Annotated in this window: 218 protein-coding genes, 2 tRNA genes and 1 riboswitch (2 of these 221 only partly in view); of the genes, 61 read left to right on the forward strand and 159 right to left on the reverse strand. The window is 69.3% G+C overall.

The features are described 5' to 3' along the window. The 5 genes from groL to AC6CH0_RS00300 all read right to left on the reverse strand — a co-directional run. A protein-coding gene (gene groL, locus AC6CH0_RS00280) for a chaperonin GroEL (RefSeq protein WP_498097459.1) crosses the window boundary here: on the reverse strand, positions 1-1213 show its 5' portion. It extends 407 nt beyond the left edge of the window; only the first 1213 of its 1620 coding nucleotides appear in the window; its start codon is at positions 1211-1213; its stop codon lies off the left edge, out of view. Positions 1214-1338: 125 nt separating this feature from the next. Then, the gene (locus AC6CH0_RS00285) at positions 1339-2382 is read right to left on the reverse strand and encodes a DUF3048 domain-containing protein (protein ID WP_498097461.1); all 1044 of its coding nucleotides are present in this window, start codon (positions 2380-2382) and stop codon (positions 1339-1341) included. A gap of 85 nt (positions 2383-2467) precedes the next feature. Continuing rightward, complete coding sequence (locus AC6CH0_RS00290) at positions 2468-2671, reverse strand: cold-shock protein (RefSeq protein ID WP_498097463.1); 204 nt, start codon at positions 2669-2671, stop codon at positions 2468-2470. Between the two features lie 218 nt (positions 2672-2889). Then, complete coding sequence (locus AC6CH0_RS00295; protein ID WP_498097465.1) at positions 2890-3435, reverse strand: LytR C-terminal domain-containing protein; 546 nt, start codon at positions 3433-3435, stop codon at positions 2890-2892. A gap of 28 nt (positions 3436-3463) precedes the next feature. Then, complete coding sequence (locus AC6CH0_RS00300) at positions 3464-3760, reverse strand: DUF3263 domain-containing protein (protein ID WP_498097467.1); 297 nt, start codon at positions 3758-3760, stop codon at positions 3464-3466. 246 nt (positions 3761-4006) lie between these two features. Between AC6CH0_RS00300 and msrB the strand changes: the two genes are divergently transcribed. Then, positions 4007-4408, forward strand: a complete 402-nt coding sequence (msrB, locus tag AC6CH0_RS00305) for a peptide-methionine (R)-S-oxide reductase MsrB (RefSeq protein ID WP_498097469.1) — start codon at positions 4007-4009, stop codon at positions 4406-4408. Further along, positions 4409-4966, forward strand: coding sequence for a nitroreductase family protein (locus AC6CH0_RS00310; protein ID WP_498097471.1), 558 nt, complete (start codon positions 4409-4411; stop codon positions 4964-4966). A gap of 15 nt (positions 4967-4981) precedes the next feature. On the opposite strand, the gene AC6CH0_RS00315 is transcribed toward AC6CH0_RS00310, so the two are convergent. Then, positions 4982-5632 (reverse strand): response regulator, encoded by a 651-nt coding sequence (locus AC6CH0_RS00315; protein ID WP_498097473.1) that lies wholly within the window; start codon positions 5630-5632, stop codon positions 4982-4984. Further along, the gene (locus tag AC6CH0_RS00320; RefSeq protein WP_498097475.1) at positions 5629-6753 is read right to left on the reverse strand and encodes a sensor histidine kinase; all 1125 of its coding nucleotides are present in this window, start codon (positions 6751-6753) and stop codon (positions 5629-5631) included. The genes AC6CH0_RS00315 and AC6CH0_RS00320 overlap by 4 nt, the downstream gene beginning before the upstream one ends. A gap of 127 nt (positions 6754-6880) precedes the next feature. On the opposite strand from AC6CH0_RS00320, the gene AC6CH0_RS00325 reads away from it, so the two are divergent. Beyond that, positions 6881-7606, forward strand: coding sequence for an ABC transporter ATP-binding protein (locus AC6CH0_RS00325; RefSeq protein WP_498097477.1), 726 nt, complete (start codon positions 6881-6883; stop codon positions 7604-7606). Beyond that, positions 7606-8469 carry an ABC transporter permease gene (locus AC6CH0_RS00330; protein WP_498097479.1) on the forward strand — a complete coding sequence of 288 codons (864 nt, stop codon included), beginning with the start codon at positions 7606-7608 and terminating at the stop codon, positions 8467-8469. The genes AC6CH0_RS00325 and AC6CH0_RS00330 overlap by 1 nt, the downstream gene beginning before the upstream one ends. Here the strand turns inward: AC6CH0_RS00330 and AC6CH0_RS00335 are convergent. The 3 genes from AC6CH0_RS00335 to AC6CH0_RS00345 form a co-directional block, all read right to left on the reverse strand. Then, positions 8453-9523 carry a DMT family transporter gene (locus AC6CH0_RS00335; RefSeq protein ID WP_498097481.1) on the reverse strand — a complete coding sequence of 357 codons (1071 nt, stop codon included), beginning with the start codon at positions 9521-9523 and terminating at the stop codon, positions 8453-8455. The two genes, AC6CH0_RS00330 and AC6CH0_RS00335, sit on opposite strands and share 17 nt — an antisense overlap. A gap of 1 nt (position 9524) precedes the next feature. After that, positions 9525-9597, reverse strand: a tRNA-Thr gene (locus AC6CH0_RS00340). Positions 9598-9698: 101 nt separating this feature from the next. Further along, entirely contained in the window at positions 9699-10550 is an 852-nt protein-coding gene (locus tag AC6CH0_RS00345; protein WP_498097483.1) for a DsbA family protein, read from the reverse strand. 323 nt (positions 10551-10873) lie between these two features. Between AC6CH0_RS00345 and AC6CH0_RS00350 the strand changes: the two genes are divergently transcribed. Both AC6CH0_RS00350 and AC6CH0_RS00355 read left to right on the forward strand, forming a co-directional pair. Beyond that, positions 10874-11974, forward strand: a complete 1101-nt coding sequence (locus AC6CH0_RS00350; protein ID WP_498097485.1) for an ABC transporter ATP-binding protein — start codon at positions 10874-10876, stop codon at positions 11972-11974. 119 nt (positions 11975-12093) lie between these two features. Next, the gene (locus AC6CH0_RS00355; RefSeq protein ID WP_498097487.1) at positions 12094-13416 is read left to right on the forward strand and encodes a DUF4032 domain-containing protein; all 1323 of its coding nucleotides are present in this window, start codon (positions 12094-12096) and stop codon (positions 13414-13416) included. A gap of 41 nt (positions 13417-13457) precedes the next feature. Here the strand turns inward: AC6CH0_RS00355 and rlmB are convergent, their stop codons facing one another. The 4 genes from rlmB to AC6CH0_RS00375 form a co-directional block, all read right to left on the reverse strand. Further along, complete coding sequence (gene rlmB / locus AC6CH0_RS00360) at positions 13458-14480, reverse strand: 23S rRNA (guanosine(2251)-2'-O)-methyltransferase RlmB (RefSeq protein WP_498097489.1); 1023 nt, start codon at positions 14478-14480, stop codon at positions 13458-13460. Continuing rightward, positions 14477-15898: a cysteine--tRNA ligase gene (gene cysS, locus AC6CH0_RS00365; RefSeq protein WP_498097491.1), complete on the reverse strand. Its 1422-nt coding sequence runs from the start codon at positions 15896-15898 to the stop codon at positions 14477-14479. Before cysS ends, rlmB begins: the two co-directional genes overlap by 4 nt. A gap of 50 nt (positions 15899-15948) precedes the next feature. Beyond that, positions 15949-17196: a 2-C-methyl-D-erythritol 4-phosphate cytidylyltransferase gene (ispD, locus tag AC6CH0_RS00370; protein WP_498100968.1), complete on the reverse strand. Its 1248-nt coding sequence runs from the start codon at positions 17194-17196 to the stop codon at positions 15949-15951. Between the two features lie 112 nt (positions 17197-17308). Continuing rightward, entirely contained in the window at positions 17309-17791 is a 483-nt protein-coding gene (locus tag AC6CH0_RS00375) for a CarD family transcriptional regulator (RefSeq protein ID WP_022889889.1), read from the reverse strand. Between the two features lie 160 nt (positions 17792-17951). Between AC6CH0_RS00375 and AC6CH0_RS00380 the strand changes: the two genes are divergently transcribed. Next, the gene (locus AC6CH0_RS00380) at positions 17952-18434 is read left to right on the forward strand and encodes a hypothetical protein (protein ID WP_498097493.1); all 483 of its coding nucleotides are present in this window, start codon (positions 17952-17954) and stop codon (positions 18432-18434) included. Between the two features lie 63 nt (positions 18435-18497). On the opposite strand, the gene AC6CH0_RS00385 is transcribed toward AC6CH0_RS00380, so the two are convergent. Then, the gene (locus AC6CH0_RS00385; RefSeq protein ID WP_022894340.1) at positions 18498-19178 is read right to left on the reverse strand and encodes a winged helix-turn-helix domain-containing protein; all 681 of its coding nucleotides are present in this window, start codon (positions 19176-19178) and stop codon (positions 18498-18500) included. Continuing rightward, entirely contained in the window at positions 19175-20431 is a 1257-nt protein-coding gene (locus AC6CH0_RS00390) for a sensor histidine kinase (protein ID WP_498097495.1), read from the reverse strand. Before AC6CH0_RS00390 ends, AC6CH0_RS00385 begins: the two co-directional genes overlap by 4 nt. A 183-nt stretch (positions 20432-20614) precedes the next feature. Here AC6CH0_RS00390 and phoU point away from each other — a divergent pair, with 183 nt between their 5' ends. Continuing rightward, the gene (gene phoU, locus AC6CH0_RS00395) at positions 20615-21274 is read left to right on the forward strand and encodes a phosphate signaling complex protein PhoU (protein WP_498097497.1); all 660 of its coding nucleotides are present in this window, start codon (positions 20615-20617) and stop codon (positions 21272-21274) included. A 79-nt stretch (positions 21275-21353) separates the two neighbouring features. Here the strand turns inward: phoU and AC6CH0_RS00400 are convergent, their stop codons facing one another. Further along, positions 21354-22100, reverse strand: a complete 747-nt coding sequence (locus AC6CH0_RS00400; RefSeq protein WP_498097499.1) for a phosphoglyceromutase — start codon at positions 22098-22100, stop codon at positions 21354-21356. A gap of 218 nt (positions 22101-22318) precedes the next feature. Between AC6CH0_RS00400 and AC6CH0_RS00405 the strand changes: the two genes are divergently transcribed. Beyond that, complete coding sequence (locus AC6CH0_RS00405; protein WP_498097501.1) at positions 22319-27877, forward strand: ThuA domain-containing protein; 5559 nt, start codon at positions 22319-22321, stop codon at positions 27875-27877. A 113-nt stretch (positions 27878-27990) separates the two neighbouring features. Then, positions 27991-28614 carry a hypothetical protein gene (locus AC6CH0_RS00410; RefSeq protein WP_498097503.1) on the forward strand — a complete coding sequence of 208 codons (624 nt, stop codon included), beginning with the start codon at positions 27991-27993 and terminating at the stop codon, positions 28612-28614. A gap of 66 nt (positions 28615-28680) precedes the next feature. On the opposite strand, the gene ygfZ is transcribed toward AC6CH0_RS00410, so the two are convergent. The 3 genes from ygfZ to AC6CH0_RS00425 form a co-directional block, all read right to left on the reverse strand. Beyond that, positions 28681-29841, reverse strand: a complete 1161-nt coding sequence (ygfZ, locus tag AC6CH0_RS00415; protein WP_498097505.1) for a CAF17-like 4Fe-4S cluster assembly/insertion protein YgfZ — start codon at positions 29839-29841, stop codon at positions 28681-28683. Then, on the reverse strand, positions 29841-30446 hold the full coding sequence (locus AC6CH0_RS00420) for a nitrobindin family protein (RefSeq protein ID WP_498097507.1): 606 nt from the start codon (positions 30444-30446) through the stop codon (positions 29841-29843). The genes ygfZ and AC6CH0_RS00420 overlap by 1 nt, the downstream gene beginning before the upstream one ends. Positions 30447-30601: 155 nt before the next feature. Continuing rightward, complete coding sequence (locus AC6CH0_RS00425) at positions 30602-30916, reverse strand: hypothetical protein (RefSeq protein WP_498097509.1); 315 nt, start codon at positions 30914-30916, stop codon at positions 30602-30604. Between the two features lie 77 nt (positions 30917-30993). Here AC6CH0_RS00425 and AC6CH0_RS00430 point away from each other — a divergent pair, with 77 nt between their 5' ends. Continuing rightward, a complete protein-coding gene (locus tag AC6CH0_RS00430) occupies positions 30994-31683 on the forward strand; it encodes a response regulator transcription factor (RefSeq protein ID WP_498097511.1) in 690 nt (229 codons plus the stop codon). Here AC6CH0_RS00430 and AC6CH0_RS00435 read toward each other — a convergent pair whose 3' ends face one another. Beyond that, positions 31684-32196 (reverse strand): redoxin domain-containing protein, encoded by a 513-nt coding sequence (locus AC6CH0_RS00435; protein ID WP_498097513.1) that lies wholly within the window; start codon positions 32194-32196, stop codon positions 31684-31686. Between the two features lie 104 nt (positions 32197-32300). On the opposite strand from AC6CH0_RS00435, the gene AC6CH0_RS00440 reads away from it, so the two are divergent. The 7 genes from AC6CH0_RS00440 to pstB all read left to right on the forward strand — a co-directional run bounded on the left by AC6CH0_RS00440 (position 32301) and on the right by pstB (position 40104). After that, the gene (locus tag AC6CH0_RS00440) at positions 32301-32750 is read left to right on the forward strand and encodes a MarR family winged helix-turn-helix transcriptional regulator (RefSeq protein WP_498097515.1); all 450 of its coding nucleotides are present in this window, start codon (positions 32301-32303) and stop codon (positions 32748-32750) included. A gap of 72 nt (positions 32751-32822) precedes the next feature. Then, complete coding sequence (locus tag AC6CH0_RS00445; protein WP_498097517.1) at positions 32823-34997, forward strand: RNA degradosome polyphosphate kinase; 2175 nt, start codon at positions 32823-32825, stop codon at positions 34995-34997. Further along, entirely contained in the window at positions 34994-35929 is a 936-nt protein-coding gene (locus AC6CH0_RS00450; RefSeq protein WP_498097519.1) for an NUDIX hydrolase, read from the forward strand. The genes AC6CH0_RS00445 and AC6CH0_RS00450 overlap by 4 nt, the downstream gene beginning before the upstream one ends. Positions 35930-36089: 160 nt before the next feature. Beyond that, a complete protein-coding gene (locus AC6CH0_RS00455; RefSeq protein WP_498097521.1) occupies positions 36090-37181 on the forward strand; it encodes a phosphate ABC transporter substrate-binding protein PstS in 1092 nt (363 codons plus the stop codon). Positions 37182-37272: 91 nt separating this feature from the next. Then, complete coding sequence (gene pstC / locus AC6CH0_RS00460; protein ID WP_498097523.1) at positions 37273-38208, forward strand: phosphate ABC transporter permease subunit PstC; 936 nt, start codon at positions 37273-37275, stop codon at positions 38206-38208. Beyond that, complete coding sequence (gene pstA / locus AC6CH0_RS00465) at positions 38208-39302, forward strand: phosphate ABC transporter permease PstA (protein WP_498097525.1); 1095 nt, start codon at positions 38208-38210, stop codon at positions 39300-39302. The genes pstC and pstA overlap by 1 nt, the downstream gene beginning before the upstream one ends. Positions 39303-39324: 22 nt before the next feature. Beyond that, the gene (gene pstB / locus AC6CH0_RS00470) at positions 39325-40104 is read left to right on the forward strand and encodes a phosphate ABC transporter ATP-binding protein PstB (protein ID WP_498097527.1); all 780 of its coding nucleotides are present in this window, start codon (positions 39325-39327) and stop codon (positions 40102-40104) included. 19 nt (positions 40105-40123) lie between these two features. Here the strand turns inward: pstB and AC6CH0_RS00475 are convergent, their stop codons facing one another. Together AC6CH0_RS00475 and AC6CH0_RS00480 are read right to left on the reverse strand one after the other, a co-directional pair. Continuing rightward, the gene (locus AC6CH0_RS00475; RefSeq protein ID WP_498097529.1) at positions 40124-41011 is read right to left on the reverse strand and encodes an aminodeoxychorismate lyase; all 888 of its coding nucleotides are present in this window, start codon (positions 41009-41011) and stop codon (positions 40124-40126) included. A gap of 262 nt (positions 41012-41273) precedes the next feature. Continuing rightward, positions 41274-41912 (reverse strand): DNA-directed RNA polymerase subunit beta, encoded by a 639-nt coding sequence (locus AC6CH0_RS00480; RefSeq protein WP_498097531.1) that lies wholly within the window; start codon positions 41910-41912, stop codon positions 41274-41276. A 446-nt stretch (positions 41913-42358) separates the two neighbouring features. Here AC6CH0_RS00480 and AC6CH0_RS00485 point away from each other — a divergent pair. After that, positions 42359-42434 (forward strand) — tRNA-Lys (locus AC6CH0_RS00485). A gap of 21 nt (positions 42435-42455) precedes the next feature. Here AC6CH0_RS00485 and AC6CH0_RS00490 read toward each other — a convergent pair. Continuing rightward, the gene (locus AC6CH0_RS00490) at positions 42456-43148 is read right to left on the reverse strand and encodes a response regulator (protein ID WP_498097533.1); all 693 of its coding nucleotides are present in this window, start codon (positions 43146-43148) and stop codon (positions 42456-42458) included. Next, complete coding sequence (locus AC6CH0_RS00495; RefSeq protein ID WP_498097535.1) at positions 43141-44466, reverse strand: sensor histidine kinase; 1326 nt, start codon at positions 44464-44466, stop codon at positions 43141-43143. Before AC6CH0_RS00495 ends, AC6CH0_RS00490 begins: the two co-directional genes overlap by 8 nt. 147 nt (positions 44467-44613) lie before the next feature. Between AC6CH0_RS00495 and AC6CH0_RS00500 the strand changes: the two genes are divergently transcribed. Further along, a complete protein-coding gene (locus AC6CH0_RS00500; RefSeq protein WP_498097537.1) occupies positions 44614-45795 on the forward strand; it encodes a hypothetical protein in 1182 nt (393 codons plus the stop codon). A gap of 64 nt (positions 45796-45859) precedes the next feature. On the opposite strand, the gene AC6CH0_RS00505 is transcribed toward AC6CH0_RS00500, so the two are convergent. From AC6CH0_RS00505 to AC6CH0_RS00525, 5 genes are all read right to left on the reverse strand, one after another. Beyond that, positions 45860-46042 (reverse strand): YegP family protein, encoded by a 183-nt coding sequence (locus tag AC6CH0_RS00505; protein WP_498097539.1) that lies wholly within the window; start codon positions 46040-46042, stop codon positions 45860-45862. Between the two features lie 164 nt (positions 46043-46206). Then, positions 46207-47247 (reverse strand): LLM class F420-dependent oxidoreductase, encoded by a 1041-nt coding sequence (locus tag AC6CH0_RS00510; protein WP_498097541.1) that lies wholly within the window; start codon positions 47245-47247, stop codon positions 46207-46209. Between the two features lie 110 nt (positions 47248-47357). Further along, positions 47358-48209 carry an anti-sigma factor gene (locus tag AC6CH0_RS00515; protein ID WP_498097543.1) on the reverse strand — a complete coding sequence of 284 codons (852 nt, stop codon included), beginning with the start codon at positions 48207-48209 and terminating at the stop codon, positions 47358-47360. Then, positions 48206-48802, reverse strand: coding sequence for an ECF RNA polymerase sigma factor SigK (gene sigK, locus AC6CH0_RS00520; protein WP_498097545.1), 597 nt, complete (start codon positions 48800-48802; stop codon positions 48206-48208). The genes AC6CH0_RS00515 and sigK overlap by 4 nt, the downstream gene beginning before the upstream one ends. A gap of 65 nt (positions 48803-48867) precedes the next feature. Next, positions 48868-50580, reverse strand: a complete 1713-nt coding sequence (locus AC6CH0_RS00525) for a cytochrome c biogenesis protein CcdA (protein ID WP_498097547.1) — start codon at positions 50578-50580, stop codon at positions 48868-48870. Between the two features lie 189 nt (positions 50581-50769). Between AC6CH0_RS00525 and AC6CH0_RS00530 the strand changes: the two genes are divergently transcribed. Further along, a complete protein-coding gene (locus AC6CH0_RS00530; protein WP_498097549.1) occupies positions 50770-51435 on the forward strand; it encodes a fasciclin domain-containing protein in 666 nt (221 codons plus the stop codon). A gap of 310 nt (positions 51436-51745) precedes the next feature. Next, positions 51746-52924, forward strand: coding sequence for a MarP family serine protease (locus AC6CH0_RS00535; protein WP_498097551.1), 1179 nt, complete (start codon positions 51746-51748; stop codon positions 52922-52924). A 27-nt stretch (positions 52925-52951) separates the two neighbouring features. Here the strand turns inward: AC6CH0_RS00535 and AC6CH0_RS00540 are convergent, their stop codons facing one another. Continuing rightward, positions 52952-53884: an aldose 1-epimerase family protein gene (locus AC6CH0_RS00540; RefSeq protein WP_498097553.1), complete on the reverse strand. Its 933-nt coding sequence runs from the start codon at positions 53882-53884 to the stop codon at positions 52952-52954. Continuing rightward, a complete protein-coding gene (locus tag AC6CH0_RS00545) occupies positions 53881-54729 on the reverse strand; it encodes a DeoR/GlpR family DNA-binding transcription regulator (RefSeq protein WP_498097555.1) in 849 nt (282 codons plus the stop codon). Before AC6CH0_RS00545 ends, AC6CH0_RS00540 begins: the two co-directional genes overlap by 4 nt. Positions 54730-54869: 140 nt before the next feature. Between AC6CH0_RS00545 and galT the strand changes: the two genes are divergently transcribed. Beyond that, positions 54870-55976 (forward strand): galactose-1-phosphate uridylyltransferase, encoded by a 1107-nt coding sequence (gene galT, locus AC6CH0_RS00550; protein WP_498100970.1) that lies wholly within the window; start codon positions 54870-54872, stop codon positions 55974-55976. Beyond that, on the forward strand, positions 55973-57169 hold the full coding sequence (galK, locus tag AC6CH0_RS00555) for a galactokinase (RefSeq protein WP_498097557.1): 1197 nt from the start codon (positions 55973-55975) through the stop codon (positions 57167-57169). The genes galT and galK overlap by 4 nt, the downstream gene beginning before the upstream one ends. Before the next feature lie 11 nt (positions 57170-57180). On the opposite strand, the gene AC6CH0_RS00560 is transcribed toward galK, so the two are convergent. Next, on the reverse strand, positions 57181-57672 hold the full coding sequence (locus AC6CH0_RS00560; RefSeq protein ID WP_498097559.1) for a YbaK/EbsC family protein: 492 nt from the start codon (positions 57670-57672) through the stop codon (positions 57181-57183). 61 nt (positions 57673-57733) lie between these two features. Here AC6CH0_RS00560 and AC6CH0_RS00565 point away from each other — a divergent pair, with 61 nt between their 5' ends. Both AC6CH0_RS00565 and AC6CH0_RS00570 read left to right on the forward strand, forming a co-directional pair. Next, a complete protein-coding gene (locus tag AC6CH0_RS00565) occupies positions 57734-59059 on the forward strand; it encodes an APC family permease (RefSeq protein WP_498097561.1) in 1326 nt (441 codons plus the stop codon). A 9-nt stretch (positions 59060-59068) separates the two neighbouring features. Beyond that, positions 59069-59605, forward strand: a complete 537-nt coding sequence (locus tag AC6CH0_RS00570; protein WP_498097563.1) for a gamma carbonic anhydrase family protein — start codon at positions 59069-59071, stop codon at positions 59603-59605. Positions 59606-59660: 55 nt separating this feature from the next. On the opposite strand, the gene AC6CH0_RS00575 is transcribed toward AC6CH0_RS00570, so the two are convergent. From AC6CH0_RS00575 to glyA, 5 genes are all read right to left on the reverse strand, one after another. Then, positions 59661-61028, reverse strand: a complete 1368-nt coding sequence (locus AC6CH0_RS00575; RefSeq protein WP_498097565.1) for a DUF6716 putative glycosyltransferase — start codon at positions 61026-61028, stop codon at positions 59661-59663. Continuing rightward, on the reverse strand, positions 61025-61903 hold the full coding sequence (locus tag AC6CH0_RS00580; protein ID WP_498097567.1) for an N-acetylneuraminate synthase family protein: 879 nt from the start codon (positions 61901-61903) through the stop codon (positions 61025-61027). The genes AC6CH0_RS00575 and AC6CH0_RS00580 overlap by 4 nt, the downstream gene beginning before the upstream one ends. Continuing rightward, positions 61900-63246 carry a cytidylyltransferase domain-containing protein gene (locus AC6CH0_RS00585; protein WP_498097569.1) on the reverse strand — a complete coding sequence of 449 codons (1347 nt, stop codon included), beginning with the start codon at positions 63244-63246 and terminating at the stop codon, positions 61900-61902. Before AC6CH0_RS00585 ends, AC6CH0_RS00580 begins: the two co-directional genes overlap by 4 nt. Positions 63247-63317: 71 nt before the next feature. After that, entirely contained in the window at positions 63318-64202 is an 885-nt protein-coding gene (locus tag AC6CH0_RS00590) for a bifunctional methylenetetrahydrofolate dehydrogenase/methenyltetrahydrofolate cyclohydrolase (RefSeq protein ID WP_498097571.1), read from the reverse strand. A 10-nt stretch (positions 64203-64212) separates the two neighbouring features. Continuing rightward, positions 64213-65502: a serine hydroxymethyltransferase gene (gene glyA, locus AC6CH0_RS00595; protein ID WP_498097573.1), complete on the reverse strand. Its 1290-nt coding sequence runs from the start codon at positions 65500-65502 to the stop codon at positions 64213-64215. A 53-nt stretch (positions 65503-65555) separates the two neighbouring features. Next, positions 65556-65636: riboswitch (ZMP/ZTP riboswitch) on the reverse strand. A 105-nt stretch (positions 65637-65741) separates the two neighbouring features. On the opposite strand from glyA, the gene AC6CH0_RS00600 reads away from it, so the two are divergent. Together AC6CH0_RS00600 and AC6CH0_RS00605 are read left to right on the forward strand one after the other, a co-directional pair. Beyond that, positions 65742-67472 (forward strand): beta-N-acetylhexosaminidase, encoded by a 1731-nt coding sequence (locus AC6CH0_RS00600; RefSeq protein ID WP_498097575.1) that lies wholly within the window; start codon positions 65742-65744, stop codon positions 67470-67472. Between the two features lie 270 nt (positions 67473-67742). Next, the gene (locus tag AC6CH0_RS00605) at positions 67743-68573 is read left to right on the forward strand and encodes a DUF559 domain-containing protein (protein WP_498097577.1); all 831 of its coding nucleotides are present in this window, start codon (positions 67743-67745) and stop codon (positions 68571-68573) included. Between the two features lie 333 nt (positions 68574-68906). Here the strand turns inward: AC6CH0_RS00605 and AC6CH0_RS00610 are convergent, their stop codons facing one another. Genes AC6CH0_RS00610 through AC6CH0_RS00620 form a run of 3 tightly spaced genes read right to left on the reverse strand, consistent with a single transcriptional unit; the run spans position 68907 to position 72099 of the window. Next, entirely contained in the window at positions 68907-69815 is a 909-nt protein-coding gene (locus AC6CH0_RS00610) for a carbohydrate ABC transporter permease (RefSeq protein WP_498097579.1), read from the reverse strand. Positions 69816-69818: 3 nt separating this feature from the next. After that, a complete protein-coding gene (locus AC6CH0_RS00615) occupies positions 69819-70793 on the reverse strand; it encodes a carbohydrate ABC transporter permease (protein WP_498097581.1) in 975 nt (324 codons plus the stop codon). Between the two features lie 58 nt (positions 70794-70851). Beyond that, positions 70852-72099, reverse strand: coding sequence for an extracellular solute-binding protein (locus tag AC6CH0_RS00620; protein ID WP_498097583.1), 1248 nt, complete (start codon positions 72097-72099; stop codon positions 70852-70854). A gap of 428 nt (positions 72100-72527) precedes the next feature. On the opposite strand from AC6CH0_RS00620, the gene AC6CH0_RS00625 reads away from it, so the two are divergent. The 9 genes from AC6CH0_RS00625 to AC6CH0_RS00665 all read left to right on the forward strand — a co-directional run bounded on the left by AC6CH0_RS00625 (position 72528) and on the right by AC6CH0_RS00665 (position 81797). Continuing rightward, a complete protein-coding gene (locus AC6CH0_RS00625) occupies positions 72528-73397 on the forward strand; it encodes an SIS domain-containing protein (RefSeq protein ID WP_498097585.1) in 870 nt (289 codons plus the stop codon). Beyond that, positions 73397-74371: an ROK family protein gene (locus AC6CH0_RS00630; protein ID WP_498100972.1), complete on the forward strand. Its 975-nt coding sequence runs from the start codon at positions 73397-73399 to the stop codon at positions 74369-74371. Before AC6CH0_RS00625 ends, AC6CH0_RS00630 begins: the two co-directional genes overlap by 1 nt. Continuing rightward, positions 74368-75336 carry a 1-phosphofructokinase family hexose kinase gene (locus AC6CH0_RS00635; protein WP_498097587.1) on the forward strand — a complete coding sequence of 323 codons (969 nt, stop codon included), beginning with the start codon at positions 74368-74370 and terminating at the stop codon, positions 75334-75336. The genes AC6CH0_RS00630 and AC6CH0_RS00635 overlap by 4 nt, the downstream gene beginning before the upstream one ends. Then, on the forward strand, positions 75333-76187 hold the full coding sequence (locus AC6CH0_RS00640) for a class II fructose-bisphosphate aldolase (RefSeq protein WP_498097589.1): 855 nt from the start codon (positions 75333-75335) through the stop codon (positions 76185-76187). The genes AC6CH0_RS00635 and AC6CH0_RS00640 overlap by 4 nt, the downstream gene beginning before the upstream one ends. Next, positions 76184-76969 (forward strand): DeoR/GlpR family DNA-binding transcription regulator, encoded by a 786-nt coding sequence (locus tag AC6CH0_RS00645; RefSeq protein WP_498097591.1) that lies wholly within the window; start codon positions 76184-76186, stop codon positions 76967-76969. Before AC6CH0_RS00640 ends, AC6CH0_RS00645 begins: the two co-directional genes overlap by 4 nt. Further along, entirely contained in the window at positions 76970-78130 is a 1161-nt protein-coding gene (nagA, locus tag AC6CH0_RS00650) for an N-acetylglucosamine-6-phosphate deacetylase (protein WP_498097593.1), read from the forward strand. It begins immediately after the preceding gene. A 390-nt stretch (positions 78131-78520) separates the two neighbouring features. After that, the gene (locus AC6CH0_RS00655) at positions 78521-80494 is read left to right on the forward strand and encodes a sigma-70 family RNA polymerase sigma factor (RefSeq protein ID WP_498097595.1); all 1974 of its coding nucleotides are present in this window, start codon (positions 78521-78523) and stop codon (positions 80492-80494) included. 9 nt (positions 80495-80503) lie between these two features. Beyond that, a complete protein-coding gene (gene purU / locus AC6CH0_RS00660) occupies positions 80504-81376 on the forward strand; it encodes a formyltetrahydrofolate deformylase (protein WP_498097597.1) in 873 nt (290 codons plus the stop codon). 22 nt (positions 81377-81398) lie between these two features. Further along, complete coding sequence (locus AC6CH0_RS00665; protein ID WP_498097599.1) at positions 81399-81797, forward strand: YrdB family protein; 399 nt, start codon at positions 81399-81401, stop codon at positions 81795-81797. A 14-nt stretch (positions 81798-81811) separates the two neighbouring features. Here the strand turns inward: AC6CH0_RS00665 and AC6CH0_RS00670 are convergent, their stop codons facing one another. Beyond that, positions 81812-82381: a TetR/AcrR family transcriptional regulator gene (locus AC6CH0_RS00670; RefSeq protein WP_498097601.1), complete on the reverse strand. Its 570-nt coding sequence runs from the start codon at positions 82379-82381 to the stop codon at positions 81812-81814. A gap of 57 nt (positions 82382-82438) precedes the next feature. On the opposite strand from AC6CH0_RS00670, the gene AC6CH0_RS00675 reads away from it, so the two are divergent. Further along, entirely contained in the window at positions 82439-82936 is a 498-nt protein-coding gene (locus tag AC6CH0_RS00675; RefSeq protein ID WP_498097603.1) for a DUF2867 domain-containing protein, read from the forward strand. A 51-nt stretch (positions 82937-82987) separates the two neighbouring features. On the opposite strand, the gene AC6CH0_RS00680 is transcribed toward AC6CH0_RS00675, so the two are convergent. The 8 genes from AC6CH0_RS00680 to AC6CH0_RS00715 all read right to left on the reverse strand — a co-directional run bounded on the left by AC6CH0_RS00680 (position 82988) and on the right by AC6CH0_RS00715 (position 92230). After that, positions 82988-83773 (reverse strand): glucosamine-6-phosphate deaminase, encoded by a 786-nt coding sequence (locus tag AC6CH0_RS00680; RefSeq protein WP_498097605.1) that lies wholly within the window; start codon positions 83771-83773, stop codon positions 82988-82990. Beyond that, the gene (locus AC6CH0_RS00685) at positions 83752-84681 is read right to left on the reverse strand and encodes an ROK family protein (RefSeq protein WP_498097607.1); all 930 of its coding nucleotides are present in this window, start codon (positions 84679-84681) and stop codon (positions 83752-83754) included. Before AC6CH0_RS00685 ends, AC6CH0_RS00680 begins: the two co-directional genes overlap by 22 nt. Next, the gene (nagZ, locus tag AC6CH0_RS00690) at positions 84678-86213 is read right to left on the reverse strand and encodes a beta-N-acetylhexosaminidase (protein ID WP_498097609.1); all 1536 of its coding nucleotides are present in this window, start codon (positions 86211-86213) and stop codon (positions 84678-84680) included. Before nagZ ends, AC6CH0_RS00685 begins: the two co-directional genes overlap by 4 nt. After that, positions 86210-87100 (reverse strand): carbohydrate ABC transporter permease, encoded by an 891-nt coding sequence (locus tag AC6CH0_RS00695; RefSeq protein ID WP_498097611.1) that lies wholly within the window; start codon positions 87098-87100, stop codon positions 86210-86212. The genes nagZ and AC6CH0_RS00695 overlap by 4 nt, the downstream gene beginning before the upstream one ends. 62 nt (positions 87101-87162) lie before the next feature. Beyond that, the gene (locus AC6CH0_RS00700) at positions 87163-88152 is read right to left on the reverse strand and encodes a carbohydrate ABC transporter permease (RefSeq protein ID WP_498097613.1); all 990 of its coding nucleotides are present in this window, start codon (positions 88150-88152) and stop codon (positions 87163-87165) included. A 139-nt stretch (positions 88153-88291) separates the two neighbouring features. Further along, positions 88292-89536 (reverse strand): extracellular solute-binding protein, encoded by a 1245-nt coding sequence (locus tag AC6CH0_RS00705; protein WP_498097615.1) that lies wholly within the window; start codon positions 89534-89536, stop codon positions 88292-88294. Between the two features lie 70 nt (positions 89537-89606). Beyond that, positions 89607-90779: an ROK family transcriptional regulator gene (locus AC6CH0_RS00710; RefSeq protein WP_498100974.1), complete on the reverse strand. Its 1173-nt coding sequence runs from the start codon at positions 90777-90779 to the stop codon at positions 89607-89609. Positions 90780-91012: 233 nt separating this feature from the next. Continuing rightward, entirely contained in the window at positions 91013-92230 is a 1218-nt protein-coding gene (locus tag AC6CH0_RS00715; RefSeq protein WP_498097617.1) for an NADP-dependent isocitrate dehydrogenase, read from the reverse strand. 189 nt (positions 92231-92419) lie between these two features. On the opposite strand from AC6CH0_RS00715, the gene AC6CH0_RS00720 reads away from it, so the two are divergent. After that, complete coding sequence (locus AC6CH0_RS00720; protein ID WP_498097619.1) at positions 92420-92872, forward strand: GNAT family N-acetyltransferase; 453 nt, start codon at positions 92420-92422, stop codon at positions 92870-92872. A 37-nt stretch (positions 92873-92909) separates the two neighbouring features. Beyond that, positions 92910-93227: an MGMT family protein gene (locus AC6CH0_RS00725; protein ID WP_498097621.1), complete on the forward strand. Its 318-nt coding sequence runs from the start codon at positions 92910-92912 to the stop codon at positions 93225-93227. Positions 93228-93308: 81 nt separating this feature from the next. Here AC6CH0_RS00725 and AC6CH0_RS00730 read toward each other — a convergent pair whose 3' ends face one another. From AC6CH0_RS00730 to AC6CH0_RS00745, 4 genes are all read right to left on the reverse strand, one after another. Further along, positions 93309-95093 carry a sensor histidine kinase gene (locus AC6CH0_RS00730; protein ID WP_498097623.1) on the reverse strand — a complete coding sequence of 595 codons (1785 nt, stop codon included), beginning with the start codon at positions 95091-95093 and terminating at the stop codon, positions 93309-93311. Next, entirely contained in the window at positions 95093-95758 is a 666-nt protein-coding gene (locus tag AC6CH0_RS00735; protein WP_498097625.1) for a LuxR C-terminal-related transcriptional regulator, read from the reverse strand. The genes AC6CH0_RS00730 and AC6CH0_RS00735 overlap by 1 nt, the downstream gene beginning before the upstream one ends. A gap of 217 nt (positions 95759-95975) precedes the next feature. Continuing rightward, complete coding sequence (locus AC6CH0_RS00740) at positions 95976-97781, reverse strand: ABC transporter ATP-binding protein (protein WP_498097627.1); 1806 nt, start codon at positions 97779-97781, stop codon at positions 95976-95978. Next, positions 97778-99688, reverse strand: a complete 1911-nt coding sequence (locus tag AC6CH0_RS00745; protein WP_498097629.1) for an ABC transporter ATP-binding protein — start codon at positions 99686-99688, stop codon at positions 97778-97780. The genes AC6CH0_RS00740 and AC6CH0_RS00745 overlap by 4 nt, the downstream gene beginning before the upstream one ends. Positions 99689-100289: 601 nt before the next feature. Between AC6CH0_RS00745 and AC6CH0_RS00750 the strand changes: the two genes are divergently transcribed. From AC6CH0_RS00750 to AC6CH0_RS00765, 4 genes are read left to right on the forward strand one after another with little or no spacing between them, the layout of a single operon-like run. Continuing rightward, positions 100290-103328, forward strand: a complete 3039-nt coding sequence (locus tag AC6CH0_RS00750) for a hypothetical protein (RefSeq protein WP_498097631.1) — start codon at positions 100290-100292, stop codon at positions 103326-103328. Next, positions 103325-106084 (forward strand): FtsX-like permease family protein, encoded by a 2760-nt coding sequence (locus AC6CH0_RS00755; protein ID WP_498097633.1) that lies wholly within the window; start codon positions 103325-103327, stop codon positions 106082-106084. The genes AC6CH0_RS00750 and AC6CH0_RS00755 overlap by 4 nt, the downstream gene beginning before the upstream one ends. Positions 106085-106088: 4 nt before the next feature. Then, the gene (locus AC6CH0_RS00760) at positions 106089-107165 is read left to right on the forward strand and encodes an ABC transporter ATP-binding protein (protein ID WP_498097635.1); all 1077 of its coding nucleotides are present in this window, start codon (positions 106089-106091) and stop codon (positions 107163-107165) included. Continuing rightward, complete coding sequence (locus AC6CH0_RS00765; RefSeq protein ID WP_498097637.1) at positions 107165-107863, forward strand: ABC transporter ATP-binding protein; 699 nt, start codon at positions 107165-107167, stop codon at positions 107861-107863. The genes AC6CH0_RS00760 and AC6CH0_RS00765 overlap by 1 nt, the downstream gene beginning before the upstream one ends. Here AC6CH0_RS00765 and ddaH read toward each other — a convergent pair. From ddaH to sucC, 9 genes are all read right to left on the reverse strand, one after another. After that, positions 107835-109088 (reverse strand): dimethylargininase, encoded by a 1254-nt coding sequence (ddaH, locus tag AC6CH0_RS00770; RefSeq protein ID WP_498097639.1) that lies wholly within the window; start codon positions 109086-109088, stop codon positions 107835-107837. The two genes, AC6CH0_RS00765 and ddaH, sit on opposite strands and share 29 nt — an antisense overlap. A 74-nt stretch (positions 109089-109162) precedes the next feature. Further along, entirely contained in the window at positions 109163-110257 is a 1095-nt protein-coding gene (locus AC6CH0_RS00775) for a Glu/Leu/Phe/Val dehydrogenase family protein (RefSeq protein WP_498097641.1), read from the reverse strand. Between the two features lie 127 nt (positions 110258-110384). Beyond that, on the reverse strand, positions 110385-111995 hold the full coding sequence (gene purH / locus AC6CH0_RS00780) for a bifunctional phosphoribosylaminoimidazolecarboxamide formyltransferase/IMP cyclohydrolase (RefSeq protein WP_498097643.1): 1611 nt from the start codon (positions 111993-111995) through the stop codon (positions 110385-110387). Then, positions 111992-112585 carry a phosphoribosylglycinamide formyltransferase gene (purN, locus tag AC6CH0_RS00785; RefSeq protein WP_498097645.1) on the reverse strand — a complete coding sequence of 198 codons (594 nt, stop codon included), beginning with the start codon at positions 112583-112585 and terminating at the stop codon, positions 111992-111994. The genes purH and purN overlap by 4 nt, the downstream gene beginning before the upstream one ends. Positions 112586-112640: 55 nt before the next feature. Beyond that, complete coding sequence (locus tag AC6CH0_RS00790; RefSeq protein ID WP_498097647.1) at positions 112641-114008, reverse strand: cell division protein PerM; 1368 nt, start codon at positions 114006-114008, stop codon at positions 112641-112643. A gap of 32 nt (positions 114009-114040) precedes the next feature. Beyond that, positions 114041-115519 (reverse strand): hypothetical protein, encoded by a 1479-nt coding sequence (locus AC6CH0_RS00795; protein ID WP_498097649.1) that lies wholly within the window; start codon positions 115517-115519, stop codon positions 114041-114043. 51 nt (positions 115520-115570) lie between these two features. Continuing rightward, complete coding sequence (locus tag AC6CH0_RS00800; protein WP_498097651.1) at positions 115571-116134, reverse strand: hypothetical protein; 564 nt, start codon at positions 116132-116134, stop codon at positions 115571-115573. A gap of 133 nt (positions 116135-116267) precedes the next feature. Continuing rightward, positions 116268-117170: a succinate--CoA ligase subunit alpha gene (gene sucD, locus AC6CH0_RS00805; RefSeq protein WP_498097653.1), complete on the reverse strand. Its 903-nt coding sequence runs from the start codon at positions 117168-117170 to the stop codon at positions 116268-116270. Positions 117171-117185: 15 nt separating this feature from the next. Further along, positions 117186-118352 carry an ADP-forming succinate--CoA ligase subunit beta gene (gene sucC, locus AC6CH0_RS00810; protein WP_498097655.1) on the reverse strand — a complete coding sequence of 389 codons (1167 nt, stop codon included), beginning with the start codon at positions 118350-118352 and terminating at the stop codon, positions 117186-117188. A 213-nt stretch (positions 118353-118565) separates the two neighbouring features. Between sucC and AC6CH0_RS00815 the strand changes: the two genes are divergently transcribed. Then, positions 118566-119285 carry a VIT1/CCC1 transporter family protein gene (locus AC6CH0_RS00815; RefSeq protein WP_498097657.1) on the forward strand — a complete coding sequence of 240 codons (720 nt, stop codon included), beginning with the start codon at positions 118566-118568 and terminating at the stop codon, positions 119283-119285. 73 nt (positions 119286-119358) lie between these two features. Here AC6CH0_RS00815 and AC6CH0_RS00820 read toward each other — a convergent pair whose 3' ends face one another. Genes AC6CH0_RS00820 through AC6CH0_RS00865 form a run of 10 tightly spaced genes read right to left on the reverse strand, consistent with a single transcriptional unit; the run spans position 119359 to position 131244 of the window. Continuing rightward, entirely contained in the window at positions 119359-119901 is a 543-nt protein-coding gene (locus tag AC6CH0_RS00820) for an NUDIX domain-containing protein (RefSeq protein WP_498097659.1), read from the reverse strand. Between the two features lie 55 nt (positions 119902-119956). After that, positions 119957-122419 (reverse strand): ATP-dependent helicase, encoded by a 2463-nt coding sequence (locus tag AC6CH0_RS00825; protein WP_498097661.1) that lies wholly within the window; start codon positions 122417-122419, stop codon positions 119957-119959. A gap of 13 nt (positions 122420-122432) precedes the next feature. Further along, on the reverse strand, positions 122433-123671 hold the full coding sequence (locus AC6CH0_RS00830) for a cytochrome P450 (RefSeq protein ID WP_498097663.1): 1239 nt from the start codon (positions 123669-123671) through the stop codon (positions 122433-122435). Further along, entirely contained in the window at positions 123665-124714 is a 1050-nt protein-coding gene (locus AC6CH0_RS00835) for a 3-oxoacyl-ACP synthase III family protein (RefSeq protein ID WP_498097665.1), read from the reverse strand. Before AC6CH0_RS00835 ends, AC6CH0_RS00830 begins: the two co-directional genes overlap by 7 nt. After that, positions 124711-126063 carry a glycosyltransferase gene (locus AC6CH0_RS00840; protein WP_498097667.1) on the reverse strand — a complete coding sequence of 451 codons (1353 nt, stop codon included), beginning with the start codon at positions 126061-126063 and terminating at the stop codon, positions 124711-124713. Before AC6CH0_RS00840 ends, AC6CH0_RS00835 begins: the two co-directional genes overlap by 4 nt. Continuing rightward, complete coding sequence (locus AC6CH0_RS00845) at positions 126060-126632, reverse strand: hypothetical protein (RefSeq protein ID WP_498097669.1); 573 nt, start codon at positions 126630-126632, stop codon at positions 126060-126062. Before AC6CH0_RS00845 ends, AC6CH0_RS00840 begins: the two co-directional genes overlap by 4 nt. Next, a complete protein-coding gene (locus tag AC6CH0_RS00850) occupies positions 126629-127804 on the reverse strand; it encodes a glycosyltransferase (protein WP_498097671.1) in 1176 nt (391 codons plus the stop codon). Before AC6CH0_RS00850 ends, AC6CH0_RS00845 begins: the two co-directional genes overlap by 4 nt. Next, positions 127801-128793 (reverse strand): NAD-dependent epimerase/dehydratase family protein, encoded by a 993-nt coding sequence (locus AC6CH0_RS00855; RefSeq protein ID WP_498097673.1) that lies wholly within the window; start codon positions 128791-128793, stop codon positions 127801-127803. Before AC6CH0_RS00855 ends, AC6CH0_RS00850 begins: the two co-directional genes overlap by 4 nt. Further along, positions 128783-130186 (reverse strand): F390 synthetase-related protein, encoded by a 1404-nt coding sequence (locus tag AC6CH0_RS00860; protein ID WP_498097675.1) that lies wholly within the window; start codon positions 130184-130186, stop codon positions 128783-128785. The genes AC6CH0_RS00855 and AC6CH0_RS00860 overlap by 11 nt, the downstream gene beginning before the upstream one ends. Positions 130187-130188: 2 nt before the next feature. Then, a complete protein-coding gene (locus AC6CH0_RS00865; protein WP_498097677.1) occupies positions 130189-131244 on the reverse strand; it encodes a glycerophosphodiester phosphodiesterase family protein in 1056 nt (351 codons plus the stop codon). 156 nt (positions 131245-131400) lie between these two features. Here AC6CH0_RS00865 and AC6CH0_RS00870 point away from each other — a divergent pair, with 156 nt between their 5' ends. Continuing rightward, positions 131401-132216, forward strand: coding sequence for a Bax inhibitor-1/YccA family protein (locus tag AC6CH0_RS00870; protein WP_498097679.1), 816 nt, complete (start codon positions 131401-131403; stop codon positions 132214-132216). Positions 132217-132296: 80 nt separating this feature from the next. Here the strand turns inward: AC6CH0_RS00870 and guaA are convergent, their stop codons facing one another. From guaA to AC6CH0_RS00885, 3 genes are read right to left on the reverse strand one after another with little or no spacing between them, the layout of a single operon-like run. Beyond that, positions 132297-133880: a glutamine-hydrolyzing GMP synthase gene (gene guaA, locus AC6CH0_RS00875; protein ID WP_498097681.1), complete on the reverse strand. Its 1584-nt coding sequence runs from the start codon at positions 133878-133880 to the stop codon at positions 132297-132299. Next, a complete protein-coding gene (locus AC6CH0_RS00880; RefSeq protein WP_498097683.1) occupies positions 133877-134401 on the reverse strand; it encodes a DUF3817 domain-containing protein in 525 nt (174 codons plus the stop codon). The genes guaA and AC6CH0_RS00880 overlap by 4 nt, the downstream gene beginning before the upstream one ends. A gap of 9 nt (positions 134402-134410) precedes the next feature. After that, complete coding sequence (locus tag AC6CH0_RS00885) at positions 134411-135010, reverse strand: TetR/AcrR family transcriptional regulator (RefSeq protein WP_498097685.1); 600 nt, start codon at positions 135008-135010, stop codon at positions 134411-134413. A gap of 111 nt (positions 135011-135121) precedes the next feature. On the opposite strand from AC6CH0_RS00885, the gene AC6CH0_RS00890 reads away from it, so the two are divergent. Next, complete coding sequence (locus AC6CH0_RS00890; protein ID WP_498097687.1) at positions 135122-135538, forward strand: VOC family protein; 417 nt, start codon at positions 135122-135124, stop codon at positions 135536-135538. 13 nt (positions 135539-135551) lie between these two features. Here AC6CH0_RS00890 and AC6CH0_RS00895 read toward each other — a convergent pair whose 3' ends face one another. The 6 genes from AC6CH0_RS00895 to AC6CH0_RS00920 form a co-directional block, all read right to left on the reverse strand. After that, complete coding sequence (locus AC6CH0_RS00895; protein ID WP_498097689.1) at positions 135552-136340, reverse strand: SURF1 family protein; 789 nt, start codon at positions 136338-136340, stop codon at positions 135552-135554. A 91-nt stretch (positions 136341-136431) separates the two neighbouring features. After that, positions 136432-138162, reverse strand: coding sequence for a glycerol-3-phosphate dehydrogenase/oxidase (locus tag AC6CH0_RS00900; RefSeq protein WP_498097691.1), 1731 nt, complete (start codon positions 138160-138162; stop codon positions 136432-136434). 103 nt (positions 138163-138265) lie between these two features. Continuing rightward, positions 138266-139390, reverse strand: coding sequence for a GuaB3 family IMP dehydrogenase-related protein (locus AC6CH0_RS00905; RefSeq protein WP_498097693.1), 1125 nt, complete (start codon positions 139388-139390; stop codon positions 138266-138268). A 24-nt stretch (positions 139391-139414) separates the two neighbouring features. Further along, positions 139415-139987: a hypothetical protein gene (locus AC6CH0_RS00910; protein ID WP_498097695.1), complete on the reverse strand. Its 573-nt coding sequence runs from the start codon at positions 139985-139987 to the stop codon at positions 139415-139417. A 71-nt stretch (positions 139988-140058) separates the two neighbouring features. Then, complete coding sequence (locus tag AC6CH0_RS00915) at positions 140059-140547, reverse strand: DUF6463 family protein (RefSeq protein WP_498097696.1); 489 nt, start codon at positions 140545-140547, stop codon at positions 140059-140061. A gap of 100 nt (positions 140548-140647) precedes the next feature. Next, positions 140648-142348 (reverse strand): ABC-F family ATP-binding cassette domain-containing protein, encoded by a 1701-nt coding sequence (locus tag AC6CH0_RS00920; protein WP_498097698.1) that lies wholly within the window; start codon positions 142346-142348, stop codon positions 140648-140650. 128 nt (positions 142349-142476) lie between these two features. On the opposite strand from AC6CH0_RS00920, the gene AC6CH0_RS00925 reads away from it, so the two are divergent. Next, the gene (locus AC6CH0_RS00925; RefSeq protein ID WP_498097700.1) at positions 142477-143628 is read left to right on the forward strand and encodes a MalY/PatB family protein; all 1152 of its coding nucleotides are present in this window, start codon (positions 142477-142479) and stop codon (positions 143626-143628) included. On the opposite strand, the gene AC6CH0_RS00930 is transcribed toward AC6CH0_RS00925, so the two are convergent. Next, on the reverse strand, positions 143603-144535 hold the full coding sequence (locus AC6CH0_RS00930) for a hypothetical protein (protein ID WP_498097702.1): 933 nt from the start codon (positions 144533-144535) through the stop codon (positions 143603-143605). The two genes, AC6CH0_RS00925 and AC6CH0_RS00930, sit on opposite strands and share 26 nt — an antisense overlap. 5 nt (positions 144536-144540) lie before the next feature. Continuing rightward, positions 144541-146043 carry an IMP dehydrogenase gene (guaB, locus tag AC6CH0_RS00935; protein WP_498097704.1) on the reverse strand — a complete coding sequence of 501 codons (1503 nt, stop codon included), beginning with the start codon at positions 146041-146043 and terminating at the stop codon, positions 144541-144543. A gap of 402 nt (positions 146044-146445) precedes the next feature. On the opposite strand from guaB, the gene AC6CH0_RS00940 reads away from it, so the two are divergent. The 4 genes from AC6CH0_RS00940 to AC6CH0_RS00955 are packed head-to-tail and all read left to right on the forward strand — an operon-like array spanning position 146446 to position 150251. Further along, the gene (locus AC6CH0_RS00940; RefSeq protein ID WP_498097706.1) at positions 146446-147597 is read left to right on the forward strand and encodes a branched-chain amino acid ABC transporter permease; all 1152 of its coding nucleotides are present in this window, start codon (positions 146446-146448) and stop codon (positions 147595-147597) included. A gap of 15 nt (positions 147598-147612) precedes the next feature. After that, a complete protein-coding gene (locus tag AC6CH0_RS00945) occupies positions 147613-148593 on the forward strand; it encodes a branched-chain amino acid ABC transporter permease (protein WP_498100976.1) in 981 nt (326 codons plus the stop codon). Further along, positions 148583-149497: an ABC transporter ATP-binding protein gene (locus AC6CH0_RS00950; RefSeq protein WP_498097708.1), complete on the forward strand. Its 915-nt coding sequence runs from the start codon at positions 148583-148585 to the stop codon at positions 149495-149497. Before AC6CH0_RS00945 ends, AC6CH0_RS00950 begins: the two co-directional genes overlap by 11 nt. Then, positions 149484-150251, forward strand: coding sequence for an ABC transporter ATP-binding protein (locus AC6CH0_RS00955; RefSeq protein WP_108595967.1), 768 nt, complete (start codon positions 149484-149486; stop codon positions 150249-150251). Before AC6CH0_RS00950 ends, AC6CH0_RS00955 begins: the two co-directional genes overlap by 14 nt. A gap of 449 nt (positions 150252-150700) precedes the next feature. Here the strand turns inward: AC6CH0_RS00955 and AC6CH0_RS00960 are convergent, their stop codons facing one another. The 3 genes from AC6CH0_RS00960 to groES form a co-directional block, all read right to left on the reverse strand. Beyond that, positions 150701-151990, reverse strand: coding sequence for an ABC transporter substrate-binding protein (locus tag AC6CH0_RS00960; protein WP_498097710.1), 1290 nt, complete (start codon positions 151988-151990; stop codon positions 150701-150703). Positions 151991-152262: 272 nt separating this feature from the next. After that, on the reverse strand, positions 152263-153216 hold the full coding sequence (gene rarD, locus AC6CH0_RS00965; RefSeq protein WP_498097712.1) for an EamA family transporter RarD: 954 nt from the start codon (positions 153214-153216) through the stop codon (positions 152263-152265). Positions 153217-153321: 105 nt separating this feature from the next. Continuing rightward, positions 153322-153618 (reverse strand): co-chaperone GroES, encoded by a 297-nt coding sequence (gene groES, locus AC6CH0_RS00970; protein WP_022893833.1) that lies wholly within the window; start codon positions 153616-153618, stop codon positions 153322-153324. A 365-nt stretch (positions 153619-153983) separates the two neighbouring features. Here groES and AC6CH0_RS00975 point away from each other — a divergent pair, with 365 nt between their 5' ends. After that, positions 153984-155171 (forward strand): class I SAM-dependent methyltransferase, encoded by a 1188-nt coding sequence (locus AC6CH0_RS00975; RefSeq protein WP_498097714.1) that lies wholly within the window; start codon positions 153984-153986, stop codon positions 155169-155171. Between the two features lie 32 nt (positions 155172-155203). Here the strand turns inward: AC6CH0_RS00975 and AC6CH0_RS00980 are convergent, their stop codons facing one another. The 10 genes from AC6CH0_RS00980 to glmS all read right to left on the reverse strand — a co-directional run bounded on the left by AC6CH0_RS00980 (position 155204) and on the right by glmS (position 163415). Then, positions 155204-155824, reverse strand: coding sequence for a DUF4190 domain-containing protein (locus AC6CH0_RS00980; RefSeq protein WP_498097716.1), 621 nt, complete (start codon positions 155822-155824; stop codon positions 155204-155206). 10 nt (positions 155825-155834) lie between these two features. After that, the gene (locus AC6CH0_RS00985; protein WP_498097718.1) at positions 155835-156521 is read right to left on the reverse strand and encodes a DUF4190 domain-containing protein; all 687 of its coding nucleotides are present in this window, start codon (positions 156519-156521) and stop codon (positions 155835-155837) included. A gap of 62 nt (positions 156522-156583) precedes the next feature. Next, entirely contained in the window at positions 156584-157078 is a 495-nt protein-coding gene (locus tag AC6CH0_RS00990; protein WP_498097720.1) for a DUF4190 domain-containing protein, read from the reverse strand. Positions 157079-157204: 126 nt separating this feature from the next. Then, positions 157205-158272, reverse strand: a complete 1068-nt coding sequence (tsaD, locus tag AC6CH0_RS00995) for a tRNA (adenosine(37)-N6)-threonylcarbamoyltransferase complex transferase subunit TsaD (RefSeq protein ID WP_498097722.1) — start codon at positions 158270-158272, stop codon at positions 157205-157207. Then, positions 158269-158874 carry a GNAT family N-acetyltransferase gene (locus AC6CH0_RS01000; protein ID WP_498097724.1) on the reverse strand — a complete coding sequence of 202 codons (606 nt, stop codon included), beginning with the start codon at positions 158872-158874 and terminating at the stop codon, positions 158269-158271. The genes tsaD and AC6CH0_RS01000 overlap by 4 nt, the downstream gene beginning before the upstream one ends. Continuing rightward, the gene (tsaB, locus tag AC6CH0_RS01005; RefSeq protein WP_498097726.1) at positions 158871-159506 is read right to left on the reverse strand and encodes a tRNA (adenosine(37)-N6)-threonylcarbamoyltransferase complex dimerization subunit type 1 TsaB; all 636 of its coding nucleotides are present in this window, start codon (positions 159504-159506) and stop codon (positions 158871-158873) included. The genes AC6CH0_RS01000 and tsaB overlap by 4 nt, the downstream gene beginning before the upstream one ends. A 10-nt stretch (positions 159507-159516) precedes the next feature. After that, on the reverse strand, positions 159517-160032 hold the full coding sequence (tsaE, locus tag AC6CH0_RS01010) for a tRNA (adenosine(37)-N6)-threonylcarbamoyltransferase complex ATPase subunit type 1 TsaE (RefSeq protein ID WP_498097728.1): 516 nt from the start codon (positions 160030-160032) through the stop codon (positions 159517-159519). Beyond that, positions 160032-161177 carry an alanine racemase gene (alr, locus tag AC6CH0_RS01015; protein WP_498097730.1) on the reverse strand — a complete coding sequence of 382 codons (1146 nt, stop codon included), beginning with the start codon at positions 161175-161177 and terminating at the stop codon, positions 160032-160034. The genes tsaE and alr overlap by 1 nt, the downstream gene beginning before the upstream one ends. Beyond that, positions 161174-161542 carry a holo-ACP synthase gene (locus tag AC6CH0_RS01020; RefSeq protein ID WP_498097732.1) on the reverse strand — a complete coding sequence of 123 codons (369 nt, stop codon included), beginning with the start codon at positions 161540-161542 and terminating at the stop codon, positions 161174-161176. The genes alr and AC6CH0_RS01020 overlap by 4 nt, the downstream gene beginning before the upstream one ends. Positions 161543-161564: 22 nt before the next feature. Next, positions 161565-163415: a glutamine--fructose-6-phosphate transaminase (isomerizing) gene (gene glmS, locus AC6CH0_RS01025; RefSeq protein WP_498097734.1), complete on the reverse strand. Its 1851-nt coding sequence runs from the start codon at positions 163413-163415 to the stop codon at positions 161565-161567. Positions 163416-163542: 127 nt separating this feature from the next. Here glmS and coaA point away from each other — a divergent pair, with 127 nt between their 5' ends. After that, positions 163543-164499 carry a type I pantothenate kinase gene (coaA, locus tag AC6CH0_RS01030; RefSeq protein ID WP_498097736.1) on the forward strand — a complete coding sequence of 319 codons (957 nt, stop codon included), beginning with the start codon at positions 163543-163545 and terminating at the stop codon, positions 164497-164499. 57 nt (positions 164500-164556) lie between these two features. Here coaA and glmM read toward each other — a convergent pair whose 3' ends face one another. From glmM to AC6CH0_RS01115, 17 genes are all read right to left on the reverse strand, one after another. After that, positions 164557-165921: a phosphoglucosamine mutase gene (gene glmM / locus AC6CH0_RS01035; RefSeq protein ID WP_498097738.1), complete on the reverse strand. Its 1365-nt coding sequence runs from the start codon at positions 165919-165921 to the stop codon at positions 164557-164559. A 23-nt stretch (positions 165922-165944) separates the two neighbouring features. Continuing rightward, entirely contained in the window at positions 165945-166430 is a 486-nt protein-coding gene (gene rpsI / locus AC6CH0_RS01040; RefSeq protein ID WP_022893845.1) for a 30S ribosomal protein S9, read from the reverse strand. Between the two features lie 43 nt (positions 166431-166473). Further along, positions 166474-166920 (reverse strand): 50S ribosomal protein L13, encoded by a 447-nt coding sequence (rplM, locus tag AC6CH0_RS01045; RefSeq protein WP_498097740.1) that lies wholly within the window; start codon positions 166918-166920, stop codon positions 166474-166476. A gap of 131 nt (positions 166921-167051) precedes the next feature. Beyond that, positions 167052-167990, reverse strand: coding sequence for a tRNA pseudouridine synthase A (locus AC6CH0_RS01050; RefSeq protein ID WP_498100978.1), 939 nt, complete (start codon positions 167988-167990; stop codon positions 167052-167054). 143 nt (positions 167991-168133) lie between these two features. Next, positions 168134-169171: a GNAT family N-acetyltransferase gene (locus AC6CH0_RS01055; protein WP_498097742.1), complete on the reverse strand. Its 1038-nt coding sequence runs from the start codon at positions 169169-169171 to the stop codon at positions 168134-168136. Between the two features lie 87 nt (positions 169172-169258). Then, positions 169259-169786, reverse strand: coding sequence for a 50S ribosomal protein L17 (gene rplQ / locus AC6CH0_RS01060; protein ID WP_498097744.1), 528 nt, complete (start codon positions 169784-169786; stop codon positions 169259-169261). 51 nt (positions 169787-169837) lie between these two features. After that, positions 169838-170824: a DNA-directed RNA polymerase subunit alpha gene (locus AC6CH0_RS01065; RefSeq protein WP_022893850.1), complete on the reverse strand. Its 987-nt coding sequence runs from the start codon at positions 170822-170824 to the stop codon at positions 169838-169840. A gap of 177 nt (positions 170825-171001) precedes the next feature. Then, complete coding sequence (rpsK, locus tag AC6CH0_RS01070; RefSeq protein WP_022889749.1) at positions 171002-171400, reverse strand: 30S ribosomal protein S11; 399 nt, start codon at positions 171398-171400, stop codon at positions 171002-171004. Positions 171401-171444: 44 nt separating this feature from the next. Then, entirely contained in the window at positions 171445-171819 is a 375-nt protein-coding gene (gene rpsM, locus AC6CH0_RS01075) for a 30S ribosomal protein S13 (RefSeq protein WP_498097746.1), read from the reverse strand. A gap of 160 nt (positions 171820-171979) precedes the next feature. Continuing rightward, positions 171980-172096 carry a 50S ribosomal protein L36 gene (gene rpmJ / locus AC6CH0_RS01080; protein ID WP_022893853.1) on the reverse strand — a complete coding sequence of 39 codons (117 nt, stop codon included), beginning with the start codon at positions 172094-172096 and terminating at the stop codon, positions 171980-171982. A gap of 63 nt (positions 172097-172159) precedes the next feature. Next, positions 172160-172381 (reverse strand): translation initiation factor IF-1, encoded by a 222-nt coding sequence (gene infA, locus AC6CH0_RS01085; RefSeq protein ID WP_022893854.1) that lies wholly within the window; start codon positions 172379-172381, stop codon positions 172160-172162. 179 nt (positions 172382-172560) lie between these two features. Further along, positions 172561-173712, reverse strand: a complete 1152-nt coding sequence (locus AC6CH0_RS01090) for a mannitol-1-phosphate 5-dehydrogenase (RefSeq protein ID WP_498097748.1) — start codon at positions 173710-173712, stop codon at positions 172561-172563. Beyond that, positions 173709-174149, reverse strand: coding sequence for a PTS mannitol transporter subunit IIA (locus tag AC6CH0_RS01095; protein ID WP_498097750.1), 441 nt, complete (start codon positions 174147-174149; stop codon positions 173709-173711). The genes AC6CH0_RS01090 and AC6CH0_RS01095 overlap by 4 nt, the downstream gene beginning before the upstream one ends. A 30-nt stretch (positions 174150-174179) precedes the next feature. Next, positions 174180-175772, reverse strand: coding sequence for a PTS mannitol transporter subunit IIBC (locus AC6CH0_RS01100; protein WP_498097752.1), 1593 nt, complete (start codon positions 175770-175772; stop codon positions 174180-174182). A 19-nt stretch (positions 175773-175791) separates the two neighbouring features. Next, entirely contained in the window at positions 175792-177474 is a 1683-nt protein-coding gene (gene ptsP / locus AC6CH0_RS01105; protein WP_498097754.1) for a phosphoenolpyruvate--protein phosphotransferase, read from the reverse strand. Between the two features lie 42 nt (positions 177475-177516). After that, positions 177517-177783 (reverse strand): HPr family phosphocarrier protein, encoded by a 267-nt coding sequence (locus AC6CH0_RS01110; protein ID WP_498097756.1) that lies wholly within the window; start codon positions 177781-177783, stop codon positions 177517-177519. 88 nt (positions 177784-177871) lie between these two features. Beyond that, positions 177872-178183 (reverse strand): PTS sugar transporter subunit IIB, encoded by a 312-nt coding sequence (locus tag AC6CH0_RS01115; RefSeq protein ID WP_498097758.1) that lies wholly within the window; start codon positions 178181-178183, stop codon positions 177872-177874. 225 nt (positions 178184-178408) lie between these two features. Between AC6CH0_RS01115 and AC6CH0_RS01120 the strand changes: the two genes are divergently transcribed. Further along, the gene (locus tag AC6CH0_RS01120) at positions 178409-180304 is read left to right on the forward strand and encodes a BglG family transcription antiterminator (RefSeq protein ID WP_498097760.1); all 1896 of its coding nucleotides are present in this window, start codon (positions 178409-178411) and stop codon (positions 180302-180304) included. A 43-nt stretch (positions 180305-180347) separates the two neighbouring features. On the opposite strand, the gene map is transcribed toward AC6CH0_RS01120, so the two are convergent. The 23 genes from map to rpsJ all read right to left on the reverse strand — a co-directional run bounded on the left by map (position 180348) and on the right by rpsJ (position 192916). Continuing rightward, on the reverse strand, positions 180348-181175 hold the full coding sequence (gene map / locus AC6CH0_RS01125) for a type I methionyl aminopeptidase (RefSeq protein WP_498097762.1): 828 nt from the start codon (positions 181173-181175) through the stop codon (positions 180348-180350). 9 nt (positions 181176-181184) lie between these two features. Then, on the reverse strand, positions 181185-181832 hold the full coding sequence (locus tag AC6CH0_RS01130; RefSeq protein ID WP_498097764.1) for an adenylate kinase: 648 nt from the start codon (positions 181830-181832) through the stop codon (positions 181185-181187). Then, positions 181829-183151 carry a preprotein translocase subunit SecY gene (gene secY, locus AC6CH0_RS01135; RefSeq protein WP_498097766.1) on the reverse strand — a complete coding sequence of 441 codons (1323 nt, stop codon included), beginning with the start codon at positions 183149-183151 and terminating at the stop codon, positions 181829-181831. The genes AC6CH0_RS01130 and secY overlap by 4 nt, the downstream gene beginning before the upstream one ends. A gap of 114 nt (positions 183152-183265) precedes the next feature. Continuing rightward, entirely contained in the window at positions 183266-183946 is a 681-nt protein-coding gene (gene rplO, locus AC6CH0_RS01140) for a 50S ribosomal protein L15 (protein WP_498097768.1), read from the reverse strand. Beyond that, complete coding sequence (gene rpmD / locus AC6CH0_RS01145) at positions 183946-184131, reverse strand: 50S ribosomal protein L30 (protein WP_022893865.1); 186 nt, start codon at positions 184129-184131, stop codon at positions 183946-183948. The genes rplO and rpmD overlap by 1 nt, the downstream gene beginning before the upstream one ends. Beyond that, positions 184131-184841, reverse strand: coding sequence for a 30S ribosomal protein S5 (gene rpsE, locus AC6CH0_RS01150; RefSeq protein WP_498097770.1), 711 nt, complete (start codon positions 184839-184841; stop codon positions 184131-184133). The genes rpmD and rpsE overlap by 1 nt, the downstream gene beginning before the upstream one ends. After that, positions 184838-185197 carry a 50S ribosomal protein L18 gene (gene rplR, locus AC6CH0_RS01155; protein WP_022893867.1) on the reverse strand — a complete coding sequence of 120 codons (360 nt, stop codon included), beginning with the start codon at positions 185195-185197 and terminating at the stop codon, positions 184838-184840. The genes rpsE and rplR overlap by 4 nt, the downstream gene beginning before the upstream one ends. A 2-nt stretch (positions 185198-185199) precedes the next feature. Then, positions 185200-185736 carry a 50S ribosomal protein L6 gene (gene rplF, locus AC6CH0_RS01160; protein ID WP_498097772.1) on the reverse strand — a complete coding sequence of 179 codons (537 nt, stop codon included), beginning with the start codon at positions 185734-185736 and terminating at the stop codon, positions 185200-185202. Positions 185737-185740: 4 nt separating this feature from the next. After that, a complete protein-coding gene (rpsH, locus tag AC6CH0_RS01165; RefSeq protein ID WP_498097774.1) occupies positions 185741-186139 on the reverse strand; it encodes a 30S ribosomal protein S8 in 399 nt (132 codons plus the stop codon). Between the two features lie 128 nt (positions 186140-186267). Further along, the gene (gene rplE / locus AC6CH0_RS01170) at positions 186268-186855 is read right to left on the reverse strand and encodes a 50S ribosomal protein L5 (RefSeq protein ID WP_498097776.1); all 588 of its coding nucleotides are present in this window, start codon (positions 186853-186855) and stop codon (positions 186268-186270) included. Continuing rightward, positions 186855-187214, reverse strand: coding sequence for a 50S ribosomal protein L24 (rplX, locus tag AC6CH0_RS01175; protein WP_498097778.1), 360 nt, complete (start codon positions 187212-187214; stop codon positions 186855-186857). The genes rplE and rplX overlap by 1 nt, the downstream gene beginning before the upstream one ends. Positions 187215-187217: 3 nt before the next feature. Further along, entirely contained in the window at positions 187218-187586 is a 369-nt protein-coding gene (gene rplN, locus AC6CH0_RS01180) for a 50S ribosomal protein L14 (RefSeq protein WP_108595999.1), read from the reverse strand. Between the two features lie 32 nt (positions 187587-187618). Further along, positions 187619-187933, reverse strand: a complete 315-nt coding sequence (gene rpsQ / locus AC6CH0_RS01185) for a 30S ribosomal protein S17 (RefSeq protein WP_498097780.1) — start codon at positions 187931-187933, stop codon at positions 187619-187621. Positions 187934-187935: 2 nt separating this feature from the next. After that, positions 187936-188262, reverse strand: coding sequence for a 50S ribosomal protein L29 (gene rpmC / locus AC6CH0_RS01190; protein ID WP_498097782.1), 327 nt, complete (start codon positions 188260-188262; stop codon positions 187936-187938). Continuing rightward, the gene (rplP, locus tag AC6CH0_RS01195; protein WP_498097784.1) at positions 188262-188681 is read right to left on the reverse strand and encodes a 50S ribosomal protein L16; all 420 of its coding nucleotides are present in this window, start codon (positions 188679-188681) and stop codon (positions 188262-188264) included. Before rplP ends, rpmC begins: the two co-directional genes overlap by 1 nt. Positions 188682-188683: 2 nt before the next feature. Continuing rightward, complete coding sequence (gene rpsC, locus AC6CH0_RS01200) at positions 188684-189436, reverse strand: 30S ribosomal protein S3 (protein WP_498097786.1); 753 nt, start codon at positions 189434-189436, stop codon at positions 188684-188686. After that, on the reverse strand, positions 189436-189801 hold the full coding sequence (rplV, locus tag AC6CH0_RS01205) for a 50S ribosomal protein L22 (protein ID WP_022893877.1): 366 nt from the start codon (positions 189799-189801) through the stop codon (positions 189436-189438). The genes rpsC and rplV overlap by 1 nt, the downstream gene beginning before the upstream one ends. 25 nt (positions 189802-189826) lie before the next feature. Further along, positions 189827-190108, reverse strand: a complete 282-nt coding sequence (rpsS, locus tag AC6CH0_RS01210; protein WP_022893878.1) for a 30S ribosomal protein S19 — start codon at positions 190106-190108, stop codon at positions 189827-189829. A gap of 12 nt (positions 190109-190120) precedes the next feature. Continuing rightward, on the reverse strand, positions 190121-190960 hold the full coding sequence (rplB, locus tag AC6CH0_RS01215) for a 50S ribosomal protein L2 (protein ID WP_022893879.1): 840 nt from the start codon (positions 190958-190960) through the stop codon (positions 190121-190123). A gap of 17 nt (positions 190961-190977) precedes the next feature. Further along, positions 190978-191283: a 50S ribosomal protein L23 gene (rplW, locus tag AC6CH0_RS01220; RefSeq protein WP_022893880.1), complete on the reverse strand. Its 306-nt coding sequence runs from the start codon at positions 191281-191283 to the stop codon at positions 190978-190980. After that, positions 191280-191939 carry a 50S ribosomal protein L4 gene (gene rplD / locus AC6CH0_RS01225; RefSeq protein WP_498097788.1) on the reverse strand — a complete coding sequence of 220 codons (660 nt, stop codon included), beginning with the start codon at positions 191937-191939 and terminating at the stop codon, positions 191280-191282. The genes rplW and rplD overlap by 4 nt, the downstream gene beginning before the upstream one ends. Before the next feature lie 3 nt (positions 191940-191942). After that, on the reverse strand, positions 191943-192599 hold the full coding sequence (gene rplC / locus AC6CH0_RS01230; protein ID WP_498097790.1) for a 50S ribosomal protein L3: 657 nt from the start codon (positions 192597-192599) through the stop codon (positions 191943-191945). 8 nt (positions 192600-192607) lie between these two features. Next, positions 192608-192916, reverse strand: a complete 309-nt coding sequence (gene rpsJ, locus AC6CH0_RS01235) for a 30S ribosomal protein S10 (RefSeq protein WP_017201594.1) — start codon at positions 192914-192916, stop codon at positions 192608-192610. Positions 192917-193425: 509 nt separating this feature from the next. Between rpsJ and AC6CH0_RS01240 the strand changes: the two genes are divergently transcribed. After that, positions 193426-193875 carry an OsmC family protein gene (locus AC6CH0_RS01240; protein WP_498097792.1) on the forward strand — a complete coding sequence of 150 codons (450 nt, stop codon included), beginning with the start codon at positions 193426-193428 and terminating at the stop codon, positions 193873-193875. 1 nt (position 193876) lies between these two features. Here the strand turns inward: AC6CH0_RS01240 and AC6CH0_RS01245 are convergent, their stop codons facing one another. The 7 genes from AC6CH0_RS01245 to AC6CH0_RS01275 form a co-directional block, all read right to left on the reverse strand. Then, positions 193877-195091 carry an acyltransferase family protein gene (locus AC6CH0_RS01245; protein ID WP_498097794.1) on the reverse strand — a complete coding sequence of 405 codons (1215 nt, stop codon included), beginning with the start codon at positions 195089-195091 and terminating at the stop codon, positions 193877-193879. A gap of 134 nt (positions 195092-195225) precedes the next feature. Next, positions 195226-196419 carry an elongation factor Tu gene (gene tuf, locus AC6CH0_RS01250; protein WP_022893885.1) on the reverse strand — a complete coding sequence of 398 codons (1194 nt, stop codon included), beginning with the start codon at positions 196417-196419 and terminating at the stop codon, positions 195226-195228. A 112-nt stretch (positions 196420-196531) separates the two neighbouring features. Continuing rightward, entirely contained in the window at positions 196532-198646 is a 2115-nt protein-coding gene (gene fusA / locus AC6CH0_RS01255) for an elongation factor G (RefSeq protein WP_498097796.1), read from the reverse strand. Between the two features lie 146 nt (positions 198647-198792). After that, complete coding sequence (gene rpsG / locus AC6CH0_RS01260; protein WP_056010907.1) at positions 198793-199263, reverse strand: 30S ribosomal protein S7; 471 nt, start codon at positions 199261-199263, stop codon at positions 198793-198795. Next, positions 199263-199637, reverse strand: coding sequence for a 30S ribosomal protein S12 (gene rpsL / locus AC6CH0_RS01265; RefSeq protein ID WP_022893888.1), 375 nt, complete (start codon positions 199635-199637; stop codon positions 199263-199265). The genes rpsG and rpsL overlap by 1 nt, the downstream gene beginning before the upstream one ends. 322 nt (positions 199638-199959) lie before the next feature. After that, positions 199960-200607: a spermidine/putrescine ABC transporter substrate-binding protein gene (locus AC6CH0_RS01270; RefSeq protein ID WP_498097798.1), complete on the reverse strand. Its 648-nt coding sequence runs from the start codon at positions 200605-200607 to the stop codon at positions 199960-199962. 72 nt (positions 200608-200679) lie between these two features. Next, entirely contained in the window at positions 200680-201162 is a 483-nt protein-coding gene (locus AC6CH0_RS01275; RefSeq protein WP_498097800.1) for a DUF6121 family protein, read from the reverse strand. A 100-nt stretch (positions 201163-201262) separates the two neighbouring features. Between AC6CH0_RS01275 and AC6CH0_RS01280 the strand changes: the two genes are divergently transcribed. Together AC6CH0_RS01280 and AC6CH0_RS01285 are read left to right on the forward strand one after the other, a co-directional pair. Further along, entirely contained in the window at positions 201263-202006 is a 744-nt protein-coding gene (locus AC6CH0_RS01280) for a hypothetical protein (protein ID WP_498097802.1), read from the forward strand. After that, on the forward strand, positions 201993-202625 hold the full coding sequence (locus AC6CH0_RS01285; protein WP_498097804.1) for a hypothetical protein: 633 nt from the start codon (positions 201993-201995) through the stop codon (positions 202623-202625). The genes AC6CH0_RS01280 and AC6CH0_RS01285 overlap by 14 nt, the downstream gene beginning before the upstream one ends. 18 nt (positions 202626-202643) lie before the next feature. Here the strand turns inward: AC6CH0_RS01285 and AC6CH0_RS01290 are convergent, their stop codons facing one another. The 11 genes from AC6CH0_RS01290 to AC6CH0_RS01340 all read right to left on the reverse strand — a co-directional run bounded on the left by AC6CH0_RS01290 (position 202644) and on the right by AC6CH0_RS01340 (position 217796). Continuing rightward, positions 202644-202982, reverse strand: a complete 339-nt coding sequence (locus AC6CH0_RS01290; RefSeq protein WP_498097806.1) for a hypothetical protein — start codon at positions 202980-202982, stop codon at positions 202644-202646. Continuing rightward, a complete protein-coding gene (locus AC6CH0_RS01295; RefSeq protein ID WP_498097808.1) occupies positions 202979-203854 on the reverse strand; it encodes a T6SS immunity protein Tdi1 domain-containing protein in 876 nt (291 codons plus the stop codon). The genes AC6CH0_RS01290 and AC6CH0_RS01295 overlap by 4 nt, the downstream gene beginning before the upstream one ends. Positions 203855-204028: 174 nt before the next feature. Beyond that, positions 204029-204382: a hypothetical protein gene (locus tag AC6CH0_RS01300; RefSeq protein WP_498097810.1), complete on the reverse strand. Its 354-nt coding sequence runs from the start codon at positions 204380-204382 to the stop codon at positions 204029-204031. Positions 204383-204452: 70 nt separating this feature from the next. Beyond that, positions 204453-204743 carry a hypothetical protein gene (locus AC6CH0_RS01305; RefSeq protein WP_498097812.1) on the reverse strand — a complete coding sequence of 97 codons (291 nt, stop codon included), beginning with the start codon at positions 204741-204743 and terminating at the stop codon, positions 204453-204455. Between the two features lie 14 nt (positions 204744-204757). Beyond that, a complete protein-coding gene (locus tag AC6CH0_RS01310; protein ID WP_498097814.1) occupies positions 204758-210076 on the reverse strand; it encodes a toxin glutamine deamidase domain-containing protein in 5319 nt (1772 codons plus the stop codon). Between the two features lie 7 nt (positions 210077-210083). After that, on the reverse strand, positions 210084-210392 hold the full coding sequence (locus tag AC6CH0_RS01315; protein ID WP_498097816.1) for a WXG100 family type VII secretion target: 309 nt from the start codon (positions 210390-210392) through the stop codon (positions 210084-210086). Beyond that, entirely contained in the window at positions 210385-211047 is a 663-nt protein-coding gene (locus AC6CH0_RS01320) for a WXG100 family type VII secretion target (RefSeq protein ID WP_498097818.1), read from the reverse strand. The genes AC6CH0_RS01315 and AC6CH0_RS01320 overlap by 8 nt, the downstream gene beginning before the upstream one ends. Positions 211048-211118: 71 nt before the next feature. Further along, a complete protein-coding gene (locus AC6CH0_RS01325; RefSeq protein ID WP_498097820.1) occupies positions 211119-211412 on the reverse strand; it encodes a WXG100 family type VII secretion target in 294 nt (97 codons plus the stop codon). Positions 211413-211606: 194 nt separating this feature from the next. Continuing rightward, positions 211607-212221: an FHA domain-containing protein gene (locus AC6CH0_RS01330; protein WP_498097822.1), complete on the reverse strand. Its 615-nt coding sequence runs from the start codon at positions 212219-212221 to the stop codon at positions 211607-211609. Between the two features lie 81 nt (positions 212222-212302). Next, positions 212303-216646: a type VII secretion EssC family protein gene (locus AC6CH0_RS01335; protein ID WP_498097824.1), complete on the reverse strand. Its 4344-nt coding sequence runs from the start codon at positions 216644-216646 to the stop codon at positions 212303-212305. 46 nt (positions 216647-216692) lie between these two features. Next, complete coding sequence (locus AC6CH0_RS01340) at positions 216693-217796, reverse strand: Ig-like domain-containing protein (protein WP_498097826.1); 1104 nt, start codon at positions 217794-217796, stop codon at positions 216693-216695. Between the two features lie 106 nt (positions 217797-217902). Here AC6CH0_RS01340 and AC6CH0_RS01345 point away from each other — a divergent pair, with 106 nt between their 5' ends. Both AC6CH0_RS01345 and AC6CH0_RS01350 read left to right on the forward strand, forming a co-directional pair. Then, positions 217903-218427: a hypothetical protein gene (locus AC6CH0_RS01345; protein ID WP_498097828.1), complete on the forward strand. Its 525-nt coding sequence runs from the start codon at positions 217903-217905 to the stop codon at positions 218425-218427. Further along, on the forward strand, positions 218424-219188 hold the full coding sequence (locus tag AC6CH0_RS01350) for a hypothetical protein (RefSeq protein WP_498097830.1): 765 nt from the start codon (positions 218424-218426) through the stop codon (positions 219186-219188). The genes AC6CH0_RS01345 and AC6CH0_RS01350 overlap by 4 nt, the downstream gene beginning before the upstream one ends. 42 nt (positions 219189-219230) lie before the next feature. On the opposite strand, the gene AC6CH0_RS01355 is transcribed toward AC6CH0_RS01350, so the two are convergent. Continuing rightward, positions 219231-220241, reverse strand: a complete 1011-nt coding sequence (locus AC6CH0_RS01355) for a hypothetical protein (RefSeq protein WP_498097832.1) — start codon at positions 220239-220241, stop codon at positions 219231-219233. Between the two features lie 93 nt (positions 220242-220334). After that, positions 220335-221078, reverse strand: coding sequence for a hypothetical protein (locus AC6CH0_RS01360; RefSeq protein ID WP_498097834.1), 744 nt, complete (start codon positions 221076-221078; stop codon positions 220335-220337). A gap of 142 nt (positions 221079-221220) precedes the next feature. Between AC6CH0_RS01360 and AC6CH0_RS01365 the strand changes: the two genes are divergently transcribed. Continuing rightward, complete coding sequence (locus AC6CH0_RS01365) at positions 221221-222189, forward strand: acetylxylan esterase (protein ID WP_498097836.1); 969 nt, start codon at positions 221221-221223, stop codon at positions 222187-222189. Positions 222190-222294: 105 nt separating this feature from the next. Here AC6CH0_RS01365 and rpoC read toward each other — a convergent pair whose 3' ends face one another. Next, the gene (rpoC, locus tag AC6CH0_RS01370; protein ID WP_498097838.1) at positions 222295-226191 is read right to left on the reverse strand and encodes a DNA-directed RNA polymerase subunit beta'; all 3897 of its coding nucleotides are present in this window, start codon (positions 226189-226191) and stop codon (positions 222295-222297) included. Between the two features lie 43 nt (positions 226192-226234). After that, positions 226235-227366, reverse strand: partial view of a DNA-directed RNA polymerase subunit beta gene (gene rpoB / locus AC6CH0_RS01375; protein ID WP_498097839.1) — the 3' portion only. It continues 2360 nt past the right edge of the window; only the last 1132 of its 3492 coding nucleotides appear in the window; its start codon lies off the right edge, out of view; the stop codon is at positions 226235-226237.

A 227366-nucleotide genomic window follows, 5' to 3' on the forward strand; every position in this document is an offset into this window, starting at 1 on the left:
CGGCGGCCTTCGCGTTGCGAACGGCGTCTTCGATGCGGTGCTTGCGCTCCTTGAGCTCGACCTCGGTCGCTGCGCCGGCCTTGATGACGGCGACGCCGCCCGCGAGCTTGGCGAGGCGCTCCTGGAGCTTCTCGCGGTCGTAGTCGGAGTCGGTGTTGTCGATCTCCTTGCGGATCTGCGACACGCGACCCGCGATGGCCTCTTCGTCGCCGGCGCCCTCGACGATGGTCGTCTCATCTTTGGTGATGATGACCTTGCGGGCCTGACCGAGCAGGTCGAGGGTGACGTTCTCGAGCTTGAGGCCGACCTCTTCGGAGATGACCTGGCCGCCGGTGAGGATCGCGATGTCCTGGAGCTGCGCCTTGCGACGGTCGCCGAAGCCGGGAGCCTTGACGGCGACCGACTTGAAGATGCCGCGGATCTTGTTGACGATCAGCGTTGCGAGTGCTTCGCCGTCGACGTCTTCCGCGATGATGAGCAGCTGCTTGCCGGTCTGGATGACCTTGTCGACGATCGGCAGGAGGTCCTTGATGTTCGAGACCTTGCCGTTGACGATCAGGATGTACGGGTCTTCGAAGACCGCTTCCTGACGATCGGGGTCGGTGACGAAGTACGCCGACAGGTAGCCCTTGTCGAAACGCATGCCCTCGGTCAGCTCGAGCTCGGTGCCGAAGGTGTTCGACTCCTCGACGGTGACGACACCCTCCTTGCCGACCTTGTCGATCGCCTCGGCGATGAGCGCACCGATCTGCTCGTCGGCGGCGGAGATCGAAGCCGTGGCTGCGATCTCTTCCTTCGTCTCGACGTCTTTGGCGTTCGCGAGAAGCTCGACCTCGACGGCCGCGACGGCCTTCTCGATGCCGCGCTTCAGCGAGATGGGGTCGGCGCCTGCGGCGACGTTGCGGAGGCCCTCGCGCACGAGTGCCTGGGCGAGCACGACCGAGGTCGTGGTGCCGTCGCCGGCGACGTCATCGGTCTTCTTGGCGACCTCCTTGACGAGCTCTGCACCGATCTTCTCGTACGGGTCGTCGAGCTCGATCTCCTTGGCGATCGACACGCCGTCGTTCGTGATCGTGGGCGCGCCCCACTTCTTCTCGAGCACGACGTTGCGGCCGCGCGGGCCGAGGGTCACCTTCACCGCGTCGGCGAGCGTGTTGAGGCCACGCTCGAGGCCGCGACGGGCCTCCTCGTTGAAAGCAATGATCTTTGCCATGTGTTTCTCTCGTCCTTTCCCGGACGTCTTCAAAGATTCGTTGGGTTAGCACTCAAAACGAGTGAGTGCTAAGACGATTCTGGCACTCGACCGTCGTGAGTGCAAGCGAGCCCGAAGCTGTCCGCTCAGGGCGTGAACGTCACCGAACCGTCGCCGGGCACGAGCTCGACCCACGTGTTGCCGGGTGCCAGGCGGAGCGGCGAGCCGTCATCGGCGGTGAGAGCGATGGGCGAAGCCGCGGCATCCTTGGCCCAGTTGCCGTGGGCGGTGCGACCCGCCACCGACACCCACGCTTCGCCTGAGCCGAGCATCACGGTCTTCGGGACATCGCCGTAGCTCTCGTCGATGTCGACCCGCAGCGTGACCACATTGACCGCGCGCACTCGCTCCCCCGAAGCTTCGAGATCGGGCGAACCCTCTTGCGACCGCAGCCAGACGGATGTCGCGCCATCCCATTCCCAGGCCGGGAACCGAGCATCGGAGAAGACGAGATCGATGCGCGACGTCGACGTCGCGGCGAGCGCCGGAGCCGCCAACGGATCAGCGGCGCCGTAGGAGAACTGCACGGGCGGCGGTGCGAGCGCGGCGTTGCGGGACACCGCGTCAGCGGCGCGGAGGATCACGTCGTGCGGACCCGGTCGCTCATCCGCCCGTGAGAAGAGATCGGAGTCGTCGAAGTCGAAGACGAGGTTCACCAACGGCGTCGCCATCATCATCTCCACGAAGAGCTCCTGGCCGCCCGAATACGCGATGATGCCGCCGAACGGCGATGCGATGTCGGGATCCATCGGGCGGATCGATCGCACGGGACCGATCTCGTCGGGCACATCCGAGTGCCAGATCGCGACGTATCGCGTGAGTCCCCCCTCGACGAGCTCCTCGAAGACGACGTCGGTGCGATTGAGGGCGATCTGCGGGCGCGCCTCGTCGTGATTGTCGATCTTCGCTGCGAGCGAGGGGTGGGCGAGCGCGGCGGCATCTGCACGCGTGCCGCGCAGCGGCGCGAACGACACCGACACCGGCGGGGAATCGGCCGCGAGGCGGGCGAGCGCGCCTTCATCGGCCGGAGGGACACTCGGCGACTGACACGCCGTGAGTACGACCGCCGCCGCGAGTGTGCAGAGCATCGCGCCTCGCCGACGCGAGGCCTGCCGGACTCGCAGCGCCATGCCGCCAGCGTAGCCGCGGGGGCCTCGGAACCAGGAGGACGCGCCGCCGGAATCGGCGACGCGCTCGGATCAGGTCGCAGCCGGTTCAGGCCGGACGAACCGCCTCCGCCTGCGGCCCCTTCGACCCCGTACCGACCTCGAAGACGACCTGCTGGCCCTCTTCGAGCACCTTGTACCCCGACATGTCGATCGCCGAGTAGTGCACGAAGACGTCTTGACCGTCTTCGGCGACGGTGATGAATCCGTAGCCCTTTTCAGCGTTGAACCACTTGACGGTTCCGTTCGCCATGCGTTGCTCCCGTGTTGCTGTGTAGGTGTCGATCAGCACGTGCCTGTCGCCTGTACCGGGCCGACCCGCTCGTGCCGAACCCACGCCAGGGACGACGTGTTCGCACCGCGGGAGCGACCGAATCCAGATACTCACGACGGGCCGCCTGCGCACAAGTGTCCGGTGCATGGTGCAGGTATCGGAATCGCAACGATTCACCCGCGACGCGGACGGAGGGATCAGCCCGCGGTCGCGTCCGCGTAGTCGGCGCCGAGCACCACGACCAGCTGGTTGCCGGTGGCGGCGAACTGCTCGGACATCCGCACGTCGGCCTCCGGCAGGAACTGGGCGACGCCGCGAGCGGCACCCTCGAGCTCGGGCGTCGCGTAGTAGACGACCGTTTCGGTCAGGGTGTCGTTGTCCGCATTCGCAGTGGAGCCGACGGGGACTCCGTTGGCCGTGAGGGTCTCGCCGGCGCGTGCCGCGAGTCCTGCGGTCGCCGTGCCGTTCAAGACGAGTACTGGGATGTCGGGGGCGATCACCGGCTCGGCGGTGGCGACCGGCGTCGAGCTCGGCGTCGCGGCGGGAGGGTTGCCGAAGTTCAAGCGATCGTTGAACAGCATCACGCCGGCGATGCCCGCCACGACCAGCACGACGGTCGCGACGGCCGCCCAGGCGAACGCGATCCATGCGGCACCCCGGCGCGCGGGCGCCCGGTGCGCACCGACCCGGTCGATGCCATGCGGGATCGAGTCGAAACGATCGCGGGGGAACTTCTGCGCCATGGGTCCAGTCGTCGTGTCGGGGCCGCGCTCAGTCGAGCGGTCGGCCGATCGAGAGCGAACGCCGCGATCGCGCCGCCGCACGCGCCGCACGCATCCGCTGCAGTCGCTTGACGAGCATGGGATCGTGGCGGAGCGCCGCGGGCGAATCGATGAGCTCGCCGAGGATCCGATAGTAGCGGGCGGCCGAGATGCCGAACTCGTCGCGGATCGCCTCGGCCTTCGCGCCGGGGTGCTGCCAGGCGCGTGATTCGAAGGCGAGCACGCGCACGTCGCGTTCTTCGAGTGCCGATTCCGACGGGTGATGCGGCACGCGTTCGGCGCCCATACGACCTCCCGTCACGGCGGGCCGGATGCGCCGCCTGCACGTCATCCTAGACACGCTCGCCCGTGCAGGGGCCGAGTGACGGCGGCGTGTACCCGGTGGACTCGGCTGCAGCGTGCGCCGCTGCCGCAGGAGCGAGCGGCGGCCGGAACAATCGGAACCCGCTCGGACGTTGCACTCGATGCCGGAACTCGCCGGGAGACCTGCGACCATGGGATGGCACCGATGCGAGCACTGGGAGGACCGCTGATGGCGTACGACGTGGAGAAGACCGAAGAGCAATGGCGCGCCGAGCTCGGCGACGAGCAGTACTCCGTGCTGCGCGAGGCGGCGACCGAGCGGCCGTGGACCGGCGAGCTCCTCGACGAGGACCGCGCGGGCGTGTACGCCTGTGCGGCGTGTGGAGCCGAACTCTTCCAGAGCGGCACGAAGTTCGACTCGGGCTGCGGCTGGCCGAGCTTCTACGAGTCGGTGCGACCCGAGGCGGTCGAGCTCATCGAGGACTCCTCGCTCGGCATGGTGCGCACCGAAGTGCGCTGCGCGAGCTGCGGCTCGCATCTCGGACACGTCTTCCCCGACGGCTTCGGCACGCCGACCGGCGACCGATACTGCATGAACTCCCTCGCCCTCGACTTCTCAGCCGAGTCCTGAGTGGCACGGTCCGCACGCGAGGCGATGCTCGCCAGACGGTCGGCGCCCAAGGTGACGGATGCCGCGCCTGACGACGACCAACTGGTGACGCTGCTCGAAGCGGCGGGCCGGGTCGCCGATCATGGCGCACTCCGGCCGTGGCGCGTCATCGCGTTGCGTGGTTCCGCGCGCGATCGACTGGGACGTGCGATCGCGTCGGCCGCAGGTGCCGAGGGCGACGCCGTCGCCAAGCTCGCCGCGAAGCCGTTGCGAGCACCGCTCCTGCTGGCGATGGTCGTCGTCACGACTCCGGGGCACCCGAAGGTGCCCGAGTGGGAGCAGGAAGCGTCAGCCGCCGGTGTCGCCCACCTGCTCAGCCTGCTGCTCGATGAGGCGGGGTGGGGCGTGATGTGGCGCACGGGCCCGCACGCGCGGCATCCACTCGTCGCGGACATGCTCGGCCTCGCGCCCAACGAGCGCATGCTCGGGTGGCTGTACGTCGGTGGTGTGCCCGCGGGCCACCGCGGTGCACCCCGCGCCGACCGCATCGCCGCCGCTCGACTGACGACGCTCGACTGACGTCGACCGGCCCGCTCAGGCGTCGTCGAGCAGGCCGAGATCCAGCGCGCGCAGTACCGCTCGCGTGCGGTCGCGCACCCCGAGCTTCATGAACACGCTCGAGAGATGGTTCTTGACCGTGCCGGACGCGAGGTGGAGGGCGGACGCGATCTCCGCATTGGAGTAGCCGGTGGCGGCCAACTGCAACACGTCGGTCTCACGCGCCGTCAGGGGCTCGGGCCGTTCGAAGCCGCCTACCCCGGCCGGCCGGGCGGTGACGGCCCGGAAGAGCCGATCGGTCAGTCCCGGTTGGAGCAGGGTGCCGCCCGCCGCGAGCGTACGGATGGCGCTCACCAGATGTTCGAGGGTCACGTCCTTCAGGAGGTAGCCCGTCGCGCCGGCCCGCAGGGCCCGCAGCACCAGATCGTCGTCGTCGAACGTGGTGAGCACGAGCACAGGTACGGTCGAGCCGCGCACAGCGAGGGCCTCGAGCGTGGCGATGCCGTCTCGGCGCGGCATCCGGAGGTCGAGGAGCAGGACGTCGGGCTCGCTCGTCGCGACCAGTTCGAGCGCGGCATCGCCGTCTTCACCCTCACCCACCACCTCGATCTCATCGCTGAGCGCGAGCAGGCTGCGAATGCCCTGGCGCACCAGGGTCTGGTCGTCGACCAGCGCCACGCGCGTCATCGCGCCGGCACCCGCGCCGTGACGCCGAAGCCCTGTCCGGGAGCGGACTCGAGCAGCAGCTCGCCACCGAGCGCCTCGATCCGCTCACCCATCCCGGTGAGGCCGTTGCCGCGCTCGAGGTGGCGCACCCCGATGCCGTTGTCACGGGCGTGCATCTCGAGGCCGAGATCGTCTGAGACGACCGTCACCTCGAGGCGGGTCGCGTGCGCGTGGCGCACCGCGTTGGTCGCGATCTCCTGCACCGACCGCACGACCGCGATCGTCCGCGCCTCGTCGAGCGGGGTGCGTTCGTCGACCGAGAGGTCGACGTCGAGTCCGGGTAGCCGCTCCAGCACGGCGCGCAACGTTGGCTCCAGGTGGGTACGTGCATCGCGAAGCTCACCGATCGTGGAGCGGACGTCGGTGAGCAGGTCCTTCGCGATGCCGCGCGCCCTGGTGACGTGCTCGCGGCCTTCACCGGCCGTGCGGTGCACGGCGACCTCGAGCTCGAGCGCGAGTGCCGTCAGCTGATGCCCGATGACGTCGTGCAGGTCGCGGGCGATCCGCAGTCGCTCGGCATCTCGGCTCGACGTGGCGAGCAACGCCGTGGCCGCCCGGAGATCTGCGTGAGCGGCCGCGAGCTCCGCTCGCGCCGCCGCCTCACGCCGGGTACCGGCGATCACGAGTGCAGCGAACACCTGGAACGAGAGGTACGCCAACGTGGAGAAGACGACCTCCGCGACGACCCACCCGGCCCTCGCACCGCCGACCGCGATCACGATGCTCTGGAGCACGATGAGTACCGCGACGGTTCGCGGTCCGAGCCCGAATGACGCCACGGCGGTGGTGATCACGCAGAGCAGTGCCGACCATCCGATCCCCGGCGCGACGAGCCACAGCGTCGACCCCGTGACGAGCAACAGCCCGACCGTCACGGCGAAGGGCCATGGCGGGCGGATTCGGAGGAAACCGGCGTCGAAGACCATGACCGCGAGGTAGACGAGGTAGGCAGACCACCAGATCGCGACACTCGCCGGATCCGCGTGAACGCCCCACACGACCAGGAGCGCGGAGACGCCGACGACGAGGGTGGCGGCGAGGCCCGCCACGGCGCTCAGGAGCTCGTCCGCCTTGATCGCCATACCCGAATGCTACGAGACACGGTCGGATTCGGGACCTGCCATTGGTCATGGGTCGAAGGAGTGCCGACCGGCACGTCCGCGCATGGACCGTGCTCCGTAGCGTCGTCGTCGACGTGAGGAGTCGATCATGACCGTGCTCGAGATGCACGAGGTACGCAAGGAATACGACGGGACTCGAGCCTTGGACGGGCTCGACCTGGTGATCGATCGCGGCGAGATCGTCGCGGTGCTCGGGCCGAACGGAGCCGGCAAGACGACGGCGTTCGAGGTCCTCCTCGGACTCGTCCGCCCGACGTCGGGAACGGTGGAGGTGCTCGGCGAGCCGCCCGGCCGGCACGTGCGCCGTCGTGTCGGCGCGATGCTGCAGTCCGCCGGGCTGCCGGAGCAGACGACCGTCCGAGAGCTCGTCCGGCTGATCGGGCGCAGCTACCCGCAGTCGCTCGCCGTCGACGACGTGCTTGCGCGCACGGCACTGACGAAGCGAGCGGGACGCACCGTGACCACGCTGTCAGGCGGGGAACGCCAACGCCTCCTCCTCGCCCTCGCGCTCGTGGGCGCGCCCGAGCTGCTGCTGCTCGACGAACCCACGGCTGCCATGGACGTCGCGTCCCGGCGCGCGTTCTGGGAGCAGGCGCGCGCCAGCGTGCAGCACGGCGCCACCGTGCTCTTCGCCACGCACGATCTCGCCGAGGCATCCGCCGTCGCCGATCGCGTGCTGGTGATCTCGCAGGGTCGCGTGGTCGCCGACGCCACGGCCGACGAGCTGACGAACCACGGCGACGAAGATCTCGAGGAGGTCTTCCTCGCGCTGACCGCGGAGCGATCCTCCGCCCTCCAGGAAGAAGACGACTGATGAGCACTCGCGATACCTCGACTCCCCCGTCCCGCCCCACGGATGCCGGAACGGACAAGCCGCGGCGGAACGGCGGAGCAGCGGGCCTCGTCATCCTCACCGCCGCGACGGAGTTTCGCACCCGCCTGCGAACCCCCGATTTCGCCATCGGCGCGATCGCCGTCCCGGTGCTGCTGTACGCCATGTTCGGGCTGCCCAACGCATCGAACACCCTGCCGGGCGGCACGAGCGTCGGACTCGCGATGGCGGTCTCCATCGGCGCGTACGGCGTGGTGTCGCTGGCGATCTTCACATTCGGTGAAGACGTCGCGAAGGAGCGCGGTCGTGGCTGGTTCCGCACGCTCGGTGCCACGCCGTTCCCCACATGGGTCCACCTCGCCGGCAAGATTGCGAACGCCCTGGTACTCGGCGCGCTGGTCGTCGCCGGCATCGCGCTTCTCGCGGCCACGGTGGGCGGGGTCGAGTTGCCGACCGACGCCTGGCTCCGACTCGGCGTCACCATGCTCGCCGGCGTCCTGGCGTTCAGCACGTTGGGGTTCGCGATCGCGTTCCTGGCGCGGCCGAGGACGGCCGCCGTGATCGCCAACCTGGTGTTCCTACCGCTGGCCTTCGCCTCGGGCTTCTTCGTGCCGCTCGGCGAGCTTCCGCAGGTACTCCGAGACGTCGCCCAGTTCCTGCCGACCTTCCACTTCGGCCAGCTCGCCTACGGTGTGGTCATGCCCAGTGCGGACATCGAGTACTGGTCGGGGGCCGAGCCGCAGCCGGTGTGGCTGCATCTGGCGTGGGTGATCGGCTCGTCCGTCGTCCTCGGAAGTGCTGCCCTGCTCGGTGCACGGCGGGAAGCGGTCACTCGACGCGGTTGATCGATGGCCCATCGGCCGGGGACGGATCTGCGAGCACCGCCGCGTGCTTGCGGCGGCTCCAGCGGATCGACGCGACTGCGACGGCGACGAGGGCGAGCGCTGTGCCGCCGATCGTCGCGATGTCGACCGGGCGATCGGCCGTCGGAAGGAGCAGGTCGAGCGCGAGGGCGGCCACGAGCTGACCGGCGACCCCGCAGAGCGCCAGGAGCAGCACGCCGAGCGAGCGCACGAGCATCGCCTGCCCGGCGATGAAGATGCAGCCCAGCGCGCCGCCGACGTACAACCAGGGCTCGGTCGGCAGTGCCGCCGGCCACCCCGCGGCTGCCGCGTGCACCAGCATGACCACGACGAGCACGACCGTGCCCACGGCGAAGTTGATGACGGTCGCCGTGAGCGCGCTGCCCGCGACCGCCTTCACTCGCCCGTTCACAGCCTGCTGCCACGCAGCTCCGAGGCCGGCGATGAAGGGCAGCACCATGAGCAGAACCGGCACGTCGTGGGCGATCTGCGCCGAGACCGCCCAGCCGATCGCGGCGAGCGCCAGCAGCGCCCCGACCACGCGGGTCACGTTGAGCGGCCGCCGACCGCCCGGACCGAGCCCGACGAGATCGAACACGATGCCGCCGACGGTCTGCCCCGCGACGATGGCGATCGTGAAGAGGGCGACCCCGATGACGCCCGCCGAGAGTCCCTGGGTCGTGACGAACCACGCGCCAGCGATTCCGCCGAGCACCATCCACCAGGCGAGTTCCCGGCCCCTGAGCGCGCGCGCGACCCGCGCCAGGCCGGCACGTCCGGGACGCCAGAGGCAGAGCGATGCGAGCAGGATCACGAGTCCGCTTCCGAACGAGATCGCGGCTGCCGTGAACGGGTCTTCGAGTGACGCGGCGAGCTGCCCGTTCACTCGCGACTGCAGGGCTGTGCCCGCCCCGAGCACGAGCGCCAGGACGAGCGCGATCCAGGTCGGGACTCGCGGCCGCTCGACGTGCGCGTGGTGATGGGACAGCGGTTCGCTCCGCGCGCGCTGGCGCGTGTCGACTGGATGGTGATTCAAGAGCCGGCTGCGGGACTCGAACCCGCAACCCCCGCTTTACAAGAGCGGTGCGCTACCAATTGCGCCAAGCCGGCGAGGGCGTTGCCTCTCCGACATCCTACCGATCCGGAAGACGACGAATGTGAACGCACGAAGGCCCGGCGCACGGCCGGGCCTTCGTGGGAAACGCGTAACGTCAGGACGCCGGCGTCGGTGTGGGAGTCGGCGTCGAGGTCGACTCGGAGAAGGTCTCCCCGGTCGCCTGCAGCACGAACGACTGGAACTCCGCCGGGTCGGTCAGCGAACCCTCGTACTGCTTGCCGTTCACGAGCACCGTCGGCGTGCCCTTGATCGACTCGAGGTCGGAGTTCGGCACCGCCTCGGTCAGGGCGCGCGTCGTCGAATCCTGCACCCACTTCTTGAACTGGGTGTCGTCGATGCACTTCTCGATCGTCGAGAGCGAGCTGACCCCCGCCTCCTTCGCGAGCGCCTTGATCTGGGCGTTGTCGAGACCCGGCGAGGTCTCTTCCGGCTGGTTCTCGAAGAGCAATGCGTTGAAGTCGAAGAACGAATCAGGCGAGTTGTCAGCCACGCACGCTGCGGCGTTCGCGGCGCGGAGCGAGTACTGGGTGCCCGCCGACTTGTTCGTCAGCAGCGCGATCGGGTGCACCTCGAGGGTCGCGGCACCGGACTCGACCATGGTTCGGATCGACTCGGAGTTCGTCTGTTCGAATTGGCCGCAGAACGGGCAGAGGTAATCGATGTACGTGACGATGTTCGCGACGGTGCCGCTGTCGTCGGGCACTGTCGGAGTCGCGGTGGCGCCTGCGGCGAGCGCCGGCGTCTCGGTCGCGGTGATGACCCCGTCGACACCGGTGAGCAGGATGCCGTCGCTCGCCATGTTGGCCGGACCGGGTCCTGCCGGCTTGACGCTGTTGAAGATCATGGTGCCGATGAGCGCCGCGATCGCGAGCACCGCGACGATGACGCCGCCTTGGATGAGCACCTTGTTGCGTCGCTCTCGCTTCTTCTGCTCCTCGCGGAGCACCCGAGCCTTCTCTCGCGCTGCGTCGCGCTGCTCGTTACGGGTGGGGCGTGGCTGATTCGATCCGCCATTGCTCATCGATGGTCACTCCGGTCGCTGTGGGGGCGCGCGCGTATACGTGCGAACGCAAACACGATAGTAGGGATGATGGCTGGGAATCACCCAAACGAGACCTGCGTGCGCGCCGACCGGGGGCTGGGGGCGGGGCAGGCGCTCGTGCTCCGACCGGGTGCGCGCATGCGATACTGAGTGGGCGTCACCGTCGACGCAAGTCCATCACTACGGATCGTCCGGCACGTACCTGCCGGTGAAGGAGAAGCAGAATCATGGCGTCAGTCACGTTCGACAAGGCCACCCGCCTCTATCCCGGAGGCACCCGTCCGGCCGTCGACCAGCTCGACCTCGAAGTCGCAGACGGCGAGTTCCTCGTCCTCGTCGGCCCCTCGGGTTGCGGCAAGTCCACCTCGCTCCGCATGCTCGCCGGCCTCGAAGAGGTCAACGAGGGCAACATCTTCATCGGAGACCGCAACGTCACCGATGTGCCGCCGAAAGACCGCGACATCGCGATGGTCTTCCAGAACTACGCGCTCTACCCGCACATGACCGTCGCCGAGAACATGGGCTTCGCGCTGAAGATCGCCGGCATCGGCAAAGACGAGCGCGCCGCTCGGGTGCTCGAGGCAGCGAAGCTGCTCGACCTCGAGCCCTACCTCGCCCGCAAGCCGAAGGCGCTCTCGGGCGGTCAGCGTCAGCGCGTCGCCATGGGCCGCGCCATCGTGCGTCAGCCGCAGGTGTTCCTCATGGACGAGCCGCTGTCGAACCTCGACGCGAAGCTCCGCGTGCAGACCCGTACGCAGATCGCCTCCCTCCAGCGTCGTCTCGGGGTCACGACCGTCTACGTCACGCACGACCAGACCGAGGCGCTCACCATGGGTGACCGCATCGCCGTGCTGAAAGACGGAGTCCTGCAGCAGGTCGGTACCCCGCGCGACCTCTACGAGGCACCGAAGAACGTGTTCGTCGCCGGCTTCATCGGCTCGCCCGCGATGAACCTGTTCCACGCCGAGCTCGTCGACGACGGCGTCAAGTTCGGCACCGCCACCGTGCCGGTCGACCGCGAGACACTCGCCCAATCGAGCAGCAAGGTCGCCACGATCGGTGTGCGTCCCGAAGACATCACCGTCTCCCCGGTCGAGGGCCAGGGCCTCGCGGTCGAGGTCGACCTCGTCGAGGAGCTCGGCGCCGACGGCTACCTCTACGGCCACTCCGTTGTCGAAGGCAAGCGCACCGACATCGTCGCTCGCGTCGACGGACGCCTGCACCCCAGCGCCGGCGACAAGGTGTACCTCACGGCCACGCCGCACCACGTGCACCTCTTCGACGCAGAGTCGGGCGACCGCCTCAGCGGCAAGGTCGCGGTGAGCTGACCCGTAACGTCGCCGGCGATGCCGGCCGGGCTTCGGCTCGGCCGGCATCGCCGTTTCTGCACCCAGAGCGCGCATCACGTCTCTGCGACACCGCCCGACCCGACTACGCTGAAGCGCATATGAGCGGATCACTCTCCATCACATCGGCCATGGCCGATCCCGCGTTGCTCGACCTGCCGTGGGACGTTCCCCTCGAGGCCTGGCCGAACGACACCATCGTCGCGCTGCCCAAGGGCATCTCACGTCACCTCGTGCGTTTCGCGCATCTCGGCACCCACGTCGTGGCGATCAAGGAGACGACGGCCGAGATGGCGAAGGGCGAGTACGAGATGCTGCGCACGCTGCAACGCCTCGACATCCCCTGCGTCGAACCGGTGGCCGTCATCACGAACCGCACCGATGCCGAGAGCGAGGCGTTGAAGCCGGTGCTGGTCACCCGCCACCTCCGCTTCTCCCTCCCCTACCGAGCGCTCTTCTCGCAGACCCTTCGGCCCGACACCGCCACCCGTCTCGTCGACGCCCTCGCTGTGCTGTTGGTACGCCTGCACATCGTCGGATTCTTCTGGGGCGATGTCTCGCTGTCGAACACGCTCTTCCGTCGCGATGCCGGCGCCTTCGCGGCGTACCTCGTCGACGCCGAGACCGGCAAGCTCTACGAGGGCGGCCTCTCGAACGGCCAGCGCGAGAACGATCTCGAGATCGCCCGGGTCAACATCGCCGGCGAGCTGCTCGACCTGGAGGCAGGCGGCAAGGTCGCCGACGAGCTCGACCCCGTGAACATCTCGAACGGCATCGTCGAGGCGTACCGCAGTCTCTGGATCGAGCTCACCGGGTCCGAATCGTTCTCCAGCGCCGAGCGGTGGCGCATCAACGAGCGCGTCAACCGGCTGAACGAGCTCGGGTTCGATATCGAGGAGCTCGCCATCAGAACCGACGAGACCGGCACGACCGTCCGCATCCAGCCGAAGGTCGTGGATGCCGGGCACCATCAGCGTCGTCTCCTGCGACTGACCGGGCTCGACGCGGGCGAGAATCAGGCGCGACGCCTGCTCAACGACCTCGATTCGTACCGGGCCGCCTACGGCAAGACAGAGCTCGACGAAGAGATGGTCGCGCACGAGTGGCTCATGCGCGTGTTCGAGCCCGTCGTGCGAGCGATCCCCCTCGAGCTGCGGGGCAAGCTGGAGCCGGCCGAGATCTTCCACCAGCTGCTCGACCACCGCTGGTTCCTCGCGCAGCGCGCGGGGCACGACATTCCACTCGCCGAGGCGGTCACGTCGTACGTCAACACGGTGCTGCGCCATCGGCGTGATGAGGCAACGGTGATCGGCCCGCCGACCGACTCGTTCACGATGCCGATCGAGACCATTCCGTCGACGGACACGGCAGCGTTCGCCGCCCTCGATCCCGACGAGGACGGCGACTGGCGCGCGAACGTCTGAGCGGCCTGAGTCGGCCGCCTCGCGCGCCGCGGGCGCGGCACTCAGCCTTCGGCGCGGAGCTTCGAGATCTCGTAGAGCGTGACCGAGGCCGCGATGCCGGCGTTCAGCGACTCCGTCGAAGCGCTGATCGGGATCGACACGATCGCATCGCACGTCTCGGCGACGAGGCGCGAGAGCCCCTTGCCTTCGCTGCCGACGACGACCACGATCGGTCGATCGGCCCAGGTGAGCCCTGGCAGCGACACGTCTCCGCCGCCGTCGAGGCCGAGCACGAACACGCCGCGTTCCTTCAACGCCTTGAGCGTCTGCGTGAGGTTCGGCGCCATGGCGACGGGCACTCGGGCCGCTGCTCCAGCCGAGGTCTTCCACGCGGCCGAGTTCACCCCCACCGAGCGTCGCTGCGGCACGATGACTCCTTGGCCGCCGAATGCTCCGGTCGAGCGCAGGATCGCGCCGAGGTTGCGGGGGTCGGTGATGCCGTCGAGTGCGACGAACAGCGGCGTCTCGTCACGGGCGAGCACCTCGTCGAGGAGTTCGATGGGGTGCGCGTACTCGTAGGGTGGCACCTTCAATGCGAGGCCCTGGTGCACGCCGCCTTCGCCTGCGAGACGATCGAGCTCGGGGCGCATGACCTCGAGCATCGGGATGCCGCGATTGGTGGCGAGCTTCATCGCCTCGCGCACCCGGTCGTCCATCTCGACCCGCGCGGCGACGTAGAGCGTCGTCGCGGGGATGCGTGCACGGAGTGCCTCGACGACGGAGTTGCGCCCGGTCACGATCTCGGATTCATCACCCGTCTTCGACCGACGCGCAGCGCCGGATGCACCGCGAGGTGCCCCCGCGCGCTGCCCCGACCCCTGCCCGGCGACTCGCTTGCCCCCGCTCGCGGCGTAGCGCTCCTGCGCCGCCTTCCGCTTGCCGGCGGGGTGCCAGGCGCGGTCTTCGGCCTTGGGCGTCGGGCCCTTGCCCTCGAGCGCCTGACGCCCCTGGCCGCCCGAGCCGACCTGCTTGTTCTTCGCCTTCCGCACGGCTCCGGCGCGCGACTTTCCGCTGCTGCCCTTCATAATCCCAAGCTCCAATGCGTTCCGGTCGAACTGTCTTCGATGGTGATGCCCGCGGCCGAGAGTTCGGCGCGGATGCGGTCTGCGGCAGCGTAGTCCTTCGACTCGCGCGCAGCCTGTCGGTCTTCGACGAGGCGCGCGACGAGTGTGTCGAGCGCGGATGCTGCGGGGCCGGTGTCGGCCGCCCAGTGCGGGTCGCGCGGGTCGATGCCGAGCACCTCGACCATGGCGACGACCTGGCCGTGCGCGACCGCGGCGTCGTGCAGCTCGTCGGCGTCGAGCGCCTGATTGCCGGCGCGTACCGTGTCGTGGAGTACCGCGAGCGCCTGCGGCACTCCGAAGTCGTCATCCATCGCCGCGGCGAAGCCGTCGGGGATGATCGGGCTTCCGACGCCCGCGTATCGGGTGCCGGCGAGCCGGCGCTCGACGCGGGAGAGGAAGACACGGATACGGTCGACGGTCGCCTCCGCCTCGGCGAGCGAGTCGGGTGAGTAGTCGAGCGTCGAGCGGTAGTGCGCGGCACCGAGGAGGTAGCGCACGGCGAGCGGGGACGCGAGTTCGAACAACTCTGCGGCGTAGACGGAGTTGCCGAGCGACTTCGACATCTTCTGCCCGCCGATGTTCACGAGCCCGTTGTGCACCCAGTATCGGGCGTAGGCGTCTCCGGCTGCCGTCGACTGGGCGAGTTCGTTCTCGTGGTGCGGAAAGCGCAGGTCGAGTCCGCCGCCGTGGATGTCGAACTCTGCACCGAGGTATCGGGTCGCCATGGCCGAGCATTCGATGTGCCATCCGGGGCGCCCGCCACCCCACGGCGACGCCCAACTGGCCGATTCGGGTTCTGCGGTCTTGCGGCCCTTCCACAGCGCGAAGTCGCGAGAGTCTCGCTTGCCGCGGGGGTCCGCGTCGACGGCGGCCTCCATGTTGTCGCGCGTCTGGTGAGTGAGCTCGCCGTACGCAGGCCAGCTCGCCGTGTCGAAGTAGACGTCGCCCGAGTCGTCGGGCGCGGCATAGGCGTGCCCGCGATCGATGAGTCTCGTGATGAGTTGCTGCATCTGTGCAACGCTCGCGGTGGCCCGGGGTTCGTAGTTCGGAGCCAGGATGCCGAGTGAGGCATAGGCCGCGGTGAATTCGAGCTCGACGCGGTAGGCGAGCGCCCACCACTCCTCGTCGCTCGAGTTCTCGATCGCCGCGTTCAGAATCTTGTCGTCGATGTCGGTGACGTTGCGCACGAAGGTCACGTGGTTGCCGCGATACGCGAACCAGCGCCGCATGATGTCGTAGACGAGGGCACTGCGCAAGTGCCCGATGTGCGGGCTCGACTGCACCGTCGGACCGCAGACGTACATGCCGACGCGCCCATCACGGAGGGGCACGAAGTCACGCAGGGCCTGGGCCTTGGAGTCGTAGAGTCGCACGGTCACTCGGCAAGCCTACCGGCCGGGCATGTCCGTGACCTGCGGGGCTGTACGGCTCAGACGTTCGGCAGCAGCAACGCCGTCGCGATGGCCGCGACGCCTTCGCCACGGCCGGTGAATCCGAGCGCATCGCTCGTCGTCGCGGCCACGCTCACCGGCGCGTCGAGCACGTTCGACAGCAGCGCCTCGGCTTCGCTTCGGCGCGGGGCGAGCTTCGGACGGTTGCCGACGATCTGCACCGTCACGTTGCCGACCCTCCAGCCGGCGAGCTCGACGAGACGGCGGGCCTCCGCGAGGAACACCGCGCCGTGCGCGCCCTCGAAGCGAGGATCGGCGGTGCCGAAGACCTGTCCGACGTCGCCGAGGCCTGCTGCGGCGAGCAGTGCGTCGCAGATCGCGTGCGCGGCGGCGTCGCCGTCGGAATGCCCTGAGAGTCCGCGTTCGCCCGGCCACTCGAGGCCCGCGAGCCAGAGCGGGGTGCCGGCGTCGTCGGCGAACGCGTGCACGTCGGTACCGGTGCCGATGCGCGGCGCCGCACCCGCGGCGCCGACACCGTGGTCGCGGTTCGATGCACGCGGTCGGCCGATGAAATGCTCGGCGCGCTCGAGGTCGGCCGGCACCGTGATCTTGAAGGCGCGCACGTCTCCGGGCACCACCTCGACGGTGACCCCGACGGATGCCACGAGCGCCGCGTCATCCGTGAACTCGCCGTCGGCCGTGGCATACGCATGATCGAGCGACGAGCGCGGAAAACCCTGCGGCGTCTGCACCGCTCGCAACGTCGATCGGTCGACCGTCTCGAGCACTCGGCCGTCACCGGAGACCCGCTTCACGGTGTCGACGACGTCGAGCGCGGGCACGATGCCGTGCTGTCGGGCGCGAACCGCACCGGCGACTTCATCGAAGAGCAGTGCCGGTGCGAGCGCTCGGGCTGCATCGTGCACGAGCACGGTGTCGACCGACGCGGGGAGCACCGCCAGGCCGGCTGCGACGGACTCCTGACGGGTGGTTCCGCCGGCGACCACGTCGAGCGGCGCGGATGCCGCCGCCGCGCCGGACGCGAATCGTGACCGGGTCGCGCCGACGCGGTCGTCGGGGACGACCAGCACGAGGTGCGGCGTCTCGCGCATGCCCAGTACGGCATCGACTGCCGTCGAGAGGATGGTGCCGCCGCCGAGTGGCACGAAGGCCTTCGGTTCGGAGTGCCCGAGCCGGGTGCCGCTGCCGGCGGCGACGACGATGACGGCGATCGTTGAGCTCACGGATCCGAGCGTAGTCGCGGCGGGCCGCCGCGGGGTCTCGATACGGCGCTGGCGCGCCTACTCGACCGGCGGACGCGCTGGCGCCGCTCCTCGACCGGCGCGGTGAGACGACGAACGGCGGGCGCTCCCGCGCCCGCCGTTCGTGAAGTACCCGCTAGGAGGCGAGGACCTCGTCGAGCACGGTCGAAGCCGCCTCTTCGTCGGTCTTCTCAGCGAGCGCGAGCTCGGAGATGAGAATCTGGCGCGCCTTCGCGAGCATGCGCTTCTCACCGGCCGAGAGGCCTCGATCCTGATCGCGGCGCCAGAGGTCGCGCACGACCTCCGAGACCTTGATCACGTCGCCGGAAGCGAGCTTCTCGAGGTTCGCCTTGTAACGACGCGACCAGTTGGTCGGTTCTTCGGTGAAGGGTGCGCGCAGTACCTCGAAGACCTTGTCGAGGCCCTCTTTGCCGATGACGTCACGAACGCCGACCAGGTCGACGTTCTCAGCGGGAACCTCGATGACGAGGTCGCCCTGCGTGACGTTCAGCTTGAGGTAGAGCTTCTCTTCACCCTTGATGATGCGTTTCTTGACCTCGGTGATCGTTGCGGCACCGTGGTGGGGGTAAACGACGGTTTCGCCAACCTCAAAAAGCATGAATAGATGTCCTTTCGGCAACTATCAGGATATCACATTCCGGATCATGCTAAGGTTCCGCCCCCCTTCAGGCGAGGCATCGCCCGTACGATATGCTCGGATTCGTTCCCTTCGCGCCCGAGCCGCTGCTCGTGCGCGCTTGCTTGCACTTGGAGGTTCTGTGAAGGCGCGTCTTGCGGCATCCGCTGCTCTGGCTCTCGGCATCGCGCTCGGCGCGAGCGGGTGCTCGATGCTCACGTACCAGGCCACCACCGAGCGCTACGACGCCAGCGACGGTGTCTCGGCAGACGTGGGAGACCTCGACCTCCGCAACATTCTCGTCGTCTCCGACGACGGTGTCGACGGCAACCTCATCATGACGGTCGTGAACAACGGCTCCGAGAAGATCGAACTCGGGGTGCAGTTCGGCGAGGGCGGCGGAGACACGCACTCCATCCAGATCAAGGCCGGGTCCTCCGTGACCTTCGGCGTCGATGACGTCGAGGGAACCGATGTCGCCGAGCCGCTGCTGCTCGAAGGCATCGACACGCAACCCGGTTCGCTCCTGCCCGTCTTCTTCCAGTACGACGGCGCCGAGGGCGTCGAGAAGCTCGTGCCGGTTCTCGACAGCCGCCTGCCCGAATACGAGCAGCTCGCCCCCTGACCTGACACGAAACGGGCGGGGCGCCTCGGCACCCCGCCCGTTCGTCTGCCTCCAGGCCTCGTCTCAGGCCTCGAAGCGGTAGCCGAGCCCGCGCACGGTCACGAGCTGCACCGGCTCCGACGGTTGCTGCTCGATCTTGGACCGGATGCGCTTGATGTGCACGTCGAGGGTCTTCGTGTCGCCGAAGTAGTCGGAGCCCCACACGCGGTCGATGAGCTGACCCCGCGTGAGCACCCGGCCCGGATTGCGCATCAGCAGTTCGAGCAGCTCGAATTCCTTCAGCGGCATGGGAACGGCTTCACCGTCGACCTCGACCGTGTGCCGGTCGACGTCCATGCGCACGCGCCCACCCTCGAGCACCGCCTCGTCGAAGTCCTCGATCTCGATGCGTCGACGGAGTACGGCACGGATGCGTGCCAGGAGCTCCCGAGTCGAGTAGGGCTTCGTGACGTAGTCGTCGGCCCCGAGTTCGAGGCCCACGACGATGTCGATCTCGGAGTCCTTCGCCGTCAGCATGATGATCGGCACCGTCGAGCGATTGCGGATCTCGCGGCACACCTCGGTGCCGGGCAGGCCGGGGAGCATGAGGTCGAGGAGCACCAGGTCGGCGCCGGACTGGTCGAACGCGGCGACCGCTGCCAGGCCATCGGCGGCAACCTCCACCTCGTATCCCTCGCGCTCGAGCAGGAAGCTCAGGGGGTCGCTCAGAGCGATCTCATCTTCGACGAGCAGAATTCGGGTCACGTACGGTCTCCTCGATCGGTGACTGCGAGCTTCGCAGCCGGTCGTGCTGAAGCGGTCGACTTCGCGGTGCTCTGGTCGGCGGATTCCAGCCGCCGAGCGGCCTCGCCCTCATCGGGCTCGGCTTCGAATGCCACCTCGGCGAGCGGCAACCGGATCATGAACGTCGACCCGCGCCCGGGCTGCGACCACACGCGAACGTCTCCGCCGTGGTTCTGCACCGTGTGCTTGACGATGCTCAGGCCGAGGCCCGATCCGCCAGTGTTCCGTGAGCGGGCCTGGTCGACTCGGTAGAACCGCTCGAAGACGCGCTCGAGCTCGTCGGCCTCGATGCCGATGCCCTGATCGGTCACCGCGATCTCCACGACGTCACCGTCGACCTTCGCTCCCACTCCCACGCGGCCACCCGCATTCGAGTACGCGATCGCGTTGGCGATCAGGTTGTGCACCGCGACCACGAGCAGCGCGCGGTCGCCGTAGACCTCGGCCTTCGCCGAGGCCTTCACGGCGACCTCGACCTGCTTGGCGCCGGCGACCACCCGGTTCTGGTCGACCGCCGCGCCGATGACCTGGTCGACGCGCACCAGCCGGTCGGGCCGCAGGGCATCCCTCGCCTGCAGTCGCGACAGCTCGATGACCTCGCTCGTGATGTGGGCGAGTCGCGCGGCCTCGACCGAGAGGCGTCCGGCGAACCGCCGCACCTGCTCCGGTTCGTCAGCCGCCTGGTCGAGCGCTTCGGCGAGCAGGCTCACCGAGGCGATCGGCGTCTTCAGCTCATGGCTGATGTTGGCCACGAAGTCGCGGCGCACCTCGTCGAGGCGATGCGCTTCGGTGCGGTCCTCGGCGAGCAGCAGGACGAAGCGGGTGCCCAGCCGGGCGACTCGCACGTGCAGCCGCAGCGTCGAATCACCGAACGGTCCGCGCGCGACGGTGACTTCGTCGACGATGGGCTCGCCGCCGCGGCGAACGGATGCCACGAGCTCGAGGAGTTCGGCGTGCACGAGTGCCTGCTGGCGTACGAGTCCCATGGCGAGCGCTCCGGGCGACGCGCGGAGCACGTTGTTGGAAGGATCCAGCACGACTCCGGCGGACTCCAGCACGTCGAGCACCTGATCGACGCCGTCGGGAATCGTGGGTGCCACGACTTTCGCGGCATTCGAGCCGCGCCGCTCGGCGAAGTGCAGCACGATCATGAATGCGGCGCCGAGGAATATGCCGAAGGCCAGCGCCGTGAGCACCAACCACGTGGAGTCCATGGCACCAGACTAACCAGCCACTCGGGTGCCATCTGCCGTTGTTCCCCTGTGCGGCGGTACGTTAACCAGTATTCAATGTCCCGGCACCTGTTGTTCATCTTGCGTCGGGAGGATGTCCCGGGGCCGGAGCGTCCGGGCACGTCCGTGCCCGTCACGGGCCAGAGCAGACAAGGATCCACAGACATGCGTGAGGTGTTCCAGCAGGAACTGCGCGAGGTGCAGGAAGGGCTCGTCGAGCTCGCCGAGCTCGTGGCCGAATCGATCGACAAGGCGACGCGTGCGTTCAACGAGTCGAACGTCAGCCTCGCCGAGGAGGTGATCGCCGATGACGACCGCATCGATCAGGAGACGGTTGCGCTCGACGAACTCGCGATCACGATCCTGGCGCGCCAGCAACCCGTCGCGCGAGACCTGCGCATCGTCGTGAGTGCGCTGCGCATCAGCGCCTCGCTCGAGCGCATGGGCGACATGTCGACGCACATCGCCCAGCTCGCCCGCTACCGTTTCCCCGACAAGGTCGTGCCGAAGACGCTTCGACCGACCTTCGCCGACATGGGTCGCCTCGATGTCGAGATCGCGCGCAAGCTCGTCCAACTGCTGCGCACCGAAGACGTGAACCTCGCCGAGGAGATCCGCAACGAGGACGACAAGATCGACGCACTGCACCTGCAGGTGTTCGACAAGGTGCTCGGGGAGACGTGGAAGGGCCAGGCGGTCGACACGGTCGACGCCACGCTCGCGAGCCGGTACCACGAGCGGTTCGCCGACCACGCGGTGTCGATCGCCAAGAAGGTGCAGTACCTCGCGACGGGCGACTGGGATCCCGAGAAGTCGGCTCTCTGACAGCCCGCCCGTTCGGGTGATGCATGACGAAGGCCCGGCGGATGCGACATCCGCTGGGCCTTCGTTGCGCTGAGGAGCGCTACTTCTTGCCTTGCGCCGCGACAGCGGCAGCGCCGGCCGCTGCGGCCTCGGGGTCGAGGTACTCCCCCGGCCCGAGCGGCATGAAGTCGTCGCCGAGGCGGTAGACGAGCGGGATGCCGGTCGGGATGTTGAGCTCGGCGATCTCGTCGTCGCCGATGCCGTCGAGGTGCTTCACGAGCGCCCGCAGCGAGTTGCCGTGGGCCGTGACGAGCACCGTCTTGCCGGCGGCGAGATCGGGGACGATGTCGGACTGCCAGTACGGCAGCATGCGTGCGATGACGTCTTTCAGGCACTCGGTGCGCGGCAGCTCGGAATCGGAGAGATCGGCGTAGCGGGCATCGCCGACCTGCGAGTACTCGGCGTCGTCTTCGAGCACGGGCGGCGGCACGTCGAAGGAGCGGCGCCAGAGCTGGAACTGTTCGGGGCCGTACTTCTCGAGGGTCTCGGCCTTGTCGAGGCCCTGCAGCGCGCCGTAGTGCCGCTCGTTGAGGCGCCAGGAGCGACGCACGTCGATCCAGGCGCGATCGGCGACGTCGAGGGCGATGTTCGCGGTCTGGATCGCTCGCGTGAGCACCGAGGTGTGGAGCACGTCGGGCAGCAGGCCCGACTCGGCGAGGAGCTCGCCGGCGCGCGCCGCTTCGGCGGTGCCGAGCTCGCTGAGCCGCACGTCGACCCAACCGGTGAACAGGTTCTTCTGGTTCCATTCGCTGTTGCCGTGGCGAAGCAGCACGAGGGTGTGTGGCATGCGAACCAGCCTAGCGGCGAGGCATCCGTCACCGCGTTCGATGACGCGTGGATTCCGCCGCTGAATACGCAGAATCAGGGCATCGGAAGATCGGAATCTGTCACATTGCATCCAACTTTTGCTTGACGCGCGATCAAAGCCTCCCTAGGTTGTGACCGGACTCGTGTGCGCCGGTTGTGCGTGACACGTCGCCGGCATCTGAAACCGATGGAGGTCTCATGCTCACCCAGCTTCACAGAGTCGTGACGCGGCTGGTCGCCGTGGTACTCGCGGCGGTACTGACCACAGGGGTCGTCGTGGGGGTCGCCGCTCCGGCGCAGGCCCACGACGGCTCGCACGTGCTCATCTTCACGAAGACGACGCAGTTCCGGCACACGGACGCGATCAACAACGGCACCCCGCTCATCACGGCCGCACTCGAGGCCGAGGGCATGGAGGTGACGCACACCGAGGACTCAACGGTCTTCAACGACACCGATCTCGCCGGCTACGACGCGCTGATCATGTTCCAGACGTCCGGCGACCCGTGGAACGCCGACCAGAAGGCGGCGCTCGAGCGCTACCAGCAGGCCGGCGGCGGCATCGTGGCGATCCACAACGCCACCGACATGCGCGGGAACTACCCGTGGTGGGACGAACTCGTCGGTTCGCTCATGCCGGGGCACGCAGCAACGGGCACCGACCCGGGCCAGCCCGGCACCGTGCGGATCGAGGACGACGCGCACCCCTCGACCGACCACTTCGAAGAGACGCGATGGGACCGCGCCGACGAGTGGTACAACTTCTCGAACAACGTCAGGGGCACCGCCCACGTGCTCGCGTCCATGGACGAGACCACCTACGACGCCGGTGGCAACGCGATGGGGTACGACCACCCGATCTCGTGGTGCAAGGCGTACGACGGCGGCCGTGCCTGGGCCACCGCGATGGGACACTTCGGCTCGCACTTCCAGGAACCGGACCTCATGGAGCACATCGTCGGCGGCGTGCAGTACGCCACCGGCGAGGTCGAGGGCGACTGCGGCGGCACCGACTGGAACAGTTTCGAGAAGGTCGCACTCGATGAGAACACCTCGGCGCCCTTCGCGATGGATGTCGCCGACGACGGCCGGGTCTTCTACACCGAGCTCGTCCGCGGCCAGATCCGCGTGTGGGACCCCGCCACGAACGCGGTCACGACGGCCCTCGAGCTCGACGTCTACTCCGGTGGCGAAGACGGACTCCTCGGCATCGCACTCGACCCCGACTTCACCGAGAACGGGCGCATCTACACCTACCGCTCGCCCGACGCCCCGAACAACTCCGACCCGTCGAACTTCCTCAGCCGGGTCTCGCGCTTCACGATGGTCGACGGCGTGATCGACCCCGCCTCGGAAGAGCTCATCATCGAGGTGCCGGCTCGACGGCTGCCCGACGAGCCCGGCCACACCGGCGGCGGTCTCGACTTCGACGCCGCGGGCAACCTGTACCTCGGTGTCGGCGACGACGTGAACCCCCACTCCGAGCCGTCGGGCGGCTACGCGCCGCTCTCCACCCGTCCGAACACCTTCCACGATGCGCGTGAGACGTCGGCGAACACGAACGACCTGCGCGGCAAGCTGCTGCGCATCACGCCGAACGCCGAGGGGCCGGGCTACACCGTTCCCGAGGGGAACCTCTTCCCCGAGGCCGCCGACACCGACGGAAAGACGCTGCCCGAGATCTACGCGATGGGCTTCCGCAACCCGTTCCGGTTCTCCGTGGACCAGTCGACGGGTGCGATAAGTCTCGCCGACTACTCGCCCGACAACGGCACGGATGCACCGACGACCCGCGGACCTGCCGGCATCTCGGAGTGGAACTACATCACGTCGCCCGGCAACTACGGTTGGCCGCTCTGCATGGGCGACAACGAGCCGTTCCGCAACGTCGACTACACGACGAACCCGGTGACGGTCGGTGCGTTCTTCGACTGCGCGAACCCCGTCAACGACTCGCCGCGCAACACGGGTCTCACCCAGTTGCCCGCCGCGCGGGCCGCTGACATGTGGTACGGCTACAAGCGTTCCTCGGTACCCGCCGTCATCCCGCAGGGTGGCGGGCTCGCCCCCATGGGTGGCCCGGTCTACGACTACGACGCCGATCTCGTGTCCGACACGAAGTTCCCGGCCTCGTACGACGGCAAGCCCTTCTTCTACGAGTGGGCGCGCAACAAGATGTTCACGATCCAGCTGAAGGATCCCGCCGCGGCCTCCGGCTCGCAGGTGGAGAAGGTCAACCCCTTCCTGCCGCAAGAGCAGTTCCTCGCGCCCATCGACTCGAAATTCGGTCCCGACGGATCGCTCTACGTGCTCGACTGGGGCGGCGGCTTCGGGCGCGACAACCCCAACTCGGGGCTGCACCGGATCGACTACATCTCGGGCTCCCGCTCGCCGATCGCGCAGGCCACCGCTGACAAGGACTCCGGACCCGCACCGCTCGCGGTGACGTACGACGGTTCGAACTCCTCCGATCCCGAGAACGCGGAGCTCGCCTTCGCCTGGGACTTCGAAGACGACGGAACGGTCGACGCCACGACGGCGACGGCCTCGCACACCTACGAGGCCGACGGCGAGTTCAACGCTCGACTGACCGTGACCGACCCCGATGGAAAGACCGCGACGACGACCGTTCCGATCACGGTCGGCAACACACGTCCCTCGGTGTCCTTCTCACTGCCGCCAAACGGCTCGTTCTTCGACTTCGGAGACGACCTGTCGTGGGATGTCGCGGTCACGGACCCTGAGGACGGCACCGTGAACGGTGACGATGTCATCATCCAGCCCGCGCTCGGACACGATGAGCACGCGCACCCCACGACCCCGCTGAGCGGGTTCACGGGCACCACGGAGACGACGCTCGGCGGTCACGCGGCCGACGAGAACATCTTCTTCGCGCTCGACGCCCGCTACACGGATGGCGGCGGCGAAGCCGGTGCCAACCCGCTGACGGGTTCGCAGACGACGCTCGTCTTCCCGAAGCGCAAGCAGGCGGAGTTCTACGACAGCGCCTCGGCGATGACGAAGGCGCCGAGCCGCGACGTCGAAGGCATCGAGAGCGATCGAGTGATCGTCGGCGGCGACGGCGCATGGGCGCACTTCGATCCGGTGAACTTCTACCGGGTCGACGAGCTCGCCCTCCGCGTCTCGGCCGTGTCGGCGGGAACGAGCATCGAGCTTCGCAACGGCGCTGCCGACGGCGAACTCCTCGCGACGGCCGCGGTGCCTGCCACCGGATCGACGCGATTCACCGACGTGCTCGTCGATGTGAGCGCGTTCCCCGAGGAGTCGCTCGACCTCTACGTCGTCTTCCGCGGCGGCGAGATCAAGCTCAACTTCCTCGAGGCGATCGGCCAGGGCGCATCGCCCGAAGCCTCGCCGACCGTCGCCATCACGGCGCCGCAGCAGGACGTCGAGCTCGAGCCCGGACAGGACGTCGCGGTCGAGGCGGATGCCGCAGGCACGGTGGAGCAGGTCGAGTTCTTCGTCGACGGAACCTCCATCGGCGTCGACGAATCCGCACCGTACGCCGCCGAGTGGGCAGCGCCGGAAGAGGGGCTCTACGAGCTCACCGCCGTCGCGACGAACACCGCGGGCAAGTCGACCACGTCTCGCATCGTGCAGGCGCAGGTCGGTGAGCTCTTCGGCGATCTCGTGCCGTTCACGAATGCCGACGGCACCTTCGAGCGCATCGGCGACGGGCGCTTCCGCATCACCGGCGCCGGCGCCGACACGTGGCAGGGCATCGACCAGTACTCGAGCCTGTACGCGCCGGCCGGCGGTGACGACGACTGGGAGGCGGTCGTCAAGATCGACGCCCAGCAGAACACGAACGGCGCCGCCAAGGCGGGCCTCATCGTGCGCAACGACATCACGCTGCCGGGCAGTTCGCCGGGCTACGCGATGGTCGGCGTCCGGCCGAGCGGCGGCATCGAGTTCCTCGCCGACCCCGACGGAAACGGACAGCTCAACACCTCCGTTCAGGGAGGCACCACGAGCTACCCCACCTGGGTGAAGCTGAAGCGGGTCGGAGCCGACTACACGGCGTACTTCTCCAAGGACGGCACGACCTGGACTCAGGTCGGAGGCACGGTCAACCTGACCGGCGCCGCCGCGTCGCAGGACGTGGGCATGTTCACCGTGTCGCACGCCACAGGAGCGGGCACCGTCGACTTCGCGGACTTCGCGATCGACACCGACCCCCAGGGCCCCGAGCCCGTCGACCCGCTCGAGCCGCTCATGTGCACCTCCGCGCCGCTGTCCGACGAGTTCGACGGACCCGCGCTCGCGGCGACGTGGGGCCTTCGTTCGGCCGACGGCACGCCCATCACCCAGTCGGGTGGCTCCCTGGAACTGCCGGTGACCGCCGGCGACATCAACGAGGCCTCGCCCGGACCGGTGAGTTTCGCGGGCAAGCCGCTGCCGGCCGGAGCATGGGAGGCGACGACGAAGATCACGCTGGCGCACAATTCGCACTGGCAGTGGGCCGGACTCGTCGTGCACCAGAACGACGACGAGTACAACAAGCTCGCGTTCGTTCGGAACCAGAGCGGCGGACGCTTCATCGAGTTCCAGAGCGAGACGACCGGTGTTCGAACGACGCCGTCCGCTCCTGCCCTGCCCGCCGGCTTCCCGACGACGATCCAGCTGAAGCTCACGAGCAACGGAACCACGTTGACGGGCGCGTACTCGGCTGACGGTCAGACCTGGAGCGCCCTCGGCGGATCGCTGCAGCTCAAGCCGAACGCGAAGATCGGCGTCATGGCGGCGGGCGACCTCGGGGCGACCCCGGTCACCGCGACGGTGGACTGGTTCCGCTTCAGCCCCGAGCCGGCCGCCGGCGAACCCATCGCACCCGGCGATGCGTTCGACGGAACCGCGCTCGACGGTTGCCGCTGGGCCCAGAGCGTGCGGTACGACTCCAACCACGCGAAGGTCGCCGACGGTCACCTGCAGATCACGACGCAGCCGGGTGACATCAACGGCGACAACCCGTTGTCGCCGCGGAACTTCATCCTCACCGAGGCGCCCGAGGGCGACTGGGTGGCGAGCACGAAGTTCAAGGCACCGCTCGAGCACCGCTACCAATTGGCGGGCCTGATGATGTGGGCGGATGACGACAACTACGTCAAGGCCGACATCGTCGCCTACAACGCTCCCGGCGCGGCACTCGACCTCCGGGCCGAGCTGGCGGGCGAGGCGAACGCGGCCGGCATCGGCAACCGCAACCTCAACATCGCCGACAGCACCGAGAGCGGGTACTGGTACCTCCGGGTCACGAAGACCGGCAACCTCTACACGGCCGAGGTGAGCGACGGCGGCGTCAACTGGACACCCATCGGGGAGACCGGGATCACCTTCGACCAGCCTCTCCGAGGCCTCGGGCTGATGGCCATCGGGCCGCAGCAGGAGACTCCGGTCGTCGTCGAGTTCGACTCGTTCCAGCTCGAGACCGCCGAACCCGAGCCCACGCTCGACGTGACGGTCGTCGCGGAGACGCGGTGCATCGCCGGCAAGGCGCTCGTGACGGTGCGCGCGACGAACAACGAGGCGGTGCCCGTGGCACTGTCGGTCGAGTCGGCGTACGGCACCAAGTCGTTCGCCTCCGTCGCGCCCGGCAAGAACGCCGTGCACTCGTTCACGACGCGCGCCGTGAGCGTGCCTGCGGGCACGGTCGCCGTCGAAGCGACTGCGACCGTCGACGGGGTCCCGGTGACGCTGTCGGTCGATGCCGGGTACGCGGCAGCATCATGTAACTGAGTCGAGGTCGGTGGCCCGTCGAATCCGGCGGGCCACCGGCCCCTCCTCCAGACCGGAAACCATCACACCCGATCGGCGCGACAAGGCCGAGATCATGCAAGGAGAGATGTGAAATGAGTAAGGCAAAGTTCGCGGCCAGGGGCGCCGCGGTCACCATCGGCACACTGCTGCTCGCCGGCGTCGCGGGCATCGCGATGGCCGAAGAAGGCTACGGCGAACAGGATGTCGCGGTGAACGTCGCAATCGCCGAGATCACCGAACCCGGCGTCCTCGCCATGAGCGTCGCCGCCACCAGCACCACCCTCGCCGAGAACGGCTCCGACGCGACCGTACGCCAATTCACCGGCGCACTGCCCACCGTCACCATCACCGACACCCGCACGCCCGAAGACATCCCCGACGGCGCCGCCTGGTACGTCCTCGGCTCCTCCACCGACTTCACCGGCGCCACCGGTCAAGACCCCATCAGCGCCGCACACCTGGGCTGGACCCCAGACCTCATCGACGGCGGCGACTCCGGACTCGTCGCCGAAGGCGACCAAGTCGACACCATCCTCGACGACGGCCCCAACAACGTCGGCCTCGTCGACCAGGAACTGCTCGCCATGGCCTTCGACTCCGGAGAGATCGCCACCGAAGGACGATGGACCGCCACCGCGAACCTCTTCCTCCGCACCCCCGCCACCATCACCCCCGGCGACTACACCGCCAACCTCACCCTCTCCCTCTTCGAATAACCCCCGACACCCCGGGATCGCATGGGTGAGCACCGCGGAAGTCCGCGGTGCTCACCCGTTTCGGTGTCAGCGCTTGTGGACGCCGAGGCGCGGCAACCGCGGGACCTCGATGGCGGCGCCGGAGTCGGCGGGCACGATCTCGACCTGGGAGGCCGCGATGTCGACGCCGTGACTGTGCACGATGAGCGGCAGCTCGGCCGGCACGGCCCGCTTGACGACGGCGAGCGCGACGGGTCCGAGCTCGTGGTGCATGACCGCGGTGGTGATGTGGCCGACCACCTTGCGTTCGGGCTCTTCACCGGGCGCAGGCTCGGGGCGCACCTTTTCGCCGACGACCTCATCGCCGGGCGCAGGCAGCACGGTGTCGCTGCCGTCGAGATGCAGCAGCACGAGTCGGCGCGGCGGGCGGCCGAGGTTCAGCACCTTCGCCACGGTCTCCTGGCCCTTGTAGCAGCCCTTGCCGAGGTCGACGGCGCTGCGCAGCCAGTCGAGCTCGTGCGGGATGGTGCGCTCGTCGACCTCGGTCGCGAGGCGGGGACGCCAGGCCGCGACCCGCAACGCCTCGGCAGCGAGCGAGCCGGCCACGTCGACGCGGCCCGCCCTGACCGCTGCCGCGGCATCGGCGAGCGCGTCGCGCGTCACGATGCGCTCGATCCAGCGCCAGTCGGAGGCCGGGTGCCCCGCGTCGGCGGCGTACTGATGCCCGCCGGGGCGAGGGTGCGCCCACGGGTCGGTCCAGTCGAGTGCGACGCCGCCCGGGGCGAACGCGGGTGTCGCGGCGTCGAGCGCCGTCTGCGACATCGCGCCGAGCACGGCGACCCCGGCGGTCGCGTCGGCGACCTCGACCCGGAGCATGAACCGCATGCGGTCGAGGAACGCGGCCAGCGGAGCTGCCTCATCGCCCTCGACGACGAGCCAGCTGGTGGTTCCGTCGTCGATGATGTGGGCAGCATGCTCGACCCGGCCGGAGGCGTCGAGGAGCAGCGCCTCCGAGCCTTCGCCCGCCGGCAGCCGATCGAGCGCCTGACTGGCCATCGAGTGCAGCCAGGTGAGTCGGTCGGGGCCGGTCACCGTCACGACACCGCGGTTCGACAGATCGACGATCGCGTCACCGCGCTCGAGATGGCGTTGCTCGATGATGGGGTTGCCGTAGTGCCCGGCCACGCCGACATCGACACCGTCGGCAGCGACGGCGCCCGGGAGCGCGAGGAACGGCGAGGCGGTCATCAGTCGACCTTCGCGAGTCGGGCGGACGCGTGGGTCCGCAGGTCTTGACCGAGGGCTGCGATGTCCCATGCCCAGAGCAGGTGGGCGTCGACGAGGCCGTAGAGCCGGGTCGCGGCCGCATAGTCCTTCGCCCCGCTCGTGCGCATCACCGCATCGGTCGCGAGGTCGATGCGGGGCCCTTTGACCTCGCCGAGGTACAGCTCGCTGACGCCGCCGGGGTGGACGAGGGCCACCTCGATGTCGAAGCCGCCATCGGCGTTGCGCAACGACTCGACCGATTCGACATCGCCGAATCTCGACGCGCCGACCGGTGGCAGCATGCCGGGGCCCTGGTCGCCGTCACCGCGCGGCCTGGCGAGCCGCCAGTAGCCGGTCTCGGTGACGAGCGGCGTCGGATCGCCGTCGTCCTCTGGGATCAGCCAGGTGTACGAGGTGTAGTTCAGGTGCGGCAGGCCGTCGTGGCTGAAGCTCAGGCGCTGCCCGAACTCGTGCGTCACCGAATCTTCGCCGACCTTGTAGTCGATGACGCCCGAGCCCTCCCAGACGCCGAGGAGCCAGGACAGGGGCACGAGCTCGGCCGGGAGATCGACGGGCAGCTCGATCATCGCCACGTCTTCACCAGCACCTAGCGCTGGCCCTTGAAGAGCTTGTAGACGACGACACCGCTGACCCAGGCGATCGCGAGGCTCGCGAGACCCAGCAAGCCGATGAAGAGGAGTTCGAGGGCGAGCAGCTCAGACATGGTCCGAGTCTATCGCCCTCACGCCGCCGCGACGGGCGCCACCATGAGGGCGGCGATCCCCACGAGGGCGACCGCGCCGGCGATGCTCCAGCTCGCCCGCAGCACGAACCCCTCGGGCCGTCGCGTCGCGAATTGCACGACGAGCGCTCCGACGACGGATGCCGCGAGCACGACGCCGAGCGCATCGAAGACGCCGAGCCGCGAGGCATCGCCGAACCAGGTGTCGATTCCGGAGTACGCGAGCGTCACGACCAGGACGGCACCGACGAGCGCGACCGCCCAGACGAGCGCGATGCCGCGCCATCCGCTGCTCGTGTTCTCGTCGCCGCTCATCGTCTCCCCATTCGTGTCACAGGGCGCCCCTCGGCGTCCCGTAGTATTGACCGCACCTTACTACTGGAGGGTGTGGCGTGGCGCAGCTGCTGATCTTGTCGCCGGCAGCCAACAATGACGTTCTTCCGGCTCTGTCACTCCTGACTCACCGAACGCGGATCATTCCCGCTTCGCCTGAGCAGCTGGTCAGAGCGCCCGAATCCGATCTCGTCTTCCTCGACGCACGCACGAACCTTGCCGGCGCGAAGGCCCTCTCCCAGATCCTCCGGACCACCGGACTCTCCGTGCCGCTGATCCTCATCGTGACCGAGGGCGGTCTCACCGCCGTCACGCCCGACTGGGGCCTCGACGACGTCGTGCTCGAGCATGCCGGCCCCGCTGAACTCGATGCGCGCATCCGCCTCGCGATCGGTCGCTCGCAATCGTCGCAGCCGAGTGAGCGCATCCAGACCTCCGGCGTCGTCATCGACGAGGCGAGCTACTCGGCGAAGGTGCACGGGCGCACCCTCGACCTCACCTACAAGGAGTTCGAACTGCTCCGCTTCCTCGCCGCCCACCCGTCCCGGGTCTTCACCCGCGAACAGCTGCTCAGCGAGGTGTGGGGCTACGACTACTTCGGCGGCACCCGCACGGTCGACGTGCACGTACGACGACTCCGTGCGAAGCTCGGCGATCTCGACAGCCTCATCGGCACCGTGCGCAACGTCGGCTATCGCTTCAACGTGCACGAGGAAGACGACCGCGAGCAGAGCCCCGTCTCGCGCTAGTCACGAGCGCAGCTCGCGCGATTCGGTCTCGCCCGGCGCATCCGTCGCCGCACTCAGCGCCGAGACGACCTCGTCCTTCGAGAAGTTCCCGGTCGGCAGCACGCTCGTGCGCACGGCGAGCAGCACACCGCACTCGTCGACGACGAACGTGCCGCTGTGCTGGAGGCCGAGGAACCGGCCGAGCCCCACGTTGCCGTGATCGGTGCCCGACGCCCAGACTTCGGCGTGCGTGCCTCGCGCGGCGCGAACCCGCCGTTCTGCGGAAGTCGCCTCGTCGGGTCCGCCGGGCGGCACCAGCACGAAGGCCGCGCCGGCGACCTCGCCGTCGTCGAACAGACGCTGGACGGCCGCGGCATGGGCGAGGCAGATGGGGCACGTGCTCGATCTCATGAAGTGCACGATCGCGCGTCGCCCGGCACTGACCGCAGTGAGCGTCGAGGTGCGGCCGCGCGCATCGACCAGGGCGATCTCGGGCATGGCGTCACCGACGACGGGAAGGAAGGGCTGGGGCATACTGACTCCTCGAGATACGATTGTCGACGTCGCGCGGATTGCGCAACATGGTTGCCTATATTGTCAAGAGGCTTGCGTTTATTGTCAAGGGGGTTGCGTAATCGATGTATGAAGACGCGCTCGACGCAATCGCGGAGCTCAGGCACGACGATCTCGGCATGCTGCTGACGGGCGCGGCATCCGCGATCACCCGGCGAGCGCTCACCGAGGTGGCCGCAACGGGCCATCCGCTCGTTCGCGCATCGCACATCGCGGTCTTCGCGGGCCTCGAGTCGACCGGCACGAACATCACGACGCTCGCCGAGCGTGCCGGAGTCAGCCGGCAGGCGATGGCCGCGCTCGTCAAGGAGGTCGTGCACATCGGCTACGTGACCACGCGGCCCGATACCGGTGACCGCCGGGCCGTTCGAGTCGAACTCACCGAGGCCGGCGCACGCTTCTGCCGCGATGTCGCCGCCATCTCGCGGCGACTCACCGCCCAATGGGAGGCCGAGTTCGGCACGGAGCGGCTCGATACCCTGCGGTCGCAGCTGCGCGACCTCGCCGCACGATGAAGTCGTCTGCCCGCCACGTGCACGTGTCTCGCGCTTCATCGAGCCGTCGCGGGCCAATGGCATGATGAGGGGATGAATGCCGACAGCATCCTCGACGACCGCACGTCGAGCGACTTCGACGACGACTTCGAGCCGTTCGATCTCGAGGGCGCTCCCGAACTCGCGGCAGAGCGCTACCTCGACCGCGAACTGAGCTGGCTCGCCTTCAACCAGCGAGTGCTCGAGCTCGCGGAAGACCCGCGGGTGCCGGTGCTCGAGCGTGCGAACTTCCTCGCCATCTTCGCCTCGAACCTCGACGAGTTCTTCATGGTGCGCGTCGCGGGCCTGAAGCGCCGCATCATCACCGGGCTCGCAGTGCCGACGAACGTCGGACGCTCCCCACTCGACGTGCTCACCGATGTGTCGGCCAAAGCCCACGAACTGCAGGAGCGGCATGCCGCTGCCTACCAGCAGCTCGTCAAGCCCGCGCTCGCCGAATCCGGCATCCGCATCATCACGTGGAACGAGCTCGGCGACGAAGAGCACGCACACCTGCGCAACTACTTCTCGAAGCAGATCTTCCCCGTGCTCATGCCGCTCGCGGTCGACCCTGCGCATCCGTTCCCCTACATCTCCGGGCTCTCGCTGAACCTCTCGGTGCGCGTGCGCAACAGCCGCACCGGCCGGCAGGAATTCGCACGCGTGAAGGTGCCGCAGATGCTCCCCCGCTTCGTGCGCGTCGAGCCCGACGAGTCCATCGAAGACGCGCGGTACATCACGCTCGAAGATCTCATCGCCAACCATCTCGGCGACCTCTTCCCGGGCATGGAGATCGTCGAGCACCACGTGTTCCGGGTCACCCGCAACGAAGACGTCGAGATCGAGGAAGACGAGACCGAGAACCTCATCAAGGCCCTCGAGAAGGAGCTCCTGCGACGCCGCTTCGGCCCGCCGATCCGGCTCGAGATCACCGACGACATGGACGACGTCACCCTCGGCCTCCTCGTGCGCGAGCTCGATGTCACCGAGCAGGAGGTCTTCCGCCTTCCGGCGCCACTCGACCTCGGCGGTCTCTTCGACCTCTCCCGCCTCGACCGGCCCGAACTGCACTATCCGACGCACGTGCCGACGACGGCGCTGCAACTGCAGCCGAGCGAGTCCAATCTGCGGGCCGATGTCTTCGCAGCCGTCTCCCGGCACGATGTGCTGCTGCACCACCCCTACGAGTCGTTCGCAACGAGCGTGCAGGCCTTCCTCGAGCAGGCCGCGGCTGATCCCGATGTGCTGGCCATCAAGCAGACCCTGTATCGCACCTCGGGTGACAGCCCCATCGTCGAAGCCCTCATCGATGCCGCCGAATCGGGCAAGCAGGTGCTCGCGCTCGTCGAGATCAAGGCGAGGTTCGACGAACAGGCGAACATCTCGTGGGCCCGCAAGCTCGAGAAGGCCGGCGTACACGTCGTCTACGGCCTCGTCGGATTGAAGACCCACTGCAAGCTCGCACTCGTGATCCGGCAGGAGAAGGGCGTGCTCCGCCACTACAGCCACATCGGCACGGGCAACTACAACCCCAAGACGAGCCGCATCTACGAAGACCTCGGACTGCTCACCGCCGACGACCAGGTCGGCAAAGACCTCACTCGCCTCTTCAACGAGCTCTCGGGCTACGCCATCGAGAAGAAGTTCAAACGCCTGCTCGTGGCGCCCCTGCACCTGCGCAAGGGACTCCTCAAACTCATCGCGGGCGAGATCGCCAATGCCGAAGCCGGCCTTCCCTCCGGCATCCGCATCAAGATGAACTCCATCGTCGACGAGGCGATCATCGACGCGCTCTACCGGGCCTCGAACGCCGGCGTGCCCGTCGACGTGTTGGTGCGTGGCATCTGCAGCCTCCGCCCCGGCATCCCGGGCCTCAGCGAGAACATCAGGGTGCGCTCGGTCCTCGGCCGCTACCTCGAGCACTCGCGCATCTTCTCGTTCCTGAACGGCGGCGATCCGCAGGTGTACATCGGCTCGGCCGACATGATGCACCGCAACCTCGACCGCCGGGTCGAAGCGCTCGTACGGCTCGCCGAGCCCGCGCACCTCGCCGAGATCGACTCGCTCTTCGACCTCGCGATGGCCGAAACCACGAGCGCCTGGTGGCTCGACAGCTCGGGTGAGTGGACCCGACAGTCGGTGGATGCCGCGGGGCATCCGCTCGACGACATGCAGAATAGGCTCATGCAGCAGATCGGCCAGCGCACCCGTACAGGCAAACGGCGGTGACCACGGCGATCTACGCCGCCGGCGCCGTCTGCTGGCGCTTCATCGACGGCAAGCTGCACGTGCTGGTGATCCATCGCACGGTCTACGGCGACGTCACGATCCCCAAGGGAAAAGTCGACCCGGGCGAGTCGCTGCCGCAGACCGCCGTGCGCGAGATCGCCGAGGAGACCGGGCTCTCGGTGGCGCTGGGAGTCCCGCTCGGCGTCTCCCGCTATCCGCTGCCGAGCGGGCGGGAGAAGATCGTGCACTACTGGGCGGCCGAGGTGAGCGAGCGGGCCGTGCAACGGTCGACGTTCAAGCCGAACGCCGAGGTCGCGGCCCTCGAGTGGGTCACGGTCAAGCGAGCGCGGAGCTACCTCAGCTACGAGCCCGACATCGAGATCCTCGATGCCTTCGCGAAGCTGCTCGACCAGAACGTCACCTCGACCTTCTCGCTCGCCGTCGTGCGGCACGGCAAGGCGGTCGGCCGTTCCGGCTGGAAGGGCACGGATGCCAGCCGGCCGCTCACCGAGCGAGGTGTCGAACAGGCCGCGGGTCTCGTGTCGACGCTCGGGGCGTGGTCACCGAAACGCATCGTGTCGAGTCCCGCGGTGCGCTGCGTGACGAGCGTCACGCCGCTCGCCGCCGCGAGCGGCATCGAGATCAAGCGCGAACCGGGCATCAGCCAAGACGCGTGGGAGTCGGGCGACGACGAGGTACGACGCATCGTGGGCAAGCGAGTCAGAGCCGGCAAGAACGCCATCGTCTGCAGCCATGGCCCGGTGCTGCCCGAGATCATGCGCGAGCTCGCGCTCGCGACGGGGACTCCCCTGGGCGCCTACGTGACGGATGCCGCGGGCCTCGAGCCGGGTGCGTTCAGCGTCGTGCACCTCTCGGCCACGAGCCCGGGTTCGGGCATCATCGCCATCGAGACCCACGCACCGCGCGCCTGAGCAGCACGGGCGGGTCATCGAGTATGAGGCCAGTGCGACAGCGGTCGTTCACCTGCTGTTTACCGTCGTGGCGGAAGCTCGTAAGGCGCACTCATTAGCGTCGCATGCGGGTCGGCACCGGCCCACACCCTGCATTCGAAAACCCCGGAAGGGAATTCACGTGAATCTCAAGCGTTTCGGCGTGCCCGCCGTCGTCGCCATCACGGCAACGATCGCACTCAGCTCCTGTGCCGCGAACGAAGGCGGCACCGGCCCCTCGGAGTCGGCATCGACGCTCGCGGGCAACCTCGTCGGCGCGGGCGCCTCCTCGCAGGACGCCGCCCAGCAGTCGTGGATCGCCGGCTTCCAGACCGCGAACCCCGACGTCACCATCGACTACGACCCCTCCGGTTCGGGTGCGGGTCGTGAGACGTTCCTCGAGGGCGCGAGCGACTTCGCCGGCTCCGACCGTGCGTTCAAAGACGACGAGATCGCCGCTGGCGGCTTCAAGAAGTGCGCGCCCGACTCGACCATCGTCGAGCTGCCGCTCTACATCTCGCCGATCGCCGTGATCTTCAACGTCGAGGGCGTCGACTCGCTCGACCTCGACGCGGCGACCATCGCGGGCATCTTCGCCGGCACGATCGCGAACTGGAACGACCCGGCGATCGCCGCGACGAACCCCGACGCGACGCTCCCCGACCTGGCGATCACGCCCGTGCACCGCTCTGACGACTCGGGCACGACCGAGAACTTCACCGAGTACCTCGGCGCCGCAGCCGCCGACGTCTGGACCTGGGAAGCCGACGGCGTGTGGCCGTTCGAGGGCGGCGAAGCCGCCCAGGGCACCTCGGGTGTCGTCGACGCCGTGAGCAACGGCAACGGCACCATCGGCTACGCCGACGCTTCGCGCGCCGGTGACCTCGGTACCGTCGCGGTCAAGGTCGGCGACGAGTTCGTGCCGTACTCGCCCGAGGCCGCTGCCGCCATCGTCGACGCCTCGCCGTTCGCCGAAGGCCGCGCCGAAGGCGACCTCGCCATCGAGATCGACCGCACCTCTGAAGAGGCCGGCGTCTACCCGATCGTGCTCGTGAGCTACCTCATCGCGTGCGGCCAGTACGAGGACCCGGCGAACGTCGAGCTCGTCAAGGGCTACCTCTCCTACATCGCGAGCCCCGAGGGCCAGGACGTCGCCGCGACGGACGCCGGCTCGGCGCCCATCACGGACGCGCTCCGCGAGAAGGTCACTGCTGCGATCGACTCGATCAAGTAGTAGGTTCGTGCCCGACCCCGATCGTTCGCGACGGGGTCGGGCACGATCGCGTCTCCCGAATCCGGCACATGAAACCCGAGGATCGCACCAGATGTCCGTAACGGCCCCGATCAAGGCGAAGCTCCGCGTCGGCGACCTCGTCTTCTCCCGCTCGGCGGTGTTCGCGGGATCCATGATCCTCGTCACCCTCGCTGCGGTGGCCATCTTCCTGATCGTGCAGAGCCTGCCGGCAATGGCAGCCTCCAACGAAGAAGCCTCGATCCTCACGACGAACTTCTGGGCGTACGTCGGTCCGCTCCTCTTCGGCACCGTCTGGGCGGCAGCGCTCGCGCTGCTCGTCGCGCTGCCCGTCTCGATCGGCATCGCGCTCTTCATCTCGCACTACGCACCGCGCCGGCTCGCCTCGGTGCTCGGCTACATCGTCGACCTGCTCGCCGCGGTGCCGTCGGTCGTCTTCGGCCTGTGGGGCATCGGCGTCTTCGCGCCGGCCGTCGTCAGCGCATACGCCTGGCTGAACGAGAACCTCGGCTGGATCCCGCTCTTCAGCGGCACCCCGTCGGCCACCGGCCGCACGATTCTCACCGCGGCACTCGTGCTCGCCGTGATGGTGCTGCCCATCATGACGGCCATCTGTCGCGAGGTCTTCCTGCAGACTCCCGTGCTGCACGAGGAGGCGGCGCTGGCGCTCGGTGCCACCCGTTGGGAGATGATCCGAACCGCGGTGCTGCCGTTCGGACGCCCCGGCATCATCTCGGCAGCGGTACTCGGCCTCGGACGCGCGCTCGGCGAGACGATGGCGGTGGCAATGGTGCTCTCCGCCTCGCCCGTCATCACCTTCCAGCTGATCACCTCGATCAACCCGAACACCACCGCCGCGAACATCGCGCTGAGCTTCCCCGAGGCATACGGCCTCAACGTCAATGTGCTGATCGCGACGGGCCTGATCCTCTTCATCGTGACCTTCGCGGTCAACGCGCTCGCGCGCTGGATCGTCAGCCGCCGCAAGGAATTCTCGGGAGCGAACTGATGACCATCCAGACCACGCGGCCCCCCGAGGCCGCCGCGCCGATCGCCAATTCGCTCACCGCCGGCCGACTTCCGAAGTCCGCGCCGTGGACGATCCTCATCGCCGCCGTCGCCGTCGCGGCCGCCGTCTTCGGCGTCGTCGCCATCGGCTCCGGTGCCGGCTTCAACTGGGGCGGGGCACTGCTCGTCGGCGCACTGCTCTACATTCCCTCGATCTGGCTGTTCTCGACCCTCGTCGAGGGCCGCAGGCGTGCCATGGACCGCCTGGTCACCTCGCTCGTCACCGGCGCCTTCCTGCTCGCGATGATCCCGCTCGTCTCGCTTGCGATCACGGTCGTGAGCCTCGGCGCCGCACGCTTCGACGCAGACTTCTTCTCGATGTCGATGCGCAACGTCACCGGCGAGGGCGGCGGTGCGCTGCACGCGATCGTCGGCACGCTGTTCATCACGGGTGCGGCCGCGGTCATCTCGATCCCGATCGGGCTCATGACCTCGATCTACCTCGTCGAGTACGGCCGGGGCCGGCTCGCACGCGGCATCACCTTCTTCGTCGATGTCATGACCGGCATCCCCTCGATCGTCGCAGGCCTCTTCGCATACTCGCTCTTCGCGATCTTCCTCGGCCCGGGTACCCGCACCGGCATCGCGGGCGCCGTTGCGCTGTCGCTGCTCATGATCCCCGTCGTCGTGCGCTCGAGCGAAGAGATGCTCCGGCTCGTGCCGAACGAACTCCGCGAGGCGGCGTTCGCCCTGGGCGTGCCGAAGTGGCTGACGATCGTCAAGGTCGTGCTGCCCACGTCGATCGCCGGCATCACCACCGGAATCATGCTCTCGATCGCACGCGTCATCGGCGAGACGGCTCCGCTCCTCATCGCCGCGGGATTCACCGCGAGCGTGAACTACAACCTCTTCTCCGACCGCATGCAGTCGTTGCCGGTGTACGTCTACACGCAGTACGCCAACCAGGGCAACCCGCCCGAGGCATTCCTCGACCGGGCGTGGGCCGCCGCACTCACCCTCATCCTCATCGTCATGGCGCTGAACCTCGTCGCGAGGCTCGTCGCCCGATTCTTCGCGCCGAAGCTCGGCCGCTGACCCCCGCAAGCAAAGGAAGCCCGTGTCAAAGCGCATCGAGGTCCGCGACCTCAACGTCTACTACTCGAAGTTCCTCGCCGTCGAGGGCGTCAACCTCGCGATCGAGCCCCGCAGCGTCACGGCGTTCATCGGCCCGTCGGGCTGCGGCAAGTCGACATTCCTCCGCACGCTGAACCGCATGCACGAGGTCATCCCGGGCGCCCGCGTCGAGGGCGAGGTACTCATCGACGGCAACAACCTCTACGACCCCGACGTCGACCCGGTGCTCGTGCGTCGCCAGGTCGGCATGGTGTTCCAGCGGCCCAACCCGTTCCCGACGATGTCGATCAAAGAGAACGTGCTCGCGGGCGTGAAGCTCAACAACTCTCGGATCTCGAAGTCCGACGCCGAAGAACTCGTCGAGAAGTCGCTGCGCGGCGCGAACCTCTGGAACGAGGTCAAGGACCGCCTCGACCGGCCCGGCTCGGGCCTCTCGGGCGGTCAGCAGCAGCGACTCTGCATCGCGCGTGCGATCGCCGTGTCTCCCGAGGTCATCCTCATGGACGAACCGTGCTCGGCGCTCGATCCGATCTCGACGCTCGCGATCGAAGACCTCATCGAGGAGCTCAAGCAGCAGTACACGATCGTCATCGTGACGCACAACATGCAGCAGGCCTCACGGGTCAGCGACAGGACGGCGTTCTTCAACATCGCAGGCACCGGCAAGCCCGGCAACCTCATCGAGTACGACGACACCACGACGATCTTCTCGAACCCGTCGGTGAAGGCGACCGAAGACTACGTCTCTGGCCGCTTCGGGTGACCCCCCGGCTCGCCCCGTCTCAGTCGCGGGGCGAGCGCAGGTAGTCGTTGAACGCCCGCGTCTCGTCGGCGTCGTACGTGAACGTCGCTCCGTCGAGCTTCGTCACCCCGACGGCGAGCCGCACGCTCGAGACGAGCCAGATGGCGTCGGCGGAGCCGAGTTCGGCGACCGGGATGTCGCGGTACTCTGTCGCTCGCCCGGTGGCGGCGAGGTGCTCGAAGAGGCTCTGCTGCGTCGTCCCGTGCAGAATGGCGCCGGACGGCGCCGGCGTTGAGTAGACCTCGCCGTGCCGCAGGATGACACTCGACGTCGGCCCCTCCATGACGTAGCCGTCTGAGGAGACGAAAATCGTGTCGTCGGCGCCACGGCGGTGCGCCTCTCGGAGCGCGGCCATGTTCGTGGCGTAGCTGAGGGTCTTCGCACCGAGCAGCAGCCACGGCGCGCGTGCGGCTGCGTCGTGGGCGTAACCGCGGTCGAGGGTGACCGCGGTGACGCCGCGTTCCCGTACGGCGCTGAAGTCGTTTGCGCGCACCGCGTGCAGCCAGGCCGTCGGCGTCGGCCCGTGTTCGACACCGCGGCTGAGCACGAGCTTCAACGCCCACTCGCCGCGATCGGGCAGGGCCGCGACGGCGCGGTCGATGGCGGCACGCCACTGGGCGAGGTTCGGTTCAGGCAGCTCGCAGATGAGCGCCGAGTTGCGCAGTCGCTCGAGGTGCGGGCCGGTCTCCTGCGCGTGCCCGTCGACGACGGCGAGCGTCTCGAAGACGCCGTCGCCGCGTTGCGTCGACAGTTCGCCGACGCGCAGCGCCGGCGCGGCGGCGTCGACCTCGCGCAGCGTCGCATCGAGATCGACGCCGACGGCATCGGCTGGCACGGGTTCGATGAGCAGGGTCACGGTCGCGGGCATGTACCGATGCTACGCGGATGCCGCGTGGCGCTGCGGCCCGAGACATCCGCTCGCCGTGGCCGATCGACGCGACCACCGGAACCGAGGGACGAAAATGGCCGGCCGCAGAACGCCTCTCGGCGCGAGGCCGCTCGGAGCGGCGAATATTGGAGCCCGGGGTTACTGCGGCCGGCCACGTCAAGTGTAAACGAGGTCTGGTGCCACTTCATTCCCGGCAGCTGTGGATCAGCCGCGCGGTGCCGACCTGTCGAGGGAGACGGGATCAGTCGAGCGAGTCGGCCCGCCAGAGGCGTGCGCACGAGGTGAGTGCTTCGGCGAGCTGGGTGAGGCGGAGTGCGCGCTTCGTGAGTTCTGCCGAGCGCACGGGGTTCGCGGCATCCGTGGCATCGGCATCGTCGGCGAGACTCGTCATGCCGACCGCGGTGACGCGCGCGAACGCGGACGCGCGATCGAGCGCAACGGCGAAGTCGCCGGTGAAGAGACCGTGCAGGATGCGGTCGGCGAGCTCGCGGACCTCATCGGGACCGGCAGGGATGGCTGCGCCGGCGACGACCTGGTCGATCGTGTGCGAGACTTCGGTGCCGCGCTGGAACGCGAGGCTGATGCCGTGCGGATCCTGCCGGATCAGCGTGCGCAGCAGGTAGACGCGCCACAGCGCGCCCGGCAGGCTTCGCGGCGACGCGGGCGCCCAGAGCTCGGCGATCGCGTCGATGCCGTGTTCGTCGGTGTACGTGGTGAGGCGGGCGATGACTTCTGGATCGGGGTTCGCACGCACTCGTGCCAGCAGCGCGGCGGCGGTGTCGTGCGCGACGCGGCTGATCTGCGCCGGATCTTCGGCGCCGAGGTACCCCTCGAACTTGCCGGACGGGAAGCGAGTTGGGCGATGGAAGTCGGAAGGCATCGCCGCACACACTACTCGCCCGAGCCGAGCGTCACCCGGAGAGCTCAGACCGCCGAGCCGAGGTCATTCGACAGAGGTCTCTGCGACTGAACGCGGCTGCGCCAGTTCTCGCCCAAGCGAGCGTAGGCCCCGATGCGCTCAAGGTGCGCGGAGCGGGTCTTCGCGACCTGAGCGGCGACCGCCCGCCGGTGCTTTTCGAGGTTCTCAGAGTACTACCGTCGAGAGCGCGCCCGATTGCACGCCCGACATACGGACTGGTGTCCGTCGGGTGATGCCGATCGCATGTTGAATTTGTCGAGCAGCAGGATGCACCTGCACGTCGAACACGTCTTCATGGATTCCTCTACGCGATCGGCCTCATCCGTCGACTCGAAGAATAGGCGCAACGACCGACACTTCATCCCGACGCACCGATGAGGCCTGCGGGCAGGCTATTCTGGTTCGGCGGGCCTCTAGCTCAGTTGGCAGAGCAGCGGACTTTTAATCCGCGGGTCGTCGGTTCGAGCCCGACGGGGCCCACCATGTACCCACGCACTGCCGCGATCAGCCGGCGAGGCCGTGCTCGTACGCCCAGATCACGACGTGCACGCGGTCGGGAAGCCCGAGCTTTGCGAGGATCGCTGCGATGTGGGTCTTCACGGTGTTGACGCTCATGTAGAGCCGTTCGGCGATCGCGTCGTTGGCGGCGCCCGTCAGCAGTTCATGCAGCACGTCGCGCTCGCGCGCCGTGAGCGGTGCGAGGAGCGACTCGGCGTCGTGCGGCTGTGGTGCACGAGCGACGAAGTCGACGATGCTCGCCGTCGCACGCGGGGCGAGCACCGCGTCGCCCCGATGCACGGCGCGGATCGCCGCGGACAGTTCCTCGCTCGACGCGTCCTTCGTGAGGAAGCCGCTGGCGCCCGCGCGCACCGCAGCGAACACGTACTCGTCGAGGTCGTACGTCGTCAGCACGAGCACCCGCGTACGCGGGTGCTCGAGGAGCAGCCTGCGCGTGGCCTCGATGCCGTCGAGCCGGGGCATCCGGATGTCCATCAGCACGACGTCGAAGCGGTGCGCCCGCGCCAGCGTCAGGAGTTCAGCTCCGTCGGATGCCTCGGCGACGAGTTCGAGGTCGGCATGCGCCTCGATCATGACGGCGACGGCAGACCGGATGAGCTCCTGGTCGTCGGCGACGGCGACACGGATCCGATCGGATGCCACGACCCGTTCGTCGTCGGATCGTGCGGTGTCAGTCATCCTGCCGCTCCGGTTCGGCGGGGTGCGGCTCGAGCGGGAGGACCGCGCGGGTGAGCCATCCGTCGCCGTCATCGCGCGGGCCGCTCTCGAGCCGGCCGCCCGCCTGCTCCACTCGGTCGCGCATGCCGCGGAGACCGCGCCCGCTGCCGGGCAGCCGCCCGGTCGCCGGGGCCGCACCGTCGTCGGAGACGGTCAGCACCAGCGCGTCGTCGGTCCAGTCGAGCCGCACTTCGCTCCGGGTCGGTGGACGCGTGTGCTTCAGCGTGTTCGTGAGCGACTCCTGCGCGGCCCGGTACGCGGTGAGCGCGGTGCCCGGACTGAGAACCCCGGGCGCCCCCGTCGAGGTGACCTCGACGACCCGTTCGGGGCCGGAGGCGCGCTGCGCGAGCTCGTCGAGATCGGCGAGTCCGGGGCTCGGTGCACGAGGTGCAGGCTCGACGAGATGCTCGCTGTTCGACGCCGGCTCGGTGAGCACCGTCAGCAGGCCGCGCATGTCGTTCATGGCGGCACGCCCGGTGGCGACGACCTGCTCGATCGCGACGCGCGCTCGAGGGTCGGCGGTGGGTTCGTCGCGCCGCTGGAGCACGCGCGCCGCCTCCGCCTGGGCGACCATGACCGCGAGGGAATGCGAGATGACGTCGTGCAGCTCCCGACCGATGCGTCGGCGCTCCTCGGCGATCACCTCGCGCTCGCGCTGCGCGATGAGCTCGGCGGCCTGCGCTCGTCCGAACTCCTGCGCGGCGCGCTTGCGGCGCGACTCCCGCCGGTATCGGCCCAGAGCCCACGCGGCACCGATCGACGCGACGAGGAAGCCCGCGAGCGCGATCAGCGGCCCGAGCCCGGGGTTCATGGCGGAAGCCGTCAGAGCGCCGTGTGCGATCGCCACCGCGGTCATCATGCCGGCACCGGCGATGCCGAAGGCGAGCGCGAGCACATCAGCCCACCGGTCGTCGCTCGCGGCCGCGGTGAAGACGAGCACGAGGTAGACGAGACTGCTCGGCAGCAGCACGGCCACGGTCGGGGCACCCGGCAGGCTCGCGGCGGTGAGCGCCAGCATGACGACGGATGCCGCGATGAGCGTGCCGCGCGGCCACCGGCGACGCAGCGCCACCGTGAGGTGCAGCACCACGTAGAGGGCGATGATGACGACCGCCCAGGCGAGGCCCTGCGGCGCACGGACGGCACGCACGAGTTCGACGATCGTGAGCGGGAGCAGCGCCGCCGCACCGGCCGCCGCCCACGCCCAGTCCGCGAGCGTCGGCGCTGGCGAAGCGGTGGCGCGCGTCGACATCGTCTCCGTCGCTGAGCGCTCTGGCATGGCATCCATTCTGCGCACCACGCTACCGGCGCCGCGGATGTCTCGTCTCACCCGTTCGAGTGAGGCGGTGGTTCGCGGGCGCTGCCACGATCGACCCGTGAACGGGACACCCCGCTTCCACCGCACCGCACCGAGGAGACCTCGAGCATGACCGACACCCAACGAACCCCAGCCACCGCGACCGGCTCCGCCCCGCCATCGGCTCCAACGCGCACGCCGCGAGCGCTGGCGCTGCTCGCGCTCGTCGGCTCAGCCGGAATCGCCGGCCTCGGACTGGTGTGGCTGTTCGCGCCTGCTCTGAACCCGTTCGGCACCGACATGCTGAGCCTCGCCAGCGCACTGCTCGGCGCGACACCGGTCGCCGTGATCGCCGTCGCCGCCGGAGGAGCCGGGGTGTTGCTCACGCTCGTGGGGTTCTCGCGAGGCGCGACGACCGGTCACCCGCGACCACAACCGCGCGGGATCGGCATCGGGGCCGCGGCGATCGCTGCGGTGCTCGGGTTCGCACTCGGGAGCATGTCGACGATCACGTACGCGGGGTATCTCTTCGGGGTCGCCTCGGTCGTGGCCGGGGTCGTCACGATCGCGGTGATGCTCGTGCGCGCACCTCGGCTCGGGTTCGCACTGCTCGGCGGGCTCATCGCCCTCGCCGCGGCATCCGTCTGGCTCGCCGGCGTCACCCTCGAGGGCAGCGCCGAGTCCGCCGTGCAGTTCACGAACACCCTCGTGGCCAACCTTCCCGACCTCGGGGTGATCATCGTGTCGGTGACCGCGACCGGGGCCTGGACGGCGCTCGCGATCATCACGATGCGCGACGCACCCGGCGGTCGCCGATTCGAAGGCTGGCTCGTGCGGCACCGTCGAACGCTCACGATCCTCGCGGCGCTCGGCCCGGTGCCCTATGCGATCGCACGCGGGAGCTGGTTGACCCCGTGGCCGTTGTTCGCCCCGAGTGTCTCGGACCTCCCGGCAGCGACGCTCGCCATCGGCATCATGCTCGGATCGGGCGCGGCCGCCGCGATCATCCTGACGCTCGGCCTGATCCTGCCGTGGGGCCGCGTGTTCCCGAAGTGGATGCCCCGCGTCGGCGGCCGCCGGGTTCCGGTGCGCGCAGCTGCGGTGCCCGGTTTCACCGCCGCAACGGTGCTCTGCATCGCCGCGGGTCCGATGCTCGTGACGACAGTCGGAATCCCGACTGGGCCGATCGGCACCCAGCTCGTGGCGCTCGTGCTCCCGCTCTGGTTCTGGGGCCCGATGCTCGCACTCGCCGTCTGGGCATACGTGGCATGGCGGTCGCAGGAATCGATCATCGTCCGCCGAACCCGGTGAACAGGCCGAGCGCGCTGAGCAGGCCGAGCGCAGTGAGCGGGCACCGCCTCGGCGGGAGCTCGAGCTAGTCGACCTGGTCGACGAGGGTCGCGTCGGGGGCGTTGCTGCGCACCGATTCGATGCCGTTCAGCGCGGCGGCCTTCGTCGTGTAGGCCTCGGATGCCGCGATGGTCTGGCCGTTGCCGGCTTTCAGCCGGAACCGGTACTGCCCGCCGGCATCCTCGTAGAGCTCGAACGTTCCCGCCATGGCGGCTCCTCCCCAGGTGTCCCTTGTACCCACGACATCGTGCGTACGGTCTCAACGTAGACCTGCGCGAGGCCGCTGCGCCAGAGGCGGATTCGGAATCGGCGCGAACGTTCACGATCGCGACATCCGCAGGTCGTCTCGGCGGAAGGAGGGCGCGAGGGAACTCAGCCGACGAGCGAACGGAACCCCGACATCAGCGCGACCCGCTCGGCCGAGCTGCGAGCCAACGGCGTGACCGCGAGCGTCGTGACACCCGCCTCGGCGAACGCGGCGATGCGCTCGCCGACGTACGCGGCCGGACCGATGAGCGAGACGGCGCGCACCAGTTCGTCGGGCACCGCCGCGATCGCCTCGTCTTTTCGTCCCGCGAGGTACAGATCTTGGATGAGCGTCGCCTCTGCCTCGAACCCGTAGTTCGAGATGAGCTCGTTGTAGAAGTTCTTGCCGCGGGCCCCCATGCCGCCGATGTAGAGGGCGAGCTGGGGCTTGACGAGCGGCAGGACCTGCTCGGGATGGTCGGTGATCGCCAGCGCCGGGCTCGCGAAGACATCGAGTGCCGCGAGCTCGGCCGAACGCTTCGCCGCACCCGCGGCGAGCGCGTCGCCCCAGACGCCGGCGGCGCGCTCGGGGTGGAAGAACATCGGCAGCCAACCGTCGGCGATCTCGGCGGTCTGCTCAACCGATTTGAGTCCGAGCGACGCGACCGTGATGGGGATGCGCTCGCGCACCGGGTGATTGATGAGCTTCAACGGCTTGCCGAGACCGGTGCCCTCGCCCTCGGGCAGGGGGATGCGGTAGCGACGCCCGTCGTGCACGACGGGCTCACGACGCCAGACCATGCGGCAGATGTCGACGAGCTCACGGGTGCGACCGAGCGGCGCATCGTACGGCACGCCGTGGAAGCCCTCGATGACCTGCGGACCGGATGCCCCGATGCCGAGCTCGAACCGGCCGTCCGAGACGTAGTCGAGGCCGGCCGCGGTCATCGCCGTGAGCGTGGGCGTACGCGTGTAGAGCTGCATGATGCCCGACGCGAGCGTGATCGTCGAGGTTCGCGCGGCGAGGAAGCCGAGCTGGCTCACCGCGTCGAAGGAGTACGCCTCGGGCACCGCGATGAGGTCGACACCGGCCTGCTCGAGCTCGACGACCTCGTCGGCGACCTCGCGGAAGCCGCCGGCGTAGTTCAGGAACATTCCGACGCGCATCCGTCACTCCTCATCGTGTGTGGTGATGGGGCCACTCCGCGGAACGGCCCCGAGCACTCAGACCCTAACCGAGTCGCCGCAGCGTGGCGGCATCCGTTGTCGGTGTTCGACTACGTCGCGATGACGACGATCGGATCCGTCGTCGGTTGCGGCGAACCTCCGGCGGGCTCGACCGTCACGCCCACGGCGACGCCCGGTGCGAAGGAACCGTCGAGCACCCGCCAGGTCTCGTCACCGCGCACATCGAAGGTGCCCGCCGACTGGGCACCGGAATCGTCGATGTACCAGAGCTCGTACGTCTCATCGCCGCCGACATCGGGCAGGCCCTCGACGACGACGCCGGAGCGGCCCTGCTCGGCCGACCAGTAGAGGGTGATGGCTCCCCCGCCGTCGACCTCGTGCGTCACGGTCTGCACGTCGGGTGCCTCGGCGATGGCCGCCATCTCGCGCTGCGCGCCCCACCCGTTCGGACCCGACCAGCCGACGCCGACGATGACGCCGGCGATGAGCACGACGGATGCGGCCGCGGCCGCGATGACGGCGCCCGGGCGCTGGAACCAGCGGCGCCGAGCTGCCAGCTCCGCCGGCCCGGCCTGCGCCGCGGCGTGACGGCCGGGTCGAGCAGGATCGTCCGCAGCGACCTCCGCGATGTGCTGCTCGGGGGCGGGTCGCTGCTGCGGCAGTTCGTCGAGCTGAGCCATGAGCCGGGCCTTCATGGCGGGCGGCGGTGCAACGGGGTCGGTGGCCGCGGCCAGCAACGCTGCGGTCTCCGCGTACTGGTCGAGGTCGTCGCGGAGTTCGGGGTCGGCGTCGAGCGCTCGTTCGAGCGTCTCGCGTTCGTCGGCATCGAGGGCGTCGAGGGCGTACGCAGCGGCGAGGCCGTCGAGTGCCTCGACCGAATCGATCGGCGGCTCTGCGCCTGCCTGCTCGCGATCGTCTCGGGGGTCGTTCGGCCCGGTCACGTCGTCACCCCCAGCGCAGTTCTCAATCGGATCATGCCGTCTCGCAATCGGGTCTTGACAGTGCCGAGCGGCACCTCGAGGCGGTCGGCGATCTCGCTCTGCGTGAGACCGCCGTAATAGGCCAGCGAAACACACTCGCGTTGCAGTTCGCTGAGTCCCCCGAGCGCCGCCTGCACGCGTTCGTGCTCGACCCTGATCTCGACGGTCTCGGCGACCGTGTCGACGGGCACGTCGAGGTCGCGCGCACCGATGCGCAGATCTCGGTCGCGCGACGCCTGGGAGGCACGGATGCGATCGACCGCACGACGGTGGGCGAGCGTGAACATCCACGCGAGCGCGCTGCCTCGCGTCGCATCGAAGCGAGGTGCCGACTGCCAGATCTCGAGATACACGTCTTGCGTCACCTCCTCGGCCTGCGCCGGGTCGACGACGAGTCGTCGAACGAGGCCGAACAGCCGGGCAGCCGTCGCATCGTAGAGCGCACCGAACGCCGCTCGGTCGCCCGCGCCGACTCGCGTGAGGAGTTCCTCAGCGGTCGGACCGGGCACCGGCGCAGTGAGGTCACTGTCGCGGTCGGCCACGCGATCCAGCATGTCAGATCCGGCGCCGACCGTCGCTCGGACCATGGCTGTTGGGGAGTGCAACGCGTTGGCATGGCTCATCCGAAGGTGAAGGAGTAGGCATCGACACCGGCCGAGACGGTGACGGTGAGGGTTCCGGATGTCGCGGCATCCGATTTCACGAGCTCGTACGATCTCGGCACGCCGCCGACCTCGATCTCGCGGGAGTTCTCGCCGTCGTCGACGGTGATCGCGCCCGTGCCGCCGAGCACGAGCCGCACCTCGCTCGCGGTGTAGCTGAGACGCACGCGTGCATCGTCGACCGCCGGCGAGATCGACTGGGTCTCGAGTGCCCACTCGCCGTCGAGGGCGAACGCGTCGCCGGCGAGCTTCGCCGGGAACGCGAAGGTCGTCGTCGCCCGTCGATACGGCTCCTCGCCGCCGAAGTTGACCTGCTTCGTCGTGCCGAGGAACGACTCGGGGGTGGTGGAACCGGCTTCGGGGGTGTCGTCGAGCTGCTCGGTGACGGGCGGCAGCTCCACGCCCGGGTCGGCATCGGCCAGCAGTTCTCGAATGAGCTGCTCGGTCTCGGCGTAGTTGCCCTCGCCGAAGGAGATGTGGCGAACCGTGCCCTCGGCGTCGATCAGGTAGTGCGCGGGCCAGTAGCGGTTGCGATAGTTGGTCCACGTCGAGAGGGTGTTGTCGAGCCCCACGGGGTAGTCGATGCCGAAGGCGGCGATACCCGCTTCGACGTTCCGCGGCTCCTTCTCGAAGGCGTACTCGGGCGAGTGGATGCCGACGACCGCGAGCCCGATGTCGCGGTACGCCTCGTCCCACGCGACGACGTGCGGCACCGAGCGCTGGCAGTTGATGCACGAGTAGGCCCAGAAGTCGATGAGCACGACCTCGCCGCGCAGTTCGGCGAGATCGACCGCGGCACCGCCATCGGTGTTGAACCACTGCTGGATGCCCCTGATTGACGGTGCCGTTCCGCACGATTCCAACTCGGCAGCGCCGTTCGTGCACCGGTCGAGCTCTGCGTTCTCCTCGTTCACGAGGCCGCCCAGATCGAGCGCTCGGGTGACTTCCTCGGAGTCGGCGAGCTCCTGCTGGAACGCGCTCGTGTAGTCGGGCACGAGCCGCTGCAGCAACTGCGGCAGGTTGAACACGAGGCCCACGGCAAGCGCGATCATGACGACCCCGCCCGTGATGCGGATGGCCTTCTGGTGCTTGCGGAAGGTCGTGACCCGCTCGGCGACGCGTCGGCCCGCGAGCGCGAAGACCAGGAGCGGCAGTGCAGCACCGACCGCGAAGGAGACGGTCAGCACGACGGTCTCGACACCGATGCGCCCGGTCGACCCGGCGACCGTGATCGCCGCGAGCACGGGGCCGGCGCACGGCACGTAGACGGCGCCGAGCGCGAGACCGAGCGGAAAGCCGCCCTGCTCGGTACCGACGTTCTTCCTCGGGATCCACGAGAACGGCTTCTCGAGCAGCTCCTCGAAGCGCGGCACGATGAGACCGACGCCGATCAGCACGAGCACGATGATGCCCGCCCAGCGCAGCACGTCCTGCGGCAGCCCGAGCAGGGCGAGGAGCAGCGAGCCCACGAGCGTGAAGACGCTGAAGCTGACCACGAGCCCAGCGATGACGAGGTACGGACGCCATCTCCCGGCCTGAGGGGCATCCGTCGTGCCCCTCGCGCTCTGCGCACCGCCCGAGAGGAAGATGACGGGCAGCACGGGCAGGATGCACGGCGAGATGCCGGTGATGAGGCCTCCGAGGAGACCGATGAGGGCCAGGGTGATCACGGATTCCTGCTTTCTCGGGTCGCCGAGTGGTTCGCAGCGGAGCGCCGATCCGATTGGTCGGGTCGGGCGTCGCGGTGGCGACACGCACCCGTCGACCGGATTCGAACCCGTTCCAATCCGATCGGCGCAGCGCGCCGAACCCCTCGCATCGGCCCAACCCGGGTCGGAGATCCTCGAAGGAGTCGACCGATGCGTTCCACTTCCCGCAGCACCCGCACCGCACTCGCGGTGTTCTCGATCACGGCCGTCGCGATGCTCGGCCTCGCCGGCTGCAGCGCCGGCGGTACCGCCGCCGAGAGCGACGAGCCCACGATGTCCGAAGAAGCCATGCCGAGCGAGGAGGCGATGGAGGTCGACCCCGCAGCAGATCTCGTCGGCCCCGGTTGTGCCGCCTACGCCGAAGCCGTGCCCGACGGGCCAGGCTCGGTCGTCGGCATGTCGACCGACCCGGTCGCCGTCGCGGCGTCGAACAACCCACTCCTGACGACGCTCGTCGCGGCCGTCTCGGGTCAGCTGAACCCCGAGGTCGACCTGGTCGACACCCTCAACGGAGACGAGTTCACCGTCTTCGCGCCGGTCGACGAGGCCTTCGCGAAGATCGACCCGGCGACCATCGAAGCGCTGAAGACCGACGCGGCGACGCTGTCGAGCATCCTGACGTACCACGTGGTGCCCGGCCAGCTGTCACCCGACGAGGTCGTCGGCACCCAGACCACGGTGCAAGGCGGCACCGTCGAGGTCAGCGGCTCCGGTGACGCGCTCATGGTCAACGATTCGGCGGTCGTCTGCGGCGGCGTGCACACCGCCAACGCGACGGTGTACCTCATCGACACGGTGCTCATGCCCGCCATGTAGCACCACCTGAGGCGAACGGCCCCGTCGACCCGACGACGGGGCCGTTCGTGTGCGCGCGATCGGAAGGGCGCACACGCGGCACAGCCCGACGACGGGGCCGTTCGTGTGCGCGCGATCGGAAGGGCGCACACGCGGCACAGCCCGACGACGGGGCCCTTCGTGTGCGCGCGATCGGAAGGGCGCACACGCGGCACAGCCCGACGACGGGGCCGTTCGTGTGCGCGTGATCGAACGAGACTGCGGGCCTTCAGCACTCTCCGAGACGGATGCCGCAGGCTGGAGCTCCAGAAGCCGCCCGAGAGGAGACCACGTGCCCTGGAGCATCGTGCTCGACGTATTGCTCGTGATCGTCTTCATCGGCGCCGTCGTCAACGGATCGCGCGCGGGACTGCTGGGTACCGCTGCCGGCCTCGTCGGCCTCATCGCCGCGGGCATCGCCGCCTACTTCGCCATGCCGTGGGTCGCCGGCATCGTGCCGTGGCCCGAATGGCGGGCCCCGGCCGCGATCGCGACGGCCGTCCTCCTGCTCTGCCTCGGCGCCTGGCTCGGGGCCGTGGTCGGCCGTGCATTGCGACACGGCGCCCGTGCCGTCAAGCTCGGCGTGCTCGACCGCATCCTCGGCGGCATCGGCAACCTGCTCGTCACGGCGTTCGTCGTCGCCCTCGTCGGATCCGGCGTCTCAGCGATGGGCGTGCCGGTGGTCTCGCCCGCGCTGGCCGGCTCACGAGTTCTGCAGACGCTCGACGCCGTCACCCCGGCGCCGACCCGCACGCTGCTCGCCGAGATCCGCACCGCCGCCCTCGGCGAAGGCATCCCGTGGCTCGTCGACGTGCTCGACGGGCCGACCGAGAGCCCGGCGCTGCCGACGTTCGACGTCGACGATGCGGAGCTCGCGCGCGCCGCGGCATCCGTCGTTCGCGTCACCGGCAGCGCATTCCAGTGCGGCTCGACCCTCTCCGGCAGCGGCTTCGTCGTGACGCCCGACCGCATCGTGACGAACGCGCACGTGGTCGCCGGCGTCACCGAACCCATCGTCGAGGCACCCGGCCAACCGGCGATCGCCGGCCGGGTCGTCGCCTTCGACGCGGCGAACGACCTGGCGCTCATCGCGGTCGACGGCCTCGCCACGCCGCCGCTCGCACTCGCCGCGGCCGCACCGGGCCAAGAGGTCGCGGTCGCCGGCTACCCCTTCGGCGGGCCGTTCGAGCTGCGCCCCGCGAACGTCATGTCGAGTGGTCCGCTCACGATCCAGGCGGCGGGAACGACGTCGACGCGCGACGTCGTCACCCTCGCCGCCGACGTCGACCACGGCAATTCAGGTGGCCCCGTGCTCACTGGCGACGGAGCCGTGGGCGGAGTGATCTTCGCGAAGTCCGAGTCGGTCGACAACGTCGGTTTCGCGATCCCGACGTCGACGCTCGCGCCGTTCGTGAGCGACGCCGCGATCCTCGATGACACCGTCGATTCGGGGACCTGCGTCGTCGGCTGAGTCAGTCGCGCCGTCAGGCTGTTCGGCCTATTCGGCGGAGAAGCCCGCGAAGCGGATGCCCCACGACAGCTGCCACTCCTCGCCGGGATCGAGCCAGCGCAGTCCGCGGCCCGAGTTGAATGCCTCCGCCGGTGCCGTCATGGGTTCGACGGCGATCGCGACGTCGCCGTCTTCGCCCGGGAATTCGCGCGAGGTGTACACCTGCACGTAGTCGAACTCGTCGTCGGCCCAGATCGACACGCTTCGGCCGTCGGGCGCGGTGAGGGTGTGCAGCACCTGACCGTCTTCGCTCGCAAGCTCGCCGAACGCGTCGTCGAGCGACACGTCGCCGACCCTGCGGCCCTCGCGGAAGTCCCACTCGGTGCCCTCGACCGGCACCTCGCCGGTGGGCAGCAGACGCTCATCGACCTCGATGTGGCTCGACGCGTCGAGACGCAGCGTGAGGTCGGCCGTGGGCACGCCGCCGATCTTCAGGTACGGGTGGGTGCCGATCGCCACGGGAGCCGGTTCGGCGCCGAGGTTCTCGACGAAGTGCGTGACGCGCAGCCCGTCGGCGACGAGCTCGTAGTGCACGGCGGTGCCGAGCAGGAACGGGTAGCCGAGCTGCGGGTACACGGTCGCCGAGAGCGTCACCGAGTCGCGTTCGCGGGAGATCGGCTTGTACTCGGTGTAGCGCAGCAGCCCGTGGATCGCGTTCGCGCGGGCCGGCTCGGTGATCGCGAGCTGGTGCTCGACCCCGTCGTGGGTCCAGCGGCCATCGCGGATGCGGTTCGGCCACGGCACGAGCACGACGCCGGCGCCCATGGGCGGAGACTGGTCTTCGGCGTACGGCGGCACGAGATCGATGCCGTTGATGCTGAGTGTGCGGATGCCGGCGGCGACGGCGGTGATCGTCGCACTGATGTCGCCGCTCGACGTCGACGTCTCGAGGACGAACTGTTCGCCCGTGGGAAGAGTCATGGATCCACTCTAGAGTCTCGCGCGGAGTGCACCGCGAGTCCGGCATCGACGAGCTCGGCCACGATCGGCGGCGGCGCTGCGGCATCCGTGACGAGCGCGTCGAAGGCGTCGATCGGTGCGATGCGCCCGAGGTGCGCCTCGCCGAGCTTCGTCGCGTCGGCCACGACGATCGAGCGTGCAGCGGCCCGGAGCATGAGTGCCTTCACCTCGGCCTCCGGCAGGTTCGCGTTCGTGACGCCGTGCAGCGGGTCGACACCGTTGCAGCCGATGAACGCGAGGTCGACGTGCACCTCGTCGAGCATCGAGCCCGCGAGCGGATGCACGAGCGAGTGCTGCTTCGGCCGCAGCGTGCCGCCCGTGACGACGACGGTGAAGCGCGGGATCTCCGCCTCGAGCTCGAGCGCGATCGAGAGGCCGTTGGTGAAGATCACCACGTCGTCGAGATCGGTTCGTGCTCGCAGGGCGCGGGCCACCTGCAGCGTCGTGGTGCCGACGTCGAGGATGACGCTCTGCCCGCTCTTCACGAGCGAGGCCGCGAGTTCGCCGATGCGCCGCTTCGGCTCGACGGATGCCTCGAGCGCCTCCTCGAAGCTCGGTTCGCGATCGGGGCGCTCGGCGGAGAGCGGCGAGGAGACCGGCACGGCGCCGCCGTGCACCCGCCGGATGACGCCCTGTCGTTCGAGCGCGTCGAGGTCGGCGCGCGCCGTCACGGTGGTGACGCCGAATGCCCGGCTCAGTTCGGCGACGCGCACGAACCCGCGTTCGGCGACGAGCGCGAGCGCGAGCTCGCGACGACGGGGTGCGTCGAGCTGCGCGGTCGTGCTGTTCGCAGAGGTGGCACTCATACCCGAATCATGCGGCCTGAGCGGCGACTTTGCAATACGAAACCAGCTTGTTTGCAAAACGAAAGACGCGTAGGGTGTGGCGCGTGAACGACACGAACGACATCGCCGGCACGACATCCGGCGCCCATGTCGACCCCCGCATCACCGTCACCCCGACGCGGCTCGCCGACGGGCGCGAGCTCATCTACTTCGACGACGCCGATTCGACGCTGCCGGCCGAGCGGGCCGTCGATGCCCGCGTGCTCGACCCGCGACCGGCGAACGCGCAGATGCGCCAGGACCCGCTCACCGGCGAGTGGGTCTCGATCGCGGCCGCCCGGCAGAACCGCGTGTTCCTGCCGCCGGCGAACCTCGATCCGCTCGCCCCGCAGCGACCGGGCAACCCCTCGGAGATCCCCAGCAACTACGACGTCGCGGTCTTCGAGAACCGTTCCCCGTCGTTCGGCCCCGAGTTGGCAGCAGCGGATGCCGCCGGCGCCGGCGCCCTCGCAGAGCTGCGTCGCGTCGGCCTCGAGCGCACGCATCCGTCCTTCGGCCGTTGCGAGGTCGTCTGCTTCAGCCCCGAGCACGAGGGTTCGTTCGGCACGCAGTCGGTCTCGCGTGCGCGTACCGTGATCGAGGCCTGGGCCCAGCGCACCGCTGCGCTCTCGGCATTGCCCGGTGTGCAGCAGGTCTTCCCGTTCGAGAACCGTGGCCAGGAGATCGGCGTGACCCTCGGTCACCCGCACGGCCAGATCTACTCCTACCCCTACGTCACCCCCCGCACCGAGCGCCTGCTCGCCTCGATCGACTCCTACGGGCCGACCCTCTTCGCCGATCTGCTCGAGCGAGAGCGCAACGGGCCCCGAATGCTCTTCAGCGGTGAGCACTGGACCGCGTTCGTGCCGTTCGCGGCGCGCTGGCCGATCGAAGTGCACCTGCTGCCGCACCGGCACGTGCCCGACCTCGCCGAGACCACGCTCGAGGAGCGCGACGAGCTCGCCGCGCTCTACCTGCGCCTGCTGCGCGGCATCGACCGGCTGTACGACACCCCGACGCCCTACATCGCCGCCTGGCACCAGGCACCGGCGCACGAGCGACGGGGCGACGTGCGGCTCATGCTGCAGCTGACGAGCCCGCGACGGGCCGCCGATAAGCTCAAGTACCTCGCGGGTTCCGAGGCGGCGATGGGAGCTTGGATCGGAGACGTCACCCCCGAGTCGCAGGCAGAGGCGCTGCGCGCCGCGATCGGAACGGACGAGGCATGAGCGAGACGCCAGACACCTCCGCGGCCTCGACCGCGTCGACCGTGACGACGACCGCGGCGCACGGATTCGCCGAGTGGTACGGCCGTCGTCCCGCCGGCGTCTGGTCGGCGCCCGGGCGGGTCAACCTGATCGGCGAGCACACCGACTACAACGACGGCTTCGTCTTCCCGTTCGCGATCGACCGGCGCACCGCCGTCGCGCTCGGCGACCGCGACGACCGGGTCATCCGCGTCGCCTCGGGCTTCGCCCCCGAAGCCGTCACGATCCACCTCGACGATCTCTCCCCCGACGCAGTGAGCGGCTGGTCCGCCTACCCCCTCGGCGTCGCCTGGGCGCTCGGAGAGTTCGGTGCCGACCTCGAGCACGTGCGCGGAGTCGACCTCTACATCGCCTCCGAGGTGCCGGTCGGCGCCGGGCTCTCGTCGTCGGCCGCGATCGAGAGCGCGGTCGCGCTCGCGCTCGACGAGCACTGGGGACTCGGGCTCGACCGCCCCACCCTCGCGAAGGTCGGCCAGCTCGCTGAGAACCGGGTCGTCGGGGCACCGACCGGCATCATGGACCAGGCGGCGTCGCTGCTCGGCGAGGCCGACTCCGGCGTCTTCCTCGATTGCCGGAGCCTCGATGCCGACGTGATCCCCCTCGGGTTCCGTGCCGACGGGCTGACGCTGCTCGTGGTCGACACGCGGGTCGAGCACGCGCACGCATCCGGCGGCTACGCGGCGCGCCGCGCCTCGTGCGAGGCGGGCGCTCGAGCGCTCGGTGCCGAGTCGCTGCGTGATGTGCGGCCCGATGACCTCACCCGTGCGGCCGAACTGCTCGACGACGAGACGTTCCGCAGGGTGCGCCACGTCGTCACCGAGAACGAACGGGTGCTCGACACCGTGCGCACCCTGCGCGAGCAGGGACCGGGCGCGATCGGGCCGTTCCTCGATGCCTCGCACGTGTCGATGCGCGACGACTTCGAGATCTCGGTGCCCGAGCTCGACCTCGTCGTGGCGACCGCGCAGGCCAACGGGGCCATCGGCGCGCGCATGACCGGCGGTGGCTTCGGCGGTTCGGCGATCGCGCTCCTGGTCGATGCGCTCGTGCCGGTCGTCACGCGCGAGGTGCTGGCGGCGTTCGCCGAGCACGGCTACCGCGAGCCGGTCGTGTTCGCGGTACGGGCCGACCAGGGCGCGCGGCGCGACAGCTGAGCGCTGCGGCGTCAGGCGACCGCCGAGGCCGGCTCGACCGCGCTCGGCGTGCCGCCGGTGATGCGCACGAGCTCGTCGAACGAGGTCGGGAACACGGTCTTCGCGTGCCCGGCAGCAGCCCACACGACGGCGTAGTCGGCGAGCTGCACATCGACGATCGTGCGCACGCGCGCCGGATGCCCCACCGGTGCGACACCCCCGATCACCTGACCGGTCGCCGCTTTCACCGTCTCTTTCGAGGCACGCCGGATGTCGCCCCCGAGCTGTCGGCCGAGCCACTCGGTGTCGACCCGGTGCGATCCCGACGTCAGGACGAGGAGGGGCTCGTCGTCGATCAGGAAGACGAGTGAGTTCGCGATCTGCGCCGGCTCGACGCCGAGCGCCTCGGCGGCGAGCTGCGCGGTGGTGACGGCGCCGTCGAACCAGACGATCTCGGGCGCCAGGCCTTGCTCTGCGAGGGCGGCGACGACTCGATCGACGGTGGGGTGAGCGGGCTGCGACATGCGTCGATCGTACGACGCCGGGCCACTCCGACGCGTCACCGGCATGGCGTAGGGTGCGATCGTGGATCAGCCCTCCCTCGCCCGGCGCCTCGGGCTCCGCGATGCCGTCGCCATCGGACTCGCGGCCATGATCGGGGCCGGCGTCTTCGCTGCCTTCGCCCCGGCGGCGCAGGCGGCGGGGGCGGGCCTCATGATCGGCCTTGCGGTCGCGGCCTTCGTCGCCTTCGCCAACGCGAGCTCGACGGCGCAGCTCGCCGCCCGATATCCCGAGTCCGGAGGCGCGTACCGCTACGGACGCGAGCGGCTCGGCGAGTGGCCGGGATTCCTCGCGGGATGGAGCTTCGTCATCGGCAAGACCGCGAGCTGCGCGGCGATGGCGATGACCTTCGCCGCGTACCTCGCGCCGGTCGAGTGGCAGCGCGCGCTCGCGGTGCTCGCCGTGATCGCCCTCGCCGCCGTCAACCTCCGCGGCATCACCCGCACCGCCAGGGCGGCGACCTTCATCGTCGTCGGCGTGCTGCTCGTGCTCGGGCTCGTCATCGCGGCCGGCGCCACCGCCGCCCTCGACCGCGCCCCGAGCGAGGGAGGCAGCGGCGGCGTCGGCCTCGATGCGCTCTTCGGCCCGCGCCTGCTCGATCAGGGCTGGCTCGACCACGGCTGGCTCGGCATCCTGCAGTCCGCGGGACTCCTGTTCTTCGCCTTCGCCGGATACGCCCGCATCGCGACGCTCGGCGAGGAGGTGCGCGAGCCGGCGCGCACGATCCCGCGGGCGATCGGCATCGCACTCGGCATCGCGGTGCTCGTGTACGCCGCCGTCGGCGCCGCGACACTCGGCGCCCTCGGATCCGACGGGCTCGCGGCATCCGTCGCCCCGCTCGTCGACGTGGTGGGTGCGGCAGGGTGGCAGTGGGCAGAGCCGGTCGTGCGCATCGGCGCAGCCGTGGCCGCGCTCGGATCGCTGCTCGCCCTCATCGCCGGCATCGGCCGCACCTCCCTGGCGATGGCGAGAGACGGCGAACTGCCTCGTGCGCTGGCAACGGTGCATCCCCGCTTCCAGGTGCCCCACATCGCCGAGATCGCCGTGGCCCTCGTCATCATCGTGCTCGTGATCACGAGCGACCTTCGGGGCGCGATCGGATTCTCGTCGTTCGGGGTGCTGCTCTACTACTTCGTCGCGAACATCGCGGCGATCACGCAGCCGCGGCGAGAACGTCGCGTGCCGCGCGCCCTCTCGATCGCCGGCGCGATCGGATGCCTCGTGCTCGTCGCGACGCTTCCACTCGTCTCGATCGTGGCCGGCGCGGGGGTGCTCGCCGTCGGCGCCGTGATTCGCATCATCGCGCGCTGGGTCCGCTCGCGCCGCGAGGTGCGCGACGGGCGCGCGTAGGCTGTCGGCATGCCTGCAGATCCTTCGGCCCGCATCCTCACCATCGCCGGGGTTCGGGCCCCGATGCTCGACGAGACGGCGTTCGTCGCAGCCGGTGCCGTGATCGTCGGCGACGTGCGCCTCAGCCCGGGTTCGAGTGTTTGGTACAACGCCGTGCTGCGCGCCGAGGCCGAGCCGATCATCATCGGCGAGAACGCGAACCTGCAAGACACCGTCGTCGGTCACGTCGACGCGGGTTACCCCTTGATCATCGGCCGGGGCGTCTCCGTCGGGCACGGCGCCGTGCTGCACGGCTGCACCGTCGAAGACGACTGCCTCATCGGCATGAGCGCCACGGTGCTGAACGGAGCGGTCATCGGCGCCGGCTCACTCGTCGCCGCCGGTGCCGTGGTGCTCGAGGGCACGGTCGTGCCGCCGGGTTCGCTCGTCGCCGGAGTACCGGCGAAGGTGCGACGGGAGCTCAGCGACGTCGAGCGAGCCGGCATCCAGCGCAACGCGGCCGCCTACCTCCGCCACGTCGAGGAGCATTCGGCACCGGTGGACTGATCGTCGAGCCGGCAGCCTGCGCGATGCAGCCCAGCAGGGCCGGCAGCCCGGTGACTCACGCCTCGAGCGGCGCCTGCCGCATGCCGAGCACGCGCTTGCGCACCGCGCGAGCGCGCCGCACGAGCCAGCGAGCCGGAATCGCGACGAGCATCGACACGGCCCCGGCGGCCGAGCGGTCGTGCTCGCCGAGCATTCGCTTGCGTTCGAACGCGCGCCGCAACGCGCCCCCCGTGAGGTTGTGTGCGCGCTCGCGCGGCGTCAACGCCGAAGCAGCCCGCCGCTCGAGCAGTGCAGCGAGCTGCTCGGCCCAGTCGTCGTGCTCACGCCCGTGGAAGTAGTTGTCGGCGAGCCACTCGGCCTGCGGCGAACGAGTCTGCCAGCCGCCCAGCGCTTCGGCACCACCGAACAGCCCACTGCCCTCGAACACCGTGTTGATGAGCTTCGGTGCAACACCGAACTCGTCGACGAGCAGCGCCGGCAGGCCGGACGCCATCGCCTCGAGCACCGCCGTCGAGCTCACCGTCACGAGCCCGGCGGCGCTCGCGAGGTGCGCCGCCATCGGTCCGTCCTCGACGACGAGGTTGGGCGGCAGCGACCCGCCGAGTGCGCGACGCACGTCTGGATCGGCGAGCAGCTCGGCGTAGTCGAACGTCTCCGCATGGGTCTGCGCCTCGCCGCGGCGAGCCCGGACCTTGACCACGACGCGCCGGTCGGGCCTGCGCCGCGCGGCATCGGCGAGCCAGCCGAGCAGCCGCACCCGATCCTCGCGCTCGGTGGGCACCTTCGCCTGCGCCGCGAAGACGAGATCGCCGCGTGACCGGGCGGTTGCGACATCCGTCGCGGGGGCGTCGGGCAGGAACGGCAACGTCGCGAGCCCGAACTCGACGGCCACGCCCAGGCGCTCCGCGTTCACTCGGAACTCGCGCACCTCGCGGTGGCTGTGCAGCACGATGAGGTCGACCTGTTCACGGTAGATGACGGCCTTCGGCTCTGCGGGAATCGTGAGGCCCGGAAAGCCGCTCACGAGCACCGGCCGATCGGGCAGGCCGGCGACGATGGGTGCGACGACCCGCACGAGCGGGCCGCGCAACGCGAGCAGCACCACGTCGGGGCGCGTGCCGGCGAGCAGCTCCGGCAGTTCGTCGAGCGAGATCGTCGCCACCGTGTCGGACACGAAGGAGGTTCCCGCGAGCGCGGCACGCAACTGACGTTCGCTCGGCCGAACGGGAGTCTGCAGCACGACGAGTTCGGCCCGCGACCCGTCGGGGAGCCGCGACGCGAACGCCGCCCCCCACTTCACGTAGGAGTCCGAGTCGGCGATCACGAGCATGCGAGTGGCGACCGTGGCCGCTGCCGCGGGCGCCGCCGCCTCGGTGTCGAGCCCCTGCCTCTGTCCCTGCCCGAATCGAGGTCTGTCGTTCACAGCGCAGGAACTCGGCGGAGCTTCGCGCGCGGTGCTTCCTCGCCGGGGAAGACACGCTTCACGCCGTCGCCCATCGCCTCGCCGATCACCCGGATGTCGCGCACGAGGTGCTCGAACCCGGTCGGCTCCAGAGAGGCGGCCTGGTCGGACCCCCACATCGCCCGGTCGAGGGTGATGTGGCGCTCGACCGCGACCGCGCCGAGGGTGACCGCGGCGAGCGAGATCTGCAGGCCGCGCTCGTGACCCGAATAGCCGATCGGGATCCCCCGGTAGCGGCTGCGGAGCGTCTCGATCGTGCGCAGGTTCGCCTCTTCGGGCGGCATCGGGTAGCTCGAGGTCGCGTGCATGATGACCAGCCGCTCGGTGCCGAGGGTCTCGACGGCGCGGTCGATCTCGTCGAGCGTCGACATGCCCGTCGAGAGGATGACCGGCTTGCCGGTCTGCGCGACGGCCTCGAGCAGCGCGAGGTCGGTGACCGATGCCGAAGCGACCTTGTGCGCCACGACATCGAGCCCCTCGAGGAACTCGACCGACGGCACGTCCCACGGCGAGGCGAACCAATCGATGCCGGCGCGCAGTGCGTACGACGCGATCTCGAGGTATTCGGCCTCGCCGAACTCGACACGACGCCGGTAGTCGAGATAGCTCATGGTGCCCCACGGCGTCTCGCGCTGCACGTCGCGCATGTGCTCGGGCGTGGCGATCTCGGGAGTGCGCTTCTGGAACTTCACGGCCTGGGCGCCCGACTCGACGGCCACGTCGATCAGCCGCTTGGCGATCTCGACATCCCCGTTGTGGTTCAGGCCGATCTCGCCGATGACGTAGACGGGGTACTCGGCGCCGACCATCGATCGGCCGATACGAACTGACGTCATGCGTGCACTCCTGGGGTGTCGAAGGTGGTCTCGGTGAGGGTCTGGAGCGGCTCGCCGGCAGCATCCGCTCGCGCAGCGAGCACGAGGTCGGCGAGCTCTCGCACTGCGCCATGGCCGCCGTGCTGGCCGAGTACGTGCCGGGCGGCATCGAGCACGGCCGGTGCCGCGTCGGCGACGGCGATCGGCCAACCGACCTCTGCGAGAGCGGGCAGGTCGCCGTGGTCGTTCCCGAGGTACGCGATGCGATCGAGACGGATGCCACGGTGCGCCGCCCACTCGCGAAGCACCGAGCCCTTCTCGGCGATGCCCTGCGCGCACTCGACGCCGAGCTTCTCGGCGCGCCGCCCGACGACGGGATTCTCTTCGGCCGAGAGGATGAGCACGGGGATGCCGGCAGCCCTGAGACGGGCGATGCCGTGGCCGTCGCTGCGACTCACCCGTACCGATTCCCGCCCGAGCTGGTCGACCATGACGGTGTCGTCGGTGTGCACCCCATCGAAGTCGGTGACGACCGCGTCGACGTCGATCACCGGCGGCGCCGGATGCCGCGGAGCGAAGACGATCGTCCGCGCAAGCGCGTTCGCGCGCACCAGGTCGGCGGCGTCGTCGATCTCGATGGCGTGATCGGCGCTGACCTGTTGCATGCCGACCCGACCGAAGAAGCGGTGGCCGTGCTCGACGAACCCGTCGGTGCGCATCACGTAGAACGCCCCGGTCTCGACGTACTCGGGCTCGCGGTCCTGCCGGCGCGGGCGGTGCGCGGCGTCGTGGTTGACGCCGACGGCGCCCTCCCCGAGCTGTTCTCGCCACAGGAAGACGTGGGTCGGGGTCGCCGAGAACACCACGTCGCGCTCGCCGCCGGCGACGGTCTCGATCGCCGCATCGAGGTCGGCCGGATCGATGAAGGGCGAAGTCGCCTGGATGAAGACCGTGACCGTGCCGGAGCGGCCCTCGGTGACGGTGCCGGCGGCTTCCGCGGCCGCCCCGAGGACCTCGAGCGCGTGCAGCACCGCCGACTCGCTCGTCGCCGTGCTGGTCGCCAGCTCACCGGGTCGTGCGATGACCTCGGCGCCTGCGCCGCGTGCGGCCTCGGCGATCGTCTCGTCGTCGGTCGTGACGACGACGCGACCGATGTGCACGGCGGCGAGCGCCGCGCGCACCGCACGCTCGATGAGCGGAATGCCGCCCACTCGCGCGACGTTCTTGCCGGGCAGGCCGATCGACCCACCACGGGCGGGGATGATCGCCGTGGCCGGCGCAGTCGCGGCATCCGTTCGCTGGGCGAACCGGCGCTCTGGGGCGACTGGGACGCCGGGCGCTTCGGCGAGGATGACTCGTGCCATGGCGCGAAGCTACGCGCGCAAGGCGACCGCCCGGTGCACACGTGGTGAACACCGGGCGACCGGCAGGCCGACTATCGGTGCAGGCGCTGTTCGGCGGCCTTCACGACGTTCGCGAGCAGCATCGCGCGGGTCATCGGCCCGACGCCGCCGGGGTTCGGCGAGAGATGACCGGCGACGCCGGCCACCGCGGGGTCGACGTCGCCCGTGAGCTTGCCCTTGCCGGTGTCTTCGTCTTGCACCCGCGTGATGCCCACGTCGAGCACCGCGGCGCCGGGCTTGATCCAGTCGGCCTTCACGAGATGCGGCACGCCGACGGCGGCCACGACGATGTCGGCTCGACGCACCTCGGCGGCCAGATCCTGCGTGCGCGAGTGCGTGAGGGTGACCGTCGCGTCGAGTCCCTTGCGGGTGAACAGGAGGCCGAGGGGCCGCCCGACGGTGAGACCGCGGCCGACGACGGTGACGTGCTGTCCGCGGATGGGCACGTCGTAGCGCCGGAGCATCTCGACGATGCCTGCGGGCGTGCACGGCAGGGGCGAGTGCAGCTCGCCCTCGATGCCGAGCACGAGCCGGCCGAGGTTCGTGGGGTGCAGGCCGTCTGCATCTTTGTCGGGGTCGATGAGCTCGAGCATCGCGTTCTCGTCGTGCCCCGCCGGCAGCGGCAGCTGCACGATGTACCCGGTGACCTCGGATGCCGAGTTGAGGTCGCGGACCGCGGCGCGCACGTCGGCCGTCGTGGCCGACGCGGGCAGGTCGACGCGGATCGACTCGATGCCCACCTCGGCGCAGTCCCGGTGCTTGCCCGCGACATAGGAGCGGGAGGCGGGATCGTCGCCCACGAGGAGCGTGCCGAGTCCCGGCACCACCCCGTGCGCCTTCAGCAGTTGGATGCGCGAGGCGAGCTCGGACTTGACGGCCGACGCGGTGGCGACGCCGTCGAGGGTGATCGCGGTCATGGCGCTCGCCCTACTGCTGGAGGCCGGGGTAGAGCGGGAACGCCGCCGTGAGGGCCTCGACGCGGGAACGGAGCGCCGCGACATCCGCTTCGCCCTGGAGCGCCAGCGCGATGATGTCGGCGACCTCGGTGAACTCGGCGTCGCCGAAGCCGCGGGTCGCGAGCGCCGGCGTGCCGATGCGCAGGCCCGAGGTGACCATCGGGGGGCGCGGGTCGAACGGCACGGCGTTGCGGTTCACCGTGATGAGCGCCTCGTGCAGGAGGTCTTCGGCCTGCTGGCCGTCGATCTTCGAGTTGCGGAGGTCGGCGAGCACGAGGTGCACGTCGGTGCCGCCCGTGAGCACGTCGATGCCCGCGGCGCGCGAGTCGTCTGAGGTGAGGCGTGCAGCGAGGATCTGCGCGCCACGGATGGTGCGCTCCTGACGGTTCTTGAACTCCTCGGATGCCGCGATCTTGAACGCCGTGGCCTTCGCCGCGATGACGTGCATGAGCGGGCCGCCCTGCTGGCCGGGGAAGACGTTCGAGTTGAGCTTCTTGGCGAGCTCCATGTCGCGCGCGACGATGAAGCCCGAGCGGGGACCGCCGATCGTCTTGTGCACGGTCGAGGAGACCACGTCGGCGTGCGGCACGGGGCTCGGGTGGAGGCCGGCGGCCACGAGGCCTGCGAAGTGCGCCATGTCGACCCAGAGCTTCGCGCCGACCTCGTCGGCGATCGCGCGGAACGCGGCGAAGTCGAGGTGACGGGGGTACGCGCTCCATCCGGCGATGATGACCTGCGGCTTGTGCTCGAGCGCCTTGTCGCGCACGACGTTCATGTCGACGACGAAGGTCTCGGGGTCGACGCCGTAGCTGACGGCGTTGTAGAGCTTGCCCGAGAAGTTGAGCTTCATGCCGTGCGTGAGGTGACCGCCGTGCGCGAGCTCGAGGCCCAGGATCGTGTCGCCGGGCGTCGCGATCGCGGAGAGCACCGCCGCGTTCGCGGTCGCGCCCGAGTGGGGCTGCACGTTCGCGTACTCGGCACCGAAGAGCGACTTCGCCCGCTCGATCGCGAGCGACTCGGCGACGTCGACGTACTCGCAGCCGCCGTAGTAGCGGCGGCCCGGGTAGCCCTCGGCGTACTTGTTCGTGAGCACGCTGCCCTGGGACTGCAGCACCGAGACGGGAACGAAGTTCTCGCTCGCGATCATCTCGAGGTAGTCGCGCTGGCGACCGAGTTCGAGCTCGAGAACTTCGGCGATCTCGGGGTCGACTTCGGAAAGCGGCGCATTGAAAACGGACTCGGCCAAGACTGGCTCCTTCATACGGACGGACCTGCATAGGGGTGCTGCCTCGCGCGCGCCAGCGCCGAGGTATGCGTACCGGCCCAGGCGTGCGGTCGATCCGTGCCAGTCGCTCCCCGATGGTATCCATCTCAACGCCAGTCGCGACCCTCGAAGCTTAGCAACGGATGGCGCTGGGCGGGCGCCGCTGCGCTCGGCAGACGGGCTGAGGCGTGCCACTATGAGAGGCAGGAATCCTTACTCTCGGCCATCGAGGACGCATGCACCGACGCAGCACGTTCAGCGGCACCCGTTTCCGCGGGGTGCGTCGCTTCGGCGAACGTCGCCTCGGCGTACGCCTCCGCGCCATCCGCGCAGCCGCGCTCGCAACGGCCGTCACCGCGACCATCATCCTCGGAGCCTGCAGCGCCGACCCGCACGAGAACGGAGACGCCGTGACCGGCATCATCCCCGCCCCCGCGACCCTCGAGTTGCGCACCGACGCCGCCCCGTTCCGTCTCACCGACGCGTCACGAATCGTCACGAGCGGCGACGGAGCCGCTGCCGTCGCCGAGACGTTCGCCGGCCGGGCCCGGGCTGCCACGGGGTACCCGCTGCCGGTGGTCGACGGCGACGCCGCGGCATCCGACATCGAACTCGTCATCGCCGGCGCCCGGCAGGCTGGTGGGGAGCACTACACGCTCGAAGCAGGAGTCGACGGCGTGCGGATCGAGGCCGACGGAGCGCCCGGGCTGTTCTGGGGCACGCAGACGCTGCGGCAACTCCTGCCGGCCGCCATCGAGCGATCGGATGCCACGGCACCGCCTTCAGGGGGATGGACCGTGCCCGCGGCATCCGTCGTCGACGCCCCCCGATTCGCGTACCGCGGAGCCATGCTCGACGTCGCCCGACACTTCTTCACCGTCGAGGAGGTGCTCGAGTACATCGACCGCATCGCGCTGCTGAAGCTCAACGTGCTGCACCTGCATCTCACCGACGACCAGGGCTGGCGCATCCAGATCGACGCCTGGCCCGACCTCACCCGCATCGGCGGCGCGAGCTCGGTGGGAGGCGACGGCGGTGGCTTCTACACGAAGGACGACTACCGTCGCATCGTCGCCTTCGCGGCAGAGCGCTTCGTCACGATCGTGCCCGAGATCGACCTGCCGGGCCACACGAACGCGGCGCTCAGCGCCTACCCCGAGTTGAACTGCGACGGCGTCGCCCGCCCGCCGTACGAGGGCGCCGAGGTCGGCTTCTCCTCGCTCTGCGCCTCGCCGGAGCGGGCCGAGGCGACCGACCGCTTCCTCACGGATGTCACACGGGAGCTGGCCGAGATCACCCCCGGGCCGTGGTTGCACCTCGGCGGCGACGAGTCGCTCGCGACGTCGCGCGACGACTACCTCGAGCTCGTGCGCCGCATCACGCTGGCGGGCGCCGCGACCGGCAAGACCGTGATCGGCTGGCACGAGATGGGCGCGTCGACGCAACTGCCGACCGGCACCGTCGGCCAGTACTGGAGCTTCGTGGAGCCCGAAGAAGAGGCCGTCGCCCTGACCAGGTCGTTCGTCGAGCAGGGCGGACGCGTCATCCTCTCCCCCGCCGATGTCGCCTACCTCGACATGAAGTACCCCGATGACCCCGAGGGGCCGCTCGGCGGCCGGCTCGGCCTCGACTGGGCGAAGGGACCCACCACGCTCGAAGAGGCGTACGCCTGGGAACCCACCGACATCGTGCCCGGACTCGACGAAGCCGACATCCTCGGCATCGAAGCGCCCGTCTGGACCGAGACGATCGGCACCATGTCCGAGCTCGAGTTCATGGTGTTCCCGCGCATCGCGTCGATCGCCGAGATCGCGTGGTCACCGGCGGCGTCGGAGTCGGCCGCGGCCTCATCGGGTGCCGCGCGCGACGAGGCCGGCTTCCACGCGCGTCTCGCGTCGCTCGGCACGCACCTCGATGCGCTCGGCGTCGCGTTCCGCCGGGTCGGCGGGGTGCCCTGGATCGAGTGAGGCGCCGCGCACGCTGGCCACCGGGCACGCGCTCACGCACGCAGGCCACCGGGCACACGCTCCGGCGAACGGGCTCACCCAGGCGAACGGGCACGCGCCGCTCAGGCAATAGTCCGCCGCTCGGGATGAACTCCGCGATTCCAGCCTGAGCGGCGGCCTATTGCCTGACTTGCGCTCCACCCGTCCTCCACCGCTGCTCCCATGGCCGCGTTGTCCACGCGGACCCGGCCGCCCATCGGATCCGATGCGCCCGTCCGTCACCCTGCTCGGATGAACATCATCGAATGGGTGACGAGTGGCGGCGGCATCCGTCATGTCGACGATGCCCTGCGCGCCGGATTCACGCGATACGCGATCCGGGCGGCGATCGTGTCCGGCGAGATCCGCCGTGTCCGTCGCTGGCTCGCCACTCGCGAAGCCCCGCCGCTCCTGTCGCGCGCGGCATCCGTCAGCGGGAAGCTCGCCTGCATCACTGCGGCAGCTCATCACGGGCTCTGGACTCTGGACGACGGGCGCGTCCACCTCGCGGTGCCGCACAACGCGTCGCGATTCGATCCGGGGGGTGCGACCGTGCACTGGAACTCAGGCCCGGTCGCACCGCACCGCTACGAACTGGTCGAGTCGGTGGTCAGTGCGCTCGTCCACATCGCAGACTGCCGTCCGCTCGACCATGCGCTCGCGACGTGGGAATCGGCGATCCGAGGCGGTGCCGTCGCACCCGAGATGCTCGGTCGCCTACCGCTCCGGAGCGCAGCCGCCAAGCGTGCTCGAGATGGCGCCGCGCTGCTGTCGGACTCGGGAATCGAGACGATTCCTCGTGTCCGACTGCAGCGCGTGGGCATCGCCGTGCGACAGCAGGCGGTCATCGACGGTCACCCGATCGACGGCCTGATCGGAGATCGTCTCGTCTACCAGGTCGACGGATACGAGTTCCATAGCACCGCTGAGCAGCGCCGACGCGACATCGCCCAAGACCGACGCCTGATGCTCATGGGGTACACGGTGTTCCGCTACGACTACAAACAGATCCTCTTCGAGTGGGACCTGGTGGAGGCGGAAATCCGTCATGCGGTTGCGGTGGGGCTGCATCGTGCGGCGTGAGCGGAGTCGCGGGCCTGCCGGGCTCCCGCCCCGGAGCCGGCGATTCACGACTCAGGCAAAAGGCCGGTACTCAGGCAGTTCGCAGCGATCCGGGCCTGAGCAGCGGCCTAATGCCTGAACGGCGAGGGAGCGGGTGGTGCAGCGAGCGGAGGCCGCGAGCCGCGAGCCCGCCTGGCGCAGCGAGCGGAGGCTGCGAGCCGCGATCGGATGGCGCAGCGAGCGGAGGCCGCGAGCCGCGACCGGATGGCGCAGCGACCGGATGGCGCAGCGACCCGCCGAGCACAGAGCTCCCGGATGCCGCGGGCGACGCCGCGGCATCCGGTCGTGACGGATCTACTTGACGCTGCCCGCCGTGAGACCGCCGACGAGTCGCTTCTCGATGAGCATGAAGAGGATCACCACGGGCACGATCGCCACGATCGAGACGCCGAACACGTACTGCCACGAGGTCTCGTACTGGCCGACGAACTTCGTGAGCGCCACGGAGAGCGGCTGGTTGCCGGCCGTCGAGAGGATCACGAGCGAGGCCGCGAACTCGTTCCAGCAGGCGACGAACGTGAAGACGATCGCCGTGACGATACCGGGCCACACGAGCGGGAGGTTGATCTTGAAGAGCACCGTGAGGCGCCCGGCGCCGTCGATCTGCGCGGCCTCGTCGACCTCCTTCGGGATGCCGGCGAAGAAGCTGTGCATGATCCACACCGCGAACGAGAGGTTGAACGCGGCGTTGATGAAGATCATCGCCGCCCACGTGTCGATGAGGTCGAGCGCCACGAACTGACGGAAGAGTCCGGACGTCAGCACGGCAGGCTGCAGCATCTGCGTGACGATCACGAGGAAGAGGAACACCATGCGGCCTGGGAACTTGAATCGCGCCGTGTAGTACGCCGCCGGCAGCGAGACCAGGAGCACGAGCAGGGTCGCGAAGACCGAGATGACGATCGTCGAGATCAGGTTCTGCACGAGCGGCGTCTCGGGCGTCGACCACATGTTGATGTAGTTCTCCCAGTGCCACTCCGTGGGGAAGTAGGTGGGCTCGACCGAGCGGATCTGCGCCTTCGTCTTCACCGAGCCGAAGAACATGATCGTGTAGGGCAGCACGAAGATGAGCAGCACGACGAGGCCCGCGAGCATGCGCAGCACCATCTTGCCGAGCGGCACCTGGTCTTCGGTGTAGCGGCGCTTGCGGGCGGATGCCGCGGGCGGGGCGATCGTCTCGAACGCGGGTGCGGTGACGGCCACGGCTCAGACCTCCTTCATGGGCTTGACCACACGCACGTAGATCGCGACGATCACGATGACGATGAGGAAGGCGACGACCGAGAGTGCGCTCGCCACGTCGACCTTGTGCTGGTTCTGGATGTACTTGAAGATCATCGTCATGATCGTGTCGGCGTCGTAGCCCGGGATGGACCCGGTCATCACCTTCAGGATCGGCAGCGAGTTGAAGACGTTGATGATGTTGATGAGCACCGCGACCGCGAGGGCGCTGCGAAGCTGCGGCAGCACGACGCCCCAGTAGGTGCGCACGGGGCCCGCGCCATCCATCTTGGCGGCCTCGAGCACCTCGCCCGGCACCGTCTGCAGGCCAGCGAGGATCGTGTACGTCGTGAACGGCAGCGACACGAAGACGGCGACCACGATCGACCAGGCGAAGGCCGTCTCGGGGTTGCGGGTCCACCCGTAGCCCTCGGGCGTCGCTACCAGGCCCACGTCGACGAGGAAGGTGTTGATGATGCCGAAGTACGGTTCGAGGCCGTAGTAGACGACCATCGTCGTCATGACGACGGATGCCGCCCACGGGATGATCACCGCGAGGCGCACGATGCGCCGCCCCGGGAACGCCTTGTTCAAGAGTTGGGCGAGCGCGAGCGAGATGAGCACGGTGGCCGCGACGACCACCACCACCCAGACGATCGTGCGGCCGAAGATCGGCCAGAAGTAGGGGAAGGAGAAGACCTCGATGTAGTTGTCGAAGCCGACGGAGCCCTTGTCGAGACCCGAGATCGAGATGTCGCGGGTCGAGTTGAAGAACATGACGACGGCCGGGAACAGCACGACGCCGAAGATGAGGATGAGGGCGGGGCCGATCCAGGGCAGGGCCGCGAGGAGCTCGCGACCTCCTCGGCGGGGCTTGACCGCATCGGCGGTGCCGCCGGGGCGGGGGCGGCCGGTGGCCGCCCCCGCGGGGATCGATGACGTTTCGGACGTGGTGCTCATGGTTCGGCGGTCACCGATCCCTCCGGGTTGTGCGTGCGGGCGTGCTGGTCGAGCTGGATCAGCCCGCGTCGACCTGGGTCTGGATCTCGGTCAGCACGTCTTGGGCCGGCTTCGTCTGAAGCTGTCCGAAGAGCGCCTTGAACGCGGCATCCGCTGCCGACCACTGCTCGTTGGTGCTCGGGTAGAACTCCGCGTCGGGCAGCACTTCGAGGAACGGCGCGAGCGCCTCTTCGGAGGAGAGCGCCTCAGCGCCCGACTTCGTCACCGGCAGGAAGCCCTCGGCCTGCACCCACGGCACGTACACGTCGGAGGTGTAGTAGTAGTCGAGGAACTTCGTGATCGCGTCCTGCTTGTCGCCGTCGTTCTCGAAGGCCATCAGCTGGTCCATGACGCCGAGCGTGAAGGGTGAGCCGTCTTGCGTGGGGATCGGGACGATCGAGTAGTCGAGCTCGGGGTTGTTCTCCTCGATCTGGCCGACGGTCGGCGGGAGGCCGACCTGCATGCCGATCTGGCCCTGGATGAAGATGTCCATGAGCGGCGACCGGTCGGTCGAGCCCGGGTCGGCCTGGGTGGCGCCCGCGTCGATCATCTTCTTGATCTGCTCGGCGCCCGGCAGGTTCGCCGGGTCGTCGATCGTGATCGCGTCGGCGTCACCGAAGCTGCCGCCACCGCCCCACAGCCAGACGGCCGCCTCGGCCTGTGCCTCTTCCGAGCCGAGCGGCATGCCGTACCCGGCGATGCCGCCGCCGAGCGCGGAGACCTTCGTCGCCGCGTCGAGCAGTTCGTCCCACGTGGTGGGAGGCGCCGTGACGCCCGCCTGCGTGAGCAGCGCATTGTTCACGAACAGCGCGCGGGCCGACGCGATCAGGGGCAGTGCGTAGGCGGTGCCGCCGACCTCGGCGTTCGCGATGAACGAGTCCTGGAAGTCGCTGAAGGTCTCGGGCGAGACGACGTCTTCGGCAGGGTAGAGCAGTTCGTCGGCGACGAAACCGGCGAAGGGGCCGCCGTTGTAGATGTCGGGGGCTTCGCCGCCCTGGATCTTCGTGGCGATCACCGTCTCGAGGTTGTCCCAGGACTGCACTTCGAGCTTGACGTCGATGTCGGTGTTCTCGGCTTCGAACCCCGTGATGACGTCTTCCCAAAGGCCCTGGGTGTTGTCGGAGTAGCTCGGCACGAGCAGGTCGAGGGTGGTCTTGCCGCCGGCTTCGCCGTCGCCCGACCCGCCGCCGAAGCCGCAGGACGCGAGCGTGAGCGATGCCGTGGCCGCGAGCGCGACGGCGGCGCTGAGACGCAGAGACTTCTTCATGGATGCTTCCTCACTGTGGTGGATGGTGCACCCGCGCCGGTGATGGAGCCTCGCGCGACGGTGCGTGTGTTCTGGGCGGGCCTTCTGCGATCGTGCCAGAGTGCTGTTTCCTGAACGTTTCGCCGAGCAAACGATCATGTTCGTTCATCCGACGCTGGAAATCTATGTCGGATGTCGGGGGCCCGTCAAGACGCGCAACACATTCGTTATGAGATTTTGTTCAGATCCCTCACAAACTCGATGTGATGATCGACTCGAATCTCTTCGATCGTTTCCATGATCGTTGCAAGTACGTTGCAGTCATCTACGCTCATCTGCAATCATTGGGAATGTCATGTCGATGCGGACCACCCGTTTCGATCGCCGAACACCTGTCTGGAGCCCTCTTGACCGAGCCGTCGACCACCGCACACGCCCCCGCAGAACACATGGCGGCAGAACTCGCGTCGCAGCCCGAAACCTGGGCGAGGGCTGCAGAACTCCGCGCCGAGCAATCGCGGCTGCCGGCGCACGGCGCACGCATCGCGGTCGTGGGCTGCGGCACGTCCTGGTTCATCGCGCAGTCGTACGCCTGGCTGCGCGAGACGGGCGGTCATGGCGAGACCGATGCCTTCGCGGCATCCGAGGCCTTCGTCGATCGCGGATACGACGCGGTCGTCGCGCTGTCCCGTTCGGGCACGACGACCGAGGTACTGCAACTCGTCGACGACCTCCGCGGCCGGGTGCGCACCGTCGGCGTCATCGGAGACGCGGCGTCTCCGCTCGTCGGGCTCGCCGATGACGCGGTGACCCTCGCCTTCGCAGACGAGCGTTCGGTCGTGCAGACCCGGTTCGCCACGACCGCCCTCGCGCTCTTCCGCGCCTCCCTCGGCGAAGACCTCTCAGGTGCGATCGCCGACGCAGAGCGTGCCGTTGCCGAAGACCTCGCACCCGTGCTGACCGACGCAGAGCAGTACTCCTTCCTCGGCCGCGGCTGGTCGGTGGGCCTCGCCCACGAGGCCGCCCTCAAGATGCGCGAGGCATCGCAATCCTGGACCGAGTCGTACCCCTCCATGGAATACCGTCACGGTCCGATCGCGATCGCCGCACCCGGCCGCGTCACCTGGCAGTTCGGCGAGGCACCAGAGGGCCTCGACGGCGATGTCGAGGCCACCGGCGCCCACTTCGAGGCCGGCCGACTCGACCCGATGGCCGAGCTCGTGCGCGCCCAGCGCGTCGCCCTCGCCCGCGCTCGCGCGAAGGGCCTCGACCCCGACTCGCCGCGCAACCTGACGCGCTCCGTCATCCTCGACGCGTGATGTTCGAGCACTCGTCTCCCGAACCGGCGGGCCTCGGCCCGGGTGACGCCGTGCTCGCCTTCGACGTCGGCGGCACCGACACGAAGTCGGCGCTCATCGATGCGGCAGGCAGGGTGCTCGGCCTCCGCCGCTCACCGACACCGCTCGACCCGACGAACCCGGCCGGCACGATCGTGGCGTCCCTCGCAGAGCTGGCCCGTGAGCATCTCTCCGCAGCGCCCGGCGTCGTGCCGGTCGCCGCAGGCGTGAGCGTGCCGGGACTCGTCGACGAGGTCGCGGGCATCGGCATGTTCGCCTCGAACCTCGGCTGGCGGGATGCGCCGATCCGCTCGCTCGCCGAGCAGGCGCTCGGTCTCCCCGTCACGTTCGGCCACGACGTGCGCGCCGCCGGCGACGCGGAGCACCGGCTCGGCGCCGCCCGCGGCTACGGCGACGTCGTCGTGCTCGCGATCGGCACCGGCATCGCGAGTGCGCTGGTGCTCGGCGGTCGCCCCTACGCGGGAGGCGGCTACGCCGGCGAGATCGGTCATTCCCTCACCGATCCACTCGGCGAACGGTGCGCTTGCGGTGCCATCGGATGCCTCGAGACGATCGCATCGGCAGGCGCGATCGCCCGGCGCTACTCCGCGTCATCCGGAGTCGCCGTCGCCGGCGCACGCGAGGTGCTGGCCGCCGCAACGGCGGGCGACCCGCGGGCGAAGCGTGTCTGGGACGACGCCGTCGAGGCTCTCGCAGAAGCACTCGCCCGGCTCGTCGCCAACCTCGCACCCGAAGCGGTCGTGATCGGCGGTGGTCTCGCCCAGGCCGGCCCCGCCCTGTTCGTGCCGCTCGGCGCACGGCTCGACGCGCTGTTGAGCTTCCACCGACGCCCGGTGCTGCTCCATGCCCAGTTGGGCGACGATGCCGGCCTGCTCGGCACCGCCCTGGCCGCTCGCGACCTCGCCGTCGCGCGCCGAGACGGTCGGGCATCGTGATCCTGACGGTGACGCCGAACCCCGCCCTCGATCTGACGTGGCACGTCGACATGCTGCAGGCGGGCGAGACGCATCGCGTCAACACCGGGTCGACGCGGGCCGGGGGCAAGGGACTGAACGTCGCGCGCGTACTGCACGCGCAAGGCCACGAGGTGACCGCGCTCACGACGTCCGGAGGCGCGGTCGGTTCCGAGTTCGCGGCCGAGCTGGCGGCGAGCGGCATCCGGCACCGCCTCGTTCCCGTTGCAGGGGCGACGCGGCGCAGCATCGCCATCGTCGACGAGGCGAGCGGCGAGACGAGCGTGCTGAACGAGCGCGGCGCCTCCCTCACGCCGACCGAGAGCGCAGCGCTCATGACGAACGCCGTCGAGCTCGCACGCGGCGCCGACGTGGTCGCGATCTGCGGGAGCCTGCCGCCGGGGTTCGGGCCCGAGGAGCTCGGCGAGCTGGTGCATGCCCTGACCATCGCCGGCACGCCGGTCATCGTCGACACCAGCGGCCCCGGCATGCTCGCGGCCGCCCGCGCCGGCTCGATCGCCGTGAAGCCGAACGCCGAAGAGCTCCGCGACGCCACCGGGCTCGACGACCCCGCAGCCGGCATCGACGCACTGCTCGCGCTCGGCGCACGAATCGTCGTCGCCTCGCTCGGCGCCGAGGGCCTCCTGGTCGCGACGGCGGGTGCTCCACGCATCCGCGCCCGCCTGCCGCGCACCCTGCACGGCAATGCGACCGGTGCAGGCGATGCCGCGGTCGCTGCGATCGCCGCGGCCGTGGCGGAGACGCCAGGACTGAGCGAAGACACGCCGGGGGCCGCGGCCGCGCGAAGCCGCCTCGCCCGCCGAGCGACCGCGTGGTCCGCCTCAGCCGTGCTCATGCCGCTCGCCGGCGAGCTCTCCCCCGCTCACCACGACCTCGAACGCGAGATCGTCGTGAGCGCCGACCTCGAGCCGAAAGAGCCAGCATGACCCTGACCCCCACCCGAACCGTCCTGACGGACGCCGTCGCCGCCGGGCGCGGAGTCGGCGCGTTCAACGTGCTGCATCTCGAGACGGCCGAGGCGCTCGCCGGCGCCGCGGAGGCGACCGGGCTGCCGGTGATCCTGCAGATCTCCGAGAACGCGATCCGGTACCACGGTGGATTCGAGCCGGTCGCGCGCGCGACCCTCGCGGTCGCCGAAGCCTCGAGCGCGGCGATCGCCGTGCACCTCGACCACGCGGAGGACGCGGACCTCGCCTTGCTCGCCATCGACCACGGCTTCGGTTCGGTCATGTACGACGGCGCGAAGCTCGAGTTCGCCGAGAATGTCGCGACCACCCGACGGGTCGTCGAACACGCGGCGAGCGCGGGCGTGCTCGTCGAAGCCGAACTCGGCGAGATCGGCGGCAAGGACGGTGCGCACGCGCCAGGTGTCCGCACGGACCCCGACGAGGCCGCGCTCTTCGTCGCCGAGACCGGGGTGGGCGCCCTCGCCGTCGCCGTCGGCTCCTCGCACGCGATGACCGAGCGGGTCGCCGCTCTCGACCTCGAACTCGTCGCGCGTCTTCGGGCCGCCGTGCCGGCGAGTGTCCCGCTCGTGCTGCACGGGTCGTCGGGTGTCGCCGACGAGACCATCGTCGCCGGCATTCGCGCGGGCCTGACGAAGATCAACGTCTCGACCCACCTGAACGCCCGGTTCACCGAGGCGATCCGCCGATTCCTCGATGAGTACCCGAGCGTCGTAGACTCGCGAAAGTACGTCGCCGCCGGCCGCGAGGCCGTCGAAGCGGAAGCGACCCGTCTCCTTCGCCTGTTCGCCGGAAAGGACCCCAACGGATGAACCGTGCGGAGCGCTTGAGCGCCGTGCTCGACCTTCTCTCCGAGAGCGGTCAGGTCGATGTCGACCAGATCGTCGAGCGACTCGAGGTATCGCCGGCCACGGCCCGCCGAGACCTCGACGCGCTGGCCCGCCAACAGCTCCTCACCCGCACCCGTGGCGGCGCGGTCGCGCACTCGGTCGCCTACGACCTGCCGATCCGCTACAAGAATCAGCAGAATCCGGGGGCGAAGGCGGCGATCGCCCAAGCCGCGAGCGCGCTCGTTCCGCGCGGCGCAGTGATCGGACTGTGCGGAGGCACGACCTCGACCGCGATCGCCGATGCACTCATGTCACGCGCCGACATCATGGAGCCGGCACCGGACCCGAGCCTCACCGTCGTCACGAACGCGATCAACATCGCGATGCAACTCGCGATGCGCCCTCAGATCAAGACGGTCGTCACCGGCGGTGTCGTGCACGCCCGCTCCTACGAGCTCGTGGGCGCCTACACCGACGCCGTGCTCGGCAACATCACGCTCGACCTCGCCTTCATCGGGGTGAACGGCATCGATCCTCTCGTCGGGCCGACCTCGCACGATGAGCGCGAAGCAGCCGTCAACGCGCTCATGGCGGCTCGGGCGACGCAGGCCGTGCTCGTCGCGGACTCGTCGAAGATCGACAAGCGGGCGTTCGCGGCGATCGGCCCGCGCCGGCTGTTCTCGACGATCATCACCGATTCGGGCGCCACCGACGACCAGCGCGAGCGACTCTCCGATGCGGGCTACGACGTTATCGTTGCTTAGGTGAGCACCCCACCGGTCGTCATCCATTCCGCGCGTCTCGTGAGCGGTACCGAGACGGTCACCGACGCGTGGGTGCGGTTCGACGGCGACCGGGTCGCCGCGCGGGGAATCGGCGACGACTGGCGCGATGGGATCGCAACTGATGCCGCCCAGGTGACGGATGCCGCGGGGCGCTTCCTCACCCCCGGATTCATCGACATCCACTGCCACGGGGCCGGCGGTGCGGCGGCCGACGAGGGCGAAGCGGCCATCGAGACGATGCTCGCCGTGCACAACGCCCACGGCACGACCCGCACGGTGCTCTCACTCGTGACGTCGTCCATCGACCGGCTCGCGCACGAGCTCACCACGATCGCACGATTCGCCGAGCGCGATCCCCGCGTGCTGGGCGCCCACCTCGAGGGCCCATTCCTCGACCACGAGTTCCGCGGAGCCCATGACCCCGAGCTGCTCCGCGCCGCCGACCTTGCATCCGTCGAGCTGCTGCTCGATGCCGCCGGCGGCGCACTGCGGCAGATCACGATCGCACCCGAGCACGACGGCGCGCTCGACGCGATCGGGCGTTTCACCGAGGCCGGCGTGAAGGTCGCCGTCGGACACACCGGTGCCGACTTCGAGACGGCGCTCGCGGCGTTCGATGCCGGGGCTTCGATCCTCACTCACGCCTTCAACGGCATGCGCGGCATCCATCACCGAGCGCCCGGCCCGGTCGTTGCGGCGATGCGCGCCGACCATGTCACGCTCGAGGTCATCAACGACGGGGTCCACGTGCACCCCGACGTCGTCAAGCTCGCCTTCGCCGGGGCACCCGGCCGGGTGACACTCGTGACCGACGCGATGGCGGCGACGGGTTCGTCCGACGGCGTCTACATCCTCGGGTCGCTCGAGGTCGTCGTCGCCGATGGCATCGCCAGGCTGCGCGAGGGGGGTTCCATCGCGGGCTCGACCCTCACGCAGGACGAGGCCCTCCGACGGGCGGTGCTCGACTGCGGCATCCCGCTCGACGAAGCGGTGGGCGCCGTCACGGTCACTCCTGCCGCCGCGATCGGCCGTGCCGCCGATCTCGGCCGCCTCGACCCAGGGTTCGCCGCCGATGCCGTGCTGCTCGACTCGGAGCTCTGCGTCGATGCCGTCTGGGGCTCCGGCGCACGGCTGGCCTGACCGCTGCGCGCCGCGAAACGTCGACGCCGCCATCGCACCCTCGGACCGGGGTTCGGAGGCGTGTTCCCCATCGCCTCCGAAACCCCGCCCGGGTTGAGCGGCGCGTCGTTCCCCCGACGCTGACCACTCGGTGCCGACAGTGCCGGCATCCGTCTCGGGAGTCGGGTCACCTGAGACGGCAGGGGGTGAAAGCGAAATCGCCTTCACCATGAGAGACGGCGAAGTGCGGGATCTATGACGCGCGATCCCGAAGAAATTTCGTGCGCGCGATTCCCAGCAATCTCTGCTGGAATGTACAGACCCGTGACTCGCGTCATGAAACCCGTCGTGACGCGTCTCTTCAGTGGGCCCGCGAATTCATGGCAGGTCCACGAACCCGAAGGAGCCACCGTGCCACCGCTGCGCACCGACCGATCGGCCGACGCCGCGCTCATCGAGCGCACGCGCCAGGGCGACCGCACGGCGTACGCCGAACTCTGGGCACGGCATTCCGCCTCGGCGCGCACGGTGGCGCGATCGTACAGTTCGCTCGACCCCGACGACCTCGTGGCCGAGTCGTTCACCAAGATCTACAGCACGATCCTCGGCGGCGGCGGGCCGACCGGCGCGTTCCGTCCGTACCTCTTCACGACGATCCGCAACACGGCCGCAGGCTGGGGGCGCGCTCGACACGAGACCACGCTCGACACCCTCGAGTCGTTCGAAGACCCGGCGTCGAGCGAGTCGGCCACGCTCGAAGCACTCGACCGCGGCGCAACGGCACAGGCCTTCCGGTCGCTCCCGACCCGCTGGCAGGAGGTGCTCTGGTACTCCGAAGTCGAGAACATGACCCCGCAGCAGATCGCCCCGCTGCTCGGCATGAGTGCCAACAGCACGGCCGCGCTCGCCTACCGGGCGCGCGAGGGGCTGCGACAGGCGTGGATCCGCGTGCACCTGCGCAACCCCTCCAACGCGCCTGAGTGCCAATGGACCATCGATCGACTGGGCAGCTATACGCGCGGAAAGCTCCGCACGCGCGAGACGACACGCCTCGAGGCGCACCTCGACGACTGCGCCAAGTGCACGATCGTGGCGGCCGAGGCTCGCGACGTCGGCTCCCGCCTCGCGCTCGTGCTGCTTCCGCTCACCGCGGGCATCGGCGGCGCGACCGCCTACTCGGCGTGGCTCTCGCAGGGTGCCCCGGTCGCCGACCTCGCCCTCGGCGCGGCAGGCATGCCCGCGGTGGTCACCGGCCTGCACGCGGGCAGCACGGCCGGCGCAGCCGGAGCCGCGGCCGGAGGTTCCGGCACCGCGGGCGGTGCGAGCGCGGGCTCCGGTGCCGCTGGCACGGCGGCCGGCACCACGACGGCCGGCGGCCTGGTCGGCGCAGTCGGCGGCGCCGGTGTGGTCATCGGAGCCGGCGTCGGCACCCTCGCGCTCGCGGCGGCCGCCGTCGCGGCGGTCATCATCGTGCCGACCCTCACCGCAGCGCCGCCGCCGCCCTCGACATCAGTCGTCGCAGAGCCGGACCGCGGCACGAGCGAGACCCGGCTTCCGGAGGCCGCCGAGCCGGCGCCGCTCCCGGTCGCTCCCCCGGTCGTACCTCCGACCCCCACGGCTCCCCCGGTCGATCTCGAGCCGGAGGAGTTCGTGGCCGAGCCCGCGCCCGAGCCTGCTCCGGTCCCGTCCCCGGTGCCCGATCCGACGACGCCGACGACACCGACCCCGACGACTCCGCCCGATCCCGACCCCGTCGACACGGAGGCCCTTCCGCCCGTCGTGCTCGAGCCCGATACCGCGGGCGGCCTCGTCGACCCCATTCTCACCGGCACCGCGGAAGCCGGTGCACAGATCGTCGTCACCATGAGCGGTGACGGGCTGCTCGAGGGCGGCGCGGCGCTCGCCGATGCGGGCTCCCCTGCAGGTGATGCAGCGATCGACCCCGGCGAACCCCTGACGATGGCTATCGCCGACGGGTCCGGTCGTTGGGTGGCGGAGCCCCGCGGCCTCCCAGCGGGCCGCACCGTGCTGGAGGTCGTGCAGATCGACGATGCCGGGAACACCTCGACCGCAACCCTCATCGATGTCGAACTCCGAACGCCGGCCGCTCACGTGCGACTCTTCCGGGCTGATTTCGAAGGCGACGCGGGAGCCACCGTGCTGTTGGAACTCGACGGAAGAGCGGACACCACCTTCGTGCTCGACGAGCGTGGACGTGCCCGCGAGACGAACGATCCGACGAGGTGGTGGTTCGCCGATTCGATCACCGTGCGGTATCAGTCGGGCACTCGCACCGGGCCGGCGACAGCCGCCACCCGTGCGCCGTGGCTCGAATCCGAGATGGACGCCGCGGCCGTGCCGGAAGCCACCTCGCTCCCCGGGTAATCTGGGCGGATGACCACCGACGCCCCCACCGAACGCCTGCACCACTGGGTCGTCACGCTCAGTTGCACCGACGGCCCCGGCATCGTGCACGCCGTGAGCGGCGCAATCGTCGCCGCCCGTGGCAACATCACCGAGAGCCAGCAGTTCGCGAGCCTCGACACCGGCCGCTTCTTCATGCGCCTGCAGGTGGAGTCTCCCGCGGGCCGTGAAGAGGTCGAGGCCGCGCTGCATCCGGTCACCGATCGTTGGAGCATGCAGTGGCACCTCGACGAGGTCGCCCGGCCGCTGCGCACCCTGGTGCTCGCCTCGACCGCCGGTCATTGCGTGAATGATCTCCTGTTCCGACAGCGGGCCGGCCAGCTGTCGGTCGAGATTCCGCTCGTGCTCTCCAACCACGGCACCCTCCGCGACCTCGTCGACTTCTACGGGGTGCCGTTCGAATCGCTCGCTGTCACGGATGCCGCGTCGAAGGCCGAGTTCGAGCAACGCGTGCTCGCCGCGGTCGACGAGCACGACATCGAGCTCGTGGTGCTGGCGCGCTACATGCAGATCCTCTCCCCCGAGCTGTGCGCCGCACTCGAGGGCCGCTGCATCAACATCCACCACTCCTTCCTGCCAGGTTTCAAGGGTGCGAACCCCTATCGACAGGCGCACGCTCGTGGAGTGAAGCTCATCGGCGCGACAGCGCACTTCGTGACGAGCGACCTCGACGAGGGCCCGATCATCGAGCAGAACGTGGTGCGCGTCGACCATTCGCGTAGCCCGGCCGAGCTCGTCGCGATCGGGCAGGACGAAGAGAGCCGCACGCTCAGCCAGGCGGTGAAGTGGTTCGCCGAGCGTCGGGTGCTCGTCGACGGCGCCCGCACGATCATCTTCCGCTGAGGCGCGGGTAGGCTTGAGGTTCGTGAGCGACGCACAGCATCAGCGCGACCAGCAGCACCGCGACCAGCAGCGCGGCCAGCAACTGAAGATCGGGCCGAACGACATCCTTCGGTTCTTCCTCGAACTCTTCGCGTTCGTCTCCCTCGGCATCTGGGGCTTCCTCGCGTTCCCGTTGCCGTGGCCGGGCGTGCTCGTCGGCATCGGCGCGCCGCTCCTCGCGATCCTCGTCTGGGCGCTCTTCGTGTCACCGAAGGCCGTGTTCCGCGTCGACACGTTCGGCAAGGCGATCGTGGAGATCGCCGTGTTCTCGGCGGCGGCGCTCGCGTGGTGGACCCTCGGCCAGCCGATCGTGGCGATCGTCTTCGCCGTCGTCGCCGCGATCAGCGGCATCGTGAACGGCCGCCGCCAGCTCGCAGACTGACTCCGACCTCGAGCTCATTCGAGCCCGAGACCGCTCGTCGCCATGGTGAACGCCGTTGCGATGAGTTCGGTCTGATCGACATGCATCTCGAAGCCCGCCTGCGTGAGCTGCTGCAGGCCGAGCACGATCGCGAGCGAGGCGATCGCCCGCCGCCGAGCTTCGGCGCGCTCGGCGCCGAGCGCCCCGATGAGTTCGGCGAGGTAGGCGACCCTTCGCTCGCTGACCCGCCAGACGATGTCGCTCACCCCTTCCGGCGCGGCCTCGCGGTAGAGGGATGCTTCGCCGTCTCGCTCTCCAGCGCGTTCGGCGACCGTGGCGAAGAGCCGGGCGAGGCGCTCGGCCGGTGAACCGCCGGGCCCCTCCGCCTCGGCGATGAATCGATCGGTCTCCCGGGCTTCCCAGCGCTCGGCCACCGCTCGGATGAGCTCCTGGCGGTCGGCGAAGTGCCAGTAGAAGGATCCCTTGCTCGTGCCGAGATCACGGGCGATCGCTTCGACCCGAACCGCGGCGAGCCCCGCCGCTGTGAACCGTTCGTAGGCTGCAACGACCCAGTCCGCCGCCGATCTGCTTCCCACCCTTGCCATTCCCGTACGCTACCGTATAGCGTCTTTCCATACGCCAGCGTATGGAGGAGCGATCGCATGACCAGGACCACCCAGCCCGGCTTCTGGTCGAGCGCGCTCCGCGACATCCCGCGCCCCGACTATCTGGACGTGATCGCCGTGCCGTTGCCGCACGACGCGCCCGCCGACGCCCGGCGTTGGGCCGAAGAGCTCTTCGCGCTCGCGTCGATGCCGCCGTGGGTGCGCGTTGCCATGGGTCTGCGGCAGGTGCTCGTGCCGCTGCTCGGGCTTCGCCCGTCTCCGCGCGACACCTTCCGCGTACGCGAGATCGTCGGCGACGAGGCACTCGTCTCAGCCGATGACGCCCATCTCGACTTCCGCTGCGGCGTGGGGGTCGATCGTGACGTGCAGCTCGTGCGGGTCACCACGGTCGTGCGCCTCAACGGCCGCCGGGGGCGCATCTACTTCGCACCCGTGCGGCTCATGCATCCCATCGTCGTGACGTCGATGCTGCGCCGCACCGCTCGCCGACTTGAACGGCGGGGCACTCCGTCGACACACCTCGAGCGGTCCTGACGAGCGACGGTGCGAGGAGTGCCGCGCGATCCTCGAACCGTCGATGGTTACTCAGATGCCCTGCCACGCGGGCTTGTTCGCCCAGGCGTGCCGGTAGTAGTCGAGGTTCTCGAGCTCCGATGCCGCTGCCTCGTCGACGATGACCGTCGTGTGCGGGTGCAGCTGAATCGCCGACCCGGGCTGGCTCGCCGACACCGCGCCCTCGACCGCCGCCGCGACCGCATGCGCCTTGGCCGCCCCGAACGCGAGCAGCACGAGGTGACGCGCCCGCAGGATGGTGCCGATGCCCTGCGTGATGCAGTGCATCGGCACGTCGTCGGGCGAATCGAAGAATCGGGCGTTGTCGAGGCGCGTCGCCTCGGTGAGCGTCTTCACCCGGGTGTGCGAGGCGAGCGAGGAGCCCGGCTCGTTGAAACCGATGTGACCGGTACGGCCGATGCCGAGGATCTGCAGGTCCACGCCGCCGGCAGCGGTGATCGCCGCCTCGTAGTCGGCGCCCGCGTGCTCGATCGACGCGGGATCGCCATTCGGCACGCGAACCAGCTCGGGGGTGAGGCCGAGCGGCTCGACGACCTCGCGGGTGATGACGGCGCGGTAGCTCTCGGGGTGGCCGGCGGGCAGCCCCACGTACTCGTCGAGCGCGAAACCGCGCACACCGCGCACGTCGATCGAGTCATCGGCGATGCGGCCGGCGAGGGCCCGGTAGCTCGCCAGCGGCGTGGAGCCGGTCGCGAGCCCGAGCACGACGTCGGGCTTCGAACGGATGAGCGAGACGATCGTGTCGGCGACGAGCGCGCCGGCGGCATCTGCGTTCTCTACGATGACGACTTCAGCCATTGATGTTCTCCTACCAGGGCGGCGCCGACGGCGGCCGCCGGGAAACCGAGAGGGATGACCTGCACGCGAGCCGCGAGGTCGATCGATGCGAGGAAGGCCGACTCGGCGGCCCACCGATTCAGGATACGGCGTGTGCCGTGCAGGAGTGGCTCACCGAGCGCGGCGAGCCCACCGCCGATCACCACGGCGTCGACGTCGATCGTGAGGGCGAGCAGCCGCACCGCCGCGGCGACCCCGGTGAGGAACTCCTCGCGCACCGCCCTGGCGCGGGTGTCACCTGCCGCCGCCTCGGCGAAGAGTTCGCGGGCTGGGTGCTCGGACGCCGTCGGCCACGTTCGTGCGATCGCGAGTCCGGACGCCATCGTCTCGAGGCATCCGCGTTGCCCGCAGCCGCACATGACACCCGCGGGGTCGACCGGGATGTGCCCGATCTCACCGGCGATGCCATGCCCGCCGCGCAGCAGGCGACCGTCGAGCACCACTCCGGCTGCGAGCCCGGTGCCGAGGTTCAGATACGCCATCGACGTCGCCCGGAGGCCGTCGGCGATGCCGAGCAGGTGGTGCGCGCCGAGTGCGGCCGCCTTCACATCGTTCTCGACGCGCACGTCGACGCCGAGCCGGTCGGCCAGGCGCGGGCCGAGGTCGAGGCCCTCGAGCCCGAGATTCACCGCGTGCTCCACCCGGCCGGTCGCACTGTCGACGGCGCCGGGAATGCCGATGCCGATCGAGGTGAACGCCGAAGTGACACCCGCGATCTCGGTCATGCGCTCGACCGTGCGAATCGCCGTCGCGACGACCGCATCGGCGCCGAAGCCCGTGGGCATCCGCACCTGGTCGCTCAGCTCTCCGTCGGCACCGATCGCCACCGCGGCCGTCTTCGTGCCGCCGATGTCGATGCCGAGCCTCACGGCGTCGCCACCGCGGCCCGCATGGCGTCGCCGACGAACTCGATGACCGCTTCGCCGAGCAGACGCGAGGCGCCGAACGTCGAGACGTCGGCGTAGGCGCGGTCATTCGACGGCCACCCCATGTCGATCGTCACGACGTCGCCGCGCACGGCACGCACCGCATCGATCGCAGCCCGCGCGAACGCATGCCGGTGCAGGTCCTTACCCACGACGAGCACCGTGCCCGAGAGCGCGGCGGGGTCGGAGAGCCCCTGGGCTTCGGACACCACAACGGTCTCGGCGGCGCCGAGCCACGAGGTCGTCGCCGTCGCCGCCTCAGCGGCGAACGGGCCCCACGGCGCATCGCCGACGGCGATGTTCACGACGGTGTCGATCCGCACGACGGTGCCGATGCGCGTGGCACGCGAGAGACGTGCGCGCGCGGCATCCGTCACCTCGAAGACGCCGACCACGCGACCGAGCTCGTCGGTGTCATGCACCGGGTCGATCACGGATGCGGCGACAGGGCCCGCCGGCATCGCGGGTGCGCTCGCGGCGAGCTCGCGAACCCGGCGCGCAGCTTCGACCACCCGCTCGGCGGGCAGTCGACCCGAGTCGATCGCCGACTCGATCGCCGCGACGATCTCGGTGAGTTCGGCATCGCTGTTGTTCGACCCGATGCAGAGCAGGTCGCACCCGGCGGCGAGGGCGCGCACTGCGGCTTCGGGGATGCCGTGCACGCCACTCGCCCCCGTCATGTCGAGGGCGTCGGTCACGATGACGCCCTCGAACCCCAGCTCTCCGCGGAGCAGGCGATTGAGGATCTGCGGAGAGAGGGTGGCCGGATTCCGCTCATCGAGCTGCGGAATGAGGATGTGGGAGGTCATGATCGTGCGCGTACCGGCGGCGATCGCGGCGCGGAACGGCACCAGCTCGCGCTCGAGCAGGGTGGCGAGCGGCACATCGACGACCGGCAGGGCGAGGTGCGAGTCGGTGGCGGTGTCGCCGTGGCCCGGGAAGTGCTTCGCGCTGGCCGCGACTCCCGTCTGCTGCAGCCCCTCGACCCAGGCCGCGGAATGACGGGCCACGAGCTCGGGGTCGGCGCCGAAGCTCCGCACGCCGATGACCGGGTTGTCGGGGTTCGAATTCACGTCGACATCGGGCGCGAACGTCACGGTGCAGCCGGTTGCCGCGAGCGCCTCGCCGACGGCCCTGGCCACGCGAACGGTGAGCTCGAGATCGTCGATGCGGCCGAGCACCGCATTGCCGGGAAACGGCGCTCCGCGATCGTAGAAGAGTCGGGTGACGTCGCCGCCCTCTTCGTCGACCGCGATGACGGCGTCGGGATTCGCCGCGCGGAGCGTCGCGTTCAACGCGCGGAGCTGTTCGGGCGACTCGACGTTCTGCCCGAACAGGCAGACACCGCCGAGCCCGTCGCGGAACCGCTCGAGCACCCACTCGGGCGCCGTCAGTCCGTCGAAGCCGGGCAGCAGGGTCGTGAGGATGTCCCGGCGGAGGCTGGTGCCCGGGCCGGTCGATGCGAGCTCGGTCATCCCTTGACGGCTCCGCTCACGAGACCGCCGACCATGCGGCCCTGAACGAACAGGAAGAAGATCACGACGGGCAGCGCGATGAGCGTGGAGCCGGCCATGACCGCGCCCCAGTTGGTCGCCTCGGTCGCCGACTGGAAGGAGTTCAGCCACGGCGGCAGCGTGAGGTTGTAACCCTTGAGGAGGAGGAGTGCCATGAGGAACTCGTTCCAGCTCTGGATGAAGGCGAAGATGCCGGTCGCGACGAGACCCGGTGCGAGCAGCGGGAAGGTGACCTTCCAGAAGGCCTGCGCCTTCGAGCAGCCGTCGATCTGGGCCGCCTCCTCGAGCTCGGCCGGCACACCTCTGACGAATCCGCGCAGGGTCCAGATGGTGAACGGCACGACCGAGGCGAGGTGCACGATGAACAGCCCGATCAGGGTGTTCATGAGTCGCCAGTCGTCGATCATGTTGTAGATCGTGAACATCATGGCTTCGCCGGGCACCATCTGCACCACGAGCACGCTCACGATGAACACGACTCGCCCGCGGAACGCGAACCGGGCGATCGCGATCGACGCGAGGAACGCGATGATCGCTCCGACCACGACGACGGCGAGGCCGACGGTGAGGCTCGATACGAGCGCGTGCGGGAAGTCGGTCTGGCCGGGCGCCGCCTCGCGAGTCCACGCGGTCACGTAGTTCTTCCACGTGAAATCGAGCGGGAGGAAGCTCGGGTTGCGGCTGATGATCTGGTTCGGGGGGGTGAACGACATGTTCACCATCCAGTAGACCGGGAACACCGAGCACACGATCACGATGAGGGCGAAGGCGTTCAGGCCGAGTCGACCGGCCATGCCCTTGCCGAGGCGACCCGCGCGGCGAGGGCGGCCGTCGTCGCCGGTGGTCATCGCACGAGTGGAGGGACGGAGATCGGCGGGCTCTTGCGCGATCTGGATTCCTGGGCTGATGCTCACAGCTCTGCCTCATCCTTCAGGGAGGAACGAACATTGAAGTAGGAGATCGCCATCAGCAGGATGACCATGAACACGCCGATGGCGGCGGTCACGCCGAACTCGCCGAGCCCCTGCCGGAACAGATAGGTGGGCAGGATGTTCGTCTCGCTCGCGAGACCGCCCTGCTGCTGCAGTGCGTAGACCTGGGTGAAGATCCGGAGGTTCCAGATCGTCTCGAGCACGAGCACCGCGGTCAGCACCCCCCGCATGTAGGGCATGACGATGAGCCGGAACCGCTGCCACGCGCTCGCGCCGTCGAGCGACGACGCCTCGAGCACTTCGACGGGCACTTGCCCGAGGCCCGCGTAGAACGTGACCGCGGCGAACGGCACGCTCTGCCAGACGACGATGATGACGAGCACCATCATGAACGACATCGGGTCGATCAGCCAGGAGTGGCCGCGGAAGTCCTGCGTGCCCGTGATGGTGTTGAGCGCCCAGTTCACGAGTCCGTAGTCGGTGTCGAAGATCCAGCCGAACACGACCGTCGCCGAGAGCGGCGGCATCGCCCACGCGAGCATGAGGCCGATCGAGACGGCGAGGCGCCAGCCCTTCGACAGCTTCGTCATGAGCAGGGCGATGACCATGCCGATCACGACGATGAGCACCGTGAGCACGACCATGAGCGCGAGGCTGCGGGCGAGCACCGCCGGGAAGTCGGACTCGGTGAAGACCTCGATGTAGTTGTCGAAGCCCACGAAGTCGGGCGCCGTGCCGAGCATCTTGTTCTTGATCTCGAGGTTCGTGAACGAGTTCACCAACATCACGATGGTCGGGTAGAGCACCATGACGCAGAGCAGGAGGATGCTCGGAGCCAGCAGCAGCCAGGGCGCCCAGGGCAGTGGCTTCTTCCGGGGGCGATCGCCTGCGGAGTCGCGCGGTGCGCGGGGCGGTCGGGTCGTCGGCGTGCGCGGCGCTGCGTCAGGCTCGGTGAGGGTTGCGCTCATGGCTGCTCCTCGGGTAGCCGCGGGGGAATCGCGGATGTGACTGATGGTACGTCTCGGGCGCGGCGGCGTCGCCGTCCGGAGGATGTCGTGGAAACGGGGGCGGAGATGTGTGGACTCCGCCCCCGCTGGGCTCAACGGTCTAGCTGTTGAGGATCTCCTCGATCTGCGCGTCGAGGTCGGCCGCGATGGCCGCCACGTCGCCACCCTGGGCGATCTTCACGAGCGCCTCCTGGATGATCTGCGCAGCCTCGACCTCGGCCCACTTCGGCGTGGTCGGGGTCACCTTCGAGTTGGCGAGCGCGTCGGCCTGTGCCTTCGCGATCTCGGTGTCGGGCAGCGACGCCGCCGCAGCGGTCAGGCCCGGGGTCAGGCCACCCTCGGCGAGCAGCGTCTGGTACCCGTCGCCGGCCATGATGTCGAGCGCGGCGCGAGCCTGCTCGGGGTTGGCGCTCTTCGTCGCGACGGCGATGTTGGAGCCGCCGGCGAAGATGGGCGCGGTCTCGCCTGCTTCAAGGCCCGGCAGGGGGAACGCCGTCAGGTCCGAACCGAAGGTGTCGGGGCAACCCGGTGCCTCGGCGTCGGCCGGTGCCGTGATCGACCACTGCACCCACGCGGGAGCCGAGAGCAGCGCGGTCTCACCGGCGCAGAAGGGAACCTGCGGGTCGGTCTCGTCGCCGTCCTTCGCCGCGTTGGAGGCGTTGACGTACACGTCCTGCAGCTGGGTCAGACCCTCGATGCCGCCTTCGCTCGAGAAGCCGGCCTTCCACTCGTCGCCCTCCTGCTCGGCGATGAACCCGCCGTGCGCCCAGACGTACGGCAGGGCGTTGTACCAGTCGCGACCCGGCGCCCAGATGCCCGAACGCGTGTCGGTCTTCAGCGCCTTGCCGGTCGCCACGTACTCGTCGAGCGTCGTGGGAACCGGGGTGCTGCCGAGCACCTGTGCGCTGTAGAACACGATGCGTCCGCCGGCGTAGTACGGAGCGGCGTAGAGCTCGCCGTCGTAGGTCGCCGAGTCGACGAGGCCCGAGAGGTAGTCGTCGGTGTTGAAGTCGTCGAGCGGCAGGAACAGGCCCTGGTCCGCGAAGCTCGCGGTCTGGGTGTTGCCGACCTCGACCACGTCGGGCGAGTCGTTCGACTGGAGGGCGGCTGCGTAGGTGTCACTCACATCGGCCCAGGTCTTCTCCTCGACCGTGAGGGTCCAACCGTCGTTCTCGGACTCGAAGGTGTCCTTGAGGTATTCGCGAGCCGTATCGGGAGTGTCGCTGCCGACGACCCAGACGGTGATCTTGCCACCGTCGGCCGCCTCGTTGCCACCACCGGCGCTACAACCGGCGAGGGTCAGGGCAGCAGCCGCGCCGAGCGCCGCAATGCCGAGTTTCCTCATTTGTCGTTTCCTTTCATGGGGGTGGGGAGGCAGCGGGGGTTCGCTGTCGCCCTTGGTGCACTGGAGTCCCTCACGAGACTCCGAGTTGTCCGGAGAGGACCATGACGGCCGCGCCGCGGAGGACGATGTCCTCCGCCTGCTCGGACATCCGGAGCCTCAGATCACGGTTCAATTCCGCCATCGTCCGCTTCCGGAGCGTGTCGACGGTCGCCTCGTGCAGAGGACCGTCAAGCAATTCGGCCGGGCCGCTCAGCACGACCTCGGAGAGGTTCAGCGCGCCGACCACGGGTGCGAGCACGATGCCGAGTCGTCGGCCCGCCTCGCGCAGGATGTCATCGCGAGCGGATGTCGCGACGGCGCCCTGCCCGTCGACGGCCGCGAGCCGGGCGGTGAGGCGCGGCACCGCGAGCCAGGTCTCGAGGCATCCTGCCTTGCCGCAGGCGCAGGGCGGACCTCCGTCGGTACCGACGACGACGTGGCCGATCTCGCCCGCCGCGAAGCCGCCGCCGACGACGGGCCGACCGCCGATGATCAGCCCGGCGCCGACGCCGTGGCCGATCTTGATGAGCAGCAGGTCGTCGTGATGGGACGTGCCGTGCTCGGCGAGCACCCCGACGTTGGCGTCGTTGGCGACGTGCACGGGCAGCGCGAACCTCGTGGCGAGGCGGTCCTGCAGGGCGATGTCGCTCCACCCGAGGTTGGGAGCCGAGCGCACGACGCCGAGCGGGTCGACGACGCCGGGCGAGCCGATGCCGACGCCGAGCACGGGCGTCGAGGTGCGCGCGAGCAGGCTCGCGACGAGTCGTTCCACGAGCTGCACGGCAGCCTCGCCGGTGGCGCCGTCGCGGGCGACCTCGTCGCGTTCGATGATCTGGCCGTCGAGGCCGACGACGGCGCCGCGGAACACCTCGTGCTCCGAGAGGTCGACGCCGATGATGTGGAATGCGCCGCGGTCGATGTCGATGAGCGTCGCCGGCTTGCCTGGGCGTGCGTCTTCGCGCTGGCCGAGCTCGATCACGAGCCCCTCGGCGATGAGTGCGGCGACGAGGTCGGAGATCGTGACCCTGGTGAGCCCCGTCTCACGCGCGACGTCCGCCCGGCTTTGCGGGCCGGCCGAGTAGAGCGTCTGCAGCACGAGCGCCCGGTTGTGGGTGCGTGCGTGCTCGGGCAGCACTTTGCCGCTGGGACGGAGGGCGCGCGAGCGGCCGAAGGCGACCGGCGCGGCGAGCAGCTCAGGCGCCACCGGGGTGGTGGGGGGCGTCGGCTCCGTAGTGACCGGGCCTCGCTGCGCATCCGTTGCAGTCACGTTTGTTAGTAAACCTTACGAACAAACTCTTCGCAAGACACTGCAGCGAATTCCTCGTGGCGTTATCGAGTTGTGATCAACTCCCCTCAGGCATCGGCGCCGAGGTTCCGTCAACGACAACGGGGGCCGGATGCCGCAGCATCCGACCCCCGTTTCTCGAGGCGGTTCGACTAGGCGGCGACGCGCGCCTTCAGGTTGTCGGCCAGCGTCGCGAGGAACTCCTCGGTCGTCTGGTAGGGCTGCTCGGGGCCGACGAGCGCCGCGAGGTCCTTCGTCATCGCGCCCGACTCGACCGTCTTGATCACGACGTCTTCGAGGGTCAGCGAGAAGTCGATGAGCTCCTGGTTGCCGTCGAGCTTGCCGCGGTGCGCGAGCCCGCGCGTCCACGCGTAGATCGAGGCGATCGGGTTCGTCGAGGTGGGCTTGCCCTGCTGGTGCTGGCGGTAATGGCGCGTGACGGTGCCGTGCGCCGCCTCGGCCTCGACGACCTTGCCGTCGGGCGTGGCGAGCACACTCGTCATGAGGCCGAGCGAGCCGAAGCCCTGCGCGACGGTGTCGGACTGGACGTCGCCGTCGTAGTTCTTGCACGCCCAGACGTAGCCGCCCTCCCACTTCAGCGAAGCGGCGACCATGTCGTCGATGAGGCGGTGCTCGTAAGTGAGCCCTGCGGCGTCGAAGGCCTGCTTGAACTCGGCGTCGAAGACCTCCTGGAACAGGTCCTTGAAGCGGCCGTCGTAGGCCTTCAGGATCGTGTTCTTCGTCGAGAGGTACACCGGGTAGTTGCGCGAGAGGCCGTAGTTCAGCGAGGCGCGCGCGAAGTCGCGGATCGATTCGTCGAGGTTGTACATTCCCATCGCGACGCCCGAGCCGGGCGACTGGAAGACCTCGAACTGCTGCGGCTCCGAGCCGTCCTTCGGGGTGAAGGTCATCGTGAGGGTGCCCTCGCCCTCGAAGCGGAAGTCGGTGGCGCGGTACTGGTCGCCGAACGCGTGACGGCCGACGATGATCGGCTTGTTCCAGCCGGGAACGAGGCGCGGGATGTTCGAGATGATGATCGGCTCGCGGAAGATCACGCCGCCGAGGATGTTGCGGATCGTGCCGTTCGGCGAACGCCACATCTTCTTGAGGCCGAACTCCTCGACGCGCGCCTCGTCGGGCGTGATCGTCGCGCACTTGACGCCGACGCCGTGCTTCTGGATCGCATGCGCCGCGTCGACCGTGATCTGGTCGTCGGTCTCGTCGCGCTTCTGGATCGAGAGGTCGTAGTACTCGAGGTTCACGTCGAGGTACGGGTGGATGAGCGTGTCTTTGATGGCCTGCCAGATGATGCGGGTCATCTCGTCGCCGTCGAGCTCGACGACGGTGCCTTCTACCTTGATCTTGGACAAGTGGATGTCTCCTTGGATCTACTGGGGGAAACGGGAAGCTTGCAGGGCGGTCGGACACGCCGTCTGCCAGCTTACCGCGTCACCTGACAGTGTCTCGACTTCAAGAGATCTGGCTCGACATCGAGACGAACGGAGGGAACTTCCGTCTCAGCTACCTGTGCGGTCGCTGCACGGGTTAGCCTTGGCTGCATGGCTGAGCTGAGACTGGAAGACCTGTCGGCGTCGAACATCGTGGCGGCGAACTCGTTGTCGCTCAAGCCCGGCCAGGAGCAGTTCATCGCTCCGGTCACCTACTCCGCCGAGTCCTCCGTCGTGAACCCCGCCACCGCCTGGCAGCGGGTCGCCCTGCTCGACGAACGGGTCGTCGGTTTCATCCACGGCAACTTCGACCCCGAGAACGAGCACGAGGAGTTCCGGGCCTGCATCTGGCGCATCAACGTCGACGCCGACGTGCAGGGCAAGGGCGTCGGCCGCTACCTCGCGACCGCACTGGCCGAAGAGGCGAAGCATCGCGGCTTCGACCGCATCACCGTGCTGTGGGAACCGGGCGAAGAAGGGCCTGAGGCGTTCTTCCACCGCATCGGCTTCACCGACGTCGGCGAGACCGCGTACGGCGACGTCATCGGCGCGCTCGGACTCTGACACGAGCGCCGACTCGAACGACGATTCGGCCGATCGGATGCCGCAGCAGCACGCCGACGGGTTCGTCGAGGCCGTGCTCGTGGTCGTCGGCGACATCCCGCCCGGTCACGTCGCGACGTACGGAGACGTCGCCGCCCTGCTCGGCTCGCGTGGTGCCCGTGCGGTCGGACAGGTGATGGCGCGCTACGGCGCCGACGTCGCCTGGTGGCGCGTCGTGCGCGCCGGCGGCCGGGCACCGTCGGGCCATGCCGAGCGTGCCCGCGCGCACTACGAGGCCGAGGGCACACCGCTGCGCCTCACCTCGGATGACGACGGCTACCGCATCGACCTCGCCGCCTGTCGCTGGCGAGCCTGACAACTTCGCCGGCCGAGGAGCGAACGCAGCGAGCGTATCGAGACCCCGACGTCGGCTGGTCTCGATACGGCGCTGGCGCGCCTACTCGACCGGCGGAAGCGGGAGGTGCACGGTGATCGTCGTGCCGGCGCCCACCGAGCTCTCGACGATGAAGCTGCCGCCCACGGCCTCGACCCGGTCGACGATGCCGAGCATGCCGGTGCCGGCCTCGACGGAAGCCCCGCCGATGCCGTTGTCGCGGACCACGAGTTCGAGTTCGCCGCCGTCGACGGCGGCCCGTACCCAGGCGCGAGTCGCTCTGGCGTGTTTGGCGATGTTCGCGAGCGCCTCGGAGACGACGAAATAGGCGGTCGACTCGACGACCTCGGGGAGACGTCCCTCCGGCTGCACGTCGATTTCGACGGGAACCGGACAACGACCGGCGAGCTCGGGCACGGCGAGCGCGAGCCCGCCCGACGACAGCAGCGAGGGGTGGATGCCCTGTGCGAGCTCGCGCAGCTCCTTGAGCGCCTCGTTCAGCATGCCGATCGTGCCGTCGAGTTCCACCGCGAGCGGCTCGACGCCGCGGTCGCGAGCCTGGTTCGCCGCGAGCCGCAACCGCATGCCGAGCGACACGAGATGCTGCTGCGCTCCGTCGTGCAGGTCGCGCTCGATACGGCGCCGGGCCTCGTCGCCGGCCTCGACGATCCGGCCGCGCGACTGGCGCACCTGCTCGAGCGTGCGCTCGATCTCCGACCGCAGCCGCCCGTTGTCGACGGAGAGCCGCAGTGCGCTCGAGACGCCGTCGAGCAGGCGCATGTTGTCGGTGAGCACCCGGTCGTGGCGGATCAGTGCGATCGGCACTCCGGTCGGCGAGGCGACCGGCAACAGCCCGTGGTCGCCGCGCCGATCGACGGGGTCGTCCTCGAGCACCTCCCCCGCGGCATCCGCGTACCGGCCGCGCTCGTCGTCCCACCAGAAGACGCGAACCGAGGCGTCGCGCAACGTGCGGGCGAGCGACTCGGCCCAGAGTCCGCGATCGGCGCCCTCTCGCGTGATGCGCATCAGATCGGCGACCCGGGCGCGCATGTTGCGCGCGTGCGCGATGCCCGCGACGAAGCTGATGGGAATCGAGGCGATCGCCACGAGCGAGACGGTGTCGAGCACGAGATCGGCGGCGGCGGATGCCGCGTACGTGATCGCCTGCGCTGCGAGCGTGGCGACCCAGGCGACGAGGGCGACCGGCATCAGGAACGCCACCGTGCGGGCGGGCACGCTGCCGCGAACCCAGCGCACGAGGAGCCGCCCTGCGATCACGAGCGCGAGCACCACGCCGACGATGCGGTACCCGATGTCGATGACCGCGAAGACCCCCGGCGCCTCGACGATGCGATACGGGTTGGGCGCGCAGTCGCAGACCTCGGGCGACGGCTGGCCGAGCAGGAGCACGCCGAACAGGTATCCCACCGAGCCGAAGAGCGCGATGCCCGCGATCCAGCGATCGGTTCGGTCGACCAGCCAGCCGCGCGGGTAGACCAGCACGAGGATGCCGGTCAGCACCGCCCACCACAGGTGCAGGCCGTAGACGATCGGCCAGAGCCAGGCCAGATGTTCGACCACGCGCAGGAACGAGAGCGGAACCCAGACCAGCGGGAACACGACCATGAGGCGCGCGGGCAGTCGCGACGGGCCGATCGCCCACGCCACGCCGGCGCACGCCGCGAACACGAGCGGCACGATCGCGTGCAGGGTCGTCCATGACAGCTCTCGGCGAGCCGACTCGGGAGTCGCGAGGAACCCCGTGATCTCCATGACGAGACTCGTCGCCACGACCAGGGTGATGACGACGGTGCGCCTGATGATCCGGCCCTTGCGGCCGGGCGCCATCACCTCGCGCCGAGGAGCGTCAGCACCGCGAGCACCCGTCGGTGATGCTCGGGGGACTCCTCGAGGTCGAGCTTCTGCAAGATGGAGCGCACGTGCGTCTCGACCGTCTTCAGGCCGAGGAAGAGGCTCTGCGCGATGCCGCCGTTCGAATAGCCCTGTGCCATGAGCTCGAGCACCGACCGTTCGCGCCCGGTGAGTCGCGAGAGGGGGTCGTCGGCGCGCGTGCGCTGCACGAGTTGCTCGACGACCTCGGGGTCGACGACCGATCCACCCGACGCCACCGTCTCGACCGCGCGAACGAGGGTCTGCGGCTCGGACACGCGCTCCTTCAGCAGGTAACCGGTGCCGCTGCCCGCGCCCATGACGCGGAGCGCGTACTCGGGTGTCGCATACATCGACAGCAGCAGCACGCCGATCGTCGAGCCGGCGGCGCGCATCTCCTCGAGCGCCACGATGCCCTCGTCGCGGTGGCTCGGCGGCATGCGGATGTCGAGCACGGCGGCGTCGAGCCCGCCGCGTGCAGCGACTTCGAGCAGTTCGGTGCCGGTACCGACGGAGGCGACGACGTCGATGCCGCCATCGGCGAGCACCTTGGCGATGCCCTCGCGCAGGAGCAGGGCGTCGTCGGCGATCGCGACGCGCAGCGCACGCGGGGCGGTCTCCATTGCTCCTCCATTCGAGGGCAGGCGTCACCGCTCGGTCTGCCCGCCTTCCGTGAGCGTATCGTGCGCCGGTCGCCACCGCGCTCCCCCTTCAGGGGGAACCATGATGCCCTTGCGCGGTCGAGCGGTCATGCTGGAAGGTTCGGATGCCCCGCGCCGCGGATTCGCCCGCGGGGCATCCGCCCGGTTCGGCCCGCGGGTGCCCGCGCGGGTGATCGCCTCAGACGAGCGAGTCCCGCCATGCCGCGTGCATCGCCGCGAAATGGCCGGTGCCGCCGATGAGCTCGGCGGGCGTGCCGTCTTCGACGATGCGACCGTGCTCCATCACGAGCACCCGGTCGGCGATCGCGACCGTCGACAGGCGGTGCGCGATGATCACCGCGGTGCGGTCGGCGAGCAGCTTCGTCAATCCGTCTTGCACGAGGCGCTCGCTCGGGATGTCGAGCGAGGAGGTCGCCTCGTCGAGGATCAGCACGGCGGGGTTCGCGAGGAACGCGCGCGCGAAGGAGATGAGCTGCCGCTGGCCGGCGCTCACCCGACCGCCGCGCTTGTTCACGTCGGTGTCGTAGCCGTTCGGCAGCCCCTCGATGAACTCGTGCGCGCCGACCGACATGGCCGCCCGTACGATCTCGTCGAACGTCGCGTCGGGCTTGCCGAGCGCGATGTTGTCGGCCACGGATCCCGAGAAGAGGTACGCCTCCTGCGTCACCATGACGATCGCTCGCCGGAGGTCCTTCGGGTGCAGGTCGGCGAGCGAGACGTCGTCGAGCGTCACGACGCCGTCGCTCGGGTCGTAGAACCGCGCGATGAGCTTGGCGAGCGTGGACTTGCCGGCGCCCGTCGAACCGACGAGGGCGATCGTCTGCCCCGCCGGAATGTCGAGGTCGAAGCGCGGCAGGATGACCCGATCCTTCGTATAGGCGAACTCGACGCCGTCGAAGCGCACGTCGCCGTCGGCGTTCCAGAGGTCGACTGGCTTCAGCGGATCTGGCACGCTCGGCTCCTCCTCGAGCACGCCCGAGATCTTCTCGAGCGCCGAAGACGCCGACTGGTACCCGTTGTAGAACATCGCCATGTCCTCCATCGGATCGAAGAAGCGCTTCGTGTAGAGCACGGCCGCGAGCAGCACGCCGACGCCGAGGTCGCCCTCGACGACCCGGAAACCGCCGAGCACGAGCGTGACCGCCACCGCGGTGTTGCCGATCAGCGCCATGCCGGGGTTGTACACCGCGAAGAGGCCGAGCACCTTGGCGTTGACGTCGCGGTAGTCCTCGACGAGGCCGCCGAACTCCACCTCGTTGCGCTTCTGCTTGCGGAACGCCTGCACCGCGCGGATGCCCGTCATGGTCTCGACGAACTGCACGATGAGCTTCGCGGATGCCACGCGCGAGCGCCGGAACAGCGACTGCGAGCGCACCTGGAACCACCGTGTCAGAATCGCGAGAGGAATGAGCGAGACGAGCAGCACGAGCCCCGAGGGCGCATCGACGATCACGAGCATGACACCCGTGAAGATCATGTACATGAGGCCCCGCACGAGCAGCGTGAGCCCCTCGTCCATGAGCTCGCGAATCGCGTCGAGATCGCTCGTCTGGCGCGAGATGATGCGTCCGGACGTGTAGGACTCGTGGAACTCGAGCGAGAGCTTCTGCGTGTGCAGGAACACCCGCGTGCGCAGGTCGATGAGCACCGCCTGGCTGATGCGCGCCGACATCCGGATGTAGACCGAGATGAGGAATGCGCCCGCAAGCCCCGTGAGCAGGTAGGCGGCGCCCGCGAATGCAGCTGGGAACCAGTTCTGATCCACCAGTGCGGGGATGCCCTGGTCGATGCCGAAGGCGATGAGTGCCGGCCCGGCGACCTGTGCGGCCGACGACACGATGATCGCCACGGCCGTCAGCCAGAGCTTCGCCTTCAGCGGGGAGAGCAGCGATCCGAGGAGTCTCCGCGAACGCGCACGGATCTGCGCGGACTCCGCCTTCGAATAGTCCTGGCGTTCTTCGCCCTGTACACCGATGACGCTCATGATGCCGCCTCCTCTCGGATCGTGGCGGGTTCGTCGACGGCATCGACGCCCGTGTTCCTGCGCTCGTCGTCTTCGAGGCTCGTGATGACGAAACGGTAGTGCTCGCTCTCGCGCAGGAGCTCGGAGTGCGTGCCGACGGCGCTCACCCGCCCGTTCTCGAGCAGCGCGACCCGGTCGGCGAGCATGACCGTCGATGGCCGGTGCGCCACGATCAGCGCGGTCGTCGACGCGAGCACCGATCGCAGCTCGGCCTCCACTCGCGCCTCGGTCGCGACGTCGAGTGCCGAGAGCGGGTCGTCGAGCACGAGCACCGCGGGCTTGGCCGCCACGGCGCGAGCGAGCGCGAGCCGCTGCCGCTGGCCACCTGAGAGACTCATGCCCTCTTCGCCCACCTTCGTGTCGACGCCGTCGGGCAGGTCGTGGACGAACGCCGCCTGCGCGATGCGCAGGGCCTCGTCGAGCACTCGATCGGCCTCCGCCCGGACCACGGGGTCGGCGCCGGCGAGCTCGGGCCGGCCGAGCAGCACGTTGTCGCGCACGGAGGCGCTGAAGAGCGTTGCGTCTTCGAACGCCATGGCGATGTGCGTGCGCAGCTCGTCGCGCGAGAACGCCCGCACGTCGACCCCGTCGAGGGTCACCGAGCCGGCGGTGACGTCGTAGAGCCGCGTCGTGAGCGCGGTCATCGTGGTCTTGCCGCAACCGGTGAGCCCGACGAGTGCCATGGTCTCCCCCGGCCCCAGGACGAGGTCGACACCGTCGAGCAGGTCGCCGAACCGCGCCGGTGAGTCCTGGTAGCGGAAGTGCACGTCGGTGAAGGCGAGCTCGCCACGCGGACGTTCGAGGTTGCGCGGCTCAGCCGGATCGACGATGGTGTTCTCGCTGTCGAGGACGTCGAAGAACCGGTCGGTCGCGGTGCGCGCGTCGAGCGCGAACGCGAGCATGAAGCCGATCGACTCGATCGGCCACGCGAGCACCGTCGCGGTCGCGAAGAACGCGACGAGCTCACCGACGGTGAGCTGACCCTGGGCCGCGAGCCACACGCCCATGACGAGGCAGATCGAGAGCGCGACGGCCGGCACGACCATGATCCACACCCAGATGTTCGCGTCGAGGCGCGCCTTCTCGATCTCGGTGCCTCGCAACGATTCGGCCTGCGCGCGGAAGGTCGAGAGGGCGTGCTTTCCGCGCCCGAACGCCTTCAGCACCCGGATGCCGTGCACCGACTCCTCGACCGCGGTCGCGAGGTCGCCGGCTTGGTCTTGGCTCAGCCGGGACATCTCGGAGTAGCGGCCCTCGAAACGCCAGCCCGCCCACCAGAGCGGCAGCGAGCAGACGAGGAAGATCAGCCCGAGGAACCAGTTCATCGACATCAGGATGCCGACGCCGACCACGATGATCACGACGTTCGCACCAGTCAGCACGAGACCGAACGACAGCCAGCGGCGGATGAGGCCGAGGTCGCTCACGGCACGCGAGAGCAGCTGCCCGCTCGGCCAGCGGTCGTGGAAGCTGACGGGAAGGTCTTGCAGCCTCGCGTAGAGCGCGTTGCGCATGCGTGCCTCGACCCGCGTGCCGGGGCCGACGACGAGCCAACGGCGGATCGCGTAGAGGATCGCCTCTGCCGCGCCGAGCACGAACACGAGCACGGCGAGCGGGATCACCGCATCGGCCTCACGTCGGGCGAGCGGTCCGTCGACGATCTGCTGCATGACCTGCGGGATCGCCAGGGCGATGAGCTGGGCCACGAGCGCGGCCGCCATGCTTCCGGCGAAGGCCGGCATCGCCGGCCCTGCGTACTCGCGCAGGCGCCACAGCGCACGCACGGTGTTCAGGCGTGGTGCCTTCGGAGCCGACTCGGCAGGGTCGGGAGCATCGGACGCCGGAGGCGTTTGGGGGGAGACGGACACAGCCGGTTCCAATCAGATGGAGACGCCGGACACCCGGAACGGGACTGAACGGCGGAAGCGAAGAGTGTGAGTGGCGCGGATCGCGAGAACGCGTGAAACCGCGGGGGCAGGCGGAGCCTGCGCGTGAGGGCGGGTGCTCTACCCGGCGAGTCCGAGAGCGGGAGACGCCGGGCGGGCAGAGCCGGAGACCGCAATCGTGCGGGCGTCGGTGTCTGTCTGCATGGTGTCCTCCTGCGTCGTCGTCTCGATCTCGAGGCCGGTCGAAATTCACTCCGAGGCCAGCCCTACAGAATATGGGGTGATCGCTGTGGCGCGCAAGACCGACCACCGGGCGGTCATCCGATTCATCACTCGCATAGCTGTACCGTAAGACCTCAAGTGAACTTGAAGTCAACGCACCTCGGCATCGAATGCCTCGAGCAGCAGCCCACGGGCCGCATCGACTCCGGCTGCATCGCCTGCGGTTGTCTCTCGAATGGCGGCTCTCTTGCACGCTAGGCTGTGCGGATTCGTCGCCGTGCGGGCGAAGGCGACAGGCGCCCGAGGCGACGCCCTCCGGCTTCCGGTCCCGCGCCGACGACACGATCGATGAGGAGTACGAGTGGGAGCGGCACGGACTGCGTTCGCCCGCGCGAACGCTCGTGCCGGTGTGCTCGCCTCGATCGCCGCCGTCGTGCTGCTCCTCTCCGGCCTCGGCACCGCCGTCATCGATTCGCTCGCCGGGTCGTCGGCGAGCGGCATCCGCGCCGGTCTCGCATCGGCACAGGGCACCGCCGGCGCCGCGCGCTGGCAGATCCGCGTGGCCGACGATCCAGAGGCCCAAACGGATGCCGCGGCATCCGTGCTCGATCGCATGCTCGCGCCGCACGGCGTGACCTGGGGCCGCAGCGTCGAGACCGCGCCGGTCGAGGCGACGAGCGGCGACGCCGTCTTCGGCGCCGTGCTCCTCGCCGACGCCGACGCCCCCGACCGCTCCGAACTCGTCTCAGGAAGCTGGCCCGACGCCGCCGAGGCGATCGCTGCGGCCTCGACCGCAGACGGTGTGCCGGCGACCCTGCACGACGACGCGGCCGAGTTCCTCGGCCTCGAGCTGGGCGATGTCGTCGATCTCGCCGGTGACCCCTCCTCGCGGCTGCTGATCGTCGGCACCTGGGTGCCGGTCGACCCGACCGACCCGGCCTGGTTCGGCGAGGGAATCATCGCCACGGGAACCCTCACCGACGGCGCCGGCCCGTTCCTCGTGCCCGAGGCGGCGACACTCGACGTTCCGGCAGCGATCATGGTGCGCTGGACGGCTGTCGCCGACGCCGCCACGGCAACGCCGGAATCGGCGCGCGCGCTTCGCACGGAACTGCCCGATGTCGAACCCGCCCTGCGGGATGATCCCGCGATCGGCGCCGACGGCCTGAGCGCGCTCGGCGGACTCGATGCCATGTTGACCCGGCTGCTCACGGGCCTCGACGCCGTGCGCGCGATCGCGCCGCTCCCATTGCTGCTCCTCGCCTTCGCCGGCTTCGCAGCGCTCGCTCGACTCGCGAGCCTGCTGGGTGCCGCACGCCGCGGCGAGACGGTGCTGCTCCGCGCCCGCGGCGCCTCCGCCGGCCGGCTCGCCCGCGACACCATGATCGAGGTGCTCGCGCTCGGGGTGCCGGCGGCGATCCTGGGCGCCGCAAGCGCCGAGGCATTCCTCACGATCACGCGGCCCGGCGAGGCCCGTGACTGGGGCATGGCGGGGCTCGTGGCGGGCATCGTCGTGGTCATGACGCTGCTGCTCGTCGCCGGTCGCGCCTGGCTCGACGCCCGCCGGCCCGTCGTGCGCGGCGCGGGCGACGAGGCCGGCCGAGGAGCGCGCGGGCTCACGACGGGCGGGGTCGTGCTGCTCGCCGCCCTGGCGGCCGTCGCGCTCTGGCAGTTCCGGTTGTACGGATCGCCGCTCGTCGCCAATGCCTCCGGCGCGCTCGACGTCGACCCGGTCGCCGTGCTCGCGCCGGTGCTCGTGCTCGTCGCACTCTCGCTCGCAGCGCTCGGCCTGTCGCGGCCGATCGATGCGCTGCTCGAACGACTCGCCGCCGGCCGGCCCGGCCTCGTACCGTCGCTGCCGATGCGCCAACTCGCGCGCCGAGCCGCGCTGTACGCGTCCGCATCGCTCGTGACCATGCTCGCCATCGCCGGGCTCACCCTCACCGCCGCGTTCTCGGGCGCTTGGCACGGCATCGACGCCACCGCCTCGGCCCTCGCCACCGGCGGCGAGGTGCGCGTCGCATCGGCGGGACGCGATGTCGTGCTGGCGCCCGATGAACTCGCACTCGACGACGGTCTGACCGACGTCGACGGGGTCACCGCAGCGGGCCCGGTCTTCCGAGGCGAAGCGAGAGTGGGTTCCGAGCACGCCACCATCGTCGCCCTGCCGAGCGTCGACATCGACGGCATCGCGCCTGGTACCGGCACGGGGCGGGCCGCCACGGCGCTCGCCGACTCCGCGGCCGCGGCCGGCGTCGACCTGCCCGCCGGTGCAACGACGCTCGAGGTGGGCGTCGAACTCGACGCGCCGGCCGGAACGACCGGCACCGTGTCGGTGACCGCGTGGCTGCTCGCTGCGTCGGGTGCGGCGACCCCGGTCGCTCCGGCGCTCGTCGACGTCGCCGCGGGAGGCGGTGAGGTCCGACTCGAGCTGCCGGATGCCGCGGGGCTGCGGTTCATCGGGCTGGGCGCGGCACTCTCGGGCGCGGCCGGCGCCGAGGTGGGCCTCTCGTTCGGAGCGATCTCGTTCGACGGCGAATCCGTCGTGGCCGCATTCGAGACGGAACGCGAGCTCGTGCTCACCGCGAAGGCACCGACCGCGCGGGCGTCGCTCGTCGAGGGCGGCAGCGACCCGCTCCCCGTCGTACTCGGAGCCGAGCTCGCCGAGCGCATCTCGGCGCGGGTCGGCGACGAGCTCGCATTCCGCGTACTCACCGGCGGCGCCGAGGTGGATGCGATCGTCGCCGGAGTCGTGCCGGTGGTGCCGACCGCGGGAGCCGGAGGGCTCCTCGCCGATCTCGGCGCGCTCGAGCGGTACGCGTTCGACGACGGCGCCGGGGTACCGGCGTTCGGCGAACGATGGATCGCGGCATCCGACCCCGATCGCGTCGCCGCCGCACTCGACCGCGACCGCGGCTCGGCGGTCGTCGCCGATGCCCGCTCATCTGCTTCCTCCGCCCCGTTCATCGGCCCGGCGGTGGTCGCGCTCTGGACCGGAGCCGCCGGGGCGCTGCTCTTCGCACTCATCGCGGTCATCGCACTCGTCGCAGCCCTCGGCGGCAGCCGGCTCGGTGAGATCGTCGTCCTGCGAGTGCTCGGAGTGCCGGCCCGCACCCAGTCGCGCGCCCGATTCGCCGAACTGGCCGTGACGCTCGGCACCGCCGTGGTCATCGGCGTGCTCGTCGGGCTCGTCGCGGCGCTGCTCACCGCTCGCGAGCTCGCCCGGGCGGCGGTGGCGGGCCTCCCCGCCGTGATCCCGGTCGAGTTCGGGCTCGACCTGGCACCGTGGCTCATCGGCATCGGCGCCTTCGTGGCACTCGCTGCGGCGATCTCGGCCGGCGCGGCGGCAGCCGTTCGACGCACCGCGTCCCGCCCCGGCCTGAGGCAGGAGGAAGGATGAGGGCACGCCACCACTCACGGCTCACGACCCCGGGCTTGCTCCGGCGCCAGTTCCTGGCCGGTCCCGGGCCGTCGATCATGCTCGCGCTCCTCGTGCTCGGCGGTGCGCTGCTCGCGACCGGCGTGCCGCGCGCGGTCTCGGCGATGCACACCGCGGCGCTCGAGGAGGGGCTCGGGCAGTTCCCCGCGCGCGAACTCGACCTGCTCACCGCCAGCCGCAACCTGCCGCAGCTCGGCGCATCCGACGGCGAGTCGACCCTGTCGCCCGAGGTCGACGCCGTGTGGGGTGCACAAGAGCAACGCATGCTCGACATCCGCGCAGAGATGCCCGAGCTCCTGCGCCATGTCACCGGCGCGCCGCTGGCCTCGCTCGTCGCCGGTCCGACGGGCGCACTCGTCGACGGCGCCGCGCCCGGCTCGACCTCGTATCAGCTCTTCACCGGCTTCGACCCGCGATTGCGCGAGCACATCACCCTCACGAGCGGGGAATGGCCCGCGACCCTGACCGGCGCGGTGCCGAACACCGCCCCCCTCGATATCGTGTTCGCCGACGCCGTCGCCGACGAGATGGAGTGGTCGGCGGGCGAGGTGCGCATGATCGCGGTCGGCAGCGCCGAGCAGCGGGTGCGACTCGTCGGCACGTTCGCCGCCACCGATCCCGACGACGGATTCTGGACACACGTACCGGTCGCGCTCGAGCCGGCCGTGGCCTACACGCCTGGCGGCTACATCGAGGTCACCGGACTCGGCTTCGCCGACCCCGCCTCGTGGGCCGCCCTGCAGGACTCGCAACTGCCGACGTCGATGGACGTGTGGTTCCCCACTCAGGTCGATCGCATCCGCGCGGCCGACTCCCCCGAGCTCGTGGCGCAACTCGACGAGTTCACCAGCCGGATGTTCACGCTCGGCGGCGGCTCGTGGGAGTACTGGTTCGCCACGGTGGGCGAGGTCGCGTTCATCACCGGCCTCACCGAAGCCCTCGGCGATGCCGCCGTCGCGGCGAGCGCGAGCGATGCCGTGCTCGCCACGATCGCCTCCGGTCCGATCGGCGTGATGGTCGCGGTGCTCGTGCTCGGGTCGCGCGTCGTCTTCGAACGCCGGCGCATCGGACTCGAGCTCGCGGCGGCCCGCGGCGCCTCGCCCGGCCAGCTCCGCGGCATCCTCGCGCTCGAGGGACTCGTGATCGGCGTGCCGGCCGCGCTCGTCGGAGGGGTCATCGGCACCCTGCTCGTCGCGGCCGACGCCGGCCTCGGCGGCTGGCTGGTCGCCGCGCTCTTCGCCTTGACGCCGACGGCCCTGCTCGTGAGCGCTGAGCCTGCGCTCAGCCCGCTGCGTCGCGCACGAGCCGACCTGGGCCGCACGGGCGAGGGTCGCTTCCGCTGGATCGCCGAAGTGCTCGTCGCAGTGCTCGCCGTCACCGCCGTCGTGCTGCTGTTCCGGCGAGGACTGTCGACCTCGACCGCGACGACCGGCGTCGACCCGCTGCTCGCAGCGGTGCCGCTCCTCCTCTCGTTGCTCGTGTGCCTCGTGGTGCTCCGCCTCTATCCGATCCCGCTCGCCGCGCTCGTGCGCTTCACGGCGCGCCGAGTCGACCTCGTGCCGTTCCTCGGCTCGGCTCGAGCGCTGCGCGACCCCTCGGCGGGCCTCGTGCCCGTGCTCGCGGTCGTCGTCGGCGTCTCGGTCGCCGTGTTCTCGTCGCTGCTGCTCGGCACGGTGCAGGCGGGCGTCGAACGGGCCGCCGACGCCCAGGTCGGCGCCGACGCTTCCGTCGGCGGCACGCCGTTCACCCTCGAGCAGCTCGATGAGTTCGCGGCGATCCCCGGCGTCGAGGCGCTCGCCCCCGTGTACTCGACGAGCCCCGCGAAGGTCAGCGCCGACGGCCGGTCTCGCACCTCGACGCTCATCGTCGTCGATGCCGAAGAGATGCGACGCGTGCAGGCGGGCCGTGGTGTCACGACACCACTGCCAGCAGGCCTCGAGACGACGGGCTCCGATGCCGTGCCCGTGGTGCTCTCCGCCACGGTCGGCGACCTGGTCGCCGACGCCGATGCCGCCGAGCTCGACGGCGAGGAGTTCGAGGCGCTCGCAGTCGTCGACGGACGCACCGCGTATTCGCCCCGCTCGAACTGGGTGCTCATGGATCGTGCCAACGCGAAGCCGTTCACCGACACGCTCGTGCCCCGCACCGTGCTCGTGCGATTCGAGGCCGGTGTCGCTGACGCCGAGGCCGACGAGATCACGGCGGCGCTCGCTGCGATCGGCGGCGACTCGGCCGTCGTCGCGACCCCCGACGACGTGCTCGCCGACTTGCGCGCCACGCCCACCACGCAGGGTCTCGTGATCTCACTGATCGTCGCGATCGTGCTCGCCAGCCTGCTCACTGCGCTCGCGATCGTGCTCACGCTCGTCGTCGGCCGTCCGGCACGAGACCGATTGCTGCCGCTCCTGTCGACGCTCGGGCTGGGCCGTCGGGGTGAACGCACCCTGGTCGTCTGGGAGATCGGCCCGGTCGCGCTCATCGCGCTCGTCGCGGGCGCCCTGCTCGGCGCCACGCTGCCGTTCGTGGTGCTCGCGGGCATCGATCTGCGCTCGTTCACGGGCGGCGACGCCCAGCCGGCCGTGACGTTCGATCCGTGGCTCATCGCTGCGGTGCTCGCGGGCAGCGTGCTCGTGACGGTCGTCGCAGCTGCGGTGGCATCCCGCATCGACGGTCGCGTCAACGCCGCTCGCGCGATGCGCAAGGAAGAGGAAGGATGACCCCGTGACCTCCACCGAGACCTCGACGCCGGCACCTGCGCCGGCCGGCACCCACCCGCACATCCTGTGCACCGACCTCGTGCGCATCTTCAGCGCCGACGGCGTCGAGGTGCAGGCGCTGCAGGGCCTGAACCTGCGGGTCGACCCCGGTGAGATGGTCGCCGTCGTCGGTGCCTCGGGCTCCGGCAAGTCGACTCTCCTGACGATCCTCTCGGGGCTCGACACCGCCACAGCTGGTGTCGCCCGGGTCGCCGGCCACGACCTGCTCTCGATGGGCGGCCGCGAACGGGTCGAGTATCAGCGCCACACCGTCGGCTTCGTGTGGCAGCAGACCTCGCGCAACCTGCTTCCCTACCTCACGGCGGCCGAGAACGTCGCGCTCGCGATGAACGTCGCCGGCACGCTTCGAGGTGCAGCGCGAGCCGCCCGGGTCGACGATCTCCTCGAGCTCCTCGACGTCGGCGAGATGCGCGACCGCCGCCCCGGTGAGCTCTCGGGCGGGCAGCAGCAACGGGTGGCGATCGCGGTTGCGCTCGCGAACGCCCCGCAGGTGCTGCTCGCCGACGAGCCGACCGGCGAGCTCGACGAGTCCACCTCCGCCGCCGTGCTCGAGGCGATGCGTAGCGTGAACGATGAACTCGGCGTGACCACCCTGATCGTCACGCACGACCCGACGGTCTCCGATCACGTGCGGCGCACGGTGCAGATCCGCGACGGCCGCACCTCGACCGAAGTGCTGCGCTCGACCCGGCTCGACGAGTTCGGCGAAGAGCAGCACGTCGCCGAGGAATTCGCCGTGCTCGACCGCGTCGGTCGCCTGCAGTTGCCGCACGACTTCATGCAGAGCCTCGAGCTGCGCGACCGTGTGCGTCTCGCGCTCGAGTCCGATCACGTGGGTGTCTGGCCGGGCGACGAAGGGCGAGCGGATGCCGCGGCGCGGCGTTCGCCCGCGGTGGCCTCCGAGTCGACCGCGTCGGCGGGCTCCGATCCGCCCGACGCCGCGGCACCGAGCCGGCGTGCGCTCCGGGCGGCCGAGCGTGCCGCCGAGGCATCCGCTGCCGCCGACCTGAAGGACGAATGATGACCACCCTGCGCGCCGAATCGATCAGTCGTGTCTTCGAGTCGAAGGCCGGTGCCGTGCACGCTGTCGCCGACGTCACGCTCGAGGTGCGGCCGGGCGAGTTGCTCGTCGTCACCGGACCGTCGGGCGCAGGCAAGACGACGCTGCTGAACCTGCTCGGCGGCCTCGACCGGCCGACCTCCGGACGTGTCTTCCTCGGCGACGACGAGCTCTCCGCCCTCGGCGACGACGAACTCGCGGCCGTGCGCCGTGACCGGCTCGGCTACATCTTCCAGTCGTTCGGTCTCATTCCCGTGCTCTCAGCCGCCGAGAACGTCGAGGTGCCGCTCCGCCTCCAGCGCATGGACCCCGCCGCACGCGACGCGCGCGTGGCCGAGTCCCTCGAGCTCGTCGGTCTGTCCGCGCACGCGGCGCAGCGACCCTACGAGCTGTCGGGCGGCCAGCAGCAGCGCGTCGGCATCGCCAGGGCGCTCGCCGCGCGCCCGCAACTGCTCCTCGCCGACGAGCCGACGGGTCAGCTCGACAGCGGCACGGCGGCGACCGTGATGGCCCTCATCGGCGAGCTCGTGCACGCGCGCGGCGTTGCCGCGGTCGTCACGACGCACGACCCCGCCCTCGTCGGGCGCGCCGACCGCGTGCTCGAACTCCACGACGGTCGTGCGGTGGCGCTCAGCGCACCCGCACCGACAGGCAGGTGACGCAGCCCTCGAGTTTCTCGAACTCGCCGATGTCGACGGTGACCACCCGGTAGCCGAGGCCCGCGACCATCGCCGCGGTCTTCGGGGCCGCAGACGACATGAGCAGCGACTCGCGCGACAGCTCGACGACCGCCACGCCCTCGGGCTCGGGCACCGGCAGGAACCTCGGGAAGAGGCTGGTGACGTCGAGCAGCGCCGGGTCGCCGATGATCGTGCCGTCGGGCAGCGCCGTCGCGGCGCTCTTGAGGTGCAGCGCCTTCGTCACGGGCACGGCGACGACCGTGTACCGGTGCGGAGTGAGCCGGGTGCGCAATTGCCTGATGCCCTCGGCGTTCGTGCGCGCCGACGCGCCCACGTAGACGGTCGAGCCGACCTTCAGCACGTCGCCGCCGTCGAGGGTGCCCGGCAGCTCGATCCGCGCGACCGTCAGGCCGGGCACGGCCCGCACCGCGCGCTCGACCGCCTCGACCTCGGCACGGCGCGACTCAGCGCCCGGGCTCGTGAGCACGGCGAGATCGCCGAACATCACGACCATGTCCTCGACGAAGACCGAATCGGCGAGCTCGGGCGCGGCGTCGACCTCGATCGTCTCCCAGCCCTCTGCGACGAGCGCGGCGCAGTAGTTGTCCCACTGACGGTCGGCGAGCGCCTGATCGATGGGCTGCCGCTCCCGGTGGGTGAGCACGGCCTCGTCGAGGTTCGACGCCGGGATGCGCACGAGCGCGATGCGCCGGTCGGCGACCGCCGGTGCGTAGTCGAGGATGCCCCGGTACACCCTGGGCGCCAGGATCATCTCACCGACGATCACGGCGATGATGAAGATGAGGTTGAGGCTCACGAGCGAACCGACGACGAAGAGGAAGACGGCACCCGAGAACGGGTTGCCGGCGGCGCTCGCCGTCACCGTCGTCGCGAGCAGCGCCGCGAGGCATCCGGAAGCGAACCCGGTGATCAGGGTGAGGAACCAGGCGCGCGTCGCGCCCACCGCGTTGGCGACCGAGAGCAGCACCCACGCGACGAACGCCGCGAGCGCGAAGTGACCGAACACCTGGCTGAGCACCTGCGGGGACTGGCCGCTGCCGATGAAGAACGCCAGCAGTGCGACGAGCATCGCCGCGAGCGACACGGCAGCCGAGGAGGCGAGCACCGCGGCCACCCGGCGCCCCGGGGTGATCGCCGGCGTGAACCGGGCCGGGGCGGTCGGGGGCATGGCGGGGGACGTCATGGCACGAGCCTACTGGCCGCCGCCCGTGGCTCGAGATGACGCCCCCACCGCCGAGACCCCGCGACGCTCGAAGCTCAGCGAGCTGCGTCGAGTCGGGTGCGCGCGAGACGCTCAGCCGCCTCGAGCGTGGTCATGCCGCCCTCACGGGAGCCCTGGAGCACGGAGGCCACGGTGTCGCCGATCGCCCTGATGCGAGCGTCGAGGGCAGCCTGGTCGGCGCCGGGGGCGCTTGCGACGTCGAGGTAGATGACGCCGCCGGCGTTCGCCACGAAGTCGGGTGCCCATGCGATGCCACGCTCGTGCAGCACCTCCGCGACCTCCCTCGAGGCGAGCTGGTTGTTCGCGGCGCCGACCACGGCGCGCACGCGCAGATCGCGCACCACCTCGGGCGTGAGCACGCCTCCGAGCCCGCACGGTACGAAGACGTCGGCTTCGACGAGGTGCGCATCGGCCGGGTCGACCCAGGCGGCGCCGAGTTCGTCGGCGAGCGCGCGCTTGGACTCCGCGACATCCGTCACGGTGAGACGGGCACCGGATGCCGCGAGGCTCCGTGCGAGGCGGCCGCCGACCTGCCCGAGGCCGGCGATGACGAGGTGCCGCCCCGAGGCGTCGGTCGAGCCGAAGACGTGGCCGAGCGTCGCGAGAATGGAGGCGTGCACGCCCGCGGCCGTGGCATCCGCGGGTTCGCCGACGCCGCCCTGCTCGGGCGGGAGTCCGCAGACGTGCTCGGTGCGTTCATGCACGACGGCCATGAGCTCGGCGCTCGTGCCGACGTCTTCGGCGGTCATGTAGGCGCCGCCGAGCGATTCGATCGCATCACCGAGGTCGAGCATCGCGTCGTGCGTGCGCGCGGCGTCGAGCGTGGTGCCCGCGGGAATCGCGATCACGGACTTTCCGCCGCCGCGGGCGAGGCCCGCTGCCGCGTTCTTCATGGTCATCGCCTGCGAGAGGCGGAGTGCGTCGGCGAGGCCGTCGGTCCAGTGGTCGTAGCGCCAGAGGCGGGCACCGCCGAGCGCCTGGCCGAGCCGCGTCGAGTGCACGGCCACGATGATCGTGAGGCCCGAGCGGGCGCCGTGGGTGATGAGCACCCGTTCGTGCTCGGGTGCATCGGTCGGCAGTGCTGCACTGACACCGGCTGCGGGGGTCGCCGGGGCGTGGGTGATCGTCATCGATCGTTCTCCTTGACTCATCCGCTTCGTGGGCGGAACCTGACCCTGCGCCTCATGAGCGCGGGTTCGATTCAAGGGTACCGCCGCGCGCCTCATGCCGCGCACGCAGTCGGCCGACGACGGCGACTCAGTGGAAGAAGTGGCGCTCGCCCGTGAAGTACATCGTGACACCGGCGTCGGTGGCGGCCGCGATGACCTCGTCATCGCGGATCGAGCCGCCCGGCTGCACGACCGCACGCACGCCGCCGTCGAGGAGGATCTGCAGCCCGTCGGCGAAGGGGAAGAAGGCGTCGGATGCCGCGACGGACCCCGCAGCCCGCTCCCCCGCGCGCTCGACCGCGAGCTTGCACGAGTCGACCCGGTTGACCTGCCCCATGCCGACGCCGACCGAAGCACCGCCCGAGGCGAGGAGGATCGCGTTCGACTTGACCGCGCGGCACGCGGTCCACGCGAACTCGAGGTCGGCGAGCGTCGCGGCATCCGCAGGCTCTCCCGCCGCGAGCGTCCACTCCGAGGCCGGCGCGAAGTGCCGATCGGCATGCTGCAGCAGCAGACCGCCTGAGACCTGGCGCAGTTCGACGGCCGTCGGCGTGAAGCCCTCGGGCAACGTCAGGAGGCGGATGTTCTTCTTCTTGGTGAGCAGCTCGAGAGCCTCGGCGTCGAATGCCGGAGCGATGAGCACCTCGGTGAAGATGCCCGAGACCGTCTCGGCCATCTCGAGCGTCACGGTGCGGTTCGCGGCGATCACGCCGCCGTAGGCGGAGACCGGGTCGCACTCGTGCGCGCGGCGGTGCGCGTCGGCGATCGGGTCGGATGCCCCGGCAGACGCCACGGCGATGCCGCACGGGTTCGCGTGCTTGATGATCGCGACGGCAGGCTCTTCGAAGTCGAATGCGGCGCGAACTGCCGAGTCGGCGTCGACGTAGTTGTTGTACGACATCTCTTTGCCATGCAGCTGCTCGGCCTGGGCGATACCGGGACGACCCCCCTGCGAGACGTAGAGCGCAGCCTGCTGGTGCGAGTTCTCGCCGTAGCGGAGGTCGGCGTCCTTCGTCCAGGTGCCGCCGACCCATGCCGGGAAGGGCGACTGCTCGGCCGGCTGATCGGGGGCGACGACGCTGCCGAGCCATGAGGCGACGGCGACGTCGTAGGACGCAGTGTGCCGGAAGGCCTCACGAGCGAGGGCCGTGCGCTGCACGAGCGTGGTGCCGCCGGCGGCGACCGCGGTGGCGATCTCGTCGTAGCGGTCGGGCGAGACGACGACGGCGACGTTCGCGTGGTTCTTCGCCGAGGCACGCACCATGGCGGGACCGCCGATGTCGATCTGCTCGATGACGGCATCGGGGGCGGCGCCCGCGGCGACGGTCTCGGCGAAGGGATACAGGTTCACGACGACGAGCTCGTACGGCTCGATGCCGAGGCCGGCGAGCTCCGCCTCGTGGTGCTCGAGGCGCAGGTCGGCGAGCAGCCCGGAGTGCACGGCGGGGTGCAGGGTGCGCACACGGCCGTCGAGGTGCTCTGGATAGCCCGTGACCTCGGCGACCTGCGTGACGGGCAGGCCAGCTTCGGCGATGGCCTTGCCCGTGCCACCGGTCGAGACGATCTCGACGCCCGCGCCGACGAGCGTCGTGGCCAGCTCGACGAGCCCGCGCTTGTCGCTCACGGCGATGAGCGCCCGGCGCACCGGTACGAGGTCTCGTTCGCGGTAGAGGCTCTGGTCGTGCGTGGGGCCGCTCATGATCGTGCGAGTTCCTTCAGGTCGAGATGCGAATTTGCGATGTCGAGCACGGCCTGGATGAGCAGACGCCGCTCGACGGGTTTGATGCGGTCGTGAAGGCTCGACTCGGTGTCGTCGGGCAGCACCGGAATGCGCTCTTGAGCGATGATCGGCCCGCCATCGACCGAGTTGTCGACGACGATGAGGCTCGCTCCGGTCTGGGACACGCCCGCTGCGAGGGCGTCACGTACGCCGTGGGCGCCGGGGAACTCGGGAAGGTACGCGGGGTGCGTGTTGATGAGGTTCGGCGAGAACGCGTCCACCACGGCCGGCGGCACCAGCCGCATGAGCCCCGAGAGCACGACGACGTCGGGTTCCCATCGGCGCACCTCTTCGATGAGGGCCTCGCCCCAGGCGTCACGGTCGGCGTACGCCGTATACGGCACGGAGAACGTCGGCACGCCGTACTCCTCGCCGAGAGCGAGCCCGTCCGCGTCACGGTCGGCGCCGATGGCGACGACCCGCGCAGGGAACTCCGCGTCAGCGGAGGCGTCGAGCAGGGCACGGAGATTCGAACCGGTGCCCGAGATCAGGACGACGAGCTTCAGCACCCCTCGAGCCTACCGCTCGACGACAGCACGAACCGGCGACCCCTGCCGCCCGACGTCACGCCGACCGCCCGGGCTCGCCCGAGCCGGTCGGACCGTCGAGCACGGCGGTGGCGTTCGGGTCGACGGAGGCGCGATCGTCGAACCCGCCGAAGGAGCGGGCGGCAGCAGCATCTCCGCCATCGGCACGGTCGCGCGCCCAGGCCGAATACGCCCCCGCCAGGGCACCGATGCCGATCGTGAGCGCGGCCACGCCCGCGACCGCCAACGGGTTCGGCCCGATCTGCGCGAGTCGTCCGGGGCCGGCCGCACCGCCCGACCACCACGCGAGGAGCCCGAGCACGAGCGCAGCGACCGCGGCCGAGCCCGCAGCCGTCACGAGCGGCCGCCACCACGCGGCATCCGGTCGGCGAACGCCGAAGTCGTCGAACCGACCCCCGGCGCGCGCTGCAGAACCGACCAGCCACGCACCCACGAACCCGAGCAGCACGGGCACGATGAGCCAGAGGGCGCCGAACGACTGCGTCTCGGTCGGCAGGGCGCCGAGCAGCGGGACGCCGGGCACCGGCCCGAGCAGCGCGCCGCCCGTCGAGACCGAGGTGCCGGTGCCGATCGCGAACCCTGGACCGAGCAGCCAGGCGGCAGCCCACACGACCACGTTCGGCATGAGCGCGAGCTCGGCGACGGTCAACGCGATGCCGCCGTCGATGCCGGTGCCGAGCGACTGGTAGAGGCCGGCGATCGTCGCGTAGTCGACCGCGATGAGCCCGGCCACGAGCACGCCCGCGACGGCGAGCACCCCGAAGGCGGCTCCGGCGCCGATGCGCACGACCGAGCGAATCGCGTCGACGAACCCGACCGGCAGCGCCGCGACCCGGCGGCGCACGAAGCCGCCCGCGGCATCCGCCACCTGGTCGTCGCGGAGCGACTCGATGACCGCGCCCACGATCACCCCGATCGCCATGGTGAACGCCGGCAGCACGGCGGCCTGCCAGAGCGACGAGCGTGCCCCGTCGACTCCAGCGGTCAGGGCGAGCAGGAATCCGGCGAGCGCGTAGACGATGACCGCGGAGATGCTGCCGGTGAACGAATGCCCCTCTGCCGCCGAACGCCGGCCGATACGACGACCGAACGCGACCGAGATGAGGGCGAAGCCGAGCAGCGCGATCGTGACGGGGAACGGTTCTCCGGCTCCGGGCAGGCCGGTGCGCGCCGCAGTCACCGCATCGAGTTGCACCTCGAGATCGACACCGTGGCCGAGCAGCCACACGTCGGCCGCAGCTCGGAAGAAGATCGTCGCGTCGACGGCGAGGCCGAAATGCACCGCCCAGAGCAGCATGAGCGGCACGAGCGCGATGCCGAGGCCGATGAGGGCGGCGACGGATGCCTCGAGGCCGGCGAGCAGGGCGATCGTCGTGCGTCTCATTCCGACGCCGAGCTTATCCCGCCCAGCTGCGCTCAGTCGGCAGGACCTGCGGACCGGGGTCGACTCCGCTCCTCGATTCCGTCACCGGCGGCAACCAGATCGGTCTCGCCCGGATCGGTCTCGGCGACATCGACCTCGACGACACCGACCTCGGCGACGACCTCCTCCTCGTCGACCTGCGGCCGACGGAGCAGCTCGACGAGGAGCAGGGCGAGCAGTGCAACGAGCAGCGTGGTGAACACCTTCCCCGTGGTGACGGGCCGGGAGAACAGCACCACGACTGCGGCGATCACCGCGATCGCGATGTAGACGGTGCCCCGCCAGCGGTCGAGCCCGATGCCGAAGCGCCCGGTCGTCACGCCGTGGGCCGCGGCGGTCCGCCGCACCGAAGAGAACCCCGATTCCGCGTAGCCGCGCAGCGCCCGCGCGGGGCGCCACGGCCCGGAGAACCAGGTGACGATCGCCACGAGCACGCCGAGCACGAGCAGTGCGACGATCGTGGACAACATGAGTTCGATGAGCCCCGTGTAGATCGACTCCGCAGCTTCGGCGGGCATGACCGAGGGGCTGACCGCTCCGATGAAGAACAGCCGGCCGATGCCGATGCCGCTCGCGAGGATGCCCATGACGAGCGCGAAGCCGCCGGCGGTCCAGACGAGCGCCTTCGCACGATTGCGGGCGACGACGACACCCGCGACGAGGAACGCGAGCGCGATCCACGGCAGCCAGGTGCCGGCACCCACCGCGAGCGCGTAGATCGTGCGGATCAGCACGAAGGCGTCGTCCTGGGCGATCACGACGCTCCGGTCGATCGTTGGAATCGCCTCGGCGAACCCCACGCCCTGTTCGATGAGGCGCTGCTTCACGGCCTCGACGATCGGTCCGAGCTGCACCGCGATCGAACCGTCGCCGCCGATCGCCAGCGCGGCATCGGGATCGCCCTGCATCGCGGCGACGAACTGATGGTGCGTGATGCGCAGCGCCGACGCCCAGACGTCGGCGAACGCCGGCGACTCGACGACGCGATCGACGACGTTTCCGACGAGCGTCTGCAGGCCCTGCGTCGCCGGGCCTTCGAGCAGTCCGAGCGCGGTCTCGGCTCTCGGGGGAAGGTCGAGCGAGCGGATGCCGTCGAAGACGTCGGCGGTCAGTGCGGGGATGTCCACCTGTTCCTCGATCGCGGCCGTCACCTCGTCGCCGAGGTAGGCCTGCACGGCAGGATCCTCGGCGAGCGGTGCGAACGTCGCCACGAAGCGGTCGGTGTCGACGAGTTCGAGCCGCGCCCACGCGGTGATGACCGCGACCGGTGCGAGCAGCAAGCCGACCACGACGAGCACGACGGCCGTGACCGTGCGGCCCCAGCGGCGCTTCGCCCTCGGTGCGACGGATGTCGCGGCATCCGCCTCGCCGGTGCCACCCGAATCGATGCCGGCGCGCAACGCTGCATTCTCCGCCTCGAGCGCTGCGATCCGCGCTTCGAGCCCGCCCGTGTCCGTTCGCGTCTGCGCCATGAGACACCCCTGCCAACGACGATAGCGCCGAGCGCCCGCGAGCGCACTGCTTCAGTGGATGACGGCCTTCAGCACGATCATCGCGACGCCGAAGGCGGCGGTCGCGAGCGAACCGACGATCTGCATCGGCCAGGCCGCTCCACGCCGCCGATACGCCACGAAGCCGAGCACCGCGAGCACGACGACGCCGGCCCACAGCGCCGTCCACAACGCGAACGCGTCGGGGATCGCGCGCGTCGCGCCGAGCAGCAGAATGAGGAGCGGTAGGAACGCCGAGAACAGCAGGCCGCGTGAGCGACGCACGGCGATGCCGAACGACTCGCGAAGCCCGACGACCCGCCCGTGGTCGAGGCCGTGGTGGGCGACCGTGCCGGCGTAGACATGCGCCGCCCAGAAGACGACGACGGTCGCCGCGACGCTCCAGAAGACGTTCCACGAACTCTCGCCGTGACCGCCGGCCGCGATGATCATGCCCGACACGAGGATCACCCCGTAGACCGACTCCTCCGTGACGAACGCGGCCTGCACGATGCGGCCCGCGGGCGTGGCCGGCGCCGGGCGCGCCGACGCTGACTGCGGTTCGTGCTCCGCGGCTCGGGCGGAATCCTCGCTCATGCACCCACTCTGGCACGAGGGGGCCACTGGCACGAGATCACCACTCGCACACGGGGGCCGCGGTGCGACCGAGAACGGCCCTGCAGGCGTGCCTGCAGGGCCGTTCGTCGAGCGGATTCCGCCGAAGCGGGCATCAGAGCGCCGCGTACACCTCGCGAAGCAGCTGCGCGGTCTCGCTCGGCGTCTTGCCGACCTTGACTCCGGCGGCCTCGAGGGCCTCCTTCTTCGCCTGGGCGGTGCCAGCGGAGCCGGACACGATCGCGCCGGCGTGGCCCATGGTCTTGCCCTCGGGCGCGGTGAAGCCGGCGACGTAGCCGACGACCGGCTTCGTGACGTTGGCCTTGATGAAGTCGGCCGCACGCTCTTCGGCGTCGCCGCCGATCTCGCCGATCATCACGATCGCCTTCGTCTCGGGGTCGGCCTCGAACGCGGCGAGCGCGTCGATGTGCGTCGTGCCGATGATCGGGTCGCCGCCGATGCCGATGGCCGTCGAGAAGCCGAGGTCGCGCAGCTCGTACATCATCTGGTACGTGAGCGTGCCCGACTTCGAGACGAGGCCGATCGGACCCTTGCCCGTGATGTTCGCGGGCGTGATGCCGACGAGCGCTTCACCGGGGCTGATGATGCCGGGGCAGTTCGGGCCGATGATGCGGGTCGTGTCGCCCTTCGCCTTGGCGTACGCCCAGAACTCCGCGGAGTCCTGCACGGGCACGCCCTCGGTGATGATGACCAGGAGCGGGATCTCGGCGTCGATGGCCTCGATCACGGCGTCCTTCGTGAAGGCCGGCGGCACGAAGGCGATGGAGACATCCGCCCCCGTCTGCTCGATCGCCTCGGCGACCGACGCGAAGACCGGCAGCTCGACCGAGTTGCCGTCGGCGCCCTTGTGCAGCACCGTGGTGCCCGCCTTGCGGGCGTTGACGCCGCCGACCACCTGGGTGCCGGCCGCGAGCATGCGCGCCGTGTGCTTGGAGCCCTCGCCGCCGGTGATGCCCTGGACGATGACCTTGGAGTCCTTGTTGAGGAAGATCGTCATGTCTGAATCCCTTACTTACGCGGCGTTCGCCAGCTCGGCGGCCTTGTCGGCGCCCTGGTCCATGTTCTCGGCGAGGGTGACGAGCGGGTGCGCCGCCTCCTCGAGGATGCGGCGGCCCTCGACGACGTTGTTGCCGTCGAGGCGCACCACGAGCGGCTTGTTCGCCGCGGAGCCGAGCTCTGCGAGCGCACCGACGATGCCCTTGGCGACCTGGTCGCACGCGGTGATGCCGCCGAAGACGTTCACGAAGACGCTCTTGACCTGCGGGTCGCCGAGGATGATGCCGAGGCCATTGGCCATGACCTCGGCCGAGGCGCCGCCGCCGATGTCGAGGAAGTTGGCGGGCTTGACGCCGCCGTGGTTCTCGCCGGCGTAGGCGACGACGTCGAGCGTCGACATGACGAGGCCCGCGCCGTTGCCGATGATGCCGACCTCGCCGTCGAGCTTCACGTAGTTGAGGTCGAGTTCTTTCGCAGCCGCCTCGAGCGGGTCGGCGGCGTCTTTGTCTTCGAGCAGCGCGTGCCCGGCGTGACGGAACTCGGCGTTCTCGTCGAGCGTGACCTTGCCGTCGAGGGCGACGACGTTGCCGTCTTCATCGAGGATCAGCGGGTTGACCTCGACGAGCGTCGCGTCTTCGCCCTTGTAGACCTCGTAGAGCTTCACGAAGACGTCGGCGACCTTGTCGACGAGCTCGGCCGGGAAGTTCGCGGCGACCGCGATCTCACGGGCCTTCGCCGCGTCGATGCCGGCGATCGGGTCGACCTCGACCCGCGCGAGCGCCTCGGGCTTCTCGACGGCGAGCACCTCGATCTCCATGCCACCCTCGACGCTCGTCAGCGAGAGGTAGGAGCGGTTGGCACGGTCGAGCAGCACGGAGAAGTAGAACTCCTGCGCGATGCGTGCGCCGCCCGCGACCATGACGCGCTTGACGACGTGGCCCTTGATGTCGAGGCCGAGAATCGCCTTCGCGGCCTCGTAGGCCTCGTCGGGCGTCTTCGCGACCTTGACGCCGCCGGCCTTGCCGCGCCCGCCGGTCTTCACCTGGGCCTTGACGACCACGACGCCGCCGAGCTTCTCGGCGGCCGCGCGCACCTCATCGGGGGTGTCGGCGACGATGCCCGGGAGCACCGGGACCCCGTATCGCTCGAACAGGTCTCTGGCCTGGTACTCGTAAAGATCCACGCTCTACTTCCAATCGGTCCGCACGCGCGAAAGCGCACAGGGGCTGGTGGGTGTCGGCCCGACGCGCCGAAGAATCTCGACGTCAAGATAAGTGGGCCACCTTCCATGCTACTCCCCCGTTCAGGGCGGCCGAACCGGCGTCGGTCCGGCCTCGGCGGGCTCCTCGTCGGGCGGACACTGGCGTCCGTCAGTTGCCGCTGGGAGACTGTCGATGTGGCCGAGACCAGCGAACCGATCCATCGCGCAGATCCGCATGACGGTTCGGTGCACGCGAAGCTCAATTGGCTGCGGGCCGGTGTGCTCGGCGCCAACGACGGCATCGTCTCCGTCGCCGCGCTCGTCGTCGGAGTCGCCGCCGCGACCACCGACGTGGGTCCCGTGCTCGTGGCCGGTGTCGCCTCGGTGGTCGCCGGCGCCATCTCGATGGGACTCGGCGAGTACGTCTCCGTCTCGAGTCAGCGCGACACCGAGCGCGCCCTCATCGCGAAGGAGCAGCGGGAGCTCGAGACGATGCCTGCGCAAGAACTCGCCGAGCTGGCCGGTCTCTACCGGGCCAAGGGCCTGTCGCACGAGACGGCGGAGACGGTGGCGAGAGAGCTGACCGAGCACGACGCGCTCGCCGCGCACCTCGAGGTCGAGCTCCACATCGACCTCGAGGACGTGGTGAACCCCTGGCACGCCGCCGGCGCCTCCGCGCTGTCGTTCCTCGTCGGCGCAGTCCTCCCATTGCTCGCGATTCTGCTGCCGCCACCCGAGTGGCGCATCCCCACGACGTTCGTCGCCGTCGTCATCGCGCTCGGATTGACCGGCTGGCTGAGTGCGTGGATCGGCGGGAGTCCCGTCGCCCGTGCCGTGCTCAGGGTCACGATCGGCGGGGCACTCGCCCTCATCGCCACGTGGACCATCGGCGCACTCCTCGGCGTCGCCGTCTGATCACGCCGGTCTGGTCGAGTCGGGTCGGCTTCGGCTCGCATCGAGCCCGACTCCGGCCCGCGTGCTGCAGCGTTCAGCCGATGCGGCCGAGCGCTGCCGCCGCGTGGAAGAGCGCCGCGACCGTCTCGCCGTCGCTGATCTCACCGTCGCGCACCATGCGCACGGCCTCGCTCCACGGCACCGCCTGCACGTTGCTGATGCCCTCTTCGGCCTGCGACTCGGTGCCGGATGCCGCGTGGCGCAGGCCGGTCGCGAGGTAGACCAGCTCTGCGGCACGACAGACACCGTTGAGCGCGGCCATGCGCCCGATCTCGCGCCATTCGGCGGCCTCGTGCCCGGTCTCCTCCAGCAGTTCACGGCGGGCGGCCTCGAGCGGGTCTTCGCCGTCGGTTCCCCCTGCCGGCACCTCGATGGATCGACCGACGGTGTGCCGGTCGATGGTCACGAGCAGCACCTCGTCGTCGTCGGTCATGGCGACGACGAACACGGCGTCGTTGCGCAGCTCGACCACGCCGTAGATGCCCTCACTGCCGTCGGGTCGCACGACCTGGTCTTCGGTGACGGTGATCCACTGGTTCTCGTAGACGGTGCGCCGATCGCGCGTGGGCCAGGTCATGGATGCTCCATCGTTCGAGTGCTCGGGCCGGTGCCGGCGACCGGGCCGACGACGCTCAGATCTTCTCGATCGGGGCGATCTTGATCAGCAGCTTCTTCTGCCCGGCGCTGTCGAAGGCGACGTGCGCGATGCGCTTCGTGCCCTCACCCGTCACCTGGGTGACCTTGCCCTCGCCGAAGTCCGTGTGACGGATGCGGTCACCAGCGGCGAGCGTGAGATCGCCGTTGTCGCGCACGGTGCCGGTGACCCGGTTCGCCCACTCGGTCTTCGGCTTGGCCGACTTCGTGACGCTGAACCGTTCGAGGTCGCGATCGCGAGTGCCCCAAGCGCCGCCGTCTCGGCGGGCGTTGAGTGCACGCGGCTGCGTGCCGCCGCGCGACGTCGCCATGCCCGGCGACTGGCGCCAGTCGATCAGCCCCTCTGGAATCTCCTGCAGGTAGCGCGACGGCATCGCCACGGCGACCTCGCCGAACTGCGCGCGGCTCATCGCGAGCGAGAGGTAGAGACGCTTGCGGGCGCGCGTGATGCCGACGTAGAACAACCGTCGCTCTTCGGCGGGCCCTCCGGGCTCGGAGGCCGACATCTGGTGCGGCAGGAGCCCCTCTTCGATGCCGGTGAGGAACACCGCGTGGTACTCGAGGCCCTTCGCGGTGTGCAACGTCATGAGCGAGACGGTGCCGGATGCGTCGTCGAGCTCGTCGGCCGCGGCCACGAGCGAGACCTGCGTGAGGAAGTCGACGAGCGTGGCGCCGGGATTCTCGCGATCGAAGTCGCGGGTCTGGGCGACGAGCTCTTCGACGTTCTCGGCTCGCGTCTCGTCTTGCGGGTCGCGGCTGTTGCGCAGCGCGTCGAGCAGGCCCGACCGCTCCATGAGGAACACGAGCACGTCGGACACCTTCGCCGCACCGACGTTCGTGCCGGCCGCGATGCCCTCTGCCGAGGGCACGAGCATCGCCGCGGCCTCGTCGAGCACGTTCGCGAGTGCGGCGATCGCACCCGTCACCTTCGGCCCGAGCCCGAGCCCGTCGGCCGCTCGCATGGCCTGCCGGAACGTGAGGTCGTTCTGCTCGGCGAACGACGCGAGCGCGGTCTCGGTCGCGGGACCGATGCCGCGCTTCGGCGTGTTCAGCACTCGACGCAGGGCGAGCTCGTCGACGGGGTTCGCGACCGCGATGAGGTACGCCATCGCGTCTTTGATCTCTGCACGTTCGTAGAACTTCGTGCCGCCCACGACGCGGTACGGCAGCGCCGAGCGGACGAAGATCTCTTCGAGGGCACGCGTCTGGGCGTTGGTGCGGTAGAAGACGGCGATATCGCGATAGGCGATGCCGTCGCGGTGCATCGACTCGATCTCATCGGCCACGAATTGCGCCTCGTCGTGCGCCGTGTACCCCGTGTAGCCCGTGATCTTGTCGCCGTCGCCGACGGCCGTCCAGAGCTTCTTCTCTTTGCGATCGAAATTATTCGCGATGACGGCGTTCGCCGCCGAGAGGATGTTCTGCGTCGAGCGGTAGTTCTGCTCGAGCAGCACGACCTTCGCCCCGGGGAAGTCGCGCTCGAACTCGGAGATGTTGCGGATGTCTGCACCGCGGAAGGCGTAGATCGACTGGTCGGAGTCGCCGACGACCGTGAGGCTCGCGCCGGGGATCGACCCCGAGGCGTCCGTCAGCCCGCGCACCAGGATGCCGTGCTCGTCGAGATCGGCGACGATCTCGCGCGGCACCGCCCTCGTGAGTTCGTGGATGAGCGAATACTGCGCGTGATTCGTGTCTTGGTACTCGTCGACGAGGATGTGCCGGAAGCGGCGTTGGTACAGCGCGGCGACCTTCGGGAACGCGCGGAAGAGGTAGACCGTCTCGGCGATGAGGTCGTCGAAGTCGAACGCGCTCGCCGCGCGCAGCCGCCGGGTGTACTGGCGGAAGATCTCGAGGAACATGACCTCTTGCGGGTCGTTCGTGTTCGCGTTGCGCGCGTACGTCTCGACGTCGGCGAGCTCGTTCTTCAGCTTCGAGATCTTCGACTGGGCGCTCGCGGGCGTGAAGCCCATGGTGTCGGCGTCGAGCTCTTTGATGATGCGCTTCAGGATCGTGCGCTGGTCGGCCGAGTCGTAGATCGTGAACGTCGACGACATGCCGATCGACTCGGCCTCGCGCCGGAGGATGCGCACGCACGCCGAGTGGAAGGTCGAGATCCACATGCCGGATGCGCCCTCGCCGAGCAGCGCCTCGACGCGCTCGCGCATCTCGGCAGCGGCTTTGTTCGTGAAGGTGATCGCGAGGATCTGGCTCGGCCACGCCTCGCGACTCTCGATGAGGCTCGCGATGCGGTGGGTGAGCACGCGCGTCTTGCCGGAACCTGCGCCCGCGACGATGAGCAGGGCGGGGCCGCGGTACTCGACCGCCTCGCGCTGCTCGGGGTTCAGTCCGTCGGTGAGGCGGGAGCCGGAATGGCCGCCGGATGCCGCGGGCTGGGCCTCGCGCCAGCCGGCCGGTTCGTCGGGGTCGAGGATCAGCGTCATATCGCTCTCAAGTCTAGGCGCGACCGCCGACACCGATCCCGCGGGTCGCGCCCCCGTTCCTGCTCGGTGGTGCAATCGCGGGCGAGAACACGACACTGCGGTAGCCGGGGATCAGCACGCCCCGCGCCACCCGGCGGGAGCGCACCTCGAGCGGCTGCTCGACGGCGGCATCGAGCACCGCAGCGAGCAGCCCGCGGATCTGCGCCATCGCGAGCGGCGCACCGAGGCAGAAGTGCGATCCGGCGCCGAACCAGAGCTGCCTGAGACCGGCCGCCGGGTTTCCGACCGGGTCGAATCCGGGGGCGACCCGATTGGCGAGGAACGTCGCGAGCACCACGCGTTCGCCGGCCCGCACTGCGACATCGCCGATCCGCGCGTCGCGCACGACGCTCCGCAGCATCACGGGCGACGGAGTCGTCACCCGCAGGGCCTCGGCGATGGCCGCGTCGAGGTGTTCGCGGTCGCCGGCGAGCCGGTCGAGCCAGCCGGTGTCGGCGAGCAGGCAGATGAGGCGCGGCAGGTAGGCGACGAGGGTCTCGGTGCCGGTGAGCACGAATGCGCCGACCGCGCCGAGCGATTCCGCTTCGTCGAGGCCCAGCTCGCGCATGCGGCCGGGCACCGTCTCGGGATCCCCGCTGCGCCATGCCTCGGCCGCGTGCCCGGTCAGCTCAGCCATCACGGCGCGTGCGTGCCGCACCTGCGCGGGGGACATCCGCGGGCGGGAGAGCCGCACCGCACCCGTCACCGTCGCGATCCGGCGGAAGAGCCGGTCATCGACGACGCTCGGCGGCAGGCCGACGAGCGTCGAGATCACGGCGCTCGCGTGCCGCCGGGCCTCGGCGACGAGCTCGACCCGTTCTCCCGCCGCGAGCCGCCTACGGAGGGTGGCGAGCTCGTCGCCGAGCGTGCGCTCGACGATCGCGCCGACCGCGGCGGGCGTGAAGAGGGGCGCCAGCCGGCGGCGCAGCTCGAGGTGCTCCGCCCCCTCCATGTTCAGCAGCACCCGCGGCCCGAGCACGGGCGTCCACAACTCGCTCGGCGATCCCGGCCCCGTCTTGGAGAACGACGCCGTGTCCATGAGCACGGCGCGCAGCAACGCGGCATCCGTCACGACCGTGCCGAGTCCCGGCACGCGCAGCACCGGCCGCCTGACGCTCGCGAGCAGCGGGTAGGCGAGCGGATGCGCCGCGCGCATCACGCGCTCCTCCCACCGTGCCGCCGAGCGGCCGGTCGCCGAGGCGAGCGTCACCACCGCAGCACCGTGACGCCCAGGCTGATGCCGCCGGCGAGCCCGACCAGGGCGATGAGGCTGCCGGGCCGAATGCGCCCCTGCTCGAGTGCGCGTCCGAGTTGCACGGGCAGTGAGACGCTCGCGAGGTTGCCGTGCGCCGAGATCGTCTCCTCGGTCACCGCCGGGTCGACGCCGAGCAGATCGACGATGCGCCGGTGCATGGGCAGCGCGACCTGGTGCACGCCCACGAAGTCGAGATCGCCGGCTCGGAGGCCGAGACCCGCGAGCGTTTCGTGGAAGATGCCGAGGCCCACCCGGCGGAACGCACGCTCGAGCGCCCGGCCGTCCATGTCGAAGTAACTGCCGCCGATCGCGTGCGGATTGATCGAGCCGCCGGTCGGCAGGGTGCCGACGTCCCAGTACTCCGAGTGCGCGCTGAACCGGGAGCCGATGATGCCGACGCCCGGCTCATCGCTGGACTCGAGCACGACGGCGGCGCCGCCGTCGCTCATCGTGTAGCCGGGGAAGGAGCGCAGGAACTGCGCGCTGCCGTCGAGCTTCCAGCGCACGGCGTGCGAGGGCTGCTCGCCACTCACCACGAGGGCGCGCCTGGCCTGCCCCGTCGCGATGAGCGCCTCGGCGACCTGCATGCCGACGAGCAGGCTGTTGCACGCGTTCTTCACGTCCATGACCGCCGCCGTCAGCCCGAGTTTCGCGGCGACGATGTGCGCGGTCGCCGGTTCGATGAGGTCCTGGCTCGCAGAGGCGAAGACGAGGAGGTCGATCGAGCCCGGTGACTCGGCGAGCGCCTCACGTGCTGCGGCCACCGCCAGGTCGGAGGTCTGCCAGCCTTCGGGTCGCACGTGAACGCCGCGCACTCCGGTGAGACGGGCGATGATGCCGGTGGGCAACGCGAGTCCGGGGTTCGCCGCGATGATGCGGGCCTCCGTCTCGCTCGTCGACCGCCAGTGCTCGGGCAGGAACACGCCGAGACCCGCGATCCGTGCGGCGGTCGTCCAGCGCGAGGCATCCGATCGCTGCGGCCGTTCCGTGAGCAGCGTCATGCTCGCACCTCGCCCTGTTCGTCGCCGACGCCGACACCCGACATCCAGGCCTCCTCGATCAGATCGGCGGCTGTCGCCGCTCCGTCGTGCAGTTCGCTCGCCCGGCGGAAGCGCTCGAGCGCGCGAGCGCGTTCCCCTGAGGGCAGAAGCGCCCGCTCGATCGCCGCAGCGAGCCTGGCCGCTCCGGCCGCGCCGCCCACCGCCGACGGCGTGAGCCGCTCGGCGAGTCCGTGGTGCACGAGGCGTGCGGCGAGATCGGGCTGATCGTAATCGACCGGGATCACCACGGCGGGCAGGCCGGCCGCGAGTGCTGCGTGCACGATGCCGGCTCCGCCGTGGTGCACGATCGCGTCGTAGGCGCTGAGGTCGCCGTAGTCGGCGTAGCCGACGATGCGCACCCGATCGCTCCGCCCGCCGCTCGCCGGCGTGCCGCCGAGCGTCATCTCGAGGTCCACGCCGGGCAGGAGCGCCGCGACGCGCTCGACGGTCGCGAGGAGTTCGGCCTTCGTGCCAGCCAGATGCGTGCCGCACGAGACCAGCACCCGCTGTCGCGGTGTCGAAGCGAGCTGCGCGGGCTCCGCGCCGTCGCGCCGAGCGATGGATGCCTCCGCGCCCCACGCCCCTGGCCGGCCCGGTGGCGTGTACCGCACCGGCCCGACGAACCGCATCGCGGTGGGCCAGGTGCGCGGCAGCTCGAGCTCGGCGAGGCCGAGGCCGAGCACGGTGTCGGGCGAGTACACCTGCTCGCTGCCGTCGGCCCGGAACACCCCAGAGAAGCCGAGCGCACGCAGTGGTACGGCATGCACCGCGAAGACGCCGCGCTTGAACGTGCGGGCGAGGACCCGCGCAACGGCGTCGCGCACCCGGCCGGCGATGCTGCGCGGCGGCGACCAGCCGCCGAAGTAGGCGGGGGTGCCGTCGACCGAGCCGATGGCCAGGGGCGACGGCGTCGCGGTGAACCATCGCGCGCCGAGTCGGCTCGCCGCCATGCCGGCGACCGGCAGCGTGAAGTCGGCGACCACGACGGCGGGCAGCTGTTCACGGTATCTCCGGTCGAATTCGGCACTGATCGTGCCGAGCACGCCGAGCGTGCCGCGGAATTGCCGGTGCAGCAGCACCGGGTTCGCGCCGATGCGCTCGGGCGGGTCGGCGATCGCTGCGATGACCCGGTCGTCGGCCGACTCGAGGACGACCGCGGTGAGGCCCGCCGCCTCGATCTCGGCACGCGCCGCGGCGGTGCTCACGACCTGGACGGGCACCCCCCTGCGCGCCAGTTCGACCCCGATGCCGAGCACCGGGTGAAGGTGACCCGCGAACGGCGGGGCGACGAGTTCGACGCGGCCGCTCATGCGTGCACCTTCTGCTCGATGCGCAGTCGCTCGATCGCCGCGACCACGACGGCGTGCAACTCGGGCGACGACAGGTAGTCGAGGTGCTTCGCGTCGATCTCGTGGTCGGGTGCCCCGGTCGATCGCCTGGCGAGCGCGTCGCCGCGGCCCGCGACCGTCTCGATCGCAGCCGCGTCGGGCCGCGACCTCGCGACCGGGCCGTAGGCGATGACGTGCACCCGTGCAAGGGCCCGCGCGTCGAGCTGGAGGTTCGCGAGAAGCTCGAGCCCGCAGCTGCCCGCGAGCACGAGGGTGCGATCGGGGTCCGCGAACACCGCGCGCACGGCGGCGGCATGCTCCCGCGCGAAGCCCGCCCGCCGCGAGCCGAAGTAGTCGCGCACGTTGCGCACGCTCGCGATCGCGAGCGGCGTCGGCCGCCACGGACCGCTCGCGGGCCGGTACGGGAAGTTCACGTCGAGTCGCTCGTCCGCCGAGAGCGGCAGGGCGTCGAGGAACGCCAGCTGCACGGGCGAGAGCGCGGTGTTCGAGCGATCGCTGCGACCCGTCAGGAAGCAGACTCTGAGCGTCATGGCCGCGTCTCCTCGAAGTGGTCGTTGGCGTGCACGAGGTACCGGCTGCCGCGCCAGACGATGCGCCGGTCGGCGAGCGAGCGGCCGAACTGCAGGGGGAGCATGAGTTCGCCGGCGAGGGAGAGCAGGGGGTCGTGTCGCACCCGCCCGGTGACGACGCGCTGTACGGTCGAGATGACCGTGGAGCGCACGAGCAGCGCACCGGCGAGCGCCACCGCCGCCGCTTTCGTCGGGCGTACGGCGGTGACCCCGACGAGCACGCCGAGCAACGTGGCGGGCAGCGCGTACCCGGCCACGATGCCCGCGCGCCATGCCGGACGCTCGGCCCTGAGCAGCAGCCCGGCGAACACCATCCAGCGGTGCATGAGCTGGCCGTATTGGCGCCCGTCGTCGACGGTCGTGGAGACGAACTGCACGACCTCGCTCTGGTCGATCCTGCCGCCGCCCTCGCGCACACGGCGGGCGACCGCGAGATCGTCGGCCAGCAACGGAAGCAGCGGGGCGAACCCGCCGAGCCGTTCGAGCGTGCCGCGGCGCATCGCCCAGGTCATGCCGTTGATGGTGCGCGGGTCGCCGAGGGCAGCGGTCGGCAGGTAGCTGAGGGTGGACTGGTCGTTCACGAACTGCGCGAGCAGTCGCGACCAGACGCCGGAACCCGGCAGATAGCACGGCAGCCCCGTGCTCACCTCCGCGATGCGCAACCCGTCGCGAAGTGCGGCGAGCCCATCTGCGGTGACGCGGGTGTCGTCGTCGACGATCGCGAAGGCCTCGGTCGCGATGAGCGCCTCGGCCAGGTGCAGCTTGAACGTCTTCGGCCCGGTGGCCGCAGGGCACGGCGGGCAGTCGACGATGCGCACGGCGGCGAGCGGATGCCTCGAGCCCCCCTCTTCCGCGGCACGGCGCCCGTCGGGGTCGGCCTCGTCGACGAGCCACAGCACAGGCGAGTCGGCGGCCACCGCGAGCGTGTTCGCGAGCGTGTCGGCGAGCTGCGGGTCGCCCGAGAGGATCGGTTGCACGATCGTGAGCTGCGACGACGGAATCGCCGCGCCCGACGCCGCGCGCAGGCGTGCGCGCCGCCGGGCGACCCCGAGGGCGGCGAGCGCGGCCTTCGCGAGCATGAGCGCGGAGTACCCCACGGCGGCGGTGACGACGACCCTGTCGCTGCCCTTCATCGCGTCACCCGTGCCGCGTCGCGCCCGGCCGCGATGGTGCGCGCGAGGCCCTCGGCCATCGAGACGCTCGGCGGCCCGAGGAGCCGCCGGGCGTGCGAGTCGTCGAAGGTCTTCGAGGAGGCGAGGAGCCAGACCGCGTACCGGGTCAGGGGCGGCTCGCCACGGAGCCGGCCGAGCCGCCACACGGCCTCGGCGGCGGTGGCGAGGCCGAGCGCGGCGCCGCGTCCCAGATGCCGGGTCGGCACGGGCACGTCGAGGGCGCTGAGGATGCCGGCGATCGTCGGCATGAGCGCCACGGGCTCGCCGTTCGTGAGGTTCACGGTCGCACCCGAGAGGCCAGGCCGGAGCGCCGCAGCGATGAGGTGGTCGACCAGGGCATCGATGTAGACGAGGTCGCCGACGGCCGGCGCCGACGGGTCGCCGATGAACGGCAGGCGACCCGCCCTGGCCGCCTCGATGATGCGCGGCAGCAGCGTCGTGTCGCCCGGCCCGAACACCGCGCGAGGTCGGGCGATCACCCAGTCGCCCGGGTATTCCCGCACGAGCAGTTCGCCCTCGTGCTTCGTGCGCGCGTAGTCGTTCAGGAAGCGTGGACCGATCGGAGTCGCCTCGGTGATGCCGAACTGATCGACGGGCCGGTAGAAGACGGAGGTCGACGAGACGTACACGACACGTGGCAGTCCGGTGCGGCGCGCGAGCTCGAGCACGTTCGCGGTCGCGACCACGTTCTGCGCGTGAAACTCGGCACGACTCCCCGACTGGCTCGCGCGTGCGGCTGCGTGCACGATGACCTCGGGGCGGAAGTCCAGTGCGAAGGGCGACGAGATCGGCGCGGTGAGGTCGATGCTCGCGAGGTCCGCGTCGGGCACCGGGCGGCGCCCGATGCCGCGCACCTCGACATCGGGGCGATCGCGGAGCGCTCGCAGCAACGCGCCGCCGACGAAGCCGGTCGCGCCCGTGACGAGGATCCTCACCGGCTCAGCGCCCATGGACGTCCACGCTCCCCGACGCGGTACTCACGCGCCTGATGCGCACGTTCTTCGCACCCGGTGACCGCTGCGGGAGCCTCCCGAACCCGATCGCGGGCAGCGTCGCCCCGACCGTGTCGAACAGTTCAGCGAGCGCGCTCCGAGCAGCGAGCTCGTGCTCGGCATCGAGCGGGTCGAGTTCGACCTCGAGCACGTCGGGCGACCAGCGGATGCCCCATGCCCCCGCCATCGCCATCGCCATCGCCCGCCGCACGGCGTCGGGGAAGACGCGCACGGTGCCGCCGTCGACGCCTCGGGCTTCGATGACCTCATCGGCCCGTCCCTCGACCGCCTCGATGACGCGGGCGGCATTGCCGCATCGACAGCGTTCCCGGCCGGGGGCGATCCTCAACACGTCGTCGAGGCGATAGCGCACGATGAGCTGCGTGCTGCGGACGAAGTCGGTGATGATCGGCACGAACCGTCCGGCAGCGGCCGCCTCGGATCCGCCCACCCATTCGGTCTCGACGACGACGCTCTGCTCGTTCAGGTGCAGTCGACCGTACTCGCAATCGAGCGCGAGCAGTCCCTCGGTCGCCTGGTAGACGCGTCGGGGGCGTCGCCCCCACGCCGACTCGAGGAGCCGGGCATCGGCCGCGTCGAGCACCTCGGCCACGGCGACGACGAGTCGGGGCTCGAGATGCAGTTCGCCGCGCCCCTCGGCGAGCGCGAGCTCGACGAGCACGCTCGACGGAGCCACGAGGACATCGGGCCGGGCCGCCGCGACCTCGGCGACGATCCGCCCGAACGGCGCGAGGAGATCGATGAACTCGAACGAGAGGCGACGGCTCGCGACCGACTCGTAGAGATTGCTGTTCGCACGCAAGGCGAACGCGATGCGCAGCGGCGGCCGCCACGGCGACACGAGCTGGGCGACGCTGCGCCGGTCGAGGAGCCGGCCGAGCACGGTGCCCGCCCAGCGCATCCGCTCGGCAGCGTCGACGAGGAAGACGCCCGGCCGGCCCGAGGTGCCGCTCGAGAGCCCGACCGTGACGCCGCCGGGGAGCTCGGCTCGGAAGTCGCGCTGCTGCTCAGCGGCACGCGCCGCAGCGAGCGCGGACTCGAGGGTGATGCCCAGCACGTTGAAGTCGGCGAAATCGGCGAGCACCGTTGCCTTGTCGACGACCGGTGCCTCCCCGAGCCGCGCGAGGCGCCGCCCGTAGTGGGCGGCACGCGGCATCCGCTCGCCGAGCAGCCGTTCGATGCCGTGGCGCCGGCGCCGCTCGAGCATCGCGCGCCCCCCGATGCGGTCGCCCCATCGTGCGCGTGCGAAGCACACCACCGCGATCATCCGGTGCCGGCGCTCCGTTCGCCGGGTACGGCGAAGCCCGCGGTCTCCCCCGTGTTCGGTCACGCTCAGTGCACTCCTGCCAGCGCCGTCCGCGCTTCCACACCGAGGTCGGGGTGGTCGAGGAACACCCCGTCGACGCCCATCCCGACGATCTCGGCGAACTCACCCTGCCAGTCGCCGTACGCCGCACGCGACGCGCCGCGCCGGAACCGGCCAGCCAGGAATCGGTTCTCCGGCCGAAGCGTCCAGGTGTAGATCTCGAGTCCGGCGCCGTGGGCGGCGTCGACGAGTTCCGCTCCGGCGAGCGGCGCGGTCGCCGCATCCGCCGTCCGCTTCGCCGTCGGGCCGCCGACGAGACGCGCCTTGCCGACGCTCACGCCGTCGAACCGTCCGGTGAGACCGAGCAGTCCCGCCTCGGTCGCGAACGAGTCGTATCGGGGGGCGGCCCGACCGTGCTCGAGCACGAGATCCCAGGGCGCGCCGGCACCCTCGATCAGGAACACCCGCTTGCCACGGATGCCGCGGGCCGCGAGCCGATCGAGCAGCGTGGGTTCGAACGCCTCCATGATGAGCCGCTCGTCGCCGCGGCCCCACCCCGCTGCATCGAGCTCGGCGGCGAAGAGCTCGTCGAGCGAAAGACCCAGCGCAGCGAAGTGCGCGGCGTGCTTGAACTCGGCGACCATGCGCACGAGGCGGCGCTGCTCGGCCCCGGCTGTGTCGATGATCTCGAAGAGCTCGCGCAGGCGGATGATCGGGTATCGCCCGTCGAAGCTCGCGCTCGCCTGCCGCAGCGAACCGAGCCGTTCACGCGCACGCAGTGTCGCCAGCTCCGCCCAGGTGAAGTCCTCGGTGAACCATCCGGTGAGCGCGGCGCCGTCGATCTCCCGCGTGGTGCGGCGACCGGCGAACTCCGGGCGGCTCGCGACATCCGTGGTGCCCGAGATCTCGTTCTCGTGGCGCAGCACGAGCACGCCGTCGCGCGTGGCGACGATGTCGGGCTCGACCGCGTCGGCGCCGAGCGCGAAGGCCAGCTCGTACGACGAACGGGTGTGTTCGGGCCGGTAGCCCGGCGCGCCGCGATGCCCGATCACGAGCGGGCGCGGGTCGTCGTCGTGCAGCATGCGCCCCAGCGTAGTCAGCCGAGACCTGCCGCCAGCGGGAATTCCGCAGGAATTCAGGGCGTTGTCACTGGTAACTCGGGTAGGTTGGTTCCGGCAACGGATGCCGCATGCAGCCGCGGCCCGAGCATCGACCACAGCCGAAAGCAGAGGAAACCCATGGCTCTCGACAACCCCGCCTTCTCGCGGAACTCCGCGTTCTCCGCCCAGGGAGGCGTGGCCGCCGCGCAAGACATCTCGGCACAGCAGCTGCAAGAGATGTACAACCAGCCCACCACGCCGCCCCCCGGCGAGACGATGGCGGTCGACACCACGATCCACAAGGCGGCCGTCTCGTTCGGCCTGCTGCTGGTCGGCGCCGCGCTCGGCTGGGTCACGACCGAGTCGATGCCGTTCCTCTGGATCGGCGCCGGCCTCGTTGGCTTCGTGCTCGCGCTCGTCAACATCTTCAAGAAGGAGCCGTCGCCGGCGCTCATCCTCGCCTACTCGGGCGTGCAGGGCGTCTTCGTCGGTGGCATCTCGGCGTGGTACGAAGCAATCAACCCCGGCATCGTCGCCCAGGCCGTCATCGCGACCCTCGTCGTGGTCGGCGTGACGCTGGCACTCTTCGCCTCGGGCAAGATCCGCGCCTCGAAGAAGGCGACGAAGATCTTCCTCATCGCGATGATCGGCTACGCGGTCTTCTCGCTCGTGAACTTCGGCATCATGATCTTCGGTGGCGCCGACGGCAACCCGTGGGGCCTGCGCGGAAGCATCGAGATCATGGGCATCCCGCTCGGCGTCATCCTCGGCGTCTTCGTCGTCATCATGGCCGCCTACTCGCTCGTGCTCGACTTCGACTTCATCCAGCAGGGCGTGCGCAACCGCGCCCCCAAGAAGTACGAGTGGAGCGGCGTCTTCGGCATCATGGTCACGGTCATCTGGCTGTACCTCGAGATCCTGCGCATGCTCGCGATCGCCCAGTCCGGCGACTGACACCCGCCAGCTGCAACCCAGAACGGCCGCCCCTCGGGGCGGCCGTTCTGTCGTTCCGGCTCCAGCTCTCGGCTGGCCGGCTACTCCCACTCGATCGTGCCCGGCGGCTTCGACGTGACGTCGAGCACCACGCGGTTGACCTCGGGCACCTCGTTCGTGATGCGGTTCGAGATCTTCGCGAGCACGTCGTAGGGCAGGCGGGTCCAGTCGGCCGTCATCGCGTCTTCCGATGAGACCGGGCGCAGCACGATGGGGTGGCCGTAGGTACGGCCGTCGCCCTGCACACCCACCGAGCGCACGTCGGCGAGCAGCACGACGGGGCACTGCCAGATCTCGCCGTCGAGGCCGGCCTTCGTCAGCTCTTCGCGCGCGATCGCATCGGCTTGGCGGAGCAGATCGAGACGCTCACGGGTAACCTCACCCACGATGCGGATCCCGAGGCCAGGCCCCGGAAACGGCTGGCGGCCGACGATCGCCTCTGGCAGGCCGAGGTCGCGGCCGATCTGGCGCACCTCGTCTTTGAAGAGGGTGCGCAGCGGCTCGACGAGTTCGAACTGCAGGTCTTCGGGCAGGCCGCCGACATTGTGGTGGCTCTTGATGTTCGCCGTACCCGTGCCGCCACCCGACTCGACGACGTCGGGGTAGAGCGTGCCCTGCACGAGGAACTTGATCGGCTCGCCGTCGGCCGCGGCCTCGGCGATCAGGTCGCGCTCGGCCTGCTCGAAGGCCCGGATGAACTCCCGGCCGATGATCTTGCGCTTCTCCTCGGGGTCGCTCACACCGGCGAGCGCGTCGAGGAAGACGTCGGCGGCGTCGACCGTCACGAGGCGTACTCCGGTCGCGGCGACGTAGTCGTTCTGCACCTGCTCGCGCTCGCCCTGGCGAAGCAGCCCGTGGTCGACGAACACCGCGGTCAACTGGTCGCCGACCGCCTCCTGCACGAGGGCGGTCGAGACCGCCGAGTCGACGCCGCCCGAGAGCGCGGAGATCACGCGTGCCGAACCGACCTGCTCGCGGATGCGGGCGACCTGCTCGGCGATGACGTTGCCCGAGTTCCAGTCGGCGGGAATGCCGGCGGCGCGGTGCAGGAAGTTCTCGATGACCCGCTGACCGAATTCGGAGTGCTTGACTTCGGGGTGCCACTGCACGCCGTAGAGACGCCGCTCGTCGTTCGCGAAGGCGGCCACGGGCGTCGACTCGGTCGACGCGAGCACGTCGAAGCCCTCTGGCGCACGCGAGACCGAGTCACCGTGGCTCATCCACACGGTCTGGCCGACCGGCTGACCGTCGAGCAGCGCGTTGCCCGACGCATCCGTCACCGTCGCGGCCGTCGCGCCGTACTCGCGGAGGCCCGTGTGCGCGACCTCGCCCCCGAGCTGGGTGGCCATGACCTGGAAGCCGTAGCAGATGCCGAGCGTCGGCACGCCGAGCTGCAGGATGCCCTCGTCGAGCGCCGGCGCCCCGTCTTCGTAGACCGACGACGGCCCACCCGAGAGCACGATGCCGATCGGGTTTCGCGCGGCGACCTCCGCCGCGGTGATCGTGTGCGGCACGATCTCTGAGTAGACGGATGCCTCGCGCACCCGCCGCGCGATCAGCTGCGCATATTGCGCGCCGAAGTCGACGACGAGCACTGGCCGTTGCTCGGTGGGCTGATCGGTCACTGCTGGGCCTCCACGGTGTCGGAAGAGTCGGTCGTTGCTGATGGCGCGGGAGTCGACGACGCGGCCGCGACGGGAGCGGCGGCGTCACGGGTCTCGCGGCGGTCGAGGTATGCACGGACTTCGCGCCCGATTCGCGCCTCGAGGAAGAACGAGAGGAACGGCACGATGCCGCCGAGCGCGATGACGATGAACCGGCTGAAGGGCCAGCGCATGAGGCTCCAGAGGCGGAAGTCGCTGAAGAGGTAGACGACGTAGAACCAGCCGTGGGCGATGAGGATTCCGGTCGAGAGGTTCGCACCGGTACCGGTCGACTCGAGTCCGGTCGCCGTTTCGAGCAGGGGGGTGAGAGCGAGCAGGCCCTGGTCGCCGAAGGCGTAGAGCTCGAGATGGAACGCGTACTTCAGGATCATCTCGGCGCAGAGCAGCAGCAACATCACACCGGTGATGACCGACGCCACCTGGTAGAACTTCAGCGCCCCGCGAATGCGCGGCAGATCGGCTGATTTCGGCTCGAGGGGCATTGCACCAGTCTACGCGGCGCCGCTGGGCGCGAGACCCGCGATCATCCGGGCGAGCGTTTCGATGCTCGAGTCGATCTCGGCCGCGCCGTCGGGCGCCGCGGCGGCACCCGCCACGGCGACCTCGTTGAGTGCCCCAGAGATCATCGTCGCCACCGTGCGCAGTCGTTCGGGCGCGATGACTCCTGCGGCGGCCAGTCCGGCAACGCCCTCGTCGAGCAATCGCGCACTCGATTCGAGGTCGCCTGCACGCCAGTCGTCCCAGCCGAGCACTGCGGGCCCGTCGACGAGCAGGATTCTGCGCACGCCGGGCGCGAAACTCGCCTCGAGGAAGGCGCGGCACCCCGTCAGGAAGGAGGCGAGGGGGTCGGGTTCTGCGTCCGCGGCGGCCTCGACGGCGCGGGCGACCTCCTCTTGCGCGTGCTCGAGCACGGCGGCGAACAGCGCGAGCTTGCTGCCGAAGTGGTGGTAAAGCGCGCCTCTCGTGAGGCCGGCCTCTGCGACGAGTTCTTCGAGCGCGACTCCGGCGTAGCCGCGCTCGGCGAAGGCGCGTTCCGCGAGCCCGAGGATGAGGGCGCGCGTGCGCTCCCGCTGTTGCGCCTTCGTCGCCATCGAGTCCCCGATCATTCATCGGCACGTCGTCGCCGCCCGGTCGGGCCTTGACATACACACTGTATGTCAATCACGATACATACACACTGTATGTATCCGAGAGGGAGCTTCATGAATCTCTACCCCGTCCTCTGCGTGAGGGATGTCTCAGCGAGCGCCAGCTTCTACGTCGACCACTTCGGCTTCGAGCTCGCGTTCGAGGCGGACTGGTACGTGAGCCTGCGCCATCCGACGCCACCGCATGCCGAGCTCGCGCTGCTCGACTCCGCACACGAGACCATCCCGGATGGTGACCGGGCTTCCGCCGTCGGGGTCCTCGTCAACCTCGAGGTCGATGATGTCGACGCCGTCGCTGCGAGCCTCGCCGCAGCCGGCGTCCCGATCGTGCAAGAACTGCGAAGCGAGGCATTCGGGCAACGCCACGTGATCGTTCGCGACCCCGGCGGGGTGCTCGTCGACGTGATCACACCCATCGAGCCGGCCGCGGAATTCGCCGAGGCATTCACGGGGGCGGGGTCGACCGCTTGAGTGCGGTGCTGCCCTACGCAGCGCCGCTCGGCGCGCGATCGACGGATGCGGCGGCCTCGGCCTGCTCGTCGCGCTCCCGCTCGACCGCGTCGCGCACGAGGCGATACCAGAGGTAGACGGCGAATCCTGCGAAGACGGCCCACTCGGCCGCGTAGAAGATGTTCAGCCAGTTGAGCTCGGCGGTCTGCTCGGGCGGCGGGGACACGATCACCTCGAGACCGGCGATCGGCTCGGCCGCGGTGACGTAGCCGAAGTACACCGCGCGATCGTCGTAGTCGGCCCAGACGTTGATGAGCTGCGCCACGGCGACGGTCTGCATCGAGAACGGGTCGGCCTCGTCGCCGGGGTCCATCGGCGCTTCACTCGGCAGGAATCGGCCGACGAATGTGATCGGTGCGCCAGGGTCGGCGTCGGCGTCGAAGCGCTCGGCTGCCTCGCGTGCCGTCTGCTCGTCGGCCGCCCAGCCGAGCGCGATGGGGAGCCCGCCCGGCGCCCCATCGGTCACCTCGAGATGTGCCACGGGCCAGTACCCGGCCACCCCGTCGTTCAGCCGGCCCTCGACGATCACCGTGTCGCCGGGCACGAACGTGCCGGTCACCTCGACGGTCTGGGCGGTCGCGGCCTGTTCGGTCGGCCGGTCGGGCTCGGCGACGTCGGCGAAGGGGCGCACCGTTTCGGTCGGCCGCTCCACGACGATCGACTGCTCGACGGCACGCTCGAGCTGCCACTGCCCGAGCAGCGCGAACGCGGCGGCGATGCCGAGGGCGAGCAGCAGCGCGAGCACCCACCGGGGGCGCAGCATCATCTGCAGCATCAGTCGCCCAGCGCCATGACGGGCGCGGTTCGACCAGCAGGAGGCATGTCCTCCAGTTTAGGCGCGCACTCCCCGGTGCTCAGTCCACCTTCACGATGTCGGGAGCCTCGAGGCGCACCCGGTCAGCGGACTCGTCGTCGGGCTGCTCCTGCGACGCGCGCTCCGCGGCGACTCGCTCGAGGTAGCGCTCGACCTCGAGCGCTTCGCGCGCGGCGTCCCAGCCGAGCACGGTGCCCATGAGCTTCGCGGCGACCGGAGCCGCCGAAACACCCCGGTCCCACGCCTCGATCGAGATGCGCGTGCGACGGGCCAGCACGTCGTCGAGGTGCAGCGCACCCTCGTGCGAGGCCGCGTACACGACCTCGGCACCGAGGTAGTCGTCTGCGCCGGGCAGCGGTTCGCCGAGCGACGGGTCGTCGCGGATCAGGTCGAGCAGCTCATCGGTCATCGTGCCGTAGCGATTCAGCAGGTGCTCGATGCGCACCTTGTGCACGCCGAACGCCGAGGCGATCTTGCCGCGCTTGTTCCACGCGGCCTGGTAGCCCTCGGCGCCGAGCAGCGGGATGTCCTGCGTCGTCGACTTCGGCACCTTGCCGTCGAGCGCATCGGCGGCGGCGTCGATCGCGTCCTTCGCCATGACCCGATAGGTGGTCCATTTGCCGCCGGCGATCACGACGAGGCCGGGCACCGTGTGCGCGACGAGATGCTCGCGGGAGAGCTTCGAGGTCTGGTCGTTCTCGCCGGCGAGCAGTGGCCGCAGACCCGCGTAGACGCCCTCGACGTCTTCGCGGGTGAGGGGAACACCGAGCAGCGCGTTGACGTGCTCGAGCAGGTAGTCGATGTCGGCCGCCGTCGCAGCCGGGTGCGCCTTGTCGAGGTTCCAGTCGGTGTCGGTCGTTCCGATGAGCCAGTGCCGGCCCCACGGGATCACGAACAGCACGCTCTTCTCGGTTCGGAAGATCATTCCCATGGCCGACTGGATGCGGTCGCGCGGCACGACGAGGTGGATGCCCTTCGAGGCGCGCACCTTGAAGGTGCCTCGTTCGCCGACCATGCGCTGCGTGTCGTCCGTCCAGACGCCGGTGGCGTTGACGACCTGCTTCGCGCGGATCTCGAAGTGCTCGTCGGTCTGCAGGTCGTGGGCCTTGACGCCGACGACTCGTTCGCCGACCTTGATGAAGCCCTCGACCTTGACGCGGCTCGCGACGTGCGCGCCGTAGAACGAGGCGGTGCGCGCCAGGGACGCCACGTAGCGGGCGTCGTCGACCTGGGCGTCGTAGTAGGTGAGGCCGCCGACGAGCGCATCCTTCGCGAGCGACGGGATGGCTCGCATGACCTGGCGCTTCGAGAGGTGCCGGTGGTGTGGCACGCCCGGCGGGCGCCCGCCCGTGTAGCTGAAGATGTCGTAGAGCAGCATGCCCGCGCCCACGTAGACGCGCTCGAAGAGGCGGGTCTTCAGCGGGTAGAGGAACCGCACGGGCTTCACGAGGTGCGGCGCGATGCGCTGCAGCAGCAGACCGCGTTCGATGAGGGCCTCGCGCACGAGCCGGAAGTCGAGCTGTTCGAGATAGCGGATGCCGCCGTGCACGAGTTTCGACGAACGACTCGAGGTGCCCGATGCCCAGTCGCGGGCTTCGAGCAGTCCGGTCGAGAGCCCGCGGGTCACGGCATCGAGCGCCGCGCCCGTGCCGACGATGCCGCCGCCGACCACGAGGATGTCGAGCTCTTTCTCTTTCAGCCGCGCGATCGCGGCATCACGCTCCTCGGGTCCGAGCTTGGTCGAACGCGTCACCGACTTGAGTCTCGCCATCGTGGTACCCCATCCCCGCGCGGCCTCACGGCGGGGCCGCACGATCCGCTTCCCACGCTACCCGAGCGCCCGCCGGGGCGCTATGGAGCGCGCGGGACGTCGATCAGAACGACTGGTACGGCGCGACGACGACGTCGACGCGCTGGAACTCCTTGAGGTCGGAGTAGCCGGTCGTGGCCATCGAGCGCTTCAGCGCTCCGATCAGGTTGGTGACGCCGTCGGCCGAGGGCGCGGGGCCGTAGAGCACCTCTTCGAGCGGCGCGACCTGGCCGACATGCACGCGCTGGCCGCGAGGCAGCTTCGGGTGATGCGCCTCGGCGCCCCAGTGGTAGCCGCCGCCCGGGGCGTCCGTCGCGCGCGCGAGCGCCGCGCCCAGCATGACCGCGTCGGCACCGCACGCGATCGCCTTGACGATGTCGCCCGACTTGCCGACGCCTCCGTCGGCGATGACGTGCACGTAGCGGCCGCCCGACTCGTCGAGGTAGTCGCGGCGTGCGCCCGCGACGTCGGCAACCGCCGTCGCCATCGGGGCGTGGATGCCGAGCGTCGCGCGCGTCGTCGACGCGGCTCCCCCGCCGAAGCCGACGAGCACGCCCGCCGCACCCGTGCGCATGAGGTGGAGGGAGGCCGTGTACGTCGCGGCGCCGCCGACGATCACCGGCACGTCGAGCTCGTAGATGAACTTCTTGAGGTTGAGCGGCTCCTGGTTCTTGGAGACATGCTCGGCCGACACCGTGGTGCCGCGGATCACGAAGAGGTCGACGCCCGCGGCGACGACGGTCTCGTAGAGCTCCTGCGTGCGCTGCGGCGAGAGCGCGCCCGCGACAATGACACCTGCGGCGCGGATCTCGGCGAGCCGCTGCGTGACGAGCTCGGGCTTGATCGGCTCGGAGTAGAGCTGCTGCATGCGCGCCGTCGCCCGTTCAGGGGTGAGGTTGCGAATTTCGGCGAGCACCGGCTCGGGGTCGTCGTAGCGGGTCCAGAGACCCTCGAGGTCGAGCACACCGAGGCCGCCGAGCTGGCCCATCATGATCGCGGTCTGCGGCGACACGACGGAGTCCATCGGGGCGGCGAGGAACGGGATGTCGAACTGGTACGCGTCGATCGACCAGCCGACCGAGACGTCTTCGGGGTCTCGCGTGCGCCGGCTCGGCACGATCGCGATGTCGTCGAAGGCGTACACGCGCTGGCCCCGCTTGGAGCGGCCGATCTCGATCTCCTGGGTCACCACTCAACCCTACCCGGCCGATACTCAGCCGGTTGAGACGAGCACGGGGTCCACGGAACCCCCACTGATCTCCAGCGGTGGCATGACACCGAGGGCGACCAGCAGCATCGGCGCGAGCACCAGGATGCCGGCGAGGAGCATCGGCGCGCCGAGGAGGCCGGCCACGATCGGGACCGGCCGCCAGCGTGTACGCCGAGAGTACGAGATCGCCACGACACCGAAGCAGGTTGCGAAGAACACCGCGCCCAGCAGGTACACGACGCCGGCCGTATCGATCTCGTCGGGGCTCCCGGCGATCCCGGTCGCCAATGCGACGGCCTCGCCGATCGTGCCGACCGCGTAGATGACGAAGGTGCCGAAGGCTCCCCACAGCAGCAGCGTCATCGTGTTCGGGGCGAACGCAGTCGCCCGCGTGCTCACCGAGAGCATCAGGACGACGAACCCGAACAGCTTGAGGCCCACCACCAGCCAGTTCATGACGGTCAGACCGGAGGCGTAGGCCGCCAGAGGGCCACTGGCGAAGTGGTTCGTCCCCTCGAATGCCACGTTCACCACCGCGAACGCGAGCAGCCCCAGCATGCCGAGCACGGCCGTCACCCGTACGGCCGTCGACGCGGATGTCACGCCGACGCGCTCAGGGCGGTGGTCGACAACGGTCTCGACCGGGTTCATGCCGTTCCCTTCGCCGACCGCGATGAGTGCTCGAGAACCGTGCCCTCCGTCGCCGACGGGTTGACTGCTCCGGCCGGAGGTTCGCCGCTCCGCGGTTCAGACGATGGTCGCCGACGGATCTGGCGCGCCGACTGCACGAGGGCGATGACCGCCACCACGAGCACGAGCAGGAACCCGGACACCGGCGCTGCGCTCACCCCGATCAGCGCGATCATCAGCAGCGCGATGCTCACCGGCCATGGCATTCGCCCGGCACGCTCGAGGGTGGTCATCGCCAGGCCGGCGACCAATCCGAAGAATCCGGTCATCACGAACCAGAGCCCCACCTCGAGTTCGCTCGTCATCGCGCCGTACCAGCCGTTGGCCAATGCCTCGCCCAGCGCCGGCGCGGAAGCGAACACTCCCACCGCGGTATGCAGCGTGCACACGATGATGAGCGCCGGTCCGGCGATCGCCGTTCGCGTGTTGATTCTCTGTCTCGTCATGCCGATCAGTCTCGGTGTCGGCACCCACTTCGCGCCTCACCCGATCGGGTGACCCCGCTCAGTGCGTCCCCAGCTCGCCCCTCGCCGCGCAGCCCGAGAGCTAGCGGGCACGCGCGACTCGTGACTCGTCCCACACCGGAGCATCCGACTCGTAGACCTCGCCGTCGCCGCCGAACACCAGGAACCGGTCGAACCCGCGGGTGAACCATCGATCGTGGGTGACCGCCAGCACGGTGCCCTCGAAGCGCGACAGCCCTTCTTCGAGCGCCTCCGCCGAAACGAGGTCGAGGTTGTCGGTCGGTTCGTCGAGGAGCAGCAGGGTGGCACCGGAGAGCTCGAGGAGCAGGATCTGCAGGCGCGCCTGCTGGCCGCCCGAGAGCGAATCGAAGGCCTGCTGAGCGGATGCCGCGAGCCCGTAGCGATCGAGGGCGGAGCTTGCGGCCTCCCGCGCCATGCCGTCGCGGTTCGCGTCGCCGCGATGCAGGATGTCGAGGAGCGTGCGCCCCCGGTACTCGGGATGCTCGTGGTTCTGCGCGAACCAGCCGGGCACCACTCGAGCACCGAGCACCGCCCTGCCGCCGTGCGGCACCCGTGCGAGCGTCTCGCCGACCGTGGTGATGTGGCCGAGCGTGCGATCGGGTTCGGTGCCGCCGCCGGCGAGCAACCGCAGGAAGTGCGACTTGCCCGATCCGTTCGAGCCGAGCACCGCGACCCGGTCGCCGAACCAGACCTCGAGGTCGAACGGCTTCATCAGCCCGGTCAGCTCGAGCCGTTCGGTCACGACGGCGCGTTTGCCGGTGCGCGAGCCGCGCAGGCGCATCGAGACCGCCTGGGCCGGCGGGCGCTCCTCGGGCGGGCCCGCCTCTTCGAACTTGCGCAATCGGGTCACCGCGGCCTGGTAGCGCGACGCCATGCCGTCGTTGTACGTCGCCTTGACCTTGAGGGTCGCCACGAGTGTCTTCAGCGCGACGCGCTGCTCGTCCCACCGCCTGCGCAGTTCGTCGAGGCGCGCGAAGCGCTCCTCGCGCGCCCGGTGATAGTTCTCGAAGCTGCCGCCGTGCACCCACGCGGTGTTGCCGGCCGCGCCGAGCTCGAGGGTCACGATGCGATCGGCGGCGCGGGCGAGCAGCTCGCGGTCGTGCGAGACGAGCAGCACCGTCTTCGGCGTCGCTCGCAACTGCTCCTCGAGCCAGCGCTTGCCGGGCACGTCGAGCGAGTTGTCGGGCTCGTCGAGCAGCAGCACCTGCTCGGGGCCGCGCAAGAGCGCCTCGAGTGCGAGGCGCTTCTGCTCGCCGCCCGAGAGCGTTGCGAGCTCGCGCCATTTCGCCCGCTCGAACGGGATGCCGAGCGCCGCGATCGTGCAGTGGTCCCACACGACCTCCTGGTCGTATCCACCGGCCTCCGCGTACTCTGCGAGCGCCGTCGCGTACCGCATCTGCGCCGCGGTGTCATCGCGTTCGATGAGGGCGTTCTCGGATGCCTCGAGCTCGATCGCCGCCGCACGGATACGGGTCGGCGCGACCGAGACGAGCAGGCCATGCACCGTGGCATCCGTGCCCTCGAGCGTCGCGCCGGTGCCGACGAACTGATCCATCACACCGAGCCCGCCGTCGACCTGCACGCTGCCCTCGTCGGGTCTGAGCGCGCCGCGGATGACACGCAGCAGTGTGGACTTGCCCGCGCCGTTCGCACCGATGAGTGCGGTGGTCGCGCCATCCGTCACCCGGAAGGCGAGGTCGGCCAGCAGCGGCCGGCCGTCGGGCAGCGAGAAGGAGACGCCGTTGACGTCGATGAAACCCATGCGAATGTCCCGTTCGGTTCGCGGCCGGGCCCTCGCCCGGTTCCGCACCGCCCGATGGGCAGCCGACCAGAATAGCGGTTCGGCGCCGCCCCCTGCCACCTGCGGCCGTTCTGCGGCAAGCTGGAGACATGCAACGCATCGCAGCAGAGCCCCTCGACGCCCTTCGCACGCGAACCAGCGCGAAGTGGCGGCTCTACCCCGACGACGTGCTGCCGCTGCCCGTCGCCGAGATGGACTACCCCCTCGCCGAGCCGATCGCCGCCGCCCTGCACGCCGCGATCCGCCGCTCCGACACCGGCTACATCGCCGGCAGCCGGCCGGTGGCCGAGGCGTTCCAGGTCTTCGCCGCAGCGCGGCTGGGCTGGGAGGTCGACCCCGCGCGCGTCACGTGCACGGCAGATGTCAGCATGGGCATCGTCGAGGTGCTGCGTCGGGTGACGGCGCCGGGCGACGGCGTCGTCATCACCCCGCCCATCTACCCGCCGTTCTTCGACCTCGTCACCGAGGCGTCGGGCCGCGTCGTCGAGGTGCCGATGCTCGGCGGCATCGACGAGGGATGGGCACTCGACCTCGACGGCATCGACGCGGCGTTCGCCGCCGGCGCCCGGGCGATGGTGCTCTGCAATCCGCACAACCCGATCGGCCTGGTTCCGGATGCCGCTCAGCTGGCCGCCCTCGCCGAGGTCGCCGCCCGGCACGGTGCCACGATCGTGGCCGACGAGGTGCACGGCCCGCTCGTGCAACCCGGGGTCGCGTACACGCCGTTCCTCACCGTCTCCGACGCCGCACGCGAGCACGGCGTAACGGTCACTGCGGCGACGAAGGCGTTCAATATCGCCGGGCTGAAGGCGGCGCTCATCGTCACCGCGAGCGAACGCGGCGACCGCGTGCGCGCCGCGCTGCCCTACGAGGTCGAGTGGCGCATGAGCCAGTTCGGCTCGATCGCCTCCATCGCGGCGTTCCGCGAGGGTGCGCCCTGGCTCGACGGCGTGCTCGCGAGCCTCGACGACAACCGGCGGCTGCTCGCCGAGCTCATCGCAGACGAACTGCCGGGGGTGCGATACCGCCTGCCCGACGCGACCTACCTCGCCTGGCTCGACCTCACGGCGCTCGGCTGGGGCGACGACCCCGCCGCCTACGCGCTCGAGCACGCCAAGGTCGCGCTCGGCATCGGTCCGACGTTCGGCGCGAGCGTCGGCCGCGGGCACGCGCGACTGAACTTCGCGTGTACGCCCGAGGTGCTCGCCGAAGCCGTCACGAGGCTCGCCGACGCCCGTTGAGCGTCGCGACGAGCCTGGTCGACGTCGCCGATCCGACGCGCTGCGCCACCGCCCGTCTCACCGAGGTCTCGACGAGCGCGAAACCGGGTGGATCGCCCGAAGGCGGCATCACGATATTGCGCGCGTGAAGCAACTCCCGGGCGGCGTGCAACTGCCGCTCCGCCTCGATCCGTCGATCGTGGGGAAGCTCCGCACGGGCCGCCTCCGCCTCACGGCGCGCCTCGGCGAGCAGGGCGACGACGGCGGCGATCACGGCGTCGTCATCGGCCGCGGACCGTGCCGCGACCGCCTCACGCACGTCCGCGGGAATCCGTGCCCGACCGACGGCGAGTGCGAGAGCGAGCCCGGTGATGGCGGCGGCCGCCGCCCAGCCGGCCGCGACCACCGTCGGGTCGGCTCCGCCGGCGGTGGCCGCGACGACCATGACGATGCTCAGCACGGAACACGCCGTGCTCCAGATGAGCGTTGCGCGACCGGAGCGGACGATCGGTTCGAGGGGCAGCAGCGCGAGCGCGCAGCCGACGGCCACCAGCAGCAGGAATCCGATCACCGCAGGCGCCACATCGGCGACCGTGATCCCGGTCGGGTAGCTGCGGCCGATCTTGGAATAGGTTCCGGTCGCTGCGAACGCCAGCACCGACCCGATGATGCCGAGCACGGTGAGCATGACGCCGCTGACGCGACGACCGGCCGCGCGGCTCGATACGGGCCCTTCGCCTCGCGTCGTCGCTTCGATGTCGCGGGCCGCGATCAATTCGGTCGCTCGCGTCGCCGCCGAATCCGCGATGCGCTGCAGCCGCTCGAAGTACGCCGGCTCGTTCGCGAACGCGAGCCGTTCGAGCACGACAGGGTCGCGCTCGATGCCCGATTGCTGCGCGATCGCTGCGTACTCGAGCGCGTCGTCCATCGAGGCTAGCGGGTGTAGTTCGGCGCCTCGACGACGATCTGCACGTCGTGCGGGTGCGACTCCTTGAGCCCGGCGGGCGTGATGCGCACGAACCGGCCCTTCGCCTTCAGTTCGCCGATCGTGCGTGCGCCGACGTAGAACATCGATTGCCGCAGGCCACCGATGAGCTGGTAGGCCACTGCCGACAGCGGGCCGCGATAGGGCACCTGGCCCTCGATGCCCTCGGGGATCAGCTTGTCGTCCGACGGGACATCCGCCTGGAAGTAGCGGTCTTTCGAGTACGAGGTCTTCTGGCCGCGGGTCTGCAGCGCCCCGAGCGAGCCCATGCCGCGATAGGCCTTGAACTGCTTGCCGTTCTGGAAGACGAGCTCGCCCGGGCTCTCGGCCGTGCCGGCGAGCAGCGAGCCGAGCATGACAGTGTCTGCGCCGGCGACGAGCGCCTTCGCGATGTCGCCCGAGTACTGCAGGCCGCCGTCGGCGATGAGCGGCACACCGGCGGGCTTCGTCGCCTTGGAGGCCTCGTAGACGGCCGTGATCTGGGGAACGCCCACACCCGCGACGACGCGGGTCGTGCAGATCGAGCCGGGGCCCACGCCGACCTTGACGGCGTCGGCGCCGGCGTCGACGAGCGCCTGGGCACCCTCGCGCGTTGCGACGTTGCCGCCGATCACGTCGATGTGCGCGAACGTCGGGTCGGTCTTCAGCCGGCGGATGATGTCGAGCACTCCGGCCGACTCGCCGTTGGCGGTGTCGACGACGAGCACGTCGACCCCGGCGTCGCGCAGCGCCTCGGCGCGCTCCCATGCGTCGCCGAAGAAGCCCATCGCGGCGCCGACCCGCAGGCGACCCTCGCTGTCTTTCGTGGCATTCGGGTACTGCTCGGACTTGTCGAAGTCCTTGACGGTGATGAGCCCGGTGAGCCGCCCCTCTTCGTCGATGAGCGGCAGCTTCTCGATCTTGTGCTTCGCGAAGATCGCGAGCGCCTCGTCTGGGTTCATGCCGACTCGCCCCGTGATGAGCGGCATCTTGGTCATGACCTCGCGCACCGCGGTGGTCGGCTTCTCGAAGTCCGATACGAAGCGCATGTCGCGGTTGGAGATGATGCCGACGAGCTTCCCGTCGGTGTCCACGACCGGCAGGCCGCTCACCCGGTACGTCGCGCAGAGCGCGTCGACATCGGCGACGGATGCCTCGGGCGTCGTCGTGACCGGATTGGAGACCATGCCCGACTCGCTGCGCTTGACCCGGTCGACCATGTCGGCCTGGTCGGCGATGGAGAGGTTGCGGTGCAGGATGCCGATTCCGCCCTGGCGAGCCATGGCGATCGCCATGCGTGCCTCGGTGACGGTGTCCATGGCGGCGGACAGGAGCGGAGTCGAGACGGTGATACGGCGGGTGAGGCGCGACGTGGTGTCGGCTTCGCTGGGGATCACATCGGTGTGGCCAGGCAGCAGGAGGACGTCGTCGTAAGTGAGTCCTGTGAGTCCGAACGGGTCGGCCTGGTCCATGTCGCTCCTCTTGTCGAGATCTGCTCAAACGCCGCGAGCCACCGGTCAGGTCCGCGGTATCAATCTTAAGCGAGTTTGCATCCCGGGCATTCCCGGATAACAATCGAACGCCGTTTGCCTCACTCGCGAAACGTTTGAGACATAATCGGCACGTACTGTCAACGACGTTGTTGACAGGTAAGGACCGAACCCCGAACGGCCACCAGCCTGAGGGGCGCCCTTGGAGGTGCAGTGAAACCCACACGAACGCTCGCCCATCGGTCTCCAAGGAGGTGGCTCGTTCTCCTCGGAATCTTGTTGTCCGCACTCACTCTGTCCGGCATCGCAGCGTCCCCTGCGATGGCGGAGGATGGGAGTACGACCCAAGAATCCGAAGAGTTCGAATACTTCTTCACGGGGAACGTGCAATTCGATCGAGAACCGCTCGAAGGCGTGCAGATCACGGTCGAAGGCGGCGGCTTCGAAGCCGACGTCGAGACCGATGCTGAAGGAAAATGGCGCATCGGCGTACCCGAAGAGGGCGAGTACAAGATCACGCTCGATGAGGACACCCTCCCCGAGGGCGTCGTCGTCGCGGAGGGCGGGTCCACCATCACCGCCGAGTTCGGCCTCACGAAGCTGAAGGCGGTGAACTTCTTCCTCGGCGAGGGCGAGCGCACGACCACCTCCTTCGGAGCGCAGCTGCTCGAACGCACGATCAACGGCCTGAACTTCGGCCTGCTCCTCGCCCTCGCGGCCATCGGGCTCTCGCTCATCTTCGGCACGACGGGCCTCTCGAACTTCGCCCACGCCGAGATGGTGACCTTCGGCGCGCTGATGGTGCTGAGCTTCGGAGTCGACTTCGCCTTGCCGATCTGGCTGGCGATCGCGATCGCCCTCGTGCTCAGCGCAGCGCTGGGCTGGGGACTCGATGCGGCGATCTGGAAACCGCTCCGCAAACGCGGGGTCGGGCTGATCCCGCTCATGATCGTGAGCATCGGTCTCTCGCTCGCGATCCGGTACACGTACCAGTTCTTCTACGGTGGCGCGACCCGGCAGCTGCCGGGCGCGACCGCCCCGAAGGAACTGTCGTTCGGCGGCGTCCAGCTCTCCTGGATCGATGTCGGCAGCATGATCGTCTCGGTCGTGGTGCTCCTCGCCGTGGCGTACTTCCTGCTGAAGACGCGCATCGGCAAGGCCACCCGCGCCGTCTCCGACAACGCGAGCCTCGCCTCGGCGAGCGGCATCGACGTCGACCGCGTCATCCGCATCGTCTGGGTGCTCGGCGCCGCACTGGCCGGCCTCAGCGGCATCCTCTGGGCGTACTTCCGCCCCGGCGTCAGCTGGGACATGGGCTTCCAGATCCTGCTGCTGATCTTCGCCGCAGTCACGCTCGGCGGACTCGGCACCGCCTTCGGCGCCCTCGTCGGCTCCCTCATCGTCGGTCTCTTCATCGAGATCTCGACGCTGTGGTTGCCGAGCGACCTCAAGTACGTGGGCGCGCTCGTCGTGCTGATCCTCGTGCTGTTGTTCCGACCGCAGGGCATCCTCGGTCGCCGCGAGAGAATCGGCTAAGGAGGACCGACCATGATCGACTGGACTCAGATCTTCTCCAACGCGGCGCAGGAGCTCATCAGCCCTGTTACCGCGGCGTACGCATTGGCCGCCCTCGGCCTCGCGGTCCACTTCGGATACACGGGACTGCTGAACTTCGGCCAGGCCGGGTTCATGGCGCTCGGCGCCTACGGCTATGCCATCTCGGTGCTCTCATTCAATCTGCCCGTCTGGGCCGCGGTGCTCGTCGGCATCGGCGCGTCCGTCGTGTTCGCCCTGATCCTCGGCATCCCGACTCTGCGGCTCAGAGCCGACTACCTCGCGATCGTGACGATCGCGGCAGCGGAGATCCTGCGGCTCATCTTCACGACCAACACGTTCGACGCCCTCACGGGGTCCGCGAGCGGCCTGCAGGGCTACAAGGGCGGCTTCGCGGATCTCAACCCGATCCCGCAGGGCACCTACGGCTTCGGACCATTCATGTACAACGAATACGACTGGTGGGTCCGCATCGTCGGCTGGTCGCTCGTCGTCATCATCGCGCTCCTCACCTGGCTCATCATGCGCAGCCCCTGGGGTCGCGTCATCAAGGGCATCCGTGAAGATGAAGACGCCGTTCGCGCCCTGGGCAAGAACGTCTACTCGTACAAGATGCAGAGCCTCATCCTCGGTGGTGTCTACGGCACCCTCGCCGGCATGATCTTCGTCCTGCCCCGAGCGGTCGTCCCGGCGAACTACCAGACCTCGCTCACGTTCTTCGTCTATGCGATCCTGCTGCTCGGCGGGGCCGCCACGATCCTCGGACCCATCATCGGTTCGATGATCTTCTGGGTGCTGCTCTCCTTCTTCTCGGGCTTCATCTCCCGAGCGGTGGAGGCGGGCTGGCTCCCGTTCATGACGCAGGTGCAGGCCGGGCAGCTCCGGTTCATCCTCGTCGGCGTCGCGATCATGTTGATCGTGATATTCAGGCCCCAGGGCATCTTCGGAAACAAGAAGGAGCTGGCCTTTGTCAAGTGACGTCACTCCCACGTCCAAGCCGGTGAAGACCACGGGTCTTCACATCGGCGCTGCAGAACCCGGATGCCGCAAGGTCGACCCGATTCTCATCGCCGACGGCGTCACCCGCACCTTCGGCGGCCTCACCGCGGTCGATGTCGACCACGTCGAGATCCCACGCGGTGCGATCACCGCGCTGATCGGCCCGAACGGCGCCGGCAAGACCACGTTCTTCAACCTGCTGACGGGCTTCGACAAGCCCGACTCCGGCACGTGGGAGTTCGAGGGTCGTTCGCTGGCGCACGTGCCGGCCTATCGGGTCGCCCGCATGGGCCTCATCCGCACGTTCCAGCTGACGAAGGCGCTCGGCCTGCTCACGGTGCTCGACAACATGAAGCTCGGCGCGAAGGACCAGAGCGGCGAGAACCTCTTCCGCTCGGTGCTGCCGTTCCTCTGGCGCAAGCAGGAGGAGGAGATCGAGGCCAAGGCCATCGAACTGCTCGCCCGCTTCAAGCTCGACACCAAGAGCGCCGACTACGCCGCGAGCCTCTCGGGCGGGCAACGAAAGCTGCTCGAAATGGCGCGAGCTCTCATGAGCGACCCAACACTCGTGATGCTCGACGAGCCGATGGCCGGGGTGAACCCGGCGCTGACCCAGTCGTTGCTCGACCACATCCTCGACCTGAAGTCCCAGGGCATGACCGTGCTGTTCGTCGAGCACGACATGCACATGGTGCGCCACATCGCGGACTGGGTCGTCGTGATGGCCGAGGGCCGCATCGTGGCCGAGGGCGACCCGCACACCGTCATGGAAAACCAGGCCGTGATCGACGCCTACCTCGGCGCACATCACGACGCCGATCTCGGCGCGACCGACACGGAACACGTCGAAGTCCTGAAGGAGCTCATCGATGACGAACAGTAATCCCGCCCCGGGCGCGGTGCTCGAGCCCGTCGGCGACATGGTCGTCGAGGTCGATACGGTGACCGCCGGGTACCTCCCCGGCGTCAACATCCTGAACGCGTGCTCGCTCCAGGCGCGACAGGGTGAACTCATCGGCATCATCGGCCCGAACGGTGCCGGCAAGTCCACCCTCTTGAAGGCGATCTTCGGCCTGGTGAAGGTGCGAGAGGGAACGATCCGCCTGAACGGCGAAGAGATCACGAACCTGAAGGCGAACAAGCTCGTCGCCAAGGGCGTCGGCTTCGTACCGCAGACGAACAACGTGTTCCCCTCGCTCACGATTCAGGAGAATCTCGAGATGGGCCTCTTCCAGAAGCCCAAGGGGCTGAAGGAACGCCTCGAGTTCGTCACCGAGATCTTCCCGGAGCTCGGCAAGCGACTCGGCCAGCGGGCCGGTTCGCTCTCGGGCGGTGAACGCCAGATGGTGGCCATGTCGCGCGCGCTCATGATGGGTCCGCACGTGATGCTCCTCGACGAACCGAGTGCCGGCCTCTCCCCGGTGCGCCAAGACGAGGCGTTCCTTCGCGTGAAGGAGATCAACCGCGCCGGCGTCACGACGATCATGGTCGAGCAGAACGCACGCCGCTGCCTGCAGATCTGCGACCGCGGGTATGTGCTCGACCAGGGCCGCGACGCCTACACGGGCACCGGTCGCGACCTGCTGAACGACCCGAAGGTCATCGGTCTCTACCTGGGAACGCTCGGCCAGGACTGACCCACTCGGAAGAGAACGACTGAAGGGGCGGATACTGCGGCATCCGCCCCTTCTCGCTGCTCGGGCGCACCCGCCGCGCGCTTCGTGGTCCCCGCCCGACCTGCCGGTGCTCCTGTTGCCTGCGACCCGGTCCTCGGAGCCCTCCGGGGCACCCCCACCGATGCTCCCCATCATCCATTGCACCAATTCAGGAGCGGAGACGTGTCGTGCGGCGTGCCGCCGGATACTCACCAATGACACGCCGTGCGCGCTCCTGAATTGCTGCAGGAGCCGGCTGCGGGATGGGAAGGCTGGGGGCCGGGCTTGTGGGCTGGGTGGGCTCTCGGCGGACTGGGCAGGCCAGGGGCCGGCTGCGTCCGCCGGGATGGTGAGCGGGTCGGGTGCGCACCCCGCACGCACGAAGAGAGGGCCCCGGCCGAAGCCGGGACCCTCTCAGTCGTCAACCCGAATCAGTTGATGCGGGTGTACGTGTTGTCGTCACCGTACTCGTAGACGCCGATGGTCGCCTCGGTCGGGTCACCGTGCTCGTCGAGCGTGATGGGACCGGACGGACCGTCGAAGTCGATCTGCTTGCCCTCGGCGAGCAGCTTGGCGCCGTCAGCGAAGGTGGTGACCTTCTCGCCGTCGCCCGAGCCGCCCGACACCTGGCGGAGGTACTTGGCGATGTCGGCACCTTCGGTGCTGTTCGCCGCATACGCCGCAAGGGCGATCAGGATCGTCGCGTCGTACGACTCGGGACCGTAGCTGAAGTCGGCGAGCTCGGGGTCGACTGCGAGCAGTCGATCACGGAAGTCGTCTTCGAGCTTCGGGCCGGGCAGCGTGCCCTTCGAGCCGGCGATGAGGCCGGGCGCGAAGTCTGCGCTGTAGTCGGACAGGTTGCCGTCGACGAAGTACAGCTGGTCACCGGGGTAACCGGAGCCGACGAGCGCCGGAACGACGACCTTCGCCTCGTCGAACGTGATGACCGCGACCGCGTCGGGGTTCGAGGCCGAGATGGCCGAGAGCTGCGCGTCGAAGTTCGAGTCACCCGTGTTGAAGAGCTCTTCGGCGACCACTTCGCCACCGGCTGCTTCGAACGCCTCTTTGAGGGCAGCGGCGAGGCCGGTGCCGTAGGGGTCGTTCAGCACGAGCAGGCCGAGCGTCGAGTGACCGTCATCGGCGATCTGCGTGCCGAGCACCTCACCCTGGAGCAGGTCGGACGGCGCGGTGCGGAAGTACAGACCGGCGTCTTCGTACTCGGTGAAATCGGGCGAGGTGTTCGCCGGCGAGAAGTGCACGACACCGGCAGAGGTGATCTGGTCGATGACCGTGAACGAGACACCCGACGAAGCAGCGCCGACGATCGCCGAGACGTCCTGCGAGAGCAGGTCGGTCACGGAGACGGTGGCGATGTCGGTCGTGGTGTCGCCCGAGTCGCGGTAGACGACTTCGAGGTTCAGGCCCGAGTCTGCTTCGACGATCTCTTGCTTCGCGAGCTCGACGCCGGCTTCCTCGGGCGGGCCGAGGAACGCGAGCGTACCGCTCTGCGGAAGGATCGTTCCGATCTTCATGTCGAGGCTCCGCTCACCGGCCTCGATGGGCAGTGCGTCGCCGGTGTCGGCCGGCTCTTCCGTCTCGGCCGACGGCGTGCCGCCCGACGCGCACGCAGTGAGGAGGAGGGTGCTGACGCCGGCAATGGCGAGACCCGTCCAGGCTGCGCGAGCCGAACGCTTGGCCGAGGCCTTCGCGAATACGCTCATGTTGCTCCTTGGGACTGAAGGAATTGGTACACAATGCAGCGCCATGGTGACGCCGTTGATTGACAGTATTCCGCGCCAAAGGCGGAAACAAGTCGGCGCGGTCACAACCGTGTAACACCGCTCGAATCGTTACCTCGCCGACACCTCGACCCGATTCGACGCACGGATTCCGCGGAAACGCCTGCACAAACGCGAGGAACGAGCGTCTGGGCCATCCGCTCACCGACGCCGCAATCACGCCCGGAAATCACGCGGCGAACCGCGAGCTCGGCTCAGGCGGGTTCGGCGATGACCCGCCGAGACGCGCGCACTCCACGGAGCAGATCGACGGTCAGCACGATGAGTGCGACCCAGACGAGACCGAATCCGACCCAGCGCTCGGGTGGCATCGGCTCCTGCAGGATCACGACGCCGACCAGGAATTGGATGAACGGCGCGAAGTACTGGATGAAGCCCATGAAGATGAGCGGCAGCCGCCGCGAGGCCGCAGCGAAGAGCAGGAGCGGCACAGCGGTGATCGCCCCGGCGAGCAGCAGGAGTACCGTGTGCCAGACGCTGACCGTGCCGATCGTCAGACCCGTGGTCATGCCGACGAACACGAGCTGGACGACGGCGAGCGGCGCGAGCCAGACGGTCTCGATGGTCAGCCCCGAGACGGCATCGACCTTGGGGCCGACCCGCTTCTTGATGAGGCCGTAGAACCCGAACGAGAAGGCCAGCACGAGCGCGATCCACGGCAGTTGCCCGTAGCCGATGGCGAGCACGACGACCGCCACGATCGAGATGCCGACGGCGATCCACTGCGTGAGATTCAGCCGCTCGCGGAGGAGGAACACCCCGAGGAAGACGGTGACGATCGGATTGATGAAGTACCCGAGCGCCGCCTCGACCACCTGGTTCGACAGCGTCGCGTAGACGTAGGTCTGCCAGTTGATGAAGATCAGGAGGCCGGCGAGGCCCATCGTGAGCACGATGCGGCGATCGCGGAACAGCACCGCGAGTGGCCGCCATGCTCGTGTGACCGTGATGAGCAGGGCGCAGAAGACGAGCGAGAAGAGCACCCGCCAGCCGACGATCTCGAACGGGCCGGATGGTGCGAGCGCGATGAAGTAGACCGGCAGGAAGCCCCACAGCCCGTAGGCGCCGATCGCGAAGAACAGGCCCGACCGGCTGACACCGGCCGAGGTCGTCGAGGCTGATGGCGCGGGTTCGGAGCGGGTCGGCACCAGCACAGACTACGCCCGGCAGACGACGATCACGTCGAAACGACAACGAGGCCCGGATGTCCCGATCGGGACATCCGGGCCTCGGATGAATCGTTTCGCCGCTCGTTAGCGGACGACGACTGCGAGCACGTCGCGAGCCGACAGCACGAGCAGGTCGTCGCCGCCGAACTTGACCTCGGTGCCGCCGTACTTCGAGTAGATCACCTTGTCGCCGACGGCGACGTCGAGGGGGATGCGGTTGCCGTTGTCATCGATACGACCCGGGCCCACTGCCACGACCTCGCCCTCCTGGGGCTTCTCCTTGGCAGTGTCGGGGATGACCAGACCCGATGCGGTGGTCTGCTCGGCCTCGACCTGCTTGATGACGATGCGATCCTCGAGCGGCTTGATGGAAACCGACACGGTTGACCCCTTTACTCTCAATGAATGAACTGTCTTGACGAAGACTGGTTAGCAGCCTCAGAGCGAGAGTGCTAAAGCGAGTCTAGGGGCGATTTGGCACTCATGCAACGTGAGTGCCAGCCCGTTCAGCCACAGGCGAACGCGGGCATTCGCATCGCGCCGCTCCCCCGTGTGCGCGATGCCAGCGTGGCCGCCCGGGTGGGGATGCGCATCGCGCCGCTCCCCCGTGCGCGCGATGCTAGCGTGGCCGCCCGGGTGGGGATGCGCATCGCGCCGCTCCCCCGTGCGCGCGATGCTAGCGTGGCCGCCCGGGTGGGGATGCGCATCGCGCCGCTCCCCCGTGTGCGCGATGCTAGCGTGGCCGGGTGGATCGTGCCGAACTCGTCGAACTGCTCTCTCCAGAGGGCCTCACGCTGCTCGACGCACTTCCCGCCTGGGACTCGAAAGCCGACATCGTCAAGACCGTCGCCGACCTGCGCAAGCAGGGCCACGCGCCGACCCTCGTCGCCGCTGTGCTCAGCCAGGCCAAGCTCCGCGCGAAGGCCGAGCGCAAGTTCGGGCCGTTCTCGTCCCGCATGCTCTTCACCGAAACAGGGCTCGAGCAGGCCACCCGGTTGAAGGTCGCGGCCCTGCACGCCGGGCGCTTCTCGCGAGCCGGCGTCGGCCACGTGGCCGACCTCGGATGCGGCATCGGCGGCGACGCCCTGGCCATGGCAGCGATGGACCTCGAGGTGACGGCAGCTGATGCCGACGAGGTGACCGCGGCGATCGCCGCCTACAACCTCACGCCGTTCCCGCGTGTCCACGTGCTGCACGAGCAAGCCGAGCGAGTCGCTCTCGCGGGCATCGACGGAGCCTGGCTCGACCCCGCCCGGCGCACCACCGCCGGCGGAACCACGACGAGGATCACGGATGCCGCAGCCTACTCGCCCTCGCTCGAGTTCGCCTTCGGCCTCGGCGGGCGCATGCCCGTCGGCGTGAAACTCGGCCCGGGCACCGACCGCGACGTCATTCCGGCCGCTGCCGAGGCGCAGTGGGTCTCGGTCGACGGCGATCTCGTCGAGCTGGGCGTCTGGTTCGGATCGGTCGCGCGGCCTGGCATCCGTCGTGCCGCGCTCGTCATCCGCGGCGACGCAGCGCAGGAGCTCACGGCGGGCGCCGACAGCGAAGACGCACCCGTCGGGCCGCTCGGCGAATTCCTCTACGAACCCGACGGTGCGGTGATCCGCGCACGGTTGATCGGCGACCTCGCGCGGGCGCATGGCGCCTGGATGCTCAGCGCCGGCATCGCGTACCTCACTTCCGACACCGCCTTCGACTCGCCGTTCGCACGAGGCTTCCGGGTGCTCGAACGACTGCCGGCCGACGAACGCCAACTCCGCCAGGCGCTGTCGGCCCGCGGCATCGGCACGCTCGAGATCAAGAAGCGGGGCATCGACATCGACCCGGCAGTCCTGCGCACGAGACTGAAGCTCCGCGGCGCGGCATCCGCCACCATCGTGCTGACGCGAGAAGCGGGCCGGCACGTCGCCCTGCTCGTCGAGCGGATCTGAGCCGACCTGCGGGGCGCGCCCGTGGTCTCGCGCTACTGCGGAAGCGCGCCGAAGACGATCGCGTAGTAGCCGATCCACACGGCCGAGAAGACGAGTCCGGCGAGGCCGGTGCCGATGCCGACGAAGGCGAGCGAGCGTCCGTGCTCTTCGCGACGCAGACCCAGCACGCCGAAGACGATCGCCGCGATCGAGAGCGGCAGCATCCAGCCGATGAACAACGAAGCGATCGCGCCGATGGTGCCGACGACGGCGGCGACCCAGCTGTACACCCGCCGCTGCGTCTGCTCCTCGACCACCTCGTTCACGTCGATGCCAGGACGGTGCACGATCAGCAGCTGACCCGTCGAGATCGACCGCAATTGTCCGGTGTCGAACGGCACGTCGAATTCGCGCACCGCAGGATCGGCACGGAACGTCGGTTCGGCGGGTTGGAACGGTGCGAGCGGCTCCAGCGGTGTCATGCGCGCATCGCCCGTCGCATGCTGGCCGGTCGCGCCGCTCGGGGTCGGCCCGTTCTGGACCGCTCCCTCCGCGCCACTCGCATCGCCCGAATGGCGAGGGCCTTCGGACGGCGGAACGGCGTTCGGCCCGGAACCGCCTGGAAAGCGGTCGGGGGTCTCGCCGTCGGGCGAGACCCCCTCACGCTCAGCCATGGACTGCTCCTCAGTACCCGTAGTAGCTGTCGTAGCCGGCGAAGGCGACACCCCACAGCACGAAGGAGAGCAGGGCGATGCCGATGCCGACGAAGCCGAGGATGATGCCGGTGAGCCACATGCCCTTCGCGGCCGGCTCCTTCTTCTTGCCGAGGAAGCCGAGCACCACGGCCGCAGCCGGGATGAAGAGCTGCATGACACCGCCGACGAACGGGATGAAGACCACGAAGAAGCCGAGGAGGCCGACGATGCCGGCGATCAGCGAGATCAGGCTGAGCACCGGAGTCGACTTCGTCGGTGCCGTGGTGCCGTAGGCAGGCGCGCCGTACGCGGCCTGGGCGGGAGCGCCGTATGCGGGCTGGGCGGGAGCACCGTAGCCCGGAGCCGACTCACCGGCTGCCGGAGCGCCGTACACGGGCGGGGCCGGCGGCGTCGCAGCACCGTAGCTCGGCGGGGCCGGCGGCGCGGGCGGCGCCGGCGGCTCGGGCGCGGCGGGCGGCTCGGGCGCCGACGGCACGTCTGGCGTGGATGCCGCTGGAGCAGCCACCACGTCGTCGACCGGCACGATGGGTTCCGGGGCACCCGGAACGCCGGGCTCGGGCGCATCGGGCATCGAGGGCTCGGGAACGCTCGGCGTCTCGGGCTCCGTCGGCACCTCTGGGAGGTCGGGGTTGTCTGGGTTCTTCGGATCACTCATGGCATTCGCCCTTCTGCGTGGTCGGTGTGCGAGCACCCGAGATCGGACTCGGGCGCGCGAGATCAGTAGCTGGAGTCGTAGTACGCGCCGGTCGCCGCGAGCGAGGCGAAGATCACGATGAAGATGACCGTGAGGATGACCGAGATCAGGATGCCGACATAGCCGGTGATCAGACCGCCGATCGCGAGGCCGCGACCCTGCTCGCCGGTCTTCTTGATCTGGCTGAGCGAGATGTGCCCGCAGATGACGCCGACGAGGAAGCCCACGCCGGTGATGATCCCGGCGAGGGAGGCCACGAGCGAGACGATCGCGAGGGTGTTGGTCTTCGGACCAGGAGCCTGAGCGTACGCGGGCTGCCCGTAGGCGGGCTGTCCGTAGCCCGGCGCCGGCGTGCCGTACGCCGGCGCGGCGGGCTGGGGCGTGCCGTAGGCGGGTGCCGGCGGCGGGGGCGTACCGAAGTCCGGCGCAGCCGGAGCAGCGGGCGCGGCCGGAACCTCGGGTGCGGTCGGCGGCACCGGCGGCACGGCGGGCTGCTCAGGAAGGTTCTGATCGGTCACGGTGGGTTCCCCTCGATGGCTGTGGATGCGACTCCGTCACGATGACCGGCGCGCCGGGCGCATCGGCGACGACGGCATCCGGTCTCTCCCGATCACACTATCGCGCCGCACGTGGGCGCGCACGGATTATGCGAGGTCGGCCGCCACGCGGATCTCCGTCGCCGGGAGCGTCGAGTCGGCGCCGAAGTCGAGGGTCGAGGGCGGATGGCCCGCCATCACGAGTTGCGCGCCGAGGGCGGCGATCATCGCACCGTTGTCGGTGCAGAGCGACAGCGGCGGAATGCGCAGCGCGATGCCCGCGGCATCCGCTCGCTCGATCGCCACCTCGCGCAGCCGCGCGTTGGCGACGACGCCGCCGCCGAGCAGCAGGCGCGGAACGCCGAGTTCGGTGCACGCGGCGATCGCCTTGGTGACGAGCACGTCGACGACCGCTTCGCGGAAGCTCGCCGCGACATCGGCCCGTGGCACCGGTTCGCCCGCCGCCTCACGCTGCTCGACCCACCGCGCGACGGCCGTCTTCAACCCGGAGAAGCTGAAGTCGTAGCGATGCGCGGCGAGGTCTTTCGGCTGCGTGAGTCCACGCGGGAATCGGATGGCCCGCGGGTCGCCGCCGACGGCCGCGCGATCGATCTCCGGCCCGCCGGGATACGGCAGCCCGAGGAGTCGCGCCACCTTGTCGAACGCCTCGCCGGCAGCGTCATCGATCGTCTCGCCGAGGAGCTCGACGTCGGAGACGAGGTCGCGCACGAGCAGGAGCGACGTGTGCCCACCCGAGACGAGCAGTGCGACGGTCGGCGTCTCGAGCGGGGCCGCGGTGTCGAGCAGGTCGGCGCCGACGTGACCGACGAGGTGATTCACTCCGTAGATCGGCACCTCGAGAGACAGGGCGAGCGCCTTGGCCGCGCCCACGCCGACCATGAGCGCTCCGGCGAGCCCTGGCCCGCTGGTCACGGCGATCGCGTCGAGGTCGGCAAGGGTGACGGATGCCTCGTCGAGAGCCGACCGGATCGTCGGCCCGAGCGCCTCGAGGTGGGCGCGAGCGGCGACCTCGGGCACGACTCCGCCGTACCGGGCGTGCTCCTCCATCGAGGAGGCGATCGAATTGGCGAGGAGCGTCGTTCCGCGCACGATGCCGACGCCGGTCTCGTCGCAGGAGGTCTCGATGCCGAGGATGAGCGGGGCGTCGCGGTTCACGGTGCCCCTCCGGAGCCCGGATCGACGCGGTCGACGGCACCGAGGGCGGCGCTCGCGCCCACCTCGGAAGCGTTCCCGCTTCGCGCATCGGCCGGCCTGGTGATCGCCGGCGGGACGGTCAGTCGCATGTGCACGGCATCAATGCCACCCCGGTAGTACCGCGGCCGCACACCGATCTGCTCGAAGCCGAGCGAGTCGTAGAGTGCACGGGCGACGGGATTGTCCGCCCGCACCTCGAGGAAGATCTCCGCGACGTGCCGTCGTCTGGCCTCGGTGATCAGCGCGTGCATGAGCCCCCTGCCGAGCCCGATTCCTCGCGTCGACGGGGCGACGGCGATCGTCTGGATGTCGCCCTGCCCGCCGCCGGCCGGCGCGAGGAGACCGGCGTAGCCCAGCAGCCCGGTAGCGGGGTCGTCACCGGAACCCGGCGCGCGCTCCGCCTCGTGTTCGACATCGACCGCGACGAGGTAGTAGCCGTGCGGACTCTCGATCTCACGGCGCATCGCGTCTTCGGGCCAGGCGTCGGCCTCGAAGGTCGCGCGTTCGAGCACCATGATGCGTTCGAGATCGGCGATCGTGGCTCGCCGCATGAACACGCTCATCGCAGGACCTTCTTGCCAGCAGACGGGGTCACATCGGGGGCGCGCAGGTAGATGGGGCGATCCTCGGTGAGCGGCAGTCGGCCGGCGGCGAACGCCTGTTCGGCGAGCATGCCGATCGCGGCGGCGGAGACGATCGCGGCGTCGAAGCGGATTCCTCGCGCGGCAGGGACCTCGTCTCGGGGCACGAGACCCGGGCCGCCGACCCGAACGGGAAGTCCGTCGCCGTCGAGACCGTCGTACTCGGAGACCGCGAACTCGCGGCGCCGCGCGTCGGTGACCACCTGGAGGGCTCCGGTGTCGCCGGCGCGGTACCGCGTGTATGCGATGGCGTCGTGACTCACCACGGGAACGAACGGGCGGCCGGTGCCGAGGGCGAAGGCGTGCGCCGCCGCGATGCCGACGCGCAGGCCGGTGAACGGTCCGGGGCCCATGCCGGCAGCGACTCCCGAGAGCATGCCCGACCTCACGCCCGCCCCAGCGAGCGCGTCGCGGATGAAGCCGCCGATCACCTCGGCGTGGCGCATGGTGTCGTCGGTGCCGACTTCGGAGAGGCAGCGCAGTTCACCGCTGACACTGTCGCGATCGACGACGGCGACACTCGTGCCCGTCGAGGTGTCGATCGCGAGGAGCATGACCTCAAGCCTACGCGGGCACGGCGTACGGAGTGCCCGCCCAACGCGGTCCATGCCCGACGACGGTGACGACGCGCGGTTCGTCGGCGTCGAGGAGAGCGTCGGCATCGATGCTCGCCTCGCCCGCGACATCCGCGATGCTCGCGCCGGTCGGCCGCTCGATGACGATCTCGAGCCAGGAGTCGGTGACCTCCTCGACGAGTCCCGCGCCCCACTCGACGACGACGACCGAACGGTCGAAGTCGAGGTCGAGGTCCTCGAGCAGCGCCGCGCTGCCGAGTCGGTAGGCGTCCACGTGCACGAGCGGCGCACCGCCCACGAGGCTGGGATGGGTTCGCGCGAGCACGAAGGTCGGACTCTGCACGGGTCCGCGGATGCCGAGGCCTGCGCCGATGCCCCGGGTGAGGGTGGTCTTGCCGGCGCCGAGCGGCCCGGTCAGCACCACGACGTCACCGGCGCGCAGGACACCACCGAGTTCGCGACCGAACGCCTCCATCGCTGGAGTGTCGACGATGTCGAACCGCATCAGGCGCCGTCCAGATAGCGGCGCGGCACGCGCGGCCCGACGCGGGTGACGATCTCGTAGCCGATCGTGTCGGCGGCGTCGCCCCAGTCGTCGGCCGATGGCTCGCCGCGCTCGGGGTCGCCGAACAGCACGACCTCGTCACCGACCTCGGCCCGATCGTCGCCGAGATCGACGACGAACTGGTCCATCGCGATGCGACCGACGACGGGGCGCCGGGCGCCGGCCAGCCAGACCTCGGCCCGACCCGACGCCTGACGCGGAACGCCGTCGGCGTAGCCGAGCGGAACGAGCGCGAGCGTCGAGGGGTGATCGGCCCGCCAGATGTGGCCGTAGGAGACGCCGGTGCCCGGCTCGACGCGTCGCACGGCGGCAACGCGTGCGCGCAGGGTCATCGCGGGCCGAAGGCCGAGGTCGGCGGCCGTCGTGCCGTCGTCGTACGGCGACACGCCGTAGACCCCGATGCCGGTGCGGACGAGGTCGAAGCGGGCAGCCGGCAGGCGCAACGCGGCCGCGGTGGACGCGAGATGACGCACCTCGGGCCGGAGCCCTGCCGCTGCCGCCTGCTCGAGTCCGAGTTCGAAGGCCGCGAGTTGGCGTGCATCCTCTTCGGGCGAGGCGTTCGCGAGATGGCTGAACACGCCGCGCACCCGGATCCGTCCGGCACGCTCGAGCCGCGCAGCGAGTGCCACCGCTTCACCCCAGAGCCCGGGTGCAACACCGTTGCGGCTCAGGCCCGTGTCGAGTTTCACGTGCACCGCTGCGGTGCGGTCGACGGATGCCGCGGCATCGGCGATCGCCTGGAGCTGGGCGAGCGAGGAGGCGCCGAGGTCGATGCCTCGGCTCACGGCCGGGGCGAAGGAGGCATCCGGGTCGTGCAGCCAGGCGAGGAGCGGGGCATCGATACCGGCGTCGCGGAGCTCGTGCGCCTCGCCGAGGTCGGCGACGCCGAGCCAGTGCGCCCCACCTGCGACCGCCGCCCTGGCCACCGGAACCGCGCCGTGCCCGTAGGCGTTCGCCTTCACGACGGCCATCGTCATCGCCGGAGCGACGGCCTCGGCAAGAACGGCGACGTTCTCGCGCACAGCACGGAGATCGACGACCGCTTCACGGAACGGGTGACGCGTTGCACCCTCCGCGCTCGTCACGACGGTCCCCCCGCCCCGGTCTCGAGCACGACGAACGCGCTCGCGATTCCGGCGTCGTGGCTCATCGTGACGTGCACCCGATCGATGCCGAGGTCGCGGGTGAGCTGGGCGATCGCACCTGACAGTTCGAAATCGGGGTTGCCGTGTGCGTCTTGCACGACGCGCATGTCATGCCAGCGGATCACCGGATTGCCGCCGAGCGCCTTGATCAGTGCCTCTTTCGCTGCGAATCGCGCCGCGAGCGACCGCGCCGGCCGATCGCGTTCGCTCTCGGCGAACAAGCGCTCACGGAGCGCAGGAGTGCGTGCGAGCGACCGCTCGAAACGGCCGATGTCGACGACATCGATGCCGATTCCCGCGATCACCGCACGACCCCCGGCATCGGGCTCACTCGACCGTGACCGACTTCGCGAGGTTGCGCGGCTGGTCGACGTCGAGGCCCTTCGCCTGCGAGAGCTCCATCGCGAAGATCTGGAGCGGCACGACGGCGAGGAGCGCTTCGAACAACGGCGCCGCGAGCGGGATGCGCAGCACCTCGTCGGCGAACGGCAGCACGGCGGCGTCGCCGGCCTCGGCGATGGCGATGACGCGCGCGCCGCGGGCACGGATCTCCTGGATGTTCGAGACGACCTTCGGGTGCAGGGCGGCCGAACCGCGCGGACTCGGCACGACGACGAAGACCGGCTGGCCCGGCTCGATGAGCGCGATCGGGCCGTGCTTGAGCTCGCCCGCCGCGAAGCCCTCGGCGTGGATGTAGGCGAGCTCCTTGAGCTTCAACGCACCCTCGAGGGCGATCGGATAGCCGACGTGACGGCCGAGGAAGAGCACCGAACGCGTGTCGGCCATCCAGTGCGCGAGCTGCGCGACCTTCTCGGATTCGGCCAGCACGGTTTCGAGCTTCTCGGGCACCGCCTGCAGCTCGCGCAGCTGTGTCGCGAGTTCGTCGGCGGAGAGCGTGCCCCGAACGCGCGCGAGGTGCAGGCCGAACAGGTAGAGCGCGGCGATCTGCGCGACGAAGGCCTTCGTCGATGCGACCGCGACCTCGGGGCCGGCGTGCGTGTAGACGACTGCATCGGACTCGCGGGGAATCGTGGCGCCCTGCGTGTTGCAGATCGAGATGGTGCGCGCACCCTGCTCGCGGGCGTACTTCACGGCCATGAGCGTGTCCATGGTCTCGCCCGACTGGCTGATCGAGACGACCAGGGTGTGATCGTCGAGCACGGGCTCGCGGTAGCGGAACTCATGGCTGAGCTCGACCTCGACGGGTACCCGCGCCCACTGCTCGATCGCGTACTTCGCGACCATGCCGGCGTACGCGGCGGTGCCGCACGCGATCACGGTGATGCGACGGATGCCGCGGAGTTCCTCATCGCCGAACGACTCGAGTTCGGGAATGACGACCTGGTCGTCGACGACTCGGCCGAGCAGCGTCTTCGCGACGGCCTCGGGCTGCTCGGAGACCTCCTTGCGCATGAACGACGACCAGCCGCCCTTCTCGGCGGCTGAGGCGTCCCATGCGACGTCGAACGGCTCGACCTCGACCGGCTGCCCGTCGAAATCGGTCACCACGACGTCGGTTGCCGTGATCGTCACGATCTGGTCCTGGCCGATCGCCACAGCGCGCTTCGTGAATTCGACGAAGGCCGCGACATCCGACCCCAGGAAGTTCTCACCGTCTCCGAGTCCGATGACGAGCGGGGAGTTGCGGCGCGCGCCGACGACGACGCCGGGCTCGTCGCGGTGCACGGCCAGCAGCGTGAACGCGCCGTCGAGGCGGGACACGATGTTGCGGAACGCCTCGCGCAGGTCGCCGGTCGCCCGGTACTCCTTGCCGAGGAGGATTGCGGCGACCTCGGTGTCGGTCTCGCTTTCGAAGGTGAAGCCCTCGGCGAGCAGTTCGTCGCGCAGCTCGGAGAAGTTCTCGATGATGCCGTTGTGGATGAGCGCGAGGCGTCCCTCGTCACCCAGGTGCGGGTGCGCGTTGCGGTCGGTCGGTCCGCCATGGGTCGCCCACCGGGTGTGACCGATGCCGGTGCCACCGCGGTGCAGGGGGTTCGCGTCGAGCTCGTCGGCGAGCATCTGCAGCTTGCCGGCGCGCTTCGCGGTCTCGATGGCGCCGTCGTCGTCGACGATCGCCACTCCTGCCGAGTCGTAGCCACGGTATTCGAGGCGACGCAGGCCACCCATGAGGACGTCGAGGCTGTTGCGCTCTCCGACGTATCCGACGATTCCACACATGGGTGCGATTCTACTGGCGCAATCCTGTGCACCTGCCCGCCCATCGCACCCGACGCTTCGTGGCTCGCCGCCGTCCGCGCCGACACCGCCGTCTCCGCCCCCGCGGTGGCCTGACTACACTGGCACGGTGCCCGATCCGCAGAGTCCGTCATCGCACGCGGCGCAGATCTCCCCGTTCATCGAACTCGACCGGGCCGACTGGGCCGCACTCGCCCCGTCGATCCCCTCGCCGCTCCGCGAGACCGAGATCGTGCAACTGCGCGGGCTCGGCGAACCGCTGGATCCGCGCGAGGTGGCCGAGGTGTACCTCCCACTGAGCCGCCTGCTGAACCTCTACGTCGGCGGCACCAAGTCGCTGCACAAGGTCACGAGCGAGTTCCTGCGCGAACGCTTCGAGTCGACGCCGTTCGTGATCGGAGTCGCCGGTTCGGTCGCGGTCGGCAAGTCGACGATCGCCCGGCTGCTTCGCGAGCTCCTCGCTCGATGGGAGCACACACCCCGGGTCGAGTTGATCACGACCGACGGATTCCTCTTCCCGAATGCCGAGCTCGAGCGCCGTGGCCTCATGGCCCGCAAGGGATTCCCCGAGTCCTACGACCGTCGCGCGCTGCTGCGTTTCGTGAGCGAGGTGAAGGCCGGCGCCGCCGAGGTACGGGCGCCGTTCTATTCGCATCTCGCCTACGACATCGTGGATGACGCTCAGGTCACCGTGCGCCGACCCGACGTGCTCATCGTCGAAGGACTGAACGTGCTGCAGCCGCCCGGACCCGGTCACCGCCTGGCGGTGAGCGACCTCTTCGACTTCACGATCTACGTCGATGCGCGCACGAGCGACATCGCCCGGTGGTACGAGGAGCGGTTCCTGAAGCTCCAGCGGGGGGCGTTCGCGAACCCTCGCTCGTACTTCCACCGCTACGCGAGCCTCACGGAGGCCGAAGCCAGAGCTCGCGCGCGCGAGATCTGGCACTCGATCAACGAACCGAACCTGCTGCAGAACATCCGCCCGACGCGGTCGCGGGCCTCGCTCGTGCTGCGCAAGGGTTCGGACCACACGGTCTCGAGCGTGCTGCTGCGCAAGCTCTGAATCAGGCATCGACGATCGCTGGCCGATGGCGCGAGCGCGAGCCAGTTGCGAGCCGGTTCAGGCGGAGCCGAGCCGCTCGCGAACCACGGCCGAAAGGGTCTCAGCGTGACGCTCGGCGACGTCTTGCTCGGCGGCCTCGACCATGACTCGAACCATCGGTTCGGTGCCGGAGGGGCGAAGCAGCACACGACCCGAATCGCCGAGCTCGGCCTCGACGGCCGCAACCGCATCGGCGATCACGGCATCATCGCCGAGTGCGTGATGATCGACGCCGCGCACGTTCACGAGCACCTGCGGATAGACCGTCATGACCGAGGCGAGCTCGGCGATGGTCTTGCCGGTGCGCGCCATCTCAGCCGCCAGGTGCAAGCCGGTCAGGACACCATCGCCGGTCGTCGCGAATTCGCTCATGATGACGTGGCCCGATTGCTCGCCGCCGAGCGCGAGCCCCTCAGCCGCGAGCGCCTCGAGCACGTAGCGGTCGCCGACCTTCGTCTCGATGACCCGAATGCCATGCTCGGCCATCGCTCGACGGAGTCCGAGGTTCGACATGACCGTCACGACGAGCGTGTCGTCGGTGAGCGTGCCGCGCTCCTTCATCGACACCGCGAGGATCGCCATGATGCGGTCGCCGTCGATGATGTTGCCGTCGGCATCGACGGCAAGGCAGCGATCGGCGTCGCCGTCGTGAGCGATGCCGAGATCGGCGTGGTGTTCGACCACCGCGGCCTGCAGCAGCTCGAGGTGCGTGGAGCCGACGCCGTCGTTGATGTTCATGCCGTCGGGGTCGGCCCCGATGACGACGACCTCTGCCCCGGCATCTTTGAACGTCTGGGGCGAGACGCCGGCTGCGGCGCCGTGCGCGCAGTCGAGGACGACTTTGAGGCCGTTCAGTCGATGGGGCAGGGTACCGAGCAGGTGTATGACGTAGCGGTCTTCGGCATCTGCGAAGCGCCGGATGCGACCGACGCCATCGCCCACCGGAGCCAGCTTCGGCCGGCCGAGGAAGGACTCGATGCGGTCTTCGACCTCGTCGGGCAGCTTGGTGCCGCCGAAGGAGAAGAACTTGATGCCGTTGTCGGGCGCGGGATTGTGCGACGCCGAGATCATCACGCCGAAGTCGGCGTGGATCGAGTCGATGAGGTACGCCGTCGCCGGGGTCGGGATGACGCCCGCGTCGAGCACGTCGACGCCCGAACTCGCGAGCCCTGCCGACACGGCGGCGGTGAGGAACTCGCCCGAGACGCGGGGGTCGCGCGCGACGACGGCGACCGGCCTGCGGCCGGCTGCGCGAAGTTCTTCGGCATGCCGGCCCTGCGTGAGCACAGCGGCAGCCGCCTGGGCGAGGCCCAGGGCCAGGTCAGCCGTGAGTTCACGGTTGGCCAGGCCCCGGACCCCGTCCGTTCCGAAAAGCCGAGGCATCTACGGAGAACCGGGCGCCGAAATCAGCGCTTGGAGAACTGAGGCGCCTTGCGGGCCTTCTTGAGACCGGCCTTCTTGCGCTCGATGACGCGGGCGTCACGCGTGAGGAAGCCCGACTTCTTGAGCGTCGCACGGTTGTTCTCGCGGTCGATCTCGTTCAGCGCGCGGGCGATGGCGAGGCGCAGTGCGCCGGCCTGGCCCGAGGGGCCGCCACCGGTGATCTTGGCGACGACATCGTACGAGCCGGTGAGCTCGAGCACGGTGAACGGGTCGGTGATGAGCTGCTGGTGCAGCTTGTTCGGGAAGTACGCCGCGAGCTCGCGCCCGTTGACGGTGATGCTGCCGGCACCGGGAACGAGGCGCGCGCGGGCGATGGCCTGCTTGCGACGGCCGACGGCGGCACCCGGCACGGTGAGCACGGGGCGGGGGGTGCTGGGAGCTGCCTCAGGGGTGCTCTCGGTCGTGTAGCTCTCGGGAGCCGCTTCGATCTGGTCTGCGATCTTCGCCATGGTGGTGTGAATCCTTATTTCGAGAACGTCGAGGGTGCCGGAATTACTGGGCGACCTGGGTGAGGGTGTACGGCTTCGGCTGCTGAGCCGAGTGCGGGTGCTCCGGTCCGGTGTAGACCTTCAGCTTCTTGAGCTGGGCCCGACCGAGCGAGTTCTTCGGGAGCATGCCGCGGATCGCCTTCTCGACGGCGCGGACGGGGTTCTTCTCGAGGAGCTCGGCGTAGCTGACGGCCGTGAGTCCGCCCGGGTAACCGGAGTGACGGTAGGCCTTCTTCTGCTCGAGCTTCTGGCCGGTGAGGGCCACCTTGTCGGCGTTGACGATGATGACGAAGTCACCGGTGTCGACGTGGTTCGCGAAGATCGCCTTGTGCTTGCCGCGCAGCAGGGCTGCTGAGTGGCTCGCGAGGCGACCGAGCACGATGTCGGTTGCGTCGATGACGACCCAGTCGCGCTGGATGTCGGACGGCTTGGGAGTGAAAGTGCGCGTCACGGAAGTGCTGCTTTCTGTTCGAGTGAGGGGTTCGTGAATCCCACTCCGGTGGGTGTTCGCCCGCGATGCGTTCGAACGCCCTGGTGGAGGGCTCAACTTCGGATGCCGCCGCAGAGGACGACACCAAGGGGCTACTCTAGCAGAGTTTGCCGGCCGGGGTCGCCGCCGGCTGCATCCATCGCCTCTGCGCGCTCGTCCGTGACGCCGTGGATGCGCAGTTCGCGGCGCGCCCGGGTGAGGGCGGCCCGGGTTTCGAGTTCGTCGTCGGCGGGATACCCCACCTCGGTGAGCACGAGGCCCTTGGCGGCCATGACCATGAACTCGCTCGTGCGCTCTCGAGCTCGAAGCAAGCGTGCGGGCGCCTCGACATCGAGTCGCCCCTCGCCCACCGCGACGGCCGCCCCGATCAGGGCGCGCACCATCGAATGGCAGAACGCGTCGGCCTGCAGTGACGCCACGAGCACACCGTCGGCGTCCCGAGCCCAGCGGTACGACTGCAGGGTTCGAATCGTCGTCGCGCCGACACGCGGCTTGCAGAACGCCGCGAAGTCATGAAGCCCGACGAGCAGGTCGACGGCCGTCGTCATCGCGTCGACATCGAGCGACCTCGGCACGACCAGCGTGCGGTGCCGCTCGAGCGGGTCGCGTCGAGCGGATGCGTCGGCGACCCGGTACTCGTATCGCCGCCACAGCGCCGAGAACCGCGCGTCGAATCCGGCCGGGGCATGGTCGATGCGATGCACGACGACGTCGGAGCCGGCGCCGAGGATCCCGGTCAGTCGCCGCGAGAGCACCCCGGCATCATCCGTCGCCTGGGCGGGATGCCCTCGGCGCGGCCGGGTCACGGCCCGCAGCGCGTCGGCGGGAACGTCGAGATGCGCGACCTGCCCGCTCGCGTGCACGCCCGCGTCGGTTCTCCCGGCGACCGTGAGGCGTGGGGCGACTCCCGTGCGCCGGAACAGCGTCGCGAGCGCGTCTTCGAGCACGCCCTGCACCGTGCGCCGCCCGGGTTGCCGACTCCAGCCGTTGAAGCCGGAGCCGTCGTAGGCGACCGCGAGCCGGAGTCGCACGAACGACGCATCGATCGCCGCAACGCCGGCCGCGCCCCCGTCGTTCACCTCGCCCGAGGCATCCGCATGTTCGATCACCGAACCAGCCTATGGTTTCCCTCGCCACGTCGCCGTCTCGCGTACCCGCGGATGCGGGCGGAGCATCATGCTTCGATCGTGTAGCTCGTCTCGCTGGTCGCCGCCCCGAATCCCATTCGCTCGTACAGGGCGAACGCGCCCGTCGGGCTTGCGGCGTCGACCTCGAGCGTCGCGTACTCGAGCCCGGCTGCTGCGGCGGCCTCGAGATGAGCCGCGAGGAGCGCCTTCGCGATGCCGCGCCCGCGCTGACCGCGCACGACACCGACGAGCGGGATGTGCGCACTCGAGAACCCCTGCCCCGCCCAATCGTCTTCGTTCACCTCGGCGAGCACGAACCCGACGATCCGATCGCTCACCTCGTCGACCGCGACGACCGAGAGGTCGGCGCGGAAGACTGCGCTCGAGATGACGGCGTGCCATTGCTCCTCCGAGGTCGGCTGGCTGCCCCAGTGGTCTCGGAACGCGTCGTTGCGGGCCTCCCTCACTTCACCTGCCCTCGCCGCCTGGAGCGCTTCGATGCGAATGCCGTCCCCGACGCGAACGTCGTCGATCGGCGCGACGAGACGGCGGCGCAGGCCGGCGAAGTACCGGGCGGCCGTGAAGCCCGCCGACGTGTACAAGGGGCCGGCCCCAACGGCACGGTCGTCTGAATAGACCATGATCCAACCGGGGAGCGGCAGTTCGGATGACGCGAGCTGCTGCTCCCCGCGGGCGCGCTGCCACGCGAGGAGTACTCGACCGATGCCCCGTCTGCGCAGCTCGGGATGCACTCCGCCCGCGAGGATCGTACGCACGAGCGTGTCCCGCACCGGCGGCTGATAGACGACGCCCCACGCCACCGCTCGCCCGTCGACGTCGACGCCCACGATCGAGTCCCGCTCGCGATCGACGAACGACATGCCGAGGTCGTCGGCGAGTTCCTCGCGGGGGACGGTGTACTCGGGATGGTCGACGACGGCCATCGCGCGTTCGAGATCGGCGATCAGAGCGAGATCTTCCTCGTCGACGGGACGCCACGATGCCACGTCGGGGTGCGCGAGCTTCGGCAGCACCTTCGGTGCCGTGATGCGGTCGCGGAGCGGCGGCAGGTTCACTTCGGTCACCGCTCAAGCGTAGACGGCGGCGTTGCCGGCACGGCGAAGGGCCCCAGTGCGTGTGCACCAGGGCCCTTCGTGAACGCGGGTCGTGACCTACTTGGCCTCTGCAGCCTCGGCCTCGTCGGCGGTCGCCTCGTCAGCGGTCGTCTCGGCATCAGCCTGCGCCTCGGGGACCTCGACGGTCTCCTCGGCCTCGGCCGGGGCCTCCTCGGCGACGGGCGCCTCGGCGGCGGCCGGCTTCGCGGCGCGCTTCTTCGGGGTCACGGGCTCGAGCACGAGCTCGATGACCGCCATGGGCGCGTTGTCGCCCTTGCGGTTGCCGATCTTCGTGATGCGGGTGTAGCCGCCCTCACGGTCGGCGACCTGCGGGGCGATGACCGTGAACAGCTCGTGCACGACGGTCTTGTCGCCGATGACGCCGAGCACGCGACGGCGGGCGTGCAGGTCGCCGCGCTTGCCGAACGTCACGAGACGCTCGGCGAGCGGACGCAGGCGCTTGGCCTTCGTCTCGGTGGTGGTGATGCGCTTGTGGGTGAACAGCGCAGCAGCGAGGTTCGCGAGCATCAACCGCTCGTGGGCGGGGCCGCCTCCGAGGCGGGGGCCCTTCGTGGGCTTCGGCATGGTTCGTTCTCTCCAGTAGGTGGGGGGTGGTGGGCGACCGCGAGGGTCTGCCTAGTTCTCGTCGTCGAAGCCCGTGTAGAAGTGGGCGCCGTCGAATCCGGGGACCGAGTCCTTCAGCGACAGGCCCATTTCGGTGAGCTTGTCCTTGACCTCATCCACCGACTTCTGACCGAAGTTGCGGATGTTCATGAGCTGCGACTCCGACAGGGCGACGAGCTCGGACACCGTGTTGATGCCCTCACGCTTCAGGCAGTTGTAGCTGCGCACCGAGAGGTCGAGGTCTTCGATCGGGATCGAGAGCTCGCTCGAAAGCACGGCGTCGACCGGCGCGGGGCCGATCTCGATGCCCTCAGCCGCGGTGTTCAGCTCGCGGGCGAGGCCGAACAGCTCGGTGAGCGTGCGACCCGCCGAGGCGATCGCGTCGCGCGGCGTGATGGCGGGCTTCGACTCGACGTCGACCACGAGGCGGTCGAAGTCGGTGCGCTCGCCGGCACGTGTGGCCTCGACGCGGTAGGTGACCTTCAGCACCGGCGAGTAGATCGAGTCGACCGGAATCTGCCCGGCCTCCGAGTACTCGTTGCGGTTCTGGCTGGCCGAGACGTAGCCGCGGCCGCGCTCGATCGTGAGCTCGAGCTCGAACTTCGCCGAGTCGTTGAGCGTCGCGATCACGAGCTCGGGGTTGTGCACCTCGACGCCGGCCGGAGCCGAGATGTCGGCGGCGGTGACCTCACCGGCGCCCTGCTTGCGCAGGTAGGCGGTGATCGGCTCGTCGTGCTCGCTGGAGACGACCAGGTTCTTGATGTTGAGGATGATCTCGGTGACATCCTCCTTCACGCCCGGAACGGTCGAGAACTCGTGGAGCACGCCGTCGATGCGGATGCTCGTCACGGCTGCGCCGGGGATCGAGGAGAGGAGGGTGCGACGGAGCGAGTTGCCCAGGGTGTAACCGAAGCCCGGCTCGAGGGGCTCGATCACGAAACGCGAACGGAACTCCGAGATGTTCTCTTCGGTGAGCGTCGGGCGCTGTGCGATCAGCACTGTTGATTCCTTTCGGCAGGGTGTCCGCTATATGACACCTGCGAGTACGAGGATCTTGAGTTGTGTGAGAGAACGTGTCGCCGGCCGAGTAGGCCCGTCAGGGCCGTATCGAACCCTGCGGATGCCGCGGGGCCTTCGATACGGGCGCAGAGCGCCCTACTCGACCAGCAGGGTGAATCAGACGCGGCGACGCTTCGGGGGGCGGCATCCGTTGTGCGCCTGGGGCGTCACGTCGTTGATGCTGCCGACCTCGAGGCCTGCGGCCTGAAGCGAGCGGATCGCGGTCTCGCGGCCCGAGCCGGGGCCCTTGACGAAGACGTCGACCTTCTTCATGCCGTGCTCCTGCGCCTGGCGGGCGGCCGACTCTGCGGCCAGCTGCGCGGCGAACGGGGTCGACTTGCGCGAGCCCTTGAAGCCGACGCCGCCGGAGGACGCCCAGCTGATCACGGCACCGTTGGTGTCGGTGATCGAGACGATCGTGTTGTTGAACGTCGACTTGATGTGGGCCTGGCCCACGGCGATGTTCTTCTTTTCCTTCTTGCGCGGCTTGCGAGTAGCCGCCTTGGGTGCTGCCATGATTTCTCCTGAATCCTAGAGGCGCTGGATCACCGGGCCGAGGCCTAGCGAGCCTTCTTCTTGCCGGCCACGGTGCGCTTCGGGCCCTTGCGGGTACGAGCGTTTGTCTTGGTGCGCTGTCCTCGGACCGGGAGACCGCGACGGTGGCGGATGCCCTCGTAGGAGCCGATCTCGACCTTGCGGCGGATGTCGGCGGCCACCTCACGGCGGAGGTCACCCTCAACCTTGAAGTTGGCCTCGATGTAGTCGCGAAGGGCGACGAGCTGCTCGTCGCTGAGGTCCTTCACGCGGATGTTTCCGTCGATGTCGGTGTCGGCGAGTGCGGTGAGCGCTCGCGTACGGCCGACGCCGTAGATGTAAGTCAGTGCGATCTCCACGCGCTTCTCGCGCGGGATGTCGACTCCTGCCAGACGTGCCATGTGTGGCTTCTCCTGTTTCGAAGTGGAGGTGTGGAGCAGCACCGGTGCTCGGGCCTCCGACCCGAGGTGTCCCCGCGACATCCGTCGGATGCTGCGGTTCTGGTACTGCCGTGCTGTTCAGTTGTGGGAAGCGGGGCGCAGTGGCTCCGCCATCTGGTGACTAGCCCTGGCGCTGCTTGTGGCGCGGGTTCGACTTGCAGATGACCATCACGTTGCCGTGGCGGCGAATCACCTTGCAGTGATCGCAGATGGGCTTGACGCTGGGGTTGACCTTCACGATTGTTCCTTGGTTTCGCTGTCTTCGTACCCGCGAGATGTCGCGGGCCGTTACTTTCCAGCCCTACTTGTAGCGGTAGACGATGCGGCCGCGCGTCAGGTCGTATGGGCTCAGCTCCACGATCACGCGGTCTCCGGGGAGAATGCGGATGTAGTGCTGGCGCATCTTTCCCGAAATGTGCGCGAGGACCTTGTGCCCGTTCGTGAGTTCCACCCGGAACATCGCGTTCGGAAGGGCCTCGGTGACCGAGCCTTCAATCTCGATGACGCCGTCTTTCTTGGCCATAGCCTCACTATCGCTTGGAGTTGGGGATGCTGGTCGTGCGATGGTGTTCGAGCTGCGCTGGATCGCTTCGAAGCACGCCGTCAGGCATGCCGAAGCAGGCGTGTAGAACACCAAGGGTCAACTATAGGTGATTCCGACCCGCTTCGCCAGTTGGGCCACGGATGCCGCGCGGCGGCGCCTCACGGGAGCGGTTGCGCCTCACGGAACACGCCGACGATCGCGGGCTCGAGTGGATGCCCCGCCTCGATGCCCGTCACCTCGTGCGCGAGCTCCGCGGCGTCGCGCGCCCGCAGCATCGACTGCAGTTCGACACTCTCAGGGTCGGCTGGGGCATCGAAGCGCAGGGCCGCTCCGACCGCGGCGAGGAGACCGTCGACGGAGCCGCCGCGCTCGGCGAGCTCCGCCGCCGGACCGATGAACCGCTCGTGCCGGCCGAGCTTGCGCAGCGGCTGACGTCCGACCCGCTCGACGGTGTCGGGCAGCTCCGAATTGCGGAAGCGTTCGAGGATGGCCGTTCGGTACTCCGCCTGCTGGGTCGCACTGAAACCGTGCTTGTCGACGATGAGCGCGGACGTCTCGACGAGCACGCGTTCGACCGCGGCGGCGACCGCGTCGTCGGCGAGCGCGTCGGCGATGCGCTCCTGCCCTGCGAGGAACCCGAAGTACGCCGTGGCGGCGTGACCGGTGTTCACCGTGAAGAGCTTGCGCTCGATGTACGGCGCGAGGTCTGCGACGAAATGAGCACCCGGAATCTCGGGCGCGACCGCGCCGAACGGCGCACGTTCGATGGCCCACTCGAAGAAGGTCTCGACGGTGACGTCGAGCCCGGCATCGGGTGCCTGCGCCGGCACGATGCGGTCGACCGCGGTGTTCGCGAACACCGCACGTGCCTCGAGCGTCGGCCACTCCGACTCGGAGACGAGAGCAGCCATCTCGTAGCGCAGCACGTCGGTCGCATTGATCGCGTTCTCGCAGGCCATGATCGCGAGCGGCGCCGCCTCCACGGTTCGCACCCGCAGCGCGGTCACGAGATGCGGGGCGATGAAGCGCAGAACGTTCGGACCGACCGCGGTGGTGGCCAGGTCGGCGGTCGCGAGTTCGGCGGTGAGCGCTGCGGCATCCGTGGCACTGTTCACGGTGCGGTACCCGTCGACGACCCGATCGCGGGCGCCGGTACCGACCTCGTGCACGGTATAGCGATCGGATGCCGCGAGCGCATCGATGAGCGCGGCGTTCACGTCGGCGAAGACGAGCTCGTAGCCCGCTTCGTGCAGGAGGAGACCCACGAACCCGCGCCCGATGTTGCCGGCGCCGAAGTGCACCGCCTTCACGAGTCGTTGACCTCGGAGAGCAGCACGAAGATCTCCTCGGCCGAAGCGGCGTCGATGAGGGCCTGAACTGCATCGTCGTCGGAGAAGATGATCGCGATCTTCGAGAGGATCTCGAGGTGCTCGTTGTCGAGCCCTGCGATGCCCACGACGAAGCGCACGGGTTCGCCGCCCCAATCGAGCGGTTCGTCGTACCGCACGAACGAGAGCGCGGAGCGCAGGATCGCGTCCTTGCCCTCGTTCGTGCCGTGCGGGATGGCCAGGAAGTTCCCCATGTAGGTCGAGACGGATGCCTCCCGCTCCAGCATCGAGTCGAGGTAGTCGGGTCGCACGGCGCCGGCGTCGACGAGGATGCGTCCGGCGTCGCGGATCGCCTCGTCTCGCTCGGCGGCCCGAGGTACCAGCCGGACGTTCCCGGGAGAGAGGATCTGATCGGTCATGGGCCGTTCCTTTCTGTCAGCGAAGGCCTTTCAGCGAACGCCTTCGGACTGCAGCAGGTGCACGATCTCGTCGTACTTCGGCGAGTTCATGAAGTTGTCGACCGAGATGTGCAGGGCGCTCGGCGACTGCAGGCGAGCACGGTCGGTGAGGTCCTGGTGGGTGATGACGAGGTCGACGTCGTCGGTGAGGTTCGCGATCGCGCGGTTGGTGACGTCGACGCTGTCGATGCCGGCCTTCTTCACCTTGTTGCGCAGCACGGTCGCACCCATCGCGCTCGAGCCCATGCCGGCGTCGCACGCGAAGATGATCGTACGAATGGGCTTCCGCTCGAACGCGGCGGCCTCTCCCTCGACGAGCAGCGCTCCTCCTGCGGCGGCGCCTTCCGAGGCGAGGCTGCCGAGCACGGTCGAGGACTTGCCCTTGTTCGCCTCGGTCTGCGCGATGGCGGCGCTGAGGTCGCCGGCGTTCGCGTTCTCGAGATCGCGCTTGCGGCCCGCCCGGAGGATCACCGAGGCGACGAGGAAGGAGACCGTCGCCGCGAGTACGACCGACAGGATCACGCCGACGTAACTGTCACTGGCGGTTTGGATGAGCACGGCGATGATGCTGCCCGGCGCCGCCGGTGCCCGAAGGCCGCTGCCGAAGAGCGCGTTCGTCGCGACGCCCGTCATGCCGCCGAGGATCGCCGCCGCGATGAGGGCGGGCTTCATCAGCACGTACGGGAAGTAGATCTCGTGGATGCCGCCGAAGAACTGGATGACGATCGCGCCCGGCGCGCTCGCGCGCGCCGCGCCGACACCGAAGAAGGTGAAGGCGAGCAGGATGCCGAGGCCGGGTCCGGGGTTCGCCTCGACGAGGAACAGGATCGACTTGCCCGTCTCGAGCGCCTGCTCGGTGCCGATCGGGGTGAAGACGCCGTGGTTGATGGCGTTGTTCAGGAACAGGATCTTCGCCGGTTCGACGACGATGCTGAGCAGCGGCAGCAGCGACAGCGCCACGAGCCAGTCGACGATGGCGCCGAGCGCCTGGCTGATCCAGGCGACTGCCGGCCCGAAGCCGAAGAAGCCCGCGATCGCGAGGAGCATGCCGAGGATGCCGGCCGAGAAGTTGTTGACCAGCATCTCGAAGCCGGCCTTGATCTTCTGGTCCCAGATGGAGTCGACCTTCTTCATGATCCAGGCCGCGAGCGGGCCCATGATCATGGCGCCGAGGAACATCGGGATGTTCGTGCCGACGATGACGCCGACCGTCGCGATCGAGGCGACCACGCCGCCTCGTTCGCCGTACACCATGCGGCCGCCGGTATTGGCGATGAGCAACGGGAGCAGGTAGGTGATCATCGGCCCGACGAGCCCGACGTACTGCTGGAATGTCGCACCGTCTTCGGTCTGCGCGAGCGCGGTCATGGCACCCGGCCAGCCGATCGCCTCGGCGTCTCCGAAGCCGCCGAGGATGCCGTTCGGCCACCAGCCGGTGGCGATGAACAGTGCGGTGATGAACCCCCACGCGATGAATGCCGCGATGTTCGGCATGATCATGCCGCTCAGGAAGGTCCCGAACTTCTGGACGGCGACGCGGGCTCCCCCAGGCCGCTTCGCGTCGGTGTGCGACGTCGTTGTCATGATGGCGCCTCTCTCGAGTTCACGACGCGGTCTCCCGCGCCGGGGTGATGTCGGTGGCGGCGGCGTCTGCCGCCGCTCGGGCTTCGGCCGCTCCCTCAGCGGCCAAGGCTGCCTGTGCGAGCGCTTTCGCGTCGCTCAGGCTGTACCGCGCGAGGGAGGCGCGGACATCTGCAAGTGCCGATGGTGACATCGACAGGCTCGTGGCACCGAGGCCCACGAGCACGACGGCGAGCAGCGGGTCGGCGGCGGCCTCGCCGCAGATGCCGACGGGCTTGCCGAGTTCGGCACCGGCCGCACCGACCTCCGCGATGAGGCGGAGCACGGCGGGGTGCCAGGGATTCTGCAACGCGGCGACGGTGCCGAGCAGGCGATCGGCGGCCATCGTGTACTGCGTCAGATCGTTCGTGCCGATCGAGGCGAAGTCCGTCACGGCGAGCACCCGACCGGCGATGAGTGCCGCTGAGGGCGTCTCGACCATCACTCCGGCGACCTTGACGCCGAGTTCCTTGGCGAGCGAGGTGAAGTACCGCGTCTCCTCCACGGTCGAGACCATGGGCGCCATGACCCAGAGCTCGGCGTCGGTGGCGGCGTCCGCTGCGGCGAGCGCGGTGAGCTGCTCGCGCAGGATCGCCTCCGAGCGACGCAACGCGCGGATGCCGCGGAGTCCGAGGGCCGGGTTCTCCTCTGGCGAGTCGTTCAGGAATGAGAGCGGTTTGTCGGCTCCGGCATCGAGCACCCGCACGACGACTTTCCGGCCGCCGAACGCTGTGAGCAGCCGCGTGTACTGCGCCTGCTGTTCGCGCACGCTCGGCGCGGTGTCGGCGTCGAGGAACAGGAACTCGGTACGGAAGAGTCCTACCCCCTCCGCTCCCAGCCGAATCGCCTCTGCTGCGCCGTCGGCCGAGCCGAGGTTCGCGAGCAGCGGCACCGGGGTGCCGTCGGCGAGGGCGCCCGGAGTGAGCGGCGCGGCCGCCTGCGCGGCGCGTTCCGCGATGGTCGCCTTCGCCGCCGAGACGTCCTCAGCGCTCGGATCCGAGACGACGACACCCCGTGCAGCATCGACGACGACGGTGTCGCCGTCGGCGAGGCTCGCGGCATCCGCCGCCCCGACCACCGCGACGATGGACTTCTCGCGGGCGAGGATCGCCGTGTGCGACGTCGGGCCGCCGTCGACGGTCACGAGTCCGAGCACCGTGTCGAGGTCGAGCGTCGCCGTGTCGGCCGGTGCGAGGTCGCGGGCGACGAGGATGAACGGGTGACCCGGGTCGGGCACGCCCGGCGCGGGCAGCTTCAGCAGGTGCGCGATGACTCGCTGCGAGATGTCATCGAGGTCGGTTGCGCGCTCGGCCATGTATCCGCCCATGCCGGCGAGCAGGTCGCGATACGAAGCGAACGCCTCGAACACCGCACGTTCTGCGGTCGCGCCGGTTGCCAGTCGCGTCGTGACCGCCTCGATGAGACTCGGGTCCTCGGCCATCATCGCCTGCGCCTCGAGCACGTCCTGGGCGGCGCCCCCGGCCCTGGTGCCACGAGCGGCGAGCTCCGCGGCCACGACCGACAGCGAGGCCCTCGCCCGTTCGCCTTCGCGTTCGGGGTCGAGGTGACTCGGCCGGTCGACCGGCTCCGGCAGACGCTCCGCCATGCGCACGACCGGCCCGACGGCCACTCCCTGGCCGATGCCCGTACCCGTGATCTCCATCATTCGCCTCTCCGAATCGGATCGAATGGAGACGGATGCCCCGCCCTACCCGTCGTGGTCGGTGCTGAGCAGCTCGATGAGCTGATCGAGCACGGCGCGCTCATCGCCGCCCTCGACGACGAGAGTGACCTCGTCGCCGTGGTCGATGCCCTGCGAGATGACCCCGAGGATGCTCGCCGCGTTGACGGGCGAGCCGCCGGACTTGCTGAGCATGACGGTGGCGCCTGATGCTGCGACGGCTTGCGTGAAGAGCTTGGCCGGCCGCGCGTGCAGCCCGTGCGTCGATCCGATTCGAACTGTCTGTTCCTGCATGTGTCCGGCCTCCGTCGCGAGTGTCCGTTCCCTCGTTCACCATAGCCGTCCGCCACGGGCGAGGGAGCGGCGGGCACCCTGCGGCGGTTCATGATCGAGCCCCTGCCACGGCGAGGGCGAGGTCGAGCAGCGCGTCTCCGTCGGCCGCTGTGGCCGCGTCGGGGGGCAGCAGCGCAAGGGCGACGGATGCTGCGGCGGCACGCTCGCGCACGGAGTCGAGACGATCGCCGAGGTGGGCGCCCACGAGCAGCACGTCGGCGGCCTCGAGCGCGGCATCCAGTTGGGACTCGCCGGTCGCGCGCACTTCCACGCTGAGCCCGCGGGCGTCGGCGGCGCGGCGGATCCGCACGGCCACGAACGTGCTCGACGCTCCGGCGCCGCAGGCCACGAGAATGCGCACCCGGTGCCTCCTTGCTCCGCCGCTCGCGGTCTCCGTTGATCGTCACACCCGCAGTCGACGCTGCGATCACTCGATTCTCCGCCCGCGGCCCCTCCCCGTTCCAGCACATTCCCTTCCGCTCCCCCGGAAACTCCTCTCGACGGCGGCACGGTCGCCGTCCACGGGTGGTTGACTGTGTCCACCGCCCGCCGCCGAGTGGCTCGGGCTCGAACGCGGGAGGCGTCTGTGGCCGAGAAGTGGGAACGGCTGGTCGAGGTGCTCGCCGAGCACGACGGCTGGACGACCGCTGCCGAGCTCGCCGCCCGTCTCGATGTGACGCCCCGCACCGTTCGCAGTCACGTCGCCCAGGCGAACGACGGGACGATCGTCGTGGCATCCGGACCGCTCGGCTACCGACTCGACCGAGTGGCGCTGGCCTCGCGCGTCCCCCGGACACGAGGGACCTCCCCGGCGGCGCGCGCTGCCCGCATCATCCGCGCGCTTTCGAACGCCGACACCGGCATCGACGTCTACGAGTCGGCCGCCGCACTGCATGTGAGCGAATCGACGATCGAGGCGGACCTCGGGCGCATCCGGGCACGACTCGCGGGCACCGGGCTCTCACTCTCGCGTCGCGGACCCCGCGTGAGCCTCGAGGGCCCGGAGTCCGCGACTCGCCGGTTGCTCGGAGCGTTGTTCCGTGAAGAGGCTGCCCGGGGCATGCACGGGGCAGCCGAGCTCCGTGACGCGTTCCCCGCCCTTCCGGCGTTCCGCGACGCCCTCGTCGCCGACCTCGAGGCAGCGGGATACGCCCCCAACGCGTATGCGCTCGATGACGTGCTCCTGCACATCGCGATCGCGATCGATCGCGTCGGGCACGATCATCCGCTCGATGCCGACGACGCGCCTCCAGCGCCCGATCAACCGGCCGATCGCGTCGAGCTCGCACGGTTGCTCGACGGCGTCATCCGCGCGCAATTCGGCACCGCCGTCGGCGAGGCGGAACTCGGCCACCTCACCAGGCTGCTCGGCACGCGCGCCGCGACGCGGACGACGGCCAGAACTGACGCCACTGCACCCGATGCCTCCTCGTCGAGATCCGCGCTGGTGCGCGCCATCGTCGGCCGGGCGGCTGACGAATACCTCGTCGAGCTCGACGACGAGGAGTTCATCGAGCGGCTCGCGTTGCACGTCGACAACCTCGTCGCTCGCTCGACCGAGCATCGTCCGTCACGCAATCCACTCACCGGCACGATCAAGGCCGCCTACCCGCTCATCTACGATCTCTCGGTCTACATCGCCCACGAACTGGCCCTCGCTGAAGACGTCCTCATCGACGACGACGAGATCGCGTACATCGCGATGCACGTCGGCGCCTATCTCGACCGTCGGCGGGTGTCGGCCGAGCGGGTGCGGGCCGTCGTCGTCGCCCCGGCGTACCACGATGTGCATCTCGCCCTCGCCGAGCGCATCGGGGAGGCGTTCGTCGACGAACTCGAACTCGTCGGACTCGTCGGCCATTCCGATGTCGACTGGGCGACCCTGCCCGCCGAGCTCGTCATCTCGGTGCTCGATTCCCCCGTTCCCGTCGAGCACTTCGTACGGGTTGCGGTGTTTCCGACCGAGGCCGATCTCGAGCGCATCCGCGCCGAGGCCGCCCGGATCAGGCGCGCACGGCGTCGCGCGCGACTCGCCGTTGCCCTGGCGCAGTACATCGCGCCGGAGCTCTTCGTGCGGGGACTCCGCGGTCATGATCCCGAGTCGGTCATCCGGCTGCTCGGTGATCGCATGATCGCCGCCGGCGTCATCGATCACGCCTATATCGAGGGCGCGCTCGAGCGGGAGCGACTCTCCTCGACCGCGTTCACCGAACATCTCGCCGTGCCGCACGCGATGACGATGTCCGCCACCCGCACGGCCATCGCCATCGCCATCGACGAGGCGCCGATGGACTGGTCGGGTGCCCGCGTGAACGTCGTGGCGCTCATCGCCTTCTCGGAAGACGGCCGCGCGCAGTTCCAAGACGTGTTCGACCAGTTCGTCGAAGCCTTCTCGGACCGTGCGAACGTCGATCGACTCGTGCGCGGATCCACGGACTACGCCGGGCTTCTCGCCGAACTCGCCCGACTCATGGAGCCGTGACGCCGCGCGAGACCGCCCGGAGTTTCGGCAGCGCGCTCCCCCGCTAGGCGATCGCCGTCGGGCGCACGCCGTACGGCGCAAGACCCGCGGCTCCCCCGTCGGGCGCGGTGAGTACCCAGACACCACCCGCGTGCACTGCGACCGAGTGCTCCCAGTGCGCGGCATCCGCACCGTCGGCGGTCGTCACCGTCCAGTCATCGTCGCGCGTGAACGTCTCGATTGCTCCCGCCACGATCATCGGCTCGATCGCGACGACCAGACCGGGCTTGACGGCCGGTCCACGGCGGTCGACCCGGTAGTTGAACACCGGCGGCTCCTCATGCATCGAGCGCCCGATGCCGTGACCGACGTAGTCGGTCAGGATGCCGTAGTCGCCTTCTGCGCGCACGAAATCCTCCATGGCGGCGCCGACCTCGTTGAGGTGCGTCGCTCGGGCGAGCGCGGCGATGCCGACCCAGAGCGCCTGCTCGGTGACGCGATTGAGCTCGTCGCGCGAGGAGACGACATCGGGCCGCGCCCCGTCGGGCAGCACGACCGTGAACGCCGAATCGCCGTTCCAGCCGCCGACTTCGGCTCCGCCGTCGACCGAGACGATGTCGCCCGCTCGGAAGGGTCGATCGCCGGGGATGCCGTGCACGACGTCGTCATCGACCGAAACGCACAGGGTATGCCGGTACCCGGGCACGAGTTGGAAGTTCGGCCGACCGCCGGCGGCACGGATCACGCGCTCAGCGGCCGCGTCGAGTTCGAGCGGCGTCGCCCCGGGGGCCAGCAGTCTCCGCGCCTCGTCGAGCGCGGCTGCGGTCACGCGACCGGCCGCCTGCATGGAACGCAGCTCAGCCGGCGACTTGTAGATCGAACGTCGGAACACCCGGGTGGCTCAGGCTGCAGGGCCGGGATGACGCGGAGCCAGCCCCCGTGACGCGAGCGCCTGGAAGATGCGCTGCGTCACCTCGGCGAGCGTGCCGACACCGTCGATGCGCACGACGACGCCCCGCTCGCGGTACACGTCGAGGATCGGCGCCGTCTCGCGCTCGTAGATCGCGAGACGGTTGGCGATCACCTCTTCGGTGTCATCGGTGCGGCCCTGGTCGGCTGCTCGCTGCTGCAGCCGGGCGATGCTCTCGGCACGCGGCACCGCCAGCTCGATGACGGCGTCGACCGACTCGCCGCGACGCTCGAGGAAGGCGTCGAGGTCGTCGACCTGACCTCGGTTGCGCGGGTAGCCGTCGAGCAGGAAACCGCCAGCGGCATCGGGCTGCGCGAGTCGGTCACGCACGAGTTCACTGGTGAGCTCGTCGGGAACGAGGTCGCCCGCCTCGATGATCGCCTGCACTCGCTTGCCGAGTTCAGTGCCCCCTGCCACGTTCGCCCGGAAGATGTCACCGGTGGCGACCTGCGGCACTCCGAACGCCTCGGCGACGAGCACGCCCTGCGTTCCCTTGCCGGATCCCTGGGGCCCGACGATCAGGAAGCGAGCGGACACGTGCGCGGAGTCCGCGCCGTCGTGAGCCTCACCACGGGTCATCGGAGGAGTCCTTCGTAGTGTCGCTGCTGGAGCTGGGCGTCGATCTGCTTCACCGTCTCGAGGCCGACGCCGACGATGATCAGGATCGAGGCTCCACCGAACGGGAAGTTCTGGTCGGCGCCGATCCAGGCGAAGGCGATGAGCGGGATCAGGGCCACGAGGCCGAGATACAGCGAACCGGGGAGGGTGATGCGCGTCAGCACGTAGTCGAGGTACTCGGCGGTCGGACGCCCGGCACGGATGCCGGGGATGAACCCGCCGTACTTCTTCATGTTCTCGGAGACCTCGTCGGGGTTGAACGTGATCGCGACGTAGAAGTACGTGAAGCCGACGATGAGCAGGAAGTACATCAGCATGTACAGCGGGTGGCTGCCCTGCGTCAGGTAGTTCGTGATCCAGGTGACCCACGGCTGCGGCGTCTCGCCGGCCGCCGGGGTGTTGAACTGCGCGATGAGGGCCGGCAGGTAGAGCAGCGACGAGGCGAAGATGACCGGCACGACGCCCGCCATGTTGACCTTGATCGGGATGTAGGTGTTGTTGCCGCCGTATGTGCGGCGGCCGACCATCCGTTTGGCGTACTGCACCGGGATGCGCCGTTGCGACTGCTCGACGTAGACCACGGCGACCACGACCAGGAGGCCGATGGCCAGGACGATCGCGAACACGTCCCAGCCGCGGGAGATGCCGATCGACCACAGCGAACCGGGGAACGTCGCGGCGATCGAGGTGAAGATCAGGAGCGACATGCCGTTGCCGATGCCGCGCTCGGTGATGAGCTCGCCCATCCACATGATGAGGCCGGTACCGGCGGTCATCGTGACGACCATGAGGAGGATCGCGTACCAGGCGTCGTTCGAGATCAACTGCGAGCACTCGGGCGCGCCGGACGGGAACAGTGCGCCGGAACGGGCGACCGTGATCAGCGTGGTCGACTGGAGCACGCCGAGCGCGATCGTGAGGTACCGCGTGTACTGGGTGAGGCGGCCCTGGCCGGCCTGGCCCTCTTTGTACAGGGTCTCGAAGTGAGGGATGACGACGCGAAGCAGCTGCACGATGATCGACGCGGTGATGTAGGGCATGATGCCCAGCGCGAAGATCGACAGCTGCAGGAGCGCACCGCCCGAGAACAGGTTGACGAGGTCGTAGAGCCCCGCGGCGCCGGCCTGGTTCGCGGCGAGACACGCCTGTACGTTCCCGAAGTCCACGAAGGGCGCGGGAATGAACGAGCCGAGCCGGAACAGGGCGACGATGCCCAGCGTGAACCCGAGCTTGCGGCGAAGATCCGGCGTGCGGAAGATCCGCCCGATGGCGTTGAACACTCGTCCTCCTGTTGCTCCGTGTGGAGTCAGTCCATATGCGGCTCGAGCCAGTCGAGACCCCCGTGAATCATACGCGAGGTCCCGACTGGCTCGGGCGTTCAGTGCTGTTTCGGTCTACTTGACCGAGCCGCCGGCGGCGACGATCTTCTGCTCGGCCGAGCCGGAGACCTTGTCGACCGCGACGTTGAGCTTCACCTGGATGTCGCCGTTGCCGAGCACCTTGACGCGCTCGTTCTTGCGAACGGCGCCCTTGTCGACGAGGTCGGCGATGGTGACATCGCCGCCCTTCGGGTACAGCTCGGCGAGCTTCTCCAGGTTGACCACCTGGTACTCGACGCGGAACGGGTTCTTGAACCCGCGCAGCTTCGGCGCACGCATGTGGTACGGGAGCTGGCCACCCTCGAACCCGGGACGGATGTTGTTCCGCGCCTTCGAGCCCTTGGTACCGCGACCAGCCGTCTTGCCCTTCGAACCCTCACCGCGTCCGACGCGGGTCTTGTCCTTCTTGGCACCGGGAGCCGGGCGGAGGTGGTGAACCTTCAGCACCTGCTCGCGCTTCTCGGCGACGTCCTTGGCGGCGGCCGCCTTGGTGGACGCTGCCTTCGCGGGCGCCTTCTTCGCCGGGGCCTTCGCTGCATCGGCCGAATCGGCCTTCTTCGCAGCGGCGGCCTTGGCAGGGGCCTTCTTCTCGGCCGCCTTGGGGGCGGCCTTCGCGGTGGCGGGCTTGTCGGCCGTCTTCTTCGCAGGGGCCTTCTTGGGGGCCTCGGCGGCGACGTCCTTCTTGTCGTCAGCCATTAGTCAATCTCCTCAACCTTCACGAGGTGCGCGACGGTGTTCACGTAGCCGCGGTTCTGCGGCGTGTCCTCGCGAATGACCGAGGCACCGATGCGCTTGAGTCCGAGGCTGCGCAGCGTGTCGCGCTGGTACTGCTTCTCGCTCACCTTGGACTTGATCTGGGTCACCTTCAACTGCTTGGCCATCAGGCACCTGCCTTTGCTGCTGCGGCGGCCTCGGCCGCCTGGGACTCGGCACGCAGCAGACGGGCCGGAGCGACCTCGTCGTAGGGAAGGCCACGACGGGCGGCGACCGCGCGCGGCTCTTCGAGCTGCGAGAGGGCTGCGACCGTGGCGTGCACGATGTTGATGGTGTTCGACGAACCGAGCGACTTGCTCAGCACGTCGTGGATGCCGGCGCACTCGAGCACCGCGCGCACCGGGCCACCGGCGATAACACCGGTACCCGCGGATGCGGGACGCAACAGGACGACACCGGCTGCGGCCTCACCCTGCACGGGGTGCGGGATGGTCGCTCCGACGCGGGGGACGCGGAAGAAGTTCTTCTTCGCCTCCTCGACGCCCTTCGAGATCGCGGTCGGGACCTCGCGCGCCTTGCCGTAGCCGACGCCGACGAGTCCGTTGCCATCGCCCACGACGACGAGCGCCGTGAAGCTGAAGCGGCGGCCGCCCTTGACGACCTTCGACACGCGGTTGATGGTCACGACGCGCTCGAGGAACTGGCTCTTCTCGGCGTCACGGCCACCGCGGTCGCGGCCACCCTGGTTGCGGTCGCGACCGCCGCCACGGCGGTTGTCGCGCTCGTTGCGGGCCGGCTCCGAAGCTGCGGCCGTCTCGACGGGTGCCTCGACGATCGCCTCGGTCACCTCGGTCTCCTTCGTAGTGTTCTCACTCACAGGTTGAGCCCTGCCTCTCGCGCTCCATCGGCGATCGCTGCGACGCGACCGGCGTACTTGTTGCCGCCGCGATCGAAGACGACGGACTCGACGCCCGCCTGCTTCGCGCGCTCGGCGACGAGCTCGCCGACCTTCTTGGCCTTGGCGGTCTTGTCACCGTCGAATGCGCGGAGGTCGGCTTCCATCGTGGACGCCGATGCCAGCGTGCGGCCGGCGGCGTCGTCGACGACCTGCACGAACACGTGCCGTGCCGAACGGGTGACAACGAGGCGCGGACGCAGCTCGGTGCCGACGACCTTCTTGCGAAGGCGGGTGTGGCGGCGCGAACGCGCAGCCGTCTTGGTCTTCACAGCCATGATTACTTACCTGACTTTCCGGCCTTGCGACGCACGACCTCGCCGGCGTAGCGGATGCCCTTGCCCTTGTAGGGCTCGGGCTTCTTGATCTTGCGGATGTTCGCGGCGGTCTCGCCGACGGCCTGCTTGTCGATGCCGGCGACCGTGATCTTGTTGTTGCCCTCGACGGTCAGCGTGATGCCGGCCGGTGCCTCGACGACGACCGGGTGCGAGAAGCCGAGGGCGAGCTCGAGCGAGCCGCCCTTCTGCGCGACGCGATAGCCGGTGCCGACGATCTCGAGTGCCTTGGTGTACCCCTGGGTCACGCCGATGATCTGGTTGGCGATGAGGGTACGCGTCAGGCCGTGCAGCGAGCGCGAGTTGCGCTCGTCGTCGGGACGCGTGACGAGAACCTGGTTCTCTTCGAGCTTGACCTCGATCGGGGCGGCGACGGTGAGCGCGAGCTCGCCCTTCGGGCCCTTCACGGAGACGGCCTGGCCGTCGATCTTGACGTCGACGCCCGCGGGGATGTCGATGGGAAGTCGTCCGATTCGTGACATGGAACTACCACACGTAGGCGAGGACTTCTCCGCCTACGCCCTTCTTCTCGGCCTGGCGGTCGGTGAGCAGACCGCTGGAGGTGGACAGGATGGCAACGCCGAGGCCGCCGAGCACCTTGGGGAGCTCCGTCGACTTCGCGTAGACGCGAAGGCCGGGCTTGGAGACGCGCTTGATGCCAGCGATCGAACGCTCGCGGTTGGGGCCGAACTTGAGCTGCAGCGTGAGCGTCGTGCCCACGCGCGCATCGGTCACCTCGAAGCCGGCGATGTAGCCCTCCTTCTTCAAGATCTCGGCGATGTGCGCCTTGAGCTTGGAGTTGGGCATCGACACGGAGTCGTGGTGTGCGGAGTTCGCGTTCCGCAGACGGGTCAGCATGTCAGCGACCGGGTCGGTCATCGTCATGACGAGTATTTCCTCACGTTCACCAGGTTTCAGCGCCCGTTACGCGAGCGGTGACCTGTGGTGTCGGCCCCCGCGGATGCGGGGAACCGGTACGGATGCTGCGAGCGCGAGCCCGCAGCATCCGTGGTTCAGTTGGCGGACTCGGCGGCCTTGAAGGGGAAGCCGAGCTGCTTGAGCAGCGCGCGACCCTCTTCATCGGTCTTGGCGGTGGTCACCACAGTGATGTCCATGCCGCGGACGCGGTCGATCTTGTCCTGGTCGATCTCGTGGAACACGGACTGCTCCGTGAGACCGAAGGTGTAGTTGCCGGTGCCGTCGAACTGCTTCTCCGACAGGCCGCGGAAGTCGCGGATACGGGGCAGTGCGAGCGAGAGCAGACGGTCGAGGAACTCCCACATGCGGTCGCCGCGAAGCGTCACGTGGGCACCGATCGGCTGACCCTCGCGCAGCTTGAACTGCGCGATGGACTTGCGAGCCTTGGTGACCTGCGGCTTCTGGCCGGTGATCTTGGTGAGGTCTGCAACCGCACCGTCGATGACCTTGCCATCGCGCGCGGCCTCGCCGACGCCCATGTTCACGACGATCTTCACGAGACCCGGCACCTGGTGCACGTTGGTGTAGCCATGCTCCTCGAGGAGGTTCTTCGAGATCTCGTCGCGGTACTTGGTCTTCAGTCGCGGCTGGATTTTGCCAGCCTGCGTAGCCGTATCGGTCATTACAGGTCCTTACCTGACTTCTTGGCGTAGCGGACGCGGACGGTCTTCTCGACGCCGTCCTTCGTCACGGTCTCGTTGCGGAACCCGACGCGGGTCGGCTTCTTCGACTCGGGGTCGACGAGCGCGACGTTCGACACGTGGATCGGGGCCTCGTGGGTCTCGATGCCGCCGGTCTTCGAGCCGCGCTGCGTCTGGCCGACGCGAACGTGCTTCGTCACGAAGTTGATGCCTTCGACGACGACGCGGTTCTGGGCGACGAGCACCTCGATGACCTTGCCCTGCTTGCCGCGATCTCCGCCGCGAGCCTGGCTGCGGCCGGAGATGACCTGCACGAGGTCACCCTTCTTGATGTTGGCCATGACTTAGATAACCTCCGGTGCCAGCGAGATGATCTTCATGAACTTCTTGTCGCGAAGCTCGCGACCGACCGGTCCGAAGATTCGGGTGCCGCGGGGGTCACCGTCGTTCTTCAGGATCACTGCGGCGTTCTCGTCGAACTTGATGTACGAGCCGTCTGCACGACGGGTCTCTTTGACGGTGCGGACGATGACGGCCTTGACCACATCGCCCTTCTTCACGTTGCCGCCGGGGATCGCGTCCTTGACGGTCGCGACGATGGTGTCACCGAGGCCGGCGTACCGGCGCTTCGAGCCACCGAGCACGCGGATCGTGAGCAGCTCCTTGGCGCCGGTGTTGTCGGCGACCTTGACTCGTGATTCCTGCTGAAGCACTTTGAACTCCTTCTTTCAAGTAAGCGCGAGGCTTACTTGGCCTTCTCGACGATCTCGACGAGGCGCCAGCGCTTCGTGGCGGAGAGGGGACGGGTCTCGCTGATCACGACGAGGTCGCCGATACCGGCGGTGTTGGTCTCGTCGTGCGCCTTGACCTTCGAGGTACGGCGCAGAACCTTGCCGTACAGCGGGTGCTTCACGCGGTCTTCGACCTCGACGACGATGGTCTTGTCCATCTTGTCGCTGACGACGTAGCCACGACGAACCTTGCGGTAACCGCGGACGAGTTCGGCCGCGGTGTCGACCTCGGCAGCAGCCGCAGCCGTGGCCTTCTTGGTCTCAGCCATGTTCAGGCCTCCTTCGTCTCTGCCTCGGCAGCAGCATCCGTGGATGCTTCTGCCTTGGCCTTCTTGGTCTTCTTCTCGGCCTTGACCGGAAGCTCGACCGGCGCGGGCGTGGCCCGGATGCCGAGTTCGCGTTCGCGGATGACCGTGTAGATGCGCGCGATGTCGCGCTTGACCGCCCGGAGGCGGCCGTGGCTCTCGAGCTGACCGGTGGCCGACTGGAAGCGCAGGTTGAACAGCTCTTCCTTGGCCTTCTTCAGCTCATCGACGAGTCGCTCGTCTTCAAAGGTGTCGAGCTCGGTGGGGCTGAGCTCTTTGGTGCCGACGGCCATTATGCGTCGCCCTCCTCGCGCTTGATGATGCGTGCCTTGAGGGGCAGCTTGTGGATGGCACGGGTCATGGCCTCACGAGCGAGTTCCTCGGAGACGCCGGAGACCTCGAAGAGGACTCGACCCGGCTTGACGTTCGCGACCCACCACTCGGGCGAACCCTTACCGGAACCCATGCGGGTCTCGGCGGGCTTCTTCGTGAGGGGACGGTCGGGGTAGATGTTGATCCACACCTTGCCGCCGCGCTTGATGTGACGGGTCATCGCGATACGAGCGGACTCGATCTGACGGTTCGTCACGTACGCGGGGGTCAACGCCTGGATACCGTACTCACCGAAGGAAACCTTGGTGCCGCCGGTGGCGTGGCCCGAACGGCCGGGGTGGTGCTGCTTGCGGAACTTGACTCGACGGGGAATCAACATGGTTATGCCTCAACTCCTGCTGCCACCGGCTCCTGCGCCTTGGGCGCACGACGGGGACGGTCACTGCGCTCGGGGCGCGACGACTTCTGGTTGGCCTGCTCGCGGGCGAGCTCCTTGTTGGTGATGTCGCCCTTGTAGATCCAGACCTTCACACCGATGCGGCCGAAGGTGGTCTTCGCCTCGTAGAAGCCGTAGTCGATGTTCGCGCGGAGCGTGTGCAGGGGCACCCGGCCTTCGCGGTAGAACTCCGAACGGCTCATCTCGGCGCCGCCGAGGCGGCCGGAGACCTGGATGCGGACACCCTTGGCGCCGGCGCGCTGAGCACCCTGCAGGCCCTTGCGCATCGCGCGGCGGAACGCCACACGAGCGGAGAGCTGCTCGGCGATGCCCTGAGCGACGAGCTGAGCGTCGGCCTCGGGGTTCTTCACCTCGAGGATGTTCAGCTGGATCTGCTTGCCGCTGAGCTTCTCGAGGTCCGAGCGGATGCGCTCGGCCTCGGCTCCGCGGCGGCCGATCACGATGCCGGGACGTGCCGTGTGGATGTCCACGCGGACACGGTCGCGGGTGCGCTCGATCTCGATGCGGGAGACGCCAGCACGATCGAGCGACGTCTTCAGCAGACGACGGATCTTGATGTCTTCTGCAAGGTAGTCGGCGTAGCGCTGACCGGGCTTCGTCGAGTCGGAGAACCACCGCGACACATGGTCGGTGGTGATGCCGAGACGGAAGCCGTACGGGTTGACCTTCTGACCCATTACTTCGTACCCTCCTCGGGCGTGGCGAGCACGACAGTGATGTGGCTCGTTCGCTTGTTGATTCGGAAGGCACGACCCTGGGCACGCGGCTGGAATCGCTTGAGGGTGGTGCCCTCATCGACGAATGCGCTGCTGATGTAGAGGTCCTGCTCGTCCAGATAGGTGTTCGAGGCATCGGCCTTGACGCGAGCGTTCGCGATGGCTGAGGCAACGAGCTTGTACACCGGCTCGCTCGCACCCTGGGGTGCGAACTTCAGGATGGCGAGTGCCTCCTGAGCCTGCTTACCGCGGATCATGTTGACGACGCGGCGGGCCTTCATGGGGGTCACGCGGATGTGTCGCACGCGTGCGATCGACTCCACCATTTCTTCTCCTCCTTCACGTCACCGCTTAGCGGCGACGGCCCTTCTTGTCGTCCTTCACGTGTCCACGGAAGGTGCGGGTGGGGGCGAACTCGCCGAGCTTGTGACCCACCATGGTCTCGGTGACGAACACCGGGATGTGCTTGCGACCGTCGTGCACCGCGATGGTGTGACCCAGCATGGCCGGGATGATCATCGAGCGGCGCGACCAGGTCTTGATGACGTTCTTGCTGTTGGCTTCATTCGCCGTGATCACCTTGCGAAGCAGGTGGTCGTCGACGAAGGGGCCCTTCTTCAGACTGCGTGGCATCTTCTACAACTCCTACTTGCGCTTCTTGCCGACATTGCGGCGGCGAACGATGAGCTTGTCGCTGGGAAGGTCGCGCTTGCGCGTGCGGCCTTCCTTCTGGCCCCAGGGGCTGACGGGGTGACGTCCACCGGACGTCTTGCCCTCGCCACCACCGTGCGGGTGGTCGACCGGGTTCATGGCGACACCGCGCACAGTCGGGCGAACGCCCTTCCAGCGCATGCGGCCGGCCTTGCCCCAGTTGATGTTCGACTGCTCGGCGTTGCCGACCTCGCCGACGGTCGCGCGGCAGCGCGCGTCGACGTTGCGGATCTCGCCCGAGGGCAGACGCAGCTGAGCGTACGGGCCGTCCTTCGCCACGAGGCGAACGGATGCACCGGCCGAGCGGGCCATCTTCGCGCCGCCACCGGGGCGGAGCTCGATCGCGTGGATCACGGTACCGGTGGGGATGTTCTTCAGCGGCAGGTTGTTGCCGGGCTTGATGTCGGCGCCGGCACCGGACTCGACGATGTCGCCCTGCGAGAGCTTGTTCGGAGCCAGGATGTAGCGCTTGGTGCCATCGACGAAGTGCAGCAGCGCGATGCGCGCCGTGCGGTTGGGGTCGTACTCGATGTGAGCGACCTTGGCGTTGATGCCGTCTTTGTCGTTGCGCTTGAAGTCGATCACGCGGTACTGGCGCTTGTGGCCACCACCGATGTGACGGGTCGTGATTCGACCCTGGTTGTTACGGCCACCGGTCTTCGACAGGGGACGGAGCAGCGACTTCTCGGGCGTCGAGCGAGTGATCTCCGCGAAGTCGGCGACCGACGATCCGCGACGACCGGGAGTCGTGGGCTTGTACTTACGAATAGCCATTCTTATTCCTCTGCTCCCTAGCCGACAGCCGTGAAGATGTCGATCGAGCCGGACTTGAGGGTGACGATCGCGCGCTTGGTGTCCTTGCGCTTGCCAAGGCCGAACCGGGTGCGGCGGGTCTTGCCCTGACGGTTCAGGGTGTTGATCGACGCCACCTGGACGTTGAAGATCTTCTCGATGGCGAGCTTGATCTCGGTCTTGTTCGAGCGGGGGTCCACGATGAACGTGTACTTGCCCTCGTCGATCAGGCCGTAGCTCTTCTCCGAGACGACGGGCGCGATGATGATGTCGCGCGGGTCCTTGTTGTTCGCGGCGGCGGTCATGCCGAGACCTCTTCCTTCTTCGCCGTCTTGGCGGCCACGAAGGCCTCGAGCGCGGCGGTGCTGAAGACGATGTCGTCGGAGACGAGCACGTCGTAGGCGTTCAGCTGGTCGACGCGCAGCACGTGCACGGTCGGGATGTTGCGCACGGCACGCTGCGCGAGCTCTTCACCGAGCGTGAGCACGATGAGGAAACGCTTGGCGGGAGCGATGGCACCCAGGAGCGCGACGGCGTCTTTGGTCTTCGGCGTCTCGCTGGCCACGAAGTCGGAGACCGCGTGGATGCGGCCGCCGCGAGCGCGGTCGGAGAGCGCGCCGAGCAGAGCAGCGGCGATCATCTTCTTGGGGGTGCGCTGCGAGTAGTCACGCGGCTGCGGGCCGTGGACGACGCCACCGCCGGTCATCTGAGGAGCGCGGATCGAACCCTGACGGGCGCGGCCGGTGCCCTTCTGCTTGAACGGCTTGCGACCTGCGCCGGAAACCTCGCCGCGGGTCTTGGTCTTGTGCGTGCCCTGGCGCGCTGCTGCGAGCTGGGCGACGACGACCTGGTGGATGAGCGGGACGTTGGTCTGCACGTCGAAGAGTTCGGCGGGCAGCTCGACCGAGCCGGACTTCTTGCCGGTCGCGTCGAGCACGTCAATGGTGTTGGCGGTAGCCATGGACTACGCCCCCTTCACTGCGTTGCGGACGAAAACGAGACGGCCGCGAGCACCGGGAACTGCACCCTTGACGAGCAGCAGGCCCTTCTCTGCGTCGACGGCGTGCACGCGGAGGTTGAGCACGGTGACGCGCTCGCCACCCATGCGACCGGCCATGCGCATGCCCTTGAAGACACGGCTGGGGGTCGAGGAAGCACCGATCGAGCCGGGCTTGCGGTGGTTGCGGTGCGAACCGTGCGAAGCGGAAACGCCCTTGAAGTTGTGGCGCTTCATGACACCGGCGAAGCCCTTGCCCTTGCTCGTGCCGACGACGTCGACGAGCTGGCCGGCCTCGAAGGTGGCCTCGATGGTGAGCTCCTGGCCGGCCTCGTACGAACCGGCGTCAGCGGTGCGCACCTCGGTGAGGTGACGACGGGGGGTCACACCGGCAGCGGCGAAGTGGCCGCTCGCGGGCTGGTTGACCTTGCGCGGGTCGATGGCGCCGGCCGCGATCTGCACGGCCTGGTAGCCGTCCTTCTCGGACGTGCGAACCTGGGTGACCACGTTCGGGGCGATCTCGATGACAGTGACCGGAACGAGCTTGTTGTTCTCGTCCCACACCTGGGTCATGCCGAGCTTCGTGCCCAGCAGACCTTTCACGTTCTTGGTAGCGGAAGACATCTGTTACCTCAGAGCTTGATCTCGATGTTGACGTCGGCCGGCAGGTCGAGTCGCATGAGCGAGTCGACGGCCTTGGGCGTCGGGTCCACGATGTCGATGAGACGCTTGTGGGTGCGCATCTCGAAGTGCTCGCGGCTGTCCTTGTACTTGTGCGGCGAACGGATGACGCACACCACGTTCTTCTCCGTCGGAAGCGGCACGGGGCCGACGACCGTGGCGCCCGCGCGGGTCACCGTGTCGACGATCTTGCGCGCCGAAGTGTCGATGACCTCGTGGTCATACGACTTCAGTCGAATGCGGATCTTCTGTCCCGCCATTGCTGACTCTCTCTCTGTCAAGGCGTCTTACCCCTTCCGAGGGCATTGGACGCCGCGTAGCTACTCCGTGTGAAGCACCACTGTTCTTCTGTCAAAGGCCGATGATCGAGCCTGTCGAAACCACCCGAGCGGATCTTCTCCGCCGCGGTGCCCTCGACACGCTCGACCTCGAGCCCCTCGCCGACCCCCGTGAAGACACAGATCACCCATGTCGTGTGGTTGTCGGCTCAGTTGTGTTCTGCTCCCCGCGGCCTAGCCTGACCCCTCGCGCTCGTCACGACTTCTCGTGAGAACCGGGTGGCTATGCACTGCCTGGCAGTGATTCGAACGGCACGCAGCATGGCACGCCGTTCGAAATGTTGAACTCAACGAGTTTGCCACAATCAGGGCCTCTGTGCAACCCGGGCGTGTCGCGCCCGAGAGGTTCACAGTCAGGTCGCAGCAGCGGGATGCCTCGGGCCTGCGGCATCCGTGATGGAATCGAGCTGACGACCATGTTTGGAGGCCCCATGACCGAGCACGCGCACCGGGTGAGCGAGCACATCGGACCAGGCAGTGTTTCGGTGTCGCGCACCGGCGCCCGCACCTACGAGGGCATGAACGAGCGCGGTTCGACCGTGCTGATCGGGCCGGTCGAGGCCGAGGGGCACTTCACACCCGGCGAGCTGCTGAAGCTCGCTCTCGCGGGCTGCGCAGGGATGAGCGCCGACCGGGTCGCTGCCCGTCGGCTCGGCGACGACTTCGAGATGACGGTGTGGGCGCACGGCACGTCCGCGCCCGAGAACCGCTACTCCCGTATCGACGAGGAGCTGCTCGTCGACCTCTCGGTGCTCGACGATGCGGAGCGCGCGAAACTCATCGAGATCATGGTGAAAGCCATCGACCGCGGCTGCACCGTCGCGCGCAGCGTGCACGGCTCCATCGAACTCGAGACGACGATCGACGGCACCTCGGTCTGACTCACTCACGATCACTGCGCTCGCAGGCGACCATGCGTTCCGCCGCGATGCCCGGAGCGATGACTCCTGCGCCGACCACGACCGCGACGGCCGCGGTGAGGCCGCCGAGGACGAACGAGGGTCGAGCGCGCAGGCCTGCGCGCGGCGCGCGGAACGGATCCTCGATCAAGCGCTTGGAGAGACCCGCGACCAGGAAGGCGAGCACGACGAGCAGCGCCATCACCCACGGCGGACTCGGCATGCCGATCACGTAGGGAGTGAACATGAAGATCGGCCAGTGCCAGAGGTAGAGCGAGTACGACACGTCGCCCATCCACTGCACCGGCGGGAGCGCGGCGAGACGGGCGGGCGACCACGCGGCCGTCGGCATTCCCGCCCAGATCACCGCCAAGGTTCCCGCCACCGGTGCGAGCACCACCACCCCCGGGAAGAACTCCGGTGAACGGAACACGACGATCGGTACGACGATGAGCACGAGCCCGGCCAGCGACACGACGCTGCGAAGCCGTTGCCGACCGCGGAGCGGAGCGCCGGCGAGGAGGGCGAGCAGGCCGCCTGCGCCGAACTCCCACGTGCGAGCGAGCGTCGAGAAGTACGCGAGATCGGAATCCTGTGCGGTCAGCACGAGGCAGTACGCGAGGGATGCCGCAGTGACCGTGCCGAGCATGATGAACAGCGCCGGCCGCGAGCCGACGCCTCGGCGGGCAGCGATCCAGAGCGCAGCGATGAGCAGCAGTGGCCAGAAGAGATAGAACTGCTCCTCGACCGAGAGCGACCAGTAGTGCTGCACGGGCGTGGACTCGAGGTCGCCCCGACCCGGGACCTGCGAGTCGATCGCGAGCTGCCAGTTCTCGAAGTACAGTGCGCTCGCGACGATCTCGCGAAACCACGCCTGCCATTCGCGCTGCGGTACGAGCGCGAGGGTGAGCAGCGACACCGCGAGCAGCACGGCGAGGGCGGCGGGCAGGATGCGGCGGGCTCGGCGCAGGTAGAAGGTGCGCAGGGAGATGCGGCCGCGAGCCTCGGCCTCGCGGAGGAGGAGGCCGGTGATGAGGAATCCGGAGACGACGAAGAAGACGTCGACGCCCATGTAGCCGGCGGGCGCGACGGCGGGCCAACCGTGATGGAGCACGACCGCCCCGACGGCGAGCGCCCGGAGAGCTTGGACCTCGGGGCGAACCGTCGAACGAACGAATGGCTGAGGGGGAACTGCCATCCGAACAAGCGTAGAACGACGAGCGGTGTCGCGCGAGGGGTTGCGCGAGCGCCACGATGTGCGTCCGGGTGCGCAAAAGAGGGGCCGGGCCAATGGCCCGACCCCTCTCAGCGATCAGTGATCTGCAGGCGAACCTACTTGAGCACCTTCGTGACCGTGCCGGCGCCGACGGTGCGGCCACCCTCACGGATGGCGAAGCCGAGGCCCTCCTCCATGGCGATCGGCTGGATGAGCTCGACCGTCATGTCGGTGGTGTCGCCGGGCATGACCATCTCGGTGCCCTCGGGCAGCGTGATGACGCCGGTGACGTCGGTGGTGCGGAAGTAGAACTGCGGGCGGTAGTTCGCGTAGAACGGGTTGTGACGCCCGCCTTCCTCCTTGGAGAGGATGTACGCGGTGCCCTCGAAGTTCGTGTGCGGGGTGACCGAACCGGGAGCGACGACGACCTGGCCGCGCTCGACGTCTTCGCGCTTGGTGCCGCGAAGGAGGAGACCGCAGTTCTCGCCGGCCCATGCCTCGTCGAGCTGCTTGTGGAACATCTCGATGCCGGTGACCGTGGTCTTCTGCGTCGGGCGGATGCCGACGATCTCGACCTCGGAGTTGATCTTCAGCGTGCCACGCTCGGCGCGGCCCGTGACGACGGTTCCACGACCGGTGATCGTGAAGACGTCCTCGATCGGCATGAGGAACGGCTTGTCCTTGTCGCGCACGGGGTCGGGGATCGACTCGTCGACGGCGTCCATGAGGTCGAGAACCGACTTGACCCACTTCTCGTCGCCCTCGAGCGCCTTGAGACCGGAGACCTGCACGACGGGAGCGTTGTCGCCGTCGAAGCCCTGGCTCGAGAGCAGCTCGCGAACCTCGAGCTCGACGAGCTCGAGGATCTCTTCGTCGTCGACCATGTCGGACTTGTTGAGCGCGACGAGCAGGTAGGGCACGCCGACCTGCTTGGCGAGCAGCACGTGCTCACGCGTCTGAGCCATCGGGCCGTCGGTCGCCGCGACCACGAGGATCGCGCCGTCCATCTGCGCGGCACCGGTGATCATGTTCTTGATGTAGTCGGCGTGACCCGGGGCGTCGACGTGCGCGTAGTGGCGCTTCGGCGTCTCGTACTCGACGTGCGAGATGTTGATCGTGATGCCGCGCTGGCGCTCTTCGGGAGCGGAGTCGATCGACGCGAAGTCGCGCTGCACGTTGGTGGCCGACGGGAACTTGTCGGCGAGCACCTTCGAGATCGCGGCGGTGAGCGTGGTCTTGCCGTGGTCGACGTGACCGATCGTTCCGATGTTGACGTGCGGCTTGGTCCGCTCGAACTTGGCCTTAGCCACTGTGGGTCCTCCTCAGGACTCGTGTAGAACCCCCGGGCGCTGGATTGCGACCGGTGGTCTACGGGGGTTGTGTTGATATGTTACGCGAACCGGAAGGTTCGTGCGTATCGGACTATTCGCCCTTGTTCTTCTGGACGATCTCGTCGGCCACAGCCTTCGGGACCTCCGCGTAGCTCTGGAACTCCATCGAGTACACCGCGCGACCAGAGGTCTTCGACCGAAGGTCGCCGATGTAACCGAACATCTCCGAGAGCGGGACGTGCGCACGCACGACCTTCACGCCTGCGGCATCCTCCATCGACTGGATCTGACCGCGACGCGAGTTCAGGTCGCCGATGACGTCGCCCATGTACTCCTCAGGAGTACGGACCTCGACGGACATCAGCGGTTCGAGCAGCACGGGGTTCGCCTTGCGAGCGGCTTCCTTGAAGCCCATCGAGCCGGCGATCTTGAACGCCATCTCCGAGGAGTCGACGTCGTGGGCGGCACCGTCGAGCAGGCTCGCCTTCACGCCGACCAACGGGTAGCCCGCGAGGATGCCGTACTGCATGGCGTCGCGGAACCCGGCGTCGACCGAGGGGATGTACTCACGAGGGATGCGGCCACCGGTGACCTTGTTCTCGAACTCGTAGATCTTGTCGCCTTCGATCTCGAGCGGCTCGAGCGCGAACTGGATCTTCGCGAACTGGCCGGAGCCACCGGTCTGCTTCTTGTGGGTGTAGTCGTGCTTCTCGACCGCGCGCTTGATCGTCTCGCGGTACGCGACCTGGGGCTTGCCCACGTTGGCCTCGACGTTGAACTCGCGCTTCATGCGGTCGACCAGGATGTCGAGGTGCAGCTCGCCCATTCCCTTGATGACCGTCTGGCCGGTCTCGGTGTTCTGCTCCGTGCGGAAGGTCGGGTCTTCTTCGGCGAGCTTCTGGATCGCCGTGCCGAGCTTCTCCTGGTCGGCCTTGGTCTTCGGCTCGATCGCGACCTCGATGACGGGCTCGGGGAAAGTCATCGACTCGAGCACGACCTGGTTGTTCGGGTCGCACAGCGTGTCGCCGGTCGTGGTGTCCTTCAGACCGATGACGGCGTAGATGTTGCCGGCGGTCACCGACTCGATGGGGATCTCCTTGTTGGCGTGCATCTGGAAGATCTTGCCGATGCGCTCCTTCTTGCCCTTGGTCGAGTTGACGACCTGGGCACCGCTGTCGAGGCGGCCGGAGTAGACGCGAACGTAGGTGAGACGACCGAAGAACGGGTGCACGGCGACCTTGAACGCGAGGGCCGTGAACGGCTCCGTCGCGTCAGCGTGACGCATGACGACCTTCTCTTCGTCGCGAGCGTCGTGCGCCTCGATGGCGGGCACGTCGAGCGGCGACGGGAGGTAGTCGATCACGGCGTCGAGCATCGGCTGCACGCCGCGGTTCTTGAACGCCGAACCGCAGAGCACGGGGTAGATGTCGCTGTTGACCGTGAGACCGCGGATCGCGGCCTTGATCTCGGCGACGGTGAGCTCTTCGCCACCGAAGTATTTCTCCATGAGCTCGTCGTTCGTCTCGGCGACGGCCTCGAGCAGCGCGGTGCGGTACTCGGCGGCCTTCTCGACGAGGTCGGCGGGGATCTCCTCGATGGCGTACTCGGCGCCCATCTTGACGTCACCCTTCGCGTCACCGCGCCAGGTGAGTGCACGCATCTCGACGAGGTCGACGACGCCTTCGAAGTTCGACTCCGAACCGATCGGCAGCTGCAGCACGAGCGGCTTGGCGCCGAGACGGCTGATGATCGTGTCCACCGTGAAGTAGAAGTCGGCACCGAGCTTGTCCATCTTGTTGACGAAGCAGATGCGCGGCACGTTGTACTTGTCGGCCTGGCGCCAGACGGTCTCGGACTGGGGCTCGACGCCCTCCTTGCCGTCGAAGACGGCGACCGCACCGTCGAGCACGCGGAGCGAACGCTCCACCTCGACCGTGAAGTCCACGTGGCCGGGGGTGTCGATGATGTTGATCTGGTTCTTGTTCCAGAAGCAGGTCACGGCGGCAGACGTGATCGTGATGCCGCGCTCTTTCTCCTGCTCCATCCAGTCGGTCGTCGAGGCGCCGTCGTGGGTCTCGCCGATCTTGTGGTTGACGCCCGTGTAGAACAGGATGCGCTCGGTCGTGGTGGTCTTGCCGGCATCGATGTGCGCCATGATGCCGATGTTGCGGACCTTGTTCAGGTCGGTGAGCACGTCTTGTGCCACGGGGGTTCCTCCGGGATGTTCAGGAACGAAAAGGTTGAGGTGAGCGGATGCCGCAGCGGCCTGCCGCGGCATCCGCTCGCCTGCTACCGGCGGGAGTGGGTCCGATCGGATGCCGGCCGCGTACGCGGAGGCATCCGATCGACCTGCTACCAGCGGTAGTGGGCGAAGGCGCGGTTCGACTCGGCCATCTTGTGGGTGTCTTCGCGGCGCTTGACCGCGGCACCCAGGCCGTTCGAGGCGTCGAGGATCTCGTTGGTGAGACGCTCGGTCATCGTCTTCTCGCGGCGAGCCTTGGCGTAGCTGGTGAGCCAGCGGAGTGCCAGGGTGTTGGCGCGGTGGGGCTTGACCTCGACGGGGACCTGGTAGGTCGAGCCGCCGACGCGACGCGAACGCACCTCGAGGGTGGGGCGCACGTTGTCGAGCGCCTTCTTGAGGGTGGCGACGGCGTCTTGACCGTTCTTCTCGGCGACGTTGGAGAGCGCCTCGTACACGATGCGCTGCGCGAGGTCCTTCTTGCCGTCGACGAGGATCTTGTTGACGAGCTGGCTGACGACGGGCGACCCGTAGACGGGGTCGGCGACGACGGGGCGCTTCGGAGCGGGTCCCTTACGAGGCATTACTTCTTCTCCATCTTCGCGCCGTACTTGCTACGACCCTGCTTGCGGTTCTTCACGGCCTGCGTGTCGAGCGCGCCGCGGACGATCTTGTAGCGCACACCGGGGAGGTCCTTCACACGACCGCCGCGGATGAGCACCATCGAGTGCTCCTGCAGGTTGTGGCCCTCACCGGGGATGTAGGCGGTGACCTCGGTGCCGTTGGAGAGCTTCACGCGAGCGACCTTGCGGAGCGCGGAGTTCGGCTTCTTCGGCGTGGTGGTGTACACACGGGTGCACACGCCGCGCTGCTGGGGGTTCGCCTTCAGGGCGGGGGCCTTGGTCTTGGTGACCTTCGGCGAGCGGCCCTTGCGGACCAACTGCTGAATGGTTGGCACTGCTTCTCCTTGTTGGTGCTGCACGGTGACAGCGTTTGATGGAATTCACATCACGACCCACCGGCACTGCAGAACTGCAGCGCCGTTCAGTGGTGGGTATGCCGTGGGGGCGACCCGCGAGGGTGCCCATGAAGTGGTGGGATCGCCGCTGCCAGCCTCATGCCTCGACCCTCGATCACTCGAAGTTCGGGGCAGGAGTCAAGCGCGCGTCAAAGCGCACACCCGATCAATGGTAATGCCACGTAACCTTGCGGTCAAATGACGGCGGAAGCTGCACGCCCGCGTTCGCTGCGGGCGTGACCGGGTGCGCGGTCGCGGCGCCTTAACCGGGCCACCCCGGCGAATCGAGTTCACGCTCGAGGTCGGCCAGCAGGTCCTCGACCTGCGGCTCGACGAATTCGGTCACCGCGTCACCGATGCGACCCCGATGCTGGGCGAGTTCGACGCAGATGCGCCGGCCGAGCTGCTTCGCGAAGTCGTCGGCGAGGCGCACCTCTTCGCGCAGCGCCTCCTTCTCCTCCATCGTGAACGGGCGCGGCGCCGGCTCGGAGGATTCCGCGGCCGCGGCCGCCTCGAGGCCGCTGAGCGTGAAGAGGAAGGGCTGGTCGGGGGCAGGCTCGGGGTCGAGATCGAGGCCGAGGAACTCGGGCTCGAGCCCCTCGCCGGCGCGGTACGGGCGCCTGGCCTTGCGCTCTTCGGCGAGCCGGATCTCGTGGTGCAGCATCGGGAGGTTGCGCGCCGTGTAGTCGTCGACGGCGAGATCGATGATGCCCTTCATGCGCATCGAGAAGGCATGCTGCACGGGATGCGGCACGTCGACGTCGAGGCCGGCCGCGGTGAGGATCGGCGAGCCGAAGCAGCGAGTGCAGAGTCGCACGCGGGCGCGATGCGTGCCGGGTCGCCACCGGGGCAGCCATGCCAGCCACCGGTCGACCTCGTGGCTCACCCTGGCCTCGATCGAACCCTGCATCACGATTCACGATAGTGCCGCGCGAGCCTCCCGTCACCGATGCGACCGACGGATGGCGCGCCGCGGCATCCCTCATTCGTCGTCGCCGTCGCGTTCCCACGGCCATCGCGGTCGTTCCATACCGGCCACGCGACCGCGCGCGACGACGACGGCCAGGGAAGCGGTCAGTGTCGCGAGTGCCGGAATGAGCAGTCCGAACCAGCCGATGCCGAATCCGAGTCCGAAGAGGAGGGCCGCGAGGAGGGTATTCGAGGTGCTCGCGAGCGCGTAGCCCACGACGGCCACTGCGACGGCGGCGAACCAGCTCCAGACGGCGGAGAGCACGACGCTCGGCAGCATCCGATCGGGGTGACGGAGCGTGTGCGCGAGCGTGAGCAGCACGGCGACGACAGACGCCCCGACCGCCGCCGGTGCGACGAATCGACCCGCCTCGGGATCGACGATCACTTCGATGCCCGCGAGCAGACTGACGAAGCCGAAGGCGCAGACGACGAGCGCCAGATCGAGGGCCGCGGCGAACGCGGCGACGGTCCAAACCGTGCGACGCGGGTCCATGCTCTCGAGAGTACGCCGGTCTCCTGAAGCGGTCCGGACCGGGAGGTAGGCTGTCAGCGCCCGAAGCCGGCCGTCGGCTCGGTGAGATCACGAGGAGCCCATGGCCGAGCCGATCTTCGAAGCATCCGTCGACCACGCCAAGGTCGACACCGTCGGCCGCTGGAACTCGGGCTTCATCGTCGTCGGCATTGTGCTCGGCGTGCTCATCGCCGCAGGACTCGTACTGGCGATCAGTTCGCGCATGGGCTGGTTCACGATCGTCATCGCCGCACTCGGAGCCGGCGCCTGCCTGATCTCGACCGTCCTGGCATTCCGACGGCGGCGGGCCCTCATGCTGCTCGTGACCGGCGCTGAGTTCGCGCTGCGAGTCAGCGACGACGGTGTTCGCCTGGCCGGCGCGCCGCTCATCCGCTGGCACGACATGGTGTTTCTCGGCGTGCTCGACGACCGCGAACGCTCGGCTCGGATGCAGCGCCTACCGCTCTCGGGCTCGCTTGCGACGGCCGCGCTGAAGGCGGGCAACGGCACATTGCTCTGCGAGATCGCGGTACGCGACGGCGCCGAGTTGAAGGCCGCGTTCGGCGGCGATCCCGGTGCCGATCGAGTCACGCTCTTCGACGAATTCGACGGCGTGCGGCGCGGCCTGATCCCGCTCATGCTCGACGCGGTGATCGAGAATTCAACGGCGCACCGCGCCGCTCGAGTCCTCGTCGACGAAGCCTCCCGTCGTGGCGTACCGACCGGCACCTTCACCTCGGTCTTCGGATACTTCGATTGGAAAGGGCCGATGATCGACCTGAAGTGGCCGGTCGACGAACAGAAGGGCACCCATGGAACAGCTTGAACGGCCGCTGGCCACCCTCGTCGGCGAGCTGCGCCGGGTGCGTTCCCGAGCGCTGATGATCACCGCGGCGGCGTTCATCGCGGCCGGCGTCATCGGGCTCGTCGTCTCGCTGACCCAGTACGACGCGATCGTCGAGATGTCGTCCACCTACGACGGTCGACGCTCCGGCCTGCGCGGATTCGTCGCTCCGGGCCTCGTGCTGTTCAGCGCGGCCGCGGTGATCGGCGGCATCGTCTGGCTGACCACCTGGTCGTATCGCTGGGAACGCGTGGAGACCGGCGCGAGGGTGAAGCAGAGCGTGAATGCCTACGCCGGCATCGCGCCGCAGGACGCGGTCGCCCTGCTCGAGCGGTTCCGGACCGGAGACCCGCGGGTCTACCTGCCCGTTCCCGTCGCGAAGAGCGGGCAGGTCACCTTCGGCGTCTGGCTCGCCCCGAAGGACTCGGTGGCCTACGTCACCGTCGTGGCCAGGTCAGGCGGGAGCTGGCAGGCGCTTCCGCCCGTCGTCCTGCGCGAGAACGCGTACGCGGCGATCAGCCAGCTCACGGTCGACAACTACGGCGCGCGTGCCAGCCAGACCGTGGTCAACGGATTCCTCGACCCGTTCCTGCGCCGCTGACGGAGTGGGCGCCGAGGCTCAGCCGGCCGCCCAGCCGGGGAACCCTGCGCAGCCGTCGGTGAGGCGGATGAACCCGTCGGCCTTATCGGTCAGGATCGCGTACGACGTCGCAGCATCGCCCCCGCCGACCGCCTCGTCCATGCGGTCGAGGTTCCGCAGCGCGGTCGGCAGCCAATCGATGAATGCTCCCGCAGGGAGATCAGTGGGGTCTTCACTGAGGATCGCGCGCACATTGGCGATGGCAGCGCGCAGCTCGGGCAGATCTTGAGGCCGGAGAGTTGCCGAGATGCTCACGGCGACGAGCTCGGTCACGGGCTGCCGCAGACGTTCGCAGCGCTGCTCCAGGGCGGAGGTCACGACTGCGCCCCGCCGTCGCGTCGTTCGAACATGACGTGGGGCGTACGTTCTCCGGCCCGGAAGGCTGCGAGACCCGCGTCGAAGTCCATGGCCGAGGCGACGAAGAGCGCCGACTCGTCGGGCGCGACGTAGATCTTGCCGCCGCCGCGCACGGCGTGCACGGCGCAGATTCCGAGGCCATCGGGGAGGTCGATGATGTTCAGCTTCGGCGCCTCGGTCAGCTTCGCGAAGAGGCCACGGGCGACCTCGACGAGACGGTCGCGGTCGGCCGCGGAACCAGGAGCTGCGGTCGGTGCATCGTTCGTCGGAAGCGGAAGGGCCCCGCGAACCCGCGGCTGACCCGCGAGCTGCGTGATGAGCGCGAGGTGCTCGTAGAGCCCGCCGAGCTGCAGGTGAGCGGCGTCGTTCGGCCCGCCGAGCGCGAGCAACGGCACGAAGCCGAAGCACTGTTCGAACCCGGGGGCGCCGTCGCGGTCGCGCGCTGCAGGATAGGGCTGCCACTGCCAGACGGCGTCGCGATGACGAGCGTCTTCGATCAGCGCGACGAGGTCGTCGAACGAGACGCCCTGCGCCAGGTCGATCGCCCCGAACCGGAACTTGACCACGAAGTAGGAGCCCCCGGCGTGGAAGACGATGTCGCCGAGCGCCGTCGCGAACAGCACGGTCGAGCCGTCGGGCATGGCGAAGACGCCCTCGAGCATCTGCGCGGCGCGATCAGGGTCGACCGCGCGGAAGAAGCCGTCGTCACCGACGAAGCCCGCACCCTGGCTACGCCACAGGTCGACGACCTCGGAGGGGACCTGTCCGGCGAACCGGGCGATGGTCTCCTCGCTGATCGGCGCCACCTGGGTGAACGTGTTGAACGTGGTCATTCCGGTCCTTCCTCAGCAGGCTTCACACGACGCGCGCCACGCGGCGAAGGCTTCCACGACACCACACCTCGCGCCGCGGGGCGATGGGGAGCGCTCCCCATCCTGTCGCACGCGGGCGTCGCGCGTCGAACCGGGCGGGCTGCGGATGGGTCGACGACTTCGGGAATCTCGGGATCACGCGGCCTGGCTCGGATGCGGCGGCATCTCCACCCCGCGGCCGTTGAACGGCTCGACCAGCACCTGGTACTGCTCAGGTGCGAGCTTGCCGCGCTTGAGGATGGCGCGAGCCGTCGTCGAGATCGCCGCTCGCGCATCGGAATGCAGCCCCATGTGGACGGCATCCAGTTCGGCAGCGCGCGGAAGCAGGGCGCTGCGAATCTTGTGGTCGAGTTCGGAGTTCTCAGCTGCCGACGGGACCGCGGCTCGGCTCGCCTCCTTGCCGCCTTGACGTCGCAGTGCGACTAGGCGACCGAACGCTTCGGCCAGCGATTCCGGCGGTAGAACGGTCGCCTGTTCGACGAACGTCACGGTCGCTGCTTCGAGCACGACTCCTCCAAATCCACGATGACCGGAACCCGATTCACGATGGTCGGTGCACTCAGCTCGCCGGAGCCGCAACCGGCGTCATCGCGTTGACCTTCTTGACGTGCAGGTTGCGCAATCCCTCGTGGACCTCACCTGTCTGCTTGTCGATGAAGAGCACGCGGTTGTCCCACCGCGCGAACGCCTCCTGCCCATCGACCAGGAACTCCCGAGCACCCCACACGGGCAGGTAATCGGAAGCGTCCTCGTACCACTCGGGCGCGATGTACAGCTCGCCCGAGACCGCAGGCGGATGCGAAGCGAAGTACCGTTCGAGCAGGGATCGTGCCTCTTGGATCGTCACCATGTTCCCAGTCTCTCTCACTTCGCCTGAGGGGTGGCGACCGGACCGGTGGGCTCCTGATCGTTCTCAGGAGTCTCCGCAGCAACCACATTCGCACCCGCATCTGCCGGCACCGCATCCTCTGGCGGATTGACTTGGAGTTCGAACCTCTTCAGCCCCTCGGTCAGGTATTGGTTCTGGTTGTACAGGGCCTGCCACTCGCCGAGCGCTCGTGCGCGGTCGGCGTCGCTCGCCGCGGGATCCTCGTAGATCTTCCGGCACTCCTCGATCAGTTCGATATTGCGCTCCCGCCAGCGCAGATTCGCTGCCCGTTCGCGATCGATCATCACCACTGGACGATCTGGCATCGCGGGGTTGTGCCCCCAGTCCAGCAACAACTGCAACTCGGCATCAGTGCGCGGCTTCGACGTCTTGATCACCTCGGATGTCGGCACCAGGTCATCGACCCGCATCACGAGGAGGTCCTTCCACGGCAGCGAGTCGCGTTCGTTGAAGAACATGCCGTCGAGGTGAGCGGATGCGTCGGTGTTGTTCACCTGCCCGTCGACCAGCCTGACTCCGTCGGCCTCCTTCACGAATGAGAAGATGTGCCCGCCACCATCGCGCCAGTAGCCGGTGATGAATCCGCGAGCACCGACAGGCCAGGAACTGGTCATGTCGTTCAACGCCTGCGTCGCCGTGTCACCCTCGAAGTCGCTGAGGTTGTCGAAGTCGCGGGCACTGCCATCCGCTTGCACCCAGTCCGCGGAGATCGCAAACGGGAATCGCCCTTCGAACCTGTCGGCATGCGTACCGGCTGCCTGATCGTAGATCGAGGCGAGCACCGTTGGACTGGCCACCACGTCGTATCCACGAGCACGCAGTTCGAGCGCGTTGACGACGAAGTGGCAGTTGTTTCCGAAGCGCCCGCTGTCGGCCCAGAGCCCGACCTCGTTGACCAGCTGGATCGAAACGTTGAGGACTTCAGGCGCATCCAGCTGAGGGAAGTGCGCGTCGAGGATCGGGTGGTGCATCGTCGACGGCACCACAGCCTGGTCTGCAGGCTCCGCGTCTGGCGCCTCTGGTTCCGTGGCCGACGGATCGGATTCGGAGGCGCCGTCGGCGTCTTCCGGCTTCTCGTTCGAGGGTTCCGTCTCCGCGGGATTCGCTTCTGCGGACTCCGGGTTCGCTTCTGCGGACTCCGGGTTCGTCGTTGCCTGCTCGGGCACGGATGCGCCATCGGCACCGTCGGATGCGGAGTCGGCGTCTGTTGCGTCGGGATCCGATCCGGCGTTGTTCGGCGTCGACCCGTCGTGCGCACCGTCGGCATGCGCCGGAGTCCCCGGCGACGCAGCGGCACCAGACCTCGTCGGTCCTGCCGGTGTTGCCGTGCCGGGGCCCGTGGTCGCACTCGTGCTCGGCGCTGACGTCACCGGTGTGGCCGCGTTCAGCGTGGCCTGCGACGCCACGGCATTGGTCGCGACGTTCGTCGCGCCGAGCTCGACCTGCGGCTTGATGTGCGGGAGCAGCTTCGAGTCGATGGAGAGGGTAGCGTCTGCGACGTCGGCCCTCAGATCGTCGATGCGGCGGCCGCTCCACGCGGGGCCGAGCGAACTGTTGACATGGGAGTCGCCCGCGCCGTCGAAGCGGTCGGCCCGGCCTCCCGCACTCTGGTCGGGGCCGTGCAGTACCGCGGGCTTGGTGAACGGCACGCCCGCGGCCGACAGCGCCTTGGTCGCATTGCTCTGCTGAGTGAGTGCGACCCGGTTGTACGTGTCGTAGAAGGCGATGTTGTGTCGCCACTCGGCCACGGTCAGGTTGTTGAGCCCTTGCTGCTGCAGTCCGACCTGCCGCTGGAACTCGGCCCAGTCGTGGTTGTCCTTCGTGCGGTTGAACGGGTCGACCTCGATCGGTTCCGCGAGTGAGAACGAGCCGTCCTCGTTGCGCACGATCGGGGAATCCGGCTGCGCCGCGAGCGCATCGAGCTCCTGACGGATCTCGGGCGTCAGCTCGGGGATGTCGTAGCCGTTGTACGTGGTGCCGGCACCCTGCGATCCATCGGACGCATGGTCGGGGGCAACCGTCGCCTGACTCGTCCATTTCGGCCAGCGACGGCCGCGGTCGTCAGCGTCCGCGGTGGTTCCGTCACCGGTCGTTCCCTCGGGTGTTCCGCCGTCGGGCGTACCGCCGTCGACGCCGGTCGACGGCGTCGCGCCGTCGGGTGTCGTCGCATCTGGCGTCGCCCCATCCGGGGTCGCACCATCCGGCTTGGCGACGTCAGGACTGGCGACGTTCTCCGGGGTGATCGAGGCATCCCAGTTCGTGGCGTTCGGCTCGTTCGGCGGCCAGGGCGACATGTCGCCGGTCTGTGCGTCGAGCGTCCAGACCTGGTTGCCGTCGTAGAACGCGTTGAACCAGTGGCCATCGCCGCTCGACCGGTCGATGCCGACCACGCAGTGCGATCCGGGGCCCATCGCCGTGAGCGAATCGGCGATCTGCTGGGGCGTCATCGGCGTCTGCGGAAGGCCAGTGCGCGCCTCCATCTCGGGCACGTCGAGGGTGCCGGTGGGCGCCTCCGACGTCGGGTTGCCGTTGAGGAAGTCGTTGAGGATCGCCGAGGTGTTGCCGCAGTTCGTCGCGTATCCGTTGGCCGGGTTGTGCGGGTCGAAGTTGGGGTTGATCTCCGCCAGGGCCTTGCGGATGTCGGCTTCGCTGCGCGTCGACTGCTGCGGCGTGGCATCGGCGTCGGGGGTGCCGCCGTCGGTGCCGGAGCCGTTGTCGCCATTGCCTGCGGAGTCGGGCGTCGAGCCGTCGGGAGAGGATCCGTCCGCTCCCGAGCCGTTGGACGGGGCGGAGGGAGCCGAACCGTCGGGGTTCGCACCCGTCGGCGTGGCGCTGCCGGGCGCGGTCGGCGAGCTCGTGGCTCCCGGTGCGCCGAACGTCGGGCGCATCAGCAGGCCGGCCGCGGCAGCTGCTCCAGCGCCGGCCATGGCCGTGGCTGCCTCGGGCGAGAGGTCGCCGAGGTCTGCACCGTCGTCGGAGTCGGGCTCGGGTGTGGTGTCGGCCGACTCCTCAGGCGTGGCGCCGTCGGCATCTGCATCGTTCGTGCCTGCCTCGGAGCCATCGGCTTCGCTGCTCGACGTGTTCGTCGAGGTCGAGCTCGCGCCGCCGTGAGCGGCAGCACCGCCCTGCGGCGCGCCGTCGGCGTCGACCTCGGGCGTGCCGGCGTCAAGGGTACCGGCGTCGGGAGTACCCGCGTCAGGCGTACCCGCGTCAGGCGTACCAGCATCCGGAGTACCAGCATCCGGAGTACCCGCGTCAGGCGTACCAGCATCCGGAGTACCAGCATCCGGAGTACCCGCGTCAGGCGTACCAGCATCCGGAGTACCCGCGTCAGGCGTACCAGCATCCGGAGTACCCGCATCCGGAGTACCCGCGTCAGGCGTACCAGCATCCGGAGTACCAGCATCCGGGGTGCCCGCATCAGGCGTACCAGCATCAGGCGTACCAGCATCCGGAGTACCCGCGTCAGGCGTACCAGCATCAGGCGTGCCCGCATCCGGGGTGCCCGCGTCAGGCGTGCCAGCATCCGGCGTGCCCGCATCAGGCGTACCAGCATCCGGGGTGCCCGCGTCAGGCGTACCAGCATCCGGCGTGCCCGCATCAGGCGTACCAGCATCCGGCGTGCCCGCGTCAGGCGTACCAGCATCCGGCGTGCCCGCATCAGGCGTACCAGCATCCGGCGTGCTCGGAACGTCGGGCGAGCTCGGCGTCCCGGAATCGGGTGCCCCGCCATCGGCGGAGCCGCCGGGCGTTGGGCCGCCATCGCCGAGATCGATCGGCGAGCCGTCGCCGGACGCGTTCGATCCGGCGTCGCCCGCACCTGGCGTCGGGATGCCGGAGGAGTCGGTGTCGACGGCGGTGCCGCCGCTGCTGTTCGAGTTCGAAGACGGAGTGCCGGATCCGGGGGTCGGCGTGCCATCGGTCGACGGGTTGACACCGCTGTTCGTCGCGGACGACCCATTGGATGCTCCGGAGCCGTTGCCGAGCGCGGCATTGAGGCCGCGACCGCCGGCAGCGAGACTACCGCCCATCAGCGATCCCAGCACCATCGCCGAAATCGGGTTGAATTCGTTGCCGGTGATGCCGGACTCGACGGCGGAGCTCGCGAGGCCGTCGATGGCGCCCGCACCCGCCTCGCCCGAGATCTGGCGCACACCCGGGCGGAAGCCCGGACCGCCGCTGCCACCGAGGAGCCGCGAGGCCGGAGAGGCGGCCGCACCGCCGGCGAACGCCGAGATGAACGCCGTGCCGACGTCTTGCGGCTTGTAGTTCTTGTCGTCGGAACGCGCGCTGTTGACGATCGACGTCGAGATCGCGCTCGCGAGACCGGCCTGCAGGCCCTCCTTCGCCGCGCGAAGGCCACCGCGGACGAGGGCGCCCTTGATTCCGCGGATGCCCTTGAGGAAGTCTTTGAGCCGCTCGATGAGCTTCGCGATCTTGACGCACCAGCGCATGACGGTGGTTGCGACCTTGGCGGCCGTCGCGATGGCGCCGATACCCGCAGTGACGACGGTCAGCAGGCCGCCGATGGCGAGCTCGGCGGCGATCTCGATCGCCATCTGCTTGAGGAACCAGCCGAGCTCTTCACGCATCGCACGCAGCTGGGTGCGGAAGTCGGAGATCCAGTCCCGCATGCCCTCGGCGGACGTCACCATGCTCTGGAGGCCAGTGCTGAGGCCCTGCCGGCAGCTCAGCACCGACGCCGACTGCGGGAAGGTCATCGCGCCGACGTTGGTCATGCTCGAGGAGACCTGGCTGCGAGCACTGCGGATGCTCTGCGCGAACTCTCCCCAGGCTTCCGAGGCGTTCTGCAGCTTGTCTTCGTCGCCCGTGGGAATCACGACACCGATCTGCTGCAGACCCCACTCGAGGAACTCCTGGAACTCGCCGAGCGCTCCGGGCCAGCCTGCGCCCAACGCACTGGGCGGGTTGGCGGTGCTGTGATCGATGCGGGCATCTTCGGACGCGGGAGACGCCGAGGCCGGGTCGAGACCGGCACCGGGCTTCTGTGCGCCGTCGTACGCGCGAGCGGTGTTGTTGAGCGCGGCATCGAGAATGCGCAGGCCGTTGGAGAAGGAGCGCACGCCATCGATCGACGGCCCCGCGAGCGCGTCGTAGCCCTCGCCGCCCTGGCAGAACTCCTCGGCGGCGTTGTCGTCGCCGGCCATGCCCCCGCTGCTCCCGAGGCTGCTCGTCAGCACGCTGATGGCGGTGTCGAGTGACTTGGCGATGCCGAAGAGCTCTTGGCCGTCTTGCACGAGGCGTGCAGGATCGAGTTTCACGGTGTCCGACATGAGGTCCCTATCCGAGTTCTGCTTCGATGCTGGACCACGAGGTCGTCAGCTGCTCGATCGTCTTCGAGTACGAGTTGTGCGAGGTCTCCACTTGCGCGCGAAGCGATTCCGCCGCGCCCTCGAGGGTGGTGGCTCCGACCGACCAGGCCTCGAAGGATCCGAGGAACGCCTGCATCGCCGGGCCCTGCCACTCGTTGGGGAGCATGTACGCGAATCCGCTCGCGCCCTGCTTCAGCGCCGAGCAGTACGCGACGAGTTCACTCATCGTCTGCATCAGCGCCTGCAGTTCCGAGACGTCCGCCTGCTGTTCAGCCACGATCTTCTCCATCGGTCTCGGTGCCGGCGTCGCCGGTCGGAGTTCCCGTGTCGCCGGACTCGGAGAACGCCTGAAGCGGTTCTGCGGCAACCGCAGGTTCGCCGTCGGCGCCGAGTCGGAACACGCCCGTGCCGATCGAGTCGTCATCGCCGTCGCCGTCGGTATCGCCCGAACCGCCGCCGGTCGCCTGCCCGCCCGACTTCCGCGGTCCGAGCATGCCCCCGCCGAACTGCTCCACCTCGTTGTCACCGGCGTAGTCGCGACCGAAGAACTCGGCCATGTCTTCGGCCTTCTCTTCGCCCGAAGCGACTCGCGCACCGAGGCCTCCGGATGCGTTCTTCACGGCGACGAGGCCCTGACGTCCACCCTTGAAGCTGCCGCCGATGCCCGATTCCGTGCGGGTGTACGAGCTGTCGGCCGTGATCAGTCCCTGTTGCAGGCCGGTGAGCGCGAGCCGCACCTGTCCGGAGAGCGCGACGAACGAGGCCCAGTTCTCACCGAACTTGTCGGCGTCTTCACCGACCCAGGTCGCATCGACGGTTCTCCCGACGGTGCTGTCGACCGCCGCCACATTCGCGTCGAACGCGACGATGACGTTGCCGATGAGCGCGGCCACCTCGCTGAGCGAATCGGCGCGTACCTTGAAATAGACCATGCGAGCTCCTGAGGGGTGAACGACTCAAGCGCCGACGCGGAGATCGCGTCGGCACCTGAGAAAAGGGTTCGTCAGCCGTTGAAGGTGCCGGCGATCGCGTTCTCGCTGTCTTCGTACGACAGCGCGGCCTGGTTGAGCAGGTCGCTGATGCCCTGGAGCGACTCCTTCAGCTGGAGACCGGCCTGGTCCCACTGGGAGTACAGCTCGTTGAAGCTCTGCGACGCCGTGCCGGCCCAGTCGCCTGAGATCAGGCCCTCGACGAGCGACTTCAGGTTCGACAGCTGCGACTCGATCGACTGCGAGCCGCTCGAGAGCTGCCCGGCGACGCCGGCCAGCGAGTCAGAAGTGACGCGGATTTCCGCCATGGTTTCCTCCGTGGGATCAACAGGAACGTTCAGGTTCATGCATCGGGCCGCGGCATCCGCTTCTGGAACACCTTCGACCCGACACCCTGTACGTTACCCGTCGATCGGCGAACAGCCCATGGGGAGCACTCCCCATGCCGTGGCGGAGCGCCTTTCGGCGTCGCTTCGACGGCACGGATGCCCCGGGGCGACGCTCAGGCCGCGTGGATCACGAAGTTGACGTCGCCGACCCAGACCGTGTCGCCCGGCACGACCTCGACCTTGGTGCCGCCGCTCTCGAGCGGCACGAGCACGCCGTCGCGCTGGACACCGGAGCCGTTGCTCGATCCGGCATCGCCGACGACCATCACACCCTCGTTGAGCTCGAGGAAGAGGTGCACGCGTGACATCGATCGGGTGTCGTCTTCGACCTCGATCGCCTGCGCCCCCGTGGCCTGCGCCGTCTGCGCCGGCTTGCGTCCGATCACGGCGTTGCCGGCGACCCGGACGCGTTGCCCGGTGGAGAAGACCAGTTCGGCACGGTTCAGTCGCGGCCTGACCTCGGCGGGTGCTGCCTTGGGCGCGGGGGCCTCAGGCTGGGCTGTGCCCCGCTGCTGCCACGGCAACGTGCCCGGCAGCGGCACGGGGTCGACGGACGATGGAGCTCGGGGTGCCGCCTGCTGCGGTGCTGCGGCGGGTGCGGCGCCGGGCGAGAACTGCGCCGGCACCGGCGGTTTCGCGGCCTGCGGAATGAGCTGCCCGCATTCGAGGCAGAACATGCTGTTGGGCTGCAGGGTCGCATCGCAGTAGACGCAACGCGTGGAGGCCACGGCGAACTTCCCTTCGTCGAAGATCGGGGCATCCGTTCCCCGTTCCGGCATCCAGTGTACGGCGGCGCGCGACCGCCTCGGTCACTGGCGGATGTCGGGCACCCGCACCGGCAGCCATCCTGCAGGGGTCGTGAAGACTCCCCCGCCGGCGGAGCCGCGGCCGAGCATGAACTTGGGAATCGGGCTGCCGATCGCCTGGGTGCCCATAACGGCAGACTCCGGGCGCAGCACGAGCGCCCGGCGGGCCTTCTTCGCCTCGACGAAGGGGCCGCCGAAGAGGGTCGAGACCGACTCGGCGTCGGCCGCGACCATGAAGACGGCGCGGTGCTTGACTCCCGCGAGCGCGTGCTCGATGGGCGCGTTCTTCCACTGCTCGGCGTCGTCGACCACGATGGTGACCCGCTCGCCGAGCGCGTCGAGGATCTCGTCGAGCTGGGCGGGGCTCGTGTCGCCTGCCGTCACGACCGGCACCGAATGCCCGGCCGCCACCTCGGTGAGCACCGAGGCGCGCGCCGACACCACGAGCAACGGCTCCTTGCGCCAGGCGAGCTGGTGCAGAAGCGCCGCGAGCGTCGAGGAGCGCCCGGACTTGCGCCCGCCGGTGACGATGAAGCCGCCCTCGGCGGGCCAGTCGAGCGTGAATCGCGAGAGGTGGTCGCCACCGACTGCTGCGACCGGGCCTTCGGCCGGACCGGACTCGCCCAGGGGCAGTTCGTACGCCGCGGTGAGTGCCATGTAGTTCGGCAGCGGGTCGACGCGGAACGGCTGGGAGAGTTCGGCGAGCTGCGGGAACTGGTCGAAGTGGTCGCGCACGTGTTCGACCACCCGGCGCAGCGCCGTCGTCTGCGCTTCGCCGCTCGTCTCGCGAGCGAGCACCGCGAGCTGCGCCTCGGTGCCGGCCGCGCCGAACAGAACTCGTCCGGGCGGCAGGTCGAGGGGAATGTCCTTCGCCATGATGCCGGCGGTGCGGTAGTCGCTGATGTCGCGCAGCGGCAGCACGTACTGCTCATCGATGAACGAACTCACCTTGTCGCCGGAGATCGAGCGGTCGCCGGTGATCAGCACGCGAACGCCCACCGCGGGGCCCTCGCGCAGCACACGCATGAACTGGTCTCTGAAGGAGATGAGCTGATCGGCGTTCATCGTCGACAGCATCCGCTCCCAGCCGTCGAGGGCGATGATCGCGTACGGCAGGGCATCGGCCGGGTCGGCCTGGGCGCGCTGCTCGTTGATGTGGCCGACGCCCGCCGCCGAGAGGATCGACTGGCGGCTCGTGAGCTCTTCGAGCAGCCGCTGCACGAGACGGGGCAGGCGGTCGGCATCGAGCTGCGTCACGACCGCGCCGCAGTGCGGGGCATCCGCCATCGGCAGCAGGGCGCCGTTGCCGAAGTCGATCACGTAGAGGTGCAGGTCGGCGGGCGAGAACTGCTGCACCGTCTGGGCGAGCATCGTGCGCAATGCCGTCGTGCGCCCCGACATCGAGCCGCCGATGAAGAGCACGTGGGAGCCGTTCGCCACGTCCCACGTGAGGCTGCGCTGCGACTGCTCGCCCGGCACGTCTTCGAGTCCGAGCACGAGCGAGGTGCGCGCCACCTGCTGGTCGGCGAACCGTTCGAGCGGCAGCACCGCCGGAAGCGGCAGAAGCCACGGCGACGGATTCTTCGCGATGCCCATTTGCTGGGTGGCGAGGGTGATCACGTCGACGAGCGCACGAAGGTCGGTGTCGTCGTGATCGGTGTTGCCCGCGTGCGTCGGCGCGCTGCTCGGGTACCGCGCCGGGAAGCCGAGCGACTCCCACTCCAGCGGTGCCTTCGGCGGCAGCGACTTGACCGCACGCTGCACACCCGGCCGAATACCGGCGACACGGGCCGTCTGGAACCCGGCGGGCGCAGCTGAGGGGCCGAGCCGAACGAAACCGCGGCCAGGCGTCGACGAACTGATCAACGCTGCCTCGCCGGAACCGAGGATGTCGGAGGAGTCGGACCGGTCGGTCACTCGAAGCGCGACGCGCAGGCTGATGTTCGACTGCATCTCGGGCGTGACGACGCCCGAGGGGCGCTGGGTCGCGAGCACGAGGTTGACGCCGAGCGATCGGCCGACCCGGGCGATGCGCACCAGCCCGTCGATGAACTCTGGCAACTCGGTCTTCAGCTCGGCGAACTCGTCGATGACGATCATGAGCCGGGCCAGTCCGCGTTTGGCCGCGGTGTCGGCGTCTTTCGCCCACGCGCCCTCGACGTCTTTCGCGTTCATGTCCCGCAGCACGCGTTCGCGGCGCTTGAGTTCGGCGTCGAGCGACGCCAGCGCGCGTTCCGTCTCGCGCGCATCGAGGTTCGTGACCATGCCGACCGTGTGGGGCAGGCGCTCGCAGTCCGCGAACGCCGAACCGCCCTTGTAGTCGACGAGCACGAAGTTCAGCGCATCGGGGCGGTTCGCCATCGCGAGGCTCACCACGAGCGCCTGCAGGAACTCCGACTTTCCCGAACCCGTCGTGCCGGCGACGAGCGCGTGCGGGCCGTCGCGTGAGATGTCGAGCGCGAACTCGCCATCGGCGTTGGCGCCGACGACCACGAAGGTGTTGCGCGGCTGCTTCGTCCACCGCTTGACGATGGGGGCGGGATCGTCGAGATCGATCTTCAGCAGGTCGACCATGCGCACGCTGGTCGGAAGCATGGCGTCGTCACCCACGCCGCTCACGTGCTGGATGGAGCAGAGGCTGCGTGCGATGCGCTCGGCTCCCTCGAGCGAGACGCCGTCGAGCAGCACCGTCGGGAAGTACTCCTTGCCGGTCTCGAAGCGCCCGATGGAGGGGTCGCTCGGGTCGACGACCACGACGCTCGCCGCCTCCTCGGGCAGTCGAGCGCGCTCGGAGTCGAGCGCGATGATGTGGATGCCGTGCGCGGCTCCGTGCTCGAGCAGGGGCACCATGCCGGGCAGCATGCGGTACTCGCGCACCCCGTCGACGACGATCACGATATCGGTGGGCACGATCGCGCCGCGCTGACCCGACATGCGCATCCGGGTCTCGAGCGTGACAGCGGCCTCACGGAGCCGCTCACGTCGGCTGTCGTCGGTGTTGCCGATGGTCGCGGCGAGCGTGCCGCCCGCCTGCACGTGCGGCAGCCACTGCGTCCAGCTCCACTCCGCGTCGGCGGCGGCGTCGCAGATCACGATGAGCTCCGCGTCACGCGGTGAGCGCATCGTGGCGAAGGAGGTGATCATCGCACGGGCCAGGTTGCGCACCGCGTCGGCGGGGCCGGCGATACCGACGACACCGGCGCGGAGGTCGGCCGCGACCGGCTCCGGCGTGACGCCGACCCGGGCCGGCGCCGAACGATCCTTGCCGCCGCCCTCGAAGCGCACGTCGAGGGTGACCTCGGTCGCGCCCACGCGCAACTGGAGGGCATCGGCATCGCTCTTGCGTCGCTCCCAGAGGCGCGACAACGGCCGCAGCGCGATATCGGCGATGACGACGGGGTCGGGCATGCGATACCAGCCCTCGAGTCGCTGCACGCGCGCGAGCTCGACGATGCGACGCTCAGCGGCCTTGACGTCCTCGATCCACTGCTTCTCGGTCTTCAAGCCTTTCTTCTTCGCGAGCTTGCGGTTCGCGATGAATGAGCCGACGACCATGATCGGGCTCGCGGCCGCCATCAGCAGCATGATGGGCCGCTGGAACACCACGGCCATCGTGACGCCCAGCACGACCGGGATGATCGCGGAGAGCCACGGCATCGGCGACTGATCGGGGTCTTCGGGCTTGTCACCCGGCAGTTGCACGACCGGCTGCGCCTTCGTGGGCTGGATGCGCGACGGCCGGTTGAACCCGCGGCCGCCGAGGGCGTCGCGCGTGAGGTCGGCGTCGGAGCCCGGCGCCATGCCGATGCGGAACATGCTGCTGCCCAGCTGGAAGAGATCCGCCGGAACGAGGGCGACCTCAGTGTCGACCGGTTCGCCGTTCACCCAGATCTGCGCACCGTCGACGGCAGGCGCGAGGGTCGCGGCGAGGGGCGCCGGCCGTCCGCCGTCGAGCGCTTCAGCGGCGTTCAGGGTGAGGACGGCGTGTTGCGGTGCGAGGGCCGGGTCGGCGATTCTGAGCCCTCCGGATGCCGCGCTGCCGATCGTGACCGTCGCGCCACGGGCGATCGGCAGGCTCTCGCCGGCGAACGGCCCTCCGACGACTTCGAGTCGCAGCGTGCCGGGCGCCAGCAACGTCGACGCGGCGGAGGCGGGAACGGTCGAGCCGGAGAGGAGTGCCGACTCTGCGAGCGGGGTCGCTGTTCCGGCTCGGGGGTCGAGCACGCTGGGCACCACGCCGAGCGACTCGGCGACCTCGCCGACCGTCGTGGCCTCATCGACCTTCAGGAGCCACGATGCCGGCTTGCCCGCCGCGACCGGCTCGCCGATCGTCAGTCGAACGCTCATGCTGCACACCTCTCTGTCGCGGTCGGCTCTGTCGTGATCGCCGCCCTCATCGCGCACCTGCTCGGTCGAGCGTCGCGATGAGCGGCCCGAAGACCCCTTCGCGGCCGCCTGTTCCGTCATTCTCGACCGGCACACGCGGCACGATCTTCGACGGTACGCCATCGTCTGCCGTGACGACCGAAGCCGGCACGAGCGTCGGCTCGAGCGGTGCGTCGGCGACGAGGGTCACGGAACCGGTCGCCTGCTCGCCGTCGGCGGAGACCACGTGGTAGCTGAACTGATCGGCGGCGGCCCCCGAGGGCGCGTACGTCGCCGTGCCGTCGGGTGCGCACACCACGGTGCCGTGCACCGCCGACCCGCACCCGATGAGGCGCACGTCGTCGTCGCCCTCGCCGAACCTGTGGGCCAGCGGCGCGAGATCGATGCTCTGCGGGCCGTCGCCGAGGCCGATGACCACGCTCGTGGCGACGAGCACGGCACGCGGCGTGTACACGGGGACGGTGATCGTGGCGTCGGCCGACCAGGTGCCGAAGTCGTCGGCGTAGCGCACGCGGATCTCGGCATCACCGGAGAACTGCGCAGCCGGTCGGAACACGAGGTGGGTGCCGTTCGATGCGGCCGTGCCCGCCGCAGTCGGGGTCACCCCGACCACGTCGAATGCGCCGCCGTTCGTGCACACCGGGCACGCGATGCCGAGGTCGCTGAACGGCAGCATCACCGTCGAACCGGCAGCGACCGGGAAGCCGTACTCAGCCTCGGCCACGGTCGGCGCCTCGGGCGGGCCGAGCGACACCGAATAGCCGACGAGGATCGAGGTGCGGCCGTTCGTCAGGGGCACGGGAACGATCACGGCAGGGGCGGCCGGATCGTAGCTCGGGGCGCTCAACGCGATCTGCGTGGCGTCGCATGCCACCACGAGCGGGGTGGCTGCGCTCGGTCCTGCGCAGTCGGTGATCTGCCAGCCGTCGCCGGGCTTGATCGTCGCGGTGCCGAGGTAGGGCACGACGATCGCGGTCGGGCCCGATGCCGATGCGGATGCCTCGGTGCCGCCGTCGCCCTCTGCATATGCCGCTGCGCCGGGCAGGACGAGCGCCGCGCACACGAGCGCGAGCGTGGCCGTCACGGCTCGGCGGCCGATCGCTCTGCCCACTGCTCTCCTGTCGTCGCGCACGAATCGTGCCCCGGCGTTCGGGATACCATGGTACGCGGTCGGCTCGAGCCGGCCGTTTCGTTGGGCACCCGCCAAGGAGGATCCGTTGCAGCACACCTCCCTCGGCAGTGCGCCCGGCCAGACTGCCCTGCCTCCCGGCGCGCGCACCCGGCCCCTCGGCACCGCCGGTTCGGTGCTCCCCGAGTTGGCAGAGGCGCCTGCGCGCGAACGCAAGTGGTGGCGTCATCCGGCGTTCATGGTCTCGATCGGCCTCACGTTCGTCGCCCTCGCGAGCGCGGTCACGTGGTTCATCATCTCGGCATTGAACGATGATTCCGTCGCGGTGACCGGACTCGCGCTCAGCGTCGATGGCGGCAACGCCCACCTCGACTGGAGCGGACCCGACGCGGCCTACAGCGTCTACGCCGTTCACGGCGACGGCGAGATGACCGACCTCACTCAGTGGGTGCGCGGTACGGAGGCATGGCTGCCCGCCGCAGCCGGTCTCTACGAGAACGACACCTGCTTCGTCGTGCGTCCCACCGCGACGAGCGACGAAGTCTCGCTCGACGCCGAGACTCTCGGTACGCAGCGCGCCCAGAGCGCGTGCATCGCCGACGCCGGGTCGTGAATCGCACCGCCGCGCTCCCGTTGCTCGCTGCCGTACTGGCACTTGCGGGGTGCAGCGCGGCGGCTCCCGAGATGCCGCCGCCCCCGTCCCACCTCGCCCTCGGCGACCTCGACCCCTCGACGATCGACGGCAACGGGCTCTGGCTCCTGACCGGACCCGACGCCGCGGCCGAGATCGTCGATGCCGTGACCGTCGCCGGAACCGTCGCGTACACGGGCACCTTCACCGAACTGACCGCGGCCTCCCCCGAGGCCGACCCGGTACCCGGCCGCACACTCGGCGTCGACTACCGGGGCCGCCCCGGCAACTTCACGGCGACGGTGAGTGCCGGCACCACGAGCGTCGAGGTCGTGGCCGTCGACGGCCGCACCTATCTCCGCGGCAACGCCGCCGCTGCCGCCCAGTACGGCATTCCCGAGCTCGAGCAGGGGTTCGTGTGCGCCGCGGCGGGCGAGAGCCTCGCCGAGCAGTGGGCACCGCTGCTTCGGCCCGCCGACCTGGTGGCCTCGTTCCTCGAGTCGAGCGACTCCGTGAGCGTGCAGTCGCCGAGCCCCGATGCCGAGCTCGTCGAGGTCGTCATCGGCGGCCAGAACGCGCCGGCAGGAGTCATGCAGGTGCAACGCGTCGGAGCTCCGCTGCCCATGAGCGTGACCGCCGGGGATTCGACCGGCGACGGCTCGTTCACGTTCAGCGGTTGGGGCGAGGCGATCGACCTCACCGCACCGACTGAAGTGGTTCGCGACTGCACGTCGGTCGGATAGACCGCACGCGACCGCGATGCCGGCCGGGAGCAGGGCGGACGCTCAGTACCGCTGCGACTGCGGCCCGGCGGCCAGTTCGCGATCGTAGGCCTCGAGGGCGAGTCGGTTGCGCTCGGTGACCGTGCGGCCCCGTGCGGCGATCCAGCCACCGAACCAGATCGGGATCTCCCGGGCGATGACGGCGGCGACGATCGCGAACGGGTCGAGCCAGCGCTCGGCGATGAACTCGTTCGCCTGGTCGAGCGTGAGCGTCCAGGCCTGCACGGCGAGGAGTGATCCGCCGATGTAGGCGAAGTAGACGAGCACGCCGACGAACAGGCCGAAGACCGCGTAGGTCCACCAGGCACCGCGGTTGATGATCGCGGCGAGGAGGGCGAACCCGAGGAAGAAGGCGACGACCGGCACCCAGAAGATCGGCTGCACGACGAAGTCGACGATGCCCACTGCCTCGCCTGCGGGAGCGCCGTAGCCGAGATAGAGCAGGTAGGCGATGCCTCCGAAGAGCAGCCCGAACACCACGGTGCCGATGAGCGCGACGAGCACGCCAAAACCGCGGTTGCCCTTGGTCTTCGGCGGGGTCGGCGCCTGCACGTAGATCGTCTGCGGGCCGGCCTGCTGGCCGCTGAAGACCGGCTCGGGACGGTCGTCGGCGAGCGTTGCCGCTCCGGCAGCGGTGCCGGACGCGACGGTCGCGGCCGGCACGTAGGTCTCGCGCCGAACGGTGTCGGCGGGCACGGGCTCGGGTGCGGTGTCGGCGTCGTCGATGCCGTTGACCTCGGATGCCGGTGCATGGGCGTTCGCCCGCTCGACCGCCTCGTCGAGGCGCGAGGTCACGGCGAGGTCGTCGCTGCCGCCATCGGGCTCGACCGGGTCAGGCGCGACCGTGGTCGATGCTCCCGCGGGCTCGTCGTGGCTCGGCTCATCGACGGCCCCGGTCTCGGCCGAGGTGGAGGCCGGCGCCGGGTCGAGGTCGTCGATGCCGTCGCGGTCGTCGACCGGGTCGGCGTGCTCGTCGCGACGCTCCGGGTCGCTTCCGGGAGTCGTGCTGCTCATGATCGCGCTCCTTCCGGGCACCCCTCGTACCCGCGGTTGGCCAACTGTAGCAATGACGTGGCCGGGAACCCGGGAGCGCGCGCGGCGCTTCGCTCAGCCGAAGATCGCCGTGACGATGTCGTGCGTGTACCCGTCGGGTCCGGCGTTCACCCAGTGCGTCGCGATCCAGACGTCGTCGCGGAAGAAGTGCGATTCGCCCGACTGTCCATCGGCGCTCGGTGTCGTCTCGATCACGCATCGCGTGCCGTCGAGTTCTTCGTAGCAGGCGAACCCGCTCGCGCCGAAGTGTGCGAGCATCTCCGCGCTCTCCGCTTCGGTCACGGCCGCCACATTCGTGGTGAGCCCACGGTCGGAGCCGCCGTTCGGGGTCGCCCAGGTGCAGGTGACGACGGCGTTCGACGTGAGCAACGCGGCCGCGGCCGCATCGTCGGAGCCGAGGTGGACGCCGCTGTCGGGTTCGAGGGTCCATGCCGGGTTCAGCACGAGCGGCGCGAAATCGGTCGACCAATCCCTCGTGTAGATCTGGGCGCAGTCGGTCGGGATCCCGTGAGTCGCTGCCGTGGCGGGCGGCGGCGTCTGCGTCGTCTCGGGCGGGGTCGTCGACTCGCCCGTTCCGGCCGACGGCGACGCGGCCGCGCCGGCGCCGGCGTCGGCGGCACCGCCGATCACCGTGCCGACGAGCACCGCGACCACCACGAGGAGTGCCGCCGCGACGACGACGAGCCAGAACTGCGGGCGCTTGAGAAGCGAGCGACGCGCCCCGGACTCACTCGGCGGTGGTGCAGCCGCACCGGCCGCGGGCTCGGGCTGTCGCGGCAACGGGTGCTGCTCGGTCATCGCGAGTCCTTCGGGTCGGCCGCATCGGTGTTCCGTGCGAGCGTAGCGCCTGTCCGTCATGTGTGTCACGGCCCCGCTGCCGCTCCGCCCGGCCGCGCTACGCTGTCGATCGATCCCCGCATCCAGCCCCTGGAAGGACACCGTGCCCCGCTTCGACCGACCCTTCGCGGAACTCCGCGACTACCGACCCGAAGTGGCCGAGCCCGCGGACTTCGACGAGTTCTGGGCGTCGACGCTCGCCGAGTCCCGTCGCCGCTCCAAGCCGCCGACCCTGAACCGCCTGGCATCTCCGCTGACCTCCGTCGAGGTCTACGACGTCACGTTCTCAGGCTTCGCGGGCGATCCGGTACGCGGCTGGCTCGTGCTGCCCACCGGTTCGACCGGCCCGCTTCCCGCGGTCGTCGAATACATCGGCTACGGGGGCGGCCGGGGCCTGCCGCACGAGCGGCTCGCCTGGGCCGCATCGGGGTACGCGCACTTCTCGATGGACACGCGCGGTCAGGGCAGCGCATGGGGCACCGGCGGCGGCACCGCCGACCCGCACGGCGCCGGCCCATCGACGCCCGGGTTCATGACCCGGGGCATCGAGGATCCTGCCGCGTACTACTACCGGCGGGTCTACACCGACGCCGTGCTCGCGATCGACGCCGTGCGCTCGCTCGAGCAGGTCGACGGCACGCGCGTCGCCGTGTGCGGCGGCAGCCAGGGCGGCGGCATCGCGATCGCCGCAGCGGGACTCGGCGAGGGCCTCGTGGGGGCGATGCCCGACGTGCCGTTCCTCTGCCACTTCGAGCGAGCCGTCGGTCTCACGAATCGCGACCCGTACAACGAGATCGTGCGCTACCTCGCCGTGCACCGCGACGCAGCAGCGCAGACGTTCCGCACGCTCTCCTACTTCGACGGCGTCAACTTCGCGAAGCGCGCGAGCGCTCCGGCGTTGTTCTCGGTCGCCGGCATGGACCCGGTCTGCCCCCCCTCGACGGTCTACGCCGCCCGCAACCACTACGCCGCCGACGCCGACATCGTCGAGTACGAATTCAACGAGCACGAGGGAGGCCAGGGCGTGCACTGGCCACGCCAGGCGGAGTGGCTCGCGGCACGCATGGGGTGAGCGGATGCCGCGGCATCCGCTCACCCACCGGGCATGCCGACAGGATCGCTCCCAGACACGAAACAGGGCCCCGGATCGCTCCGGGGCCCTGTTGTCGTACGGCGACTAGCTGTAGTTGCCGGGAGTGAAGTCGTCGCTCGAGAACGCGTCGAAGTCGACGAAGCTCAGGTCGCCCTCGGTGAAGGCAGCGTCGTCGGTGAAGATGCGGTTCGGGTACCGCTCCGCCTTCGCCTCCTCAGTTGCCTCGACCGCGACGTTCCGGTACTTCTGCAGACCGGTGCCGGCGGGGATGAGCTTGCCGATGATGACGTTCTCCTTGAGCCCGACGAGCGGGTCGGACTTGCCCTCCATGGCGGCCTGCGTGAGCACGCGGGTCGTCTCCTGGAAGGACGCGGCCGACAGCCACGACTCGGTCGCGAGCGAGGCCTTGGTGATACCCATGACCTCCTGGCGGGCCGAGGCGGTCTTCTTGCCCTCGGTCAGCGTGGCGCGGTTGATGCCGTTGTACTTCAGGCGGTCGACGAGCTCACCGGGCAGCAGGTCGGTGTCGCCGTGGTCGACGACGGTGACCTTGCGCAGCATCTGGCGCACGATGACCTCGATGTGCTTGTCGTGGATCGGCACGCCCTGCGAACGGTAGACGTCCTGAACGCCGTTCACGAGGTGCTTCTGCACTTCGCGAACACCCTTGACCCGGAGGACTTCCTTCGGGTCGACGGTGCCGACGATCAGCTGCTGACCGAGCTCGACGTGCTGGCCGTCCTCGACCAGGAGGGTCGAACGCTTGAGCACGTTGTACGCGATCGGCTCGTCGCCGTTGTCTGGCGTGAGGATGACCTTGCGCTGCTTGTCGGTCTCGTCGATCGTGATGCGACCCGGGGCCTCGACGATCGGCGACGCACCCTTGGGGGTACGAGCCTCGAAGAGCTCCTGCACGCGGGGCAGACCCTGCGTGATGTCGTCGGCCGAAGCCGAACCACCGGTGTGGAAGGTACGCATCGTCAGCTGCGTGCCGGGCTCACCGATCGACTGCGCCGCAATGATGCCGACGGCCTCGCCGATGTCGACGAGCTTGCCGGTCGCGAGCGAACGGCCGTAGCACTTCGCGCAGACACCGACGGCCGACTCGCAGGTGAGCACGGAGCGCACCTTGATCGACTCGACGCTGGCGGCGATGAGCTCGTTGATGAGCACGTCGCCGACGTCGGAGCCGGCGTCGGCCACGACCTCGCCCTTGGCGTTCACCGCGTCGGCGGCGAGGCTGCGGGCGTAGACCGCGTTCTCGACGTTCGGGTCGCGCACGAGCGCCCCCGAAGCATCCGTCGTCGCGATCGGCAGTTCGAGGCCCTTGGTCGTGCCGCAGTCGTCTTCGCGGATGATCACATCTTGCGAGACGTCGACGAGACGACGCGTGAGGTAGCCCGAGTCGGCCGTACGGAGGGCCGTGTCGGCCAGACCCTTGCGGGCACCGTGCGTCGCGATGAAGTACTCGGCGACCGAGAGGCCCTCGCGGTAGCTCGAGATGATCGGGCGAGGGATGATCTCACCCTTCGGGTTGTTCACGAGGCCTCGCATACCGGCGATGTTGCGCACCTGCAGCCAGTTACCACGAGCACCCGACGTCACCATGCGGTTGATGGTGTTGTCGGTCGGGAAGTTCTCCTGCATGGCCTTGGCGACCTCGTCGGTGGCCTTGGTCCAGATCTGGATGAGCTCCTGGCGACGCTCGAGGTCGGTCGTGAGACCCTTCTCGAACTGGCCCTGGACCTTGGCGGCCTGCTTCTCGTAGCGCCCGACGATCTCCGCCTTGTTGGGCGGCGTCAGGATGTCGGAGAGAGCAACGGTCACGCCCGAACGGGTCGCCCACTTGAAGCCGGCGTCCTTGATGCGGTCGAGGGTCGCGGCGACCTCGGTCTTCGGGTAGCGCTCGGCGAGGTCATTGACGATCTCCGAGATCTGGGTCTTGCCCGCCTGCGCGTTCACGAAGGGGTAGTCGACCGGCAGCGCCTCGTTGAAGAGGGCACGCCCCAGAGTCGTCTCGAGCAGGTACGGCTTGCCCGGCACGAAGTTCTCGGGGGTCTCGCCCTCAGCGAAGTGCAGCCCCTCGAGGCGGATCTTCACCGTGGCGCCCAGGTCGAGCGCGAGCTCGCCCGGACGGTTCTGGTCGAACGCGAGGATGGCCTCGGCGATCGACGAGAATGCGCGACCCTCGCCTGCGGCGCCGGGCTTGCCGGTCGTCAGGTGGTGCAGGCCGATGATCATGTCCTGCGTGGGCAGGGTCACCGGACGGCCGTCGGACGGCTTCAGGATGTTGTTCGAGGCGAGCATCAGGATGCGGGCCTCGGCCTGCGCCTCCACCGAGAGGGGGAGGTGCACGGCCATCTGGTCGCCGTCGAAGTCCGCGTTGAACGCAGCACACACGAGCGGGTGGAGCTGGATCGCCTTGCCCTCGACGAGCTGCGGTTCGAAGGCCTGGATGCCGAGGCGGTGCAGCGTGGGTGCACGGTTCAGCAGAACCGGGCGCTCACGGATGATCTCCTCGAGCACGTCCCAGACCTGCGGGCGCGAACGCTCGACCATGCGCTTGGCGGCCTTGATGTTCTGAGCGTGGCTCAGGTCGATCAGGCGCTTGATCACGAACGGCTTGAAGAGCTCGAGCGCCATCTGCTTGGGCAGACCGCACTGGTGCAGCTTCAGCTGCGGGCCGACGACGATGACCGAGCGGCCCGAGTAGTCGACGCGCTTGCCGAGCAGGTTCTGGCGGAAACGACCCTGCTTGCCCTTGAGCATGTCGCTCAGGGACTTCAGGGCGCGGTTGCCGGTACCCGTGACCGGGCGGCCACGACGACCGTTGTCGAACAGCGCGTCAACGGCCTCCTGCAGCATCCGCTTCTCGTTGTTCACGATGATCTCGGGAGCACCGAGGTCGAGCAGGCGACGCAGGCGGTTGTTGCGGTTGATCACACGACGGTAGAGGTCGTTGAGGTCGGAGGTCGCGAAGCGGCCACCGTCGAGCTGCACCATCGGGCGAAGCTCGGGCGGGATCACCGGCACGACGTCGAGCACCATCGCGGCCGGCGAGTTGCCGGTCTGCAGGAAGGAGCTGACGACGCGCAGGCGCTTGATCGCGCGGATCTTCTTCTGGCCCTTGCCCTCGGAGATCTGCAGGCGCAGGTCGTCGGCCTCGGCGGCCAGGTCGAAGGCCTCGAGGCGCTTCTTGATGGCCTCGGCGCCCATGTAGGCGTCGAAGTACATGCCGAAGCGGTCTTGCAGCTCGTGGAAGACGGAGTCTTCGGGCTTCAGGTCGCCGACCTTGAGGGTGCGGAAGTCCTCCCACACGCGCTCGAGGTGCGCGATCTGCTCGTCTCCCGACTTGCGGACCTGCGTCATCTCCTTGTCGGCGGCGGCCTCTGCACGCTTCTTCTGGTCGCTCTTGGCGCCTTCGGCCTCGAGCGTCTCCAGCTCGGACTCCTTGCGCTTCATGAGCTCCGCGATGCGGGCGTCACGCTGGTCGCCGATGGTCTTGATCTCGAGCCGGAGCTCGTTCTCGAGGCCCGGCATGTCGGCGTGACGACCCTCGTCGTCGACGTCGATGACCATGTAGGCGGCGAAGTAGATGACCTTCTCGAGGTCTTTCGGCGCCATGTCGAGCAGGTAGCCGAGACGGCTGGGCACACCCTTGAAGTACCAGATGTGGGTGACCGGTGCGGCGAGCTCGATGTGGCCCATGCGCTCACGGCGCACGGAGGACTTGGTGACCTCCACGCCGCAGCGCTCGCACACGATGCCCTTGAAGCGCACCCGCTTGTACTTGCCGCAGGCGCACTCCCAGTCGCGGCTCGGGCCGAAGATCTGTTCGCCGAACAGACCGTCCTTCTCGGGCTTCAGGGTGCGGTAGTTGATGGTTTCGGGCTTCTTGACCTCACCGTAGGACCACTTGCGGATGTCCTCTGCGGTGGCCAGGCCGATGCGAAGCTCGTCAAAAGTCGTTGCGTCGAGCAATTTCTCTCCTTGGAAAGTCTCTGGAATCGTCTACTGGCCTGGCTTAGATCTCGTCGATGTTCGACGATTCGAAGCGCGCGGAGATATTGATGCCGAGTTCTTCCGCAGCGCGGAAGGCCTCGTCATCGGTGTCGCGGAGGGAAACCGCGGTGCCGTCGGCCGAGAGCACCTCGACGTTCAGGCAGAGCGACTGCATCTCTTTCATGAGCACCTTGAAGGACTCGGGGATGCCGGGCTCCTGGATGTTCTCGCCCTTGACGATCGCCTCGTAGACCTTGACGCGGCCGAGGATGTCGTCGGACTTGATCGTGAGAAGCTCCTGCAGCGCGTATGCGGCGCCGTAGGCCTGGAGCGCCCAGACCTCCATCTCGCCGAATCGCTGTCCACCGAACTGCGCCTTACCACCGAGCGGCTGCTGGGTGATCATCGAGTACGGACCCGTCGAGCGTGCGTGGATCTTGTCGTCGACGAGGTGGTGCAGCTTCAGGATGTACATGTAGCCGACCGAGACCGGGTACGGGAACGGCTCGCCGGAGCGGCCGTCGAGGAGCTGCGTCTTGCCGGACGAGTCGATGAGTCGCTCGCCGTCGCGGTTGGGGAGCGTCGAGTCGAGCAGACCCGCGATCTCCTCCTCGAGCGCGCCGTCGAACACCGGGGTCGCGACCTTGGTGCCCGGCGCGGCCTCGTGGGCGTCCTTCGGGAGCTTCTTGGCCCACGACGGGTTGCCCTCGACCTTCCAGCCCTGCTTGGCGACCCACCCGAGGTGGGTCTCGAGCACCTGGCCGAAGTTCATGCGGCCGGGGATGCCGAGTGGGTTCAGGATGACGTCGACGGGAGTTCCATCGGCGAGGAACGGCATGTCTTCGACCGGAAGGATCTTCGAGATGACGCCCTTGTTGCCGTGGCGACCGGCGAGCTTGTCGCCCTCGGTGATCTTGCGCTTCTGGGCGATGTAGACGACCACGCGCTGGTTGACGCCCGAGCCGAGCTCGTCGTCGCCGTCTTGCGAGTCGAACACCTTGACGGCGATGATCGTGCCGCGCTCACCGTGGGGCACCTTCAGCGAGGTGTCGCGAACTTCGCGGCTCTTCTCGTTGAAGATGGCACGGAGCAGGCGCTCTTCGGCCGACAGCTCGGTCTCGCCCTTCGGCGTGACCTTGCCGACGAGGATGTCG

Source organism: Agromyces sp. GQ35, from assembly GCF_059758475.1.

What these genes read in the sequence shown, in the direction of transcription:
- AC6CH0_RS00285 (WP_498097461.1), bottom strand. Translation starts at nt 2,382, where the DNA reads ATGGCGCTGCGAGTCCGGCAGGCCTCGCGTCGGCGAGGCGCGATGCTC.
- AC6CH0_RS00290 (WP_498097463.1), bottom strand. Translation starts at nt 2,671, where the DNA reads ATGGCGAACGGAACCGTCAAGTGGTTCAACGCTGAAAAGGGCTACGGA.
- AC6CH0_RS00295 (WP_498097465.1), bottom strand. Translation starts at nt 3,435, where the DNA reads ATGGCGCAGAAGTTCCCCCGCGATCGTTTCGACTCGATCCCGCATGGC.
- AC6CH0_RS00300 (WP_498097467.1), bottom strand. Translation starts at nt 3,760, where the DNA reads ATGGGCGCCGAACGCGTGCCGCATCACCCGTCGGAATCGGCACTCGAA.
- msrB (WP_498097469.1), top strand. Translation starts at nt 4,007, where the DNA reads ATGGCGTACGACGTGGAGAAGACCGAAGAGCAATGGCGCGCCGAGCTC.
- AC6CH0_RS00315 (WP_498097473.1), bottom strand. Translation starts at nt 5,632, where the DNA reads ATGACGCGCGTGGCGCTGGTCGACGACCAGACCCTGGTGCGCCAGGGC.
- AC6CH0_RS00320 (WP_498097475.1), bottom strand. Translation starts at nt 6,753, where the DNA reads ATGGCGATCAAGGCGGACGAGCTCCTGAGCGCCGTGGCGGGCCTCGCC.
- AC6CH0_RS00325 (WP_498097477.1), top strand. Translation starts at nt 6,881, where the DNA reads ATGACCGTGCTCGAGATGCACGAGGTACGCAAGGAATACGACGGGACT.
- AC6CH0_RS00330 (WP_498097479.1), top strand. Translation starts at nt 7,606, where the DNA reads ATGAGCACTCGCGATACCTCGACTCCCCCGTCCCGCCCCACGGATGCC.
- AC6CH0_RS00350 (WP_498097485.1), top strand. Translation starts at nt 10,874, where the DNA reads ATGGCGTCAGTCACGTTCGACAAGGCCACCCGCCTCTATCCCGGAGGC.
- AC6CH0_RS00355 (WP_498097487.1), top strand. Translation starts at nt 12,094, where the DNA reads ATGAGCGGATCACTCTCCATCACATCGGCCATGGCCGATCCCGCGTTG.
- rlmB (WP_498097489.1), bottom strand. Translation starts at nt 14,480, where the DNA reads ATGAAGGGCAGCAGCGGAAAGTCGCGCGCCGGAGCCGTGCGGAAGGCG.
- AC6CH0_RS00375 (WP_022889889.1), bottom strand. Translation starts at nt 17,791, where the DNA reads ATGCTTTTTGAGGTTGGCGAAACCGTCGTTTACCCCCACCACGGTGCC.
- AC6CH0_RS00390 (WP_498097495.1), bottom strand. Translation starts at nt 20,431, where the DNA reads ATGGACTCCACGTGGTTGGTGCTCACGGCGCTGGCCTTCGGCATATTC.
- phoU (WP_498097497.1), top strand. Translation starts at nt 20,615, where the DNA reads ATGCGTGAGGTGTTCCAGCAGGAACTGCGCGAGGTGCAGGAAGGGCTC.
- AC6CH0_RS00400 (WP_498097499.1), bottom strand. Translation starts at nt 22,100, where the DNA reads ATGCCACACACCCTCGTGCTGCTTCGCCACGGCAACAGCGAATGGAAC.
- AC6CH0_RS00405 (WP_498097501.1), top strand. Translation starts at nt 22,319, where the DNA reads ATGCTCACCCAGCTTCACAGAGTCGTGACGCGGCTGGTCGCCGTGGTA.
- AC6CH0_RS00410 (WP_498097503.1), top strand. Translation starts at nt 27,991, where the DNA reads ATGAGTAAGGCAAAGTTCGCGGCCAGGGGCGCCGCGGTCACCATCGGC.
- ygfZ (WP_498097505.1), bottom strand. Translation starts at nt 29,841, where the DNA reads ATGACCGCCTCGCCGTTCCTCGCGCTCCCGGGCGCCGTCGCTGCCGAC.
- AC6CH0_RS00420 (WP_498097507.1), bottom strand. Translation starts at nt 30,446, where the DNA reads ATGATCGAGCTGCCCGTCGATCTCCCGGCCGAGCTCGTGCCCCTGTCC.
- AC6CH0_RS00425 (WP_498097509.1), bottom strand. Translation starts at nt 30,916, where the DNA reads ATGAGCGGCGACGAGAACACGAGCAGCGGATGGCGCGGCATCGCGCTC.
- AC6CH0_RS00435 (WP_498097513.1), bottom strand. Translation starts at nt 32,196, where the DNA reads ATGCCCCAGCCCTTCCTTCCCGTCGTCGGTGACGCCATGCCCGAGATC.
- AC6CH0_RS00440 (WP_498097515.1), top strand. Translation starts at nt 32,301, where the DNA reads ATGTATGAAGACGCGCTCGACGCAATCGCGGAGCTCAGGCACGACGAT.
- AC6CH0_RS00445 (WP_498097517.1), top strand. Translation starts at nt 32,823, where the DNA reads ATGAATGCCGACAGCATCCTCGACGACCGCACGTCGAGCGACTTCGAC.
- pstC (WP_498097523.1), top strand. Translation starts at nt 37,273, where the DNA reads ATGTCCGTAACGGCCCCGATCAAGGCGAAGCTCCGCGTCGGCGACCTC.
- pstA (WP_498097525.1), top strand. Translation starts at nt 38,208, where the DNA reads ATGACCATCCAGACCACGCGGCCCCCCGAGGCCGCCGCGCCGATCGCC.
- AC6CH0_RS00475 (WP_498097529.1), bottom strand. Translation starts at nt 41,011, where the DNA reads ATGCCCGCGACCGTGACCCTGCTCATCGAACCCGTGCCAGCCGATGCC.
- AC6CH0_RS00480 (WP_498097531.1), bottom strand. Translation starts at nt 41,912, where the DNA reads ATGCCTTCCGACTTCCATCGCCCAACTCGCTTCCCGTCCGGCAAGTTC.
- AC6CH0_RS00490 (WP_498097533.1), bottom strand. Translation starts at nt 43,148, where the DNA reads ATGACTGACACCGCACGATCCGACGACGAACGGGTCGTGGCATCCGAT.
- AC6CH0_RS00495 (WP_498097535.1), bottom strand. Translation starts at nt 44,466, where the DNA reads ATGCCAGAGCGCTCAGCGACGGAGACGATGTCGACGCGCGCCACCGCT.
- AC6CH0_RS00500 (WP_498097537.1), top strand. Translation starts at nt 44,614, where the DNA reads ATGACCGACACCCAACGAACCCCAGCCACCGCGACCGGCTCCGCCCCG.
- AC6CH0_RS00505 (WP_498097539.1), bottom strand. Translation starts at nt 46,042, where the DNA reads ATGGCGGGAACGTTCGAGCTCTACGAGGATGCCGGCGGGCAGTACCGG.
- AC6CH0_RS00510 (WP_498097541.1), bottom strand. Translation starts at nt 47,247, where the DNA reads ATGCGCGTCGGAATGTTCCTGAACTACGCCGGCGGCTTCCGCGAGGTC.
- sigK (WP_498097545.1), bottom strand. Translation starts at nt 48,802, where the DNA reads ATGCTGGATCGCGTGGCCGACCGCGACAGTGACCTCACTGCGCCGGTG.
- AC6CH0_RS00530 (WP_498097549.1), top strand. Translation starts at nt 50,770, where the DNA reads ATGCGTTCCACTTCCCGCAGCACCCGCACCGCACTCGCGGTGTTCTCG.
- AC6CH0_RS00540 (WP_498097553.1), bottom strand. Translation starts at nt 53,884, where the DNA reads ATGACTCTTCCCACGGGCGAACAGTTCGTCCTCGAGACGTCGACGTCG.
- AC6CH0_RS00545 (WP_498097555.1), bottom strand. Translation starts at nt 54,729, where the DNA reads ATGAGTGCCACCTCTGCGAACAGCACGACCGCGCAGCTCGACGCACCC.
- galK (WP_498097557.1), top strand. Translation starts at nt 55,973, where the DNA reads ATGAGCGAGACGCCAGACACCTCCGCGGCCTCGACCGCGTCGACCGTG.
- AC6CH0_RS00560 (WP_498097559.1), bottom strand. Translation starts at nt 57,672, where the DNA reads ATGTCGCAGCCCGCTCACCCCACCGTCGATCGAGTCGTCGCCGCCCTC.
- AC6CH0_RS00570 (WP_498097563.1), top strand. Translation starts at nt 59,069, where the DNA reads ATGCCTGCAGATCCTTCGGCCCGCATCCTCACCATCGCCGGGGTTCGG.
- AC6CH0_RS00580 (WP_498097567.1), bottom strand. Translation starts at nt 61,903, where the DNA reads ATGACGTCAGTTCGTATCGGCCGATCGATGGTCGGCGCCGAGTACCCC.
- AC6CH0_RS00585 (WP_498097569.1), bottom strand. Translation starts at nt 63,246, where the DNA reads ATGGCACGAGTCATCCTCGCCGAAGCGCCCGGCGTCCCAGTCGCCCCA.
- AC6CH0_RS00590 (WP_498097571.1), bottom strand. Translation starts at nt 64,202, where the DNA reads ATGACCGCGATCACCCTCGACGGCGTCGCCACCGCGTCGGCCGTCAAG.
- glyA (WP_498097573.1), bottom strand. Translation starts at nt 65,502, where the DNA reads ATGAAGGAGCCAGTCTTGGCCGAGTCCGTTTTCAATGCGCCGCTTTCC.
- AC6CH0_RS00600 (WP_498097575.1), top strand. Translation starts at nt 65,742, where the DNA reads ATGCACCGACGCAGCACGTTCAGCGGCACCCGTTTCCGCGGGGTGCGT.
- AC6CH0_RS00605 (WP_498097577.1), top strand. Translation starts at nt 67,743, where the DNA reads ATGAACATCATCGAATGGGTGACGAGTGGCGGCGGCATCCGTCATGTC.
- AC6CH0_RS00615 (WP_498097581.1), bottom strand. Translation starts at nt 70,793, where the DNA reads ATGAGCACCACGTCCGAAACGTCATCGATCCCCGCGGGGGCGGCCACC.
- AC6CH0_RS00620 (WP_498097583.1), bottom strand. Translation starts at nt 72,099, where the DNA reads ATGAAGAAGTCTCTGCGTCTCAGCGCCGCCGTCGCGCTCGCGGCCACG.
- AC6CH0_RS00625 (WP_498097585.1), top strand. Translation starts at nt 72,528, where the DNA reads ATGGCGGCAGAACTCGCGTCGCAGCCCGAAACCTGGGCGAGGGCTGCA.
- AC6CH0_RS00630 (WP_498100972.1), top strand. Translation starts at nt 73,397, where the DNA reads ATGTTCGAGCACTCGTCTCCCGAACCGGCGGGCCTCGGCCCGGGTGAC.
- AC6CH0_RS00640 (WP_498097589.1), top strand. Translation starts at nt 75,333, where the DNA reads ATGACCCTGACCCCCACCCGAACCGTCCTGACGGACGCCGTCGCCGCC.
- AC6CH0_RS00645 (WP_498097591.1), top strand. Translation starts at nt 76,184, where the DNA reads ATGAACCGTGCGGAGCGCTTGAGCGCCGTGCTCGACCTTCTCTCCGAG.
- purU (WP_498097597.1), top strand. Translation starts at nt 80,504, where the DNA reads ATGACCACCGACGCCCCCACCGAACGCCTGCACCACTGGGTCGTCACG.
- AC6CH0_RS00670 (WP_498097601.1), bottom strand. Translation starts at nt 82,381, where the DNA reads ATGGCAAGGGTGGGAAGCAGATCGGCGGCGGACTGGGTCGTTGCAGCC.
- AC6CH0_RS00675 (WP_498097603.1), top strand. Translation starts at nt 82,439, where the DNA reads ATGACCAGGACCACCCAGCCCGGCTTCTGGTCGAGCGCGCTCCGCGAC.
- AC6CH0_RS00680 (WP_498097605.1), bottom strand. Translation starts at nt 83,773, where the DNA reads ATGGCTGAAGTCGTCATCGTAGAGAACGCAGATGCCGCCGGCGCGCTC.
- nagZ (WP_498097609.1), bottom strand. Translation starts at nt 86,213, where the DNA reads ATGACCGAGCTCGCATCGACCGGCCCGGGCACCAGCCTCCGCCGGGAC.
- AC6CH0_RS00695 (WP_498097611.1), bottom strand. Translation starts at nt 87,100, where the DNA reads ATGACCACCGGCGACGACGGCCGCCCTCGCCGCGCGGGTCGCCTCGGC.
- AC6CH0_RS00700 (WP_498097613.1), bottom strand. Translation starts at nt 88,152, where the DNA reads ATGAGCGCAACCCTCACCGAGCCTGACGCAGCGCCGCGCACGCCGACG.
- AC6CH0_RS00705 (WP_498097615.1), bottom strand. Translation starts at nt 89,536, where the DNA reads ATGAGGAAACTCGGCATTGCGGCGCTCGGCGCGGCTGCTGCCCTGACC.
- AC6CH0_RS00720 (WP_498097619.1), top strand. Translation starts at nt 92,420, where the DNA reads ATGGCTGAGCTGAGACTGGAAGACCTGTCGGCGTCGAACATCGTGGCG.
- AC6CH0_RS00725 (WP_498097621.1), top strand. Translation starts at nt 92,910, where the DNA reads ATGCCGCAGCAGCACGCCGACGGGTTCGTCGAGGCCGTGCTCGTGGTC.
- AC6CH0_RS00730 (WP_498097623.1), bottom strand. Translation starts at nt 95,093, where the DNA reads ATGGCGCCCGGCCGCAAGGGCCGGATCATCAGGCGCACCGTCGTCATC.
- AC6CH0_RS00735 (WP_498097625.1), bottom strand. Translation starts at nt 95,758, where the DNA reads ATGGAGACCGCCCCGCGTGCGCTGCGCGTCGCGATCGCCGACGACGCC.
- AC6CH0_RS00740 (WP_498097627.1), bottom strand. Translation starts at nt 97,781, where the DNA reads ATGAGCGTCATCGGTGTACAGGGCGAAGAACGCCAGGACTATTCGAAG.
- AC6CH0_RS00755 (WP_498097633.1), top strand. Translation starts at nt 103,325, where the DNA reads ATGAGGGCACGCCACCACTCACGGCTCACGACCCCGGGCTTGCTCCGG.
- AC6CH0_RS00765 (WP_498097637.1), top strand. Translation starts at nt 107,165, where the DNA reads ATGACCACCCTGCGCGCCGAATCGATCAGTCGTGTCTTCGAGTCGAAG.
- ddaH (WP_498097639.1), bottom strand. Translation starts at nt 109,088, where the DNA reads ATGACGTCCCCCGCCATGCCCCCGACCGCCCCGGCCCGGTTCACGCCG.
- AC6CH0_RS00775 (WP_498097641.1), bottom strand. Translation starts at nt 110,257, where the DNA reads ATGACGATCACCCACGCCCCGGCGACCCCCGCAGCCGGTGTCAGTGCA.
- purH (WP_498097643.1), bottom strand. Translation starts at nt 111,995, where the DNA reads ATGAGCGGCCCCACGCACGACCAGAGCCTCTACCGCGAACGAGACCTC.
- AC6CH0_RS00790 (WP_498097647.1), bottom strand. Translation starts at nt 114,008, where the DNA reads ATGAGACGCACGACGATCGCCCTGCTCGCCGGCCTCGAGGCATCCGTC.
- AC6CH0_RS00795 (WP_498097649.1), bottom strand. Translation starts at nt 115,519, where the DNA reads ATGGCGCAGACGCGAACGGACACGGGCGGGCTCGAAGCGCGGATCGCA.
- AC6CH0_RS00800 (WP_498097651.1), bottom strand. Translation starts at nt 116,134, where the DNA reads ATGAGCGAGGATTCCGCCCGAGCCGCGGAGCACGAACCGCAGTCAGCG.
- sucD (WP_498097653.1), bottom strand. Translation starts at nt 117,170, where the DNA reads ATGACGATCTTCCTCAACAAGGACTCCAAGGTCATCGTCCAGGGCATC.
- AC6CH0_RS00820 (WP_498097659.1), bottom strand. Translation starts at nt 119,901, where the DNA reads ATGACCTGGCCCACGCGCGATCGGCGCACCGTCTACGAGAACCAGTGG.
- AC6CH0_RS00825 (WP_498097661.1), bottom strand. Translation starts at nt 122,419, where the DNA reads ATGACGCTGATCCTCGACCCCGACGAACCGGCCGGCTGGCGCGAGGCC.
- AC6CH0_RS00835 (WP_498097665.1), bottom strand. Translation starts at nt 124,714, where the DNA reads ATGACGCTGCTCACGGAACGGCCGCAGCGATCGGATGCCTCGCGCTGG.
- AC6CH0_RS00840 (WP_498097667.1), bottom strand. Translation starts at nt 126,063, where the DNA reads ATGAGCGGCCGCGTCGAACTCGTCGCCCCGCCGTTCGCGGGTCACCTT.
- AC6CH0_RS00845 (WP_498097669.1), bottom strand. Translation starts at nt 126,632, where the DNA reads ATGACGCTCAGAGTCTGCTTCCTGACGGGTCGCAGCGATCGCTCGAAC.
- AC6CH0_RS00850 (WP_498097671.1), bottom strand. Translation starts at nt 127,804, where the DNA reads ATGAAGGGCAGCGACAGGGTCGTCGTCACCGCCGCCGTGGGGTACTCC.
- AC6CH0_RS00855 (WP_498097673.1), bottom strand. Translation starts at nt 128,793, where the DNA reads ATGGGCGCTGAGCCGGTGAGGATCCTCGTCACGGGCGCGACCGGCTTC.
- AC6CH0_RS00865 (WP_498097677.1), bottom strand. Translation starts at nt 131,244, where the DNA reads ATGCTGCACGACGACGACCCGCGCCCGCTCGTGATCGGGCATCGCGGC.
- AC6CH0_RS00870 (WP_498097679.1), top strand. Translation starts at nt 131,401, where the DNA reads ATGGCTCTCGACAACCCCGCCTTCTCGCGGAACTCCGCGTTCTCCGCC.
- AC6CH0_RS00880 (WP_498097683.1), bottom strand. Translation starts at nt 134,401, where the DNA reads ATGCCCCTCGAGCCGAAATCAGCCGATCTGCCGCGCATTCGCGGGGCG.
- AC6CH0_RS00885 (WP_498097685.1), bottom strand. Translation starts at nt 135,010, where the DNA reads ATGGCGACGAAGGCGCAACAGCGGGAGCGCACGCGCGCCCTCATCCTC.
- AC6CH0_RS00890 (WP_498097687.1), top strand. Translation starts at nt 135,122, where the DNA reads ATGAATCTCTACCCCGTCCTCTGCGTGAGGGATGTCTCAGCGAGCGCC.
- AC6CH0_RS00895 (WP_498097689.1), bottom strand. Translation starts at nt 136,340, where the DNA reads ATGCTGCGCCCCCGGTGGGTGCTCGCGCTGCTGCTCGCCCTCGGCATC.
- AC6CH0_RS00900 (WP_498097691.1), bottom strand. Translation starts at nt 138,162, where the DNA reads ATGGCGAGACTCAAGTCGGTGACGCGTTCGACCAAGCTCGGACCCGAG.
- AC6CH0_RS00915 (WP_498097696.1), bottom strand. Translation starts at nt 140,547, where the DNA reads ATGACGAGACAGAGAATCAACACGCGAACGGCGATCGCCGGACCGGCG.
- AC6CH0_RS00920 (WP_498097698.1), bottom strand. Translation starts at nt 142,348, where the DNA reads ATGGGTTTCATCGACGTCAACGGCGTCTCCTTCTCGCTGCCCGACGGC.
- AC6CH0_RS00925 (WP_498097700.1), top strand. Translation starts at nt 142,477, where the DNA reads ATGCAACGCATCGCAGCAGAGCCCCTCGACGCCCTTCGCACGCGAACC.
- AC6CH0_RS00930 (WP_498097702.1), bottom strand. Translation starts at nt 144,535, where the DNA reads ATGGACGACGCGCTCGAGTACGCAGCGATCGCGCAGCAATCGGGCATC.
- guaB (WP_498097704.1), bottom strand. Translation starts at nt 146,043, where the DNA reads ATGGACCAGGCCGACCCGTTCGGACTCACAGGACTCACTTACGACGAC.
- AC6CH0_RS00955 (WP_108595967.1), top strand. Translation starts at nt 149,484, where the DNA reads ATGACGAACAGTAATCCCGCCCCGGGCGCGGTGCTCGAGCCCGTCGGC.
- AC6CH0_RS00960 (WP_498097710.1), bottom strand. Translation starts at nt 151,990, where the DNA reads ATGAGCGTATTCGCGAAGGCCTCGGCCAAGCGTTCGGCTCGCGCAGCC.
- AC6CH0_RS00980 (WP_498097716.1), bottom strand. Translation starts at nt 155,824, where the DNA reads ATGGCTGAGCGTGAGGGGGTCTCGCCCGACGGCGAGACCCCCGACCGC.
- AC6CH0_RS00985 (WP_498097718.1), bottom strand. Translation starts at nt 156,521, where the DNA reads ATGAGTGATCCGAAGAACCCAGACAACCCCGACCTCCCAGAGGTGCCG.
- AC6CH0_RS01000 (WP_498097724.1), bottom strand. Translation starts at nt 158,874, where the DNA reads ATGAGCGTGTTCATGCGGCGAGCCACGATCGCCGATCTCGAACGCATC.
- tsaB (WP_498097726.1), bottom strand. Translation starts at nt 159,506, where the DNA reads ATGCTCCTCGCGATCGACACCTCGACGGGCACGAGTGTCGCCGTCGTC.
- tsaE (WP_498097728.1), bottom strand. Translation starts at nt 160,032, where the DNA reads ATGCGGTTCGACATCGTCGACACTCCAGCGATGGAGGCGTTCGGTCGC.
- glmS (WP_498097734.1), bottom strand. Translation starts at nt 163,415, where the DNA reads ATGTGTGGAATCGTCGGATACGTCGGAGAGCGCAACAGCCTCGACGTC.
- glmM (WP_498097738.1), bottom strand. Translation starts at nt 165,921, where the DNA reads ATGCCTCGGCTTTTCGGAACGGACGGGGTCCGGGGCCTGGCCAACCGT.
- rpsI (WP_022893845.1), bottom strand. Translation starts at nt 166,430, where the DNA reads ATGGCGAAGATCGCAGACCAGATCGAAGCGGCTCCCGAGAGCTACACG.
- rplQ (WP_498097744.1), bottom strand. Translation starts at nt 169,786, where the DNA reads ATGCCGAAGCCCACGAAGGGCCCCCGCCTCGGAGGCGGCCCCGCCCAC.
- rpsK (WP_022889749.1), bottom strand. Translation starts at nt 171,400, where the DNA reads ATGGCAGCACCCAAGGCGGCTACTCGCAAGCCGCGCAAGAAGGAAAAG.
- rpsM (WP_498097746.1), bottom strand. Translation starts at nt 171,819, where the DNA reads ATGGCACGTCTGGCAGGAGTCGACATCCCGCGCGAGAAGCGCGTGGAG.
- infA (WP_022893854.1), bottom strand. Translation starts at nt 172,381, where the DNA reads ATGGCCAAGAAAGACGGCGTCATCGAGATTGAAGGCTCGGTCACCGAG.
- AC6CH0_RS01095 (WP_498097750.1), bottom strand. Translation starts at nt 174,149, where the DNA reads ATGACCGATCAGATCCTCTCTCCCGGGAACGTCCGGCTGGTACCTCGG.
- AC6CH0_RS01100 (WP_498097752.1), bottom strand. Translation starts at nt 175,772, where the DNA reads ATGACAACGACGTCGCACACCGACGCGAAGCGGCCTGGGGGAGCCCGC.
- ptsP (WP_498097754.1), bottom strand. Translation starts at nt 177,474, where the DNA reads ATGATGGAGATCACGGGTACGGGCATCGGCCAGGGAGTGGCCGTCGGG.
- AC6CH0_RS01110 (WP_498097756.1), bottom strand. Translation starts at nt 177,783, where the DNA reads ATGCAGGAACAGACAGTTCGAATCGGATCGACGCACGGGCTGCACGCG.
- AC6CH0_RS01130 (WP_498097764.1), bottom strand. Translation starts at nt 181,832, where the DNA reads ATGACCCGTGGTGAGGCTCACGACGGCGCGGACTCCGCGCACGTGTCC.
- rplO (WP_498097768.1), bottom strand. Translation starts at nt 183,946, where the DNA reads ATGGCTGACGACAAGAAGGACGTCGCCGCCGAGGCCCCCAAGAAGGCC.
- rpmD (WP_022893865.1), bottom strand. Translation starts at nt 184,131, where the DNA reads ATGGCCAAGCAGTTGAAGGTGACCCAGATCAAGTCCAAGGTGAGCGAG.
- rplR (WP_022893867.1), bottom strand. Translation starts at nt 185,197, where the DNA reads ATGGCTGTGAAGACCAAGACGGCTGCGCGTTCGCGCCGCCACACCCGC.
- rplF (WP_498097772.1), bottom strand. Translation starts at nt 185,736, where the DNA reads ATGTCACGAATCGGACGACTTCCCATCGACATCCCCGCGGGCGTCGAC.
- rpsH (WP_498097774.1), bottom strand. Translation starts at nt 186,139, where the DNA reads ATGACGATGACCGACCCGGTCGCTGACATGCTGACCCGTCTGCGGAAC.
- rplE (WP_498097776.1), bottom strand. Translation starts at nt 186,855, where the DNA reads ATGACCGATACGGCTACGCAGGCTGGCAAAATCCAGCCGCGACTGAAG.
- rplX (WP_498097778.1), bottom strand. Translation starts at nt 187,214, where the DNA reads ATGGCCAACATCAAGAAGGGTGACCTCGTGCAGGTCATCTCCGGCCGC.
- rpsQ (WP_498097780.1), bottom strand. Translation starts at nt 187,933, where the DNA reads ATGGCTGAGACCAAGAAGGCCACGGCTGCGGCTGCTGCCGAGGTCGAC.
- rpmC (WP_498097782.1), bottom strand. Translation starts at nt 188,262, where the DNA reads ATGGCCGTCGGCACCAAAGAGCTCAGCCCCACCGAGCTCGACACCTTT.
- rplP (WP_498097784.1), bottom strand. Translation starts at nt 188,681, where the DNA reads ATGTTGATTCCCCGTCGAGTCAAGTTCCGCAAGCAGCACCACCCCGGC.
- rpsC (WP_498097786.1), bottom strand. Translation starts at nt 189,436, where the DNA reads ATGGGTCAGAAGGTCAACCCGTACGGCTTCCGTCTCGGCATCACCACC.
- rplV (WP_022893877.1), bottom strand. Translation starts at nt 189,801, where the DNA reads ATGGTGGAGTCGATCGCACGCGTGCGACACATCCGCGTGACCCCCATG.
- rpsS (WP_022893878.1), bottom strand. Translation starts at nt 190,108, where the DNA reads ATGCCACGCAGTCTGAAGAAGGGCCCCTTCGTCGACGACCACCTGCTT.
- rplB (WP_022893879.1), bottom strand. Translation starts at nt 190,960, where the DNA reads ATGGCTATTCGTAAGTACAAGCCCACGACTCCCGGTCGTCGCGGATCG.
- rplW (WP_022893880.1), bottom strand. Translation starts at nt 191,283, where the DNA reads ATGACCGCCGCCGCGAACAACAAGGACCCGCGCGACATCATCATCGCG.
- rplD (WP_498097788.1), bottom strand. Translation starts at nt 191,939, where the DNA reads ATGGCTACCGCCAACACCATTGACGTGCTCGACGCGACCGGCAAGAAG.
- rplC (WP_498097790.1), bottom strand. Translation starts at nt 192,599, where the DNA reads ATGTCTTCCGCTACCAAGAACGTGAAAGGTCTGCTGGGCACGAAGCTC.
- rpsJ (WP_017201594.1), bottom strand. Translation starts at nt 192,916, where the DNA reads ATGGCGGGACAGAAGATCCGCATTCGACTGAAGTCGTATGACCACGAG.
- AC6CH0_RS01240 (WP_498097792.1), top strand. Translation starts at nt 193,426, where the DNA reads ATGACCGAGCACGCGCACCGGGTGAGCGAGCACATCGGACCAGGCAGT.
- AC6CH0_RS01245 (WP_498097794.1), bottom strand. Translation starts at nt 195,091, where the DNA reads ATGGCAGTTCCCCCTCAGCCATTCGTTCGTTCGACGGTTCGCCCCGAG.
- rpsG (WP_056010907.1), bottom strand. Translation starts at nt 199,263, where the DNA reads ATGCCTCGTAAGGGACCCGCTCCGAAGCGCCCCGTCGTCGCCGACCCC.
- AC6CH0_RS01270 (WP_498097798.1), bottom strand. Translation starts at nt 200,607, where the DNA reads ATGCAGGGTTCGATCGAGGCCAGGGTGAGCCACGAGGTCGACCGGTGG.
- AC6CH0_RS01275 (WP_498097800.1), bottom strand. Translation starts at nt 201,162, where the DNA reads ATGGACCCGCGTCGCACGGTTTGGACCGTCGCCGCGTTCGCCGCGGCC.
- AC6CH0_RS01280 (WP_498097802.1), top strand. Translation starts at nt 201,263, where the DNA reads ATGGCCGAGCCGATCTTCGAAGCATCCGTCGACCACGCCAAGGTCGAC.
- AC6CH0_RS01285 (WP_498097804.1), top strand. Translation starts at nt 201,993, where the DNA reads ATGGAACAGCTTGAACGGCCGCTGGCCACCCTCGTCGGCGAGCTGCGC.
- AC6CH0_RS01295 (WP_498097808.1), bottom strand. Translation starts at nt 203,854, where the DNA reads ATGACCACGTTCAACACGTTCACCCAGGTGGCGCCGATCAGCGAGGAG.
- AC6CH0_RS01305 (WP_498097812.1), bottom strand. Translation starts at nt 204,743, where the DNA reads ATGGTGACGATCCAAGAGGCACGATCCCTGCTCGAACGGTACTTCGCT.
- AC6CH0_RS01310 (WP_498097814.1), bottom strand. Translation starts at nt 210,076, where the DNA reads ATGTCGGACACCGTGAAACTCGATCCTGCACGCCTCGTGCAAGACGGC.
- AC6CH0_RS01320 (WP_498097818.1), bottom strand. Translation starts at nt 211,047, where the DNA reads ATGGTCTATTTCAAGGTACGCGCCGATTCGCTCAGCGAGGTGGCCGCG.
- AC6CH0_RS01325 (WP_498097820.1), bottom strand. Translation starts at nt 211,412, where the DNA reads ATGGCGGAAATCCGCGTCACTTCTGACTCGCTGGCCGGCGTCGCCGGG.
- AC6CH0_RS01335 (WP_498097824.1), bottom strand. Translation starts at nt 216,646, where the DNA reads ATGAGCGTTCGACTGACGATCGGCGAGCCGGTCGCGGCGGGCAAGCCG.
- AC6CH0_RS01355 (WP_498097832.1), bottom strand. Translation starts at nt 220,241, where the DNA reads ATGAGCAGCACGACTCCCGGAAGCGACCCGGAGCGTCGCGACGAGCAC.
- AC6CH0_RS01360 (WP_498097834.1), bottom strand. Translation starts at nt 221,078, where the DNA reads ATGACCGAGCAGCACCCGTTGCCGCGACAGCCCGAGCCCGCGGCCGGT.